This window comes from Micromonospora sp. HM134, from assembly GCF_007833915.1.
Lineage (GTDB): Bacteria > Actinomycetota > Actinomycetes > Mycobacteriales > Micromonosporaceae > Micromonospora > Micromonospora wenchangensis.
Map to the genome: position 1 here is coordinate 3379197 of NZ_CP041061.1, position 230686 is coordinate 3609882.

Genomic DNA, 230686 nt, shown 5'->3' on the forward strand with positions numbered 1-230686 from the left:
TGGTGGCCGGTGCGCTGCCGTCGGCGACGTCGGTGAGGGTGAAGCTGCCGGTGAACAGCCGGGACCGCACCCGCAGCGTGCCGTCGCGGTCGGCGCGGATGCCGATCTCGTCGGGCTGGCCGCTGCTCCACGCCACCCCCACGGTGTAGCCGCCGCGCCCGCGCAGGCCGGCGACCTGCCCGGTGGGCCACGCGCTGGGCAGCGCGGGCAACACGTTCAGCTCGCCGGTGTGGCTGTGCAACAGCATCTCGGCGATGCCGGAGGTGGCGCCGAAGTTGCCGTCGATCTGGAACGGCGGGTGCAGGTCGAACATGTTCGGCGCGAGCCGGTCGGTGCGGACCAGGTCCTTGAACAGCTTGTGGGCGCGGGCACCGTCCTCCAGCCGGGCCCAGAAATTGATCTTCCAGGCGAGGGACCAACCGGTGCCGTCGTCACCCCGCAGCTCCAGGGTCTTGCGGGCGGCCTCGTACAGCGCCGGGGTGCCCCGCTTGGTGATCTGGTTGCTGGGGTGCAGGCCGTACAGGTGGGAGACGTGCCGGTGGTTCCGCTCGGTCTCCACCCAGTCGGCCAGCCACTCCTGCACGTTGCCCCGGGAGCCGACCCGGGTCGGGGGGAGCCGGTCCCTGGCGGTACGCACCTGCGACCGGAACGTGGTGTCCACGCCGAGCGTCTCGCTGGCGCGGGCGGTGGCGTCGAACAGGTCCCGCAGGATCTGGTTGTCCATCGTCGGCCCGGCGCAGACGCTGGCGTTGGAGTGGTGCGGCAGCTCCGGGGAGTTCGACGGGTTCGTCACCAGGTAGCCCAGCGAGGGGTGGGCGACAAGCGTGTCGAGGAAGAACTGGGCGGCGCCCTTGAGCGCCGGGTAGTTCGCCTGGAGGAAGCCCAGGTCGCCGGTGAACAGGTAGTGGTCCCAGATCAGCGTGCCCAGCCACGCGCCACCGGTCTGCCACATGCCCCACAGCGCACCGTCCACCACCGACGCGCCCCGCCAGGCGTCGGTGTTGTGGTGGGTGACCCAGCCGCCCGCGCCGTACTGCGCCTGGGCGACCCGGGCCCCGGTCACCGTCAGATCCTTGACCATGTCGAACACCGGCAGGAAACACTCGGACAGGTTGGTGGTGTCGGCCGGCCAGTAGTTCATCGGCAGGTTGGCGTTGATGGTGTACTTCGAGTCCCACGACGGCGTCAGCGAGTCGTTCCAGATGCCCTGGAGGTTCGCCGGCTGGGTGCCCGGTCGCGAGGACGAGATCAGCAGGTACCGCCCGAACTGGAACAGCAGCGCGGCGAACTGCGGGTCGTTGCTGCTCGCGTGCTGCGCGATCCGTACGTCGGTGGGCTGGTCGGCGGCGGCCGTACGACCCAGGTTGATGCTCACCCGGTTGAACAGCGCCTGGTAGTCGGCCAGGTGCCGGCTGCGCAACTGCTCGACGGCCACGCTCTTGGCGGCGTTGAGCCGGCTGCGGGCGATGCCCTGGTAGTCGCCGTTGACGGTGCGGTAGTTGACGTAGCTGGAGCCGATCGAGATCAGGATGGTGACGCTGGTGGCCCCGGACACCCGCAGGGTGCCGCCGGAGCTGCTGACCGTGCCCCCGGTCGCGGCGGCGTTGGCCAGGGCCAGGAACCGGACCGAGCCGGTGACCCCCTCCTGGCTGCCGGAGATGCCGTCCAGCCCGATGGTGGCGGCGTCCGGGCTCGACACGGTGGTGCGCTGCGGGCTGTCGAAGGTGGCGGAGAAGGTGATCGCGTTGGCCCGGTCGGCGGTCAACCGGACCACGATCACCTGGTCGGCCGCGCTGGCGAACACCTCCCGCTGGTGCCGCACGCCGTTGAGCAGGTAGGTCGTGGTGACCGTGGCGGTGGTGAGGTCGAGGGTCCGGACGTACTGGCTGGCCCCGCTGGCCGAGCCGAAGGCCAGCCGCAGGTTGCCCACCGTCTGGTACGCGAGCTGACCGCCCGGGTTGCCCATCATCGTCTGGTTGATCAGGTCCTGCGCCGAGGTCCACTGGTCGGCGAAGACCCGCCGCCGGACCTCGGCCAGGTTGGCCGCGCCCCGGGTGTTGGCCGAGTCGTACGGGCCGCCGGCCCAGACGGTGTCCTCGTTGAGCTGGAGCCGTTCGGTGTCGACGTTGCCGAACACCATCGCCCCGAGCCGTCCGTTGCCGATCGGCAGCGCGCGCAGCCAGTCGGTGCCGGCCCCTTCGTCGTACCACAGGGCGAGGTCGTTCGCGGCCAGCACCTGCGGCGGTGCGGCCGAGCCGGCGCGGGCGGTGGCGGTCCAGGCGACCGGGACCAGCGCGGCGCCGGCCCCCACCGCCCCGGCCTTGAGGACGTTCCTTCGGGTCACTTCAGACATGTTCTCTCCCAGGGGTGCGGGTCAGAGCCGGGTGCGGGTGGGGGAGGGCGGCGCGGGTGACCGTCGTGGACCCGGTGCTGGGGCGCGGTCGACCGCCACCCGGCCCGGACCGGTGTGCCGATCGGCCCGCAGCGCAAACGCATAGCTGTTAGCGCTAACAGGCGCGGCCCCTCGCGCCCTGACGTCGGCATCCATGACTGCCGTGACGGCGCGTCGAGCTCCCGGCGGCGCACCATCTCGCCACATATGGACTCTCGTGGATTCCTCGGGTCCCGTCAAGATATGACGGCCATGTTGCGCGAATGTTCCTGGCCCGGTCCGGTGGCCCGCGTCGTCGTCCGTCGACCGCGTCGGGCGGTGGCCGGCCGGCGTCCGGAATGGTCCGGCGGGCCGCCACCCGGGTCGGGCGTGCGGGTGGGATGCCAGCTCAGGGCCGGTTCCGGCGGTACGTGGCCGACGGGGCGGGACGTCCGCGCGGCACCGGGCGGCGGGGCCGGCCTTGAATCGGCGGGCGGCCTTCCGTAGCATCCGGGTTTGCGAAATGTTATCGCAAACATTTCCGGGGCGTGGCAACCCGCCCCGGCGTCGTCCACCGTGCCCATGCCACCGAGGAGGTGACGCGCGGTGTCCACCGGAGCGTCCTACCGCAACCCGGTCGTCCCCGGATTCCACCCCGACCCGAGCGTCTGCCGGGTCGGCGCGGACTACTACCTGGTCTGCTCCAGCTTCGAGTACTTCCCGGGCGTACCCCTGCTGCACAGCCGCGACCTGGTCACCTGGCGGCAGATCGGCAACATCCTGGACCGGCCCGGCCAACTGGCGCTGCCCGCCGACACCGAGGCGTCCCGGGGCATCTTCGCGCCCACCCTGCGCCACCACGACGGCCGGTTCTGGCTGATCACCACCAACGTCAGCCTGGGCCGGCACCTCATCGTCACCGCGCCGGAACCCACCGGCCCCTGGTCCGACCCGGTCTACCTCGACCTGCCGCACGTCGACCCCTCGCTGGCCTGGGACGACGACGGCACCTGCTGGCTGACCACCTCCGGCGTGGACGCCTACCGGATCGACCCGGACGCGGGGGAGGTGCTGGAGGGCCCGCTTCCGCTGTGGTCGGGCACCGGCGGCCAGTACCCCGAGGCCCCGCACCTCTACCGGATCGACGGCTGGTGGTACCTACTGCTCTCCGAGGGCGGCACGCACACCGGCCACGCCGTCTCGGTCGCCCGCTCACGCAGCCCGCGTGGCCCGTTCACCCCCGCCCCGGCCAACCCGATCCTCACCCACCGGGGCACCGACCTTCCGGTGCAGGCCACCGGGCACGGCGACCTGGTCCAGGCGCTCGACGGCAGCTGGTGGCTGATCCTGCTCGGCATCCGGGCCCGGGGCCAGTGGCCGCCCTACCACGTCCTCGGCCGGGAGACCTTCCTCGCCCCGGTACGCTGGGTCGACGGCTGGCCGGTCGTCGACCCGGTCCGGGAGGTCACCCCCGCGCCCCCCGGCAGTGCCCCGGCCGGTGCCGCCCCCGCCGGCCCGGACGCCTTCCACGACGACTTCGACGCGGCCGTCCTCGCGCCCGAGTGGATCTCGCCCCGCAGCCGCCCGGACGACTCCTGGTCGCTGACCGCCCGGCCGGGCTGGCTCACCCTGCACGCCGTGGGCGCGACCCTCGACCTCGCCGGTGCGACGATCGTGGCGCTGCGGCAGCGGTACCACGACAGCCGGACCAGCGTCCGGGTCGACCCGGGCACCGGCACCGCCGGGCTCACCGTCCGCATCGACGAGGCGCACCACTACGACCTGGAGGTCGGGGCCGGCACCGTCCGGGTGATCGGCCGGGCCGGGCCGTTCCGGCAGGTCTTCGCCACCCACGCCGTACCGGACGGCCCGCTGGTACTGACGATCGCCACCCGCACCCACGACCTCTACCCGCCGACCGTGACCTCCGCCGCCGACCTGGCGGCCCCGTCCGCGCCCCGGGGGGTACGCGCGGCCGGCTGCGACATGGTCACCTTCGAGGTGGCGGGCCCGGCCGGCCCCGTCGTGCTGGCCGAACTCGACGGGCGCTACCTGTCCACCGAGGTCGCCGCCGGGTTCACCGGCCGGGTCGTCGGCATGTACGTCACCGGGGGCAGCGCGGCGTTCGACTGGTTCACCCACCGCCCGGCGGCGGCACCGCACTGACCGGGAGCCGGTGCGGCCGGGGCCCGTCGCCGGTGCTCCGGACGGGGACGCCGGGGCACGTAGACTTCCCTGCGTGATCGAGGAAGGTCGACGTCGCCGTTCCCGTAAGCCCCGGCGCGGCGACCTGCCCCTCGCCACGATCGCCGAACTCGCCGGGGTGTCCCCGCCGACGGTCTCCAAGGTGCTCAACGGCCGTCGGGGGGTGGGTGAGCAGACCCGGCAGCGGGTCGAGGCGCTGCTGCGCGACCACGGCTACCGCCGTCGGCCGCCGGGCAGCGTGACGCCCTGCATCGAGGTGGTCTTCCACCAGATGCTCTCCTCGATCGCCATGCCGATCCTGCGCGGGGTCCAGGAGGTCGCCGGCCCCCGGGACCACACGGTCGGCTTCACCGACGTGCAGTACCGCCTGCGGGCCGGGCAACCCTGGGTGCAGGCGCTGCTGCTGCGCCAGCCGGCCGCCGTGATCACGGTTTTCTCCCTGGTCACGGCCGAGGACGGGGCGAGCTTCGCCGCCGCCGGCATACCGCTGGTCGCCGTCGACCCGGTGGGCAACCTGTTCCCCGTCCCCGCCGTCGGGTCGGGCAACTGGAGCGGGGCGCTGTCGGCCACCCGCCATCTCGTCGACCTCGGCCACCGGCGGATCGGGGTGCTCACCGGCCCGGTCCGGGACCTGTCGGCGCGGGCCCGCCGCGACGGCTTCCGGGCCGCGCTGGACTACGCGGGCGTGCCGTTCGACGAGCGCCTCGAACGCAGCGGCGTGTTCACCTTCGAGGACGGCCTGCGCCTCGGCGTCGAGCTGCTCGCCGGGCCCGCGCCGCCCACCGCCGTGGTCTGCGGCAACGACCTTCAGGCGTTGGGGGTCTACGCGGCGGCCCGGGAGGCCGGCCTGCGGATTCCCGACGACCTCAGCGTCGTCGGCTTCGACGACGTCGACGAGGCGGCCTGGCTGGCGCCGCCGCTGACCACCGTGCGGCAGCCGTTCGCGGAGATCGGGGCGACCGCCGCACGTCTGGCGCTGGCCCTGGCCGACGGCCAGCCGCTGGTCCAGGACCGGTACGAACTCGGCACCTCGCTGGTGGTGCGGGGCAGCACCGCGCCACCCCGCCGCCGCTGAGCCCGCCCCTCCGTTTCCCACCCGGGCCGTTCCCGGCCGCCTCGTCCGGTCGCATCGGGTGAGTGATGCGTCACCCAGGGGAGTGAGGTGTGCCGCCACGCCGGGCCTAAACTTGATTTGCTCCAGAACAGCGGACTATGGTTCGGGGCATGACGGCCGACCTCGAGGCACAGTTACGGGCGGCCTCGCTGCGCGTGACCCGGCCCCGACTGGCCGTGCTCGCCGCGCTGCGGGACCACCCGCACGTCGACACCGACACGGTGATCGCGCTGGTCCGGGCCGACCTGCCCACGGTCTCCCACCAGGCGGTCTACGACGTGCTACGGGCGCTCACCGAGGCCGGCCTGGTGCGCCGCATCCAGCCGGGCCGGTCCACCGCGCGCTACGAGGCACGGGTGGGGGACAACCACCACCACGTCGTCTGCCGCTCCTGCGGCGTGATCGCCGACGTCGACTGCGCCGTCGGTCACGTGCCGTGTCTCACCGCCTCCGACGACCACGGGTTCGTGGTCGACGAGGCGGAGGTCGTCTACTGGGGCACCTGCCCCGACTGTGCGACCGACCGCACCTCCCAGTGATCCACCAGTTCGGAAGGAAGTACATGAGCGACACCCAGGACAACGCCCCCGTCAGCGCTCAGGGCGTGGACCAGAAGGCGGCGGCCGGCTGCCCGGTCGCGCACGACTCGGTGACCGCGCAGGGTAGCGAGAGCGAGAACCCGGCGATCGATTCCCCGAAGCCGAAGACCGGCGGGCGTCCGCGTACCAACCGGGACTGGTGGCCCAACCAGCTCGACCTGTCGGTCCTGCACGCCCACTCGGCCAAGGGCAACCCGCTGGGGGAGGACTTCAGCTACGCCGCGCAGTTCGCCAAGCTCGACGTCGAGGCGCTCAAGCGGGACATCACCGAGGTGCTCACCACCTCGCAGGACTGGTGGCCGGCCGACTTCGGCCACTACGGCGGCCTGATGATCCGGATGAGCTGGCACGCCGCCGGCACGTACCGGATCGAGGACGGCCGGGGCGGCGCCGGTGACGGCGGGCAGCGGTTCGCGCCGCTGAACAGCTGGCCGGACAACGCCAACCTGGACAAGGCCCGCCGGCTGCTCTGGCCGGTCAAGCAGAAGTACGGCCAGCAGGTCTCCTGGGCCGACCTGCTGGTGCTCGCCGGCAACGTCGCCCTGGAGTCGATGGGCTTCAAGACCTTCGGTTTCGGCTTCGGCCGGCAGGACGTCTGGGAGCCCGAGGAGATCTTCTGGGGCCCGGAGGACACCTGGCTCGGTGACGAGCGCTACGCCTCCGAGAAGGAGATGGCGGCCGGGGTCGGGGCGACCGAGATGGGCCTCATCTACGTCAACCCGGAGGGCCCGCGCGGCAACGCGGACCCGGCCGCGGCGGCGCACTTCATCCGGGAGACCTTCCGCCGGATGGCGATGAACGACGAGGAGACCGTCGCGCTCATCGCCGGTGGCCACACCTTCGGCAAGACCCACGGCGCGGGCATCGCCGACGACCACGTCGGCCCCGAGCCCGAGGGCGCCCCGCTGGAGGCGCAGGGCCTGGGCTGGCTGAGCACCCACGGCAGCGGCAAGGGCGGTGACACGATCACCAGCGGTCTGGAGGTGACCTGGACCGACCGGCCCACCCAGTGGAGCAACCGCTTCTTCGAGATCCTCTTCGGCTACGAGTGGGAGCTGACCACCAGCCCCGGCGGCGCGAAGCAGTGGGTCGCCAAGGACGCCGAGGCGATCATCCCGGACGCCCACGACCCGGCCAAGAAGCACAAGCCGACGATGCTCACCACCGACCTGTCGCTGCGCGTCGACCCGGCGTACGAGAAGATCTCGCGGCGCTTCCTGGAGCACCCCGACGAGTTCGCCCTGGCGTTCGCCAAGGCCTGGTACAAGCTGCTGCACCGCGACATGGGCCCGGTCAGCCGCTTCCTCGGGCCGTGGGTCGCCGAGCCGCAGCTGTGGCAGGACCCGCTGCCGGCCGTCGACCACGAGCTGGTGTCCGACGCCGACGTCGCCGCCCTCAAGGCGAAGGTGCTCGACTCGGGCCTGACCACCGCCCAGTTGGTCAGCACCGCCTGGGCCTCCGCCGCGAGCTTCCGGCACACCGACAAGCGCGGCGGCGCCAACGGCGCGCGGATCCGGCTCGAACCGCAGCGCAGCTGGGAGGTCAACCAGCCCGAGCAGCTCGCGACGGTGCTGGCGACCCTGGAGGGGATCCAGCGCGAGTTCAACGCCGCCGGTGGGGCGAAGATCTCCCTCGCGGACCTGATCGTGCTGGCCGGCTCGGCCGCCGTCGAGCAGGCCGCCCGCGCGGCGGGCGTCGAGGTGACCGTGCCGTTCCGGCCGGGCCGCACCGACGCCAGCCAGGAGCAGACCGACGTCGAGTCGTTCGCCGTGCTGGAGCCGCGCGCCGACGGGTTCCGCAACTACCTGCGTCCGGGTGAGAAGACCCAGCCGGAGGTGCTGCTCGTCGACCGGGCGTACATGCTCAACCTGACCGCGCCGGAGATGACCGTCCTCGTCGGCGGCCTGCGGGCCCTCGGCAACAACGTCGGCGGTGCGGCGCACGGGGTGCTGACCGACCGGCCCGGCGTGCTCAGCAACGACTTCTTCGCCAACCTGCTGTCCCCGGGCACCCGGTGGAAGGCGTCGGAGTCCGACGAGCACGTCTACGAGATCCGGGACCTGGCCACCGACGAGGTGAAGTGGACCGCCACCGCGGTCGACCTCGTCTTCGGGTCCAACTCCCAGCTGCGCGCCCTCGCCGAGGTCTACGCCAGCCAGGACGCGGGCACCAAGTTCGTGACCGATTTCGTGGCCGCCTGGACGAAGGTCATGGAACTGGACCGGTTCGACCTCTCCTGATCCGACCCCGCAGTGCGGGCCCCGGCCGATCGGCCGGGGCCCGCCCGGTTTCGGGACGGGTGGACCCGGCCTCGGGGTGGTACCCCGCCGGAGCGGGCGATGCGGCAGCAGAAGCGAAAAGTGCGTGGCACGTAATATTGCGTGCCACGCACTTTCGGTTATGCTGGGTGGGTGAGCGGGCTACGGGAACGTAAGAAGGCCGAGACGCGGGCGGCGCTGAGCTGGGCGGCCATCCGGCTGACCGTCGCCCGGGGCTTCGACAACGTCCTGGTGGAGGACATCGCCCAGGCCGTGGGCGTGTCCCCGCGTACGTTCAACAACTACTTCTCCAGCAAGGCCGAGGCGATCGCCTTCCGGCACCTCGACCGCAGCCGGCGGGTGGCCGAGGAACTGCGCCGACGGCCGGCCGACGAACCCCTCTGGGCGGCGCTGATCGAGGCGACGCTGACCCGCTTCGCCCCCGGCCCCGAGGTCACCGAGTCGCCACCGCGCCCGCACGCCGAATGGGTCGAGGGGCTCGCCGTGATGCTGGCCGAGCCGGCGTTGCAGGGCGAGATGCTGCGCGCGGGCGCGATCGCCGAGGCCGACCTGGCCGCAGCCGTCGCCGAACGCACCGGCACCGACCCCGACCGCGACCTCTATCCCCACCTCGTGGCGGCCAGCGTGAACGCCGCCGTGAACGCCGCGATCCGGCACTACCTGCGCGCCGATCCGCCGGTGGCGATGGAACACCTGCTCCCCGACGCGCTGACCCGGCTCGCCGCCGGCCTGCCGCCCCCCACCCCCCGCTGACCCGACCCACCGCACCCACGCCCCGCCGACCGATCCCGCCGAACCGCGGAAGCTCGATCCACCGCGCCCACCCACGCCCCGTCGGGGTGCCCGGTCCTGCCCGTGCTCCGCCGTGCCCCGGCGGCGGTCCACCATGCCCTCGAAAGGAGCCCGTGATGATCGACGTCCTCATCGTCGGCGCCGGCCCCAACGGCCTGCTGCTCGCCGCCGAACTGGCCCTGGCCGGCGTCCGGCCCGTCGTCTGCGAACGGCTGTCCGCCCCCACCACCGAGCAGCGTGCCAACGGGCTGGTCGGTCAGGTGGTCCGGCTGCTCGACCGGCGTGGCCTGCACCACCGCCTCGTCGACGATCCGGCACCGCCGCAGCCCGCGCCCGGGTTCGTCTTCGGCGCGCTGCCGCTGGACCTGCGGGCGGTGCCGGACAACCCGCTGTACCTGCTCCAGGTCCCGCAGGCCCACCTGGAGCGGGTGCTCGCCGAGCGGGTCGCCGAACTGGGCGTGCCGGTCCGACGGGGACACGAGGTGACCGGCCTGACCCCCGGCGCGGACGACGTCCAGGTGACGTTCGCCGACGGCACCACCCTGCGCTGCCGCTACCTGGTCGGCGCGGACGGCGGGCACAGCGTCGTACGCCGGCTGGCCGGGATCGGCTTCCCCGGCGTGTCCACCGACCGCACCGTCTCCCGCACCGCACAGGTCAGCCTGCCCCCGGAGCTGATCGACGCGGCGACCGGCGGCCTCGCGATCCCCGGGTACGGCACCGTCGCGCCGTTCCGGCACACCCGTACCGAGCGGGGGCTGATCGCGTGGGCCCCCTTCACCGGACGTCCGGCGGGCCTCAGCACGACCGAGTGGCCCGACGCGAGGCAGGTCGACGGGCCACCCACCCTCGCCGAGATGCGGGCCAGTGTCGCCCGGGTGCTCGGGGTCGACGTGCCGATCGGCCCGCCGGCCGGCCCCGGGCCGCACCTGCTGCGTCGCCTGGTGGGGGGCAACACCCGGCTCGCCGAGCGGTACCGCGCCGGGCGGGTGCTGCTGCTCGGCGACGCCGCCCACGTCCACTCCGCGATCGGCGGGCCCGGACTCAACCTCGGCCTCCAGGACGCGGTGAACCTCGGCTGGAAGCTGGCCGCCCAGGTGCACGGCCGGGCCCCGGACGGGCTGCTGGACTCGTACGAGGCGGAACGCCGACCGGTCGCGCAGCGGGTCACCATGTCCACCCAGGCCCAGTCGGCGCTGATCGCCCCCGGCAGCGAGGTCACCGCGCTGCGGGAGCTCCTCGGCGAGCTGCTCGACCGGCCGGAGAACGCGGCCCACGTCGCCGCCCTGCTGGCCGGCGCGGACGTCCGCTACCCGACGGGCGCTGCGGACGGGCCGCTGGTCGGACGCTTCGCACCCGACCTGGTGTGGCACACCGGCACCGGCCCGGTCCGGCTGGCCGAGCTGACCCGGACCGCCCGCCCGCTGCTGCTCGACCCCACCGGCGTCCACGCCGGGGCGGCCGGGCCGTGGCGGGACCGGGTCGACGTGCTCAACGGACGGTTCACGTCGGGCGGCGCGACGGCCGACGCGCCCGGCGACGCCATGCCGACCGCGCTGCTGCTGCGCCCGGACTGCTACGTGGCCTGGCAGTCCCCGCCGGACGGGCCGGACGCCGACGGGTTGACCGCCGCGCTCGCCCGCTGGTTCGACCCGCCGAGCGCCGACCGGGCGTGACGTACGAAGGGTTCGGCCGGCCCGGCGGGGGAGGATGCCGGGCCGGCCGACGCGGAGCGCGGGGTCAGTCCCGCTGGATGACCATCCCCGCGCCCACGGTGCGGTTGGTGGTCTCGTCGATGATGACGAAACCGCCCGTGGTGCGGTTGCGGTGGTAGTCGTCCACCAGCAGCGGCACGGTGGTGCGCAGCCTGATCCGGCCGATCTCGTTGAGCGCCAGCGCGGTGCTGGTCTCGTCCCGGTGCAGGGTGTTGATGTCGAGCCGGTAGTGCAACTCGCGGACGATGGCGCGCGCCGACCGGGTGGTGTGCTTGACGACGTACCGGCCGCCGATCTCCAGCGGGCGGGTCTCGTCCATCCAGCAGACCATCGCCTCGATGTCCTGGGCGACGGTCGGGGCGTTGTTCGGGCGGCAGATCATGTCGCCCCGGGAGACGTCGATCTCGTCGTCGAGGCGGACGGTGACCGACATCGGGGGGAACGCCTCGTCGACCGGGCCGTCGGCGGTGTCGATGGCGGCGATCCGGCTGGTGAACCCGGAGGGCAGGACCATCACCTCGTCGCCGGGCTTGAGCACGCCGGAGGCGACCTGCCCGGCGTAGCCCCGGTAGTCGGTGACCGTGGTGGACTGGGGGCGGATCACGTACTGCACCGGGAACCGCACGTCGACCAGGTTGCGGTCCGAGGCGATGTGCACGTGTTCCAGGTGGTGCAGCAGCGACGGCCCCTCGTACCACGGCATGTTCTCCGACCGGGCGGCGATGTTGTCGCCCTGGAGCGCCGACACCGGGATCACCGCGAGGTCGGGGACGTCGAGCTTGGCCGCGAAGGAGGTGAACTCGTCGGCGATCCGTTCGAAGACCTCCTGGGAGAAGTCGACCAGGTCCATCTTGTTGACGCAGAGCACCAGGTGCGGCACCCGCAGCAGCGAACACAGGAACGCGTGCCGCCGGGACTGCTCCACCAGGCCCTTGCGGGCGTCCACCAGGACCAGGGTGAGGTCGGCGGTGGACGCGCCGGTGACCATGTTGCGGGTGTACTGGGTGTGCCCGGGGGTGTCGGCGATGATGAACTTGCGCCGGGGGGTGGCGAAGTAGCGGTACGCCACGTCGATGGTGATGCCCTGCTCCCGCTCGGCCCGCAGACCGTCGGTGAGCAACGCCAGGTTGGTGTACTCGTCACCCCGGGCCGCGCTGACCGCCTCCACCGCCGCCAACTGGTCGGTGAACAACGACTTCGTGTCGTACAGCAACCGACCGATCAGGGTCGACTTCCCGTCGTCCACGCTGCCCGCCGTGGCGAACCGCAGCAGGTCCATCGGTCGGGCCTCGGCGGGGGAACCGGCCGGTGCCAGCATCTCGGTGCTCATCAGAAGTAGCCCTCCCGCTTGCGGTCCTCCATGGCGGCCTCGCTGACCCGGTCGTCGCCCCGGGTCGCCCCCCGCTCGGTGATCCGCGTCGCGGCGACCTCGTCGATCACCTTCTCCACCGTGTCCGCGTCGGAGCGGACGGCGGCGGTGCACGACGCGTCGCCGACGGTGCGGTACCGCACCCGGGCGGTGAAGGGTTCCTCGCCCGCGCGGGGGGTGAAGAACTCGTTGACGGCGTAGAGCATGCCGTCGCGTTCGACCACCTCACGGTCGTGCGCGTAGTAGATCGACGGCAACGGCACCCGCTCCCGGGCGATGTAGTGCCAGATGTCCAACTCGGTCCAGTTCGACAACGGGAACACCCGGATCGACTCACCCGGATGATGCCGACCGTTGTACAACGACCACAACTCCGGCCGCTGGTTCTTCGGATCCCACTGCCCGAACTCGTCCCGGAACGAGAACACCCGCTCCTTCGCCCGCGCCTTCTCCTCGTCCCGCCGCGCCCCACCGAACAACGCGTCGAACCGGTGCTTCTCCACCGCGTCCAACAACACCGGCGTCTGGATCCGGTTCCGCATCCCGTCACCCGACTCACGGACCAGGCCCCGGGTCAGCGCCTCCGGCACGCTCGCCACGATCAGGTGCAGGTTCAGCTCGGTGACCCGGCGGTCGCGGTAGTCGAGCACCTCCGGGAAGTTGTGCCCGGTGTCCACGTGCATCACCGGGAACGGGATGCCGGCCGGGGCGAACGCCTTCTGCGCCAGCCGCAGCATCACGATCGAGTCCTTGCCACCGGAGAAGAGCAGCACCGGCCGCTCCATCTCGGCGACCACCTCACGCATCACGAAGATGCTCTCCGCCTCCAACTCGTCGAGCTGGGAGACCTGGTACGCAGCCGATCCGCTGCTCATCGCGGGTCCTTTCCGGGGTGGGGGACGGGGGAACCGGAGGTGACCGCCGTGCCGGCCAGCTGCCGCCGCAGCGCGGCGAGCAGCGGCACGGCCAGCTCGCCGCGACAGACCAGCAGGTCCGGCAGCCGGGGGTCGGCCTCGTTGTAGGTCAGCGCGGAACCGTCGATGCGGGAGGCGTGGAACCCGGCGGCGGTGGCCACCGCAACCGGCGCGGCGGAGTCCCACTCGTACTGGCCGCCCGCGTGGACGTAGCCGTCCACGTCACCGGTCACCACCGCCGCGATCTTCGCCCCCGCCGAACCCATCGGCACCAGTTCCGCGCCGACCTCCTCGGCCAGCGCGGCCAGGAAGGCGGGGGGACGGCTGCGGCTGGCCGCCAGCCGGATCACCCCGCCGGGCGGGGCCGGGGCGGCCGGCGCGGTGGGGTCGTCGGTGGTCAGCACCCGGCTCTGCGCCGGCAGCCCGACCGCACCGGCGACCAGCCCGTGCGGGGTCGCCGCATCGCGGGCCCAGAGCGCCACGTGCACCGCCCAGTCGGCGCGCCCCTGCTCGGAGAACTCCCGGGTGCCGTCGAGCGGGTCGACGATCCACACCCGGTCGGCGGTCCGCCGGGACACGCCCTCGCCGGTATCCACCAGCCGGGAGCCGTCGTCCTCCTCGGAGAGCACCGCGTCGGCCGGCCGGCACCGGGCCAGCTCGGCCCGGAGGAAGTCGTGGGCGGCCCGGTCACCGGCGGCCTTCAGCGCGGCGGGATCGGCGTGACCGTGGTCGGCGCGTACCCGCAGCAGCAGTTCACCGGCGTGGGCGGCGAGCCGGCGGGCGAGCGCCACGTCGGATTCGGCGATGGTGGGGTCAACCATGGCAACTCCTCGACCTGTCGGGTACGCGGGCGGTGCGGGTGCGGGTGGTCACTGGATCGCCCGCCGCGTGAAGCAGCGGACACTGACCCAGGTCAGGACGACGGCCACCCCGGTCAGCACGGTCAGGCACACCCACGCCGGCAGGTGCGGCACGCCGGGCAGCAACGCCCCGCGCACCCCCTCCGAGACGTACGTCATCGGGTTGAGCGCGGTGACCACCTGGTACCAGGGCACCGACGACAGCCGGGGCCACGGGTAGTGGATGCAGCCGGTCCAGATGATCGGGGTGAGGATCACCGAGAAGGTCACGTTGATCCGCTGCACCGGCAGGGTGGTGGCCAGGCTCATCCCGATCGCCCCGCCGATCCACGCCCCGAGCAGCGCCACCACGAACGCCAGCGGCAGCCCCGCCGGCCGCCACGGCGCGGAACCGACCATCAGCGCGCCGAGCGGATAGATCAGCACGGCCGCGAGCAGCCCCCGGATGGTGGCGATCACCAGCTTGCCGATCGCGACGTACCCGGTGGGCAGCGGCGCCATCAACCGGTCCTCGATCTCCATGGTGAAGCCGAACTCCTTCACCAGCGGCAGGGCCACGCTCTGCAACGCGGTGGTGAGGGCGGCCAGCGCGATGATGCCGGGCAGGAACACGTCGGCGAAACCCCGCCCGACGAGGCCCTGGCTGCCCAGCACGGTGTCGAAGACGAACAGCATGAACAGCGGCGTCAGCCCGACCTGGACCAGGATGACCCAGAGTTCCCGGCCGGTGACCATCAGGTCGCGGCGCAGCACCGCGGCGAACACCCGCCCGGTCCCGGGCCGGGAGGGTGGCGTGGCCGTCGGGCGCAGCGGGGTCGGGGTGTCGAGAGCGGTCACCTCGGTTGCCTTCCGGTGAGTTCGATGAAGACGTCCTCCAGGCTGGGTTCGCCGACGTCGACGGCGTTGACCGCCGCCGACCGGGCGGCGAGCACGGTCACCGCCGGGCCGAGCAGCGTCGCGGGATCGCCGGCCAGGTGCAGGCGGATGCGCAGCCGGCCGCGACCGCCGTTGCCGGCCGCGCCGCCGCCGCGCCCGAGCAGACCCGCGCCGGCCAGGGCGGCCAGCCGGCCGGCACCGGGCCGTCCACCGCCACCGGCGGCGAGCGCGGCCAGCATCCCGACCCCGGCCAGCCCGGCCCCACCGCCGGCCGGCCGCCCACCGGCCGGCACGGTCGGCGTCGCCACCCGCTCCGCCTTGCGTACGCCGGGCAGCTCGCCCAGGGCGGCGCAGAGCGCGTCCGGGTCGTCCCCGCCGGCCGGGGTGACCGTGAGGTCGAGCAGCGCGTCCCCGGCGAGGCCCCGGACCAGGGCGGTCGGGGTGTCCAGGGTGAGCAGCCGGCCGTGGTCGACGATGCCGACCCGGTCGACCACCCGGGCCGCCTCGTTCATCGCGTGGGTGGTCAGCACGATCGCCACCCCCCGCTCCCGCAGTTGCCGCAGCTGCCCCCAGATCAGCAGCCGGGTCTGCGGGTCGAGGGCGTTGGTCGGCTCGTCGAGGAAGAGCACCGCCGGCTCGTGGGTCAGCGCCCGGGCGATCATCAACCGCTGCGCCATGCCCCCCGAGTACGCCTCGATCCGCCGGTCGGCCCGCTCGGTGAGGCCGAACCGGTCCAGCAGTTCCGCCGCGCGGGCCTGCGCCTCCCGTCGCCGTACCCCGTGGTAGGTGGCGTGGTAGACGAGGTTCTGCCGGGGGGTGAGCGCCCGGTCCAGGTTGTTGTGCTGGGGCACCACGGCCAGGTGGGCGCGGGCGGCGGCCGGGTCCCGGCCCACGTCGACCCCGCAGACCACGGCCCGGCCGCCGGTGGCCCGCAGCCGGGTGGTCAGGATGCCGACGGTGGTGGACTTGCCGGCCCCGTTCGGCCCGAACAGCCCGAAGATCTCGCCCGGCGCGACGGTGAACGACAGCCCGTCGACCGCGTTGGTGTCGGTGCGGGGGTAGCGCTTGACGAGGTCGTCGACCTCGACCACGGCCGGCCCGTCTCTGCTGGGCATCTCAACTCCTGTCCTGAGGGGGTGCGGGTGCCGACGGGGCCGGCGGCGGTGCCGTCAGCCGCCGGAGGGCTGGGGGTGCGCGGCGAAGAACCGCCAGATGGTGTCGGTGGCGTTCAGTGCGGTGGAGGGGGGATCGAGGTCGAGCAGCTTCTCCGCCCGGGGCGGGTTGGGTCGGCCGCCGGGCCACTGGTGTCCCGCGCCGGCGACGGTGATCAGCTCGACGGCGCGGCCCTGGGGGCAGGTCGCGGCGGACCGGGTGACCGGCCCGTCGGTGGTCACCTTCGGCGCGCCGCAGGAGTCGACGCTGCGCCACCGGGCGGCCAGTTCGGGGGTGGGCGGGCCGTCGATCTTCACCGGGTTGCGGCCGGTGCCGCCGTTGTCCCGCCGGCCGGGCCCGCCGCCGTACGGCATGGTCTGGTCCTGCTGGCCGTGGATGTGCAGCACCGACACCGGTTTCGGGTCGGCGCACCGCCCGGTGAGGGTGCTCGCCACCGCCCCGATCGCGGCGAAGATCGTGGTGTCGCAGACCAGCTTGTACGCCAGCAGCCCGCCGTTGGAGATCCCGGTGACGTACCGGCGGGACGGGTCGACGGGCAGTTCCCGGCCGACGGTGGCGACCAGTTCGGTGATGAACGCGACGTCGTCGACGCCGTCGCGGGCGGGCGCCCCGCAGCACTGTGGACCGATGGCCCAGGCCCGGTTCAGCCCGTCCGGGAAGAGCACCAGGAACCCGTCCCGGTCGGCCTGGCCGGTCCAGCCGTACGCCTGCTCGGCCTGCTCGCCGGTGCCGGCCGCGCCGTGCAGCATCACCACCAGCGGGACCGGCCCGCTCAGGTCGGCCGAGGCCGGCCGGTAGAGCCGGTAGCCGCGTTCCCGCCCGTCCACGGTGAGGGTGTGCGTGGAGCTGCCGACGGGCACGTCCGACGCCGGCAGCGCCGTACCGGACGGTGCGCTGGCCGCCGGGCCGGTGGGGGAGTCGGCCTGCTCGCGGCGGGGACCGCACCCGGCCGGGGCGGTCAGGGCGAGCAGCAGCGCGAGCGTTCCCGCGAGGCGGGCCGTGGACCGGCCGGCGCGGTTCCGCCCGACTTCGGGGCGAAAAACGGTAAAAGGCATCATATCAATACTTTCGCCCGGGAATGTTCGAGCAACGTCAGGGACGCGCCAGGATTCGGCAAGGGGCACCCGGCGCCGCCCGCGCCGGGGCGGGGCCGGGGTGGGGCCGCCGGCCCGGCGACGACGCTGCCGCCGGGCCGACGTCCCCGTCGGCTCAGTAGCCCCGCAGCCGGATCAGCTCCCAACCACCCTCGGGGACGCTGTCGGTCGGGTCGGCCCGCAGGTTCATCGGGTTCGCCATGCCCAGGTAGAGGGTCGGGCCGTCGGCGACCATGTTGCGGATGCCGTAGTTCAGGTAGTTGCCCAGCCCGGTGTTGTTCACCGTCGTCGCCGCCTTCGTCGGTGACGGGAAGGCGTACAGGTCACCGCCGTAGACCGCCTCCGGCAGGGCGCTGGAACGCATCCCGGCCGCGTCCATCGGCGCGCGGGCCAGGTCGTCGGCCAGCGCCGGGGACAGACCCAGCTCGGCGGCGGTCTCCTTGCCCAGCTCCTTGGCCAGGTAGCTCCAGTCCATCGTGCCGACGTACAGCTTCCCGCCGGCCACCACCATCTTCCAGGTGTAGTTGTTGTACGGGTTGCCGAACCCGGCCGGGCCGAACTTCGGCGTCTGGTGCGTCGACTGCAACGCCCAGGCCCCGGCCCCACCGTTGGCCGCCGGGTCGTACGCAGGCAGCTCCGTCGAGCCGTACAACAGGTCGACCTTCTGGAAGTGGGTGCCGAAGTTGCGGCCCCGGTAGACGCTGATCGACCGCTGGGTGTTCTGGATGGTGGCCTGTGCCGCCGCCTCGTTCGCCGGCGGGTACGTCGCCATGTGCACCGTGGTCGCCTTCATCGGCACGTGCATCGTGCCCCAGTAGAGGAACCCGCCGTAGGAGGCCAGGCCGCCCAGGGCGTACGCGCGGGCCACCACCGGGTCCGGCTCGTAGGACGACACGTTCCACACCTGCTGCCAGCCGTCGGCGTCCTCCGGGTTCAACCCCGGCGCGCCCGACGCGAGCGGCGGGCTCATCCAGACCGCCGCGATGCTCGGCGGCGGAGCGGCGGCACCGGCGGTCGGGCCGGCCAGCTCGGCGTCCGAGCCCGGCCAGGTCGTCACGAACAGCCGCCCCTGGTGGACGGTGAGGTCGGCGGCCTGCGCCGGCAGGTTCGCCACCACCGTGAACGCGAACGGGTCGGACTTGCTGCCCGTCCAGCGCAGCACGTTGCCGCGCTCGCCGCCGTTCGCGCCGACGCCCACCCCGGCGTACAGGGCGTCACCGGCGACCGTGAAGTGCCGGATGTTGCCGTACATCGGGAAGTTGCGGGAGCCGAGGAACGCGCCGGTGTCGGTGTCGAACGCGAACAGGTTGACGCTGGTGCCCAGCGCCGGGCCGCCCAGCAGCGCCACCCCGTTGAAGTTGCCGGCCGCCCGGATGCCCGCGGTGGTCTGCAACCGGTTCGCGTCCTCGGTGGAGGCCGCCTTCACCAGGTCGGTCTTCTCGGTCAGCTTGTTGGCGCGGGTGTCGTAGGTGTAGAGGCGCGGCTGCCGGTGGTCACCGAGGATGGCCGGCAACTGCGGGTTGCGCTTGGCGACCTGGCTCTCGCCGTACTCGCAGACCCAGTCGTCGTTGACCGTCGGGGTGGTGTTGCGCAGGGCCCGTCCGCTGGTCAGGCAGTTGACGTTCGCTCCGGTGCCGAACCACAGCGTCTTGCCGGCCCGGGTCATCCCCCACAGGTACGCCTGGTTGACCTTGGCCTTGCCCTCGGCGCACGGCGGCCCGGCCGGGTACGGCAGCCCGATCCCGGCGAAACACTCGTCCGGCTGGGCCTTGGCGAGCAGTTGCGGGCTGCTCTGCTGCGCGCCGGCCGCGCTGGCCGCGCTGCCGGTGTCGGCGGCGTCGAGTGGCGCACCGAGCGCCGCCGAGGGTACCGCCAACACCGACCCGAGCCCGAGTACGGCGACGGCGGTCGACAACCGCCGTGCGGAGAACCGGAGTGGATTCACCAACAGTCTCTCTTTCGAAGGAAGGCGGACACCCGCCCCCGGGCCCGGCGGACCGGACCCGGGGCGGGCAGGGACACACAGGGGCCGCTCAGACGGCGGCCGGCAACTTCCGGGGGGCCGGGGCGACGACCCGCGAGGCCATCCGCTCGGCCCACCCGGACGGGTCGGGGAAGTCCAGGAACCGCCCGAGGCCGGTCAGCTCGGCCACCGGGTCGGCGACCAGGTCCTCGTAGGACATCCGCAGCAGGTGCTCCGGGGGCACGTCCCGCAGCGCCTGGTCGGCCTGGCTGCTCATGAAGGCGCACAACCCGAGGTAGCGGCGCAGGTCCTGACCCCGCTCGCGCAGCGCGTCGGCGGTCAGCCGGTCCGGCAGGTACGGCTGGAGGTCCTCCGGCACCGCCTGGTCCGCGCCGACCCGGAACGGGTCCAGCCCGCACCGGCCGAGGAACTCCACCCGCAGCTGGATGAGCTGGAACGACGAGTGCCGGCTCATCGACCGGGCGGTGTCCTCCCAGCTGCGGGTCAGGTAGACGACCTTGCAGTCCGGGAAGCCCCGCAGCAGGTACGGCGCCACGTGGCTGGAGCCGCCGGAGCGTTCCACCCACCGGGTCTTGCCGGTCAGCACGGCGAGCAGGTCCAGGAAGTCGTGGTGGTGCTGGGCCACCGTCTGGGTACGGAACTGCGGCACCCGCTCGGCGAGCTGGTCGAACAGCGCGTCCGGGTCGGCGGTCAGCTTGGACAGGGTGATCGCCAGGATGCGCGGCAGCTCGGTGAGCCGGTCGGCCCACCGGCCCGTGGCCGGGTAGCGGACCTCCTTCGGCGGCAGGCCGATCCGGAACAGGGTGGACAGCTCCGCCTTGGGGCTGGCCAGCACCGCCCAGTACCCGGCACCGGTGAGCACCTCGGCGCTGCGGGCCCACGGCGCCACCGACATGAAGAACTCCTGGGCCGACAGGGTGTCCGGCTCCTCGTGGATCAGGTCGGACAGCAGCGTGGAGCCGCACCGACCGTTGCTGATGATGATCGACCGGCCGGTGATCGGGGCGTCCATCGGAAGACCTCCTGGGTGTCGCGTCGTCATGCGGTGGTGGATTGGGCCACGTCGAGCGAGCAGTCCTCGGCGAGCCAGGCGAAGACCAGCCGGCGGACCTCCTCCGGCCGGTCGATCAGCACCGTGTGCCGCTGGTCGGGCAGCACCTCGACCCGGGTCTGCGGCAGCAGGGCGCGGACCGCCGGGGCCAGCTCCACCACCGCCGAGTCACCGCCGTAGAGGCAGAGCACCGGGCAGCCGATCGCGGCCAACGCCCCGGCGGGCGGCAGCGGGCTCGCCGGCAGCTCCTGCTCCAGCGTGGTGTCGGAGAGCATCCGGTGCGTCTCGGCGGCCCGTTGCGCGGCGACCCGGCCCCGCCGCACCCCGATCTCGGTGACCGCCCCGTCGCGGGGCAGCCGGGCGGCGACGCGGGCGAGCCGCTCGCGTACCCGCCGCATCCACTCCGGGACCGGCGGCGCCGACTCGACCGTCACGATGCCGGCCACCCGCTCCGGGTGCCGGGCGGCGTACCCGAAGGCGATGGTGCCGCCGAAGGAGTTGCCCAGCAGCAGCAGCGGGCCGGTGACGTCCAGGGCGGCCAGCAGCCCCGCCAGGTCGTCGACGAAGTCGTCCAGGGCGTACCCGGTGGCGGGACGTTCGCTGCGCCCGTGGCCGCGCAGGTCGTACAGGACGGTCGGGAAACCGGCCCGGGACAACGGCTCGGCCAGGGTGAAGTACCAGCTCGCCATGGTGTCCGACGCCATCCCGTGGATCAGCACGGCGGTCGGCGTCGGCCCGGTCCGGCCGTCGGCGGCCGGACCGGGGGGATCGAGCCGCTGCGTGTGCAGGGTGATCCCGTTCGCCCGGACCATGGTCACCGGCTGCCCGCCCCGACCTCGTCGGCCTGCGCCAACGACTCGGCGATGTGCGTGACGAGCTGCCCGACCTTCAGCTCCCGGACGGTCTCCAGGTCGAGCTTGGCGACGAAGTGGGCGAAGTTCACCGTGTCGCCGTACCGGGACTGGAGCCGGCCGGCGAGCGCGACCACGTCGATGCTCTCCATGCCCAGGTCCTCGGAGAACGTGGTGTCCATGGTGACCACCTGGTCGTCCGCGAAGTCGCCCAGCACGGCGTCGATCATCTCGGTGAGGTCGGCGAGGATGGTGTCCTGGGCCGAGGGCATGGGCGTTGCTCCTTCTGCTGATCGGATGGGTTGGGCGGTGCTGCGTGCCGGGTGCCGGCTCACGGCCGGGACACCCCGGGCGGGGTGGCGGGTGCCGGCTCCGGCCCCCAGGTCCAGGCGACGACGTACCGGCGGGGCGGCAGGTCCTCCGGGTTGGCGACGTCCCGGTGGCCGACCCGGTACGCCCGACCGCCGATCTCGACGGTCAGCCCCGAGTCGGTGGCCGAGTAGACCCGGAACCGGCGCGGCGAGCCGTCCAGCCCGGTGCCCTCGGCCTTGGCGACCGCCTCCTTGGCGGCCCAGAACCGGGTGAACCACAACCGGCGGGCCTCGACGTTCCCGCCGGCCAGCGAGGCCAGCAGGGTCAACTCGGCCGGGGTGAGGGCGAAGGTGAGGGTGCTCTCCGGATGGTCGGTGACCTCCGCGACGTCGATGCCCACCCCGGGGCCGCCCGCCGGCGCGTCGGACGCCCGCCGCCGGGCGATCGCCACCCCGATCTCCGCGCAGTGCGCCAGCGAGACGTCGCAGTCACCGAGTCCCCGACCGGGCCGTCCGCGTACCCACGGCCGGCCGTCCGGGTCGTTGCCGACGGTCAGCTCGATGGGGTAGATGTCGGTGTGGCCGTCCTCCCACAGCCGGGCCCGTACCGCGTCCTTGGCGGCGATCCGGCCCAGCATCCACTGCTTGCGGGTCCTGGCCGGCTGCCGCTCGTAGTCGGCGTAGGCGGCCCCGCCGAGGATGCCCCGGGCGGCCATGCCCCGGGTGACCAGGTCGGTCCAGCAGTCGAACGCCATCGTCCAGCCCTCGGGCTGCAACAGCGACATCGGATGCCGCTCGGGGAACCGCTCCGCGACCCGGGCCTGCGGGTGGCTGTCGAACCGGCGGTCCACCGCGCCCTCGATCTCCGACCACACCCGCCCCTGGTAGCTGAGCTGGGTGTCGGCGACGAGTTTCCCGTCGTCGATGGCGCGGACCCGGGCGACGCACTCGAACGCCCGGCCGGCCGGCGGCGGCGGCCCGTAGAACCGCACCTGACCGAGCCCCACCGGCAACGCGACCGTGCGGAACGGCTGGGTGGTGATCAGCCAGTTGCCGATGAGCTGGAGGGCGTTGTCCAGCAGCGCCCCCGGCGGCACCGGTGCGGTGACGATGCCGCGTACGTGCATGTCGCCGAGCGCGTGCACCTCGGTCACGCCCTGGAACTGCGGGCCGTGGAACATCAGCCGCTCCGCGTACATCTCGGCGGCGCCGAGGGTCGGCGGGCGTTCGGTGGCCGGGTCGTGGGTCCAGACCGGCGGCGGCGTCGGGTACGCCGTGCCGACCTCGATCGTCGCGCGGGCGTACCCGGCGAAGGCGACCGCGTACCGGTTCGGGCCGGCCGTGCGGACCACGATCTCCACGTCGGTGGCCGGTTCGGCGATCAGCCACCGGTTGAACTTCGCGTCGTGCACCGCCACCACCGGGACGCCGGGCACGAGCTGCTCCACCGCCTCCATCATGTGCGCGACCAGGGCGGTCGCCGGGACCACCGGCCACCGGTCCTCCGGGTCCGGCCAGTCGTCGGGCTGCACGAAGAAGCAGTGGTCCAGCAGGTACGGCATGGTGTCCAGGGAGATCCGCCGGGTGATCCGGCCGACCTCCGTACCGGCCGCGCCGCTCGGGCGGACCGCCGTGGGCGGCGTCGCCGCCGACGCGGCGGGGGCGGCCGACGCGGCGGGAGCGGCCGGTGTGACGGGGGCGGCCGGCGGCGCTGGCCGGGTCGGGGCCGCGGTGCCGTTGCCGGCGGTGGCCGTGCCCCGGGTGTTCTCCCGCAGCAGGGCGGCGAGTTCGGCCGCCGCGCTGGACCCGCCGGCGAGCCGGTGCAGCGCGTCCAGCGCGGCCCCCGGGTCACCGGCCGCAGCGGCGGCGGGCTGCCCGGCCGTCCGCGCGGCCGGTGCGGGCGTCGCGGCAGGTGGGGTGGCGACCGGCGGCGGTGCGGCCGGTGGGGTGGCCGCCGCCGGCACGGTGGGCGGTCGGGCGGCGGGCGGCGGCACGGTCGCCGCCCGGGTCACCGGGGGCGCTGCCCCGGCCGGCGTCGACCCGACCCGGCCGGCCCCGGCGACGACCGGCCGGGCGACGCCGTCGCCGGCACCCGGCGTCGCCGCCGACCCGTCGGACACGGTGACCCCGAGCAGGCCGGCGGCGTCCGCGCCGAGGCGGACCAGCGGCCCACCGAGGTCGAGCTTCAACCGGGGACCCCGCCGGCCGCCGGCCTTCGCGGTGCCGTCGGCACCACCCGTGGCCGGGGTACGACCGGTCGTGGCCACCGGCGCGGCGGTGCCCCGCGCGGACAGCGCGCCCAGGTCCGGTGCCGCCCCCTCCACCCACAGGGCGGTGGCGACCCGGCGCAACTGGTTCAACCCGCTGCGGTGCGCGGTGTTCACCGGCATCGCCAGGTGCTCGCGTCCGCGCAGGTTGTCCCCGATCAGCGAGGCGAGCTGCCCCGCACCGACCTGGAGGAACACCCGGAACCCGGCGGCGTACATGGCCTCGACGGTCTGCCGGAACCAGACCGGCTCCATCATGTGCCGGACGAAGATCCGGTTGACCTCCTCCTCGTCGGCCGGGAACGGCGCGTGCAGGGTCGCCGACCACACCGGCATCCGGGTCGGGTGCACCTCCCAGCGGCCCAGGGCGGCGCCGATCGAGGTGAGCCCGTCGGCGAAGGCGGGGGTGTGGAACGCCGACCGGAACGGCAGCTTCTGGCACAGGATGTTGCGGGTACGCAGCGCCTCGACGAGGCGGTCGACCTGCGGCTCCGGGCCGTTCACCACCGACTGCGCCGGGGCGTTGTCGTGCGACAGGACCACCCCCGGGTAGTCGCCGAGCAGCGGGGCGACCCGGTCCGCGCCGGCCCCGACGGCCGCGAAGACGTACCCGGAGACCTCCACCGAGTCGGCGTTGAACAGGTCGAGGAACTCGTCCATCGCGGCGGTGCTGATCTGGCCGCTGACCGCGGCGGCGGTCCACTCGCCGATGCTGTGCCCGGCGACCGCGTCGGGTCGTACCCCGATCCGGGTCAGCGCGGTGTCGAGCAGCTTGCCCACCTCGATCAGGCCGGCGCCGTGCCGGCCCAGGTCGGCGGCGGACCACTCGCGGTCCGGCAGGCCGAAGTGGGCTGCCAGGTCGGCGGTCCGGGGGGCGAACTCCGCCTCCAGGCCGGGGAAGACGAACGCGAGCCTGCCCGCCCCCGCGCCGAGCAGCGGTCGGGGACTGAACCAGATGTCCCGCCCGCCCCGCCACGCCTGCCCCCGGGCCACCGTCTTGCGGGCCACCGCGAGCAGCTTGTCGGTCGGGTTGACGATGCCCAACCGGGCCGTCCCCGGGGAGTCGCCGCCGGAGCGGGCGGCCAGCTCGACGCCGATCCGGCGTACCTCCTGGTCGTCGCGGTCCAGCAGCTCGGCGAGCCCGGCCGGGTCCGACGCGGCCAGCCAGAGCACCTGGTCCGGCTCGTCGACCACGGCCCGGCCGGCGGCCGGTGCGGTCAGCCCCACCACCGGCTCACCCACCGACACCGGGGCCTGCTCGATGATCAGGTGGGCGTTGATCCCACCGAACCCGAACGCGTTGACCCCGGCCCGGCGCGGGCCGTCGCTCTCCCACGGCCGGGCGGTGTCGATCGGCGCGAACCGGGTCGCCGCCATCTCCTTGCGCGGTGTCTCGCAGTGCAGCGTCGGCGGCAGCACCCCCCGGTGCACCGCGAGCGCCGCCTTGATCAGGCCGGCCACCCCGGCCGCCGGCATGGTGTGCCCGATCATCGACTTCACCGAGCCGATCACCGGACGCGGCCCACCGGTGTACGGGCCGAACACCTGCGCCACCGTGGTCAGCTCGGCGGCGTCCCCGGTCGGGGTGCCGGTGCCGTGCGCCTCCAGCAGCCCCAGCGCGTCCGGGGCGGTCGGGTCGAGCCCGGCGGACTCCCAGGCCCGCCGGATCGCCAGCACCTGACCGGAGACCGCCGGGTTGAACATGCTCGCCGACTTGCCGTCGCTGGACACCCCGCTGCCCCGGATCACCGCGTACACCCGGTCGCCGTCGCGCACCGCGTCGGCGTACCGCTTGAGCACCACCACGCCGGTGCCCTCGCCGATCAGCAGCCCGTCGGCGGCGGCGTCGAACGGACGGATCTCGCCCCGCCGCGACAGCGCCCGGAGCTGGTTGAACACCGACCAGAAGCTGATGTCGTGCACGTGGTGCACACCACCGGCGAGCACCGCGTCCAACCGGCCGTTGAGCAGCTCGGTGATGCCCTGGTCCACGGCGATCAGCGACGACGCGCAGGCCGCGTCGATGGTGTACGCCGGGCCGCGCAGGTCGAGCCGGTTGGCCACCCGGGAGGCGGCCAGGTTCGGCACCAGGCCGATCGTCCCCTCCGGCTGGTACGGCCCGAGCCGCTCGTCGAACTTCTTGCGCAGCAGCTCCAGCCGGGCCGGGTCGACGTCGGGGATCAGCTCCCGCAGGATGCTGACCACCTGGCTGGACATCCGCACCCGCTGGGCGTAGCGGGCCTGGGCGGGGCTGAGGATGCCGCCCCGGCCGAGGATGACGCCGATCCGGTCGCGCGCCGGGAGCCGGTCGCCGCCACCCGCGTCGTCGATCGCCGCGGCGGCCACCTCCAGCGTGATCAGCTGGTCCGGCTCGATGTCGCCCACCGAGGCGGGCATCACCCCGAACCGCAGCGGCTCGAAGGTGGCGAACTCGTCGACGAACCCGCCGCGCCGGCAGTACATCCGGTCGGCCCGGTGGGACTGCTCCGGGTCGTAGAACTCCTCGTCCCAGCGGTGCGTGGGGACGTCGGTGATCGCGTCGACCCCGCCGATCAGGTTGCGCCAGTAGCTCTCCAGGTCACCGGCGGAGGGCATCAGGGCGGCCATCCCCACGATCGCGATCTGGCCGGGCGCAGCGGCGCCGTTGTTCATCGGTTCCTCCGACGGGTGGGGCGGGTGGGGGCGGGACGGCACATCGACGCCCTCACCACCCGGAGGCGGTGTAGACGACCGAGGTGACCGACGCGTCGGCCCAGGCCAGCTCGCGCAGCAGGGCCAGCGCGCCCTCCTCCGGGTCGATCAGGCCGATGCCGCGCCGGGCGTACTCCCGGCTCAGCTCGGCGGTGACCATGCCGCCGTGGCCGACGCCGGGCGCCCACGGGCCCCAGTGGACGGTCACGGTGCGTACCCCGGTCCGGGCCGCGTACCGGGTGCCGATGGCGTCCAGGGCGTCGTTGGCCGCCGCGTAGTCGGCCTGTCCCCGGTTGCCGTAGGCGGCGGCGATGCTGCCGAAGAAGACCAGGAACCGCGGCGCGCCGGGCAGCGCGTCGAGGCCCGCCAGCAGCCCCCGGGCCCCGTCGACCTTGGTGTCGAAGACCCGGGTGAACGACGCCGGGTCCTTCTCGGCGATCAGCTTGTCCTCGATGATCCCGGCGGCGTAGACCACCCCGTCGAGGCGGCCGTACTCGGCGTGGATCGCGGCCAGCAGCACCCGGGTCGCCGCCACGTCCCGGACGTCCAGGGCGTGGTAGCGGACCTCCCCACCCAGCTCGGTCAGCTCGGCGATCGTCGCGGTCACCTCCCGGGCCGCCAGGACGGCCTGGGCGGTGCGGGAGATCTCGGCCGGCGAGGACAGGCCCCGCCGGGCCAGCACACCGACCAGCGCGGCGCGGTCGGTGGCGGCGGCCAGCTCCGGGTCCTCCGGGCCGGACGGCAACGGGGTACGGCCGACCAGCTCGATGCGGCAGCCGCTGGCCGAGGCGAGCGCCCGGGCGAACCACGGGGTGATGCCCCGCGCCCCACCGATCAGCACCACCACCGAGTCGCGTTCCAACCCGATCGCGGCGGCCTCGGACACCCCGTCGCCGGCCGGCCCGGCACCCCCGGCGGCCAGCGCGCCCAGCTCGACCGGGACCAGGTCGGCGACGTAGCGCTCGTCGCCACGCCGGGCGACCACCGGGGCGTCGGCGGCGGTGAGCAGCTCGTCGAGCAGCTGCCGGGCCAGCACCTCCGGCGTCGCCGCCGGGTCCACCGCCACGAACCGGGCGGTCAGCCCCGGGTACTCGCGGGCGATCGTGCGGAACAGGCCGGGCATGCCGTCGGCCGCGCCGGCGACGTCCTGCGCCCCGGCGGCGAGCAGCCAGCGCGGCCCGGCGGCCAGGGCCCGCTGCAACAGCGGGAACACGGCGGGCAGCAGCGGCTCGTCGAGGTTGGTCAGCCCGTCGAGCACCAGCACCCCGTCGAAGCCCTGGTCGGCCTGCTCGCTGTCGAGCACCCCCAGCTGGCCGCCGGCGCCGTGCGCGCCGAGCAGCTCCGCCAGGTACGCCCCGACCGGTCCGCCGCCGGTGATCAGGAACCGCATCCCGGCGAGCGTGCCCGGGTCGACGCGCTGTCCGGGCTGGACGCTCTCCCGGGCGACCAGCCGCTTCGGCGCGATCCCCACCCCGACCTCGGTCGGCGCGGGCGGCGCGGCGGGTGCGGCGGCCGGCGCGGCGACGCTCGCCGGCGGGGCGGCGGGCACGGCGGCCGGTGGGGCGACCGTCACCGTGGCGGTGACGGTGGCGTTCATCTTCTGGTCGAGCCAGGTGACCATGGCGCGGACGGTGCGGGCCTTGACGAGGTCTTCGAGTTCGCTTTCGTCGCCTTCGACGCTGAGGGAGAGGCGTTGGGCGACTTCGCCGGCGACCTCGGCGCGTTTGATGGAGTCGATGGAGAGGTCGGCTTCGAGGTCGAGGTCGAGTTCGATGAGGTCGACGGGGTAGCCGGTGCGCTCGCTGATCACGGTGAGGATCGCCTGCTGGAACTCCGCGAGGCTGGCCCCGGCGGGCACGGCCACGGCGGCCGGCGCGGCGGCCGGTGCGGCCACGGCCGACGGTGCCACCGCCGGGGCCGGGGCGAGCGCCAGCGGGCCGGTCGTGCTGGCCGAGACGTGGATGGTGCCGCTCATCTTCTGGTCGAGCCAGGTGACCATGGCGCGGACGGTGCGGGCCTTGACGAGGTCTTCGAGTTCGCTTTCGTCGCCTTCGACGCTGAGGGAGAGGCGTTGGGCGACTTCGCCGGCGACCTCGGCGCGTTTGATGGAGTCGATGGAGAGGTCGGCTTCGAGGTCGAGGTCGGGCTCGATGAGGTCGACGGGGTAGCCGGTGCGCTCGCTGATCACCGCCAGGATCGCCTGCTGGAAGTCCGCGGCGGTGACGCCGATCTGGTCGCCGGAGGGCAGCGCGGCGGTCAGGGTGGCGGTGGTGGTGACGGTGCCGCTTATCTTCTCGTCGAGCCAGGTGACCATGGCGCGGACGGTGCGGGCCTTGACGAGGTCTTCGAGTTCGCTTTCGTCGCCTTCGACGCTGAGGGAGAGGCGTTGGGCGACTTCGCCGGCGACCTCGGCGCGTTTGATGGAGTCGATGGAGAGGTCGGCTTCGAGGTCGAGGTCGAGTTCGATGAGGTCGACGGGGTAGCCGGTGCGCTCGCTGATCACCGCCAGGATCGCCTGCTGGAACTCGGCGATGCCCGGCCCGGCCGGCGCGACGACCGGGGCGGCGACCGCGGCGACCGGGGCGGGGGCGACGACGGGACCGCCGACCGCGGGGGAGACCGGCATGACGTCCGGGGTGACCGGCCGGGGCCGGGCGACCGTCGGCGCCGGGGCGATGGCCAGCGCCGTGCCGCCGTTCGACCCGGCCACGGTGGGGGCCGGTGCGGGGCGTGGGGCGACGGCGGGCGTCGGGGCCGGAGCCGGCGCGGGAGCGGCGGCGGGCAGCGACCGGGGGGCCGGGGCGGGCGTCGGCGTGGGCGCCGGCCCGGCGTACCCCTCGACCCGGTACGTCCCGGTGGGCTCCCCGGACGGCCGGCTGCCCCCGTCCCCGGGGTCACCGAGGAAGGCGAGCATCACGTCCCGCTGGGTGGCGATCATCTCCCGCGTGGTGCGCAGGTACTCGCTGAGCAGCTCGCCCCGGATGTCCCGGACGGTGGCCGGCGCGGGCTCGTCGACGGTCCGGACGTCCCGGACGGTCGACGGTGCGGGGCCGCTGACGGTGCCGGTGGCGGCGCCGGGGGTGGTGGCGGTGCCATTGGCAGGGGTCATCGACAACTCCTTGATCCGTCGGGGAGGGGTCATGCCACCGGGAAGACAGTTGCCGTGCTGGTCCCGGACGAGTTGGCCGTCGACCGTCCAGAGCGGACGACGGGTCGGTGCGGTGCTGGCGGTGCCGTCCGCGACCCGGCCGTGGAACAGCCAGTCGGTGCGGACCGGGGTGCCGGCGCAGGCGAGTTCGGCGACCGAGATCAGGAACCCGCGCAGGCCGTCGGCCGGGCCGCGTTCGCAGGCGACCGTCCGGTGCGGCCGGTCGCCGAGCACCGCCTGCACCAGCCGGCTGAGCACCTGGCCGGGGCCCACCTCGACGAACAGCCGGGCGCCGGCGGCGTACATGGCCTCGATCTGCTCGACGAAGCGCACCGGCGCGCCGATCTGCTCGGCGAGGTGGTGGCGGACCTGGTCGGCGTCGCCGGAGTAGGGGGCGGCGGTCAGGTTCGACCAGACCGGGATGCGCGGTTCGGCGATCGACCGGGTGGCGAGCACCTCGGCGAAGGTCTCCACCGCGCCGGCCACCACCGGGCTGTGGAAGGCGCAGGCCACCGGGATGGCCCGGGCCGACAGGCCGGCCTCCTTGAGCGCGACCACCGCCGCCCGCACCTTCGCCGTCGGGCCGGAGACCACCACCTGCTGCGGGGCGTTCCGGTTGGCCAGCACCACCTCGCTGGTCAGGCCGGCCCCGGCGAGCACCTGGGCGACCTGCTCGGCGCTGGCGGTGACCGCCGCCATGGTGCCCGGGTCCTCGCCGCAGGCGTCGAGGATGGCCGCCGCCCGCTGCCGGCTCAGGTCGAGCAGGGTGGCCGCGTCGAACGCCCCGGCGACGCAGAGCCCGACGAGTTCGCCGTAGCTGTGGCCGGCGGTCATGTCGGGTCGTACGCCGAGGCGGCGCAGCAGGTGGTCCACGGCGAGGCCGCCGATGCCGAGCACCGGCTGGGCGGTACGGGTGTCGCGGACCCGGTCCTCCTGGGCGCGGCGGGAGTCCTGGTCGAACGCGGTCGGCGGGAAGAGCAGCTCGGCGGCGGCCTTGTCGAGTTCGAGGTAGTGCCGCAGCTCGGGGAAGGTGACGAAGAGTTCCCCGAGGGCGCCGGGGCGTTGGCTGCCCTGGCCGGGGAAGAGGAACGCCACCTGGCCCGGCCCGACCGGGTCGACGCCGGTCGGCTGGACCAGGCCCCGGGCCGGGTCGTGCTCGCCGGCCAGCGCCCGGTGCAGCAGGGTCTCCAGTTCGGTCAGGTCACGGGCGACCACCGCGACCTGGGTCGTCCCAGGCCGGTTGGCGGCCCTGGCGGCGACCGACGCGGCCAGCTCGGCCAGCCGTCCCGCCCGGTTGCCGGCCCCGTCGGCGGCCACGCTCTCCAGCAGCTGCCGGACGGCCTGGTGGGCGGCGGCCCGGTCGGTGCCCCGGAAGCAGAACAGCTCGGCCGGCCAGATCCGTTGCGCGTGCCGGGGCTCCGGCGCGTTGGGGTAGGCGCTGAGCACGACGTGGAAGTTGGTGCCGCCGAAGCCGAACGCGCTGACCCCGGCGATCCGCTCGGCGGCCGGCGCGGGCCACGGGCGGGCCTCGGTGAAGAACGCGAACGGGCTCTGCTGCGGGTGCCAGGCCGGGTTGGGCCGTTCCAGGTGGATGGTGGGCGGTCGGACGCCGTGGTAGAGGGCGAGCGTCGCCTTGATCAGGCCGGCCAGCCCGGCGGCGCACTTGGTGTGCCCGATCTGGGACTTCACCGAGCCGAGGGCGCAGCTGCCCGGCTCGGCGCCGGCCTCGACGAACATCCGGGTCAGCGTCTCCAGTTCGGTGCGGTCGCCGACCACCGTGCCGGTGCCGTGCGCCTCCACCAGCCCGACCTCCCGGGGGGAGATGCCGGTGCGGTGGTAGGCCCGGTCCAGGGCCCGCCGCTGCCCGTCGGGGCGCGGCGCGGTCAGGCCGAGGGCCCGCCCGTCGCTGGCCCCGCCGAGCCCCTTGATCACGCCGTAGATCCGGTCACCGTCGCGTTCGGCGTCGGCCAACCGCTTGAGGACGACGCACGCGACGCCCTCGCCGAGGGCGATCCCGTCACCGGTGCTGTCGAAGGGGCGGGACCGGCCGGTGGGGGACAGCGCGTGCGCCGAGGTGAACATCAGGTAGTCGTTGACCCCGTTGTGCAGGTCGGCTCCGCCGCAGATCATCAGGTCGCTGTCGCCGGCGACCAGTTCCTTGCAGGCGGCGTCCATCGCGGCCAGGGACGACGCGCAGGCCGCGTCGATGGTGTAGTTCGGCCCGCCCAGGTCGAGCCGGTTGGCGACCCGGCCGGCGATCACGTTGGCCAGCACGCCGGGGAAGCTGTCCTCGGTGACCGTGGGCAGCAGCTCCTGCATCTGCTCGGGGACCTCGCCGAGGTACGCCGGGAGCATGGTGCGCAGGGTCTGCGCGTGTCCCATGTCGCTGCCGGCCTCCGCGCCGAACACCACCCCGGTCCGGGCGTGGTCCGCGCCGGGTGCGTCGTACGGGTAGCCGGCGTCGACCAGCGCCCGGTGGGAGACCTCCAGGGCGAGCAGCTGGGTCGGGTCGATGCTGCTCAACGCGGCCGGGGGGATGCCGTAGCCGATGGCGTCGAACGGGACCGGCTCGATGAACCCGCCCCACTTGGAGACGCTGATCCGGCCGGTCTGCCCCGGCCCGACCTCGGGGGCGTAGTAGTGCTCGGTGTCCCAGCGTTGCGCCGGGACCTCGGTGACGGTGTCGACGCCGCTGAGCACGGTACGCCAGAAGCTGTCCAGGTCGGGGGAGCCGGGCAGCATGCAGGCCATCCCGACGATGGCGATGTCCAGCGGCGCGGGCGGCTCCTCGATCTCGACGGCCGGCGGCGCGAGCCGGGCCCGCAGCGCGTCGAGCCGGTCGGCGTGGAAGCCGCGTACCCCGGTGGTGACGTCGTCGTGCAGCTCGGCGACGGTGGTGGCGCGGTCGCGCAGCACGGCGACCTGGCCGGCCATGAACAGCCCGTCGCTGGCCTGGACGATCTCGTCGACGGTCTCGACGACGTCGCCGGAGCGGCGCAGGCCCTTGCTGGCGATCCGCAGCCGGCCGACGTTGAGCAGCTCCAACTGCTCCCACACCTCGCGGTTCTCCACCCCGGCGCCCTCCAGCTGGACGCGCAGCTGGTGGAAGTCGTCGACGAACGGGGTGTGCAGGCAGCGGGTGGCGTGCCCGGGGGCGGTCTCCAGCAGCGCGGTGTGCTCCGCGGTGAGCGCCTCACGCTGGAACAACGGCTGGACCGCGCCGTGGGTCACTGCCTCGGTGGTGAACAGGTAGGCGGTGCCCATCAGCACGCCGACCCGCCCGCCCCGGCGGGCCAGTGGCGCGGCCATCGTGGCCACCATCGCCGCCGAGCGGGCGTCGTGCACCCCACCGGCGAAGAAGATCTGGAGCTGGGCGCCGGCGGCGGGGTCGGTGTCGAGGTATTCGTCGAGCACCGCCAGTTGGGCCTCCCACAGCGGGAAGCTCGCCCGGGGTCCGACGTGCCCGCCGCACTCGGCGCCCTCGAAGATGAACTTGCGCGCGCCGGAGCGTAGGAACTGGCGCAGCAGGCCGGGGGAGGGCACGTGCAGGAAGGTGCTGATCCCCTGCTCCTCCAGGGCGCGGGCCTGCGGTGGCCGGCCGCCGGCGATGATCGCGCAGGCGGGCCGGATCTCCCGGATGACCTCCAGTTGGGCGGCGCGCAGCTCCTCGGGGGCGAAGCCGAGCACCCCGACGCCCCACGGGCGGTCGCCGAGCTGGGCGGCGGTCTCGGTGAGCATCCGGCGGCACTGGTCGGCCGAGTTGAGGGCGAGCGCGATGAACGGCAACGCGCCGCCGTCGGCGACGGCGGCGGCGAAGGAGGCCTCGTCGCTGACCCGGGTCATCGGGCCCTGGGCGACGGGCACCCGTACCCCGAGGGCCTCGGCCAGGGGGGCGTGCGGCTGGAGCAGGTCGGCGGCGTCGGGGCCGTCGACGGCGTCGAGCATCGCCGCGCGCATTCCGCGTACGGCGGTGGCGGTGTCGGGCCAGCGGTCGGCGAAGGCCGCCGCCAGCCAACCGTCCTGGCCGACGGGGAGCAGTTCGCTGTCGCCCTGGTGCGGGCCGCCCCGGCGGATGCCGCGTTCGCCGTCGCGCAGCACGGTCTCCGAGCCGTCCATCCGCCTGATGACGGCCTGCACGTCGGCCGGCAGTTCCGACTCGGGCATCAGGGCGAGCTGGGTGTCCAGCACGACGCCGGCCGCGCCACCGACCAGGCAGGCCCCGGCGGTCCGTGGGCCGATCCCGCCGGCCACCCAGACCGGCAGGTCGAGGGTGCCGTCGGCGACGAGCTGCTGGAGCAGGACGAAGGAGCTGAGTTCGCCGACCCGGCCGCCGCCCTCCATGCCGCGGGCGATCAGCCCGTGCGCGCCGGCCGCCGCCGCGGCGTGGGCCTCCGCCCGGCTGGTCACCTCCACCAGCACCCGGTGGTGCCCGGTGATCTCGGCCAGCGGCCACGGGCTCGTCGGCTCGACCACGATCAGGTCCACCCGGCCGGCGGCGGCGTGTTCCACGTCGGCGGGGGTGGCCCGGCAGCCGGCCGGGACCCGGATGCCGATCGGGGCGGGCGACCAGCTCGCGGCGCGGGCGAGCGCCCGCAGCGACCAGTCGTCGCCGGTGGCCAGGTCGATGATGCCGCGCCCCCCACCGGCTGCGGTGGCGGCCGTGATCCGTGGGCCGGGCTCCAGGACGCCGACGGGGTTGACGACCAGGATCAGGTCACGCGTGTACGGTGCGCTACTCATCGGGCTCCCACTTCGGTCGCGAACGATCGCGTGCTGACTAGGGGATCTGCCGGCAGAGGGCCGGCGAGCGCGGTGCTGATTTGCCGCAGTCAATGTCGCGCTGCGTCACAATCTAACGTCGCCCAGTTACAGCCCGGTTAAATCCAACGATCAACGGGCTTGGGTTGAAGATTTCCTACCAAGGCTACCGGATATGCCGTCGGGCTAAGCAGGCACGATGTTCGTCGATGCAACGTCGCTGCCACCAGATCGTGGCACCGATGCTTGTCCAGTCATTTGCGGTTTTATTTCCAAACTGTTTTCTGGCAACCGCGAAGTCCCTGGTAGTGGAGATCGATCCTTCCCGTATCCCACTATGTGGAACGGGTCTTGCCATCGATTGCGGTGTACATCAAAGATCCGTATCGGTATTCATGCCGTCATTACCCATCGATTAGCTGTGGCATTCGTGAGGCGAGGTGGGATTGGTTTCGATCTTTAAACTCCCTGGTGGGACGCGGATTGATTGCCGACGGCGCGTGCGTCCCACCCGCCGCCGCTGACCTCGGCGGTGACCGCCGACCGGGCGACGAAGCCCTGCAGGCGTCACCGATAACGGCTCTGGGCTGGCAAGACGCCACCCCATGACGACGGTTGACGTACTCCCTTAACGAACGTTTCATGCGCTGTCCGCCGGGTGGTCGTACCCACCGGCGGCACGCGATCTGCGGGGGCGATTCCTCCGGCAGCACCGACCTCTGCACAGGCCGCGACCAGCCGGGACGGCCGTCACCGCGACGGTGGTCCGCCCCGGCCGGGCAGGCCTTCCCAATTCCCCTTCCGGATCGGCGGTAATTGTGCGTAGCCTGCTTCTTCTTGCCCTCGTCGGCCTCGGTGCACAACTGGTCGACGGCAGTCTCGGGATGGCGTACGGCGTGACATCCACCACATTGTTGCTGGCGCTCAACACAGGTGCGGCGAGCGCTTCGGCGACAGTCCACCTGGCCGAGATCGGCACCACCCTCGTCTCCGGCGCCGCCCACTGGCGGTTCGGCAACGTCGACTGGACGGTGGTCCGCCGGGTCGGTGTGCCGGGCGCCATCGGGGCGTTCGCCGGGGCGACCTTCCTGTCCAGCCTGTCGACCGCGACCGCGGCCCCGATCATGTCGCTGATCCTGCTCACCCTCGGTCTCTACGTGCTGATCCGGTTCACCGTCGCCGGCCTGCCCCGCGACCGGGTCGGCCTGCCCCTGCGCAAGCGCTTCCTCGGCCCGCTGGGGCTCGTCGCCGGCTTCGTCGACGCGACCGGGGGCGGCGGCTGGGGGCCGGTCGGCACCCCGGCGATCCTGGCCAGCGGCCGACTGGAACCCCGCCGGGTGATCGGCTCGATCGACACCAGCGAGTTCCTGGTGGCGGTCGCCGCCAGCCTGGGCTTCCTGGTCGGCATCGGCTCGGAGAACATCAACTTCGGCTGGGTGGGCGCGCTGCTGCTCGGCGGCATGATCGCCGCGCCGATCGCCGCCTGGCTGGTGCGCCTGGTCCCGCCACGGGTGCTCGGCTCCGCCGTCGGCGGGGTCATCGTGTTGACCAACATCCGGACCCTGCTGCGCAGCGAGTGGATCGGCGCCCCGGACGCCGTCCGGTACGCCTGCTACCTGGTCGTCGCGGTGCTCTGGGCGGCGGCGGTGACCTGGTCGCTGCGCCGGCACCTGGCCGACCGGCAGGCCACTCCGGTCGCCGTCGGGCCGGAGAGCGGTGCCGGGGAGCCCGCCACCACGTCGAGCTGACCGGTCGGCCGGCGACCGCCGGACCCGCGCGGCAGCGGGTCCGGCAGCCGCCGGCCCGAGCCCTCCCGTCACGGTGCCGCAGCGCGGGTGCGCTGCGGCACCGTGACGGGTGTGGTTCTGGGTGATCTACCATCCTGGATGGCGTCGACGCCGTGCCGGATCGTGGAGAGGCCATCGGATGAAGCTGATGCGGGTCGGCCCGGCCGGCGCGGAACGGCCGGTGCTGTACGCCGACGGCCGGCACCACGACCTGTCCGCGCTCACCCCCGACATCGACGGCGCGTTCTTCGCCTCCGGCGGCCCCGACCGGGTCCGGGCGGCCCGCGACCTGCCGGAGCTGGACGTCACCGGGCTGCGGGTCGGCCCGCCGGTGGCCCGGCCCGGTGTGGTGCTCTGCGTCGGGCAGAACTACGCCGCGCACGCCGCCGAGTCCGGCGTCGCCCCGCCCGAGACGCCGATAGTCTTCTACAAGGCACCCAACACCGTGGTCGGCCCGTACGACGAGGTGCTGGTGCCCCGGGGCGCCACCGCCACCGACTGGGAGGTGGAGCTGGCCGTGGTCATCGGCCGGCGGGCCCGCTACCTGGAGTCGCCCGCGCAGAGCCTGGCCCACGTCGCCGGCTACCTGGTCGCCAACGACGTGTCCGAACGCGACTTCCAGCTGCGCGACTCCGGTGGCCAGTGGTCCAAGGGGAAGTCCTGCGAGACGTTCCAGCCGCTCGGCCCGTGGCTGGTCACCCCGGACGAGATCCCCGACGTGCAGGATCTCGGGTTGCGCTCCTGGGTCAACGGCGAGCCCCGGCAGGACTCCCGCACCGCAGACATGATCTTCGACGTGGCATACCTGATCTGGCACCTGTCGCAGTACACGGTCCTCGACCCGGGCGACGTGATCAACACCGGTACGCCGGAGGGGGTCGCCCTGTCCGGCCGGTTCCCCTACCTGCGTCCCGGTGACGTGGTCGAGGTCGAGGTGGACGGCCTGGGCCGGCAGCGGGTCACGATGGCGGCGGCCTGACCGCCGGCCGGGGCGCCGCTGCCGGCGTTCCCCGTCGGGTCGGCACCGGCCCGACCGCCGCCCGGGTGGCCGCGCCGCCCGCCCGGGTCAGCGGACCAGCCGCAGGCCGGACATGCCGCCGTCGACGGCCAGCGCGGTGCCGGTGGTCGCCCCGGAGACCGGGGAGGCGAGGAACGCCACCGCCTGGGCGACCTCGTCGGCGGTGACCAGCCGGCCGGTGGGCTGCCGGGCGGCCAGCCGACGTTTCTCCGTGGCCGGGTCCTGCGCTCCGGCGAGCAGCCGGGCCACCCACGGGGTGTCCACCGTGCCCGGCGCCACCGTGCACACCCGGATGCCGTCGCCCACCAGGTCGGCGGCCATCGCCAGGCTGAGCGCGTGCACCGCGCCCTTGGTGGCCGAGTAGACGGCCCGGTCGACCAGGCCCGCCGTCGCGGCGATCGAGGTGATGCTGACGATGGCGGCGCTGGTCGAGCGGCGCAGGTGCGGCAGGGCCGCCCGGCAGGCGCGGGCCACCCCGACGACGTTGACGTCCAGACACCGGTGCCACTCGGCGTCGTCGGCGGCCTCCACCGCACCGACCGCGCTGACCGCCGCACAGTTGACCAGCACGTCGAGACCGCCCAGGGTCGCCGCGACCCGGTCCATGGTCTGCTCCAGCGGGGCGGTGACGTCGGCGGTGAGCCGCAGGTGCGCCCCACCGGCACCGGGGTCGCGGTCGAGCACGGCGACCCGCGCCCCGCGTACGGCCAGCAGGTCGGCGACCGCCGCGCCGATGCCCGAGCCACCCCCGGTCACGGCGGCCACCAGGCCGTGGAAATCCGTCATCTCGGCACCTCGTCGACGGGCGGTGGGGGCCGGGGGACGCCCACCCGCGCCCGACGCCCACCGGGCCGGCACGCCGCGACGACCGACGGGCCGCCGGCCCGCCCCGCCGGTGCGCAGGATGCCGCACCCCGCGCCGACTGCATAGATCATATAGAATCCGTCAATCACGTCCCGGCCGTGCGAGGGGGCATGGCAAGGTGGCGTGGCGAGGGGGACACGGTGCGCATCGCGTTGTTCGTCACCTGCCTCAACGACGCGTTCTTCCCCCGGGTCGGCATCGCCACCGTGACCCTGCTGGAGCGGCTCGGCCACACCGTGACCTTCCCCGCCGGGCAGAGCTGCTGCGGCCAGTTGCACGCCAACACCGGCCACCGGGCCCCGGCCCGCGACCTGGAACGGCACACCGAGGCGGTGTTCGCCGGCCACGACGTCGTCGTCTCGCCGTCCGGCTCCTGCGTGGCCCACCTGCGGGCGCACACCCGGCTGCCCGTGCACGAGCTGTCCGAGCTGCTGGTGGACGTGCTCGCGGTGACCGACGTGGGGGCGCGCTTCCCGTACCGGGTCACCTACCACCCGACCTGCCACGGGCTGCGGATGCTGCGGCTGGGCGACCGGCCGCTGCGGCTGCTCGCCGCCGTGCGCGACCTGGAACTGCTGGCGCTGCCCGAGCCGGAGCAGTGCTGCGGCTTCGGCGGCACCTTCGCGTTGAAGAACGCCGCCGTCTCCGGGGCGATGCTCGCCGACAAGTGCGCCCACGCGGTCGCCACCGGCGCCGACTACCTGGCCGCCGCCGACAGCTCCTGCCTGGCCCACATCGGCGGTGGCCTGGCCCGCCGACCCGACGCCCCGCGACCCGTCCACTACGCCGAGATCCTCGCCGCCACCGGGCCGGGGGCGACCGGATGACGCCCCCGCAGGGCCGGCACCTGCCCATCGTGGCGGCCACCCCGTTCCCCCGGGCGGCGGCCGGCGCGCTGCGCGACGCCCAGCTCCGGGCCACCCTGGGCCGGGCCACCCGCACCATCCGGGACAAGCGGGCCGCCGTGGTGGCCGAGGTGCCCGACTGGGAACGGCTGCGCGAGCGGGCGGCCCGGGTCAAGGACGACGTCATCGACCGGCTACCCGAGCTGGTGGACCGGTTCGCGCGGGCGGCCACCGCCGCCGGGGCGACGGTGCACCACGCCACGGACGCCGCCGCCGCCAACGCGGTGGTCACCGAGCTGGTCCGGGCGCAGGGCGTCGACCGGGTGGTGAAGGTCAAGTCGATGGCGACCCAGGAGATCGGCCTCAACGAGGCGCTCGCGGCGGCCGGCGTCACGGCGGTGGAGACCGACCTGGCCGAGCTGATCGTGCAACTCGCCGACGACACCCCGTCGCACATCCTGGTGCCGGCGATCCACTATCACCGGGGGCAGATCCGCGAGCTGTTCGCCCGCCGGATGCCCGGCTTCACCGCCGACTCGGACGACCCGGCGGTGCTGGCCGGTGCCGCCCGGGAGTACCTGCGGCGGACCTTCCTGTCGGCCCGGGTCGCCATCTGCGGGGCCAACTTCGCGGTGGCGGAGACCGGCTCCCTGGTGGTCGTCGAGTCCGAGGGCAACGGGCGGATGTGCCTGACCCTGCCGGACACCCTGATCGCCGTGGTCGGGGTCGAGAAGCTGCTGCCCCGCTTCACCGACCTCGGTGACTTCCTGCGGCTGCTGCCGCGCTCGTCGACCGGCGAGCGGATGAACCCGTACACCTCGATCGTCACCGGGGTGACCCCCGGCGACGGGCCGCGTCGGCTGCACGTCGTGCTGCTGGACAACGGTCGCCGCCGGATCGCGGCGGACCCGGTGGGGCGGGCGGCGTTGCGCTGCATCCGCTGCTCGGCCTGCCTGAACGTGTGCCCGGTGTACGAGCGGGTCGGCGGCCACGCGTACGGCTCGGTCTATCCCGGCCCGATCGGCGCGATCCTGTCGCCCCAGCTCACCGGGCAGGACGCCGGCCACAACGCGACCCTGCCGTACGCCTCGACGCTCTGCGGGGCCTGCTACGACGTCTGCCCCGTCAAGATCGATATTCCGGCGATCCTGGTGCACCTGCGCCAGACGGGGCCGAAGCCGGCAGCCGAACGCGCGGTGATGGCGTGGCTCGCCTGGACGATGCGCGACCGCCGGCGGTGGCGGGCGGCGCTGCGCACGGCCCGCGCCGGCGGCCGGCCGTTGCGGGTGCTGAGCCGGCGGCACGGCGGGCGGCTACGCCGGGCCCCCTGGCCACTGTCGGCCTGGACGACACACCGCGACGCCCCGCTGCCGGCCCCGGAGTCCTTCCGCGACTGGTGGAGCCGCACCCATGACTCCTGAACTGTGCGCGCTGTTCGCCGCGCGGGCCGGCGACTACCGCGCCGGGGTGCACCCCTGCACCGCCACGGAACTGCCCGACCTGCTCGCCACCCTGCTCGCCGGGGCGACCGCCGTGGTGCTGCCGCCCGGGACGCCGGCACAGTGGACCAGCCGGCTCGGCCCGCCCACCCTCCCCGGCGACACGCTCACCGCCACCGACCTGGACGCGCCCGGTCTGGCCGTGCTCACCGGCTGCGCGCTCGCCGTCGCCGAGACCGGCACCCTGGTCCTCGACGGGGGCCCGGCGCAGGGCCGCCGCCTGCTGACCCTGGTCCCCGACCACCACGTCTGCGTGGTCCGGGCCGCGCAGATCGTGGCCGACGTGCCCGACCTGGTCCGCGCCCTGCCCGACCCCACCCGCCCGCTCACGATGATCTCCGGCCCGTCCGCGACCAGCGACATCGAGCTGAGCCGGGTGGAGGGCGTGCACGGCCCGCGTCGCCTCGACATCGTCTGCCTCCCAGCGGCGTAGCCGGCCCACCCGTCGTTCCGGCCGGCGTGCGCGCCCCGGCTACCCTCGCCGCCGTGGACGCTGTGGAGATCGAAGCACCCGTGGTCGCCGTCACCGTGTATCCGGACCGGGCCCGGGTCACCCGCCGGGCGAGCATCCGGCTGGCCGCCGGTGAGCACCGGCTCCGGATCGCCCCGCTGCCGCTGCGGCTGCGCCGGGACTCGCTGCGCACCGGCGGCGGAGGCGCGGCCACCGTCCTCGGCGTGGAGGTGAGCACCTGGCGGCAGGCCCGCAGCACCGACGGTCAGGTCGACGCGCTCACCCGGCGGGCCCGGGAACTGGCCGACGAACTCGCCGAGATCGACGACGCCGCCGAGGTCGAGACGCAGCGGCAACAGTTCCTGACCCGGCTGGCCGAGCGGGCCGGCGGCACGTACGCCCGCACGCTGGCCGCCGGTGACGCCGCCCCGGCCGACGTGACGTCCTTCGCCGACGCGGTCGCCGCCCAGCTCACCGACTCCCACCGCCGCCGACGCGGGCTGGCCCGGCGGCGCACCGAGCTGACCGAGGAACTGTCGGCCGTGCAGCGGCAGCTGGCCGACGCGGGCGGCAAGCGGCAACCGGACCGGCTGGCCGCCGACGTGACGGTGGCGGTGGACGCCGACGACACCACCGTGGACCTGGAGCTGACCTACCTGGTCGACGGGGCGCGCTGGCAGTCCTCCTACGACCTGCGGCTGGTCGGGGACGCCATGACGGTCACCTGGTCCGCCCTGGTCACCCAGGACACCGGCGAGGACTGGCCGGAGTGCGCGCTGCAGCTCTCCACCGCCCGACCGGCGGCGACCGCCGGCGTACCGGAACTGTCGCCCTGGTACCTCGACCGGGTCCGGCCGGTGCCGGTGGCGCGGGCGGCGGCGAGCTTCGGTGCGCCGCCACCGCCCGCGCCGGGCGCGGCCCCGGCCGGCGGCGGTGGGGCGGCCCGTGCGGGCGAGCCACGCCCGGTGGTGCGCGACAGCGTCGCCGAGGTCGAGCAGGGCGTCACCGCCGCGACCTACCGGCCGGCCCGCCCGGTGGCGGTGCCCGCCGACGGCAGCGCCTACCGGGCCGTCATCGCCGTGCTGGACCTGCCGGTCCGCCTCGACCACGTGACCGTGCCGCTGCGGGCCGCCGAGGCGCACCTGCGGGCGACGGTCCGCAACACCTCCACGCACACCCTGCTGCCCGGCCCGGCGGCGGTGTTCCACGACGCCGACTTCGTCGCCACCACCCGCCTGCCGACCTGGGCGCCCGGCGAGGAGACCGAGGTGGCGCTCGGGGTGGACGACCGGGTCCGGGTGGAACGCGAGCTGACCCGGCGCTCCGACACCCGGGCCGCGCTCGGCTCCACCCGGCGGCGGGACGTGGAGTACCGGATCAGCGTGGCCAACCACACCCCGCGACCGGCGACGGTGGAGGTCCGCGACCAGCTGCCGGTCTCCCGCGACGAGGCGGTGACCGTCCGGGAGGCCACCGTCGTCCCGCCGCCGGACGAGCGCACCGAGCTGGGCGAGCTGACCTGGCGGCTGCGGCTCGGGCCGGGGGAGGGCGGCGACATCACCCTCGGATTCCGGGTCGAACTCGGCAAGGGCGTCGAGCTGGCCGGCTGGCGGGAGTGACCGCCGCTCACCCGGCGGCGGTCACCGCCAGGGTGGCGACCGACGGGTGGGCGCGTCCCTCGGTGTCGTCGATCGCCACCGCCAACCCGCCGGTGGCCCCCGGCCCGGTGGGGGTGGACACCCGCAGGGCCGGGCCGCCGTCGACCCGGGCCACCGTCACGCCGTCGCGCACGGTGACCGTGACCCGGTGGGTGGCGGCCGGGTCCACGGTGGCCTCGGCGACCACCGTGCCGGCGCGCAGCACCGCCACCCGGCCGTGGGTCACCCGTACCGCGACCGTGGCGTCGCCGTTCACCCCGACCAGCAGGGTCACCGTGCCGCCGTCGGCGCGCAGGCCGCGCACCGTGGCGTCGGCCGTGTAACCGGTCCAGTCCGCGCTGGCGTACGCGAGCAGGGTGCCGTAGGCGCGGCGTGGGCTGTCGGCGGGGAACCGGCCACCGGTCAGCGGGGACAGCTCGGTCATCGGCTCGCCGTGCTGGTCACGCCAGTCCCAGGCGCGGGCGAACGGGTCGGTCACCACGGCGGGCACGGCCGTGCGCTCGACGACGGCGCTGACCAGTTCGGCGGTGGTGGTCCGGGCGTACACCTCGGCCCGCTCGACCTGCCCGTCGGCCGCCGACCGGCGGCTGCTCGGCTGCGGGGCGAGCGACTTGTTGGTCAGCGCGGCGACGAACCGCGCGGCGATCAGGTCGCGGCTGAACGCGGCGGCCTGCGGGTCGGTCGTCGCGTCCCCGATCTCGGAGAACGGGTACGCGAACAGTCGCGGCCGGGGCAGGCCGTGGGCGGTGAACGCGGCGAACATCGCGTCGAGGTCGGCGGTCAACCGCTGCCGGTAGGCGGCCAGGCTCTCCTTCGTGCCGGTGTCCGGCTCCCAGCGCCGGTGGGTCAGCGGGGAGCCGAGCCGCCCCGGTGCGGTCTGCACCCGGGTGTGCAGGTCGTGGGTGTGCGCCTGGAAGTCCCACCGGCCGGAGCGGCGCATCCGGTCGATCTCCGCCCAGCTCAGGTAGTACGGCCGGTGGGTGCCCACCTGCCCGGTGATCAGATAGGAGGCGGCCACCATCCGGTGCCGTTTCAGGATCGGGTCGGCGTACGCCCACAGCCCCCGGGTGCCGTCGTCGAAGGTGAGGTAGACCGACCGGGGCGGGACGCTGCCACCGCGCAGGTAGTCGACGTACTGGGCCGAGGAGATCGTCCGGTAGCCGGCGGTGCGCAGCGCGGTGAGCTGGGCGTCGAACGCCTCCGGGGTGACCACGTAGTGCTCCCGGCCGGTCGGCTCGGTCGCCGCCGGGTCGTCGCCGTGCGGCCGGATGTCGTGGTAGGCGACCACCACCGGAGCGGCCCGTTCCGGCAGCCGCCCGGCCGTCTCGGTGAAGCGGCGCAGGTCGGCGGGGTCGACCCGGGTGACCGGGGTGTCGTGCTGCCCGCTGACGTGGCGTCGCAGGTCGTCGAGATACCAGGACACGCCGAAGGGCGCCGCCACCACCAGCAGGGTGACCAGCGACAGCAGCCCGCCGAGCGCGCGCGGCCAGAGCCGGCTCACCGGAGCACCTCACCCCGGGTGAACACCACCGCGTAGAGCAGCACCAGCGCCGCCACCCCGGCGAGGGCGAGCGCCACCCGGGCCAGCCCGGCCAGCAACCGCCGCCCGGCGTTCACACCGTGCTCCGGGACCACACGCCACGCCGGATCGTCCCCACCGACCAGGGCAGCAGCCAGGACAGCACGGTCGCCGAGAGCACGCTCATCAGCGGCCGGTACGCCCAGCGCGGGTCGCCCGGGTTGTCCAGCCGGTAGGCCAGCCCCCACGCGGTGCCCTTGAGCAGCACCCCGCACAGGTAGAGCAGCGGCACCGCCCACCAGCCGCGCAGCGGCGCCCAGACCAGGTGGGAGAAGGCCATCGCCGGGGCCAGCGCCACCCACAGCGCGTGCCCGTAGTAGAGCGCGGCCGGGCCGGCGCCCCGCCGCCACATGAACGTGCCGGTGAAGAACAGGTTCCGCACGTAGCTCTTCTTCCAGCGGGTCTGCTGGCGCAGGAACGGCCGCAGCCGGGCCGGCACGGTGGTCCACACCTTCGCCGAACGGACGTAGCCGACCCGCCAGGCGCGCGGCGGATGGTCCTCGTCGCGGACGAACGGCGAGTCGGCGAAGCGCGCCTTGAGCCGGTCGCCGATCCAGCGTTGCCCCAGCACGTAGCCGGTGAGCTGCCGGTCGGTGGCGAACCGGAACTCGCCGCCGAGGAACCGGTCGGCCGCCCAGGCGGGCAGGTAGTTGAGCACCGCCTCCCGCCGGAACACCGCCAGCGGGCCGGAGACACAGGTGACCGCCCCGAACGACGCCTCGGCCGCCTTGGAAACCCGGAACTGGCCCTCGTACCAGACGTCCTGCACCCGGCTGAGCAGCGACTCGTCGGGGTTGAGCGCGCGGGCGTGGCCGCTGACCGCGCCGAGGTCCGGTCGACGCAGCAGCGCCTCGACGCAGCGTCCCACCGCGTCCGGGGCGAGCACGCAGTCGGAGTCGGTGAAGGCGAGCACCTCACCGGTGGCGTGCCGGGCGGCGTGCACCAGGGCCCGCTTCTTGCCGACGTTGCGGGGCAGGTGCAGCACGGTGACCGGGAGTTCGGCGGCGAGCCGGTCGAGCACCTCGGCGGTGCCGTCGGTGGAGCCGTCGTCGACCACGATCACCTGCAACGGGCGGTGCTCGCTGCCGGTCATCGACCGGACGCACGCCTCGATGCCGTCGGCCTCGTCCTTCACCGCCACCAGCAGGCTGACCGTCGGGGACGGCGGCAGCGGCGGGAACGCGGCGGCGTGCCGGGGCTGCGCCGGGGCCTCGGCGGGGTCGACGTACCGGGCGTAGGCCAGGTAGAACACGCCGACGGTGGCGGTGAGCACGGCGAAGCCGTAGAACGCCAGCAGCGGGGCGTACGGCAGTTGGGGCAGCTGGCGGGCCAGCAGCACGATCAGCGGGAGCAGCGCGAGCACGGTGAGCAGCCGACGCAGGCCGCGCCGGACCGGGGCGGTCACCGGCATCTCAGACGACCTCCCGCCGGGGCAGCCCGGCCAGCCGGTAGGTGGCGTCGAGCACCATCGGCTGCCCGCGCAGCCACGCCTCGTCCAGGCCGGACTGGCGGGTGTGCACGACCACCAGGTCCCACTCCCGGTCGGCCGGGTCGGCGACCCGGTGCAGGGTCTGGCCGTCGGGGGTGCGGACCGTGTCGACGAGGTCGTCGACGAAGCCGACCTGCGCGCCGGCCCGGACCAGCTCACCGATGATCTCCAGCGCCGGGGACTCCCGGACGTCGGCGACCCCCGGCTTGTAGGTCACCCCGGCGAGCAGCACCCGGGCCCCGAGCAGGGGACGGCCCGCCCCGGCGAGCAGCTCCCGGACCCGTTCGACGACCCGGCGGGGGCGGGCGGCGATCCCCCGCATCGCGGTCTCGATCAGGGGCGCCTCCCGGCGCTGGCCACGGACCTGCCAGAGCAGGTAGTGCGGGTCGCACGGGATGCAGTGCCCGCCCACCCCCGGGCCGGGCTGGAAGGCCATGAACCCGTACGGCTTGGTGTCCGCCCCGTCGATCACCTCGGTGACGTCCAGGTGCAGGTCCCGGCAGAGGTCGGCGAACTCGTTGGCCAGGGCGATGTTCACCGCCCGGAAGGTGTTCTCCAGCAGCTTGGTCATCTCGGCGGCCTCGGGCGAGCCGAGCCGGTGCACCAGCGGGGTGATCCGGGCCAGCGCGGCGGCGGCCCGCGCGGTGCAGTCCGGGGTGGTGCCGCCGACCACCCGGGGGGTGAGTTCCTGCCGGTGCCGGTCGTTGCCGGGGTCGACCCGTTCCGGGGCGAACGCCACGAAGACCTCCTGCCCGACCCGCAGGCCCCGGGCGGCCAGCGGCGCGACCAGCAGCTCGCGGGTGGTGCCGACGTAGCTGGTGGAGGTGAGCACGATGGTCTGGCCGGGGCGGGCGTGGGCGACCACCGCCGCGCAGGCCGCCCGCAGGGCGGTGAGGTCCGGCGCGAGATGCCGGTCCACCGGCGTCGGCACGCAGATCAGCACCGTGTCGGCGTCGGCGATCTCGCTGAGCGCGGTGGTGAGGCGCAGCGCCGGGTCGCTGGCCCGCAGCGTCTCGCGGAGCCGCTCCCGGTCGTCGTCGAGCAGGTCGGCCCGGCCGGCCCGGATGTCGTCGAGCCGGTCCGGGGAGATGTCCACCCCGGTCACCCGGGCGCCGCTGGCGACCAGGGCCAGGCTGGTCGGCAGGCCCACGTACCCGAGGCCCACCACGGCGGTGCGGGCCCCGGGGCTGGCGGCGACGGCGGCGGCCGGCTCCGGCAGGGTGGCGGGGGAGGCGGGCGCGCTGGTCGGGACGTCGGCCCGGGCGGCGGGCAGGAGCTGCGACATGGTCGGTGGCCCTCACGGAAGGTGAACGGGGATGACCCCAGAGTGCCGATCCGGCCGCCCCGCCGGCTGTCCGTCGAACAGCCGCCCGACAGCAGAAAGGCTACGGTGGGTCACTGTCCGTTCGGTCAGTTCTCGGCGTCGGGGCAGCCCGGACGCGTCGTTGTCGCCCCGGTGTCCTGACTCGCGGTGGTCCCACCCGGCTCATTCGCCCCGCCGGTCACAGTGCTGTCGGCGGCCGTCGTCGAGTAAGAATCATCACTGGCGGTGAGCCGCCGGGCGTGCTCCACGATCCCTGTGCCGGCGGGGTTCCACGGTCGTCCGCGGCGGGCCCGGGTCGCGCCCCGGGCCGGTGCCGAGTCGCCGGGCGGCCCCTCGGTCGCCGGTGGACCCGGTCCGCGAAGCCTTGCCGGTCACGGGTGCGGCGTGGCGGCACCGGGCGGACGGGACGACGTCGTCCGGTGGACATCTCCCGTCACACCCGTCGATGGTCACCGACAGTGAGTCGGCCGTGTCGTCGTCGGGGCCGTCGCCGGGTGCCGGGACGACCGCCCGACTTTGTCGCCCGGGTGGGCTAGCCTCCGGTGTCTTCTTTCGTCGAGACGTGGGGTGTCCACATGGGATGGTCAGAGGTGTCGGGTGGCTACCAGGTCACTCTCCGCGACGGCGACGTCGTCGCCCGGAACGCCAAGGGGCGGGAACTGCGTTCCGTGCCGGCGTCCCTGCGCGACGATCCGACCGTGGTGGGGCTGCGGCAGCTCACCGAATGGCTGACCCGGCACGAGACCCAGTGCCGCACCGACATCGAACGCTGGATGGTGCGTTCGCTGCCGGTGCCGGTCGCGGTCCTGACCGAGGTGTGGCCGGACGAGGCGTGGCGCACCGCGCTCACCGACCTCGTCGTCGCGGTGCTCGACGACGAGGGCCGGCGCGACCCGGACGGCGTGGGCCTGCTCCGCGAGGTGGTCGACGGTCAGGTCGGTCTGGTCGACCTCGACGGCGACAGCGTCCGCCGCAGCGCCGACCGGGTCGTCATCCCCCACCCGGTCACCCTCGACGACCTCGACGACCTGCGGGAGTTCGCCGCCGAACTCCAGGTGCGACAGTCCGTCGACCAGCTCTTCCGGCAGACCTGGGTCCGGGGGGCGGACGTCGACGCGACGGCGACCCGCTACGGCGGCTACGCCGGCGGCCGGTACGACCAGCTCCGGCACCTGACCGCCCGGGCGACGTCGCTCGGCTACCCGGTACGCGGCGGCAACGCGGTGTGCCGGATCGTCGAGAACGGTGTCACCGTCGAGGCCCGCTCCTGGGTCGGCGCGGACGACCCGTACTACGAGACCGAGACCGGTGACCTCGTCTTCACCGACCGGCACGGCACCGCCCTGCCGCTGGGCGAGGTCGGCCCGGTGGCCTGGTCGGAGGGAACCCGGATGGCCGCCGCGCTGTACGCCGGCCGGGTCGTGGCAGCAGAGCAGGAGGAGGACCAGTGAGCGTCGACCCGACGGACCTGTTGGAGGCGGGCGCCGTACTGCCCGTCGGCACGGTGGTGGCCAAGGACGACACCAGCGACACCCTGACCGCCCGCCGCTACACCCACCCCGTCCTCGCCGGACGGACCGTGGTCCGGCTGGTCAGCGACGCGCTGGGCGAGGCCGAGGACCTGTCCATGGAGTTCCTGGGCTTCGCCCGGCCGCAGCGGGTGACCCCGGTCGGCGTGGTCCGCCAGCAGGCGCTCGGCTTCCCGGCCTGGGCGCTGGTCCACGACCCGGCCAACGGCCACCACGCGCTCGCCCTGGTCAAGGAGATCGAGCGGCTGGCCCGCACGGCGCGGTCCCGGGTCGGCCCGGCCAAGGACGGCTTCAACGCCCTCGGCGAGCGGCTGGCCCGGTCGGTGCCGCACTTCCTGCCGACGTTCTACGAGGAGGCCGGCCGGGCGTTCCTCGCCGCCGACAGCGTCACCCACGCGGCGACCATGTTCGGCAAGGCCCGCGACGCCGAACGCGCCTACGGCCTGACCATCGACGAGGACCGCCAGCACGCGGTGTTCCTGGAGTTCGCGCTGGCCGGGGCGTTGACCGCGAAGGCGCTCTCCGGCCACGCCCGGGACCTGGCGGCCCGGCGCACGCCCACCGACGCGTACGCGATGTTCCTGCGGCTGTGCGTGGAGCGCACCCTGGGCGGCCTGCCGCCGTACGCGGCGATGCACACCGACCTGCGCCGGCTGGCCCGCGCCGCGGGCCTCGACCCGGCCACCGAGGACGAGCGGGTGCTCGGCGAGCTGCTCGCCGCCCCGGCCCTGCACCGGGCCCCGGAGGCGTTCTGGACGGCCTACCGGCAGCCACTGGCCCGGCTCGCCGCAGCCGACCCGGCGCTGCGCGGCCGGCTGCTCGGGCTCACCCCCCGCAACTGCGGCGACGACGTCTGGCTGGCGGTGCTGGAGGAGGCCGACGCCACCCGCGCGCTGACCGGGCCGGCGGGCGACGTCCCCGCCGAGGCCGAGTCGCCCGACGGGCCCGCCGGCTGGCTGCGCCGCTTCGACGAGCACCGGGAACGCCGCTCCTGGCGGGTCCGCAAGCGGCACCCCGGGCTGCTCGCCCTGGTCGAGCGGATGGCGGGACGACTCAAGGCCGACGGGGTGCCGGTCGCGCTCTGCCGCGACCACGACGCCGTCGACCTCGACCTGCTCGACACCTGCCTGGCGCTGGGGGTGCCCGTCGCGGAGCCGACCGGCGACGCCCGGCACCGGCTGGACAACTGGTTGTCCGACGACACCGACGGCCGGCGTGACCTGGTCGCCGTCGCCGCCGACCCCCGGTTCCTGCCGATGCTGGTCGAGGGCGTCGAACGGCGGCTGCGCACCGGCGGGCGGGACCTGCGCGACCCGACGCCCCGGGTACGGGAGATCGTCGCGGTGCCCGGCCTGCGGACCGCCCTGCGGCGCTGGCTGGACACCCTCGCCGACGCCGTCGGGCGGCAGGGGCTGCCGGCGCTCGACCAGCACCTCGACCGGGTCGGCACGGTCGCCTGCCCGACCGGCTTCGCGGTCAACCCCGACGCGGTACGGCGGCTCGTCGACCACGACCTCGGCCCGGTCCTCGGCCGTACGCTGCGCTCCGGCCTGCTCGACGAGTACGGCTGGCCCGCCCTGGACACCGCCGCCGAACGGCTCGGCGAGTCGGGGGCGGACGTCCAGCTCACCGGTCAGTGGCCCTACCTGCTGCTGCTCACCGGCGACCTGGTGGCGGTCATCGGGCCGGACGGGGTGGAACAGGAACACCTGATGCGGATCCCGGCCGGGGAGAACCGGTACCGCTGGCGGCTGGTGCTGCGCCACGTCGACGGGCAGCTGCTGGTCTGCTGGGACCGGGGCCGGGACCGGGCCGCCTACTGGAGCGGCACCCCGGACGACATCTTCACCCTGGCCGACGACGCCTTCACCACCTACCCGCAGCTGTCGTTGCCGCTGCCCGGCGGCGGGCGCACCCTGGGCCGGCGTCCGTTGCGCGTCGGCGACCGGGCCGAGCGGACCGGCGGCCGGGTGATCAGCGACGGCGACACCTACTGGGTGCGCGCCGCCGACCACCCGTTGGGCTGGCGCGAGTACGACCCCGCGACGGGCGAGGCCGGCCGGTTCTCCCGGCCGACGTTCTTCGAGGACGGCACCGTCGACGGTCGACCCCTCGACGCCGAGGCGTCCTGGCTGCGCCCCACCCGGTCGTCCGACAGCCCGCTGGGCCGCGCCGACGGGCTGGCCGGCTGGCGGGTCCGCCGCGCGGCGGACGGCGGCTGGTCCGGCGAGGCCGTGAACGGGCTGTCGTTCGTCCTGCCGGCGGGTGCCGCCGACGGCAGGCTCGCGGCGGCGGTGCGGTTCCCCGGCGCGGACACCACGTTCGGGCTGCTGCGCCGTGGCCGGGGCACCGGCGGCGAGCTGCTGATCTGCGCCGAGGACGGCTTCGTGCTCGGGCGCTACCCGTCCGGCGACGAGCGGTCCGCCTTCGCGGCCGGCAGCCGGCTGGTGCCGCCGGCGGAGTACTGGCACTTCCTGCGGCCCCGCGACGAGGCCGGCTCGGCGGCGCTGCGCGCCGTCACCGACGCGCAGGCCGGCGCCCTGCTGGCCGAGGCGGCCGGGCTGGACGCCGCGCAGGTGCGTGCCCTGGTCGGCCGGCACCTGCCGCAGCTCACCGCGCCCGCCCTCGTCGCCGGGGTCGCCGGGCTCGTCACCCGGGCCGCCGGGCAGGTGGCGCGGCTGCGCACGCTGGCCGCCGTGCTCGACGGCGAGCAGGACAACGCACTGCCGGCGCAGGAGGCCCCGGCCGCGTCGCCGGCGGTCGACCGGCTTCTCTCCGAGGGGCTCGCCGGGCTGATCCAGTACTGCTACAGCGCCGAGGACAGCTCCCTGCGGCTGATCTCCCGCGCGGGTGCCGCGCTCACCGGCACCGACCCGACGCCGGACGCCCGGGGCCAGCTGGACGGTGATCTCGACTGGTTCGACCTGCTGGGGGTGCTGCCGGCCGCGATGTACCGGGCGGTGGCCCCGATCTGCCTGTCCGAGGTCCGCGAGGCGCTGCTGACGTTGCTGGAGGTGTGCGCCCGCTCCGGGCTCCTCGCCCCGGGTAGCCGGCTGCGGCGGGCCACCCTGGTCGCCGACGCCGACCAGCCGGTCGACCAGGTCCGGGGACAGGTGCTGACCGTGGCCGGCCGGCGGCTGCTGGTGCTCGCCGTCGACACCGACGACCGGGAGGTCGACGTGCTCGACTGGACGCCGACCGGACGGTTCTCGGCCGTGCCCGGTTTCCGGATCACCGAGGAGGAGATCCTGGCAACCGGTGACGTCACGTCGCAGCGGCTCGACGAGTTCGTCCGGCTCGCCCGGGTCAACGGGCCGCTGGAGTGGCACCCCGGGTGGGCCCGCACGCTGTCCGAGGCGGCGGGCATGAGCCACGCCGAGGCGGTGCTGCTGCTGGCGGGCCTGCCCCGGCTCACCTGGGAGAAGGCCCCCGCCGAACTGCGGACCATCCTGGAACTGCCCGACCCGGCGGCCGCTGCCGCGGCGGCCCGGTTCTGGGGCACCGGCGGTCGCGGTCGGCAGGCCTTCGCCACCCTCCTCGGACAGCTGATCCCCGAGGACCCGGCGCGGCTGTGGGTCGACGGGCCCCGACAGGATCTGATCGTCGAGGAGTGGGTCCGGCGGCACGGGCCACGGCGACCCGTGCCCGACGACGTGATCGTCGGAGTGGACCGGGCCGAGGTGACCAGCCCGCTGCCGGCCTCGACGGTGGTCCACTGGGTCGCCAACGCGGCCACCGGCCGGTGGCTGGCCGGTGCCGACACCGGCGTCGACGACGACGACGCGTTGATCGCGTTGACCAGGACGCTGCCGTGGCTGGCGTACCACCTGGCCGTCGACGACCCGATCCGGGCGGCGTTGCCGGTCGCCGCCGACCTGGCCCGGCAGCGGTTGACCGACCCCGGGTTCACCGTCGCCGTCGGGCACGTCGACGGCGCCAAGCTGTCGGCGTTCACCGCCGCGTTCGGCCTGCCGGTGACGACCGGCCCGGCCGGCACCGAGGTCGGCCCGGTGCTGGTCCCGCCGGCCGACCGCTGGCACCGGGTCCGGTTGTACCCGTCCCGGCTGTCCGGAACGGACGATCCGGCGCTGGCCGTGCTGCGGGCCCGCCTCGACCACGTCAACGAGCAGCTGCTCGCGGCCCTGCGGGCCCTGGTCGGCGGCCAGCTCACCGAGGTGGTGTCGCACGTCGTCCCGGCGATGGACGACGGCTTCGCGCAGGACCCGACCCGCTCCGACCCCGAACTGGTCGCCACGGTCGCCGCGACGCTCGGGCTGGGCGTCGACGCCGCGGCGCTCTACCTGCAACTGCTCGCCCTGCCCGACCCGACCGACCGCAACGTGGCGCGGTGGACCGGCTGGAAGCCGGCCCGGCTCAAGGCGGCCCGCGCCGAGTTGGCCGCCACCGCGCACGTCGTCGCGGCGAAGCGGCCCCGGGCCGGGCGGTCGCTGTTCCTGCCCGGCGGCTGGTTGGCGCTCAAGGCGCCGCTGCTGCCGCTGGAACGGTGGAAACTCCCGCTGCTGATCGGGGGCGAGGGCGGCGTGACCGCACTGGGCATCGTCTCCCCGGTCGCCCCCGCGCCCCGCCTGTTCGCGCTCGCCTGGGCCCGGCTGCGCGACGGCGACGCACCCCGCTTCGACGATCTTGTTACGGAAGGGCGCCGATGACCACCACGACCACCCCGGCGGCTCGCCAGGTCCAGCCGGCCGAGCACGCGTACGCCGCCGAACTGGCGTTCCTCGCCGCGTACGACGACGGACCCCGGCCGCCGGGCTGGCGGTTGACCCCCCGCGCGGTCGTCACGTTCATCGTCGGCAGCGGCGGCGTCGCACTGGAACTGCCCCGGCAGGCCCGCCGCGACGACCTGCCCCGCACGGCGACCGTGACCACCAAGTTCGTCGGGGAACGGGCGCTGGTCGAACGCTGCGTGGTCACCCTCGCCGGGGAACGGGGCCTGCTGCTCGTCGGTGAACCGGGCACCGCGAAGTCGATGCTGTCGGAGCTGCTGTCCGCCGCGATCTGCGGCAGCAGCGAACTGGTCGTGCAGGGCACCGCCGGCACCACCGAGGACCAGCTCCGCTACGGCTGGAACTACGCCCTGCTGCTGGCGCACGGGCCGAGCGCCGCCGCGCTGGTGCCCTCGCCGATCCTGTCCGCGATGCGCACCGGCGCGGTGGCCCGGGTGGAGGAGATCACCCGCTGCCTGCCGGAGGTCCAGGACGCCCTGGTGTCCATCCTGTCCGACCGGCGGATCGCGGTGCCCGAACTGTCCGGCACCGCCGACGCCACCGTCCCCGCCGCGCCCGGGTTCACCCTCATCGCGACCGCCAACCTGCGCGACCGGGGGGTGTCGGAGATGTCGGCGGCGCTCAAACGCCGGTTCAACTTCGAGACCGTCGGCCCGATCGGCGACCTGGCCCAGGAGATCGCCCTGGTGCAGCGGCAGGCCCGCGCCACGCTGGAACGGGTGCGCGCCCCGTTCGCCGTCGACGACGCCGTGCTGGAGGCGCTGGTCACCGCGTTCCGCGACCTGCGGGCCGGCCAGTCGGTGGAGGGTTGGGAGGTGGAGCGGCCGTCCACCGTGATGAGCACCGCCGAGGCGGTGGCGGTCGCGTCGTCGCTGGCGCTGGCGGCGGCCTACTTCCCCGGCGACCGGGACGTGGTGTCGCTGCTGCCGGGGCACCTGCTCGGCGTGGTCCGCAAGGACGACCCGGCCGACGGGGCCAAGCTGCTCGGCTACTGGGACGGCGCGGTCCGGCGGCGGGCCGAGGACGGCGCGCGCCTGTGGCGGCGGCTGTGGGAACTGCGCGATGTCCTCACCGACTGACCCGACCGCTCCCGCCACCGGGGTGCCGACGCCGGTCGACCCCACGGTCGCGGTCGCCGCGCTGGCCGGGCACCGCCGGCCGTACCTGATCGGGGTACGGCACCACTCGCCCGCGCTGGCGGTGGCCCTGCCCCGGCTGCTGGCCGGGTACCGACCCGAGGTGCTGCTCCTGGAACTCCCGCCGGAGCTGGGGCAATGGCTGCCGTGGCTCGCCGACCCGGCCACCACCGCCCCGGTGGCGCTGGCCGGGGTCCTCGGCGACGGCGGCGGGCCGGCGTTCTACCCGTTCGCCGACTTCTCCCCGGAACTGGTCGCGGTGCGCTGGGCCGCCCGCAACGGGGTCCCGGTCGTACCGTGTGACCTGCCGCTGACCGACCCGGCCTGGCGGGAGCGCGAACCGGGTGCCGCACCGACGCCGGGCCGGTCGTTCGCCGACGCGCTGCGCGCCGCCGGCAGCGGGCGGGCCGACGAGGACCTGTGGGACCGGTCGGTCGAGGCCCGCGCCCCGGGCGCCGACCCGGAAGCGGTACGCCGTGCGGCGCTCGCGGTCGGCTGGGCGTTGCGCGCCGACGCCGAGCGGGGACCCGGGGTGTCCCCCCTCGACCTGCGGCGGGAGGCCCGGATGCGGCAGTGCCTGGCCGAGGCGGGGCCGAGCCGGGTCGCCGCCCTGGTCGGCGCGTTCCACGCCCCGGCGCTGCTGACCGGGGAGGACGCCCCGCCACCGGCCGGCCCGGCCGGCGCGCCGGCGGTGGTGACCTCGCTGGTGCCGTACACGTTCGGGCTGCTGGACGCCCGGTCGGGCTATCCGGCCGGCATCCGCGACCCGCAGTGGCAGCAGTCGGTCCTCACCGCCGACGGCGACCCCGCCGCCGTCGAGTCGGCGACGACGGACGCCGTGGTGGCGGTCTGCGCGGCGATCCGCCGGGCCGGTCACCCGGCCGGCCCGGGTGAGGCCCGGGAGACCGTCCGGCTCGCGCTCGACCTGGCCCGGCTGCGCGGCCTGCCCGCGCCCGGCCGGGGCGAACTGGTCGAGGCGATCCAGAGCGTGCTGGCCCACGGCGAGGTGCTCGGCCGGGGCCGGGCGGTGGCCCACGCGATGGAACAGGTGCTCGTCGGGGACCGGCGCGGCGTGCTGGCCCCCGGCACCCCCCGCTCCGGGCTGGCCCCGGCGGTCCGCGAGCTGCTGGCCGGGCTGCGGCTGCCCGGTGCCGGCGACCCGGCCCGGGAGCTGCGGCTGGACCCGCTGCGCTCCGCCCTCGACCGGCGGCGGGAGATCACCCTGCACCGGCTCCAGGTCTGTGCCGTCGCGTACGCCGAACAGGTCGGCGGCACGGGCGTCGGCGGGGTGGACCCGGTCACCACCCGGTGGCGGGTGCAGTGGTCGCCCCGGACCGAGGCGACGATCGAGGTGGCCGGGCTGCGTGGGGTGACCCTCGGCCAGGCCACCGAGGGCGCCCTGGTGGAGCGGCGACGGCGGGAACGCGCCGAGGACGGCCCGACCGTCGCCGCCGTGATCACCGGGCTGGCGGACGCCGCCCGGTGCGACCTGACCGGGCTGGCCGCCCGCCGGCTCGCCGAGGTGGCGGTCACCGTGCCGGCCGAGGGCACCCTCGGTGAACTGGTCACCGCGTTGGCGCTGCTCGACCGGCTGCGTCTGGGCCACCTGCCGGGCGGCTCCGACCTGCCGCCGGACGAGCTGGGCCGGGTCGCCGAGGCGCTGGAGAGCGCGGCGGTCCGGCAGGTCGACGGGCTGGCCGGCGCGCAGGACGTGGCCGACGCCGAGGCGTTGGCCACGCTCGCCCAGCGGGCCGACGCCGCCGGGGCGGGGCTGCGGCTGGCCGACTGCCTGGCCCGGCTCGCCGCCCGGGGCACCCCGCTGATGGCCGCCGCCGCCGGGGCGGTGCAGGTGCTGCTGTGCCTGCGGGAACCCGCCGCCTTCGGACGACTCGTCGCGTCCTGGGTGGACACCGCGACCACGCCCGCCGGGCGGCAGCAGCTCCAGGGCCACCTGACCGGGCTGCTGGTCGTCGCCGAACCGCTGCTGCGGGCCAGCGGCGAGGTGTTCGACGGGCTCCTGGAGCGGGTCGAGACGCTGCCCGACGAGGAGTTCCTGACCCGGCTGCCGGCGTTGCGCGCCGGCTTCCACGTGGTCAGCCCGGCCGGCCGGGACCGGCTGCTGGAGGTGGTCCGGGGCCGGCTCGACGACGCCGGCCCGGACGTCGACGTCGCGGTGCTCGACGACCCGGACGCCCTGCTGGTCCGGCTGCGGGCCGACGCGGCGGGACGCCGGGCGCTCCTGGCGCAGGGCCTGCTCGCCCCCGAGCCGGCGGACCCGTCGCCGGAACCGGTGGTGGACGTGACGCGGCAGGCCACCCGGCGTACCCCGGCCGGCGGGCTGTCGACGGTGGACCGGTGGCGGCTGGTGCTCGGGAGGGAGTCGACCCGGGTCGGGCCGCGCGCCCGCCGGTACGCCACCGCCCTCGACGAGCTGTACGGGGCGGGTCGGGGCGAGGGGGCGGCGGCCGAGGCGGCCGGTCGCGCCGGCCGGGAGGCATCGTTCCCCGGCGTACGGGAGTGGGCGCAGGAACTGTCCGCCCTGTTCGGCCCCGGCGTACGCGAGGAGGTGCTGGCCCGGGCGGTGGAGGCGGGCCGGCTGGACGCGGCCACCGAGCTGGACCCGGCGGCGGTCCGCCCGTCCGTCGAACTGCTCCGTGACGTGCTCACCCTCGCCGGTGGGCTGCCGGAGTCCACGGTGGCGCGGCTGCGCCCGCTGGTGGCCCGGATCGTGGCGGAGCTGACCCGGCAGTTGGCCGCCCGGCTGCGCCCGGCGCTGACCGGGCTGACCACCCCCCGGCCCACCTACCGGCCGGGCGGGCCGCTGGACCTGCCCCGGACGCTGCGCGCCAACCTGGCCACGGCCCGCCGTGACGAGCAGGGCCGGATGCTGCTGGTGCCGGACCGGCCGGTGTTCCGCACCCGTGCCCGCCGGGGCGTGGACTGGCGGCTGGTGCTCGTCGTCGACGTCTCCGGCTCGATGGAGGAGTCGGTGATCTGGTCGGCGCTCACCGCCGCCGTGCTGGCCGGCGTCCCGGCGCTCAGCACGCACTTCGTCGCCTTCTCCACCGAGGTGGTGGACCTGACCGAGCGGGTGGACGACCCGCTGGCCCTGCTGCTGGAGGTCAGCGTCGGCGGGGGCACGCACATCGCGGCCGGGCTGCGCTACGCCCGGTCCCTGGTCACCGTTCCGCAGCGGACGATGGTGGTGGTGATCAGCGACTTCGAGGAGGGGTACCCGATGGGTGGTCTGCTGGCCGAGACCCGGGCGTTGGTCGAGGCGGGCTGTCAGGTGCTGGGCTGCGCCAGCCTGGACGACACCGGTCGACCCCGGTACTCGGTGGCGGCGGCGGGTCAGCTGGTCGCGGCGGGAATGCCGGTGGCCGCGTTGGGCCCGCTGGAGCTGGCCCGGTGGGTCGGGGAGCAGGTGCGGCGGTGACCGGCCTGCCGCCGGTGACCGCCCCGGTGCTGGCCGAGGCGTTGGACGCGCTGCCCGCCCGGCTGCGCCGCAAGGTCGACGACGCGGTCGTCCGGGCCGGCGGCTGGCCGGTCACCGGCACGGCCGATGGGGTGACGGTCCGGGTCGACGAGGCGACCACGGTGACCCTGGTGACGGTCGACGGGGCGGTGCGCCGCGCCGCCGACGCCCGGTGCAGCTGCCTGCTCGCGCCGAACTGCCTGCACCGGATGGCGGTGCTCGCCCTGGCCCCGGTGGACGACGCGGCCCCGGTGGAGGTGGACGGGGCGGCCCGGCCGCCGGCCGCCGGCCGGCCCGTCGACCCGGCTGTCGCCGCCGACCCGCCCACCGGGGCGACCGGCGACGCGGTGCCGGACGCTGCCGGGTCGGTCCCCGCGCCCACCGGGCGGCAGCGGGCCGCCGCCGACGGGCTGTGGCAGGTGGGTGTGGCGGTGCTCGCGGCGGGGACCGTCGGCTGCGGGGTGGTGCTGCGGACCGCCCTGCTGCGGGCGGTGCACGAGGCCCGGGCCAACGGCCTGCACCGGGCGGCGGCGTCCGGGACCCGGGTCGCGGCGGGGCTGCGGGCCGCCCGGGAGGGCGAACCCCAGCACCGGCTGGCCGACCTGACCGACGACCTGCGGGAACTGCTGGCCGTGTCCCGCCGGCTGCGCGGGGACGCGCCCGCCGGTGACCTCGGCGCGTTGCTGGGCACCGCCCGGCGGGCCTACGACCCGCAGGCCGGCCTGCGACTGTTCGGGCTCTGCACGGTCCCGGTGGTGGCCGATTCCGGGTACGCCGGGTTGGTCACCTACCTGGCCGACCGCGACGGTCGACTCTGGACGGTCGCCGACCTCGCCCCGGGGGACGTGGGCCGGGCCGCCGGCGCGGGCGACGCGACCGTGGCGGTGGGCGAGTCGGGGCTCAGCCACCGGCAGCTCACCCGGGCCGGGCTGGTGGTGTCCGGCGGCACCGCCTCGGAGTCGGGGCAGTTGGGTGCCGGCCGGGCGGTCCGGGCGGCGCGGGCCGCCGGGGTCGGCTGGGCCGACGAACCCCTCGCCGGGCTCTGGGCGCAGCCCCTGCCCGACCAGGTCCGGCGGGCCTTCGGCGCGGTGGCCCTGCCGCTGCCGGAGCGTCCCGCCGGTGCCGACCTGCTCTTCCTGACCGTACGGGTGCTCGGCGGGCACGACCACACCGTCCTGGTCGACACCGGCGACGGGGCGGTCCTGACGCTGACCGTCGCCGACGAGCACGCCGCCCTGCCGCACCGGGCCAACCTGCGCCTGCTGGGGCAGGCGGTGGGGGCGCGGCTGCGCCTGGTGGGCCGGCTCGATCCGACCCGCCGGGCGACCGTCCAGGCGCTCGCCGTGGGACCGGTCGACGGCGACGGGCCGGGGCTCACCCTGCCGGCGAGCTGGGCGGGTCACGCCGACCTCGGCTACGACCGGCTGCACACGAGCCAGCTCAGGACGGGGGACGACGCGGCGGCGGTGCCACCGCCCGACCGGCCCGCGGTCCCGGACGCGGCCGTGCCGCGTCCCCGGCTCGGCGATCCCGCCCTGGGGCTGCTGCGCCGGCAGGTGGAGCGGGTCGTCTCGGGTGGCCGGGCGATCCAGGCGTTGGCCGACCCGACGGAGCGCAAGCTGCGGCTGGCCCGCCTGGACCTGGGCGCGCACCTGCTCGCCGCGCTGGGATCGGCGGCCCGGGCCCGGCCCCGGGATGCCTTCGGGCGGCTCACCGACGACGACGGGCAGGCGTTCGCTGCGTCCTGGCTGGCGTTGGCGGTCTACGAGGAGGCGGCGTCCCGGGCGTCGACGGAGGCGTCCTGGCTGCCCTGACCGTCCGCGCCCGACCTGTCACACCGGGGCGGCGGTGGGCGTCTACCTGTCGAGACCAGCCGACCAGGAGGCGACATGAGCAGCACCCGGGTTCCCAGGGCCGAGATCACCGGCCTCTACGGTGCCGTGTTGAAGAGGTTCAGCCGGAAGATGTTCGGCGACGTGCCCGAGTCGCTCGAGGTGATGTGGCACCACCGGCCGGTGCTGCGGTTCGGCCTCGGCCTCGGCCAGCGGTCCCGCCGGTGGCACGCCTGCGACCGGAACCTCAAGTCGTACGCGCACATGGCGGTGGCCGCCCGGATCGGCTGCGGCTTCTGCCTCGACCTGGGGTACTTCCAGGCGCACAACGACGGCCTCGACCTGAGCAAGGCACGTGAGGTGCCCCGCTGGCGCGAGTCGGACGTCTTCACCCCGGCGGAGCGGGACGTGCTGGAGTACGCCGAGGCGATGACGCAGACCCCGCCGACGGTCACCGACGAGCTGTCCGCCCGGCTGCTGGCCCACCTCGGCGCGGCGGGCCTGGTCGAGCTGACCGCGTGGATCGCACTGGCCAACCAGTACGCCCGGACCAACGTCGCGCTCGGCATCGAGGCGCAGGGCTTCGCCGCCGCGTGCGGTCTGCCGCCGCTGCCGCCCCGGGCCCGGCCGGACGGCGCGACGGTCTGACCGCCGCCCGCCCGCCGCCGGCAACCGTTCCCGCCCGGGGCGGGTTCCGCCCGGCCCGGCCCGGGTCGCCCGAACCGGGCCGGGCCGGTCAGCGGGCGTCGTCGGGCACGGCGGCGGTCAGCAGCGCGACCAGGTCGTCGAGGGTGTCCAGGGGCCGTCCCGGGCCGTTCAGCTCGACCTCGACGTCGTACTTCAGCTCGATCGCGTCGACCATGCGCAGCAGGCCGAGGGAGTCGACGCCGAGGGCGACCATCGAGCCGCCGGTGAGCAGGTCGGTGGCCGCCACCTCGCCCCCGGTGGCCTCGCTGACCAGGTCGGCGAGCCGCCCCCGCAGGTCGGTGGTGTCGCTGGTGTCCATCAGCACTCCTTCACGGACGGCCGGACGATCTCGGCGATCTCGGCGATGGTGGGGGTGTCGAAGAAGGCGTCCAGGGGCACCTCGACGCCGAGCCGTTGCTGGATACGGCCACTGATCCGGGTGATCGTGAGGGAGTGGCCGCCCAGGTCGAACAGGTCCTCGTGCACGCCGATGTCGGGAATCCGCAGCACCTCCTGCCAGATCAGCCGCAACTGGGTCACCACCGGATCGTCGTCCGCGACGTCCCCGGCCGGCCCGACGTCCCTACCCGGTGCGGCCGTAGGGTCCGGCCCGACGTCCCCGGCCGGCGCGCTGTCCCGGGTGAGGTCGGTGGTGAGGTCCAGGGCGGCCAGGGCGGCCCGGTCGACCTTGCCGTTCGGGCTCGACGGCAGCCGGTCGAGCGGCACGAAGTCGGTCGGCAGCACAGCCTGCGGCAGGCTCGCCGCCAGGTGCCGGCGCAACCCGGCCGGCTCGACGACGGCACCGGCGCGGGCCACCAGGTAGGCGACGAGCCGGGGTTCGTCGGCGTCGGAGCGCAGCACCGTCGCCGCGTCGGCCACGTCCGGATGGTCGAGCAGCCGGGCGTCGATCTCGCCCAGCTCGACCCGGTGTCCCCGGATCTTGACCTGGTCGTCGGTGCGGCCGAGGAAGTCCAGCCGCCCGTCCGGCCGCCACCGGCAGCGGTCACCGGTGCGGTAGAGCCGCTCGCCGGGCCGCCCGAACGGGTCCGGCACGAACACCTCGGCGGTCCGGTCGTCGCGCCCCCGGTAGCCGGCGGCCAGCCCGGCGCCGGCCAGGTGCAGCTCGCCGGGCACCCCGATCGGCGTCGGCTGTCCCGAGGGGTCCAGCACGTACGCCCGCACGTTCGGCAGTGGCCGGCCGATGGTGACCTCGTCGGGGTCGGCGGGGACGTCGGCCATCGTGGCGTACACCGTGGCCTCGGTGGGGCCGTACCCGTTGACCAGGCGGGCGGTGCGGGCCCGCAGCTCCCGGGCCAGGGCGGGCGGCAGGGCCTCGCCGCCGGTGACGGCGACCAGCGGGGGCGGCGTGACCCCGGCGGCGTCCGGTCCGGGCGTGCCGAGGCCGGCCTCCAGCAGCACCCGCCAGCCCGAGGGGGTGGCCTGGGCGTGGGTCACCCCGGCGGCGTGGACCAGCCGCAGCACGCCCGCGCCGTCCAACGGGCCGACCGTCGAGGCGACCACCACCCGGCCGCCGGTGACCAGCGGCAGGAAGACCTCCACGGTGGAGATGTCGAACGACAGCGAGGTCAGGTGCAGCCACCGGTGCGCGGGGCCGCCGCCCAGCAGGTCCCGTACCCCCAGCAGCAGGTTGGTCAGCGCGCCGTGCCGCACCGCGACACCCTTGGGCCGGCCGGTCGAGCCCGAGGTGTAGAGCAGGTAGGCCAGGTCGTCGGCGGCCGGCGTCGCGACGGGGCCGGTCGGCGTCGGCACCGGCCCGGCGAGCAGGTCGACCCCGTCGAGGGCGAGGGTGGGCCAGGGCAGCCCGCCCGCCGTCGGCGTCACCACCAGCGTGGGGTCGGCGTCGGCCAGGACGAGGTCCCGGCGGGCCGGCGGGTGCTGCGGGTCCACCGGCAGGTACGCGGCCCGGCAGCGCAGCACCGCCAGCAGGGTGACCACCGCCCGCCAGGACCGGTCCAGCGCGACCGCGACGAGCGTCCCCGGGCCGACCCCGCGTTGCCGCAGCAGCCCGGCCAGCCGGTCGGCGGCGGCGTCGAGCTGGGCGTAGCTGAGCGTCAGGTCGTCGTCGACCACGGCCGGCGCGTGCGGGTCGGCGGCGACCCGGGCGGCGAACAGGCCGGGCACGCCCGCCCCGGCGGGGTACGCCCGGCCGGTGTCGTTCCACTCCCGGGTGACCCGGTCGCGTTCGTCGGCGGGCAGCACCGGCAGTTCCGCGACCGGCCGGTCCGGGTCGGCGAGCGCGGCGGCGAGCAGGGTCCGCAGGTGCGCCCCGATCCGGCGTACCGCGTCGGTCGGCACCGCCGCCGGGCTGTGCTGGAGGCTGACCGTGAGGCCGGTGGGGGCGTCCACGATCTGCACGTGCAGGGCGTTACGGGCGGCGCCGCCGAACAGCGTCCAGTCGATCTCGGCGGCCACCCCGGGGAAGGCCGGCTCCCCGCCGCGCCGCCGGTAGCCGACGCTGACCGGGGTCACCGCCGGGGCGGGCCGCAGGCCGGGCACCGCGTGGGCCAGCGGCACGGCCCGGTACCGGTACACCTCGCGCAGCCGGTCCCGGACGGCGCGGGCGTGCGCGCGGAACGTGCCGTCGGCCGGCGCGACGGTGACCGGCAGTTCGTTGACGAACAGTCCGATCCGGTCGGCCTGGTCCGGGGTACGGGTGGACAGCGCCACCCCGATCGGCAGGTCCCGGTTGCCGTACCGCCCGAGCAGGGCGTGCAGCGCGGCGAACAGCAGCTCGAAGCGGGTGACCCCGAGCGACCGGGCCGTCGGGTCGATGCCGTCGACCACGTCGGCGGGCAGCGCCACCTCGACGGCGACGCCGGGCTCGGCACCGGTGGGCACCCGGCGCAGGCCGGGCAGCACCACGTCGCCGGGGCCGGACCAGTGCCGCGCCCAGAAGTCGCGGGCGGCGGGCAGGTCGACGGCGATCCGCTGCTGCTCGGCCGCCGCGAGGCCGGCGTGGTCGTCGCCGGGCCACGGCTGTTCACCGGGCTGCCGGTGGACGTCGGCCGGTCCCGGGGCGGGGTCGCGTGCCGGGTCGACGGACCGGGCGGCGGCGTACCCGGCGGCGAGGTCGGCGACCAGCACGTCCTTGGAGGTGCCGTCGAAGACCAGGTGGTGCGCGGTGACCAGCAGCAGGTGGCTGCCCGTCGCCCCGGTCAGCAGGGTGAACCGGGCCAGCGGGCCGGTCCGCAGGTCGTACGGTCGGGCGATCTCCTCGGCGACCCGCGCGTCGGTCAGCGCGCCGGAGGTGACCGCCGGGCGGGTGTCGGCCGGCGTCAACCGGGGGGTGCCGTCCTCGTCGGTGGCGACCCGGGCGGACAGGACCGGGTGCCGGGCGACCGTCGCCGCGCACGCCGCGACGAGGGCGGCCCGGTCCAGTTCCGCGCCGAACCGGATGCCCAGCGCCATGTGGTACGCCGTGCCGGCGACCCCGGCCTGCTCGGTGAACCAGACGGCGTGCTGCGCGAAGGTCGCCTCGGCGGTGCCCACATGCTCTCCCATGGTCGTGCTGTCGGTGCGGGTGGTCAGTTGTCGAACAGGGCGGTGAGCTGCCGTTTGAGCACCTTGCCACCCTCGTTGCGGGGCAGCCGCGGAAGCAGCAGCAGCCGGGCGGGCAGTTGGTGGTCGGCGAGCCGGTCGGCGAGGAAGCCGCGCAGCGCCGGCAGGGTCAGCCCGTCCGGGCCGGCCTGCGGCCGGGCCACGACGGCGGCGGCCACCGCCGACCCGAGCACCGGGTGCGGCACCCCCACCACGGCCACCTCGGCGACCAGCGGATGCTCGTGCAGCGCCGCCTCGACCTCGACGGTGGAGACCTTGAACGCGCCGGTCTTGATCACGTCCTGGTGCCGGTCGGTGAGGTAGAGGTAGCCGTCGGCGTCGATCCGGCCCACGTCGCCCATCCGCACCCAGCCGTCGCGGAAGGTGGCCCGGTTCGCCGCGTCGTCCCGGTAGTAGGCGCGCGGGTGCGGGGCGCGCAGCCACACGTCGCCGGTCGTCCCGGCGGGCAGCGGGCGGCCGTCGGGGTCGGCGACCATGAGCTGCCCGCCGACCGGCCGGCCGACCGCGTCCGGCCGGGCCGGGTCGTAGATCATCGTGGTCTGCGCCGGGGCGGCCTCGGTCGAGGTGTAGTAGTTGACGATCGTGGCCTGCGGGAAGGCCGTGGCCAGCCGGGCCGCGACCGCCGGGGGCAGCGGCGCGGCGGTGGAGCCGATCAGCTGTACGCCGCTGGTGTCGCGGTCCCGCAGCGCGCCGGAGTCGAGCAGCTCGATGGCGATCGACGGGACCACGAAGACGGTTCCGGTGCCGGGGGCGGCGACCAGCCGGGCGAACCGGACCGGGGTGAACCGGGGCAGGGTGAGCGCGGCGGCCTTCGCGGTCAACGCGTTGAGCAGCATCGTCTGCCCGGCGTTGGTGCCGATGGCGAAGGCGTGCAGGAACCGCTCCGAGTGGGCCAGGGCCAGCCGGCGGGGGTGGTGCGGCGCACCGGCGGTGAGGTTGGCGTGCCGGGCCGCCACCCCCTTGGGCCGGCCCGTGGTGCCGGAGGTGTAGAGGATCTGGGCGAGGTCGCCGGGGCGGGCGGCGGACGGGGTGTCGTCGTCGTGCCCGTCGGCGCGCAGCTCGGCGTCGCCGTACACCGCCACGCCGGGTGGGGTGGGCGGGGCGGGGGTGTCGTCGCCGTGCACGACGGCGGTGGCCGCGCAGTGGGTCAGCGCGTACCCGAGCTGCCCGGCGGCCAGCCGGTCGGACAGCGGCACCGCCACCCCGCCGGCCCACAGGACGCCGCAGTACGTCACCGCGTACCGGACCCAGTCGCGGGGGCCGAAGAGCAGGCCGACCCGGTCGCCGGGGCGCAGCCCCCGACGGCGCAGCGCGGCGGCGACGGCCCGTGCCCCGGCGGACCACCCGGCGAAGGTCAGCGCCGCCACCTGGTGCACCTCGACCGCCACCCGGTCCGGGTGCAGCCCGGTACGCCAGTCGAGCAGCTCCGGCAGGGTACGCGGCGGCGGCGTACCGGTGGGTGTCGTGGTCATCGCGTTCTCCCCGCCGTTCCGACGCCCACCGGGGTCCGGTCGGCGAGGTCGGCCGTCCGGGCCCGGCGTTCCTCCAGGCCGACCAGGTCGTCCGGGGGCGCGTCGGGCACCTCGTCGTCGAACCGGGCCAGGGTGGGGGTGGCCAGCGACACCAGCGCGGTCAGCGCGATGCAGACCCCGAACAGCACGTAGAGCAGCCCGTGCCCGCGACCCGGTCCGACCCCGAGCACCGCGCCGACGGTGCCGGCCAGCGCCCCGTCGGGCAGCAGCGTCGGCTCCACCACCCGGGCGGCGAACGGGGCGACGAGGCCCCAGCCCAGCGGCAGGGTGGACTGGGCGACCATCTGGTTGACCGCGAACACCCGGCCGTGCACCCGCGCCGGCACCTTGGTCTGGATGATCGTCTGGTAGACGCCGTTGACGATGCCCAGCGCCAGGTACATGCCGAACGCGCCGGCCCCGATGAGCAGCAGGTTGGGCCGCAGCCCGGTCAGCACGGCGGCCACCGCGATGCCGAGGGTGCCCAGCAGCACCGCCCGCATGCGGCGGTGCCGGGGGCCACCCCACAGCAGCATCACCAGGCCACCGGTGGCCGCGCCGACCCCGCCGGTCAGCGCGATGCGGGACACGTCGGTGAGGTCGGCGAAGCCGAGCACCAGCGGGGAGAGCAGGAACAGCACCGGGAACAGGAAGAAGTTCAGCGCGGCGAAGAACGCCAGCATGGCGCGGAACTCCCGACGCCGCAGCGCGTAGCGCAGCCCGGCGACGATCTCGGTGCCGATGCCCTCGCGGCGGCGCAGGGCCAGCGTGCGGGGGAACCGGACGACCGCCAGCACCCCGACCGCGAACAGGTACGACGCCACGTCGATGAGCAGGATGCCGCGCAGCCCGACGGTCTCCAGCAGGGCCACGGCGAGCAGCGGCACGGTGAACTGGGTGAGGCCGACGGCGGTCTGGGTGAGGCCGTTGGCGTGCCCGAGGAAGCGTTTGGGCACCAGTTGCGGCACCGCCGAGACGAACGCGAGCCGTTGGAAGGCCAACGCGACCGACAGCCAGCCGACCAGCGGATAGAAGTGCCACACCTGGGCCCGGTCGGTGAACACCAGCCCGGCGAGCACCGCGTTGGCGCTGCCGGCGGCGAGCCCGGCGGCCAGCAGCACCCGTCGCCGGCTGGTGCGGTCGATCAGCGCCCCGGCCAGCGGCGCGACCAGCAGGCCGGGCAGCAGACCGAGCACGGCGAACAGGGCGAACCGGGCGAGCGACCCGGTCTGCGTGTAGATCCACAGTGGGATCGCGAAGGTGGTCAGCGCGGTGCCCAGCCCGGACACCACCTGACCGGCGGCGACCAGCCCGAAGCGACGCAGGCTCGGCGGCGGGGTCCGGTCACCGCCGGCCGTCGGGCCCGGGGCGTCCGCCGTCGGGGGCCCGTCGGCACGGGAGACGGCGGCGAGCCGCCAGGGCGGTGGCGTGGCCGGCGGCCCGGCCGGGACGGACCGGGGTGGCGCGTCGAGCCGCCGGTGCACGTCGGTGACGATCTCGGCCAGTTCGGCGGCCCGGTACTTGAGGAAGTAGTGCCCGCCCTCGTCGATCACGGCGAGGGCGGTGCGGCCACTGAGGAAGTGCCACTCCCGGTACCGTTCCTCGTGGTAGTCGGTGCTGCGGTCCCGCTCGCCGACCACGGAGACGACCGGCGCGCGCAGCGGGGTGACCCGCTGGCGCATCAGCGTGGTGAAGTAGTCCTCGCTGACCCGGGCGTCGTGCCGCATCGCCCGCACCAGGAACCGCACCTCGTCGGGGGCGAGCGAGCCGACCGCGGTGCCCTGCGCCTGCAACCAGGTGCGGTAGATCCGGTCGCTGCGCAGCCGCTCGGCCAGGCGCAGCCGCAGCAGCGGCCCGAGCGGCCCGTCGGCGGGCCGGGCGAACGGGAACACCGCGCCGAGGTACACCGCCAGCAGTTCCCGCCCGGCGGCCTCCAACCGGCGGGCCACCTCGACGGCCAGCGCCCCGCCGGGGCCGCAGTGGCCGTACACGATCAGCGGGCCGGTGACCCGGCCCAGCACCTCCGCGACCACGTCGGCGGCGACGTCGGCGATCGGCGCGGGCTCGTCGGCGAGACCGATGTCGTGCCCGGGTACGGCCACCGACAGCAGCCGGTACCCGGCCGGCAGCGCGTCGGCCAGCGGCTGGTACACCACCGCGCTGCCCCCGCCGTACGGGACGCAGAGCAGGGTGGCGACCCGGTCGGCGGCGGGCACCGGCGGGGTCAGCTCGTGCAGCAGCCCGGCCCGGCCGGCGTCGGGTCCGCCGACGAGATCCGCCAGCTCGCGTACGGTGCGGTGCCGGAACAGGTCCATCACGCTGACGGTCGGCGGGGTGCCGTCGACGACGGCGGGCAGTTCCCGGCGCAGCCGGGCCACCACCCGGGTGGCCAGCAGCGAGTGCCCGCCCAGGTCGAAGAAGTCGTCGGTGACGCCGACCTCGGGCACCCCGAGCACCGCCCGCCACACGTCGGCCACCAGCGTCTCCACCGGCCCGACCGGGGGTACCCGCTCGCCGGTCGGGCCGTCGTCGGTGGGCTCGGGCAGGGCCCGCCGGTCCACCTTCCCGTGTTCCTGCAACGGCAGCCGGTCCAGCACCACCCAGCGGGTGGGCACCATGTGCTCGGGCAGCCGCCCGGCGAGCCGGCGACGCCAGCGCGCCGGGTCCGGGCCGTCCGCGTCCGGCGTCGCCTCCAGGTAGGCCACCAGCCGGTCGTCGCGCAGCAGCACCGCCGCCTGGCGTACCCCCGGGCAGTCCCGCAGGGCGGCCTCCACCTCGCCCAGCTCGACCCGGTAACCACGGATCTTCACCTGGTGGTCGCGCCGGCCGAGGAACACCAGCTCCCCGTCGGCCCGCCAGCGGGCCAGGTCGCCGGTGCGGTACAGCCGGGCCCCCGGCGGCCCGTACGGGTCGGGCACGAACCGTTCGGCGGTCAGGCCGGGCCGGTGCAGGTAGCCCCGGGCCAGCCGGTCCCCGCCCAGGTACAGCTCACCGGGCATACCGACCGGCACCGGGCGCATCCGCTCGTCGAGCACGTGCACCGAGGCGTACGGCAGCGGCCGGCCGATCGGCACCGGCCCGACGTCCGGCGCGTCGGCCGGCACCCGGTAGGTGACCACGCCGACGGTGGCCTCGGTGGGCCCGTAGTGGTTGAACACCCGGGTCGGCCCGGCGGCGAGCGGGGCGGTCCGCTCCAGGTCGGACGCCTCACCGCCGAGGATCAGCGCGCGGGCCGGCAGCAGGTCGTCCGGTGCGCAGTCGGCGGTCAGCGCCGCCAGGTGCGACGGGGTGATCTTCAGGTAGTCGATCCGTTCGTCGCGCAGCCGGGCGGCCAGTTCGGCCCCGGTGCCCCGGCGGGGGAGCAGGTGCACCGCGCCGCCGGTGGCCAGCGCCAGGTAGAAGACGGTGACGGCGAAGTCGAACGACATCGACTGCAACAGCCCGTACCGGGCGGCCGGGGCGACCGCGAACCGGTCCGCCACCCCGTCGAGGTAGCGCAGCACCGGCCGGTGCGGCACGGCCACCCCCTTCGGGGTCCCGGTCGAGCCGGAGGTGTAGATGACGTAGGCCAGGTGCCCGCCGCGCACCCCGGTCGCCGGCCGGTCGTCCGGCTGGGCGTCGACCTCGGCGGTGATCTCGTCCAGGCAGGTCGCCGCCGCCCCGGCGGGCAGCCGGTCGCGCAACCCGGCGTCGGTCAGCAGCACGGTCGGCCGGGCGTCGGCGAGCATCAGACCCAGCCGGGCGGCCGGCTGCTCCGGGTCCAGCGGCAGGTACGCCCCGCCGGCCCGCAGCACTCCGAGCAGCGTCACGGCCAGCTCGACGGACTGCTCCAGCAGCACCCCGACGAGGTGGTCCGGGCCCACGCCCCGGGCCCGCAGCCAGTGGGCGAGCCGGTTGGCCCGCCGGTCCAGTTCCCGGTAGCCGATCCGGTCGGTGCCGCAGACCACGGCCGGCGCGTCGGGGGCGGCGGCGACGTGCGGGTCGATCAGGTCGGCCAGGGTGACCGCCGCCCCGGTGACCCCGGCACCGGTCGGCGGTCCGCCGGCCCGCTCCCCGGCGAGGGCCAGCATCCGGTCCCGGCCGTTCGGGTCGAGCAGGTCCAGGTCGACCACCGGCCGGTCGGGCTCGGCGACGGCGGCGCGCAGCAGCGTCCGGAAGCTCTCGGCCAGCCCGGCGACGGTGGCGGCGTCGAACAGGTCGGTGTGGTAGACGAACGTGCCGCGCAGCCCGTCGGCGCTCTCCCCGACGTAGAGCGACAGGTCGAAGCGGGCGCTGGCCGCGTCGGTGCCGACCGGTTCGGCGTGCAGGCCGGCCGGCCACCGGTCGCCGCCCCGGGCGTAGTTCTGCAGGGTGAACAGCACCTGGAACACCGGGGCGCGGGCGACGTCCCGGGTGACGTTCAGCTCCTTGACCAGGCGTTCGAAGGGGATCTCCTGGTGGGCCAGGGCGCGCACCACGGTGCCCCGGTTGCGGCGCAGCAGGGTCGCGAAGCCCGGCTCGGCGGCGGTCGCCGGGTCCGGGGAGAGGTCGGCGCGCAGGGCCAGGGTGTTGACGAACAGGCCGACGAGGTGTTCCAGCTCGGGCACCACCCGCCCGGCCACCGGGGAGCCGACGGCGAAGTCCCGCTGCCCGCTGTAGCGGAACAGCACGGCCTGTAGGCCGGTGAGCAGGGTCATGTAGAGGGTGGCCCGGTGGGCCCGGCCCAGCCGGCGCAGCCCGTCGGTGAGGTCGGCGTCGACGGTGAACCGGTGGGTCGCGCCCGCGTACGACTGCACGGCCGGCCGGGGCCGGTCGGTGGGCAGTTCCAGCGGCGGCACCCCGGCCAGCGCGCGGGTCCAGTGGGTGAACCCGTCGCCGGTCGGCGGGCCGTCGAGCCGGTCCCGCTGCCAGCCGGCGTAGTCGACGTACCCGGTGGTCGGCGGTTCGGGCGGGTCGCCGCCGTCGCGCAGCGCGGCGTAGCCGGCGGCGATCTCCCCGAGCAGCAGGTCCAGCGACCAGCCGTCGCTGACGATGTGGTGCATCGCCAGGTGCAGCAGGTGTTCGGTGTCGGCCAGCCGGACGACGAGCACCCGCAGCAGCGGGGCGACGGTCAGGTCGAACGGGGTGTGCACGGAGTCGGCGACGAGGGCGTGGGCGGCGTCGGTGGTCGGCGCGGCGGTGACGGTCACCGGCACCCGTACCTCGGGCAGCACCGTCACCACGGGCTCCCCGTCGGCGCTCTCGGTGAACCGCATCCGCAGGCTGTCGTGCCGGGCGACGGTGGCGTCGAGGGCGGCGCACAGCAGGTCGACGTCGAACGCCCCGCGCAGCCGTACGGTCGTGTGGACGACGTACGCGGCGGTGCCGGGGGAGAGCTGTTCGGTGAACCAGATCCGCTCCTGGGCGAATGACAGCCGGGGATTTCCGGCGGCCCGGGGGATGGTGGAATGCGGCGGGGCGGCCCGCGTCGGTACGTCAACGTTCGTCACGCGGCGCCTTACTCGAAACGGTGCGGGCAGTGGCCAGTAGTCTGCCCGGCGGGCCCGAACCGTCGGATCGGCTGATCGGTCCACTATGGAAAGCACCTTCGAGCGATTCGGCGACGGTCGTCGCGTCGTACGGTCGGGAATGCGATTCGCTGACGTGGTGGTGCCCGCGCAATGGGCGTCGGAGACGATGCTGTCCGCCGAGTTCTCCGGCGACGGGGCCGGGTCGGCGCCGTTGACCTGGGCCCAGCAGGTGATGTGGCGGTCCCTCGCCCGGTACGGCTCCAACCACGTCTTCCTCAACCTGCGCCGCACGGTGCCGCTGTCCGCACGGGCCGGGGCGGACCCCGCCGCCGTGGTCCGGGCGGTCGGCGCGCTGGTCGGCCGGCACGGCGCGCTGCGGACCCGGGTGCGGGTCGTCGACGACGTGCCCCGGCAGGAGACGGCGGCAGCCGGGGTGCTGCCGCTGCTGGTCAGCCCGGGGGCCGACGACGGTTCGCGGGCCGCCCGACAGGTCGCCGGCCGGCTCGGCGACGTCGCGTTCGACCACGCCGCCGAGTGGCCGCTGCGGGTCGCGCTGGTGACCGTCGACGACCGGGTACGGCAGATCGTGGTGGTGTTCAGCCACTCCACGGTGGACGCGCACGCCGCCGAGGTGGTGCTGCGGGACCTGCGGCTGCTCGTGCTGCGCGGCGGCCTGTCCACCCCGGCCGGCCCGCAGTCGGTGGACGTGGCCCGCCGCCAGCACGGGGTCGACCAGGGTCGTTCGGCGCGGGCGGTCGGGCACTGGCTGCGCGAGTTCGACCGGCTGCCGCCGTCGCCGCTGCCCGCGCCGGGTCCGGGGCTGACGCCGGCGTGGCGGCGCGGCGTGCTGGTCTCCCCGGCCGTCGACACGGCCGCCCGGCTGATCGCCGCCCGGCACCGGGTCAGCGGTTCCGCGGTGCTGCTGGCCGGGGTGACGGCGATGGCCGTCGGCCACGGTCACCGGGAACGCTGCGGCATTTTCCCGATGGCCCACAATCGGTTTCGGGCCGCGTACGCGAATGCCGTCGCCAATCTCGGCCAGATCGGTTTCGGCATGCTGGACGTGTCGGGTCGTCCCCATTTCGGGGAGTTGTTGTCCCGGGTGTGGCGGGTGTCCCTGGATGCGTTGCGGCACGCGTATTACGACCCGGTCGCGCTGCGGCTCGCATTCGAGCAACGGGGGGTCGACCCGGCGTCGGCGTTCCAGCCGTACCACTACTTCAACGACGTGCGGTTGCCGGTCGGCGGGGCCGACCGGCTGCCGGCGGTGACCCGGGAGGCGTTGCGGGCGGCCACCGCGGACAGCACCTTCGCCTGGACGGCGGGGCTCGACCAGGCGGCCTGGCACCTGCTGACCCACGTGGTGGACGAGCCGGCCGGGGTGGGTGTCACGCTCACCGTCGACACCCGGCAGCTTCCGCTGGCCACCGTCGAGCCGTTCCTGCGCGGCCTGGAGGACCTGCTGGTGCGGGCCGCCTTCGACGACGTCCCCTGGCCCTGGTCACCCGCCATCGCGACCGCCCCCACCGCGACCGCCGTCGTCCCGCCGGCCGGGCGGACGTCCGCCGCCGACGGGTCGACGTACGCCGAGTTCGCCGGGGGGCGGGCCGCGACCGGGCCGCTGACCTGGGGGCAGCGGGCGATGTGGCGGACGGTGGCGGAGTTCGAGGCCCCCGCCGCGTACCGGGTGCTCACCCTGCCCCGCACCCTGGCGGTCTCGGCGCGGGCCGGGGTGGACGTGCCCCGGGCGGTGCGGGCGGTGGGTGCGCTGCTCGCCCGGCACGAGTCGTTGCGGACCCGGGTCCGCCCGTACGACGGGCAGCTGTGCCAGGAGGCGTCGGCGGCGGGACGGCTGCCCGTGGGGGTGCACGCCGTACCCCGGCCGGCCGACGACCCGGACGGCGCGCGGGTCGCGGCGGAGCTGGCCGCGCGACTGGCCGGGTCGCCGTTCGACCACGCCGTCGAGTATCCGCTGCGGGTCGCGCTGGTCACCGTGGCCGACACGGTACGGCAGGTCGTGCTGGTGTTCAGCCACTGCGCCGTCGACTTCCACGCGGCCACCACCGTACTGCGGGACCTGCGTCTGCTGCTGTTGCGCGGGGCGGTCGACGACGCGCCCGGCCTCCAGTCGTTGGACGTCGCCGGGCAGGAGCGCACGGTGCAGCAGCGGCGGTCGCAGCGGGCGGTGGCGTACTGGCTGCGGCAGTTCCCCGGCCTGCCGATGACCCTGGCCGACCCGGTCGGGGTCGGCGCGACGCCCCGCTACCGGCAGGGTTCGCTGGTCTCCGCGGCGGTGCACCACGCGACGCGGCTGGTCGCCACCCGGTACGGCGTCAGCACCTCCACCGCCCTGCTCGCCGCGACCGCCGCCGTCCTCTGCGGCGACACCGGGCAGGACGCCTGCGGCATCGTGGTGATGGCCAACAACCGGTTCCCACCCGGGTACGACCGGGCGGTCGCCACCCTGAACCAGATCGGGCTGTGCCGGCTGGACCTGACCGGGCGGCCCGACTTCGGCACCCTGCTGTCCCGGGCCGGGCGGGCCGGCCTGGACGCGTACCGGCACGCCTACTACGACCCGGTGGAGTTCGAACGGGCGTTCACCGAGCGGGGGCACGACCACCGCAGCGTGCTGGCCCCGCTGTGCTACCTCAACGACACCCGGCTCGTCCCCGAGGTGGACCCGGGGGTGGCCGGCCCCGACGAGGCGGCCCTGCGGGCGATGGTGGCGTCCGCCGGGGTGCGCTGGGTGGGGGAGCTGGACCGGTTCGCGTGGCGCTGCCGGGTGCAGGTGCGCGACGCCCCCGGCGCGGTGGAGCTGGCGGTCACCGCCGACACCCGCTACCTGCCGGTCGAGCGGGCCGCGCGACTGCTGACCGGGGTGGAGGCGCTGCTGGTCGAGGCCGCCTTCCACGAGGTGCCCTGGCCGTGGTCGCCGCCGGCCCGCGCCGAGCCGGCGGGTTGATCCGCGCCGGCGGGGCGTCGCGGTCGGTGGACCGCGACGCCCCGCCGACGGTCAGGCCGGGCTGCCGGTGACCGTGCTGCCGGACTTCGTGATCCGGTACGTCTTCTGCGTGCCGCTCCAGAAGTGGAAGGTCAGGGTGACCGGGCCGTCGTTGACCTCGGCGAAGAACTCCGGCTTCAGCAGGATGGTGTTGGCGGTGTAGTCCGGCTGGAAGTGCGTCCAGAACTCCTTGTAGGAGGTCCAGTTGGCCGGTCCGGCGCCGCTGCCGTCGGCGTACTTCGCTTCCATGGTGGCGAGCTGGTCGCCCCGGAACTGGGTGGGGATGGCGAACGACGTGGTCGTGCCGCTGGCCGCCGACTGGGTCGGCGGGTCGTACGAGACGATGCTGATCTGCCAGGGCACGCCCTGGGAGAAGCGCGCCTCGATGGTGGCGTTGACCCCGGCGGCGCGGTTGCCGGCGAGCCGGGTCAGCGCCGACGCGGTCAGCGTCAGCGTGCTGCCGGAGACGGTGTAGTCGGTGCCGGCGACCAGGTTGGTGCTGCCCTGCCGCAGGCCCTGGAACGACGCGCCGTTGAGGTTGAGGGTGAGCGACTTGCTGGTGATGGTGCCGCTGCGCGGCAGGTAGACCTGGTCGGAGGAGGCGGTGGCCGAGCGGGTGGTGAGGTTCGCCTTCATCAGGTCGTAGATGCCCTGGTCCCGCCACTGCAACGTGGTGCGGTTGAGGAACGAGCCGGCGTCCCAGAGCATCGTGGTGAGGTTGCGGGTGCGGGCGTGGTAGCCGACGGCCTCGAAGAACTTCAGCAGTTCGCCGCGTTCGATGATGCCGGGGCGGGTGTAGTCGTAGCTGAGCAGCGCCCACTCCCCGATGATCACCGGGATGCCCCGGGCGACGAACGAGGCGCGGGCCCGCTCGAAGGTGCCGACGAGGTCCTGTTCGACGTTGCTGTCGTAGCGGGTGCCTCCGGCGATGTTCACGCTGAACGGCCAGTACCCGTAGAAGTGGATGGTCGCGGCGATGTTGGGGTCGCGCAGCTGGCTGATCGTGGTGTTCAGCGCGTCCATCCGGGCCTGTTCGCCGCTGGTGTGCAGGGTGGGCAGCACCAGCAGCCGGGTGGCGTTGCCGCCGCCGGACTGGCGGATCAGGCGGACGAACGCCAGGTGCAGTTCCCGCAGCACCTCGTCGCCCTGGGCGTCGTCGGCGGTGCCGGTGAACTGCGGCTCGTTGATGTTCTCGAACACCAGCTTGGCCGAGTGGTCGCGGAACGTGGTGGCGATCTGGGTCCACAGCGCGGTGTACCGGTTCAGCACGGTGGTGCGGTCGCCCGGGTACCCGTTGAGCCACTGCCAGGAGTCGTGGTGCAGGTTGATCATCACGTAGAAGCCCTCGGCCAGCGACCAGTCGACCACCTGGCGGACCCGGGCCAACCAGACCGGGTCGATGGTGTACGTCGGGGCCGGCCCGGTGTGGTCGGTCCAGGTCACCGGGATGCGGATGCTGCGGTAGCCCTGCGAGCGCACCTGCCGCAGCAGGGCCTGGGTGGTCAGCGGATTGCCCCACGCGGTCTCGTCGGGGATCGCGTCGAGGGTGTTGCCCAGGTTCCAGCCGGGCTGCATCGCGGCCACCGTCGCCATCGGGTCCCCACCGGGCGACGGCGACGGCGAGACCGTCGGGGAGGGGGAGACCGTCGGGGACGGCGGTGCGGTGGTGCCGGTCGGCGTCGGCGTGCTCACGCTCCCGGTGCAGGCGACCCCGTTGAGGGTGAACGAGGTCGGCACCGGGTTGCTGCCCGTCCACGACCCGTTGAAACCGAAGGAGACGGTGCCGTTGGTGGCGATCGCCGCGTTGTAGCTCAGGTTCTTCGCGGTGACCTGGTCGCCTGCGGCGGTGGCCGTCACGTTCCACGCCTGGGTGACGCGCTGGCCGGCCGGGAAGGTCCAGGCCAGGCTCCAGCCGTTGACCGCGTCGCCGAGGTTGGTGACCTGGACGTCGGCGGTGAAACCGCCCTGCCACTGGGCCGGCACGGTGTACGCCACCCGGCAGCCGGCGGCGGCCTGGGCGTTGCCGGCGACCATCAGGCCCGCCAGGAGCAGTGCGGCGAGGGCGCCGGCGAGCAGGCCGGCCCGTTGTCGCATTCGTCGGAGGTGCTGGGTACTCATCAGGGGAACTCCTCGCCGGGATGGCGCCGGTTGGATGGGGGTCGTCGGACGTCTCGCCGACCGGGGCGGCCCCGGCCGGTCCGGTGTCGTCCGGGTCGGGGGCGGCCCACGGCGTCGTGCCGGCGCGACCGGGGGTCGGCTGGCCGCCCGGCGGCCCGGCCGGAACGGGGCGAGTGCGGGCGCTGCCCAGGGCGTCCGCGATGAGTGGCGAGGCTCCCGCCTGGAAACGATCGGATACTGTTCCTGGAAAGTTTCCGCCGCAGACCTTACAAGTATCGGTCGACGTGCGTCAATGACAGGGGTGTTCCGCGCCCCTGCGCCGAACCGAATGCCATGACCTGCCGCGCTCGACCCGGAGCCTCGTCGAACATCTCCTGAAGTCGATGGAAAGTTTCCGTCCCGGTCGGCTCCGCACCCGGAGGACGGACATCGACGGTCGGGTTATCCTGGGTGCCCCTGAATGATGCCGGCGGTCCCCGCGACGGTGCCGGCGGCCCGGTCGCGTGTGGACCTGGCGGCGTGACCGGCAGCCACCGCCGGGGAGGAGGCCGGGTTGAGTCAGGTCGAGTCGGGCGGACCGGGTAGCGACCTGGCGTCGCTCACCGATCCCAGCAGACCCGTGACGATCGCGGCGATCGCCGCGTCGGCCGGTGTGTCGGTGCCGACCGTGTCGAAAGTGATCAACGGCCGGTCCGGCGTCGCGGCGGACACCCGGGCCCGCGTCGAGGCGGCGATCAGCCGGCACGGCTACCGCAGGGCCGCCCCGGTCACCCGCAGCAACATGATGGAACTGGTCTTCGACGAGATCGAGGACATGTGGGGCCTGGAGATCATCCGGGGGGTCGAGCGGGTGGCCCGGCAACACCGCGTCGGCGTCGTCCTCACCGAGTTCGGGCCGCAGCGCAACGCGATCCGGTACTGGATCGACGACACCCTCGCCCGACGGCCGGACTGCCTGGTCATGGTGGCCCAACTGGACGCGGAACAGCACCGGCTGCTGCGTGCCCGGGGCATCCCGTTCGTGGTCTTCGACCCCACCACCGAACTGCCCGAGGACGTCCCGTTCGTCGGCGCGACGAACTGGGCCGGCGGCCGGTCGGCCACCCGCCACCTGATCGGGCTCGGCCACCGGCGGATCGCGATGATCGCCGGCCCGGAACACGTCCTGTGCTGCCGGGCCCGGCTGGACGGCTACCGCTCCGCCCTGGAGGCCGCCGGCCTGCCGGTGGCGTCCGGCCTGGTCCGGCACGCCGGCCTGACCGACACCGACGGCCGGGCCGCCGCCCTCGACCTGCTCCGTCGCCCGGACCGCCCGACGGCGGTGTGCACCGGCAACGACCTCCAGGCCCTCGGGGTCTACCAGGCCGCCCGCACGCTCGGGCTGCGGATCCCCGCCGACCTCAGCGTCGTCGGCTTCGACGACCTGCCGGTGGCCACGCTGGTCGACCCGGCACTGACCACCGTGCACCAACCGTTGCGCGAGATGGCGGTCACCGCCACCGAACTGGCCCTCGCCCTCGGGCGGGGGGAACCGACCGGTCAGGTCCGCCTGGAACTGGCGACCACCCTGACCGTACGCCACAGCACCGCGCCGCCGCCGGCCTGACCGGCGACGCCGCCGCGTCGCCGCCCGGGTCCACGGCGGGCCCCGACCGCCCGCTCACAGCCCGGCGCAGGGGCGCTCGTCGACCGTGCAGCCCTGGGGCGCCTTGGTGACCGGGTCGGCGGTGCGGACGTCGAAGCGGATGGCCTGCGTCCCGCCCGCCGCGACGGCCGGGCCGGTGAAGGTGACCGACTGCCCGTCCTGCCGCCAGTCGGCACCGGTCACCTCCGCCGCCGAACTGCCCCGGGGCAGCGTGACGACGACCGTCCAGCCGGTGGCCGGCGTCCCGCCCGGATTGTCGACCACCACCTCCCCGGTGTATCCGAAGACCCGGGTCGACACCGTCGCGTACCGGGCGTCCAGCGGCCCCGCGACCGCCGGGGTCGGGGTGGGGGTCCGCGACGGGGTCGCCGACGGTGACCGGCTCGGCGGGGCGCTGCGCGACGGCGGGGCCGACGTCGGGCGTGCCGACGGGGCGGACCGCGACGGGCTCGGCGCGGCGGTCGGGCGCACCGGCGGCGACGCCGGGGCCGCCCCGGTCGGTTCCTCCCGCTCCTGCGGCAGCAGAGCCCATCCGGCCAGCCCGAGCGCCAGCGCCGCCGTGCCCGCCCCGACCACCATCCAGCCGGTACGCCCCCGGGTCGACGGCCGGGCCACGTCGGCCATCAGCGCCGCCGGCAGCACGGCGGTCGGCGCGGCGTCGTCCCGCCGCAGGTCGACCTCACGGAAGGCCATCCAGTCGAGCAGCGCGGGCAGGCGTCCGGCCAGCGACTGCCGGTAACACTCCTCGCGGCGCGCGCCCTGACCGGCGGGCCAGTCGCCCTGCTCCACGGTCTCCCGGACGGTCACCCGGCAGCCCTCGGCGGTGGCGGTGAGGACGCAGGTCAACTCGGTGTGACGGGTCCCCTCGACACACCGGACGACGAGCAGCTCCGGCACCCGCTGGCGCACCGCCCCGATCTCGACGTCGCCGTCGAAGCCGGGCAGCCCGGCGGTGCCCACCCGCCACCGGCCGGGCCGGTCGGGCACCGGCTCGGCCCCGGCGAACCAGCGGGCCAGCAGCGCCGGATCGGTCACCGCGCGCCAGACCCGGTCAGCGGGGTGCAGCAGGTCGACCTGCGTGCCGATCTCGATCACGGCGAGAGACTCTACGGCCCGCACGCCCCGCCGGTGAACCTGGTCGCCACGATCGAACCTGCTCACTGCGTCACGACTTGACGAAACACATGTTATCGCTCACAGTCGATGGCGAGGACACCGCACCTGATGGCTCACCGGGCGAGCCGTGCTGGTCGAGCCTCGGATCGCGACGTCCCCCAGGGCATGCGGGACGTCGGGTCAGGATTTCCCATCAGCAGCTGCCGGCGACGGCGCGACCGGCCCCGACCAGGGGCGGGACGACTCCGTCGACGGCCGGCCCGGTCTCCTCGAAGGAGGATCATGGCGCCCTTTTCGGGAGGCGCTGCGCCGTTGCCCGCAGCGGGTGATCCTCTCGCCGATCCGGGCTGCGGCCCCGGCGTCGAGGTCACCGAGGTCGTCGGCCGACACGGACCGCGACGGGGACATCGCCGACAGCCCCCCGTCCGGGCCAGGTACGGCGGCCACGATGGTCCGTCCTGGCCGACCGGACGGCGGACCCCGCCGGCCGGCACGGCCCACCGCACCGGGAACCGGGCACCTCAGCACCACCACCGCTGCACCCACCTCGAGAAGGATGCGACATGAGACCCAAGAGAGCCCTACTGGCCACGGCGACCCTCGCCGTGGCCGGCGCACTCACCGTCGGGATGACGTTGGCACTGGCCCCCGCAGCCAGCGCCGGGACGACCCTGCGGGCGGCGGCGGCCGAGAAGGGCCGCTACTTCGGCGCGGCGGTCGCGACGGGCAAGCTGTCCACCAGCACCTACACCACCATTCTCAACCGCGAGTTCAACTCGATCGTGGCCGAGAACGAGATGAAGTGGGACGCCACCGAGCCGCAGCAGGGCCGGTTCAGCTACACCGGCGGCGACCGGATCGTCAGCCACGCCCAGGCCAACGGGATGAGCGTGCGCGGTCACGCGCTGCTCTGGCACCAGCAGGAGCCGAGCTGGGCGCAGGGCATGTCGGGCAGCGCGCTGCGCAGCGCGATGATCAACCACGTCACCCAGGTCGCCACCCACTTCCGGGGCAAGATCTATGCCTGGGACGTGGTGAACGAGGCGTTCGCCGACGGTGGCGGCGGTGGGCGTCGTGACTCGAACCTCCAGCGCACCGGTAACGACTGGATCGAGGCGGCGTTCCGGGCCGCCCGGGCCGCCGACCCGGGCGCGAAGCTCTGCTACAACGACTACAACACCGACGGGGTCAACGCGAAGTCGACGGGCGTCTACAACATGGTGCGGGACTTCAAGTCCCGGGGCGTGCCGATCGACTGCGTCGGCTTCCAGTCCCACCTGGGCACCACCATCCCGGGTGACTACCAGGCCAACCTCCAGCGCTTCGCCGACCTCGGCGTGGAGGTGCAGATCACCGAGCTGGACGTGATGACCGGCGGCAACCAGGCCAACATCTTCGGCACGGTCACCCGGTCCTGCATGGCCGTCTCCCGGTGCGCCGGCATCACCGTGTGGGGGGTGCGGGACTGCGACTCGTGGCGTGGCTCCGACAACGCCCTGCTGTTCGACTGCAACGGCAACAAGAAGCCGGCGTACGACTCGGTGCTGAACGCGCTCAACGCGGGTCCGGGCATCCCGAACCCGACGACGACCCCGCCGAACCCGACCACCACCCCGCCGAACCCGACCACGCCGCCGCCGACGACGCCGCCTGCGGGTGGGTCGGGGTGCTCGGCGTCGGTGTCGTTGAACTCGTGGACCGGTGGTTTCGTGGCCACGGTGAAGGTGACGGCGGGTTCGTCGGGTACGCGTGGGTGGACGGTGAGCATGACGTTGCCGGGTGGGGCGAGTGTGACCGGTACGTGGTCGGCGACGGCCAGTGGTAGTTCCGGGACGGTGCGGTTCACGAATGTGGACTACAACGGTGCGCTCGGTGCGGGTCAGTCGACCGAGTTCGGTTTCCAGGGCAACGGCAGTGGGGCGGGGATGACCCCCACCTGCACCGCCAGCTGAGTATCACCGCCGCCGGCCCGACCCGGGCGTACCGGGTCGGGCCGGCGGTGCATCACCCCCACCCGCCGGCCGGCGCGACGCGCCCCGGCCGGACCATCGTCGGCCAGCCCCGGACCGGGCCAGTCCGGCCCGTCGTCCCGCACGCCGGGACGGCCCGTCGCCCGTCGCTGACCACCGAATGCGACAGAGGAACCGTCGATGAAATCCAGACTCGCACTGCTGGCCGCCGTGCTGGCCACGGCCCTGGCGACCGTCACGGCCGTGGTCACGGCCCCCAACCCGGCGTCGGCCGCGACGCTGACCCAGGTGACCAACTTCGGCACCAACCCGACCAACCTGCAGATGCACCTCTACGTGCCCGACCGGGTGGCGGCCCGGCCGGCGCTGCTGCTGGCCCTGCACTACTGCACCGGCAGCGGCCCGGCGGTGCACTCCACCTTCGGGCTGAGCACCCTCGCCGACCGCTACGGCTACATCGTCATCTACCCGTCGGTGACCCGCAGCAGCAAGTGCTGGGACGTCTCCTCCCCGCAGGCCCTGCGGCGCGACGGCGGCAGCGACCCGGTCGGCCTCAAGTCGATGATCGACTACGTGCGGGGCCGCTACCCGGTCGACGCCAGCCGGATCGGCGTCATCGGGTTCTCGTCCGGGGCCATGATGACCAACGTGATGGCCGGCCTCTACCCGGACGTGTTCCACGCCGGGGTCAGCTCCTCCGGCGTGCCGTTCGGCTGCTTCGCCACCACCAACGGCTCGGAGTGGAACAGCGACTGCTCCGGCGGCCGGATCGTCAAGACCCCGCAGCAGTGGGGTGACCTGGTGCGCAACGCGTACCCCGGCTACACCGGCAAGCGCCCCCGGATGCAGATCTGGCACGGCACCACGGACACCACGCTGAGCTACGTCAACTTCGGCGAGCAGGTCAAGCAGTGGACCAACGTGCTCGGCGTCTCGCAGACCCCCAGCTCCACCGACTACCCGCAGACCAGCGCCACCCGCACCCGGTACGGCGGCACCGGGGGCACGCCGCCGGTGGAGGCGATCAGCTTCCAGGGCTACGGCCACTCCATCCCGTTCGACGCCGCCCAGGCCGTCCGCTTCCTGGGCTTCGACAGCGCGAGCCCCACCACCCCGCCGCCGAACCCGACGACCACCCCGCCGAACCCGACGACGCCTCCGCCGAACCCGACCACCCCGCCGCCGAACCCGACCACTCCGCCTGCGGGTTCGGGATGCTCGGCTTCGGTGTCGTTGAACTCGTGGACGGGTGGTTTCGTGGCCACGGTGAAGGTGACGGCGGGTTCGTCGGGTACGCGTGGTTGGACGGTGAGCATGACGTTGCCGGGTGGGGCGAGTGTGACCGGGACGTGGTCGGCGACGGCCAGTGGTAGCTCGGGGACGGTGCGGTTCACGAATGTGGACTACAACGGTTCGCTCGGTGCGGGTCAGTCGACCGAGTTCGGTTTCCAGGGCAACGGCAGTGGTGCGGGGATGACCCCGACCTGCACCGCCAGCTGAACGACGACGTCACCCCGGCTCCGGGCGGAACAGACCTCCCGCCCGGAGCCGGGTCCGCCGCCGACGGGCGAGCGCACCGGTCCGGCGGTACGGACCGCCGGGGACCGGCCCGGCCAGGCCGGAAGCACCCATGTAGCGACGGCACCGGTGGACCGCCGACGGCTCCGTCACCGGCGGTCCACCGCCCCCGGCTCGCGGCGTCGCCGTGGTCGACGCCGCACCCCATCACCAACCAGTGGACCGTCGCAGCGGGATGACGAGGGTTCATGGTGTCGAGTCGTTCCGAAGGAGAACCACTCATGTCAGGAATCACCCGGTTCCTTCGCCGTCCCAGCACACTGGCGTTACTGGTCGTCGGCAGCGTGCTGGCGGCCAGCGGTCTGGTCGGCGGGTCCGCCGAGCCCGCCCGCGCCGCCACCGCCATCACGGTCAACGGATCGTCCGGCGGCCGTACGTTCGACGGTGTGGGCGCGGTCAGCGGCGGCGGCGGCAACAGCCGGCTGCTGATCGACTACCCCGAGCCGCAGCGTGGTCAGATCCTGGACTACCTGTTCAAGCCCAACTACGGCGCCTCGCTCCAGATCCTCAAGGTGGAGATCGGCGGCGACACCAACTCCACCAGCGGGTCCGAGCCGAGCCACTCCCACTTCCGCGGTGACCTCGACTGCAACCGCGGCTACGAGTGGTGGATCATGGAGCAGGCCAAGCTCCGCAACCCGAACATCAAGCTCGTCGGGCTGGCCTGGGGCGCACCGGGCTGGATCGGCAACGGCACCTTCATGTCCCAGGACTCGATCGACTACCACCTGTCCTGGCTGGGCTGCGCCAAGCAGCACAACCTGACCCTCGACTACCTCACCGCCGCCCAGAACGAGCGGCTGTACGACGCCAACTGGACCATCAACCTGCGTACCGCGCTCAACAACAACGGGTACGGCGGCGTGAAGCTCATCTTCGGCGACGACTACCCGGGCAGCTGGAACCCGGCCAACGTGGCCGTCGACAACGCCAACCTGCGCAACGCCATCGACGTGATCGGCGGCCACTACCCGTGCGGCTACCTGGCCGCGCAGACCACCTGCACCGTGTCGGCCAACGCCACCAACACCGGTGAGACGCTGTGGAACAGCGAGGGCGGCTCCCAGGACTACAACGACGGCGCCAAGCCGCTGGCGCGCGGCATCAACCGGGGCTACCTCGACGGGAAGATGACCGCGTACATCAACTGGAACCTGATCGGCGCGACCACCACGAACATCCCCTGGGCCACCGTCGGGCTGATGCTGGCCAACCAGCCCTGGTCCGGCTGGTACGCGGTCGGCAAGAACGCCTGGACCCTCGCGCACACCAGCCAGTTCACCGCGCCGGGCTGGAAGTACCTCGACTCGTCCAGCGGCTACCTCGGCGGCAACCGCAACAACGGCAGCTACGTGTCGTTGAAGTCGACCAACAACTCCGACTACACCACGGTCATCGAGACCATGGACGCGACCGCCGCGCAGACGCTGAACCTCAACGTCACCGGCGGCCTGTCCACCGGCACGGTGCACGTCTGGTCGACCAACCTGAACTCCACCAACACCGCCGACCACTTCGTGCGCGGCGCCGACATCACCCCGTCCAACGGGGCCTACTCGCTGACCGTGCAGCCGGGGTACCTCTACACGGTCACCACGACCAGCGGTGGCGGCAAGGGCACCGCGACCAGCCCCGCGCAGGGGCAGCTGGGCCTGCCGTACAGCGACAACTTCGACAGCTACCCCGCCGGCAAGCTGGCGAAGTACCTCCAGGACAACCAGGGGGCGTTCGAGACCGCCGCGTGCGGCGGCGGCCGGTCCGGCATGTGCCTGCGGCAGTCCTCGCCGATGGCGCCGATCACCTGGAAGACCCTGGCCGACCCCAGCACCTACGGCGGCAACCTGAACTGGAACAACTACACCGTCTCGGCCGACGTGCTGCACGAGAAGTCGGGCTACGTCCAGTTGGAGGGCCGGGTCGGCAACCAGACCCTGGACCCGGTCAGCGCGCAGAACGCCTACTTCCTGCGGGTCACCGACGGCGGCGCCTGGTCGATCCTGCGCAACAACACCAGCAACCAGCTCACCACCCTGCGCAGCGGCACGGTCGCCGCGCTGGGCACCAACCGCTGGCACAGCCTGGCCCTGGGCTTCTCCGGCAGCACCATCACCGCGATCATCGACGGCGTCACCGTGGGCACCGCCACCGACTCGTCGTTCGGCGCGGGCCTGGTCGGTTTCGGCACCAGCCAGGGGCACACCGCCCAGTTCGACAACCTCAGCGTCGTCCCCGGCGTGGGCGGCGGCACGCAGACGGCGCTGCGCAACGTCAACGCCGGCCGGTGCCTCGACGTCCCGTCGCAGTCGCAGACCAACGGCACCCAGCTCGCGCTCTGGGACTGCAACGGCGGAGCCAACCAGTCGTGGGCGCAGACCGCCGGCAAGCAGCTCCAGGTGTACGGCACGAAGTGCCTGGACGCCGAGCGGTCCGGGACCACCTCGGGTACCCGGGTGCTCATCTGGGACTGCAACGGCGGCACCAACCAGCAGTGGAACGTCAACACCGACGGCACGGTCACCGGTGTGCAGTCCGGCCTGTGCCTGACGCCCACCGGGTCCGGCACCGCCAACGGCACGCTGATGGTCCTGTCGACCTGCACCGGCGGCAACAGCCAGAAGTGGACCCGGAGCTGACCGGGCACCACTGACACCGGCACACCCCCGGCGCGGCACCGTGCCGGGGGTGTCGCCGTGCCGGCGGCGTGGTCCCGACCGGCCCGGGGTGGTCGACGGGTGCCACCGGCCGACGGCATCCGGGCAGGCAGAGGCGCAGGGCCGGGGAGCGAACCCGGCCCTGCGCCTTCCCTCACCGGCGGAAAGGTCCCCGCCGCGTCACACCGGCGTCCGCCGCCACTGCTGGTTGGCGCCGGTGCCGCAGGTCCACTGCACGACCTGCACCCCGTCGGTCAGCCCGGCGTTGAGCACGTCGAGACACTTGTTGCTGTGCCGGGCGACGAGCTGCACCCAGCCGTCGCCGACGTCCTGGACCCGCCACTGCTGGTTGGTGCCCCCGTTGCAGGCCCACTGCACCACCCGGGCGCCGTCCGCGGTGGTGCCGGCGCCGCCGTAGACGTCGAGGCACCTGCCGCTGTTGACGTTCACCACCGTGGACCAGCCACCGCCGACGTCCTGGAACCGCCACCGCTGGTTGGCCTGCCCGTTCGCGGCCCACTGCACGACGTTCGCGCCGTCGGTGGTGGCGGCGTTGCTGACGTCGAGCAGCTTCGCGCTGTGCCGGGCGGTCAGCGTGGCGGTGGTCGGGGTCGGGGTGGTGGTCTGCGGCGTCAGCCGGTAGAGCCCGGCACCGTGGGCGGGCAGCGAGCGGCTGAACGTCCCGGTCGAGGTGCCCAGGGCCGCGCCGGACCACAGATCGGTCGCGGTGGCCGAGCCGATGCCCAGGTCGGCGAGGTTCACCGACACGGTGGCCGCCGCGCCCTCCCGGTTGAACAGCGCGACGTACCGGTCCGCGCTGTCCGGCACGTCGGCGACCCACACCTGCCGGGTGCCGCCGGTGAGCTGCCGGTTGTTGGCGCTGCGCTGGTCGACCGCCAGCACCGCGCTGTTGGTCATCAACGCCAGCTCCGCCGGCCGGTTCTCCACCAGGTTGCCGCCCCACATCAGCGGCGCCCGGTTGATCACCCACAGTGACATGAGGGTGCGCTGCTCGTCCGCGCTGAGGTTCGAGTAGCGCGGTGAGCCGACCGGGCCGTACTTCGACAGCCGGCCGATCGGGATCATGTCCGGATCGGGCCACGCGCCTGCCCTGCGGTACGGCGTCCAGTTGCGCAGCTGGTCGAACAGGGCGTCCACGGACGACCAGTTGTCCCACAGGTCGTTGACGATCCGCCACATGTGCGCGTTGCTCTGCACGTGCGGCCCGGCGGACAGCGGCGTCGCCCCCGGCGACAGGCTCAGCACCATCGGCCGGCCGCTGCGCTGGATCGCCGTCCGGTAGCCCTCGACCTCCGCCTGCCGGTACGTCGGCGCGGCGATGTCGTCGATCTTCACGAAGTCGACGCCCCACCCGGCCAGCAACTGGAACACCGAGTCGAGGTACGCCTGCGCGCAGGGGTTGGACATGTCCAGCCCCCACATCAGGTTGAGCCAGGCCGCGCTGTTTCCGGCGTCGATCTGGTCGGCCCGGCAGGAGGTGCCGAGGATCGGCACGTTGTCCGCGACCGCCTGCCGGGGGATGCCCCGCATCAGGTGTACGCCGAACTTCAGCCCCTGCGCGTGTACGTGGTCGGCCAGCGGCTTGAACCCGTTGCCGCCGGCCGCCGACGGGAACCGGGTGGTGTCGGGCAGCAGCCGCCCGTTGGCGTCCATCCGGAGCCGGGGTTGCAGGTTGGCGTCCTGGTTGGGGCTGCCGTTGTGCTGCCCGGGGAAGTACCAGGCCCAGTCGACGACGATGTACTGCCAGCCGTACTGGCGCAGGTTCGCGCCCATGTAGTCGGCGTTGGCCCGCACGTCGGCCTCGGTGACGCTCCAGTTGAACGAGTCGTAGCTGTTCCACCCCATCGGCGGGGTGTCGGCGACGCCGTTGTCCCACGCCTGCGCCGGCTGGGGCCCGGTGGCGCCGACCAGGCCCGTCACGAGCAGGAGGGCGGTGGCGAGCAGGACGGCCACCCGTCGGGTCGCCGGAGGGATGACACGGTGCTGCATCGGACCTCCTCGGCCATGGGTCAGCGGTAGCCGGCGGCGGTGATGTTCGCCTGCACCGCGTTCTCGGTGGCGTCCGACGGGTAGCCGGCGACCATCGCCCCCTCGTAGAACGTGCCGACGCTCTGGTTGGTGTTGTCGATGCAGCAGTCCCCGCCGCTGCCCAGGATGATCGCCCCCTGCTTCTTCATCGGGCTGTACCCGCGCGGCAGCGCCCCGTCGTAGAGGGTGTAGAGGCTGCCGGACTGGGCGTTGCTGCCCTTGATGGCGAAGCGGGAGGTGCCGTTGTTCTTCAGGGTGGCGGTGACGAACTTGCTGGTGAACGCCCGCTGGTTGGCGTTCCACGAGCTGCTGCCGCCGGGGTAGAGGCCGTACTCCAGGTCGGCCTGCACCCACGGGCCGGAGCCGGAGCAGCCGCCGAACCAGCAGCTGGTGCCGAAGTAGATGGCGTCCATCGCGCCGGCACCGTCGGCGCGGCGGGTGGTCTCGCTGTTGCCGTAGTCGAAGCAGCAGCCGTTGTTGACGTGGGTGCCGCTGGTGACCATGTACATGCCCTCGGGGGCCGCACCGGTCGGCACCCCGGTCAGGTGACCGTCGCGCCAGTAGCTGCTCTTGCCGGGGATGTAGAGCGAGTAGACCTTGTCGCCGCCGACCGTCACCGACTCCTTGTTCGCGACCGCCGGCTGGACGGCGCCACCGACACCGCCGGAACCCTGGTAACCGAGGTTGTTGCCGCGTCCGGACTGGTCGAAGATGATCGTGATGACGCAGGTGGTGTTCGCGCAGAAGCTGTCCTGGCTGGCGGCGTTGGCCCGCCCGCCCGGCGACAGCACCCCGATGTTGCGGGTGGTGTTGTCCGAGGACCGGCGCACCTGGTAGAGCGAGCCGTTGTAGGCGGCGTAGAGCGCCCGGGTGGTGCTGTGCGCCGCGATGCAGGCGGTACCGCCGGCGGCGTAGATGTCACACGGCTGGCTGGTGCCGGGCGGCGGCGTGGTCGGCGGCGGGGTGGTGGGCGGCGGCGTGGTCGGCGGGGGCGTGGTCGCCGGTGGCCCGGTGGTCGGGTTCACCCCGCCGGTGCAGGTGGTGCCGTTGAGGCTGAACGAGGTGGGCGCGGGGTTGCTGCCGGTCCACGCGCCGTTGAAGCCGAAGCTGGCGGTGCCGTTGGTGGGGATCGCGCCGTTGTAGCTGGCGTTGGTGACGGTGACCTGGGCGCCGGCCTGGGTGTAGCTGCCGTTCCAGAGCTGGGTGACGGTCTGCCCGGCGGTGTAGTTCCAGGTCAGCCGCCACCCGTCCACCGCGTCGCCGAGGTTGGTGATGGTGACGTTGGCGCCGAAGCCGCCCTGCCAGGACGAGCTGACGGTGTAGTTCACCTGGCAGCCGGCGGCGGCGGCCGAGGCCGAGGTCTGGGTGGCGGCGGCGGGGACGAGCAGGAGGGCGGTGACGGCGGCGACCAGCGCCGGCCGTCGGCGGAGGAATCGGTTTTCTCGCACGGGATCTCCTGGTGGTGGACGGATGGTGCGGTGCGCCCGGGGGCCGGGTCACCCCCCGACGCCGCGCGGGGACGACGACGGGAGGTGGACCCGGCCGTGGTGGGTCAGGCGGTCACGCAGGTCGCGCCGTTGAGGGTGAACGTCGCGGGCGCGGCGGCGTTGCCGGTGTGGGTGGCCTGGAAGCCGATCGTCGTCGACGCCCCCGGGGCCAGCGTGCCGTTGTAGCTGACGTTCGTGGCGGTGACCTGGCCGCTGCTCGGCGCGTAGCTGGCGTTCCAGCCGCCGGTGATGACCTGCCCGGCGGGCAGGGTGAACCCCAGGGACCAGCCGTTGAGCGTCGTGCTCGCGGTGTTGACGATGGTGATGCTCGCGGTCAGCCCGTTGTTCCACGCGCTGATCGTGTCGGTGACCCGGCAGGCCCCCGACTGCGGCGACGACGTCGGCGTGGGCGTCGGGGGCGAGGTCGGGGTGACCGTCGGCGTCGGGGTCGGCGTGGGCGTCGGGGTGGCCGTCGGCGTGGGGGTCGGCGTCCCGGTCGGGGTGGGGGAGGGCGTCGGGGCGCTGCCGTCCAGACCGAGGAAGGTGATGGCGTACCCGAGCTGGCCGGGCATCGGCAACTGGTGCCCCACCCCGGCGATGCTGATCCCCTCGACCGGGGACTGCGGGCCCGTCCCGCCGTACCGGGTGCGGGTCCAGGACGACTGGGGGCGGTCGGTGACGGCGGGCGTGGTGCTCAACCCGTGCAGGTTGGTCCACTGCTTGATCTCTTCACCGAAGTTGGGGTACGCGAGGGTGGTGTCCGTCGCGCCGTGCCACAGCTGCATCCGGGGATAGCGACCGGAGTATCCGGGATACATGGCGCGGGCCTGGTCGCCCCACTGCTGCGCCGTCTTGATCACGTTGCCGCCGGAGCACCTGCTGTTCCACAGTGAGCCGTCGGTGGTGGCGAAGCAGCCGGCCGGCACCCCGGAGAAGGCCGACGCGGCGGAGAAGACGTCGGGGTACTGCGCCGCGAGCACGTTGGTCATCATCGCGCCGGAGGAGAAGCCGGAGACCACGATCCGCGCCGGGTCGACCGGGTAGCGCTGCCGGGCGTACGCGACCATGGACATGATCCCGGTCGAGTCGCCGCCGCCGTTGCGCGTGAGCGCGGCGGGGGTGGAGACGTCGAAGCAGTTCCCGCTGCGGGTGGCCTCGGGCACCACGATGAGGTAGCCGTAGCGGTCGGCGGCGGTCACGTAGTCGTGCCCGTTGCCGTTGAAGATGCCGCTGGCCGAGCCGCCGCAGTAGTGCACCAGGAGCAGCAGCGCCGGGCGGGGCGCCAGGGTGCTCGGGGCGTACAGGTACATGTTGAGGTTGGTGGGGTTGTTGCCGAATCCCGTCACTCTGGTCAGGGTCGCCGCGGTCGCGGGCTGCGCCGTCACCAGGACGGTGGCTGCCGCGATACCGAGGACGACGGCTGCCAGCGCGGCGCGCAGACTGCCCTTCATCGGTGGCCTTTCTTCCAGGGTGGGAGCGCCGCGCCGGGGATGTGGTGCGGGCGTCACGCCGGCGTCGGCCGGGCCCGGGATCGAAAGGAAGGTCACCGGGCGGTCCGAGGTCGTTCCCGAGAATTGACGATTGTCGTTACGTTAACGTTAACACTGACCGCTGTCCATAGCTGGCGATCGCGGCACGGAGTTGACCCCACCGGGCCGGGCCGGCGCGGTCGGGGGCCGGAGGCGGCGGCGAGCCCCGGGGCGGTGACGACGACGGCGTCGCCGCCCGGTCACCGGGGCGGGGCGACGCTGTCCCGGGTGATCAGGGTGGGGGAGACGGTCCGCCGCAGGGTGTGGTCGACCCCCGCGTCGATCTGCGCGAGCAGCAGGTCGAGGCTGGCCTCCGCCACGGTGTCGAAGTCCGGCCGGACGGTGGTCAACGGCGGGATGAAGAACGCGGCGTCCGGCACGTCGTCGAAGCCGACCACGCTGACCTCCTCCGGCACCCGCCGACCGTGCTCGTGCAGCGCGTGCAGCACGCCCAACGCGAGGTCGTCGTTGGCCGTGAAGATCGCGGTCACCTCCGGGGTCCGGGCGAGCATCTGCCCGCAGCGGTACCCCGAGGCGGCGGACCAGTCGGCCTGGAGCACCGGCGGGATCTCCGCACCCGCCGCCTGCAACGTCTCCCGCCACCCCGCGATCCGCCCGGCGCTGTCGAACCAGTCCGCCGGGCCCGACACGTGCCAGACCGTGCGGTGGCCCGCGTCCAGCAGGTGCCGGGTGGCCAGCCGGCCCCCCTCCACCTGGTCGATGGTGACCAGCGGCACCGGTCGCCGGGGGTCACCGTCCACGGTGACCAGCGGAATGTCGGTGGGCAGGCACTCCAGCGCCTCACCGGCCGACTCCACCGGCGCGATCACCACGATCCCGGCGACCCGGTGGGCGAGGTGCCGCTCGACGACGGCGGTGATGGAGGTGCGGTCCAGGTTGCGCACGCTGCCCACGCTGACCGCGAAGCCCGCTTCGGCCGCGGCGAGTTCGAAGGCGGACAGCAGGGAGGCCGGGCCGTAGAGGGTGGTGTTGAGTGCCACCACACCGAGCACCTGGGACCGCCCGGTGACCAGGGTGCGGGCCGCCCGGTTCGGCCGGTAGCCGAGTTCGGTGATCGCGGCCTGGACCCGCAGGCGGGTCTGTTCCCGCACGTGCGGATGGCCGTTGAGGACCCGCGACACGGTCTGGTGGGACACTCCGGCGAGGCGGGCCACGTCTCTCATCGCTGGAGCGCGCACAGTCATCCCACACCTCTCGGTCCGCCCCGCAGCCCGTTGCCGGCGAAGCGGCCCGGCCCGGCGTCCGGGCAGGGACGACAGACACGAGGCATGGGCGCACACGCCGTGGACAACGCTGGATCAGCGAGAGTCTACGCGGCGTGTCGCCCCGGGTGGGTCGGTGACGCGGCCGAGTATCGTCCGCGTGCCGTGATATTCGTCATCACGGATCGCGGGCGGTGGGCGAACTGGCGGTGACGGGTGGCCTCATCCCTCCCTGGGTCCTCGCTGGTGCCCGGCCCGCGTCGTGCCGGGCCGGCCGACCTGTGGTGCAGCGTGTCCTCGACCGGCGTGCCGGGGGCGCGTCGACGGTGCGCCATCGGTAGGGGCCCGCGCCACGACGACCTGCCGTATCGATCGAGTCGGATGCTACTCGAAACCGTTCGGTAACGACAAGGACAGGTTTCTGCGATCCACCGCCGACCACCGCGCCTCCCGGCCGGGTCAGTGGTCGGGGGCGACGGCGGTGCTGTCCCGGACCACCAGCGTGGTCGCCAGCTCCACCCGGGTCTGGGCGAGGCGCTCGTTGGCGGCCAGGGTCAGCACCATCCGGGCCGCGGCGGCACCCATCTCGGTCAGCGGCTGCCGCACCGAGGTCATCGGCGGCCCGCAGAACATGGTGTACGGGATGTCGTCGAAGCCCACCACGCTGAGGTCCCGGGGAATACGGCGGCCGGCCAGCCGGGCCGCCTCGTAGACCCCCAGCGCCTGGAGGTCGTTGCCGCACACGATCGCCGTCGGCGCCGGGTCCTGCCGGAGCAGTTCCTGGCCGTGGTTGAGGCCGTCCTCGAAGGAGAACCAGTGGCCGTGGCGCAGCCAGCGCGCGGGCAGCCCGACCCCGGCCGCCTCCAGGGCCGCCCGCGCGCCGTCCAGCCGGGCCTTGGCGCAGAGTCGTTCGGTCGGTCCGGAGATCACCCCGATCCGGCGGTGGCCGAGGTCGAGCAGGTGCCGGGCGGCCTCGAAGCCACCGCTCCAGTTGGTCGAGGTCACCGACGGGACGGCGTGCAGCGGCGGCTCGCCGGTGGGATCGAGGACCACCAGTGGGATCCCGCTCGCCGCCAGCAGGGCGTGTTGTTCGGAGGTGAAGCCGAGGTGGACCGCGATCACCCCGGTCGGGCGGCGGGCCAGCAGGTCGCGGGCCCAGAACCGGCCCTCCGAGACCTGCCGGCGGACGTCGGTGAAGCCGACGGCGAACCGGTGCGCCCCGGCGACCTGCTGCACCCCCTGCATGATCATCACCGCCAGGTTGCTCTGCATGCCGTAGAAGACCACCTCCACGCTGGCGTGCGGGGTGCCCAGTTCCGGCCGGCGGTAGCCGTGCTTGCGCAGCAGCGCCTCCACCCGGGAGCGGGTCTCCGCCGCGACCCCCGAGCGGCCGTTGAGGACCTTCGACACGGTGGGCGCGGACACGTCCGCCAGCTGGGCGATGGTGGTCAGCGTGGGCTCGCCCCGCCGACGGCTGCGCCGCTGCGGGCCCGTCGCCCGTTCCGTCGGCGTGCCGGCCGCCGGGGCGGGCGCGGGCGCGTCGGTGGTGGGGGCGACCGGGTCACCGGCCGGGGTGCGCGGGGCCGGTGGACGCCCGTGCTGCCGGCGTACCGTGTCGAGCAGGCGACTGCGGACGGATTCGGCGTCGCGCGCGGCGACCGGGCCGGCGGGCACCGTCTCGGTCAGGTAGCGCCGTCGTTTCGAGACCGGGTCGATGCCGGCGTACACCCGCACCCGCAGTGAGCCGCTGGGTAGCTCCTCGATCTCACCACGGGCCCGTCGACCGGGCCTGGAGCCAACTGACATGGAGCTATCGTATTCGATGTCGGCGGGGCAGATGGCTCCATGATGGCTCCATGAGCGCGGGCGCTCCCGCCTCCACCGGCCCCGGGTGGCCCGGGTGCCCCGTCCGGCGCGGTCGATCCGTCCGGCCGTCGGCTCCGGGCCCCGGCCGGCGACCGGCCGGACATTGATCGATGTATGGAAGCAGTTGAATACCCCGAAACGCTTCCGTAACATGAGGGGCCATTGTTAGCGCTCACACCGAGTGGCCGGAACGGACGGATCCCACCGTCCGGCGGAGGCCCCGGCCGGGCGGCGCCACTGATTGGAGACCTCGTGAAGCGATTCGTGCGAGCCCGGCACTGGGGGCGGGCGGCGGTGGCCGGCCTGCTCCTGGCCGGCGTTCTGGTGGGGATGCGGGCACCGGTGGCGCAGGCGTTGGAGAACGGGGTGGCCCGCACCCCGCCGATGGGGTGGAACAGCTGGAACTCCTTCGGCTGCAACATCAACGAGGCCCTGATCCGCCAGACGGCCGACGCGCTGGTCAGCAGCGGGATGCGGGATGCCGGCTACCAGTACGTCGTGGTCGACGACTGCTGGTTCAACCCGAACCGGGACTCCGCCGGCAACCTCCAGGGTGACCCGACCCGGTTCCCCAGCGGCATGAAGGCGCTCGGCGACTACATCCACGCCCGGGGGCTGAAGTTCGGCATCTACCAGGTCCCGGTCGACAAGACCTGTGCCCAGTACTTCAACTCCTACCCGGGCGCGACGGGCAGCCAGGGCCACGAGGCGCAGGACGCCCGGCAGTTCGCCGCCTGGGGCGTCGACTACCTCAAGTACGACTGGTGCTCGCCGAACGGGTCCATCGACCAGCAGGTCGCCACGTTCGCCAAGATGCGCGACGCCCTGGCGGCCACCGGCCGGCCGATCGTCTACAGCATCAACCCCAACAGCATCCACGCCAAGACCGGCCCGCAGCGCAACTGGGGCGACGTGGCGAACATGTGGCGGACCACCGAGGACATCACCAACACCTGGAACAGCGGGCAGACCAACGGCTACCCGATGGGCATCCAGAACATCATCGACGTCAACGTCCCGTTGGCCCCGTACGCGAAGCCCGGCGCCTTCACCGACCCCGACATGATGGAGGTCGGCCGGGGCGGCATGACCGACACCGAGATGCGCAGCCACTTCGCGATGTGGGCGATCATGGCTTCCCCGTTGATCGCCGGCAACGACGTCCGGTCGATGAACTCCGCCACCCAGACCATTCTCAAGAACGCGAACCTGATCGCCATCAACCAGGATGCCCTGGCGTTGCAGGGCGCCCAGGTCTCGTTCGACGGCACCCGCCGGGTGTTGGCCAAGCGGCTGGCCAACGGGGACGTCGCCGTCGCCCTGTTCAACCAGGGCGGCTCGACGACGACGATCTCCACCACCGCCGCCGCCATCGGCAAGTCCGGTTCCTCCTTCACCCTGGTCGACGCCTGGACCAACGCCAGCACCACCAGCACCGGCACCATCTCGGCCAGCGTGCCGTCGCACGGCACGGTGGTCTACCGGGTCAGCGGCGGTGGCACGGCCCCGCCGACGACGCCGCCGCCGTCCACGGCGAACGCGCTGTCCAGCGTCTCCTCGGGCCGCTGCCTGGACGTGCCGCAGAGCAACACCGCCAACGGCACCCAGCCGGTGATCTGGGACTGCAACGGGGCGGCCAACCAGCGCTGGACGGCCAACGGCCAGACCCTCCAGGCCCTCGGCAAGTGCCTGGACGCGCCGCTCAACGCCACCGCCGGCACCAAGGCCCAGATCTGGGACTGCAACGGCGGCACCAACCAGCAGTGGACGTTCAACGCCAACGGCACGATCAGCAACGTGCAGTCCGGCCTCTGCCTCGACGTGAACAACAACGGCACCGCCAACGGCACCACCGTGCTCCTGTGGACCTGCACCGGGGCGACCAACCAGCGGTGGAACCGGATCTGACCGTGACGTCGTCGCCCACCCGGTGGCCGGGTGGGCGACGACGGGTGGTTGCCGGACCCGGACGGTGTGGTGCGGACACCGTCCGGGTCCGGTCGTCCGACGTCCGCCGTCGACGTGGCGGTGGACGTCGCCCCGCCCGGACGACCGGGCGGTGGTCGGGACCTCAGCCGGTCGTGGTGGCGGCGGGTGTGCCGACCGGGGTCAGCCCGGTGGCGGCCCGGTAGCGGACCGGGATCGGGTCGGTCAGCGCGCCGACGAACTCCCCGTCGACGTGGTCGAGGAACCCGATCAGGGACCAGTCGCCGGTGGGGCCGGCGACCAGCCGGGGCGCGTAGAGGTGCGGGTGCGGGAACGGGCGGGCCGCGGCGATGTCCCACGGGCCGCGTACGTCGTGCCCCTCGACCGCCCAGATCCGGTGGCCGTCGCGGCGGGTGCCGGCGGCGTCGGTCGAGAACAGTAGCAGCGGTTGCCCGTCCACGACGGCGACCTGCGGCACCTCCAGGTGCCCGAACCCGGCGGGCACCGACAGCGGCGGCTGCACGGTCCAGTGCACCAGGTCCGGTGAGGTGGCGTGCCCGACGACGCCCCGGGCCTCGGTCGGGCCGGTGTTCACCCGGGCGGTGACGAGCATGTGCCATCCGTCGCCGTCCGGGTCGGGGAACACCCACGGGTCACGCCAGGCCTGCTCGTACCAGAGGGTCCGGTCGAGCAGTTCGTACCAGGTGGGGTCGGCCTCGACCAGCGGCCCGGTGCCGTGCCGGTGCCAGGTGGTCAGGTCGTCGGAGACGGCCAGGCCGATCCGCTGCACCAGCCCGTCCTCGGCCCGGCCGACCCCGGTGTAGAACAGGTACCACCGCCCGTCCGGGCCGCGCACCGTGCATCCCGTCCAGGTCGCGAGGTCGTCCCAACTCGGCGCGTCGGCCGGCACGATCGCGTCGGCGACGAGCTGCCAGGTGCGCAGGTCGGTGGAGACGGCGTGGCCGATCGTGGCGCGGCGGTGCCGGCGGTGCGGGTCGTGCAGGGCGCGGGAGGCGCGCAGGAAGAACGCGTGCCACCGGTCGGTGTCGTCCCGGGCGTACCAGCTGTCCCACACCCAGTGGTCGGGTAGACGTAGCATGCCGGGGAAGCTAGCACTAAATCGTTTTAGCGACCAGGTCGGCCTCCTGTGCGACCGGCGTGGGCGTGGTCGGCGGGCGGCGGGGGAGGGCTATCCGGCCGGGGCGGCCAGGGAGCGGCGGCGGCGCAGCGGCATGGGGACGAGCGACGGCGTGGCCCCGCCGCCGTCGAGCAGGATCTCGACCGCCCGCCGACCCATCTGCTCGTGCGGCAGCGCGGTGGTGGACAGGCCGGGGCGCAGCCAGGCGGCGATCGGGTCGTCGTCGAACGAGACCACCGAGATGTCGTCCGGGACGGTCAGCCCCGCCTCGGCGAGTGCCTGGTAGGCGCCGAACGCCAGCCGGTCGTTCATGCAGATGATCGCGGTGGGCCGGGTCGGCCGGCCCAGCAGCGTCCGCATGGCGGCGTAGCCGTGTTCGGGCAGCCACTCGGCGCAGAAGCACTCGGTCAGCAGGTCGAGCCCGGCGTCCTCCAGCGCCCGGTGGACGCCGCGCAGCCGGGCCCGGGCGGCGAGGGAGACCTCGGCGTCGTCCTCCTTGAGCCGGTTGCGGCCGATCAGCGCGATCCGGTCCCGGTGGCCGTGGTCGAGCAGGGCGGTGGTGACCGTACGGCCGGCCCGCTCGTCGTCGGGGAGCACGCAGGGCAGGTCGTCGGGGCTGGTGGCGTTGAGCAGCACCACCGGGCCGCCGAGGATGGCCGGGGGCACGGTCAGCCGGCGGGTGGCCATCGCGGCGTAGATCACGCCGTCGACCTGCCGGTCGAGCATCGCCTCGATGGCGTACTGCTCGAAGGTGGCGTCGCCCTGCGTCTCGGTGATGAGCAGCACGTGGTCCCGCTCCCGGGCCGCGTCGAGCGCGCCCCGGATGAGGCCGCCGGCGAACCGGGTGGTGGCGACGATGTCGGAGACGAACGCGATGGTGGCGGTCTTGCGGGTACGCAGGCTGCGGGCCGCCAGGTTGGGCCGGTAGCCGAGTTCCTCGGCGGCGGCGAAGACGCGCTGGTGCGCCTCGGCCGACAGCCGGGTGCCCTCCCGGCCGTTGAGGACCATCGACGCGGCGGTCTTGGACAGCCCGGCCCGCCGAGCGACGTCGGCCAGGGTTGCTCTGTTGCGGCCCATCAGTCCTCCGAATCGCCGGCGGCGTCGCGGCCGCCGCTCCCGCCCATCATGATGCGTCGCCCGGCCCGGCCCGGTGCCGGCGGTCACCCCGGGCGTGTGTCGGTCACCACCCGCTACGGCCGCCGGAGCGGGTGGCCGAGCGTGAACCGGATGTTTCCGGACCGTTGCCTTTTGGTCCTTGACAGCTCAGGTCGCCGCGCGCATGCTCTGCTAAATCAGTTTAGCGGCTACTTTTGGCAGGTCGGGTGGCACCCTCGGTGACCCTCGGCGTGGTCATCGGTAACGACATCGCGTGCTACGGCGGCACGCCGACGGCGACGTACTGTTGCGGCTGGTCACCCACCGTGACGGTCTGCCGGCTCGGCCCGTACCGCGGCCGGGGCACGCACGGAAGAGTCAAGGAGTCCTCAATTGGCTACACCACTGGCAAGGTTCTCCCGCCGGACGGCGCTCCTGGCCCCAGTGCTGGCGTTGGGGCTGGCCGCCACGGCGTGCAGCGCCCCCGGGGCCGACGACGCGCCCAGCACCGGCGGCGACGCCACCGTCAGCACCGAGCTGGGCAACGACCCGATCACCCTGGAGATGTACGCCGAGACCGGCTTCCCGCTGGCCAAGGCGTTGGCCGACGAGTTCACCAAGCAGCACCCGAACGTCAAGTTCAACATCCGCGAGGACCAGTTCACGGTCATCGTGGAGAACGCGCCCCGGGTGATGGCCTCGGACAACTCGCCGGACATCATCCGGCTCCCCACCATGGTCGACCTGGTCAAGGACGACCTGCTCAAGAACCTCGACCCGTACTTCACCGCGTACGGCTGGGACAAGTTCCCCGCCTCCCAGCTGGTGCAGCTGCGGGTCGGCGACGGCGGCACCACCCGGGGCACCGGGTCGCTGTGGGGGATGGGCCTCGGTTACAGCGTCACCGGGGTGTTCTACAACAAGAAGCTGGCCGAGCAGGTCGGCATGACCCAGCCGCCGGCCACCATCGCCGAGTTCGAGGAGCTGCTGGCCAAGGCCAAGACCGCCGGGGTCCAGCCGATCATGCAGTTCAACAAGAACACCGCGGGCATCAACTTCCCGCACCAGGCGTTGCAGAACCAGTTCGGTGACCCGGCCCAGGTGGCCGACTGGATCTTCCAGAAGCCGGGCGCGACGTTCGACACCCCGGCCGCGCTGAAGGCCACCCAGACCATCCAGAAGTGGGCCCAGGCCGGCTACTTCCCGAAGGACGCCAACGCCCTGGACTACGCGAGCATGGTGGGCGAGTTCCAGAAGAACAACGGCCTGTTCATGTTCAACGGCGACTGGGAGTCGGCCAACCTCGACAAGTCGATGCCCGGCAACGTGGGCTTCTTCCTGTTCCCGACCGAGTCGGCCGGCGGCAAGCACGTGGCGATGTCCGCCCCGAACACCTTCGGCATCGGCGCCAAGGCCAAGAACCCGGACGCCGCCGCGTTCTTCCTGAACTGGGCGCACACCAACCCCACCGCCCGGGAGATCACGGTCAAGCTCGGTGGGTCCAGCCCCGGCGGCCCGAGTGACCTGGCCGTGCCGGCCGCCGCGCCGAACACCGTGCTGGCCGAGACGCTCAAGGCGTCGCAGCAGCTCGGCGAGGAGAACGGCGCGGTGGACTTCACCGCCAACGCCACCGGTGGCATCTTCGCCGCCGCGATCACCCCGGAGATGCAGAAGCTGATCGCCGGTCAGCAGACCCCCGAGGGGTACGTGAAGGCGGTCCAGGCCGAGTACGCGAAGGAACTGTCCCGATGACGTCTGCCCTCGGCAGCGTACCGACCGGGCACGGTGGGACGGCGCCCTCGCCGGACCGTCCCACCCGCCCGTCGCCCGCGCGGGCCCACCGGAGGCGGTGGGCCCGCGCGGGCGGGACGGGCTGGCTGTTCGTCCTGCCCGCCGTGCTGATGTACGCGGTGTTCGTGCTGCGCCCGCTCGCGTTGACCATCCAGTACTCGTTCTACAACTGGAACGGCATCGGGGTGGCCCGCTGGGCGGGACTGGACAACTACCTCACCGTGTTCACCGACAGCGACCTGTTGAAGATCATCGGCAACGCGCTCGTCCTGATCGTCTTCTTCAGCTTCGTCCCGGTCGCGCTCGGCCTGCTGGTGGCCAGCCTGGTCCGCCGGATCACCACCGGCGTGTTCGGCACCGTCGTCCGGACGGTGCTGTTCCTGCCCCAGGTCATCCCGCTGGTCGCGGCGGGCATCGCGTGGAGCTGGCTGCTGTCGACGAACGGGCTGGTCAACCAGGTCCTGCGCGCGGTCGGCCTGGGCGGGGTGGCCCGCGCCTGGCTCGGCGACTTCGACACCGCGCTGCCCGCCGTCGGCGTGATCGGCGCCTGGGTCCTGCTCGGCCTCTGCACGATCCTGCTGGTCACCGGCATGAGCAAGATCGACCCCGCGCTGTACGAGGCGGCCCGCCTCGACGGTGCCGGCCCGGTCCGCGAGTTCTTCGCCGTCACCCTGCCCAGCCTGCGCCAGGAGATCGGCGTCTGCCTCACGGTGACCATCATCGCGGCCCTGGCCAGCTTCGACATCGTCTACATCTCGACCAGCGGCGGCCCCGGCCTGCAGACCACCGTGCCCGGCCTGGAGATCTACCGGCTGGCCTTCTCGCAGCGCCAGGTCGGCCTCGCCTCGGCGCTGGCCGTCGTGCTGATGCTGCTGGTGGTGCTCTGCGTGCTGCCGATCCAGCGACTGACCCGGGGGGACAAGTCATGAACCTGAGCCGGCGCGAGAACCTGACCGGCCGGGTCTTCCTGCTCGTCCTGGTCGTGGTCACCCTGCTGCCGTTCGTCAGCATGCTCTCCGCGGCGTTGCAGCCCCGGGGCACCGTGCCCAGCGGCCTGGCCTGGCCGTCGGACCCGCAGTGGGGCAACTTCGCCGACGCCTTCACGGTGGCGAACATGGGCGCGCTGCTGCGCTCCAGCCTGCTCATCGTGGCCGGGGTGGTGCCGGTCTCGGTGCTGATCGCCACCATGGCCGGCTTCGGGCTGGGTCAGCTCCGGGTCCCCGGCGGCCGGATCGTGTTCGCCCTGCTGCTGCTCGGCCTGACCCTGCCGTTCGAGGCGGTGGTCACCCCGCTGTACTACCAGATGCAGGATCTCGGCCTGCTCAACACCCGCTGGGCGATCATCCTGCCGTTGATCGGGCTCTACATGCCGTTCGCGGTGTTCTGGATGCGGGCCCACTTCAGCAACGTGCCGGTCGAGCTGTCCGAGGCGGCCCGGGTCGACGGCAGCAGCACCTGGCAGCTGTTCTGGCGGGTCCAGGTGCCGCTCGCCCGCCCGGCCATCGCGTCGCTGACGATCCTGATGTTCCTCTGGACGTGGAACCAGTTCCTGCTGGCCATCGTCCTGGTCGACGATCCGGCCAAGCGGACGATGGCGGGCGCGCTCGGGGCGTTCCAGGGCCAGTGGGGCACCGACCTGGTGCTGCTGTGCGCCGGGTCGCTGCTGATCCTCACCCCGACCCTGATCGTCTTCCTGATCTTCCAGCGTCAGTTCATCAAGGCCCTGATCCAGGGCTCTCTGAAGGGATAGCAGTGGCCACGCAGCCGCAGATCCACGGCGACGCCGACGAACGGTACGGGCGGGTGGCCGACGTCTTCCGCGCCAACTTCACCGACCGGGGGGAGGTCGGCGCGGCGGTCACCGTCTACGTCGGCGGTCGCCGCGTCGTCGACCTGTACGGCGGGACGGCCGACCCGCGCACCGGCCGGCCCTGGACGGCGGACACCCCGGTCGTCGTCTACTCCTGCACCAAGGGCATCCTGGCGATCTGCGCCTACCTGCTGGTGCAGCAGGGCCGACTCGACCTGGACGCGCCGGTCACCCGCTACTGGCCGGAGTTCGGCCGGCACGGCAAGGCCGACATCCCGGTGCGCTGGCTGCTCACCCACCAGTCCGGCCTGCCCGCGCTCGACCGTCCGCTGACCCTCGACGAGGTGCTCGCCTGGGACCCGGTGATCAAGGCGATCGAGGCCCAGACCCCGCTGTGGGAGCCGGGCACCGCGCACAGTTACCATCCGATGACCTACGGCTGGCTGATCGGCGAGGTGATCCACCGGATCACCGGTCAGCTGCCCGGCGTGTTCTTCCGGGACGCCCTGGCGACGCCGCTGGGCCTGCGTACCTGGCTCGGGCTGCCGGCCGTCGAACGCGACTCGGTCGCCTGGAACATCGCCCCGCCACCCGACCCGGAACCGTTCGTCGACCCGGTGGCCGACCGGGGGATCACCATGGGTGGCGCGTTCGCGTTCCCCGCCGACGACGCCGGCCTGGTCAGCTTCAACGATCCCGCCATCCAGGCCGCCGGCATCCCGGGCGCGGGCGCGGTGAGCACGGCCGACGGGCTGGCCCGGCTCTACGCCGCCTGCGTGTCGCCGGTGGCGGGACCGCCCCTGCTCGACCCGGCGTCGGTCGACGACGCGACAGTCGTACGGTCGCGGGGCCAGCAGCGGCACGGCCCGCCGGACACCGGCCAGCGCTGGGGCACCGGCTTCCTGCTGCACTCCCCGCCGGCCCGGCCGCTGCTGTCCGAGCGCAGCTTCGGCCACGACGGTGCCGGCGGCAACCTCGGCTTCGGCGACGACGCCCACCAGGTCGGCTTCGGCTACGTGGTGAACCAGATGCAGGGCATGGGCGACGAACGTGCCAACCTGCTGGCCGCCGCGCTGCGGTCCTGCCTGGACGACTGACCGGCCGGACGCGCCCCGGGCGTCCCGACGAGGGACACCCGGGGCGCGCCGCCGTCCGCCGCCGCGCCGGCTCAGCGGCCGGCCCTACGCCGGCTTGCGCCGGGCCAGCAGCCAGCGCAGGATGCCACTGTCCTCATAGGTCGGCCCGAACGCGGCGTGATAGTCGGGCAGGGTGAACGCCGAGTCGGCGTACTCGGTGTAGCGGACCAGGTCGGCGATCTGCGCCGGGGTCCTGCCCCGCGCCTCGTACGCCTGCCGCAGCGCGGCCGCCGAGTTGCGTGCGCCCGCGACGGGGAGCAGATGGTCGTGCTCGCCGTGGGTGATCCAGACCGGGACCCCGGCCGCGGCGATCGCGGTGGCCTGCCCGATGTTGACCGGGAAGCCGCCGGTGACCAACCCGCCGGCGAACAGGTCCGGCCGCTTGGCGAACGCCTCCCACAGCAGCTGCGAGCCGTACGACACGGTGGTCGCGTAGACCCGGCGGCGGTCCACGGCGTACTCGTCGACGAAGCTGTCGAGCAGCTTGACCAGCAGGTCGGCCTCGGCCACGCCGCCGACCCGCTGGTGCTGCGGGGCCAGCACGATCACGTCCTCGCGGCTGCCGGTCCAGCCCGGCTGGGACCAGGCGGTCGCCGGGATGTCGGCGGCGAGCTGGACGCCGAGGTTGTCGCCGTCCCAGCCCATCCCGTGTCCGGGCAGGACGACCATGAGCGGGTAGCTGCGGCCCGGCCGGTAGTCACGCGGCAGCCGGTAGTGGTAGGGCAGCACCGTGCCGGCGCTGACGAACGAGCCGTAGCGGAACGCGTCGACCTCGCGGTCGACCGGTCGTTCGGTGACCGGGCGGGACTCACGCGGGGTCGCCCTGGCCAGCACCGGACCCTTGCCGAGGCCCCGGCCGGGCTGGGCGTGCACGTCCTTGCGCTGCACCACCCGGGTGGGCAGCTCGGGGTTGACCTTCACCGAGCAGAGGAAGGTCGGGCACTTGGAGACGATCACCGTCCAGCCGCCGGGGTCGGCCGGGTCCAGCTCGACGATGACGTACCGGCCGGGTGCCGAGCGGTGGTCGGCGCGCGGGGCCGGGGCGTTGTTGGTGTAGGTGCGGGTGACCGTGCGGTCGGCGAGTTTCGGCAGGTCCTCGATGGGGTTGAAGCGGAAGTTGTAGATCGTGTCGGCCACGCTGAAGGTGTCGTCGTCCAGGGTGCGCGGGTTGACCGGGGCGGCGTACTCGACGGCCACCGCGGAGACCTTCTGGCCGTAGGTGTAGACGGTGGTGATCGGGGTGATGCTGCGGATCGCGTCCCGGCCGCCGCGGTCGGCGTCGGGCGCGGCGTACGCGGTGCCGCCGGCGGCGACCAGCGTGAGTGTGGCGGCGAGCGGGATCAGTCCTCTGCGCAGTCTCATCCGGGTCCTTTCCTGGGGACACGGCCGCCCGACGCCGGTTCGTCCGGCTAGCCGGTCCGCCGGGCCGGGTCCGCCCGCCGTCGGCCGACTGTGGAGAAAGGACGGTCGCTAAACTGATTTAGCAGAGCATGGTCGCCACCCCGGGTCGTGTCAATGGCGAGCCCGTAACAAGCCGGAAACCTGGCGTGACGATCCCGTCGGCGCGCTCCGGCCCGGTAGCCGGCCTCCGTGGGGCGCGCCGCGAACCGGTTCGCTGGCCACGGCCCCGGGGGTCGGTCGGACCCGGCGGACGGGCGCTCCACGCGGTGGACCCCGTTACGAGACCGTGACGTCCGGATTTCCGAGGGACTGTTGACGGGGGCGATGTGAGCGCTAACACTACCCCGAAAGGTGACAGGTGGTCCCCGCAGTCGGCGGGAGTTCCGGAGAGGAGAAACCTGTGCGCAGGAAATTCCTGGTCGCGCTCGGCGGCGCGGCACTGGCGTTCAGCCTGGCCGCGTGCAGCGGCGGGGGCGCCGGCAGCGGCGGTGACACCGGCGACAAGAAGCCCGCCGACCTGACCATCGGCGTCTCCATGCCGACCCAGACCTCGGAACGGTGGATCGCCGACGGCAAGGCGGTCAAGGAGAAGCTGGAGGCCAAGGGCTACAAGGTGGACCTCCAGTACGCCGGCGACGACATCCCCACCCAGTCCCAGCAGGTCGACCAGATGATCACGCAGGGCGCGGACGTCCTGATCATCGCGGCCATCGACGGCACCGCGCTCAGCGGCCAGTTGGACGCCGCCGCCGCCGCGAAGATCCCGGTCATCGCGTACGACCGGCTGCTGCTGGGCAACAAGAACGTCGACTTCTACGTCAGCTTCGACAACTACAAGGTCGGGGTGGCCCAGGCGACCGCCCTGCTGGTCGGCCTCGGCCTGCAGACCAAGGACGGCGGCAAGGGCACCGCGACCGGCCCGTTCAACATCGAGCTGTTCGCCGGCTCGCTGGACGACAACAACACCCAGTACTTCTGGGGCGGGGCGATGGACACCCTCAAGCCGTTCATGGACAACGGCACGCTGAAGGTCAAGTCCGGGCAGACCCGGGTCGAGCAGGCGGCCATCCTGCGCTGGCAGCAGGAGCCCGCCCAGAAGCGGATGGAGGACCTGCTGACCTCCAGCTACAACGACGGCACCGTGCTCAACGGGGTGCTGTCGCCGTACGACGGCATCTCCCGGGGCATCATCACCGCCCTGCAGAACGCCGGCTACGGCAAGGGCGCCAAGAAGCTGCCCGTGGTGACCGGCCAGGACGCCGAGATCGCCTCGGTCAAGCTGATCAACGACGGGGTGCAGAGCTCCACCATCTTCAAGGACACCCGACTGCTCGCCGAGCAGGCCGTCATCGCGGCCGAGGCGTTCCTGCAGGACAAGGAGCCGCAGGCCAACGACACCAAGACCTACAACAACAAGGTCAAGGTCGTCCCGGCGTACCTGCTGCCGATCGAGACCGTCTACAAGGACGACATCACCAAGGTGCTCGTCGACTCCGGTTACTGGTCGGCCGAAGAGGTAGCCGCCGGTCAGGCCAAGAAGTAAGCCGGTCGTCGGGCGCGGCGGTCACCGGCCGCCGCGCCCGACGCATCGCAAGCCCGCCTCAGGCTTCGACGATCAGGATGCTGACCATGGACGACACCATCCTCGAGATGCGACGCATCACGAAGACCTTCCCCGGGGTGACCGCGCTGGCCGACGTCTCCCTCGCGGTGCGCCGGGGGGAGATCCACGCCATCTGCGGCGAGAACGGCGCCGGCAAGTCCACCCTGATGAAGGTGCTCTCCGGGGTGCACCCGACCGGGTCGTACGACGGCGAGATCGTGCTCGACGGCAAGCCGGTGCACTTCCGGGGCATCCGCGACAGCGAGTCCCAGGGCGTCGTCATCATCCACCAGGAACTCGCCCTGGTGCCGCACCTGTCGATCGCCGAGAACATCTTCCTCGGCAACGAGCGGCGCGGCGCGGGCGGCCTCATCGACTGGAACCGCGCCAACGCCGAGGCCGCCGAGCTGCTGGCCTCGGTGGGCCTGCACGAGAACCCGGTCACCCCGGTCATCCAGCTCGGTGTCGGCAAGCAGCAGCTGGTCGAGATCGCCAAGGCGCTGTCCAAGAAGGTCCGGCTGCTCATCCTGGACGAGCCGACCGCCGCGCTCAACGACATCGACTCGGCCCACCTGCTCGACCTGCTGCGCCGGCTGCGGGGCCAGGGCATCACCTGCATCCTGATCTCGCACAAGCTCAACGAGGTCACCGCGATCGCCGACGCGACCACGGTCATCCGGGACGGGCGCACCGTGGAGACCCTCTCCCTGGCCTCCGGGGAGGTCACCCAGGACCGGATCATCCGGGGCATGGTCGGCCGGGACCTGGACAGCTTCTATCCCGACCGGGTGTCGTCGCCGGGGGAGGAGGTGCTGCGCATCGAGAACTGGAGCGTGCGGCACCCCACCCAGGACCGGCTCGTCGTCGACGGCGTCAGCCTGGACGTCCGCGCCGGTGAGGTGGTCGGCATCGCCGGGCTGATGGGCGCCGGGCGCACCGAGCTGGCGATGAGCGTCTTCGGCCGCTCGTACGGCCGGGACGTGCGGGGCCGGCTGTTCGTGCGGGGCCGGGAGGTCCGGGCGAACACCGTCGCGGAGGCCATCGAGCACGGCATCGCCTACGTCACCGAGGACCGCAAGCGCTTCGGCCTCAACCTCATCGACGACGTGCGGCGCAACGTCTCGGCCGCCGCGCTGGGCCGGCTCGCCCGCCTCGGCTGGGTCAACGGCAACGAGGAGATCAGGGTCGCCGAGCAGAGCCGGCGCGGCATGAACATCAAGACGACAAGCGTGATGGCGGTGGTGGGCAAGCTCTCCGGCGGCAACCAGCAGAAGGTCGTGCTGTCGAAGTGGCTGTTCACCAACCCGGACGTGCTGATCCTGGACGAGCCGACCCGGGGCATCGACGTCGGCGCGAAGTTCGAGATCTACACGATCGTCAACCGGCTCGTCGCCGAGGGCAAGGCGGTGATCCTGATCTCCTCGGAGCTGCCGGAACTGCTCGGCATGTGCGACCGCATCTACACCCTCGCCGCCGGCCGGATCACCGGCCAGGTGCCGGTGGCCGAGGCGACCCAGGAGAACCTCATGGATCTGATGACGAAGGACAAGGAGCGCGTGGGATGACCAGCGTCAAGACCTCATCGCCGCCGTCCCCGCCGCCCACCGGGAAGAGCCCGGGCGTCGCCCTGCACACCGGCACCAGCGACCTGCGCGCGCTGGTGATGAACAACCTGCGGCAGAGCGGCATCTACGTCGCCCTGGTCGTCATCGTCGGGCTCTTCGCCGTGCTCACCGACGGGGTGTCGCTGAGCCCCGGCAACATCACCAACATCGTGCTCCAGTACTCCTACATCCTGGTGCTGGCGATCGGCATGGTGATCATCATCATCGGCGGCCACATCGACCTGTCGGTGGGCTCGGTGGTGGCGCTCACCGGGGCGGTCTCCGCCGTGCTGGTCATCCGGGAGGGCTTCCCCTGGTGGGTCGGCATCCTGGCCGCGGTGGCGGTGGGGGTCGCGGTCGGCGCGTGGCACGGCTTCTGGGTGGCGTACGCCGGCATCCCGGCCTTCATCGTGACGCTCGCCGGCATGCTGCTGTTCCGGGGCCTGACCCTGCGGGTGCTGGACAACATCTCGCTGTCCCCGTTTCCCGCCGACTACCAGCAGGTCGCGGCCGGCTTCCTCAACGGCCTGCTCGGCGGGGAGGGCTTCGACGCGTTCACCCTGCTGATCGGCGCGATCGCGGTGGCCGGCTACGCGGTGAGCGGCTTCCGGACCCGGGTGGCCCGGGTCCGTTACCAGCAGCCGGTGGAGTCGTTCCCGCTGTTCGTCGCCCGGGTGGTGCTGGTGGGCGCGGTCATCATGTACTTCGCCTGGCAGTTGGCGCACGCCCGGGGCCTGCCGATCGTCCTGATCATCCTGGCCGCGCTGGTGCTGGTCTACGGCCTGCTCACCCGGCGTACGGTCTTCGGCCGGCAGGTCTACGCGATCGGCGGCAACCTCTCGGCGGCGATGCTGTCCGGCGTGAAGGTGCGGACGGTCAACTTCTGGATGTTCGTCAACATGGGCTTCCTGGCGGCGGTGGCCGGGGTGATCTACTCCTCGCGCTCCAACGGCGCCCAGCCCGCGGCGGGCAACATGTTCGAACTCGACGCGATCGCCGCCGCGTTCATCGGCGGGGCGGCGGTCACCGGCGGGGTCGGCACCGTGGTCGGCGCGATGGTCGGTGGTCTGATCATGGCGGTGATGAGCAACGGGATGCAGCTCATGGGCATCGACCAGTCCATCCAGTCGGTGGTCAAGGGCCTGGTGTTGCTCGTCGCGGTGGCCTTCGACGTCTACAACAAGCGGCGCGCCGGCTCCTCCCGTTGACCGGTGACGCGGCGACCGCCCGCGTCGCACCCTTCGCCCGGACGCCCCGGGCCGTGTCGGACCCGTCCAACACGGCCCGGGGCGTCGGCATTTCCGCCCGTCGATCGTGTCCTCGCTGTTTCAGCTTGACGAGCATCATGTTATCGCTCACAGTCTATGGATAGCTGAAGCCGTTCCTACAGTGGCTGGTCGGCAGGCCCGACCCGTCGCCGCGCCGCGTCGTGCGCCATCGCGGACGCACCGCCGAGTGAACGTTGACATCGGCAGGCTTCGAACAATGCGACGACGGTGGCCCCGGGCCGGACCCGGGGCCACCGTCGATCCACCGTTGGTGAAGGAGGGTCATGGTAGCCATGGGAGAGGTGCCGATCGCGGTCCGGCGACGGCGCGGCTGGTGGTCACGGGTCGTCGCCGCGCTGCTGACGGTGCTGGTCGGCGGTGGACTCGTCGTGGTCCAGTCGACCGGGGCGGCGGCGGCGACGGTGGACACCACCGCCTGGTACGTGCTGGTCAACCGCAACAGCGGCAAGGCCCTGGACGTGTACAACCGGGCCACCAACGACGGCGCGCGGATCACCCAGTGGACCCGCGGCGACGGCACCAACCAGCAGTGGCAGTTCGTCGACTCCGGCGGCGGCTACTACCGGCTGAAGTCCCGCCTGTCGGGCAAGGTCCTCGACGTCTACAACCTCTCCACCGCCGACGGCGCGGCGATCGTGCAGTGGACCGACGGCAACGGCACCAACCAGCAGTTCCGGCTCGCCGACTCGGCCGACGGCTACGTCCGGCTGCTCAACCGCAACAGCGGCAAGGCGATGGAGGTGCAGAACGCCTCGACCGCCGACGGCGGCAACATCGTCCAGTACGCCGACTGGGGCGGCACCAACCAGCAGTGGCAGCTCGTCCGCGTCGACGGCGGCACCACCCCGACCACGCCGCCGCCAACCACGCCACCGGCGAGCGGCTCGTACACCAACCCGGTGGTGTGGCAGGACTTCGCCGACGTCGACATCATCCGGGTCGGCGACGCGTTCTACCTGTCCGCCTCGACCATGCACTACTCCCCGGGCGCGCCCATCCTGCGCTCCTACGACCTGGTCAACTGGGAGTTCGCCGGGCACTCGGTGCCCAAGCTGGACTTCGGCGCGAAGTACGACATGTCCGGCGGGCGGGCGTACGTCAACGGGATCTGGGCGTCGACGCTGAACTACCGCCCGAGCAACCGCACCTACTACTGGGCCGGCTGCATCGACTTCGCCAAGACCTACATCTACACCGCCGCCGCCGTCGACGGGGCCTGGAACCAGCACTCCACCATCAACAAGTGCTACTACGACGCCGGCATGCTGGTCGACGACAACGACACCATGTACGTCGCGTACGGCAACAGCCAGATCAGCGTGGCGCAGCTGTCGGCCGACGGTAAGAGCGAGGTCCGCAGCCAGCAGGTCTTCTCCACCCCGTCGAGCGTGGGCACCCTGGAGGGGGCCCGGTTCTACAAGCGCAACGGCAGCTACTACATCTGGCTAACCCGGCCGGCGAACGGCCAGTACGTGCTGAAGTCGTCCAGCCCGTTCGGACCGTACGAGATGCGTCAGGTGCTGCTCAACATGCCGGGCCCGATCTCCGGTGGCGGCGTGCCGCACCAGGGCGGCCTGGTGCAGACCCCGGCCGGCCAGTGGTACTACATGTCCTTCGTCGACGCCTACCCCGGTGGACGGGTGCCCGCGCTGGCCCCGATCACCTGGACCGCCGACGGCTGGCCGCAGATCCAGACGGTCAACGGCGGCTGGGGCACGTCGTACCCGAACCCGCTGCCGACCCGGCCGGTCAAGCCGCTCACCGGCACCGACACGTTCAGCGGCAGCACGCTCGGCCCGCAGTGGGAGTGGAACCACAACCCGGACAACACCAAGTGGTCGGTCAACAACGGCCTGCGCCTGCAGACCGCCACCGTCACCAACGACCTCTACAGCGCCCGGAACACGGTCACCCACCGGATCCAGGGGCCGACCTCCACCGCCACCGTCGAACTCGACTACTCGGCGCTGCGCGACGGCGACCGGACCGGGCTGGCGGTGCTGCGCAACTCGTCGGCCTGGATCGGCGTCCGCCGGGACAACGGCGCCACCCGGGTGTCGATGACCAGCAACCTCACCATGGACGGCAGTTGGCGGACCACCAACACCGGTACGGAGATCGCCTCCGCCCCGGTCAGCGGGGGACGCATCTGGCTACGGGCCACCGCCGACATCCGCCCCGGCTCCGGCCGGCAGGCCCGGTTCTCCTACAGCACCGACGGCACCACGTTCACCGCGCTGGGCAACGCGCTGACCCTCGACAACACCTGGCAGTTCTTCATGGGTTACCGGTTCGCCCTGTTCAACCACGCCACCCAGGCCCTCGGCGGCACCAGCACGATCCGTCAGTTCCAGCTCAGCACCCCCTGACCCGACCCGGGTCACGGCAGCGGAGCAACCGGGCCGCCCGTACCGTCGGCACCCCTCGCGGGCCGGGCGGTGCGGGCGGCCCGGCCCGCCGCGCCGGGAACGGTCCCGGACCGCCGCCGGCCGGCACGCACGGAACGGGGCCGCCCCCTCGCAGGGGCGGCCCCGTCCGTGGGACCGTCGGTCCCGCACCGTCTCGCCGGCGGTGCGGGACCGACGGTGGTCCGTTTACGGGTTGGCGACCAGCCGCCAGCGGTTGTCCGCGCTGCCGTTGTCGGAGTCCTGCACGGCCTGCGCCCCCTGGGCGGTCGAGCCGTTGAGGATGCCGAGCAGCTTCCCGCTGTTGACGTTGCGGATCTTGTAGGTGCCGTCACCCTGGCTGAGCAGGGTCCACCGGTGGTCGGCGGTGCCGTTGTCCGCCCACTGCAGGACGCGGGCGTTGTCGGCGGTGGACATGTTCTCCACGCCGAGGACCTTGCCGCTGTTGACGTTGCGGAACCGGACCGCGTCGCCGTCGGTCACCACCACCCAGTTGTGGTCGGCGGTGCCGGTGTCGCCCCACTGCAGGGCCAGCCCGCCGTCGGCGGTGGACATGTTCTGGATGCCGAGGACCAGGCCGCTGCCCACGTTGACGATCCGCGTGCTGCCGCCGGTGCTGCCGCCGCTGGTGCTCCAGTAGACGGTGTAGTTGAAGCCGTGGGCATCGTAGAACGGCCCGAGGTTGACCGTGGAGCCGTTCGCGGTGGCGGTGAACGCCAGGGTGCTGGTGCTGGTCCGGGTCACCGACGAGGCGTTGAGCGACGGCAGGGCGCTCAGGCCGGTGTTGCCGTAGTTGCCGGCCAGCACCGCCGGGCCGTACGTGAGGGCCGCGACGTTGGCGTTGTCGTTGCTCGGCTGCACGACGACCTTCATCGGCAGCCGTACGGTGACGGTGTCGCCGGCCGCCCAGGTGCGGGTCACCGTGGCGTAGCTGCCGGGGCTGGTGGAGACGCCCTGCGTCTCGCCGTTGACGGCGATCGTCGCGCCGGTGGCCCAGGCCGGGATGCGGACCCGGATGCTCCACGAGCCGCTCATCGACCCGGAGAGGGTGAGCGTGCTGGTGTCACTGGCCGGGTAGCTGGTGCTCTGGGTGACCGTGATCCCGCGCTGCGACCAGGTCAGCACCGACGGCACGAACAGGTTCACCGTCAGCGTGGTGTCGTTGTAGAAGTAGATCGAGTCCATCAGCTTGGTGTTCGCCTCGATACCGGTGCCCTGACAGCACCAGAACGAGTTGTAGTCCGTGCTCCAGGTGCCGCCGCCCCAGGCCGGGCCGACTCCCCGGCGGCCACCCGCCTTGAGCGGGGTGAAGTAGGTGACGTGGCCGTGACCGTCGGCCGGGTTCTGCGCGCCGACGACATGGTTGAGCAGGGCACGCTCGTAGAAGTCGAAGTACGCGACCCGGTTCGGGTCGAGCAGCCACAGCTCCCGGGTCAGCTTGAGCATGTTGTGGGTGTTGCAGTGCTCGCAGGTGTCGTTGGTCAGGTAACCGGCGATCGCGTTCGGCGGCCGGAAGTGCTCGGCCTGGCTGTTGCCGCCGATGACGTAGCTGTGCGCGTTGACGGTCATGTTCCACGCGTTGCTGGCGATGTCCCGGTAACGGGTGGTGCCGGTCGCCTTGAACTCCCGTGCCGCGCCGATCCACTTGGGCACCTGGGTGTTGGCGTGCTTGCCGTTGAGCTGGTCGGAGTTGCTGGCGAGCGGGTTGAACACGCCCGCGTGGTCGAAGCGCTGGGCGACGGTGAGCCAGCGTCCGTCGCCGGTGTGCTGGTAGATGTCGGTGAGCGCCTCGTTCATTCCGCCGAACTCGGTCTCCAGCATCGCCTGCATCTGGTTGTAGCTCAGCCGCGACGTGCGGGTGTCGACCCAGCCGGCCAGCGCCAGCAGCACCGAGCGGGCCTGCGTGTTGCCGATGTAGCGCCACACGTCGAGCAGCCCTATGAGGGTCTTGTGGATGCAGTAGTAGGGCACGTTGCCGTTGGACAGGGTCCGGGCCTCCAGCGCCGCGAAGTCGGACTCCGGGAAACCGGACAGGTAGCCGGCGGTGAACCCGGCCGCGCCGTTGTTGGCCTGGCACTTGGCCAGCTCGGCCACCATGTAGTTGGCCTTGTCCCGGCAGGTGGTGTCGCCCAGCACCGCGTACGCCTGCGCCCAGGCGGTGAGGAAGTGCCCCTGCATGTGGGTGCGGAACGGGAACGACGGCGCGTCCCAGCCACCGTTGGTCGCGGCCCCGTTGGTGCCCAGCCGGTGGTTGGCCCGGAAGTTGTAGAGCATCCGGTCGACGTCGACGAACCGGAGATAGCTCAGCGTCCGGTTCTGGTTGTCCAGCAGCCGGCCGGCGGTCAACCGGACCTGACCCAGCTCGAACGGGTACGCCGAGACGCCCAGGTCGGCCCGGGCCGGGGGGACCACCAGCGCCGCGCCGGCCGGCCCGGCCCCGAGCAGGGTGCCACCTGCGGCGGAGGCGAGCGCGGTGGCGCCGGCGGCCTGGAGAAGTTGGCGTCGGTTGAGGGACGGGAAGGACATGGGAACCTCCAGGGACCGGTTCACGGGCGAGCGCCCGTCCGGGTGGGTCGTACGGACGGTGGTGTCGGGGCGGTGGTGTCGTGTCGGGTGGTGGTGCGCCGGCCCGCCCCGGTGGGGCGGAGCGGGCCGGCGGACCTGTCAGCCGCGCGACGGGGTCACGCGGGGGTGCAGGTCAGGTCGGTCGGTGGCTGGTTGCTGCCGGTGGTCGAGCTGATGTAGCCCACCGTGGTGGAGCCACCGGCCCCGAGCTGCCCGTTGTAGGCGGCGTTGGTGACGGTCACCTGGTTGCCCTGCTGGGTCAGGGTGCCGTTCCACGCCTGGGCCACCGTCTGGCCACTGGGGAGGGTGAAGGACACCCGCCAGCCGGTGATCGGGGTGGACCCGTTGGTGATGGTCAGCTTGCCCTCGAAGCCGCCCTGCCAGGTGTTGACCACGGTGTTGGTGGCCGCGCAGGTCGTCCCGGAAGGGGTCGTCGGAGCCGGCGTCGTCGGGGCCGGGGTCGTCGGGGTGGGGGTGGGGGTCGCGGTGGGCGTCGGGGTGGGCGTCGCGGTCGGGGTGGGCGTCGGGTTGGTGCCGCTGCCGCTGAACTGCCACCAGTTGACGTTGAACAGGGTGCCGCTGCCCCCGGTGAACCGCAGGTACATGTCGTGGGTGCCGGTCGCGCCGGACACCGGGCAGGAGACGGTTTGCCAGTTCTGCCAGCCGCCGGTGACCGGCACGGAGCAACTGGCCACCCGGGTGCCGGTGGTGCTGTCCAGCCGGACCTCGATGGTGCCGCCGCTGCCGGCCGAGGCCACCCGGGCGTTGAAGGACGTCGCACCGGTCCCGAAGGCGACCCCCTTGACCTTGATGTAGTCGCCGTTCTCGATGAAGCCGACGTTCATCCCGCCTTCACTGGAGGCCTCCGTCTCGATGCCGGAGCCCCAGGCGATCGTCTCGGCCTCCTGCCGCACGTACGGGTTGAGGGTGCCGATCTGCGGCGCGCCGGTGCTGGTCATGTTGATCGTCGGGATGGTGCCGTTGGTGTTGTAGGTGAACTTCTCCACCGCGACCGACCGGGTGTAGCCGCCGCCGCCGGGCAGTGCGCCGTTGTGGTAGAAGAAGTACGACCCGCCGTTGAAGTCGACGATCCCGGCGTGGTTGGTGAAGCTGCCGCCCTGCCGGGGCATGATCGTGCCCCGGTAGGTCCACGGCCCGGTGGGGCCGGGCGCCGTGGAGTAGCCGATGAACTCACTGCAGCACTCGGCGGCGAAGACGTTGTAGTAGAGGCCGTTGCGCTTGAAGACCCAGGGGCCCTCCTCGTAGAGGGTGGGGCGGGAGGCGTTGCCGTTGCGGGTGCCGAAGCCGGCGGTGGTCAGTGGGATCTTGGTGACGCTGCCGGAGTACGAGATCATGTCGGCGTTCAGCTTGACGTACCACAGGTTGGGGTTGCCCCAGTAGAGGTAGGCCTGCCCGTCGTCGTCGATGAAGACGGTCGGGTCGATCTCGCCGTTGGCCGCCAGCGGCCGGCCGATGGCGTCGCGGAACGGGCCGGTGGGGCTGTCGCTGACCGCCACCCCGATGGCCATCGAGTTGGTCGACTTCGCGGTCACCGGCACGTACCAGTAGAACTTGCCGTTGCGGGCGATGACCTGGCCGGCCCAGGCGTCCGCCTTCGCCCAGCTGAAGGTGGCGACGTTCAGCGGCGAGCCGTGGTCGGTCCAGTTGACCATGTCGGCGGAGGACCAGACCCGCCACTCCTTCATGGTGAACCAGGTCGAGCCGTCCTCGTCGTGGCCGGTGTAGAGGTACACCCGGCCGTTGTGCACCAGCGGGGCCGGGTCGGCGGTGTAGATGTGCTGGACGATGGGGTTGTCGGCCTTCGCGGTGCCGGCCGGCAGCAGGGTCGAGACCAGGAGCAGGGCCGCCAGCCAGGCGATGGTACGCCGCAGTCGGGTCAGCGGTGGCAGTGCGGGTTTCACCAGTACCTCCCAGTATGGGCGATGCGTGTCGTGGGGCGTCACGCCTCGGTGGCCTCCCCGGACTCCGCCGACGCCCCGGCCCTGCGCCGGTGCTGTCGGGACTCGTCCGGGCTGCCCGCCGTGCGGGTACGCGGGTGTGGCGTCACGGTCGGCGATCGCGCTCCCGGCCGGCCAGGGACGGCACTGCGGTCGGCGCGCGGTCGGGTCGGGACCCCACGGTGGCGGTGGACGACGTGCGCCGGGGGATTCCGGGTGCGTCGAGGTGTCGATGCGACCCGGCGGCGTGCAGCGTCCACGGAGGTGCCCGGAGGTGTCCCACCGACGTCGCCCGTGCCCGCACTCCGCCCCGCCGCCCGGGTCCCGGGGGTGGAGCGGGGGAGGCGTGCCCTTCGCTCCCGCGGCCGACGGTATCTTGTTATCGTTAACACCCGCAAGCCATTGATGGCCGTCGGTTGCGTGGCGTCGTCGCGGTCGCCCGGCGGGGGTCGGCCGGCCCGGAGCGGCGGGCGGTCCACCCGCCGCCGGTGGTCAGCGCACCAGCCGCCCGGTGTCCGGTCCGCCGCGCCGGACCAGCCAGGCCTCGGTGATGTGGGTGACCATGGCCTCGGCCGCGCCGTCCGGGTCGTGGGCCGCGATGCGCTCGTAGATCCGCCGGTGCCCCCGGTTGGACGCCACGCACAGCGCCCGTTCGGACCGGCCCATGTAGCGGGCGGTGTTGACCACCTGGCTCTCCAGCGACCGCACCACGCCCCGGGCGATCCGGTTGCCGGACGCCTGCATGATCACGTCGTGGAAGGCCCGGTCGTGCTCGTGGTAGGCGACCTGGTCACCGACCAGCTCGTCCATCCGGTCGACCAGGGCGCGCAGCCGGTCGAGGGTTTCCTGGTCGGCCAGCCGGGCGGCCACGTTGGCCATGTCGGACTCCAGCACCCGCCGGGTCGCCACCAGGTCGTCGAGGATGGTCAGGCTGTCGTCCTCGGCGATGGTCGCGGCGAGCACGAGCTCGTCGAGCATGTCCCACATCGACGGTGGGGTGACGATGGTGCCGCTGCCCTGGCGGACCTGCACCAGGCCCTTCTCCTGAAGGATCTTCACCGCCTCGCGGACGACGGTGCGGCTGACCGAGAACGCCTCGCACAGCGCCGGCTCGGGAGGCAGCGGGGCGCCGGGCGGGTGAACTCCGCGTACGATGCGTTCCACCAGTTCCGCGGTGACCGCCGTGGCGAGGTTGGCCGGTCGTCGGGCCCAGCTCGGCGGCGTCGACGCGTTCAGGGTGACCTCTCGTGCCGTCATGTCCCCTCCAGTGACTCCCGCGGACCGCGCCACGACCTGACTGCCGCGAATTCTACGTCCCACTGTTGACGTCATACGTCATACGAGTTACTTTCTCGTCAATTCATGCGTCTCGATCAGCGCTATCGACCGAGTTCGAAGGTGAGCAGCGATGAAGCAGCGAGCAGTGTGGTCAGCCGTCCTCGTCGCGGCGCTGGCGCTGGCCGGCTGCGGGAGCGCCGCCGGGACGCGCTCCCCGTCCGGCGGGGCGGACGGGAAGCTGGTGGTCTGGGACTGGAAGTCCGGCGAGGCATCCGCCGCAGCGTACCTGCAGAAGGCGAAGGTCGACTTCGCCCGCAAGCACCCCGGCGTCACCGTCGAGTTCGTCGCCCAGCCCTTCGAGCAGTACTACACGCTGCTCGGCACGGCGATCCAGGCCGGCAAGGGCCCGGACGTGATCCTGTTCAACGGCGGCGGCCAGATCCGGGACCGGGCCGACGCGCTGCTGCCCCTGGACGAGTACCTGGCCGAGGACCGGCAGCGGCTCACCGGCTGGGAGGCGTTCAGCAAGGACGGCAAGACCTACGCCGGCCCGGTCACGTTGCAGGGCCACCCGATCTACTACAACCGGACCCTCTACGAGAAGGCCGGCCTCGACCCGGCCAAGCCCGCCACCACCTGGTCGACGTTCGTCGCCGACTGCGCCACCATCACCACCCGGACCGGCGCGAAGTGCTTCGCCCTGGGCAACAAGGAGGGCTTCGGCATCCAGTTCTTCCTCTCCGCCTTCGGCTCCGGAGTGCTCACCCCGCAGGAGTACGACGACTGGATCGCCGGCCGGCGGAACTGGAACTCCCCGCACGTCAAGCGGATCTTCGCGCTCTGGAAGCAGACCCAGGACGGCAGGCTCAACAGCGACGGGGCCAACTCGACGGCGATGTTCAACGACTCGTTCGCGATCTTCCAGTCCGCCAAGGCCGCCCACGTCATCGGGCTGATGTCCGACGTCGGGCACTGGAAGGACTTCAGCGAGTTCCTCACCGCCGAGAAGCTCGGCGTGATGCGCGCCCCGGTCGTCGAACCCGGCGCCACCCCGAGCCTGCCCTACGACGGCGGCATCGGCTACGGGGTCGCTAAATGGACCAAGGACCCGAAGGTCGCCGCCGACCTGGTGCGCTCGCTGACCTCGACCGACGCGCTGAAGTCGTTCTACGCCGACGCCGGGGCGATCGCCGCCGACACCACCATCGACGTCTCCCAGGGCGGCCCGGCGGTGGCCACCATCGTCGCCGACCTCAAGGCCGGCAAACCCGCCCTGCACGTGGCGCTGTCCTCGAAGACCCTGGACCTGATGGGCCGGCTCTCCCAGCAACTGCTGAGCGGCTCGGTCACCGTCGACGAGGCGGTGAAGCAGCTGGCCGCCTCCGACCAGGCCGGCTGAACCGTGCCGGTCGACGAGGTGACGCCGGCGGTTCGCCCGGCCCCCGCCGCCCCGCCGCGACGGGCCGCGCCCGGGTCGCGGGTCACCCCGCGTCGCGGTCGCGGCGGCCGGCGCTCCGAGCGCCTCGCCCCGTACGTGCTGCTGGCCCCGGCCCTGCTGATCCTGCTGCTGCTGCGGTTCTGGCCGCTGCTGCTGGGGGTGAACTTCTCGTTCACCGGCGACGGCGAGCGCAACGGCTCGGCGGTCGGGCTGGCCAACTACCTGGAGCTGCTGCGGGACCCGCTGTTCCTGGGCGCGCTGCGCAACGTCGGGCTGCTCGTGCTGCTGCTGCCGGTGGCGGTGGCGATTCCCGGCCTGCTGGCCACCTTCATCTACCTGCGGGTCCCCGGGCACCGGCTGTACCGCAGCGTCTACTTCTTCCCGGCCGTGCTGTCCCCGGTCATCGTCGGGGCCATCTTCAACCTCCTGCTCGCCTTCGACGGCCCGCTCAACGCCCTGCTCGGCGGGGTCGGCCTCGGGCCGGTGGACTGGCTGGGCGACCCGGACGTGGCGATGTTCGTGGTGGTCGGGGTGCACGTCTGGGCGACCTTCGGGATGGCGCTGGTGGTGTTCCTCGCCGGCTTCGCCACCCTGGACGCCTCCCTGCTGGACGCCGCCCGGGTGGACGGCGCGTCGCTGCCCCAGACCATCCGGCACGTGATCGTGCCCAGCCTCTCCCGCACCATCCAGTTCGTCGTCGTCACCACGATGATCGGGATGCTGACCTCCATGTTCGGCCTGCTCTACGTGATGACCAGCGGCGGCCCGGAGGGTTCCACCTACCTGCCGGAGTACTACATCTGGATCCAGCAGGGGCAGCTGAACCGGCCGGCGCTCGCCTCGGCCGCCTCGACGGTGCTCTTCCTCATCATGCTCGTGGTGGGGCTGGGGCAGATCAGCCTGCTCCGGCGGGCGGTGAGGGAGGCGTGATGTCCCACCTGCGGTGGGGGCGGTGGCTGCTCGCCCTCCCGATGGCCGTGCTGGCGCTGGCGACCGTCTACCCCCTGGCGTTCACCCTCAACGTGGCCATGAAGACCCGCCGCGAGTACGTCCTCGACCGGTTCTCCCTGGCCGACGCCCTACGCTTCGAGAACATCGGCGCGGCGTGGAACAGCGTGGGGATGGCCCGCTACCTGGCCAACTCGGTGGGCGTGGTGACGCTCTCGGTGCTCCTGCTGCTGCTGTTCGGCTCGATGGCCGGTTTCGCGCTGAGCCAGCTCCGGTTCCGGGGCTCGTCGGTGCTCTTCCTGTGCTGCCTCGCGGCGCTGTTCGTGCCGTTCCAGGTGATCATGGTGCCGCTCGCCCGGGTCATGGCCGACGCCGGCCTGGTCGACACCTACCCGGGGCTCGTGCTGGCCTACGTGGCGCAGTTCCTGCCGTTCACGATCTTCCTGATGACCAGCTACTACAAGACCATCCCGACCGAGATCATCGACGCGGCCCGGATCGACGGCAACAGCGTCTACGGGGTCTACCGGCGGATCATGCTGCCGCTGGGCACCCCGGCGCTGCTGTCGGTCGGCATCCTCGACGCCCTGTTCTGCTGGAACGACGTGCTGATCGCGCTGCTGCTGATGCCCTCGGCCGAGCACCGCACGCTGATGGTCGGGGTGACCTCGCTGCGCGGCCAGTACTCCGACGACATCCCCACCTTCGCCTCCGGGGTGCTGATCGCCGCGGTGCCCGTCCTGGTGATCTACCTCTTCCTCCAGCGCCAGATCGCCGACGGTGTCGCCGCCGGCGCCACGAAGGGCTGACATGCGGATCACCGGATACCGGACCCTGACCACCGTGCAGGACTGGGGGCGGCCCGTCGGCGACGCCAACGGCGTGTTCGCCGACGGGGTGACCGCCGTGCCGATCGTCCTGGTCGACACCGACGAGGGCATCACCGGCGTCGGCCTCGGACCGCACACCGACCTGGAACGGATCTTCGCCGCGATCGACGGGGAGGACCCCCGCGCGGTGACCACCCTCTACGACCGGATGCTGCGGCAGACCTTCAAGGCAGGCCACGCCGGCTCGGTGTTCGGCACCATCGGGGCGCTGGACACCGCGCTGTGGGACATCAAGGCCCAGGCGGCGGGGCAACCACTGTGGCGGCTGCTCGGCGGACGCGACAGACGGGTGCCCGCGTACGCCTCCGGCCTGGACATCGGCCTGGACGACGACGCCCTCGCCGCCACCTACGAGCTGTACGCCCGGCACGGGCTGCGGGCCGCGAAACTCAAGGGCGGCCTGGACATCGAGCGGGACCGGCACCGGCTGCACGTGGTCCGGGACGTGCTGACCGAGGCCGGGCGGGGGCGGCGGCCCGGCCTGATGCTCGACGTGAACGAGGCGTGGACCCGCAAGCAGGCCGTCCGGCACGTCGGCGAACTCGAACGCACCCTCGACCTCGTCTGGATCGAGGAACCCGTCCGCCGGTGGGACGCCGAGGGCCTGGCCGTCGTCGGGCGCGGGATCCGGGCGTCGGTCGCCACCGGGGAGAACCTCACCGGCCTCGAACAGTACCGGCCGCTGATCGCCGCGGCGGCGGTCGACGTCGTCCAGATGGCCGCGGTGTGGGGGGTCACCCACTTCCTGCGGGTGTCCGCCCTGGCGCACGCCTACGACCTGCCGGTCAGCCCGATCGGCAACCACCCCGTCGGCCTGCTGCACGCCGCCACGTCGGTGCCCAACCACATGGTCAGCGAGTTGCAGGACCTCCACCCGCCGGTCGGGATCACCCGCGACCTGCACGTCGAGGACGGCGCGTTCGTCCTCGGCGACACGCCGGGGCTCGGCGTCACGGTCTGCGAGGAGGAGATCGGCAGCTACCCGCGCCGCTCCGACGTGCCGACGCCGGACGGTCCCAACGTACGGCCGGAACGGGCCGGCCGCCGGTTGCTGGCCGTGTCCGACCCGGCCGCCACCCCGGCGGGCCGGTACGTCACGCCGCTGCCCGACGCCCCGACGCACCATCACGACGGCCTGCCGTCCGCCGTCCCGCACTGACCCGACCGCGAGGGAGCACGTATGAAGGCAGTGGTCTACCGCAGCGCCCGGCACCTGGAGGTGCAGCGGCGCGCGCCGGAGCCGCCGGGGCCGGGCGAGCTGCGGATCGCGGTGGCCTACACCGGGATCTGCGGCACCGACCTGCACGTCTACCACGGGGACATGGACGCCCGGGTGGGCCCGCCGGCGGTGCTCGGGCACGAGATGTCCGGCCGGGTGGCCGAGGTCGGCGCGGGCGTCGCCGGCTATGCCGTGGGTCAGCCGGTCACCGTGATGCCGACCCGGTTCTGTGGCCGGTGCGTCGCCTGCCGGCGGGGCAACGCGCACGTGTGCCACGCCATGGACTTCCTCGGGGTGGACTCGCCCGGCGCGATGCAGTCCTCCTGGACCGTCCCGGCCGACCTGGTGGTGCCGCTCCCCGACGACCTGCCGCTGGACCGGGCCGCCCTGGTCGAACCGGTCGCGGTCGCCGTGCACGACGTGCGGCGGGGCCGGGTGACCGACGCCGACCTGGTGGTGGTCGTCGGCGGCGGGCCGATCGGCGTGCTCGTCGCCACCGTCGCCCGGCACCGGGGCGCGCGGGTCCTGCTGGTCGAACCGGACCCGTTCCGCCGGTCGGTGGCCACGGGGGTGGGCATCGACGCGGTCGACCCGGCCGCCACCGACGTGGTGGCGCTGGTCGACGGGCGTACCGACGGCGCGGGAGCGGACGTGGCCTTCGAGGTGTCCGGTTCCGCCGCCGGGGTCGACACCGCCGTCGACGTGCTGACCACCCGGGGCCGGCTGGTGATGGTGGCGATCCACCCGCAGCCCCGGCCGGTGAACCTGCACCGGGTCTTCTGGCGCGAGTTGGAGCTGCTCGGCGCGCGGCTCTACCAACGCGAGGACATGGTGGAGGCGGTCCGGCTGGTCGCCTCCGGCGTGGTGCCGGCCGGGCAGCTGATCTCCCGGGTGGTGCCCGTCGAGGCGGCGGCGTCGGCGTTCACCGCCCTGGAGGAGGGCGGCGGCGTGCTGAAGGTGCTGCTCGACTGGCAGGAGGTGGCCCGGTGAACGCCCTGTTCGACCTGTCCGGCCGGACGGCCGTGGTGACCGGCGCCCGCCGGGGCATCGGGCTGGCCATGGCCGAGGCGCTGGCCGTCGCCGGTGCCGACGTCGTCGGCGTCTCGGCGCACCTGGAGGCCACCGGCAGCGAGGTGGAGCAGCGGGTACGCGCTGCGGGCCGCTCGTTCACCGCGCTGCGCGCCGACCTCGCCGACCGGGCCGCGGTCCGCCGGCTCGTCGCGGACCTGCACGCGCTCGGCCCGGTCGACATCCTGGTCAACAACGGCGGCACGATCGCCCGCGCCCCGGCCGCGGAGCACTCCGACGAGATCTGGGACCACGTCATCGAGGTGAACCTGACCAGCCAGTTCGTGCTGAGCCGGGAGATCGGCCGGGAGATGGTGGCCCGGGGACGCGGGAAGATCATCTTCACCGCGTCGCTGCTCAGCTTCCAGGGCGGCATCACCGTCCCCGGCTACGCCGCCGCGAAGTCCGGCCTCGCCGGGCTGACCAAGGCGCTGGCCAACGAGTGGGCGGCGCACGGGGTCAACGTCAACGCCGTCGCACCCGGCTACATCGCCACCGACAACACCCGGGCGCTGCGCGAGGACCCGGAACGCGACCGGGCCATCCTGACCCGCATCCCGGCCGGCCGGTGGGGGGACGCCACCGACCTGGCCGGCGCGACGGTGTTCCTGGCCGCCCCGGCCTCGGACTACGTCAACGGCATCGTCCTGCCCGTCGACGGCGGATGGCTCGGCCGGTGAGCGCGCCACCCGGCACCGTCGACGCCCACCACCACCTCTGGGTGCGGGCCCGGCACCCGCAGCCCTGGATCGACCCGGCCACCATGGCCGCCATCGACGCCGACTTCACCCCGGCCGACCTGGCCCGGGTCACCCACCCCGCCGGGGTCACCGAAACCGTGCTCGTGCAGGCCAACTCCACCGAGACGGAGACGATGGACCTGCTGGGCGTCGCCGCCGACCACCCGCTCGTCCGGGGGGTCGTCGGCTGGCTGGACGTCACCACACCGGACGCCGCCGACCGGCTGGCCCGGCTGCGCGCGGCCCGGGGCGGCCACCTGCTGGTCGGCATCCGCTACAGCGTGCAGGACGAGCCCGACCCCGCGTTCCTGGACCGGGCCGACGTGCGGCGGGGGATCACCGCGGTGGGCGCCGCCGGTCTCGCCTTCGACCTGCTGGTCCGGCAGCACCAACTGGGCGCGGCCGGCCGGCTGGCACGCGACCTGCCCGAGGTGCGGTTCGTCCTGGACCATCTCGGCAAACCCGCCCTCGGCGGGACGGACCTCGGCGACTGGGCCCGTGACCTGCGCGCCCTGGCCGCCCCGGCCAACACCACCGCGAAACTCTCCGGCCTGGTCACCGAGGTCCAGCGGTCACCGTGGACACCGCAGGACCTGCGCCCGGCCGTCGAGCACGCCCTCGACGCGTTCGGACCGGACCGGTTGATGTTCGGCTCCGACTGGCCGGTCTGCCTGCTCACCAGCGGGTACGACAGGTGGGTCGACACGCTGGTGGAGTTGCTCGACCCGCTCGGCGACGACGAGCGGGCGGCGATCTGGCGGCACACCGCCCGCCGGGTCTACCGGCCGGAGTCGTCGTGAGGGCCCGTCCGCTGCCCCGGCGGCCCTCGGTACGCCTCACCGGGCTGGGCTTCGGCGCGGCACAGGGCGGCAACCTCTACCGGGCCACCACCGACGAGGAGTTCGCCGCCGCCGTCGACACCGCCTGGGCGGGTGGCCTGCGCTACTACGACACCGCGCCGCACTACGGGCTCGGGCTGTCCGAACGGCGGCTCGGCGCGGCGCTGCGGACCCGGCCACGCGACGAGTACGTGGTGTCGACGAAGGTCGGCCGGTTGCTCGTACCGTCGGCGCAGGATGCGCACCGGCGCGACCCGGAAGGGTTCGACGTGCCCGCCGACCACCGGCGGGTCTGGGATTTCAGCCGCGACGGTGTGCTCCGCTCGCTGGAGTCCAGCCTGGAACGCACCGGCCTGGACCGGGTGGACGTCGTCTACCTGCACGACCCCGACGACCACTGGGAACAGGCCGCCACCGAGGCGGTGCCCGCCCTGGTGGAACTGCGTGACCAGGGCGTGGTGGGGGCCATCGGGGCCGGCATGAACCAGTCCCACCTGCTCACCCGGTTCGTCGAGGAGACCGACGTCGACGTGGTGATGTGCGCCGGCCGGTACACGCTGCTCGAACAGCCGGCGTTGGCCGACCTGCTGCCCGCCGCCGGGCGCCGGGGCGTCGGCGTGGTGATCGCCGGGGTCTACAACTCCGGCCTGCTGTCGCAGGACCGGCCCCCGGCCGACGCGACCTACAACTACCGGCAGGCCCCACCGGAGCTGATCGACCGGGCCCGCCGGATCGCCGACGTCTGCCAGGCGTACGGCGTCACCCTGCCGCAGGCGGCGCTCGCCTTCGTCCGTTCCCATCCCACCGTCGTCTCGACGGTCGTCGGCCTGCGCAACCGCGCGCAGGTCACGCAGACGCTGGCCCGCGCGGACGCCGACGTCCCGGCGGCGCTGTGGCCGGCGCTGCGGGCCGCCGGGCTGCTCGCCCCGGTCGCGGCATGATTCCACCGCGACCGGGGGCACCCCACCACCCCACCACGATTGGAGTCCCACCCGTGTCCGTCCCGACATCACCCGCCCGGCGCGGGCCGGTGCTGGCCGCACTGGCCGCCACGGCGCTCGCCGCCACGGTCGCCGCGCTCGCCCCGGCCGGCCCCGCCCTCGCCGCCACCACCACCCTCTACGCGTCCCCCGCCGGCAGCGGCACCGCCTGCTCCACCAGCCAACCCTGCTCGCTGACCGAGGCGCAGAACGCGGTGCGGTCCCGCACCGCCGGGATGTCCGGCGACATCGTCGTCGAACTGGCCGACGGCGTCTACCGGCTGGCCACGCCGCTGCGGTTCACCGCCGCCGACTCCGGCACCAACGGCTACACCGTGACCTGGCGGGCCGCCGCCTCCGCCCGCCCGCAGATCAGCGGGGCCCGCGCGGTCACCGGCTGGTCGCAGGTCGACGCCGGGAAGAACATCTGGCGGGCCAGCGTGCCCGCCGGGCTCGACAGCCGGCAGCTCTACGTCAACGGGGCGGTCGCCACCCGGGCCCGCACCGCCGTCAACCGGGCCGACTTCACCTTCACCACCAGCGGCATGCGGTTCAGCAACGGCGCGTTGGGCTACCTCAACAACCTGGGCAACCAGAACCGGGTCGAGGTGGAGAGCGTCGGCTCGTTCACCGACCGGTACTCCCCGGTGCAGAGCATCAGCGGCAACGTGCTCACGATGCAGCAGCCGGCCTGGAACAACAACACCTTCGGCTTCGACACCCTCTCCAAGCCACACCGGGCCGGCCCGTTCTACCTGGCCAACGCGTACGAGTTCCTGGACAGCCCGGGGGAGTGGTACCTGAACCCGGGCAGCGGGCAGCTCAACTACATCCCGCTGGCCGGGCAGAACATGAACAGCGTCAGCGTGGAACTGCCGCAGTTGCCGTCGCTGGTGAACGTCGGCGGCAGCTACGACGCCCCGGCGCACCACATCACGTTCAGCGGGATCACCTTCACCGGCACCAGCTGGCTCGGCCCGAGCAGCAGCAACGGCTTCGCCGACCAGCAGACCGGCGCGCACATCACCGGCACCTGGGCCCGTCCGGCCGACGCGCTGACCTCCTGCCAGGAGGGCTGCCCGCTGTTCGAGGCGACCCGGCCGAGCTGGAACCAGATGCCGGCGGCCGTGCAGGTCTCCGCCGCCAACACGATCACCTTCAGCGACTCCCAGTTCGTCAACCTCGGGCAGACCGCCATCGGCATCGGCAACGACGCCAACGCGCACGCCAGCGGGGTCGGCCTGGGGGCCAGCAACATCACCGTCACCCGCTCCGAGATCGCCCGCAGCTCGGCCGGCGGCGTGGTGGTCGGCGGGGTACGCGCCGACGCCCACCACCCGGGCGACCAGCGGATGGTCAACCGGAACATCACTATCAGCAACAACCGGGTGCACGACCTGGGCCTGGAGTACCGGGGCGTGGTGTCGATCCTGACCACGTACGTCAACACCTCGCTGGTGTCGCACAACGAGGTCTACAACATGCCGTACACCGGGCTGTCGGTCGGCTACGGCTGGGGCGCCAACGACGCGGGCGGCAGCAACCACTACGCCGACCGGGGGCTGTACAACTACCAGCCGCGCTACTCCACGGCCACCACGGCGGCCAACAACCAGGTCGTCGGCAACTACGTGCACGACGTGATGCAGCAGATGACCGACGGCGGCTGCATCTACACGCTGTCGGCGAACCCGGGCGGAAGCATCACCGAGAACCACTGCCTGCGCACCAACGGCTGGTTCGGGCTCTACTTCGACGAGGGCTCCCGCTACTACACCGCCCGCAGCAACGTGTTCGCCAACACCGGCACCTGGGCCACCGCCAACTACTGGTACGCCGAGAACATGGGCAACTTCACCGTCACCAACAACTGGTCGACCAACAACAGCACCAACGTGACCAACGGTGACCGGGGCAACGTGGTCAACAACAACACGGTGGTCAGCAACAACAACTGGCCCTCGGGCGCGCAGACCGTGATCGCCAACGCCGGCGTGCAGGGCACCAGCAATCCGCCCGCGCAGGGCGTGCAGCTCGTCGGGGTGCAGTCCGGCCGGTGCGCCGAGATCGGCGGCTCCAGCACGACCAACGGCACCCAGGCCCAGCTATGGGACTGCACCGGCGCGGCCAACCAGCGGTTCACCCAGACCACCGGCCGGCAGCTCATGGTCTACGGCTCCAAGTGCCTGGACGCCTCCGGGCAGGGCACCGGCAACGGCACCCAGGTGGTGATCTGGGACTGCAACGGGCAGGCCAACCAGCAGTGGAACGTCAACGCCAACGGCACGATCACCGGCGTGCAGTCCGGCCTGTGCCTGGACGCGAACGGCGCGGCGACGACCAACGGCACGAAGCTGATCCTCTGGGCCTGCAACGGCGGCACCAACCAGCAGTGGAGCCTGCGCAGCTGACCGCTCGACCGTCGGGGTGCGCCGGGCCGGTGCACCCCGACGTCGTCGCCCGGTGCCGCCGCCGCGACGTGCGGCCGGTCAGGAGGTGTGCCGGCGACAGCGGGCGAGTTCGGCGCGCAGCTCGCGGCGTAGCGACCGGTCCAGGTCGGGCGCGGCGAGCGCGGCGGCGAAGTCCCGGGCGGCGGCGTCCCAGCGGCCGAGCCGGGCCAGTGCGGTGCCCCGGTTGTAGCGGGGCACCGGCGCCGTGGACAGCGCCACCGCCCGGTCCAGGTCGGTCACGGCGGCGTCGACCTCCCCCCGGTCGAACCGTACGGTGGCCCGGTTGGTCCACGCCTCGACCAGTTCCGGGTCGCCGGTCAACGCCCGGCTGAACAGCGCCTCGGCCTCGGCCGACCCGCCGCGCTCCAGGTGGACCAGGCCGAGCGTGCAGAGCAGCGCCGGCTCGTCCGGGGCCAGCGCCAGCCCGGCCCGCGCGCCCGCCTCGGCGGCGTCGAGCGCCCCATGCTCCAGGTGCAGGTTGACCAGGGCGATCCGGGCGTCGAGGTGCCCGGCGTCGATGGCGAGCACCCGGCGCAGGTCGTCCCGGGCCCGTCCGGTGCGGCCCCGTTCCTGGTACAGCACCGCCCGGTTGTAGTACGCCTCCGGCAGGTGCGGGCCGAGCCGGATCGCGCTGCCGTGGTCCCGGATCGCGGCCCGGTGCCGTCCGGCCGCCCGGTGCAGGGCGGCCCGGTCCACGTAGTACTCGCAGTTGTCGGGATCGTGGCCGATCACCGTGTCGAGTTCGGCGCGGGCCCGTTCCGGGTCGCCCAGCGCCAGGTAGACCTGGGCCCGGTTGTGCCGCAGCCGGGCCACGTCCTGCGGGCGTTCCCCCGGGGCGAGCACCGCCGTCAGCCGGGCCAGCCCGTCGTCGATCAGGCGCAGCGCGCGTTCCGGTTCGCCCTCCCGGCTGTCCAGCAGGGCCACGCCCTGCTCGTAGAAGACGGTGGACAGCACCCGCTGCCGGGGGTCGGGCAGCGTCCGGGCGAGCCGGAGCGCCTGCGCCAGCCAGTGCCTCGCCCGCGCCGGGTCCTGCGCGTCGGTGGGCAGGTGGCGGGCGTACAGCATGGCGGTGGCGTACGCGGCGGACATGGTGATCTTGGGATCGTCGGTGACGGTCCGGGTCTCGTGGTAGAGGTCGAGCGCCTCGGTGGCCCGGTCCAGCGCCGCCAGGGCGGTGGCCAGGCCGGTGGTGAACGCCCACCAGTGCCGCAGGTCGTCGGCCGGGGTGACCAGGGTACGTCCGTGCCGGGCGGTACGGGCCGCGTGGTGGTAGAAGCCGGCGGCCAGGCTCTCGCCCAGGGCGGTGCGCAGGGCCGCCGGGGTCGGGTCGACCGCCGCCCGTTCCGGGCCGTCGTCGCGCAGGTCCAGCCGCACCGGGTACGCCCCGAGCCGGCCGGCGAGCGCGTCGAGAAGTTCGCGGGTGGTCTCGTCGGCCGCGCCGACGTGGACGAACCGGAGGGTGACCGGTCGGCGCAGGGTGTCGGCCCAGGCCGCCACGAACTCGGTCGCGCCGTAGGCCAGGGCGGCGGTGCGCCGGGCGGGATGGAACCGGATCGGCGCCTCGTCGGCGGCGGTGGGCCGGCCGGGGGTGCGGTGGGGTGCGACGGCCGCCAGTTCGACCCGGTGCCGGGCGGCCAGCCGGGGGTGGTCGGCGGCGATCCGGCGGAGCAGGTCGGCGACCCCGGCGTACGGTCCGAGGTCGCGGTGGCAGTCGTAGCGCGGTGGCTCGTCGGTCACGGGTGGTCCGGTGTCGCCGAGGGCGGGCGCCCGGGGGCGCCCGCCGGGCCGGCAGTTACCAGCACCACTCGATCCAGAGCCGGCGTGCGCCGGACACCAGGCGCAGGGCGCTCGTACGACGGACGGTCATCTTTTTCATGGGCACCTCCGTGGTCATCCACTCTGGACGGGGCAGAGCCTAGTGCCGATCTTCGGAAATGCGAAGGGTGCTCGTGAACCTGTCCCGGGGTGGCCGGGTGGGACGGTGGGCGCATTGACAGATGTCGGTCAATTAGTAAGGCTTGTTGCCTGAGAGCGCTCTCACGAGCCCGAGACCCCTGGAGGATGCGGGAACATGATCCGTCACCTGGGTACCGTCCTCGCCGCCGCGACGCTGGTCGGGGCACTGGCCGCCGCGCCCGCCGGGGCCGCGCCGCCGGTCGCCGCGTCACCCGGCCCGGTCGCACCGTCCATCGTCGACCCGTCCGCCGGTCTGCCCGCCGGGCAGCGGGCCGCCCTGCGCCGCGACCTCGGCCTGACCGACGCGCAACTGCACCGCCGTACGGTCGTCGAGGCCGGTGCGCCGACGACCGAGCGGCGGCTGCGCGCCGACCTGGGCGCCCGCTGGGGCGGCTCGTGGATCGCGGCCGACGGCAGCACCCTGGTGGTCGGGGTGACCACCACCGCCGACGCCGCCCGGGTCCGCCGCGCCGGGGCGCACCCGCAGCCGGTCCGGCGGAGCCTGGCCGAGCTGGACCGGGCCCGGGCCACCCTCGACCGGGCCGCCGACCGCGCCGGGCCGGGCGTGCACTCCTGGTACGTCGACCCGGCGAGCAACAGTGTGGTGGTCCAGGCCGCCGACGCCGCCTCGGCCCACGCGTTCGCCCGGGACACCGGCACGGCCGACGTGACCCGGGCGGTGCCCGCGCAGCCGTACCGCCCGGTCTACGACATCCGCGGCGGCGACCAGTACGTCATCAACAACAACGTGCTCTGCTCGGTCGGCTTCGCCGTCGCCGGCGGGTTCGTCACCGCCGGACACTGCGGCGCGACGGGCAGCACCACCAGCGGCAGCGGCGTCGCCCAGGGCACCTTCCGGGGCTCGTCCTTCCCGGACAACGACTACGCCTGGGTGCAGACCAACTCCTCCTGGGTGTCGACGCCCACGGTGAACACCTACAACGGCGGTACGACGGCGGTGGCCGGCTCGGCGGAGGCGGCGGTGGGCAGCGCGGTCTGCCGGTCCGGCCGGACCACCGGCTGGCGGTGCGGCACGATCACCGCCCGCAACGTCACCGTCAACTACCCCGGTTCCCTGGTGTACGGCCTGGTGGCGAGCAGCGCGTGCGCGCAGCCCGGTGACTCCGGCGGCGCGTTCGTCGCCGGCAACCAGGCGCAGGGCGTCACCTCCGGCGCCGGTGGCGACTGCACCTCCGGCGGCACCACCGTCTACCAGCCGGTCAACGAGATCCTCGGCGCTTACGGGCTGTCCCTGACCACCACCGCCGGTGCCGGGGCCAGCCAGCTCGTCGGATACGCCGGCAAGTGCATCGACGTGCCGAACTCCAACGGCGTCGACGGCCAGTACCTGCAACTGTGGACCTGCAACGGCACCAACGCCCAGCGGTGGACGTTCGCCGGGGACGGCACCGTGCGGGCCTTCGGCCTCTGCATGGACGTGGCCTGGGGCTCGACCGCGAACGGGGCGGGCGTCCAGCTGGCCAGGTGCAGCGGCAACCCGGCCCAGCAGTTCGTCCTCAGTGGCGCCGGTGACCTGGTCAACCCGCAGGCCAACAAGTGCGTCGACGTGCTGGGGGCGAACAGCGCCGACGGGGCCCGGCTGGTGATCTGGGAGTGCACCGGCGGCGCCAACCAGAAGTGGCGGCGCGGCTGAGCGACCCGCGGCGCGGGGCGGGCGACGACCGGGCCGCCCGCCCCGCCCGCCGCCGCTGGTCGGCACTGGCCCGGACGGCACCTGGCGGTGGCGGGCGGATCGTCAGCCCGCTGTCGTGGTGCGGTCCGGGGCGGCGCGGGGGCCGCCGGGCAGCCGGTCGCGGCAGAAGTCCCGGAACGACCGGGGCGCGCGGCCGGTCACGTCCGCGACGGTGCTGGTGGTCCGGTCCTCCGCCCCTGCTGCGATCGCCCCGTCGAGACTCGCCAGGAACCGGGCGAAGCCCGGTGGCAGGCCGTTGGCCTCGTGGTACGCCGTGAGTTCGGCCGCGCTGACGGCCCGGTGCCGGACCGGTCGACCGCCGGTGTCGGTGAGGATGGCGGCGACGTCGGCGTAGCTCAACCGCTCGGGGCCGGTGATGACGTGCTCGGTGTCGTGCGGCGTCGGATCGGTGAGGGCGCGGACCGCCACCCCGGCGATGTCGCCCGGGTCGACGAAGCCGACCCGGGCGTCGCCGGTGGCGCTGATGATCTCCCCGCGCTCGCGGGCGCTCACCGCGTGTGGATGGTCGCCGACGAAGTTCTCCATGAACCAGGAGGGTCGCAGCACCGCCCAAGCGGGGAACAGGTCGCCCAGCCGGGCCTGCACCTCGCCCACGCCGGGGGTGCCCGTTTCCACCGCCGAGGAACTGAGCAGGACGGCCCGCCGGACGCCCCGCGCGCGGGCCAGCTCCAGCAGCGGCAGCATGACCGGGGCGGGATCCACCTCGCCGACGGGCGGGACCAGGTACATGCTTGTCACGCCGTCCACCGCGGCCAGGTGGGTGTCGGGGTCGTACCAGTCGAAGCGGACGTCCCCGGCGGACGCCCGGCGGCTGGCGACGCGGACCGGGTGGCCGGTGGCGACGAGGCCGGCGGCGACGAGTCGACCGGTCGTCCCGGTGCCTCCGGTGACCAGGATCATGACCGCACCAGCCCGCCGCCGAGCAGGTCCTGTGCGGCCTGCGGGTTCCAGTAGTCGCGGTAGCGCACGATGTGGCCGTCGCGGACGGTCAGCACCGCGATGTAGCGCAGCCGGTAGGGCTCGCCGGTGGCGACGACGACGCCGACGGCGGTGAACTCGGTGACGATCACCGCCGGATCGGTGGTCTCGTGCACCGTGACCTCGGTGATCTCGCGGACGTCGAGGATCGCCGGGTAGTCGATGAGGTAGTCGTGCACGGCGGCCCGGCCGGCGATCCGGCCCGGCTGTCCGGCCGGGGCGAACGGGAACTCCAGCGCGGCGTCGTCGGCGAACAGGGCGATGAATCCGGGCATGTCCTTGGCGAGCAGCAGGTGCATGGCCCGGTGGAACAGGGCGGTGGAAGGGTTCGGCACGGTTGTCCCCGGGTCGTCGGTGCCGTCCCGCTGCGGGGCTACCATAGCGGACGGCTGGTCCGTTTCACCCTAGCGGACCGGCGGTCCGTTTGCGAGGGGAGATGGTGTGCGCGCCGACGCGGCACGAAACCGGGCGGCCGTGCTGGCCGCCGCGGACCGGCTGTTCCATGCCGCGACCGATCCCGACCAGGTCTCGATGGACGACATCGCCGCTGCCGCCGGGGTGGGCAAGGGCACGCTGTTCCGCGGCTTCGGTGACCGGATGGGGCTGCTGCGTGCCCTGCACGCGCAGCGCGTCGACCTGCTGCGGGCGGCCCTGACGACGGCGCAGCCGGACGGTCCGCCGGCGGAGCGCGCCCTGCACCTGCTTCGCGAGGTGGTGCGGTTCAAACGGGACAGTCGGGTACTGACGCTGGCGCTGGAGAACGCGGGCGACGGCAGCCCCTACCGCACCGGGTCGTACCCGCAGTGGCACGCCCTGCTGGTCGCCCTCGTCACCGAGGCGCGGGGGCCGGAGTCGGCGGACTACCTGGCGCACGCCCTGTTGGCGGCGGTCCGCAGCGACCTCGTGGAACATCTGCGGGACTGGCCCGAGGAGCGCTGGGAGGCGGGGCTCGCCGCCCTGACCCGCGCGGTGCTGGACGGCTGACCCCGCGCTCCGGCCGTCGGCGACCCGGGCGGGTGCCCCGGTGCGCCACTAGGATCGGTGTGGAGGTGGGCGAGGCAGATGAGACTCGGACTGCACTACTGGAACTACTCGACCCCGAACGACCCGGCGGCGATCGCGCCGACCCTGATCGAGACGGCCACCGTCGCCGAGCAGGCCGGTGTCGAATCGTTCACGGTGATGGACCACTACTTCCAGATGGAGGCCATGGCCCCGGCCGAGGAGCCGATGCTGGAGGCGTACACGACGCTGGGTTTCGTCGCGGCGCGGACCTCGCGGATGACGCTCGGCGTGCTGGTCACCGGCGTGATGTACCGCTACCCGGGGCTGCTCGCCAAGATCGTGACCACCCTGGACGTGCTCTCCGGCGGCCGGGCCCGGCTCGGCATCGGCGCGTCCTGGTACGAGCGCGAACAGCGCGGCCTCGGGGTGCCGGTGGTGCCGGTCGCCGAGCGGTTCGAACGGCTGGAGGAGACGCTGCGCATCTGCCGGCAGATGTGGAGCGACGACGACGGGCCGTTCGAGGGCCGGCACTACCGGCTGGCCGAGACGCTCAACTCGCCGCAGCCGCTGCGACGGCCCCACCCGCCGGTCATGATCGGCGGCAGCGGCGAGAAGAAGACCCTGCTGCTGGTGGCCCGGTACGCCGACGCCTGCAACCTGTTCGGAAGCAGCCCGGCCGAGGTGGCGCACAAGCTGGACGTGCTGCGCGGGCACTGCGCCGCCGAGGGCCGCGACTACGACACCATCGACAAGACGGTCATCGTGATGCGACCGCCGCTGGCCGACGTGGACGCGTTCCTCGCCGAGGTGGCCGGGTACGCCGCGCTCGGGGTGACCGAGGTCCAGGTCACCCCGGACCGGCATCCGGTGGAGTTCACCCGCCGGATCGCCGACGAGGTGCTGCCGAAGCTGACCGCCATCGGCTGATCCGGCCGCCATCCGTCGCGCTCGTCCGCCCCGCCGGAGGCCGGCGGGGCGGACGACGCGATGGTCACTGGGCGAGCCGGGCCACCTCGTCGGCGGTGAGCCGCAGGCCGGCCGGGGCGGCGCTGCGGGCCGCCGCCGTGGCCGGCGGGTCGGCCGGCCGGCGCAGGTGCCAGTCGGTCACCGCCTGGTAGGCGGCGACCACCGACAACAACCGGTCCTCGCCGTACGGCAGGCCACCGAGGATGGTGCCGATCGGCAGGCCCGCGCCGGTGAACCCGATCGGGAAGCCGATCTCCGGCAGGCCGAGGATGTCGAACGGCACCGGACCGGTCTGCACCACCACGTCGCAGTGCGCGAAGAGCTGGTCCAGCACCCGTTCCATCAGCAGCAGCTTGGCCCGCTGGCCGGTGATGAACTCCCCGCCGCCCAGCAGCGCCCCCTGCAACCAGCCGGTCACCGACACCCCGAAGCCCCGCAGGTCGGTACGCAGGTAGGGCAGGAAGGGCTCGGTGCGCTCGGGCAGCCGTACGTTGTTGAACGCGCTGCCGGTGAGCAGCTCCCACTCGTCGGGCAGCGGCACGTCGACCACGGTCGCGCCGGTGATCGCGGCGAGCTTCGCCAGGTACGCCTGCCGGGCCAGCGCGGTCTCCGAGGTGCCGGCGGTGAAGCCGGGCAGCACCCCGATCCGGGTCTTCCACCGCAGCTTGAGCGTGCCGCCCTGGTAGGTCGGGGTGGCCGCGTCGATCAGCTTCGGCACCGCGGGCAGGCCCTGGCTGCGCGGGTCGGCCGGGTCCTCGCCGGCCATCGCGGTGAGCATGATGGCCGCGTCCTTGGCGTCGCGGGCCAGCGGACCGGGATGGTCGCGGGTGTAGCTGAGCGGGATGATCCCGTGCAGCGACACCCGGCCCATGGTCGGCTTGAGCCCGGTGAGGTTCTGCGCGTTGGACGGGGCGGTGATCGAGCCGCCGGTCTGGGTGCCGGTGCCGCCGGCGGCGAGCCGACCCGCGACGGCGGTGGCCGTGCCGGTGGACGACCCGCCCGGGTCGGTGGCGGGATTGCTGGGGGTCCAGGCGTTGACCGTGGTGACCACCCCGGCGGGGGTGGTGGCCCGGGTGGTGGCCAGCGGGCCCATCTGGGTCTTGCCCAGCACGATCGCCCCGCCGCCGGTGACCAGCCGGGTCACCGCCGTCGCGTCGTACGGGGGCCGGAAGTCGGCGAACAGGTAGGAGCTGGCGGTGGTCGGCACCCCGGCGGTGAAGTAGTTGTCCTTGACGGCCAGCGGGATGCCGTGCAGCGCGCCCCGGTGCGGCTTGCGGGCCATCGCGCGGGCCGCCTTGACCGCCTGCTCGGCGAGCACCAGGTTGAACGCCTGGTAGGTCGGCTCGTAGCGGGAGATCCGGGCCAGGTACGCCTCGACCAGCTTCTCCGGGGTGAGCTTGCCGGCCCGGATCAGCCAGGCGGCCTCGGCGACGGTCAGTTCGGTCGGGTCGGCCACCGCCTCCGGGCGCGGCTTGACGTAGGCGTTGGGTACGGCCAGCGCCGGGTTGTAGCGGCCGGGCGGCGCGGTCGCCGCGCGGGTGACGCCGGCCGCCGAGGCGACGGCGGGCAGCCCGACGACGCCACCGACCGCCGAGGCGGTGGCCAGCGCGGCGGTCCGGGCGAGGAAGGCGCGACGGTCGACGCCGCGGTCGGCAGGTGCTGTGCTCATCACTTCCGCCATTCGGTGCTGATCGAGGGGTAGAGCATCGGCGCGGGCTGCTGGGACAGCGCCTTGGCCACGGCCGGGTCGGTGCCGGCCGGGGCGGGCGGCTGGTAGGCGGCGAGCGTGCCGACGGTGCTGCGGACGAAGGAGCGCAGCGAGGCCAGTACGGAGTCCCGGCCGGGGGAGCCGGTCTGCGGGTCGGCGGTGGTGCCGGGGGGAAGCTGGTCGAGGTCGATGCCGAGCGACGCGAGCCGGGCGCGGATGAGGACGTCCAGTTCCGCGTCGGTCGGTGGGGTGGGGGCCATGACGCTCCTTGAGGGGTGGGCGACGATGACCCACTGTCGAGCCGGATCGTGTCGCGGGCGTGACAAGTTGATCTCGGCGTCGTGAAGCCACGCAGGTCAATGCCCCTGTACCTGTCGCGACAGTGGACGGCCGGACCGGCGCAGCGGGGCCGCGCCACCGGCCGGCGTTGGCTAGGGTGCTCGGGTCCCGCACCCACGTCCCGGAGGCAGCCATGCTCGCCCCACTGCGGTACGCCGCCTTCCGTCGCCTGGCCGCCGGCCGGCTGGTCAACATGGTGGGCAACGCGGTCGCTCCGGTCGCGCTGGCCTTCGCCGTGCTCGACCTGACCGGTTCGGTCCGTGACCTGGGGCTGGTGGTCGGCGCCCGCTCGCTGATGAACGTGCTGTTCGTGCTCTTCGGCGGCGTGCTCGCCGACCGGGTCCCCCGCCGGCTGGTGCTGGTCGGCTCCAACCTGCTCGGTGCGCTGACCCAGGCGGCGGTGGCCGCCCTGGTGCTCACCGGCACGGCGACGATCCCGCTGCTGCTGGCGCTCGGCGCGGCCAACGGGGTGGTGAGCGCCCTGGCCCAACCCGCCTCGGCCGCCGCGACCCCGCAGACCGTCCCGGCGGAGCTGATCCAGCCGGCCAACGCGATCATCCGGCTGGGCATGAACGCCGGCATGATCGGCGGCGCGGCGCTCGGCGGCCTGCTGGTGGCCGCGGTCGGACCCGGCTGGGGGCTCGCCGTCGACGCGTTCACCTTCGCCCTCGCGGCCGTCGCCTTCGCCGGGGTCCGGGTGCCCGCCGCACGCGGCGGTGACGTCCGTACCGGCATCGTCGCCGACCTGCGGGAGGGCTGGACCGAGTTCGCCGCCCGTACCTGGGTGTGGGTGGTGGTGCTCGGGTTCATGGTGCTCAACGCGGCGCTCGCCGGTGGGGTGAGCGTGCTCGGCCCGGCCATCGCCGACGCGACGATCGGCCGCAGCGCCTGGGGCCTGGTGCTGGCGGCGCAGACCGTCGGGATGGTCGTCGGTGGCATCGTCGCGTTGCGCATCCGGGTACGCCGGCTGCTGCTGCTCGGGGTGGCATGCATGTTCGCCGAGTCGCTGCTGTTGCTGGGGCTGGCCCTGACCCCGACCCTCGTGGCGTTGGTGGCCGCTGCGGTGGCGGTCGGGATCGCCGTGGAACAGTTCTCGGTGGCCTGGGAGACGTCGATCGCCCAGCACGTCCCGGTCGACCGGTTGGCCCGGGTCTACTCGTACGACATGTTGGGCTCGTTCGTGGCCATCCCGCTGGGGCAGGTGGCGGTCGGGCCGGTCGCCGCGGTGGTCGGCACCCGCGACACCCTGCTGATCCTCGCGGTGCTGGTGGTGCTCTCCGTGCTCGGCATGGTGGCCAGCCGGGCCGTCCGCCGGTTGGAGGCGTCGACTCCCGGGGCCTGACGTCGGTACCGGCGCATGGTCGGATGTTTGGCTCCAGCCGGTGCCCGACCATCCCGATCCCCGGCTGGAGCGGACCGAATCGCACCTGCCCGGCAGTTACCGCAGGGCATTCCCGTCGACGATGCGGAAACAGTGGAACATCGGATCATTGACCGTTGGATTCGCCTCGCCCGCCGGGTGAAATGGCACCGGTCCGGATCCGGTGAGCCAGCCGTTCCGGGGGGTATTCGGACGACGCCGGGTAACCGTACCCAATTACCCATTGGTCGTTCCGCCGAAGGGGACGGCTCAGTCGTGGAGCGTGACGTCGGGCAGCGGGCGTCCGGCGGCGTCGAACAGTGCGGCTCCACAGTCACAGTGCTCGTCGGCGAGGCTCCGGGTGGCCGGCAGTTGCCAGACCAGCATCTCCCCGCAGCCGGGGCAGTCCAGGCTGACCAGGGTCTCGTCGGGTGGCGACCCCCAGGCCCGCACCGGCAGGCCCCGGTGGGTCAGCCCGGTCGGCGGCTGCCCGCCGGTCAGCATGACCAGCACCGCGTAGCGGTCGGTGCCGTCGTCGCGTACCGCGAGGGTGCAGCCGAGCGGGGCCAGCACCTCGGACAGGTGGTCGAGTTGGCGGATCGGCAGGTCGCCCCGGCCCAGCGTCGGGTCGGCCCCGGCGGCCCGCTGGACGACGCCGGTGTCGACGCCGGCCGGCTGCGCCCCGAAGGCCCGCACCCGCTCGGCCACGAACGCCGCCAGGGTGCCGGGCTCCTCCTCGCCGGTCCAGTCCATCTCGAACAGCACGCTGTCGACCCCGGTTCCCCGGGCCCGCTCGTCGGGGGTCAGGACCAGCTCCGCCAACTCCGTCACGACGGTCACGCTAGCAACCGCCGGGTGGCGGGCCGTCCGGGCCGGTCGCCCACGGTCGTCGCCCGCACCGGTGCGGCCCCGGACGCGGTCGGTGTGCTTGACCCCTCCGGAAGGGGAAACTAAACTCCGGCCGTTAACGTTCACAATTATCATAGTCGATATGTGCTGTCGAAACGCCGACGGTGAGGTCCAGGTCATCCCCGTGGCGGCGCAGCAGATCGGTGCCGACCGGCTTCGATGGAACCGGCAGGGCGCGTATCACCACCACCAGGAGGACGAAAGAAATGACGCAGGATCAGAATGGGCCGGCGGGCGGCGAGCGGAAAACGCTGAGCCGTCGCGTCGTCCTGACCACGCTGGGCGCGCTGCCCGTCGCGGCGGCCACGGCGGCCCTGGGGGCCACGGAGGCCTCGGCCGCCCCGGCGAGCATCAACCTGTCGGCGTCCCGGCAGACGATCAAGGGCTACGGCGCGATGACCCACGCCGGCTGGATCGGCGACCTGACCGCCGCCCAGCGGGAGACGGCGTTCGGCACCGGCGAGGGGCGGCTCGGCTTCTCCGTGCTGCGCATCCCGGTCGGCGAGAGCCAGGCGGACTGGAGCCGTGACCTGGCCACGGCCAAGCGCGCGGCCGAACTCGGGGTGACCGTCTTCGCCTCGCCGTGGAACCCCCCGGCCAGCATGATCGAGACGTTCACCCGGGGCAGCCAGACCAACGCCAAGCGCCTGCGGGCCAGCTCGTACGCGGCGTACGCGCAGTACCTGAACGACTTCACCGTGTACATGCGCAACAACGGGGTCAACCTCTACGCCATCTCCGTGCAGAACGAGCCCGACTACGCCCACGACTGGACCTGGTGGACCTCCGCCGAGATCGTCAAGTTCCTCAAGGAGAACTCCGGGGTGATCAGCACCCGGGTGATGGCGCCGGAGTCCTTCCAGTACGTCAAGTCGATGTCGGACCCGATCCTCAACGACGCCACCGCGCTGGCCAACGTCGACATCATCGGGGCACACCTCTACGGCACCTCGTACTCGAACTTCCCGTACCCGCTGTTCAAGCAGAAGGGCGCGGGCAAGGAACTGTGGATGACCGAGGTCTACTACCCGAACAGCAACGCGAACTCGGGTGACGCCTGGCCGGAGGCGCTCGACGTCGGCGAGCACATCCACCGGTCCATGGTCGACGCCGAGTTCCAGACGTACGTCTGGTGGTACCTGCGGCGCAGCTACGGCCCCATGCGCGAGGACGGCCAGATCAGCAAGCGGGGCGCGATCATGGCCCAGTACGCCCGGTTCGTGCGTCCCGGATACGTCCGCGTCGACGCCACGGCCAACCCGGCGTCGAACGTCTACGTCTCGGCCTACCGGAGCGGCAACACCGTGGTCATCGTCGCGGTCAACAAGAACACCTCGGCGGTGAGCCAGCAGTTCACCCTCTCCGGCGCCACCGCGTCGGGCAGCGTGCAGAACTGGCTGACCGACGGCAGCCGCAACGTCGCCCCGCAGAGCGCGCTGACCATGTCCAACGGCTCGCTGACCGTCAACCTGCCCGCGCGCAGCGTGATGACGTTCGTGACCAGCATCAACGGCACCACGCCGACCCCCACCCCGACCGTCACGCCCACGGCCACCCCGACGCCCACCCCCACTCCCACCCCGACCCCCACTCCCACGGCGGGTGGCAGCGGACCCCGGGTCGGCTACACCATGAACACCTGGGACTCCGGCTTCACCGCCAGCATCAGCATCACCAACACCGGCACCGCGACGATCGACGGGTGGACGCTGGCCTTCACCCTGCCGTCGGGGCAGACCGTCACGTCGGCCTGGAGCGCCACCATCTCGCCCACCAGCGGCCAGGTGAGCGCCCGCAACGTCAGCTACAACGGCACGATCGCCCCCGGCGCCACCGTCGAGATCGGCTTCCAGGCCAACCACACCGGCAACACCGCCAAACCGACCGCGTTCACCCTCAACGGCATCCCCTGCACGGTGGCCTGACCGGCCGACCGGAGCAACCCCGTACGGCCGCCGCGGCACCGCGGCGGCCGTACCCGTTGCGGACGCTTGCCCCTCACGTGGCGTGAGGGCCGATAGTCGGTGCCGTGGACGAACACCTGACCGTGGGACGGGTGGCGGAACTGGCCGGGGTCACCGTCCGGACGCTGCACCACTACGACGAGATCGGCCTGCTGACGCCGTCCGCGCGCACGGCGGCGGGGCACCGGGCGTACTCCGCCGGTGATGTTCAACGGCTGCGGGAGGTGCTCGGCTACCGGCGGCTCGGCTTCGGACTGCGGGAGATCGCGGCCCTGGTCGACGACCCGGCGACCGACCCCGTCGCGCACCTGTGCCGGCTGCGCGGTCTGCTGACCGACCAACGCGACCGGGCCGCCGCCATGGTGTCGGCCATCGACCGGGAACTGGAGGCGCGGGCGATGGGGATCGCGACGACACCGGAGGAACAACTGCGCGGGTTCGGCACGCAGTTGTACGACACCATCGGGTCCGCCTACCCGGCGACGCGGCGCACCGAACCACGGATCGCCGCGCGCCTCTGGGCCGCGCTGGGGGACGCCCGGACGGTGCTGAACGTCGGGGCCGGCACCGGTTCCTACGAGCCACCCGACCGTGCGGTCACCGCGGTGGAACCGTCGGCGGTGATGCGGGCCCTGCGTCCGGTGGGCGCGGCGTCGTGCGTGGCCGCCGACGCCGGGCGGCTGCCGTTCGGGGACCAGGCCTTCGACGCCGCGATGGCGGTCAGCACCGTCCACCACTGGCCGGACCCGATCGCCGGGCTGCGGGAGATGCGGCGGGTGGCCCGCCGCGTGGTGGTGTTCACCTACGACGCCGACGAGAGCGGTTGGCGGGACCGGTTCTGGCTGACCCGCGACTACCTGCCGGAGTTCGCCGGTCTGCTGGTCGACTGGCCCCCGCTGGGCGAGCTGACCCGCGCGATCGGCGGGCGCGCCGAGCCGGTCGACGTCCCGTGGGACTGCGCCGACGGCCTGTTCGAGGCGTACTGGCGGCGGCCGGAGGCGTACCTGGACGAGCGGGTGCGGCGCGCGGTGTCGGTGTGGACCCGGGTCGGGCCGCAGGCGGAACGACGGGCCGTCGGGATGCTCCGGGAGGATCTGGCCTCGGGTCGGTGGGCGCAACGCAACGGGGACCTGCTGCGCCGCGACTCCGCGGAGCTGGGCCTGCGCCTGCTCGTGGCGTGAGCAGCCGGCCGGGGGCCGCCGTGGGGCGCGGCCGACGTGGCTGTGCCGGCCGCTCCGCCGGACGCCCGGGTGGGACCGGCCGGGGCCGACGCGCAGTCAGCCCTGGCGGGTCGGTCGGATGGTCAGGTCGCCGATCTCGACGTCGTCGGGTTGGTCGATGGCGAAGGCGATCGCGCGGGCGACCGCGCCGGGGTCGAGGCCGAGTTCGGCCATGTCCCGCTGCACCTGTTCGCGTACCGCAGGGTCGTCGACGGCGTGGTCGACGAACTCGGTGCGGACGTAACCGGGGGAGATCGACGTCGTCCGCAGCGCTCCGGTGGTGCTCTCCTGCCGCAGGCCCTCCAGCAGGGTGCGCACCGCGTTCTTCGTCCCGGCGTACACCGCCTGGGTGGGAACGATCTTCAGGCCGGAGGTCGAGACGACCGTGACGAGGTGACCGCTGCCCTGGTGGGTGAAGACGGGCAGGGCGGCGGCGATCCCGTGCAGGATGCCCTTGACGTTCACGTCGACCATCGCCGACCAGCCCTCGACGTCCAGCTCGGCGACGGTGCCGATCCTGCTGATCCCGGCGTTGCCCACCAGGACGTCCAGCCGACCGAAACGCTCGACGGAGAGGGCGACCAGGGACCGCAGGTCGTCCGGGGCGGTGACGTCGACCCGGGCGGCGACCGCCGTGCCACCAGTGGTTGCGATCTCGGCGACCAGGCGGTCGAGCCGGTCGGTACGGCGGGCGCCGAGGACGACGGACGCGCCGAGCGCGGCCAGGTGGCGGGCGGTCGCCGCGCCGATGCCGCTGCTGGCACCGGTGATCGCGACGACCTTTCCGGGGATGGTCATGATGCTCCTCGGGGTAGAGTGGACACATGTCCGGTTACTCCGACGAGCCTAACGGACACGTGTCCGCTTCTGTCAAGGGTGCGGCGGCGTCCCGCGCCGACGCGCGACGCAACCGCGAACGCATCCTGCGCGCGGCCCGCGACCTGGTGCACGAACCGGGCGAGCTGAGGCTCAACGCGGTGGCGAAGGCCTGCGGCATCGGGCAGGGCACCCTGTACCGGCACTTCCCCACCCGGGAGGACCTGCTCGTCGAGGTGTACCGCCACGAGGTCGACGACCTGGTCGCCGCGGCCCCGCACCTGCTGGCCACCCACCCGCCGGTGGCGGCGTTGGCGACCTGGTTCGACCGGGTGGCCGCCTACGCCCGGGTCAAGCGGGACGTGTTCGCCGCCGTCGAGGCGGCGACCGGGCGTGACCTCGCCGCGCACAGTCTCGGCCCGATCGGCGAGGCGGTGGAACTGCTGCTCGCCGCCGGCCGCTCGGCCGGCAGCATCCGCGCCGACGCCGAGGCCCGGGACGTCATCGTCCTGATCGGTTGGCTCTCCCGACTGGACGACACCGAACTCGACAGCCGGGGGCCGCGCCTGCTGGCCATCCTCGTCGACGGCCTCCGCGCGCCCGGCCGGTGAACCGGCCCTGACGGCCCGCGTCTCGCCGGCCGGTGCGGCGTCGCAGCGGCCGAGGAGGCACCGACCCGGGTGGAATTGTCACCGGCAGCGGCTAACCTGCCTCCCATGGCGAGCGCCGAACTCGACGAGTTGATCGTCACCGACGCGGACGCGCTGCGCGCCTGGCTGTCGGCCCACCACGCCACCTCGCCCGGAGTGTGGCTCGCCCTCACCCGCAAGGGCGGCACCGTCACGACGCTGACCTGGCAACAGGCGGTCGACGAGGCGCTGTGCTTCGGCTGGATCGACGGGCAGGCCCGCAAGCGGGACCAGGAGAGCTCCTGGATCAGGTACACCCCCCGCAGGCCGCGCAGTGCCTGGTCGCAGCGCAACGTCGCGCACGTGGCCCGGCTGGAGGAGCAGGGGCGGATGCAGCCCTCGGGCCGGGCGGCGGTGGAGGCCGCCAAAGCGGACGGGCGGTGGGCGGCGGCCTACGCCCCGCCGTCGGAGGCCGAGGTTCCGGCCGACCTGCTCGCCGCCATCGCCGCCGACCCCGCCGCCCAGGCCATGTTCGACGTGCTCACCAGCACCAACCGGTTCGCGCTCGGCCACCGCCTCAACGCCGTCAAGCGGGCGCAGACCCGCGAACGGAAGATCGGCGAGTTCGTCGCGATGCTGGCCCGCCACGAGACGATCCATCCGCAGAAGGCCAGGCCACCACGCACACCGTGAGCACGGGCGACCGCCTACCGCCGCGTCGCGCGCCAGTCGTCGGCGCGCAGCGCGTAGGTGTAGCCGTCCACCCAGCCCCGTTCGGCGTGCCAGGAGTCGCCGACGCCGTGCTGCTCCCGACGCATCCCGACCTTCTCCAGCACCCGGACCGAGGCCAGGTTGTCGGCGAAGCACCCGGCGGTGATCCGGCGGACACCCAACCGGTCGAAGGCGTGGCCCACCATCACGGCGACCGCCTCGGTGGCGTAGCCCCGGCCGCCGTGGGCCGGGTCGAAGATGTAGCCGAGCTGCGCCTCCGTCCGGGGTGGCCGGCCCGGCTGGCCCATCCCGTCCACCACGTCGAGCGAGACCGTGCCGATCACCAGGTCGTCCAGGGTCACCGCCATGCCGTGGTCGTCGGGGTCCGCCGCCGCGCGTCGCCAGGCTGCCCGGAACGCCGCCGGCTCCACCTCGGTCCGCAACAGCCAGTAGGTGACCTCGGGCAGATTGCGGTATTCGAGGATGCGGTCGACGTCCCCGTCCCGTACCGGGCGCAGTCGCAGGCGTGCGGTGCGCAGTGTGGTGCCGTCCATGCGGCGGGACTCTAACCGACCCGCGAGGGTGACCGGGCCCGGGTGGCGGACGGAGGGCCCCGGGTGGCCGGCGGACGGCGTCCCGGCGGCGTCCGCCCGGGTGCCGGTTCCGGCGGCGGAACCGGCGGTTCCGGTACGCGCAGATCCGAAGTGTCAGGTAGGCGACGCTGCCCGCGCGAGCACTCCGCAGGTCCGGGTCGGCACCCCTGCGGAACCCCTCTGAACTGGGAAAACTGGTAGGAACGGATCGAGATTCAGCTACCCGCCGATGGCGGGGAGCGGGGTCGATTTCCGCCGGTCACCTGCGCGGTACGAGGGCATCAGGCACGCGGTCCAGAGCCGAACTGCGGCCTCGTCCCTTCCTCCGTGGGTGGCCCACCGCCCCCCGATGAGGGAGAACACGTCATGTCCCTGGTGCACCGTCTCCACCCACGGACGGCCTTCGTCGCCGCCCTGCTGCTGCTCGCCGGCCTGCTCGTCGCCCCGACCCCCGCCTCGGCCCGCGACCCCGGGCGGTCCGCCCCGCCGGCCCGGGCGTCCACACTCCACCGCCCGCTGCCGGCCGCGCCGACCGCCACCGTGGCGGCCCGGCCGAAACCCCCGCCGGCCCCGGCCGCACCCACCGCCACCCGCTTCCGCACCACGGCCACGGTCACCTGGAAGGCGCCGGCCTCGCCGGACACCGCCATCACCGGGTACGCGGTGACCGCCTACCGCGACGGAAAGAAGATCCGCTCGGTCTCCTTCGACGCCTCGAAGACCAGCCGGAAACTCTCGGGGCTGGCGGCGAAGGGTCGCTACACCTTCACCGTGGCGGCGAAGAACGCCGCCGGGACCGGCCCGGCCAGCCCGCGCTCGAAGGCCGCCAAGCTGCTCGCGCTGCCGGCCGCCCCGACCATCATCGCGGTCACCGCCGACACCGCCTCGGCCGTGCTGAGCTGGACCCCCGGCCCGGACGGCGGCTCGCCGATCACCGGCTACCAGGTCACCCCGTACGTGGCCGGGGTGCCGCAGGCCGCCCAGACGTTCGGCCCGGCCACCACCAACACGGTGACCGGCCTGACCCCGACCACCACCTACCGTTTCACCGTGGCCGCCCGCAATGCGCAGGGCACCGGCCCGGAGTCGCCGCTGTCCGAGGCGGTCACCGCCAACGTGTCGCCGACGCTGCTGTTCGACGCGCCGACCGCCGCCACCGTCGGGGTCGCCTACACCGCCACCCTGAACGTCACCCACGGCGTGCCACCGTTCACCTGGTCGGTGGCCTCCGGCACGCTGCCACCGGGGCTGATCCTCAACCCGACCAGCAACGGCATCTCCGGAGTGCCGACCACGGCCGGCCAGTACCCGATCGTGATCCGGGTGGTCGACGCGGCGGCCAAGTCCGGCACCCGGCTGATCGTGTTGACCGTCAACCAGGCGCCCGTCCTGAACTTCCCGGCACCGCCGTTGGCCGAGGTCGACGCGATCTACGCCGACCTGCTCACCGTCGTCGGCGGCACCGCGCCGTTCGTCTGGGGGCTGGCTGACGGCGCGCTGCCACCCGGGCTGACCCTCGATCCGGCCACCGGGCTGATCTCCGGCCGGCCGACCGTTGCCAACACGTACCCGGCCACCATCCGGGTCACCGACGCCAACGGCTTCACCGCCACCAGGCTGATCCGGTTGGTGGTGCAACCCAGGAGCGTGGTCACCCTGACCGCCTCTACCAACGTCACCACCTTCGGCACCCCGGTGCACTTCGAGGTGGTCATCGGGCCGGGCCAGGCCGACGGGACCGTGACGCTGATCGACGAGGAACCCAACGGGGTCGAGGCGAGGCTGGGGACGTTCCCGGTGGCGCTGAACCGGTCCTCCTTCGACCTGCAAATGCCGGCGTTCGGTCTCAACGTGTTCCGGGTGCAGTACGACGGGGTCGACCCCAACGCCGAGGCAGTCTCGAACAAGGTCGCGGTCGAGGTTTCCGCCGCACCGGGCCAACTGGAGATCAACCAGTTCGCCCAGTCCGGCCTCACCGGTCTCAGCGACCAGTACATCACGGTCACCAACACCACTCAGCTCGACCTGCCGATCGCCGGGTTCCGGATCGAGGCCCCCGGCGGTGTGGTCGTCGTCATCCCGGGCAGCGCGCGAACGCTCCCACCGCGTCGCGGGTTCCTGGTGGTGGGCCCCACCTACTCCTTGCCCAACATCCAGCCCGATCTGGTCGTGTCGGGTCTCGGTCAGGACGGCCTGCGGCTGGTCGCGCCGGACTCGGCGCACACCGTCACCGATGCCGCCGGCTCCACGCCGGGCTTCTCCGAGGGCACCCCGCTGCCGGCCTTCGGCAGCCCACCGTTCGTGCCCTATGCCTGGAACCGGCTGCTCGTCGGTGGCAAGCCGCAGGACACCAACGACAACGCGGCGGACTTCCGGCTGGTGGCGACCGTGCTCGGCCCGATCAACGGGGTGCCGTCGGCATTGGGCACCCCGTCGCCGCAGAACAGTCTGGGCACCTACCAGCAGAACAACGCAATGCAGTCGACGCTGCTCGACCCGGGCGTGGCCCAGGGCGTCGCTCCCAACCGGGTCCGGGTCAACGGCAGCCCGGGAACGTTGACCATCCGGCGCACCATCACCAACCGGTCCAGCGCGCCGATCACCCAGGCCCGGGTCAGGATCACCAGCCTGAGCCAGGAGAACGGGGCACCGCTGCCCGGCGGCTCGTCCCCGGCCATCCACTCCAACCTGCGGCTGGTCAATCCGGTCAACCCGACCAGTTCGATCACCATCAGCACCGGGGAGACACTGCTGGTCCGGAACCTGTCGATGGACGCGCCGGCCACCAGTCCGCCCGGCGGTGGGTTGGCCACCACCTTGAACATCCCGTTCGACCTGGGTGGTCTGCGGCCGGGCGGACAGGTGCACATCGCCCTCACCTTCGCCGTCGACACGCCGGGCACGTTCTGGATCGCGTACGACATCGACGCCCTCGGCACCGGTGACACCCCGACCATCGCGGGCACCGGGAAGACGGCCACGAAGGCGAAGTCGGCCAAGCAGCGGGCGCTCGACGCCCGCCGGCTGGCCGAGTCCACGAAGTTGAGCCTGATCACCGGCACCGTGCGCTGAGGCGTCGTCGTCGGGCTGCGGGTGGCGGTCACCGCGACCGCCACCCGCACCGCCCCGGCGGCGACCGTCGTTGACCAGGACATGAACGGGGGAGCGATGGCACCGACCGGACGGCCCGTCTACGGCCTGTGCGTGCACGGGCTGGACGAGGTCGAGGAACTCGCCCCGGCCGGCAGCCGCCCGGGGTGGCCGTCGGTGCGGATCCGGCAGACCACCGCCGCGCCGCCGCCATCGGCCCCCCTCGACCTCGACGGCGGGGTACGGGTCCTCGCCGACGGGCGCACCCTCACCGTGGACCGGCGGCGCGGCACCGCCACCTTTTACGGGCCGCCGCTCGCACCCGACCTGCTCGCCCACCCCTACCTCGCCCCGGTGGCGACCGTCTTCAACCGGTGGGCCGGCCGGGAGACCTTCCACAGTGGCGCGTTCGTGCACGCCGGGCGGGCCTGGGCGGTGGTCGGCCCGCGTACCGCCGGCAAGAGCAGCCTGCTCGCCGCCCTGGCCGCCCGGGACGTGCCGGTGGTCGCCGACGACATCCTGGTCGTCGACCACACCGAGGTCCACGCCGGTCCGCGCTGCGTCGACCTGCGGGAACCCGTGCCGGGGCCGGCACTGCCCACCCGGACGGTCCGGGCCGGTGACCGGCTGCGGGTGGCCCTGCCGCCGATCGCCGAACGGACCCCGCTGGGTGGCTGGCTCTTCCTCGGCTGGGGCCCGACGCCGGCGGTGACGCCGGTGCCCCCGGCCGAGTTGCTGGCCCGGCTCGCCGGATGCCGGTCCTGGCGCGGGCTGCCCACCGACCCGGCCGCACTGCTGGGCCTCGCCGCCCTGCCGGCGTGGGACCTCACCCGGCCGCGTGACTGGGCCGCGTTCGGGCCGACCCTGCGGTTGGTCGAGCGGACCCTCACCGCCGCGCGGGCCGTGGCGGCGTCCCGGTGACCGCACCGCGGGCCACCAGCGTGGCGGTCCGGCACCTCGCCCTCGACGCGGCCGCCGTGGCGACCAGCGCCCGGCTGGCCGACCGGGGGGTGCCGGCCGTCCTGCTCAAGGGGGCCGGACTGGCCCGTCGGCTCGGCACCGAGGGCAGCCGGGTCTACTCCGACGTCGACCTCCTGGTCGCGCCCGACGACTACGACCAGGCGGGGCGGATCCTCACCACGGCGGGCTTCCGCAGCGCTTTGCCGCCGGGCCGCCCCGATCCCCGGCTGCTCTGGCACGAACGTCCCTGGCACGCGCCCGGTCCGGTGCCGCTCGTCGTCGACCTGCACCGGGGTTTCCACGGGGTGGGCGACCCGCAGGCGTTCTGGACCCTGCTGTCCGCGTCGGCGGAGTCGCTGCCGCTGGCCGGCGGCACGGTGGCCGTCCCCGACGTGGCCGCCACCGCCCTGCTGGTCGCCCTGCACGCCGCGGCCCCGGGTCGGTCCGGCCGGCCGTACGCCGACCTGCTGAGGGCGTTGCGGGTCTTCCCGGTCGAGGTGTGGCGGGCGGCCGCCGTGCTCGCCGGGCAGACCGACGCGGTGCCGGCGTTCGGCTTCGGGCTGCGTCTGGCGCCGGGGGGCGCGGAACTGGCGGACCGACTTGGCCTGCCCCGGCGGACGAGCCGGACGCAGTGGGCCGCCGTGCGCCGGGTCTCCGGCCCCGCCTACGTGCTGGCCCGGCTCGCCGAGCTGCCCGCGGGACGGGACCGGTGGCGGCACCTGGTGCCGTATCTTCTGCCGCCGCCGACCGCGATGCGGCACGGCAGCCGGCTGGCCCGGCGTGGTCCGGTCGGTCTGCTGGCCGCGTACCTGCTGCGTTTCGCCCGGCAGGTCGCCAGCCTGCCGACGGCGGTGCGGGAGCTGCGGACCGCGACCCGGTTGGCGCGGCGCTCCGGCCATGGCTGACCGCCGCCGGTCGATCCCGCGTGCCGTGGCGCGCGCGCTGCGCCGGGGCGGCCTGCCGGCGGTCCGGACGGCCCTCTGGGCGGGCCGGGCGGTCCGTCAGGCCCGCCGGCAACTCGCCCGGCACGGCCTGACCGACCTGAGGCTGCCGGCGCCGCCGCCCGACGCCGCCGCCCACCGCGCGGTGGTGTTCGGCGTGCTGCGGCGGACGGGGGCCACCTGCCTGGAACGCTCCCTGGTGCTGCAACGCTGGTACGGCGGTCAGCGGGTCGCCCGGACGGTCGTGATCGGGGTGACCGCCCCGAGCGCCGGTTTCCACGCCCACGCCTGGCTCGATGGTGACACCGACGCCGAACGGGAGGCCATGGTGGAGATCCTCCGTCGGCCCACCCCGCCGGACTGGCTGGGCCGGGTGGGCCGGGTGGGCCGACGGCGGTCACGCCCCCGCTAGCAGGCCGTGTCGGTGCAGGTCGTCGAGGAAGGCCGTGACATCGGCGCTCGCCCGCTCCCGGTCCACGGCGGCGTCGTCCATCAGGGTGGTGACCAGGTCGTGCTGGGTCGCGCCGTCGACCAGGCGTTGCCACAGCAACGCCGCGCGGCGGTCGAGCCCGAAGTAGACGGACCGGGCGGTGTCCAGGACGACCACCTCGTCGCCGGCCTGCCGCCAGGCCACCCGGGTCGGATCCACCCGGTGCACGCCTTCCCGCCGGCTCATCCACCCACCTCCGCGTCGGCTCCGGACCGCCGCCCGCCGGCCGGCGGCACGGTCCGCGGCGGGCACCCGGGGGCGGGGGTGGTCGCGAGCCAGAGCTGCTGGACCAGGGCGGCGGTGCCGCCGGGGATCGGCCAGCGGGACCAGGTGTCACGCAGCGCGGTCACGTCGACCAGCTCCGGAACCGCGCCGGTGCCGTCCCAGGAGCGGACGAACTCCCGGGTCGGGGTGCGCAGGAAGACCTCGCGGAAGTGGGCCTTGCGCCGGGGCGCGGTGATCTCGGCCGGCAGGGTGTCGCCGACGATCTCGGCGAGCAGCCCGTCCCGGGAGGTGCGGTGCCGCTTGCCGGCCAGGGCGGTGAGCGCCGCCAGGAAGCCGTGGTCGAGCAGCGGGTGCACCGGGGTGACGCCGTGGTCCTCGGCGACGGCGGTGAAGGCCGAGCGGGTGATCACCAGGTCACGGCGGCGGGCGTGCCAGGCGATGCGGGGGCCGAGCCGGCGGGGTTCGGCCCGCTGCTCGGCCCGCACCGCGCGGTCGACCTGTCGGGCCGTCTCCGCCGGCAGCCACGGGAACAGCCGCCCCGGCCGACGCCGGCGCGGCAGTTCCCGGGCCAGGACGCGGGCCCGGGCCAGGTGGGCGCGGGCCGACCGGGGTGGTGGCCGCCGCCAGCCCGCCAACACCTGGTCCCCGCCGAGGCCGGTGAGCAGGCTTCCGCCGCCGGCCAGCTCCAGCAGCGGCAGGTGCAGGTGCAGGTTCACCGGATGCCGTACCCCGTAGCGGTGCAGGAACCGGCCGGCGACCGGGCCGACCAGGTCGAGGTCGTCGTCGGCCCGCAGGACCTCCCACCCGGCCCCGACGCCGAGGGCCGCGACGACCCGATGCTGCCAGGGTGACTCGTCGGCCCGGGGAGCGCCGGTGAACCGCCAGGTGACCGGGAACGGCTCGGGCAGCCCCTCCCGCCGGGCCGCCCGGACGGCGACGGCGAGAACCAGCGACGAGTCCAATCCGCCGGAGAAGCTCACCACGCACGGCGGCCGGCGCAGCGCGGGCAGCACCGCCCGGTCCAGCGCGGCGAGCGGGTCCGGTGCGGCCGGGGCAACGGTCCGCGGCATCGGCGGGCCCGCGCCCAGCACGGTGCCGGTCGCGATGTCGAACGGGGTCGGACGGGGCATGGGCGGCACCTCAATCGCGGGTCAGGGTCCCCCGGGCGGTGGCGACGCGCAGCGCGCGGCCGAAGACCCAGGTCGACAGGGGCAACAGCAGGAGGGCGGCGGCCAGCAGGGTGAGCGCCGAGGTGCCCCAGGCATCGCCGGCCAGCGCGGCACGCAGGCCGTCCAGCGCGATCCGGCTGGGCAGCACGGCGGTCAGCGGGGGCAGCACGCCGGGGAGCACGGCCACCGGGAAGTACGTCCCGGACAGGAAGGACACCCCGACGACCAGCAACCGGGCCACGGCCTCGCCGTGCCCGGCGGCGACGGCGAACGCGGTCAGCCCGATACCGATCCCCATCATCGCCGCGCTGCCGGCCACCAGGACCACGGCGACCCCCCACCAGTCGGCCCGCCCGGTGTGCAGGCCGAGCAGCGTGTGCAGCAGGAGCAGGTAGACCCCGGCGCGCAGCAGCGCCAGCAGGAACGGGTACGCAGCCGTGCCCACCGCGAGGGCGTACGCCGGCACCGGCTGGGCGGCCAGCAGCTCCAGCGTGCCACTGCGTTGTTCCCGGGCCACCCGGGAGGTCAGCTGGGTGCTCGCGGCCTGGAGCACCAGCATGAAGGTGATGCCGACCGCGACGAAGTCGAAGTAGGTCGTCGCGCCCGGCAGGCGCTGCGCTTGCGGTGCGGAGAACAACCGGGAGATGAACAGGAAAACCAGCAGGTTCACCGCCCCGAACACCAGGTCGAGCAGCAGCGGCAACCGGAGCATCCGGCGTTCGCCCAGGTCCCGTCGGAGCAGGGCGAGCACGGCCCGACCGCCCGCCCCCGGCCCGAGCCGGGGTGCCGGGGCGGGGACGGGCGGAGCCGGGCGGCGGTGCGGGCGCGCGCCGGTCAGCGGCGTCATCCGGCCGCCACCAGGGTGAGCCGTTGCCGGCAGTGCCGGCCGTCGTCGGCGTGGTGGGAGGCGACGACACAGGTCAGCTCCGTCCGCCGGTCGATGCTCTGCCAGAGCAACCGTCGACCTTCCTCGTCGAGGGAGCGCCCCGGCTCGTCGAGGAGCAGGAGCGCGGGGGCGGCGACGAGCGACCGGGCGATGCTGATCCGGGCGCGCATGCCGGCCGAGCAGCGGGCGACCGGCAGGCTGGCGTAGCGGGCGATGCCCAACTCCTCCTCGATCCCGGTGACGGCGGCGGGGACGGCCCGCCGGGGGAGCCGGAGTCGGGCGACGAGCGTGATGTTCTGGTGCGCGGTGAGCTGCTCGTAGAGACCCTGCTCCGGGGCCAGGCACACACCGGTCGCGCGCCGGGCGTCCGGTGAGCCGACCGGGTGGCCGGCGACGGTGGCCTGCCCGGTGCTCAGGGTCAGCGTGCCGGACAGGCACCGCAGCAGGGTCGTCTTGCCGGCCCCGTTCGGCCCCGCCAGGAGCACCCGTCCACCGGCACCGACGTCGAGGTCGAGGTCGCTGAAGACGACGCGTCGACCGAACCGCCGGCCCGCCCCCCGCAGCCGCAGCATCGGAATCCGGTGCCCACCGCCGGCTCAGAGCAGGGAGCCGTCGCCCTGTCCGCCCAGACCGTCGTCGGGGCCGACGGTGCCGCCCTGGGTGAGTTCGGCGAGGGTGCCGAGCCGGGTGACGGTCGGGGGTCGGTAGCCCGGGGTTTCGGATGCGGTGGGGGTGGCGTCGATGTCGCGGAGTGTATCCATGTCAGTTCCTTACTCCGATAGGCGTCTGCCCAGGCTGACCCCGTTTGCGAGATCGAACGGGCAATTTTTGTGGATGTTAGCTTATACACGCATATGTCTACCATCGACATGACCGGCCGGATGTCGCTGGCCCGTCCCCGGAATAAACGCGTCGTCGCGCGAGTGGTCACGGCGGCACGCCGGTGGTTCCTCCGGCCGGGTCGCACCCGGACGGACCTGGCGTCGTCCGGGGCCGTCGCCTGCCGGGGGCCGTTGACCAGCCCGGGTTGTGAGGGCGTCGACGATCCACTGTGCACAGTCCCGCCGGTCTCGGCCCGGGGTGCCGGACGGTCCGTTTCCGGTGCCGTCGCGGCGGTGACGACTTCGGGTGGGGACGGGACGGGGGCAATTCCGACCCACTGCTTCGCTTTCCGCAACCCTTCCTTGCGTCGTGTCGATAATCGAATCGATGCTGCTCGGCGCTGCCCGCTATTCGTCTTTCACTACCTCGTTGCGTATATCGAGAATGCCAGGCTTGAGAGTTGCGCCGGGTTCAGGGCGCGGCATGTCCTACGTTGCTGATTTCGCCTATAGTGCGGCATTGTTGGATTTCCGCCGGTCGGCACGCAGCCCGGGGGAGTGACTGCGGGAGGCACGGATGGCGGGCTATCGGCCGCCTTTGACCCGGCGGTCGACGGCACGACCAGCCGGGGACGCCGATCCCGAGGTCGGGGTGAAGCCACCGCCCTGGCAGCGGTTCACCACGACCGATGTCGACGAGGTGCTCGCCTTCTTCCGGGCGTCCTTCGCCGATGTCAGCATCATGCACTCCGCCGTCGGCGCCGAGGGCGTGCAACTGCGGGGCATGGGCACCATGCTCGTTGATGTCGCGCTGAACGGCCTGCACTACTCGGCCGGTGTCGAGGTGTCCGGCATCGCGCGGGAATTCGTCAGGGTCATCCAGGTGCGCGCCGGACGCCTCGTCGTCACCGACGGCCGGGACACTTACCGCGTGACACCGGGCCACGTGGTGCTGCTGCCCACCGACGTCACGCTCAAGCTCGAGTGCGACGCCCTCGAATCGTTCACCGTCGGACTCCCGACGACACTGATCGAACAGGTCGCCCGGGGCCGGGAGGGCCCCGGGGCGGGGGTGCGCTTCGAGAGCCTCCGCCCGATGTCGCGCGGGCTGGAGCGGCACTGGCTGGGCACCCTGGCGTACGTGCGGCAGGTGGTGCTGGCCGACGACGACCTGGCCGGTAATCCGCTGATCGTCCGGCAGGTCCGGCACATGCTGGCCACGGCGGCGCTGGCGGTCTTCCCGAGCAACTCCAGCGTCCCCCGGCAGCGGGACCCGGGCACCGTCTCGCCGGCCGTCGTACGCCGGGCGATGGACTACGTCCAGGCGCACACCGACCGGTACGTGTCGCTGGCGGAACTGGCCGAGGCCGCCGGGGTGTCCGCCCGGGGGTTGCAGTACGCGTTCCGCCGCTACCACGACACCACCCCGGCCCGGTACGCCCGACGGGTCCGGCTGGACCGCGCCCACCGCGACCTGCTCGACGGTGACCCGGCGGCCGGCGACACCGTCGCGGCGATCGCCGCCCGGTGGGGATTCGTGGACGCGAAGCGGTTCGCCACCGACTACCGTGCCGCCTACGGCCAGCCGCCGAGCCACACCCTGCGGTCCTGATCCAGCAGGTCCCGCCACCGGGCGGCCCGGCGCAGCACCGGCCGACGGACCACGCCCGCCGGTGCGCCGCCGGTCGGCGTGTTTGGATGGTCGGGTGGAGTTCACCGTGACAGACGCGCCGGACCGGGAGCGGTTCGAGGCGCGCGACGAGACCGGGGCGCTGGCGGGAGTGGTCACCTACCAGTTGACCGGGGCCATCATCGCCTACACGCACACCGAGGTCGACCCGGCGTTCGAGGGGCGGGGCGTCGGCTCGACGCTGGCCCGCGCGGTCATGGACGACGCCCGCTCCCGGGGCCGTACGGTGGTGCCGATCTGCCCGTTCCTCGCCGACTGGCTGGGCCGGCACCCGGAGTACGCGGACATCGTGGCCCGCTCCACCCGTCGGATCAGGTAGCCCGGCGGCCCGGGGGCGGCTGCCTCCCGGTTGGTGAGCGGGCGTGCGCGCAGCGCATCGGCGGGCGGCGCATCCTTGACGGGGTCTGATTGTTGCGTTGACAATTCCAGCCTGTTAACGCTCACAACGCCGAGGAATCCCCCATGCCCTCCGCAGTTCCCCGGAACCACCACCGCACCCCCACCCCCCGCCGCACCCGCACGGTCGTCGCCGCCACCGTGCTCACCCTCCTCGCCGCGCTGGCCCCCGCCACCTCGGCCCCGGCCGCCGCCGCCGACGTCACCGACGGGCTGCTGCTGCGCTACGACCTCGACCAGCGCACCGGCACCACCGTCGTCGACACCTCCGGCCACGGCAACGACGGCACCCTGGTCGGCGGCGGCACCTGGACCGGCACCGACGGGCTGCTGCTCGACGGCGTCGACGACCACGTGAAACTGCCCGACAACCTGCTGTCCGGCCGCTCCTCGCTCACCGTGGCCGTGGACGTCCTGGTCGATCCGGCACAGCAGACCCCGTACTTCCTCTGGGGCCTGGGCAACCCGGCCACCTCCGCCGCCGGCACCGGCTACCTGTTCGCCAGCGGCGACGCCTTCCGCGCCGGCATCACCACCACCAACTGGGCCGGCGAGAAGGTCACCGGCACCGGCGGCAACCTGCCCCGGGGCGTGTGGAAGTCGGTCGTCTACACCCAGACCGGCACCACCGGCACCCTCTACGCCGACGGCGTGCAGGTGGCCCGCAACACCGCCGTCACCGTGCCGCCCAGCGCCGTCGGCAACGGCGTCACCACCGCCAACCACCTGGGCCGGTCCAACTACGCCACCGACCGGTTCCTCAAGGGACGGGTGGCGAACTTCCGGATCTACGACCGGGCCCTCACCGCCGCAGAGGTCGCGGTGGTCGCGCAACCCGGGGAGTCCGACCAGGACCGGGCCGAGGCGGCCGCCGCCGCCCTGACCCTGATGCACGCCGACGACGTGCGCGGCAACCTGACCATGCCCGCCACCGGCCGGTACGACGCGACAGTCCGCTGGCGTTCGGCCCGACCCGAGGTGGTCGCCGCCGACGGCGTGGTGCGTCGTCCGGCGCACGGCACGGGCGACACGACGGTGCCGGTGACCGCCACGGTCACCGTCGGCGCCGGCACCGTCGAACGGACCATCACGCTGACCGTCCGCGAGCTGCCGGCCCCCGCGCCGTACGCCGGCTACGCGTTCAGCTACTTCACCGGCAACTCCATCGCCGGGGAGAAGATCTACTTCGCCGCCAGCCGGGGCAACAACGCCCTCCAGTGGACCGAGGTCAACGGCGGCCAGCCGAAACTGGAGTCGACCCACGGCACCCGGGGCCTGCGCGACCCGTTCCTGATCCGCAGCCCGGAGGGGGACCGGTTCTTCCTGATCGCCACCGACCTGTCGATCGGCCGCAACGGCGACTGGGACGCCGCCCAGCGCCGGGGCAGCCGCTACCTGGAGGTGTGGGAGTCCACCGACCTGGTCAACTGGTCGGCGCAGCGGCACGTCGAGGTGTCCCCGCCGACCGCCGGCAACACCTGGGCACCGGAGGCGTACTGGGACGCCGAGCGCGGCGAGTACCTGGTCTTCTGGGCCTCGAAACTGTTCGCCGAGAACGACCCGGAGCACACCGGCAACACGTACAACCGGATGCTGGCCGCCACCACCCGCGACTTCGTCACGTTCAGCCCGGCGACGATCTGGCAGGACCGGGGCGAGTCGCGGATCGACTCCACGATGATCCGCGAGGGCGACACCTACTACCGGTTCACCAAGGACGAGGGCGGCGGCGGCACCGGCTGCTCCGACATCATCCAGGAGAAGTCCCCCTCGCTGACCGCCGTGGACCTGCCCGGCCGACCCGCCTGGACGATGCTCGACTCGTGCATCGGCCGCGACGCCGGCACCTCCGCCGTGGAGGGGCCCACCGTGTTCAAGGCCAACCCCGGCGACACCTCCGGCTCGCGGTACTACCTGTTCGTCGACGAGTACGGCGGCCGGGGCTACATCCCGCTGGGCACCGACGACCTGGCCAGGCCGAACTGGAAGGTGCCGGCCTCCTACCGGCTGCCGGCCAGCCCCCGGCACGGGACCGTCATCCCGGTCACCCGTGCCGAACTCGACGCGCTGACCGACGCGCCGCCCCCGGTGGACGCCAACGCCGACGGGGTGGTGGCCCACTACCGGCTCGACCAGGCCGCCGGTGGCACGGTCACCGACGACTCCGGCAACGGCCACCACGCGACTCTGGCCGGTGACGCCCGCTGGGACTCGGGCAGCCTCACCCTCGGCGGCACCGACGGCCACGTCGACCTGCCCGACAACATCATGTCCGGGCTGGACGAGATCACCGTGTCGATGGACGTGAACATCGCCGCCGACCAGGCCACCCCGTACTTCGTCTGGGGGCTCGGCAACACCGACTCCGCAGGCGTCGGCAACGGCTACCTGTTCACCACCGGCAACGACTACCGGACCTCGATCAGCCTGGGCAACTGGACCGGCGAACAGACCGTCACCGGCGGCCGGGCGCTGCCCCGGGGGGTGTGGAAGACCCTGACGTACACCCTGAACCGGGCCGGCACCGCCCGGATCTACCTGGACGGGGTGCGGGTGGCCGAGAAGACCGGGCTGACCCTCGCGCCCGGCGACATCGGCGGCGGCCGGACCACCGCCAACTACCTGGGCCGCTCCCAGTACGCCAGCGACCGCTACCTCAAGGGCCGGATCCGCGACTTCTCCCTCTACAACCGGGCGCTCACCGACGCCGAGGTGGCCGCGCTCGGCAGCAACGGCACCAGCGTCGTCGCCGTCGAACTCGACAGCCTCAAGGTGCCGGCCGTCGTGGACGCCGCCAGCGGCACGATCACCCTGCCGGTCCGGCCGGGCACCGACCTGACCAGCCTCGCCCCGCGCTACCTGGTCGCCCCGACCTCGACGGTCAGGCCCGCCGGGCCGCGCAACTACACCCGACCGGTGACGGTCACCGTCACCAGCGCCGCCGGGGCCAGCCGGGCCTGGACGGTGCGGGCGGTGCCGATGAACACCCCGGTGCTGCCCGGGTACAACGCCGACCCGAACATCGTCCGGTTCGGCGACACCTACTACATCTACGGCACCACCGACGGCTTCCCCGGCTGGGGCAGCTCGACGTTCACCGTGTGGTCCAGCCGCAACCTGGTCGACTGGACCGGCCACGACACCATCCTCGACCTCGGCCCGGACGTCAGCTGGGCGGACACCAACGCCTGGGCGCCGGCCGCGATCGAGAAGAACGGAAAGTACTACCTGTACTTCTCGGCCCAGCAGAACATCGGCGTGGCGGTGGCCGACTCGCCGCTCGGGCCGTTCGTCGACCCGCTCGGCCGGCCCCTGGTGAGCAAGGCCGACTACGGCAACGCCCAGCAGATCGACCCGGCGGTCTTCACCGACGACGACGGGCAGAGCTACCTGTACTGGGGCAACGGCACCGCGTACGTGGTCCCGCTGAACGACGACATGATCTCCTACGACGTCGCCCGGCGGGTCCGGCTGACCGGGCTCACCGGCTTCCGCGAGGGCCTGTTCCTGCACAAGCGCAACGGGGTGTACTACCTGTCCTGGTCGATCGACGACACCGGCAGCGAGAACTACCGGGTCGGCTACGGCATGGGTGCCAGCCCGCTCGGGCCGTTCACCAGCCGGGGGGAGATCCTCACCAAGGACCCGGCCCAGGGCATCCTGGGCACCGGGCACCACTCGATCGTCCAGGTGCCCGGCACCGACGACTGGTACGTGGCGTACCACCGGTTCGCCATCCCGGACGGCGACGGCACCCACCGGGAGACCACCATCGACCGGCTGTACTTCGCCGACGACGGCACCATCAAACCGGTGGTGCCCACCCTGACCGGGGTGGAGCCGCTGCGCTACCGGGGCGGGCAGCCCCGGCTACGGATCACCGACCCCGGCGCCGACGGCTGGTACGGCGCGAACGCCGCCCTCACCCTGGCCCACGGCGAGTTGATCAGGCTGGTGGAGTACCAGATCGACGGGGGAGGCTGGTTCCCGTACCGGGAGCCGGTGGCCCTGCCCGCCGGCCGGCACACGATCGAGTACCGGGCGCAGGGGGTCAACCTGCTGTGGAGCACACCCTGGGCGACGTCGGTGCAGGTGGACGGGGTGGCCCCGACCGCCGGGGCGACGCTGGTCGACCGGGCGCTCGTCGTCACCGGCCGGGACGCCGACTCCGGGGTGGCCCGGGTCGAGTACCGGCTCGACGGTGGGGAGTGGACCACCTGGACCGGGCCGGTGCCGCTCGACGACCTGGCGCACGGGATCCGTTACCGCGCGGTCGACGTGGCCGGCAACGTCGGCGAGGTGGCCGTGCTGCGGGTGCCGGCGGTCCGGTAGCCGCCGGCCGGACGCGCCGCCCGACCGTGCGTCGGGCGGCGCGTCCAGCACCTCCTCGGGGTGGGCCACGTCGAGGCCGGGCAGCAGGGCGGTGGGCACCACCACCAGGGCGACGCCGTTGGCGGTCCGGGCGACGGGCGGCGGGCACAGCGCGCCGACCGTCCACACGGCGATGAGGACCGCGAGGAAGTCGGGGACCGCCGTGCCGGTCAGCGGCCGGGGCGCGATGCGACTCCGTCATCTCACATGCCGGTAGGCGGGATGGACCGGCGTCCGGACGCCAGTCGTTCGATCACCGCCGATGCGCCCGAAGTCCGTTCATGATGTCGGGCCCGTGCCCGGCGGATCTCCTCCGCGCCGGCCACCCAGCGCGCCGCGCCCGCCCGGCCGGCGGTTTCCCCGGCGTCGGGCCCGGGGTCGTCGGCGCTGCGGGCGACGGGGCCCGGGGACGGCCCGGCGGCCACCGGAGCGCGGCCGGCGAGCAGGCGCGACCAGCGGTGGACCTGGTCGGCCCAGGAGTCACCCGCCGGCAGCAGGTGCAGGTGGAAGCGGGGGTGGCGGGTCAACCAGCCCCGGACCGCCGGGGCGTCGTGCAGCGCCGGGTCGTCGGCGACCAGGTGCACCTCCAGGTCGGCGGGCACCGCCCGGTCCACCGCCACCAGGAACCGCCGGTACGCCCCGGCGCGCCGGGGCCGGTCCGGGACGGCCCCGCCGGCGGCCACGAGCTGCTCCGGCCGGCGCGTTGCGGGCACCGGCCGGTACGCCGTCGGCGGGCCACCTGCCGGCGGCCGGTCCGGGGCGGGCGCGGGGTCGACCGGGTCGCCGGTCGACGGCCGGTCGTCGCGGGGGGCGGCGCACAGCGCCAGGGTCCGCCCCGGGGGCTGGCGGTAGAGCCCGACCAGGGCCACCACCGTGGCGACGAACCCCGGGTCGGTGGCCAGGGTCAGGCCGTCCTGGAGGTGGGGGCGCAGGTCGAACCGACGCCAGATCCGGCCGACCGTGGACGCCGACAGTCCGCTGTGGACGGCCATCGACGCCCGGGACCACCGCCGTGCCGGGGCGGGCGTGGCGTCGAGGGTGGCCGCCACCACCCGGTCCACCTGCTCGGGCCGGACCGAGCGGGGCCGGCCGGCACGCGGGTCGTCGGCGAGCCCCGGCAGCCGCGCGGCGGCGAACCGGGAACGCCATTTTCCGACCGTCGCGGGTGAAACGTTCAACCGGGCCGCGACCTCGGTATTCGTGGCCCCCTCGGCACAGGCCAAAACGATTCGGCAGCGAATGGCGAACGACTGTGTCGAGTGTGCCGCGCGGGCCCCCTTCGTGAGCTGTTCCCGTTCCTCGTCGGTGAGCACCAGCCTGGCCTTCGGCCGCCCCTTCCCCATGCCGCGATCCTATCCGGATATGACATGGACTATTGGCGCGTGACGATGGTGGGAGCGGTTGCCGACGATTGCTCCGACGGTTGCCCTGGACGGTTCACGACGCGACTGAGTATGGTCCCGACGAGTCCCGGACTTGGGGGAAGGGGCCGCTACCGCAACGTTGCCGTGGCCCGTGTGGTGATCTGACATGGGGGGAACCGCTTCAGTGACCACGACCGATCTGCACGAGAGCATGACGTCGATCTGCGCCGAAGTCCTCCACCGGCCCACCGTCGGTCCCGACGACGACCTCGTCGAACTCGGCATGGACTCGGTGGGCGCGGTGGAGATCGTGACCCGGGTCGAGGCGGCGTACGGGGTGGACGTGGTCGACGTCATCTTCGACACGCCCACGGTCAACCGGCTCTGCGCGGTGGTGGAGTCCGCCGCCGTCCGCGACGAGTCGCATGCCTAGTCCGCTGGCCGAGCCGAATCTCGCCGACACGGCGAACCTGCTGGACCTCGTCACCCAGGCCGCGGCGGCCTACGGCGACGACCCGTACCTGCTCCCGGCGGAGCCCGGTGGCCGGGAGATCAGCTTCACCGACGTGCTGACCTTCACCCGGGGCTGCGCGGCGCTGCTCGACGAGCACCGGGTGCCGCCGGGCGGCCGGGTGGCCGTGGTCCTGCACAATTCGTCGCTGGCCGCGCTGCTGTTCCTCGGCGTCATCGCCGCCCAGCGGATGCTGGTGCCGCTGAACCCGAAGTCCGGCCCGGCCGAACTGGACACCCTGCTCGCCCACGCCGACGTCGCGCTGGTGCTCGGCCCGTCGTCGACGGCCGCGAAGGCGTCGCCGGGCCGGCGCTGGCTGACGGTGGACGACGCGGAGGGGTTCCTCGCCGCGATCCTCGACCGGGGCGTCGCCTACCGGGGGGAACTGGTCGCGCCCCCGGACGGCGGGGCGGGCGACGCCGAGATCGTCTACACCTCGGGCTCCACCGGCGCGGCCAAGGGCGTCGTGCTGTCCCACCGCGCCCTGCTGGCCAACTCGCTGGCGATGGTGAAGTGGGCCGACGCGGGCCGCGACGACGTCTTCCTCAACGTCATCCCGATGCTGCACGTCGGCGGGCAGGGCCTGCCCACGCTGACCCCGCTGTGGTCCGGGGGGCGTACGGTCTGCGTCCGTTCGGAGGTGGCGTTGGCCCGGTTCTGGAACTACGTGGACCGGCACCGTCCGACCTGGACCCTGGTGGTCAACGCCTACCTCGCGCACCTGGTGGAGCGACCGCAGCGGCCGGCCGACAGCCGGCTCAAGGGCGTCCTCGCCGGGGGCTCGGCACTCAGCCCCGACCTGATCCACCGGTTCGAGGGCACCTTCGGCATCCCGGTGTTCCAGGTGTACGGGATGACCGAGATGACCTCGCTGACCGTGGTGGAGCCCCGGGACCGCCGGCCGGGGGACCGGCGCAGCGCAGGCCTGCCGGTGCCGTTCGCCCGGGTCCGGGTCGTCGACGGCGACGGGCGGGACGTCGCGCCGGGGGAGAGCGGGGAGGTCCTGCTCAGCGGCCCCAGCATCTTCACCCGGTACGAGGCCGCGCCGGAACTCACCGCCGGGCGGCTGGTCGACGGCTGGGTGCGCAGCGGCGATCTCGGTCATCTCGACGAGCGCGGCGAGCTGACCATCGTCGACCGGATGGACAGCATGGTCATCGTCAGCGGCGAGAACGTCTACCCGGCCGAGATCGAGAACGTCGTGCCGCAGCTCGACGGGATCGCCGACGCGGTGGTCGCCGCGCTGCCGCACCCGGTGACCGGGGTGGAACTGGTGCTGGTCTACACCCTGCTGCCCGGCGCGGTCGCCGGGGAGGACGAATGGCGTGCGCTGCTGCGCAAGCAGCTCAGCGCGTTCAAGGTGCCGCGCCGGTTCGTCCCCCTGGCGCAGCTCGGGGTCGACGGTTTTCCGCGTACCCCGCTCGGCAAGATCCAGCGGTCGGACGTGCGGCGGCTGGCGATCAAGAACCTGACCTGAGTCACCGTCGGTAACGGACGAGGAGGAACGGGGGATCTGCCAGGAGATCGGTTCACCGGGGGGTGCCTCCGGGTCCGTCGTCGTACCGCGCGAGTGTCGGTGCCCCCCTTTTCCGTAATTTGCGGGTGTGAATGCCAACAGGAGGCGAGCTGCGTTATGCCGGTGGAGATCTTTGACGACGAAGAAGTGGTGGTACGTACCCCCGACGAGCTGAAGCGCATGCCCCGGGGTTACCAGAAGGCGCTGATCAGCCAGATCATGATCAACACGGAGGGTGAACTCTCCGGCGGTGACGACTACACCATGATGTTCCTGCCGCTGGCGCCCAACGCCGAGGAGCGTCAGGTGTGCGCGGAACGGGCCGCCGAGGAGTACGACCACTACAAGATCGGTAAGCGGGTGCTGGCCGAGATCGGCATCGACACCTCGCACATGGAGTCCCAGTCCATCGAGGAGCGTCGGCTCTTCGCCGACAAGCGGCTGCACCAGTGCACCACCTGGGCCGAGCGTGGGATCTACTCGTACATCGGCGAGGAGAGCGCCCTGATCATGATCAAGGAGTTCGCCCAGGGCAGCTACAAGCCGTGGGCGGACGCGGTCCGGACGATCATCCTGGACGAGAAGATCCACATCGCGCACGGCGCCCGGGTCTGCCGCAACCTCGCCACCACCGACGAGGGACGCGAGCAGTTGCAGGCGGCGCTGGACCGGCTCTGGCCGGTCTTCCGCGACCTGTTCGGCACCCCGGAGTCCGAGCGGTCCAAGCGGGCGGTCCGCTACGGCCTGCGACGCACCACCAACGGCGAGGCGTTGCAGCAGTGGGAGAACACCGTCATCCCCCGGATCCACGCGCTGGGGCTCGTCGTCCCCGCCGTGGCCACCTGAGAGGACGCCCCGCCCATGCCCACCCCCATCGCGATCAATCCCCGTCCGCTGTCCCGGCGGGAGGCCAAGGTCCGCCTGGCGTCCCTGCTGGCCGACCGGCCCGACCTGGCCGCGCGGTTGCAGGTCGTCCGGGACATGGGCCGCCGGGTCAGCGCGACCGAGGTGCACCTCACCACCACCTGCAACATCCGGTGCAAGGGGTGCTGGTACTTCGAGGGCGGCTTCGACGCGGCCGTCCCCGAGACCTCCGACCCGGCGCTGATCTCCCGGTTCGTGGACTCGCTCGTGGCCAGGGGCGTCACCCAGGCGACCCTGATCGGCGGCGAGCCGACCCTGGTCCTGCCCCGGGTCGTGCCGTTCGTCGAACGGCTGCCGTACGTGACCATCTCCACCAACGGCATCCGGCCGCTGCCGATGAGCGGCTTCGAGCACGTGGCGGTCGCCATCAGCCTGTTCGGCGGCGGGCCCCTCGACGACGCGCTGCGCGGCTACCGGGTCAACGGCTCGTCGTTCTCCGGCCTCTTCGAGACCGCCCTCGGGCACTACCGCAACGACCCCCGGGTGATCTTCGTGTACGCCCTGTCCGAGGAGGGCCTGCAGTACGTCGAGCCGACCGTGCGGGCCATCCAGGACAACGGCAACCAGGTCACCTTCAACTTCTACTCCGCCCACGGCAGCGACCACGCCCTGCGGATCGAGAACGAGCAGCGCACCCTCGCCGAGGCGCTGCGGGTCAAGCAGGCGTACCCGGAGACGGTGGTCTGCCACCCCTACTTCATCGAGTCGCTGATCACCGGCCGCACCCACTGGGACGGCCAGTTCGGCTACGACGTCTGCCCCAGCATCAGCGTGGACCACCCGGACCACGCCGAGCGCATCCGCAACGGCAACCCGGTCCTGGACGGCTTCGCCGTCTACGGCGCCGACTACCAGACCCTCCAGTTCTGCTGCACCTCCGGCAACTGCGCGGACTGCCGGGACAGCCAGGGCGTCTACAGCTGGCTGCTGGTCAGCATGAACCGGTTCCTCGACGACACCGGCCGGCTGGAGACCTGGCTGGAGCTGGCCGAGAGCTACTGGCGTCAGTGGTACTGGGCGCAACGGCACCACACCAACTTCGCCCGCCGCGCCCCGTTGACGGCCTAGCCGATTCCCCTGCGAGACAAGGAGCACCCGGATGTCCTCACCATCGACCGAGATCACCGCCCCCGCCGTCGAGGAGCGCCTGCGCGCCGAACTGATCGACCTCGGCGTCGAGGAGGACGCGATCAGCACCGACGCCAAGTTCGACGCGCTGGACATCGACTCGCTCGACGTCGCCGACCTGATGGCCATGGTCGTCAAGGAGTACGGGGTGGAGATCCCGCGCAGCGAACTCGCGGACGTCACCATCGGTCAACTCGTCGAGCGGATCGTGGCGGGCGCGTCGAGTTGAGCTCGTTGCTGAGCCTGGACAAGCGCACCTACCTGGTCACCGGGGTCCTCAACAACGAGTCCATCGCCTGGCACGTGGCGGCGGCCCTGCAACGGGAGGGCTGCGAGGTCATCCTGACCTCGTACGGGCGGGTCGGCCGGATCACCCGCCGGGTGGCCGAGATGCTGCCGTCCCGCCCCGAGGTGCTCGACCTGGACGTGATGTCCGACGCGAGCGTCGAGGAACTGGCGGAGCTGATCGGCAGCCGCTGGGGCCAGCTCGACGGGGTGCTGCACAGCATCGCCGCCGCCCCGCCGGACGCGTTGGGGGCCGGGTTCGTCACCGCCGCAGCCGGCGGGGTGCTCGACGGGTTCCGCGCCTCGGCGTACTCGTTCCAGCAGCTCACCACCGCGCTGTCGCCGCTGCTGAGCCAGGCCCCCGGCGGCGGCGCGGTGGTCGGCCTGACCGTCGACTCGACCCGGGCGCTGCCCGGCTACGGGTGGATGGGGGTCTACAAGTCGGCGCTGGAGGCGGTCTGCCGCTACCTGGCGATGCACCTCGGCCCGACCGGGATCAGGGTCAACCTGGTCGCCGCCGGGCCGGTCGAGACGGTGTCGGCGCGCGGGGTGCGCACCTTCTCCGCCCTGGCCGACCAGTACGAGCAGTGGGCGCCGCTGGGCTGGGACCGGGCCGACCCGGCCCGGGTGGTCGGGGCGGTGCTGTTCCTGCTGTCGGACCTGTCCCGGTACACCACCGGGCAGGTGGTGCACGCCGACGGCGGCATGCACGCCGTCTTCGGCGGCGTCCCGGCTCCCGGCCCGGCTGCGGGGCCGGGGCCGGGCCCAGCTCCGGCGACACCGTCGCCACCAGACACCGCCGGCTGACACACACTGCGGGGAGGGACTGTGCGTCTCGTCATCAAGGGCACGGCCGAGCCACTCGTGGGCGAGTTCGACGTCCCGGCGTCGAAGTACCACGCGCACCGGGCGCTGATGCTCGCGTCGCTGGCCGACGGGACCAGTCGCATCCACGGGGCCTGCCACGCCGGCCACGTGCAGCACACCATCCGGGCGTTGCGGGACCTCGGCACGGCCATCACCGTCGAGGACGACGCGTTCGTGGTCCGTGGCGGCCGGTACCGCCCGGTCCGTCCGGAGGTCTCCGTCGGCAGTTCGGGCACCACGCTCTACTTCCTGACCGGGCTCGCCGCCCTGGCCGAGACACCGGTCGGCATCACCGGGCAGAAGTACTTCCGGCGGCGGCCGATCCGCCCGCTGCTCGACGCCCTCGCGGGCATCGGCGTGCAGATCACCTCCACCGGTGGGCTGCTGCCGATCCGGGTCGCCGCCCACCCGCCGACCGGGGGCCGGGTGCAGATCCCCGGCACGCTCTCCCAGTGGATCTCCAGCCTGCTGCTGGTCAGCCCGTTCGCCACCGGCCCCACCGTGGTCGAGGTGGTGGGCGAGTTCAACGAGCGGTCCTACGTCGAGCTGACGGTGGCGATGATGCGCCAGTTCGGCCTGCACGTGCAGGTCAGCGCGGACGGCCGCCGGTACGACATCGAGCCCGGCCAGCGGCCCACCCCGGCGGTGGTCCGGCTGCCGCCGGACGTCGGCGCCGCCGCGTTCGGCCTGGCCGCGACCGCGCTGCACCCGTCCGACGTGCTGTTCCGGGGGCTGCCGGCGGTCCCCGCGGGGGAGCTGGACCACCCGGAGGCGCACCTGCTGGACAGCCTCACCACCATGGGCGTGCCGTTGACCCGCGATCCGGCTACCGGCTGGATCAGGGTGCGCCACGACGGGCTGCGGTTGGCCCCGGTGCGGGTGGACTGTCGCGCGGTGCCCGACATGCTGCCGGTGCTCAGCGTCCTCGGCTCCCACGCGCACGGCACCACCGTGCTCGACCACGTGGCCCACGTACGGCTCAAGGAGTCCGACCGGGTCACGGCGATGCTGCAACTCAACCGGATGGGCGGCCGGCTGCGGCTCGACGGCGACCGGCTCGTCTGCGAGGGCGTCGGCCAGTTGCGGGAGGCCGACCTGTCCTCGTTCAACGACCACCGGGTGCTGATGGCGCTCGCGGTGGCCGCCTCCCGGGCCACCGGCGAGAGCCGGCTGACCTACCCGAACGCCCACCGGATCTCCTTCCCGCAGTTCCTCGACCAGATGAACGCCGTCGGCCTCAACATGTCGGTCGACCGGGCCCGGGCCCGCCGCCTGCCCCGGCCCACCGACCCGCCGCCCGCCGGTCGACGGGCGGCCGGCGCGCCGGTCACCCGTCCGTCGCCGGTCCGCTCCGCCGGCCCGTCCGTGCCGACGGCCGAGCTGCCGACGCCGGCCGAACTGCCCACGCCGGCCGAACTGCCCACGCCGGCCGAGCTGGCCGCCACCCCGGTGGCCGAGCTGGTCCGGCGGCACGCCGACACACGCGGCGACGACGAGGCCGTGGTCGAGGCGGCCTCGCCCGGCCGGGCCGGCACCACGACGAGCTGGCGCGACCTGGACCGGGCCGCCGACCGGGCCGCGTCGCTGCTGCTGGAGCTGGGCGTCGGCCCCGGCGACGTGGTCGCCTGGCAGTTGCCCAACTGGACCGAGTTCGTGGTGCTCACGCTGGCCGCCACCCGGATCGGGGCGGTCTGCTGCCCGCTGATGCCGTTCTTCCGGGAACGCGAGATGAGCCGGCTGCTGCGCCGCTCCCGGGCCCGGGTGCTGGTGATCCCCGACCGGTTCCGGGGGCGCGCGCACCTCGCCGAGACTGCGGCGATGCTGGCCGGCCCGGACGCCCCGGGCGTGGCACACGTCCTCGTCGTCGCCGGCCACACCACCCCGGACGGCACCGCCGCCCCCGGGGACACCGCCGCACCGGCCGCCGCCGGGCTGCCGGCGGACACCACCGGCCTGCGCTGGCAGTGGTTCGGCCCGGCGCTGGCCCGGCAGCGGCCCGACGACGCCGCGCCGGCCGCCCGCCGGCCCGACCCGGCGGCGCTGGCCCAGCTGATGTTCACCTCCGGCACGTCGGGCGAGCCCAAGGGCGTGCTGCACCGCGTCGACACGCTGACCCGCGCCGCCGCCATGCAGGCCCGGCACCTCGGCCTGACCGCCGCCGACCGGCTGTTCATCCCGTCACCGCTGGCCCACCAGACCGGCTTCCTCTACGGCATGTGGCTGGGGTTCACCATCGGCGCGCCCGTGGTCCTGCAACCGATCTGGGACGGCCGGACCGCGCTGGCCACCCTGCACCACACCCGGGCCACCTTCGTCCAGGCGGCCACCCCCTTCCTCGCCGACCTCGTCGAGGCCGTGGAGACGGGCGGGCCGGCCCCGCCGGCGCTGCGGGTCTTCGTCGCCACCGGCGCGGCGGTGCCCCGCAACCTCGCCGAGCACGCCACCCGGACCCTCGGCGCTGCCGTCTGCGGGGCCTGGGGATCCACCGAATCGTGCCTCGGCACGCTCTCCGCGCCGACCGACGCCCCCGCACACGCCTGGGGCACCGACGGGCGGGCGCTGGAGGGGGTCCGGATCAGGGTGACCGACGACGCCGGCACCGTGCTCGGCCCCGGCGAGGAGGGCAACTTCGAGGTCGCCGGGGACTGCCTGTTCGCCGGGTACCTCGACCGCCCGGACCTGACCGCGGCGGCACTCACCCCGGACGGCTGGTACCGCAGCGGCGACCTGGCCACCATCGACGACGCCGGCTACCTGCGGATCACCGGCCGGGTGACCGACGTGATCAACCGGGGCGGCGAGAAGATCCCGGTGGCGGAGGTGGAGCAGCTGCTGCACACCCACCCCGCCGTCCGCGAGGTGGCGATCGTGGCGATGCCCGACCCGCGCCTCGGCGAGCGGGCCTGCGCGTTCGTGGTGACCCGCGCGGAACTCACCTTCGCCGGGATGCAGCGGTTCCTCGACGGCCACAAGGTCGCCAAGCAGTACTGGCCCGAGCGGCTGGAGACGGTGGCCGCGCTGCCCCGCAACGTGGTCGGCAAGGTGCAGAAGTTCGTGTTGCGTGACCAGATCAGCGCAACGATCGGCGAGGAGGCAGAGTGACCCAGGCCGATGGCACGTCGTTCGCGACGTTGGCCCGCGAGGTCGAGGCGTTCGTCCGGGGCCCCGGCGAGGAGTACGCGGCGGCGATCGAACGCGACCGCAGCGTCCCCGCGCAGCTCTGGACGGACCTGCGCGACCGGGGCTACCTGCGGCTCGCCGCGCCGGTCGACTACGGCGGGGCCGGCCTGTCCTTCACCCAGTACCTGCACCTGCTCGAACTCTTCTCGATGTCGCACGCCTCGCTGCGGATGATCGTGCACGTCTGTAACGGGGTGTGGCGCTCCATGGACCAGTTCGCCTCCGACGAGCAGCGCAAGAAGTTCGTGCTGCCGCAGGTCGCCGGGGACCTGCGGGTCGCGTTCACGCTCACCGAACCGACCGCCGGCACCGGGGCCGACCTGCGCGCCAGCGTGGTACGCGACGGCGACACCTACCTGCTCAGCGGCGAGAAGCACCTGATCACCTTCGGGGTCAGCTGCGACTACTGGCTGCTGTTCGCCCGGCTCGACGGCAGCACCGGCAAGGACGGCACGGTGGCGCTGATGGTGGACCGGCACGTCGGGGGCGTCCGGGTCGAACCGATGCCCGACACCATGGGCGTACGCGGCACCGACCACGCGCACCTGATCTTCGACCGGGCGCCGGTGCCGGTGGCCAACCGGCTCGGCGAGGAGGGCGACGGGTTGGCGGTCGCGCTCGGCGGCTTCCTCACCCCGAGCCGGATCGGCGTGGCGATGACCTGCGTGGGGCTGGCCCGCCGGGCGCAGGAGCTGGCGGTCGAGCACGCCCGCACCCGGGTCACCTTCGGCAAGCCGCTGACCGCCCGGCAGGCGGTGGCGTTCGCGCTCGCCGAGAACGCCGCCGACATCGAGGCCGCCCGGCAGCTCACCCTGCACGCCGCCCGCCGCTGGGAGGTGGGGGAGGACGACGCCGGGGCGCTGTCCTCGATGGCCAAGCTGGTCGCGGTGGACATGCTGACCCGGGTCACCGACAAGGCGTTGCAGGCGCACGGCGGCATCGGCTACTGGGAGGGCAGCACCATCGAACGGGTCTACCGCGACGCCCGCGCGCAGCGCTTCGAGGAGGGCACCAACGAGATCCAGAAGACCGTGATCGCCCGGGAGATCCTGGCGGCCGGCCGGTGACCGCCTTCCAGGACCGTACCGCGCTGATCACCGGCAGCTCCCGGGGCATCGGCCGGGCGCTGGCGCTCACCCTGGCCCGGGGCGGCGGCTCGGTGGTGGTCAACTACAAGAAGAACGCCGAACTGGCCGAGCAGGTCCGTAAGGAGATCACGCAGCTCGGCGGGCGGGCCGTCACCGTGGCCGCCGACATGGAGCAACCCGAGGACATCGAACGGCTCTTCGCGGTGGCCGCGCAGGAGTTCGGCACCCTCGACTACTTCGTGTGCAACGCGGCGGCCAGCTCGTTCAAGAACATCATGGACCTCAAGCCGCACCACCTCGACCGGTCGTACGCGATGAACATGCGCTCGTTCGTGCTCGGCGCGCAGCAGGCGGTGCGGATGATGCCCGACGGCGGCCGGATCGTCGCGCTGTCCAGCTACGGCAGCATCCGCGCCTACCCGACGTATGCGAACCTGGGCGCGGCCAAGGCCGCGATCGAGGCGTGGGTGCGGTACATGGCCGTGGAGTTCGCCGGACGCGGCATCAACGTCAACGCGGTCAACGGCGGCATCATCGAGACCGAGTCGTCCGGCTACTTCTACGACGTGCCCGGGATGGCCCCCCTGTCCGGGGTGCTGCCGCTGGTCCCCAAGCAGCGGATGGGCACCGCGCAGGAGGTCGCCGACGTGATCGCCTTCCTGCTCTCCCCGGCCGCCGAGTACGTCACCGGGCAGACCCTGGTGGTCGACGGCGGCCTGTCGATCGTCTCGCCGCCGTTCACCCGGGATCTGAGTGGCCCGCTGGCATGACGGCCGGACTGGACAGGGTGCTGCGGCCCGGCCGGATCGGCCGGCTGACGCTGCCGCACCGGATCGTGATGGGGGCGATGCACCTGGGCTGGGATCACCGCGACGACGACGGCCGGGCGCTGGCCGCGTTCTACCTGGCCCGGGTGCGCGGCGGCGCCGGGCTGATGGTCACCGGCGGCGCGGCGGTCAGCCCGGCCGGCGCCGACGTGCCGAGCTGCGGGGTGCTCGACGACACCGCCTTCCGGGCCCGGCTGCGCCGGGTCGCGGGGGAGGTCGGCGCGGCCGGCGGCCTGCTCGCCCTCCAGCTCTTCCACGCCGGCCGGTACGCCCGGCCGGCCACCGGCGGCCCCCATCCGGTGGCACCGTCGGCGGTGCCCAGCCCGATCTCCCGGCTCACCCCGGACGCGCTGCCCGCCGACGCGGTCACCGGGATCGTCGAGGACTTCGCCCGGGGCGCGTCGCACGCCCGTGACCTCGGGTTCAGCGCCGTGGAGATCATGGGTTCCGAGGGGTACCTGATCGACCAGTTCCTCTCCCCGCTGACCAACCGGCGCGACGACGAGTGGGGCGGCGACCCGCAGCGCCGGATGCGGTTCGGGGTGGCCGTGGTGGCGGCGGTCCGGGCCGCAGTGGGCCCCGACTTCCCGGTCGTGATGCGGATGACCGGTGACGACCTGCTGCCCGGCGGCACCGACCGGGACACCGTGACGGCGTACGCCCGCGCGCTGGCCGCCGCCGGTGCCGACGCGCTCAACGTCGGGGTCGGCTGGCACGAGTCGCCGGTGCCGACGGTGCAGGCGCTGGTGCCGCCGGGGCACTGGGTGCCGGTGGCGGCGGCGGTCAAGGCGGCGGTGGGCGTGCTGCCCGTGCTGGCCAGCAACCGGATCAACCGGCTGGCCCAGGCCGAGGCGGTCCTCGCCGGCACCCCGCTGGACCTGGTCTCGATGGCCCGCCCGTTCCTGGCCGACCCGGCCCTGGTCGAGCGGAGCCGCCACGGCCGGCCGGTGAACGTCTGCGTGGCCTGCAACCAGGCGTGCATCGACCGGTCGCTGGTGGGCGCGGCGGTGTCCTGCATGGTCAACCCGCTCGTCGGCCGGGAGGCCGACCCGGACGTCCTGGCCGATACGCGGCCCCGCACCGACCCGACGGCCCGGGTCCCCCTGGCGGTCCCGGCCGACCCGGCGGGCCGGGCCGGGTCGGTGCCGGTGGACGGGCCCCGCACGGTGGCGGTGGTCGGCGCCGGCCCGGCCGGGCTGCGCGCCGCCCACGACCTGGCCCTCGCCGGGCACCGGGTCACCGTCTACGAGGCCGACGGGGAGCCCGGCGGGCAGTTCCGGCTGGCCTGCCGGGTGCCGGGCAAGGCCGACTACGCCGAGGCGATCCGGTTCCTCACCGCCGAGCTGACCCGGCTCGGCGCGCAACTGCACACCGGCCGGCGGATCACCGACGCCGACGAGGACCTGCTGCGCCGCCACGACGGGGTGATCGTCGCCACCGGGGTGCTGCCGCGCCGCATCGACCTGCCCGGCGACGGGCTGCCGCACGTCCGCGACTACGGCACGGCCTTCGCCGACGACGCGCTCGGGCGGCGGGTCGTCGTGATCGGCGGCGGTGGCATCGCCGTGGACCTCGCCCACCTGGCCAGCCAGCGTCCGGACCGGCAGGTCACCGTCCTGCTGCGCGGCGGGCGGCTCGGCCCCCGGATGGGGCGCTCCACCCGCTGGGCGGTGCTGGCCGAGTTGCGCCGCCGCCGGGTCGACGTGGTGCCGGGCGTCCGCGACCTGCGCATCGACCCCGACGCCGTGCACCTGGTCGACGCCACCGGCGCGGAGCGGTCCGTACCCGCCGACACGGTGGTGGTGGCCGCCGGTCAACTGCCCGCCGACGGGCTGGTCCGGACCGTACGCCGGGCCGGGGTGTGGCACCGGGTGGTCGGCGGGGCCCGGGACACCACCGGGCTGGACGCGGTCCGGGCGTTCGCCGAGGGGCACGACGCCGCGCTGGCGTTCCAGCGGGCGGTGCGGACCCAGCGGGTCGGGGAGCCGGCATGAGCGGCGACGCGACGACGACCGGCACCGTGGCCGGGGTGGTCCGCCGGACCGCCGTGGACCGGTGGCGCATCGTCACCCTGCTGCCCCGGGCGGGCGTCCCGGCGGTGGGTGCCGCCGTGCTGGTCAACCTGCTGCTGGCCGCCGCGCCGGTGCTGTTCGTCGTCGCGACGAGCCGGATGATCGGCTGGCTGCCGCAGGCGGTCCGCGACGGCGTCGACGCGCCGGCCTTCGGGCACCTGGTGACCGCTTTCGTGGTGGCCGCCGGGGCGCTCAGCGCCCAGCAGTTGCTGGCCCAGCTCCAGGTCACCACGGGTCTGCTGGTGCAGCGTCGGATCGACGGCGCGGTGGCCGACGAGCTGATGGCGGCCGCGTTGGGCAGCACCAGCACCGCCCCGCTGGAGGACCAGGCGCTGCTCGAACAGCTCACCGAGGCGTCCCGCGAGGTCGAGCACGGCATCCAGAGCCCGGGTGCGGCGGGCGCCGGGATGCTGGCCCTGCTCGCCCGCTACGGGCAGCTGCTCGGGTACGCGGTGATCGTCGGCGCGGCCTTCGCCTGGGCGGCGGGGGTGGGTCTGCTCGTCGCCGTGCTCGCGTTCCGCCACGGTCAACGCGGCGGCCTGCGCCGCTACGCGGCGATCTACGGGGCGGTCGTGGCCCGGGTCCGCCGGTTGACCTACTTCCGGAGCGTGGCGATGGGGCAGCCGGCCGCCAAGGAGATCCGCGTCTTCGGTCTGCTGCCGTGGCTGCGCGAGCAGTACCGGCAGGCGTACCTGGACTGGATGCGTCCGGTGTGGGCGCAGCGGCGGCGGGTCTACCTGCGGCCGTACTTCCTCTACACCGCCGTCGGGTTGACGGTCCTCGTCGCGGTGCTCGCCGCGCTGGGGCTGGCCGGGGGGCAGGGCCAGGTGGGCCTGACCCGGCTGGCGTTGGTGATCCAGGCGGTGCTGGCGGCGGTGCAGCTCGGCGAGTTCTATCCCGAGGCCGACGTGCAGACCCAGTTCGGCATGAACGCCTACCGGGCCGTGGGCGAGTTCCGGGCCGGGATGCGCGACCGGACGTCCACCGACGACGCCCCGGCCGACGACGCCCCGGCCCCGACGGCGGCTGCCCAGCCCGCCCCGGCCCCGGCGGCGGACATCCGGTTCGAGGCGGTGTCGTTCCGCTACCCGCACCGCGCCACGCCGGTCTTCACCGACCTGGAGCTCACCCTGCCGGCGGGGGCCTGCACCGCCATCGTCGGGCTCAACGGCGCCGGCAAGACCACGCTGGTCAAGCTGCTGTCCCGGCTGGCGCTGCCGGACGCGGGCCGGATCACCGTCGGCGGCCGGCCGATCGACACGCTCCCGACGGCCCGCTGGCGACGCGACCTCGCCGTCATCTTCCAGGACTACCTGCGGTACGCCACGAGCGCGGCGGACAACATCGCGCTGGGGGCGATCCGGCACGCCGACGACCGGGACGGCATCCGGGCCGCCGCCGGGGCCGCCGGCATCCTCGCCACCCTCGACGCGCTGCCGCGTGGACTGGACACCCCGCTGAGCGGGCAGCTGCGCGACGGGGTGGACCTGTCCGGCGGGCAGTGGCAGCGGGTGGCCATCGCGCGGGCGTTGTTCGCCATCCGGCACGGCGCGTCGGTGCTGGTCCTCGACGAGCCGACGGCCAGCCTGGACGTCCGGGCCGAGGCGCGGTTCTTCGACGAGATCATCGCCGCCACCCCGGGGGTCACCACGATCCTGATCTCGCACCGGTTCGCCACCGTCCGCCGGGCGGACCACATCGTCGTGCTGGCCGAGGGGCGGGTGGTCGAGCAGGGCTCGCACGCGGAACTGCTCGCCCTGGGCGGCCGGTACGCCCGGCTGTTCACCCTCCAGGCGGAGCGCTTCGCCACCCCCGCCGCCGACACCCCGCCGGCCGACGACCCCGACCCCGGTGCGCCGGTCGACGATCCGGACGGCGGCGCGGTGGACGTCGGGTCGACCCGGAGCGTCCGGTGAACCGGGGCCTGCTCTCCGCCGGCTGGGCGCTGTGGCGCACGTCGCTGCGCCAGGACCGGCGCAAGGCGCTCACCGCGCTGGTCCTGGTCGTCGCGGGTGCGGTGGCGTGGCCGTTGGTGGCGGTGCTGCTGCGGGTGCTCTTCGACGCGGTCACCGCCGGCCGGTCGGTCGCCGCGAGCCTCGCCGGGGTGGGGGTGGCGGTCGGTCTGATCGCCGGGCTGACCCTCGGTCACTTCGCCCACATCGCCTACTTCGAACTCGCCGAACTCGACGTCCTGCACGTGCACCAGGAGTTGATGGACGCCACCAACGGCACGCCGGGGATGGCGCACTTCGAACGGTCCGCGTTCGCCGACAAGATCACCGTGCTGGAGCAGGATGTCGAGCAGCTCCGGGTCGGCCTGCAGGCCGTGCTGACCGGCGTCGGCCTGGCCGTGGCGATGACGTTGACGACGGTGGTGCTGGCCGTGCTCCACCCGCTGTTGTTGCTGCTGCCGCTGGCCGCCGTGCCGCCGCTGCTGGCCGGCCGGTGGGCGGAGCGGATGGTGAACCGGGCCCGGGAAGCGGGTGCCGAGTCCACCCGCCGGGCGGCCGGGCTGTTCCGGCTGGCCACCGACGCCGCCGCCGGCAAGGAGCTGCGCATCTTCGGGCTCACCGGGGAGGTGCGGCGGCGGCACCGCGGGCACTGGCAGGACGCCACCCGACGGTTGTGGCGGGCCCAACTGGTGGCGAGCCTGGTCCGGATGACCGGCCAGTTGGCGTTCGCCGCCGGGTACGTGCTGGCGGTGCTGCTGATCCTGCGCGACGCCGTCGCCGGCCGGCGCGGGGTGGGTGACGTGATCCTGGTCGTCACCATCGCCGCCCAGGTCAACCAGCAGGTCGCCGCAGCGGTCGGGGTGTTGCAGGACCTCCAGCGGCTGCGCAGCGTCTACCGCCGGCTCGACGAGGTGCACGACCTGGTCCGCGCCGCCGACCGGCACCCGTCGCCCGCCGACCCGCTGCCCGGTCCCGCCACCGTCGGGTCGCTCGCCGCTGTCGAGCCGCCCGTCGCCGTCGGGCCGGCCGTTGCGATCGGATCGGCCGTTGCCGTCGGGTCGGCCGCCGCCGGTGCGCCGCCGGCCCGGCTGCGGGAGGGCATCCGGCTGGCCGGGGTGACGCTGCGCTACCCCGGTGGGGCGGAACCGGTGGTCACCGGGCTGGACCTGCACCTGCCGGCCGGTGCCACGGTCGCCGTGGTCGGCGAGAACGGCGCCGGCAAGACCACCCTGGTCAAGCTGCTCTGCGGCCTGCTGACGCCGACCTCCGGCCGGATCCTCGTCGACGGCGTCGAACTGGCCGCGCTGTCCCTGCCGGGCTGGCGCGAGCGGATCGCCGCCGGCTTCCAGGACTTCGTCCGCTTCGAGCTGCCGGCCCGGCAGGCCGTGGGCGTCGGCGACCTGCCCCGCCGCGACGACGATCAGGCGGTACGCACGGCGCTGGGCCGGGCCGGCGCCGACGACCTCATCGGGCAGCTCGACGAGGGACTCGACACCCCGCTCGGCCGCAGCCACACCGACGGGGCGGAGCTGTCCGGCGGCCAGTGGCAGAAGCTCGCCCTCGGCCGGGCGTTCATGCGCGACGACCCGCTGCTGGTGGTGCTGGACGAGCCGACCGCCGCGCTCGACGCGGAGGCCGAGTACGCGCTGTTCGCCCGCTACCGCGAGCAGGCGCGGCAGGTGGCCGCCCGGACCGGCGCGGTCAGCGTGTTCGTGTCCCACCGGTTCTCCACCGTGCAACTGGCCGACCTGATCGTGGTGCTCGCCGACGGCGGTGTCGCCGAGGCCGGCAGCCACGCCGACCTGCTCGCCGCCGGGGGTCAGTACGCCGAGATGTTCGAGCTCCAGGCCAGGGCGTACCGGTGACCGGCCCCCAACGATTGCGGAGGACATGGCAGTGACCAGCGCGACACAGACCGACGAGTTCGACCCCTTCTCGCCCGAGTCCATGGACGACCCGTACCCCGCCTACGCCGAGCTGCTGCGCGCCGAGGAGCCGCTGTACCTGGCCCAGCGCGACATGTGGCTGGTGATCCGCTACGAGCACGTCCGGTTGGCGGCGAAGAACCACACCGGCCTGTCCTCGGCCGACGGGATCGCCTACCACCGCTCCACGTTGCCGGTGCTGTTCGGGCTCGACCAGCCGGACCACACCCGGCTGCGTGCCCTGATCCGGCACGACTTCTCCCCGCGCGGGGTGCAGTTCTGGCGGCCGTTCATCGAGCGGGTCTGCGGCGACCTGCTCGACGAGGCCGTGGCCACCGGCGACATCGACCTCGTCCAGCAGGCGATCATCCTGCAACCGGTGAAGGTCATCACCACCATCGTCGGGGTGCCCGACGACAACCTCGCCAAGCTCAAGCTCACCGCCGGGGTGCTGGAGAGCTTCATCGCCAACGCGAAGGTCGGCGAGGACGCCCCCGAGGACCCGGACGAGAACGCGCTGCGGTTGCAGGCCGCGAAGGCGGCGCTGTCGTCGGTCGCCGGCCTCTCCGGCTACCTGGGCAACCTGCTCACCCGACGGCGGGACGAGCCGGCCCGCGACGACGTGGTGTCGAAGCTGTTCGCCGCCGCGGCCTCCGGCGGGGTGACCGAGAACGAGATCCTCTGGCTGTGCCTCACCCTGCTGGTCGGTGGGCAGGAGACGATGACCCACTTCCTGGGCAACATGCTCGACGCCCTGCTCAACCATCCCGACCAGTTGCGCCTGGTCCGCGAGCGGCCGGAGCTGATCGGGCCGACGATCGAGGAGACCGCCCGGTTCTACCCGCCGGTGCAGAACGTCTTCCGCACCGCCACGACCGACGTGGTGGTCGGCAACACCACCATCCCGAAGGACGCCCGGGTGGAGCTGTCCTTCGCCGCCGGCAACCGGGACCCGCGCAAGTTCCCCGACCCCGACGACTACCGGATCGACCGGGTGACCGACGGCCACCTCGGCTTCGGGGCGGGCATCCACACCTGCGTCGGCGCGCACCTGGCCCGCCTGCAGGCCACCACGTTCCTGCGGATGCTCCTCGACCGTACCGACGACATCGAACTCATCGGCGAGCTGGTCAAGGTCAAGAGCCCGGCGTTCCGGGGGCTCGACCACCTGCCGCTGCGGCTGACGCCGAGGTCGTCCGGCCCGGTCGCGCGGGCGTAGTGGGTACCGAGGACCGTGGAAAGGGGGAACGGGTGACCGACACCAGCACCAGCGCGGGCACACTCAGCCTGACGTTCACCGGGGACGGGGCCGGCACCGGGCCGCTGACCTGGGCGCAGAGCGTCATGTGGGGGCCGATGCAGTGGTTCGGCAAGGAGGCGAACCAGTTCAACATCGGGCGGGCCCTGGTGCTCCCCGCACCGGTCGCGCCGGACCGGTTGACGGCCGTGCTGCGGCACCTGGTCGAGACGTACCAGACCCTGCGGACCCGGTACGTCCAGCGGGCCGACGGGCCGCGTCAGGAGGTCGCCGCCACCGGGGCGTACGACGTGGTGCTGGTCGACGACCAGGGTGACCCGGCCCGGGTCGGTGACGACCTGGTCGCGACGCTGACCGAGGCGGCGTTCGAGCACGAGGCGCAGTGGCCGCTGCGGGTCGGCTGCGCCCGGGACCGGGCCGGCCGGATCACCGCCGTCGCCCTCGTCGGCTCCCACCTGGCGTTCGACGGCTGGGCCTTCACCACCCTCACCGACCTGCTGTTCGACCGGCTCACCGGGGCGGCACCGGCCCCCGACGCCGCGCCCCCGGCCGGCGGTGTGCCGCAGCCGTTGGCGCAGGCCGCCTTCCAGCGGTCGCCGGCCGGCCAGCAGACCAGCCGGCTCGGGCTGCGGCACTGGGAGCAGGGGCTGTCCGCCGCGCCGGCCTCGATGTTCGACCTGCCGACCGCGCCGATCGGCGACCAGCCCGTCGAACGGCACCTGCTGGACTCCACGGCGGTCACCGCGGCGGCGACCGCCCTGGCCACCCGGACCCGCACCTCGTTCTCGACCGTGCTGCTCGGCCTGACCACCCTGATCCTGACCGCCTACAACGGGCACCGCACCGCCGTGTTCAAGCTGATCGCCGGCAACCGGCTGGACCGGGACAGCCGCGACCTGATCGCCCTGAACACCCTGGACGCCCTGCTGGTCCACCGGGTCGACGACGACGTCGACCTGCTCACCGCGATCCGGCAGCTGCACCGGCCGGCGTTCGACGCGTACCGGCGGGCCCAGTGCGACCCGGCCGAGGTGCGCCGGGTGGTCGAGCGGGTCGGCCGGCGGCGCGGGGTGGCGTTCGACCTGTCCGCCTACTTCAACAACGGGCACCGGGGCAGCGACTGGGCCACGCCCGACCCGGACCCGGGGCCCGACCGGCTCGCCGTGCTGCGCCGGGATTCCCGCTACTCCCGGCTGGAGCCGCTGTCCAAGAGCGACATGAGGTTCTACGTCGCCGCCAGCAACCTGGGCGACGGCCGGTGCCGGCTCGGGCTGCTGGTCGACACGGCGTACCTGCCGGGGGCGCTCGGCGAGACCGTCATCCGGGGGATCGAGACGCTGTTGTGCGCGGCGGTCACCGAGGAGGTGCGGGTCGCCGAGATCGCCGGACGGATCGGCCTGGCCCCGGCCCGCCGGGGGACCGACTGGGTGTCCACCCCGGTCGGCTGGGTCCGTCCGCAGGCGGTGGCGGACCTGGTCGGCGAGGTGGCCGGGGGCGTCTCCGCGGCGGTCCTCGTCGACCCGACGGGCGACGGCGGGGTGACGGTGTACGTGGCCGGCTCCGCCTCACCGCAGGAGCTGCACCGGCGGGTCCTCGACGCGCTGCCCGGCCGGCCCGGGGTGGCCGCGCCGACGGAATACGTGATCTGCCGGTCCGCGCCACCCGCGGGGGCCGGGCCGGACGCCTGGCGGGACATGCCGGTGCTCGCCCGGGGACCGGGCCGCGATGCGTAGGGCGGCGGACGGGCCACCGGATGCCGTGCACGGATGCCGGGCGTCGATGGTGACTGATAGTGTTCTATCGGTCGTTCGGTGGCGGGAGAACGGAGCCGGGGCACGATGCTGGGGGGCGACGGCGAGATGATGACCGACGACGTCGTCATCACCGGGATCGGTGCCGTTACGCCGCTCGGCCTCGACCGCGACAGCACCTGGCAGGGCCTGCTCGCCGGCAAGTCCGGTGTCGGCCCGGTCACCGCCTTCGACGCCGGCGCGCTGCCCACCCGGATCGCCGCCGAGGTGCGCGGCTTCGAGCCGGCCGAACACTTCACCGGTAAGCAACTGCGGCGGATGGCCCGGTTCAGCCAGTTCGCGGTGGTCGCCACCCGCGAGGCGGTCGCCGACGCCGGGCTCACCGTCGACGCCGGCAACGCCGCCCGGGTCGGCGTGGTGGTCAACGCCGCGGTCGCCGGCTTCGACACCGTCGAGGCCACCGTACGCGGGCTGCTCGCCCCCGAACCGACCGCGCCCCTGTCACACTTCGTGCCGTCGTCGCTGACCAACATGCCGGCGTGCGAGGTCGCCATCGAGGTGGGCGCGCACGGGCCGGTCAACGCCAGCGCGCTGGCCTGCGCCAGTGGCGCGTACGCGCTGCTCGACGCCCGCCGGTTGATCCTGTCCGGGGAGGCCGACGTGGTCATCTGCGGCGGCACCGACGCGGCGATCACCCCGGCCATGTTCGCCGGCCTGGTGAGCATGGGGGCGATGTCCCAGCGCAATGACGACCCGACCGGCGCGAGCCGGCCCTTCTCCGCCGACCGGGACGGCTTCGTCTTCGGCGAGGGGGCGGTGATCCTGGTGCTGGAGTCCGCCGCGCACGCCCGCCGCCGGGGCGTCACCCCGTACGCCACGGTCGCCGGAGGCGCGCTGACCAGCGACGCGTTCCACGTCAGCGCCCCCCGCCCCGGCGGGGTGTTCGCCGCCGAGGCCATCCGCCAGGCGCTCGACCGGTCCGGGGTCCACCCCGACCGGGTCGACTACATCTGCGCCCACGGCACCTCGACGAAGGCCAACGACCTGACCGAGACGGTCGCCATCCGGGCGGCCCTCGGGGCGGCGGCCGACCGGGTCGCCGTCAGCGCGCCCAAGTCGATGCTCGGGCACCTGATCGGCGCGGCGGGCGCCCTCGGCGCGATGGTGTGCGCCCTGGCGATCCGCGAGGGCGTCGTCCCGCCGACGGTCAACCTGCACCAGCCCGACCCGGACTGCGATCTGGACTACGTGCCCCACCAGGCCCGGGAGACGCCGGTGCGGGCGGCGCTCACCAACGCCTTCGGCTTCGGCGGGCAGAACTGCGTCGTCGTGTTCACCGATACCCCGTTGCGAGGAGAGTCCGGATGACCGCGCAGTTCCCGCTGATCCCCACCGACCACCCCACCCCGCCGCAGACCCGGGAGGAGATCCTCGCCGACCCGGGTTTCGGCCGCTACTTCACCGACCACATGGCCACCGCCGTGTGGTCGCCCGACGCCGGCTGGCACGACCACCGGGTGGGCGCGCTGGAGCCGTTCACCATGCACCCCGGCGCGGCGGTCCTGCACTACGCGCAGGAGATCCTCGAAGGGCTCAAGGCGTTCCGGCACGCCGACGGCAGCATCTGGCTGTTCCGGCCGGAGCTCAACGCCCGCCGGTTCGCCGCGTCGGCCCGCCGGATGGTCCTGCCTGAGCTGGACGAGGAGAGCTTCATCGAGAGCGTGGCCGCCCTGGTCCGCGCCGACGAGGCGTGGGTCCCGCCGTACGGCGGTGAGCAGAGCCTCTACCTGCGCCCGTTCATGTTCGCCTCGGAGGCGTTCCTCGGGGTGCGCCCCGCCCAGCACGTCACGTACTGCGTGCTGGCCTGCCCGGCCGGGTCGTACTTCCCCAACGGGGTCACCGGCGTCACGCTCTGGGTCAGCACCACCTACAGCCGGGCCTCGATCGGCGGCACCGGCGCGGCCAAGTGCGGCGGCAACTACGCGGCCAGCCTCGCCCCGCAGCGGGAGGCCCTCGGCCACGGCTGCGAGCAGGTGCTCTACCTGGGCGGCGAGGGGCGGCGCAGCATCGACGAGTCGGGCACGATGAACGTCTTCTTCGTCACCCGCGACCACCAGCTGCTCACCCCCGGCCTGGGCACCATCCTCGACGGGGTGACCCGCGACAGTGTGCTGACCCTCGCCGCCGAGCACGGGCTGGAGCCGGTGCAGCGCACCATCGACCTGGACGAGATGCGCACCGGGTTCGCCGACGGGTCGATGACCGAGGCGTTCGCGGCCGGTACGGCGGCGGTGATCACGCCGATCGTCGGGCTCAAGAGCGACGAGTTCGCCCTCACCATCGGCGACGGGGCGCCGGGCAAGTACACCCAGCAGTTCCGGGAGCGGCTGCTCGACATCCAGACCGGCCGGGCCGCCGACCCCCACGGCTGGATGCGCCGGGTGCTGTAGTGCCCACCCCGATCGCGGTCGTCGGGATGGCGGTCCGCGCGCCCGGCGGGGTGTCGAGCCTCGACGCGTACTGGTCGGCGCTCGTCGCCGGCCGGGACCTCACCGGCGAGCTGCCCGACGACCGTCGGGCCGGGTTCGGCACGCAGTGGGACGGCATGGTCACCCGGGGCGGCTACCTCGACGCCGTGTTCGACTTCGACGCGAAGTTCTTCGGCATCTCGCCCCGGGAGGCCCGGGTCCTCGACCCGCAGCACCGGCTGCTGCTGGAGGTGGTCTGGGAGGCGTTCGAGGACGCCGCGATCCCGGTCGCCACCGTGGCCGGCAGCACCGGGGTCTTCGTCGGGGTGACCGGCCGGGACTACCGGCAGTGGCTGACCGGGGACCCCAACTCGTACTGGACGATCGGCAACGGGCACAGCTTCACCGCCGGGCGGGTCGCGTACACCCTGGGGTTGCGGGGGCCGGTGTTCGCGCTGGACACGGCGTGTTCGTCGTCGCTGGTGGCGGTGCACACGGCGGCGCGGGCACTGGCGGCGGGTGACTGTGACGCGGCGGTCGCCGGCGGCGTCAACCTGATCCTCGCCCCGAGCACCACCCGGTCGGTGGCGCAGACCGGCGCGTTGTCACCGGACGGCCGGTCGCGTCCGTTCGACGCCGACGCCAACGGGTTCGTCCGGGGTGAGGGCTGCGCGATGCTGCTGCTCAAGCGGCTGGCCGACGCGCAGCGTGACGGTGACCGGGTGCTCGCGGTGCTGCGCGGCACCGGGATCAACCACGACGGCCGGACGGCGACGTTCACCACGCCGAACGTGTCGGCCCAGGCGGAGCTGATCGACGCGGTGCTGGCCGCCGCCGGGATCGCCCCCGATGAGGTCGGCTACCACGAGGCGCACGGCACCGGGACCCCGCTGGGTGACCCGGCCGAGATGTCGGCGGTCGCGGCGGCGTTGGGCCGCGCCGACGGCCCGCCGCTGCACGTGGGTTCGGTGAAGGGCAACATCGGCCACACCGAGTCCGCCGCCGGGGTGCTCGGGCTGGTGAAGGCGGTGCTCTGTCTCCAGCGGCGCACCATCGCCCCGCAGGCCAACTTCCGTACCCTCAACCCGCGCATCGACCTCACCGGCACCGGCATCACGATCCCGGTCACCCCGCTCGACTGGGACGACCGGTTCGGGGCCTGCGCGTCGACCAGCTCGTACGGGATGAGCGGCACGAACGCCTTCGCGGTACTGTCGCCCGCCCCGCCGGTGCCGCCGGTCGTGCCGCCGTCGGTGGACGGGTTCCCGGTGTCGGCGGCCACCGGGCCGGCGCTCGCCGCGTTGGCCCGCCGCTATGCCGACCGGCTGGCCGGGTTGCCGGCGGCGGACTATCCGGCGTTCGCCGGCACTGCCGCCGGGGGCCGGACCCGGCTGGCGCACGCGGTGTGGGTACGGGCGTCCGGGCCGGTGCAGGCGGCCGAGGCGCTGACCGCGGTGGCCGCCGGCTCGGACCACCCGGACGTGCGGATGCTCGACGCGGACGACCCGGTGCCGACGCCGAAGGGCCGGGCGGTGGCCCCGCTGCCGACCTACCCGTGGCAGCGGCGCACCCACGTGGTGGACCGCCCGGACTGAACCGCCCGGCGCCCCGGCCGCCGGATCAACCGGTCGGCTGACCGGTGGGTCAGCTACCGGCCCGGACGGCGTGCTCGGCGCGCAGGGCGGCCCGGGTGGCCCGCGACGGCAGCGCGAAGTGCAGGGTGGACGCGGCCACCAGGGTGCCCCGGCGGTCACTGGCCCGGGCGTCGACCACCGCCGACCGGCTGGCCAGTTTGATCACCTCGGCGGTGACCCGCAGCTCACCGGGCTCGGCGGGTTCGAGGAAGCTGATGCTGCTGTGCGCCAGCACCATCGCCGGTGTCGGGCCGAGCAGCACGGTGACCGCGACGAAGCCGGTCAGGTCCATCGCCCAGAACATGGCCGGCCCGGAGATCGTGCCGTCGAGGCGGAGTTCGAGGCAGTCGGGGCCGGTCACCGAGACGACCCGGTCGTCGTCGACCGACTCCAGGCGCAGGCGCTCGGCGCCGGAGATGACCTCGGCGAGCCAGGCCCGCGCCTCATCGACCGACATCACAGCTCGGCTAGGCATGGACGCCACTATAGGCGATGACCGGGTAGCGCTCCGTCCCTGAACGATCACCCCGTCCCTGCCCGCCGGGCCTGGCAGACGTCCACGTCGGACGCAGCCGCCGGGCCGCCCGGATCGGACGGCCCGGCGGGCGGCGGTCACTCCAGCACGAACGTGGCCTCGGCGTTGCCGGTGGCGTCGGTGACGGTCCGCAGGTAGAGCAGGCCGTTGCTGTGCCGCAGGTACTGGCCGGGATAGTTGACCGCCTCGTACGACACCCCGGCGGCGTTGGACAGGCCGGGCCGCTGCACGAAGCTGGCGTCGGCGCGGTACGTCGACGAGGCGTCGTCCCGCTCGACCCACACCTCCCAGTTGCGGTGCCGCAGGTGGTAGCCGGGGAAGTTGGTGGACTCCAGGGAGACCGTGTTGCCGCCGGCCAGGCCGGGCACCAGGCGGAACTGCGAGTCGGCGAGGTTGGTCACGTTCGCCTCCAGCCGGGCCCGGTACTCCCAGTGGCGGACGAACCGGTCGGGCAGGTTGTCCGACCGCAGCCGGACCGGGGTGGCCCCGTCGGGCACCGGGATGCCGAAGTTCGGGGTGCCGTCGGCGTTCCAGTAGACCTTCTGGATGCGGGTGCGCCGGTTGGGGTCGCGCAGCGGGTCACCGCTGATGTCCCGGTAGTTGCGGTCGTGGTAGACGAGGATGTCGCTCTGCCCGTCCTCGGAGACGGTGAACGAGTTGTGCCCCGGCCCCCACTGGCCGGTCGCGGCGTTGCTGGTGAAGACCGGCTGTGGCGACTTGACCCAGGACGACGGGTTGAGCAGGTCGCTGCCGGCCGAGGCGGTGAGCAGGCCGAGGCAGTAGTTGGCGTCGGTGGCGCTGGCCGAGTAGGTGAGGAAGATCCGGCCGTTGCGTTGCAGCACGGTCGGTCCCTCGTTGACCTTCACCCCGCCGCGCATCTCCCAGTCCAGGGTGGGTACGGCGATCCGGGTGGGGGAGCCGCTGAGCGTCCACGGGTTGGCCATCCGGGCGATGTAGAGGTTGGAGTTCGTGGCGATGCCCGGCTCGGCCTGGGCCCAGATCAGGTAGCGCACCCCGTTGGTGACGAACGTCGACGCGTCCAGCGCGAAGGTCTCCCAGGGGGTACGGATCTGCCCCTTCTCGGCCCAGCTCGCGGTCAGCGGGTTCGCCCCGGTGCCCTCCAGCACGTACATCCGGATCGCCCAGACGTTGTCGGTGGCCCCGGCGGCGAAGTAGACGTACCAGCGGCCGTCGATGAAGTGGATCTCCGGGGCCCAGATGTGCGCGCCCATGATGCCGCTGGTGTGCCGCCGCCAGATGACGGTCTCCGGGGCGGTGGACAGGCCCTGGAGGGTGGTGGCCCGGCGCAGCACGATCCGGTCGTACTCGGGGGCGGTGGCGGTCATGTAGTAGTAGCCGTCGGTGTGCCGGACGATGTGCGGGTCGGCCCGCTGCGCGACGAGGGGGTTGCTGGCCCGCACGGCGGGGGCGGCTCCGGCCGGGGCGGCGGCGCTCAGCAGGCTGGCCAGCAGGGCCAGCACGAGCAGCGCCGCCGTCCGGGTGCGCCCGGGGCGGTGGCCGGACGGCGGGGCGGTGCGGGGTGCGGTGGCGGGCGGGACCGGATGCGGCGGGAGCGCCGACCGGGGGTGGGGTGAGGCGGACATGCGGTGCTCCTGTCGGGGGTGGGGGATACGCCTCGCCGGCCGACCACGGGGGTGGTCGGCCGGCGAGGAGGGACGGGCCCTACGACTTGGCCAGGTCGAACTTCCGGACGGTCACCGCGCCACCGAGGGAGCTGGTGGCGTAGTTGAACATGGCGAACCGGTAGCCCATGAAGAACTGCCAGGCGTTGTTGAGGGTGAACGCGGGGCCGAGCGAGGTGAAGTTCACCCCGTCGGTGCTGTACGAGAAGCGGGCCTGCCGGCCGGAGCCGGGACTGATGTCCGCGTTGATCCGCAACCAGATCCTGCCGCCGGAGATGCCGGCCCCGGCGACCTCGGTGCCGGTGCTTGTGGTGTTCCAGTTGCTGTCCATGGTCAGGTTGTTGACCACGGCGACCCGGGTCGCGCCGTTGTCCCGGCGGACGCCGATCCAGGCCGACTGGTCGCGCAGCATCGCCAGGCCGCTGCGGTCACCGTCGCGCATGGTGGAGTAGTCGAGTTCGATGGTGGCGGTGGACCGGGGGCCCTGGATGCGGTGGGTCAGCGTGTTGCGCGCGGAGTACAGGTCGTTGGTCACGGTCGCGGTCTGTAGCCGCAGCCCGTTGTTGACCGACCACTTCGAGTTGTCCGGGTTGTGGTTCCACTCGTACTGCGGGCCGAGGGTGGTGCCGGCGAAGGTGTCGGTGCCGATCATGGGTTTGACCTGGCGGGGCGGCCGGGGCACGTTCGGGTACGGGTACGAGCCGCCCCAGGTGTTGTTGACCAGTTGCAGGACGGGCCAGCCGCTGGAGTTCCAGGTGACCGGGGCGAGCACCGGCACCCGGCCGCCGGGGTAGGCGTCCTGGAAGCCCATGTAGTACCAGTCGCCGTTCTGCGTCTGCACCAGGCCACCCTGGTGCGGCACGCCGCCGCCGGAGATCGGTCCGGGCAGGTTGAGCAGCACCTGTTGCATGGTGTACGGCCCGAACGGGCTGGACGCCTTGAGGATGTACTGACCGTTGGCCGGCCGGGTGAGGAAGATGTAGTAGCTGCCGTTGCGCTTGTAGAACCGGGCCCCCTCCAGGGTGCCTACGCTCGACGGGGTGGTGAACACCTGCTGCGAGCGGACCTGGGTCTTCCCGTCGGCGGAGAGCTGGGCGACGCTGATGTTCGTGTTGCCGTACGCGACGTACATCGTGTCGTCGTCGTCGACCAGCAGGCCGGCGTCGTAGTAGCAGCCGTTGATGGTGGTGTGCCGGCTCCAGGGGCCCTCGGCCGACGACGCGGTGTAGATGTAGGTCTTGTCGAAGTCGATGCAGCCGCCCCAGTAGAACGTCTTGTTGCTCTTGCGGTAGCCCAGGAACGACGCCCAGATGCCCCGGACGTAGCCGCGCCCGCCGGTCATGTCGTACTTCTGGCCGAAGTCCAGTCGGGGCACCGAGTGGCCGGCGAACTCCCAGTTGACCAGGTCGTAGGAGCGCAGCACGGGGGCGCCGGGGGAGTAGTGCATGGTCGACGCCGAGTAGTAGTAGGTGTCGTCGACCCGCAGGATGTCGATGTCGGCGAAGTCCTGCCAGATCACCGGGTTGCTGAAGGTGGACGACGGCGGCCACGGGCCCGTCGTGGGTGGCGGGGTGGTCGGCGGCGGCGTTGTGGGCGGTGGGGTGGTCGGCGGGGGTGTGGTGGGCGGTGGGGTGGTCGGTGGCGGGGTGGTCGGTGGTGGCGTGGTGGGCGGCGGGGTGGTGGTGCCGCCGGTGCAGGCGGTGCCGTTGAGGCTGAAGCTCGTCGGCTTCGGGTTGCTGCCGTTCCACGAGCCGTTGAAGCCGAACGACACGGTGGCGCCGGTGCCGATCGTGGCGTTGTAGCTGACGTTGCGGGCGGTGACCTGGGCGCCGGACTGGGTGACGGTGGCGTTCCACGCCTGGGTGACCTGCTGCCCGGCCCCGTACGACCAGGTCAGGGTCCAGCCGTCGACCGGGTCGCCCAGGTTGGTGACGGCGACGTTCGCGCCGAAGCCGCCGCCCCACTCGGACGAGACGGTGTAGTCGACCGCGCAGCCGGCCGCCGCGGCCTGGGCCGGTAGGGCGACCGCCGTTCCGGCGGCGATCAGGCCGGCGGCCAGGAACACCCGGCCCGGCAACGTTCTGGTGAGTCGCATTCGGTACTCCTACTGGGGGTGGCGGGAGTCGGTGGTGGGAAGACGTCCGGCACCGGTGCGCACGCACACCGGTGCCGGACGGGTGGGTCAGGCGACCGTGCAGGCGGTGCCGTTGAGCGCGAACCCGGCCGGTCGGGCCGTGTTGCCGGTGTGTTCGGCCTGGAAGCCGACGTCGACCGAGGTGTTCGGCGCGATCGTGCCGTTGTAGGAGACGTTGCGGGCGGTGACCGCCCCGCTGGTCGGCGTGTAGGTGGCGTTCCAGCCGCTGGTGATGGTCTGCCCGCCGGGCAGGGTGAACGCCAGCGACCAGCCGTTGACCGCCGTGCTGCTGGTGTTGGTGATGCTGATCGAGGCGGTCAGGCCGGAGTTCCAGGCGTTGACCGTGTACGCGACCCAGCAGCCCGCCGACGGCGGCGGCGTGGTGGGCGGGGGCGTGGTGGGTGGCGGCGTGGTCGGCGGTGGGGTGGTCGGCGGCGGCGTGGTGGGCGGCGGCGTGGTGGGCGGGGCGGTGGTCGGCGGGGTGGTCGGCGTGTTGCCGCCGAGGCTGCCGGGCACCGCCCGCAGGGCGTTGTACCAGGTGGTGGCCATCTTGCGGTAGCCGGTGGCGTTGGGGTGGATGCCGTCGGCCAGGTCGGCCGTGCCCACCGCGCTGAACATGTCCACCAGGTGCACCCGCTTGCCGGCGTTGACCTTGCTCTGCACGATTCCGGGGATCGCCGCGTTGAACGTGCGGACCGCCGACTCGGTGCCGTTGCGCGGGATGATCGTGGCGACGAAGACGTCCGCGTTCGGCGCGGTGCTGGTGATCTTGTCGATCAGGGTGGAGAGCCGGGTCGGCGCGCCGGAGGCGTTGTACATGTCGTTGGTGCCGATGTGCAGCAGCACCGTGCGCGGGGTGGTGTTGCGCAGCCAGTTCACCACGTTGGCGTCGATCTGGGCGATGGTCCAGCCGGAGTGGCCCTCGTGGTCGTGGTCGCCCAGGTTGGACGGCCCGTTGAACATCGAACCGACGAAGTCGACCCGGTAGCCGTCGGCGACCATCCGCTGCCACAGCTCGATGCGGTAGCCGCCGGGGACGTTGAAGCCGTCGGTGATCGAGTCGCCGAGGGGCATCACCCGTACCCCGCCGTTGGACTCGGCGCTGGCGGGTGCGGTCACCACCGACCCGGTGGCGACCGCGGCCACCAGGGCGGCGGTGGCCAGGCCCAGCAGGCGCAGGCCGCGCCGCATGGTGGGCCGGCGGCGGCCGGCGGGTGCGGGGCGGGCGGGGTGGGGGCGGTCGGACGGGGGTGGCCCGGCGTTCGGGCAGCTCGTGCCGCTCATGGAAACTCCCTGGGGTGGCGCGCGGAGCGCGGTGCGGACGTGCAGCACGGCGACCGTCCCGGGATGTCGCCGTCTCGTCCGGCTCGTGGACAAGGGGGGTGTGCCGGCACGGGCCCGGACGTCGCCGCGCGCACGGACCGACCGCCGTGTCCCCGGCGGGTTCCCCTGGAGCTGACGGGCGGAGGTGCGCCACGCGCGTCGACCGGGAACCCGGACCGCGTCACCGGCGGTGGACGCCGTGTGTGCCGGTGGCCACCGACCCCCGCAGGGGGACGAACTCCCGCAGGTGGACGAACCGGTGACCACGGCCGGAGCGTGCCCTGCGCTCCTGCCGCGATGCACCATATCGTGTTATCGCTAACATCGGCAACAGATCGGTGCGCGACGATGCCCGGGTGACCTACCGGCCGGCTCCCCGACGACGCCGGGTGGCGTGGACCGCCCTTCCGCCGGGCGGCGTCGCGTCCGCCGGCCGCGTCGGCGGCCCCGTCCCCGGCACGTCGGTCACCGCCCGCCGGTCACCGGGTCCCGTGGTCGGTGGCCGGGCGCAGCAGCGGGTCGAGCCAGCGCAGTTGCCGCTCGACCTGCCACGCCTCGCCGCCCTCGTGACCGTTGAACGGGTAGGTGTGCAGCGTGCGCGGGGGAGTTCCGGGCCGGCCGTTGGCCGCGCCGTACTGGTTGTAGGCGGCGAAGCCGGTGCTCGGCGGGCAGACGTCGTCGCGCAGGCCGATGCCGAAGTGCGCGGGTGCGGTGGCCCGCCGGGCGAAGGTCACCCCGTCGACATAGGACAGCGTGTGCCGGACGGCCTCCTCGACCTGCCGGTGCACCGCCAGGTACCGGGCGATCTCGCCGTACGGGGCGGCGTCGGTCAGCTCGATCCCGCGCTGGACGTCACAGAGGAACGGCGCGGTGCTCAGCAACGCCGCGAGGTCGTCGCACAGGCCGGCGACGGCCAGGGCGAGCCCGCCGCCCTGGCTGTTGCCGACGGCGGCCACCCGGGCCGGGTCCACCCCGGGCAGCGCGCGGACGGCGTCGACCGCGCGGACCGCGTCGGTGATCAGCCGGCGGTAGTGGTAGTCGTGCGGGGCGAGGATGCCCCAGGTGGCGGGCCACGGGCCGCCGGCCGCGCCGTGCGGGTCGGGGGTGTCGCCCGCGCCGTGCAGCCCGGACTGGCCCCGGTTGTCCATCAGCAGGTGCGCGTACCCGGCCACCGGCCAGGTGAGCCGCTCGTGCGGCAGGCCCCGGCCACGCCCGTAGCCGGCGTACTCGACCACGGCGGGCAGCGCGGTGTCGACCCCGGCCGGGCGGGTGTACCAGGCCCGCACCGGGTCACCGGCGAAACCGGCGAAGGTGACGTCCCAGGTGTCGACCAGTCGCAGGTCGGTGCGGTGCGGGCGGACGTCGACCAGCACCGGCCGGTCCCGCGCCGCGCCGAGTGTGTCCCGCCAGAACCGGTCGAAGTCGGCCGGTTCGACGACGGTCGGCGTGTACCGCCGCAGGTCCTCGTTGGATGTCATGGGTTCCTCGGCTGCTCAGAGACGGGTGGTGGCGGGCGGGGCGGTGCTCTCCCGGACGACCAGCTCGGTCACCAGGTCGATCCGGCTGGTCGCCACCGTCGCGCCCCGGGCCAGCTCCAGCAGCATCTGGGTGGCGGTGCCGGCCATGTCCCGCAGGGGCTGGTGCACGGTGGTCAGCGGCGGGTCGGTCCAGCCGGCGACCGGCAGGTCGTCGTACCCGATCACCGAGAGGTCGTCGGGGACCCGCAGGCCGAGCCGCCGGGCGGCCCGGAGCACGCCGATGGCCTGCAGGTCGGAGCCGGCGAAGATCGCGGTCGGCCGGTCGGGCCCGGCGAGCAGTTCCAGGCCGTGGGTGTGCCCGCCGTCGACGTAGAAGCTGCCGTAGCGCACCAGGTCGGCGTCCACGGGCAGGCCGATCTCGTCGTGCGCGGAGCGGAAGCCGGCGGCGCGGGCCTGGCTGCACAGCACGTCGCGGGGCCCGGAGATGACGGCGATCCGGCGGTGCCCCAGCTCCAGCAGGTGCCGGGTGGCCAGCAGGCCGCCGTTCCAGTTGTTGGAGCCGACCGTCGGCACCGACGCCGAGGTGGCGCTGTCGGTGTCGACGACCACGAACGGGATGCGGTGTTCGGCCAGCATGAGCTGCTGCGGCGGGGTCGGGTGGCAGAGCACGAAGAGCAGGCCCAGCGGACGCCGGGCGACCAGGGCGTCCAGCCGGCGGGGCGCGGGCCGGTGTGCCCCGTCGAGCTGGGAGATGGCGATGCCCAGCCCGGCGGCGGAGGCCACCGCCTCGACCCCGCTCATGATCTCCATCGCCCAGCCGGAGTTGAACTCGTGGAAGACCAGGTCGATCTGGTCGATCCCGGGCGACTGCCGGCGGATGCGGCGGCGGTACCGGTGGCGTTCGAGGCTCTCCTCGACCCGCGCCCGGGTCTCGGCGGCGACGTCCGCCCGCCCGTTGAGCACCTTCGAGACGGTCGCCACGGAGACGCCGACCTCCTCGGCGATGGTGGCGATCGTGGCCGAGGCCTGTGGGGTGAGCGGGCGGGACGCGGTCATCGAAGCCTCACCAGGCACGTCCGAAAGTTTCGGAGAACTCTAGCACGTTCGGTTCGAAACCGGGATTCGACAGTGCCCGAGGATTTTGACGGGGGTGAATGTCCTTTCCGGGAGTAGTGCGGTTACATATCCCAATTGAGGCCCTTGACATGCGCCGGCAATGCCTCCTAAGTTGCCCGAAAAAGGTAACGCGCTGTTTACGAAATTTTCGATCCCCCCGCCGTCGCGTGCTGCCTGTCCCGGCGGGCGCGGGAGGGGGAGTGTCGAAGGTGAGGGGTGTGGCATGAGAAGTCAGGTGCCCGTCGACGACGGCCCGGCACCCCGCGGAACCCAACCGTGGCGGGACCCCCGACGCTCACCCGCGCAACGGGCCGACGCACTGGTCCCGCTCATGTCGCTGGAGGAGAAGATCGCCCAGCTCGTCGGCGTCTGGGTCGGCGCGGAAGCCTCCGGCGAGGGGGTCGCCCCGCACCAGGCCGACATGATCGACGGCGCGCCACCGTGGAGCACGATCATCCGGCACGGGCTCGGCCAGCTGACCCGCCCGTTCGGCACCGCACCCGTCGACCCCGTGGTCGGGGCCCGCTCGCTGGCCGCCTCCCAGGCGCAGATCGCCGCCGCGAGCCGGTTCGGCATCCCCGCCCAGGTGCACGAGGAGTGCCTCACCGGCTTCGCCGCCTGGCGGGCCACGGTCTACCCCACCCCGCTGGGCTGGGGCGCCTCATTCGACCCGGAACTGGTCGAGGAGATGGCCGGCCGGATCGGACGCTCGATGCGGGCCGCCGGGGTCCACCAGGGACTCGCCCCGGTGCTCGACGTCACCCGCGACTACCGCTGGGGGCGCACCGAGGAGACCATCGGCGAGGACCCGTACCTGGTCGGGACCACCGGGGCGGCGTACGTGCGGGGCCTGGAACGCGCCGGCATCGTCGCCACCCTCAAACACTTCGCCGGTTACTCCGTCTCCCGGGGCGGCCGCAACCTCGCCCCGGTGTCGATGGGCCCCCGGGAACTGGCCGACGTCATCCTGCCGCCGTTCGAGATGGCCCTGCGCCTCGGCGGGGCCCGCTCGGTGATGAACTCGTACGCCGAGATCGACGGCCTGCCCGCCGCGGCCGACGAGGGGCTGCTGACCGGGCTGCTGCGCGACGAGTGGGGCTTCACCGGCACCGTCGTCGCCGACTACTTCGCGGTGCGCTTCCTGGAGACCCTGCACGGGGTGGCCGCCGACGCCGCCGACGCCGCCCGGCTCGCCCTGCACGCCGGCATCGACGTGGAACTGCCCACCGTGGACGCGTTCGGCGAACCGCTGGTCGCCGCCGTGCGGGCCGGCGAGATCGACGAGGCGCTGATCGACCGGGCGCTGCGCCGGGTGCTGATCCAGAAGATCGAACTCGGGCTGCTCGACGAGGACTGGCAGGAACTGCCCGAGGACGCGGCGGACCTGCGGCTCGACGACGAGACCAGCCGCGACGTCGCCCTGCGGCTGGCCCGCGAGTCGGTGGTGCTGCTGCGCAACGACGGCGTGCTGCCACTGGCCCCCGGCCGGCGGGTCGCCCTGGTCGGTCCGGTCGCCGACGACCCGATGGCCCTGCTCGGCTGCTACTCCTTCCCCAACCACGTCGGGGTCCGCCACCCCGAGCACGGGCTGGGTCTGGAGATCCCCTCGCTGCGCGACGAACTCACCCGGCTGGTTCCCGGCCTCGTGCACGAGCCGGGCTGCGCGATCACCGGCGACGACACCTCGGGCATCGCGGCGGCGGTCACCGCCGCCACGCAGGCCGACGTCTGCGTGCTCGCCGTCGGCGACCGCGCCGGCATGTTCGGCCGGGGCACCTCCGGCGAGGGCTGCGACGCGCCCGACCTGCGGCTGCCCGGCGTCCAGGCCGACCTGGTCCGGGCCGTGCTCGACACCGGCACCCCGGTGGTGCTGGTGCTGATGACCGGCCGGCCCTACGCGCTCGGCCCCGACCACGAGCGTGCCGCGGCCGTCGTCCAGGCGTTCTTCCTCGGCCAGCGCGGCGGGCAGGCGCTCGCCGAGGTGCTCACCGGCGCGGTGAACCCGTCCGGCCGGCTGCCGGTCAGCGTCCCGCGTGACGCCGGTGGCCTGCCCGGCACCTACCTGACCCCGCCGCTGGGCCGTCGCTCCGAGGTGTCCTCGATCGACCCCACCCCGGCGTACCCGTTCGGCCACGGGCTGGGCTACACCACCTTCACCTGGTCCGACCCGGTGGCCTCGGGCGCGGGGGAGACCGGCGGACCGCCGGCCTGGCCGGTCGACGGCGAGACGACGGTACGGATCACCGTGCGCAACACCGGCGACCGGCCCGGCACCGAGGTGGTGCAGCTCTACCTGCACGACCCGGTGGCGCAGACCACCCGACCCGTGGTCCGGCTGGTCGGCTACGCCCGGGTGCCGCTGGACCCCGGCACGGCGGCGCGGGTCAGCTTCACCGTGCCCGCCGACGTCGCCTCGTTCACCGGGCGCGACGGCCGGCGCATCGTCGAACCCGGCGACGTCGAGCTGCGCTTCGGTCGCTCCAGCGGCGACACCGCGGCGACCCTGCTGCTGCGCCTGACCGGCGGGCAACGGCAGGTCGGCGCACGACGACACCTGCTCACGGCGGTACGGGTCGAGTCCGCCGGCACCGACCCGCAGGCCGGATAGGAGGCCGAGGATGACATCCCCGACGCTACGGCCGCCACCGGCCCCGGCGACGCCCGCCCCGGTCCGGCGTCGCCGGCACCCCTGGCGACGGGCCCTGCGCCGGGACTGGCAGCTCTACTCGCTGGCCGTCCTGCCGCTGCTGTTCTTCCTGGTCTTCCGCTACCTGCCGATGATCGGCAACGTGATCGCGTTCCGCCGGTTCAGCCCCGGCGGCAGCATCCTCGGCGAGTACTGGGTGGGCCTGCGGTATTTCCGGCTGTTCCTGGCCGACCCCACCTTCTGGCAGGTGTTCACCAACACCCTGGTGCTGGGCACGCTGACCCTGCTGTTCTGCTTCCCGCTGCCGATCGTGCTGGCGCTGCTGCTCAACGAGGTCCGGGCCCGCCGGCTCAAGCGGTTCGTCCAGTCGGTGTCCTACCTGCCGCACTTCCTGTCCATCGTGATCGTGGCGGCGATGGTGATGCAGCTGCTGTCGATGGACGGCTCGGTCAACCAGGTGATCCGGGGGGTGGGTGGGGAGGCCGTGCCGTTCCTGCAACAGCCCGGCTGGTTCCGCGCCGTCTACGTCTCCTCGGAGGTCTGGCAGACCGTCGGCTGGGGGACGATCCTCTACCTGGCGGCGCTCACCACCATCGACGAGAACCTCTACGAGGCGGCCCGGATCGACGGGGCCAACCGGTGGCGGCAGACCTGGCATGTCACGCTGCCCGGGATCAGGCCGACGATGGTGACCCTGCTGATCCTCAACATCGGCACCTTCATGGCGGTCGGGTTCGAGAAGATCCTGCTGCTGTACAACCCGCTGACCTACCCGACCGCCGACGTGATCTCCACGTACCTGTTCCGGATGGGCTTCGAGTCCAGCAACTTCAGCTATGCCGCCGCGATCGGCCTGTTCGAGGCGGTGATCGGGTTGGTCCTGGTGCTGGGCGCCAACACCATCTCCCGCCGTACGGTGGGGACGAGCCTGTGGTGACCGTGGCCCCCGGCACGGCCGGCCCGAAGACCCCGGCGCCCCGCCCCGCGTCCCGCCGCCGCCGGGGCATCCGCCCGACCCGGGGCTACCGGATCTTCCAGGCGGTCAACGCGGTGGTGCTGACCCTCGTGGTGGTCGTGACGCTCTACCCGTTCGTCAACATCGTGGCCCGGTCGCTCAGCGACGAGGCGCCGATCATCGCCGGGAAGGTCAACCTCGTCCCGCAGGGCTTCAACCTCACCGCCTACCGGCTGGTGATGTCCGACCCGATGTTCTGGACGAACTACCGCAACACCGTGGTCTACACCGTCGTCGCCACCGCGATCTCGATCGTGCTGACCACCTGCTACGCGTACGTGTTGTCCAAGCACCAGCTCAAGGGGCGGGGGGTGCTCGTCGGGATCGCAGTGTTCACCATGTTCTTCTCCGGCGGGCTGATCCCCAACTACGTGCTGGTCACCAGCCTGGGCATGAAGAACAGCATCTGGGCGGTGGTCCTGCCCAACGCGATCAACGTGTTCAACCTGCTGGTGATGAAGGCGTTCTTCGAGAGCCTGCCGGTGGAGTTGGAGGAGGCCGCCGCCGTCGACGGGCTCAGCACGTACGGCACCCTGCTGCGGATCGTGCTGCCGCTGTCCAAGGCGATCATCGCCACGATGGTGCTGTTCTACGCGGTGTCCTTCTGGAACTCCTGGTTCACCGCGTTCCTCTACCTCGACCAGCAGGAGTTGTTCCCGGTCACGGTCTACCTGCGCAACCTCATCGCCGGGGCGACCGGGGCGCAGTCCGCCGGCGGGGTCGCCGAGTCCGACGCGGTGCAGGCGGCGGCCACCATCCAGTCCGTGACCATCGTGCTCACCACCCTGCCGATCCTCGCGGTCTACCCCTTCATCCAGCGGTTCTTCGTGTCCGGCGTGATGCTCGGCGCGGTCAAGGGGTAGCCCGGCCGACCGCTCCACCCACTGCACCCCACACCCCACCTGACCGAAAGGACGAGCCATGTTCCACAGGACGTGGCGCCGCGTGGCGATAGCCGCTGCCGGGCTGCTCACCCTCACCCTCGTCGGGGCCTGCTCCGACGACGCCCCGGACGCCAAGAACCTCGACGGCAACCGGGCCGGCGCGATGGCCGACTACGCTCTCGGGACGCAGTTCAAGGCCACCGAGCCGCTCTCCTTCTCCATCCTCTACAACAACCACCCGAACTACCCGCTCAAGGACGACTGGCTGTTCTGGTCGGAGCTGACCAAGCGGACCAACGTCAAGCTCGAACCGGTGGCCGTGCCGCTGAGCGACTACGAGCAGAAGCGCAGCCTGCTGATCGGTGCCGGCGACGCCCCGCTGATCATCCCGAAGACGTACCACCCGGCGGAGAACGCCTTCGTCTCCTCCGGCGCGATCCTCCCGGTGAGCGACTACCTGGACCTGATGCCCAACCTCAAGGACAAGATCGCCAAGTGGAACCTCCAACCGGAGTTCGACACGCTGCGGCAGTCCGACGGCAAGTTCTACCTGCTCCCGGGCCTGCACGAGAAGCCGTGGGCGGAGTACTCGATCGCGGTGCGCACCGACATCCTCCAGCAGCTCAACCTCCAGATCCCCAAGACCTGGGACGAGCTGTACACCGTGCTCAAGGCGATGAAGGCGCGTTACCCCGACTCGTACCCGTACTCGGACCGGTGGAGCAAGCCGAACCCGGGCGGTGAGCTGCTGAGCATCGTCGGCGCCGCGCACGGCATCCGGACCGGCTGGAGCTGGAACCCCGCCACCTGGGACCCGGCGGCGAAGAAGTTCGTCTACACCGGCGCCACCGAGCAGTACAAGCAGGTGATCGTGTACCTCAACAAGCTGGTGGCCGAGAAGCTGCTCGACCCGGAGAGTTTCACCCAGACCGACGAGCAGGCCCGGCAGAAGCTCGCCAACGGCAAGTCCTTCGTCATCGGCAGCAACGCCCAGAGCCTGGTCAACGACTACCGCCCCGACCTGGCCAAGACCCTGCCGAACGCCAAGCTGACCAAGATCCCGCTGCTGGTCGGCCCGGCCGGCGAGATCAACCCGGCCAGCCGGCTGGAGAACGGCATCATGATCTCCAAGAAGGCCCGGGACAGCAAGAACTTCGTGGCGATGATGCAGTTCATCGACTGGCTGTACTACTCCGAGGCCGGCGAGGAATTCGCCAAGTGGGGCGTCGAGGGCACCACCTACACCAAGGACGCCGCCGGCAAGTACACCCTCAACCCCGACGTCGACATGATCGGGCTCAACCCCAAGGGCAGCAAGCACCTGCAGAAGGACTTCGGCTTCGGCAACGGGGTGTTCTCCTACGGCGGCAAGCTCGACCTGGTGCAGTCGTTCTTCTCCCCGGAGGAGATGGAGTTCCAGAAGGTGATGAACGCCCGGACGCCGTTGCCGGTCGACCCGCCGGCCCCGCTCACCGACTCCGAGCGGGAGCAGGCGTCGCTCTGGGAGACCCCGCTGAAGGACCACGTCGTCCAGAACACGCTGAAGTTCATCCTCGGCCAGCGGCCCCTCACCGAGTGGGACGCCTACGTCGGTGAGCTGAAGGCCAAGAACGCCGACCAGTACATCGGCCTGGTCAACAAGGCACACGAGCGGTTCGAGAAGGACAACGGCTGACCGACCCGGCCCGGCCGGAACCCGCAGCGGGTTCCGGCCGGGCCGGGCACCGGACCGGCGAGCACCGGAGGACACCACGATGCGGATCACCGTTCCCGCCCGACCCGTGGGGCGGCTCACCGACGCCTGGCGGCAGTGCGTCGGCACCGGACGGTTCGAGTTGGCCCTGCGCCGCGACTACCAGGACTCGCTGGCCCTGATCCAGCAGGACATCGGGTTCCGGCACATCCGGGGGCACGGCCTGCTCAGCGACGGCGTCGGCGTGCACCGCCCCTACCGGCACGGCGACGAACGCCGGGTGCACCACTCCTTCACGTACGTCGACCAGGTCGTCGACGCCTACCTCGGGCTGGGCATCCGACCCTTCGTGGAGCTGGGCTTCATGCCCGAGGGGCTGGCCTCCGGCGAGCAGACGGTGTTCTGGTGGCAGGGCAACGTCACCCCGCCCCGCTGCTGGTCGGAGTGGGCCGACCTGGTCCGCGCCACGGTGGCCCACCTGGTCGACCGGTACGGCCTCGACGAGGTGCGCGGCTGGCCGATCGAGGTGTGGAACGAGCCGAACCTGCCGGACTTCTGGCAGGGCGCCGACCGCGACGCCTACCACCGCCTCTACGAGGTGACCGCGCACGCGGTCAAGGAGGTCGACGCCGGGTTGCAGGTCGGCGGCCCGGCCATCTCGCCCGGCGCGGACGACTGGTGGGAGCCCTTCGCCGACTTCGTCACCACGCACGACGTGCCTGTCGACTTCGTCAGCCGGCACGCCTACACCTCCGGCCCCGCCCAGCACGTGCCGTTCGGCACCCACCAGACGCTGTCCCCGGCGTCGTCTCTGCTGGAACAGTTCGCCGCCCCGCGCCGGCACCTGTACGGCACCGCGCTGGCCGACCTGCCGGTGCACATCACCGAGTTCAACTCCTCCTACCGGCCGGACAACCCGATCCACGACACGGCCTTCCACGCGGCCTACCTCGCGCCGGTGCTGGCGGCCGGCGGCGACCTGGTCGACTCCTTCTCGTACTGGACGTTCAGCGACGTGTTCGAGGAGGTGGGGGTGCCGACCGCGCTGTTCCACGGCGGGTTCGGCCTGCTCACCCACCGCCAGATCAAGAAGCCCACCTACCACCTGTACGCGTTCCTGGCCCGGCTCGGTGGCGACGTGCTCGCCCGGGGCGCGGACCACCTGGTCACCCGGCACCCCGACGGCCGCGTCGCCATCCTGGCCTGGGCCCCGGTGGACGTGACCGGCCTGCACCCGGTGCCCGACCGGCACCCGCTGGCCCTGTCGGTGCCGGTGGCGTCCGCCACGACGACGGGCGGGGAGGTCACCTCGGCCTTCCTGCTGCGCTCCTCGGTCAGCGAGGACGCCGGCAACGCCTGGACGGCCTGGAGCGAGATGGGGCGCCCCCGGTCCCCCCGCCCCGGGCAGCTCGACAGCCTGCGGGAGGCCGCCGAGCCGGCCCGCTCCCACCGCGCCCTGCCGATCACCGCCGGCCGGGTCGACCTCGACCTCGACCTGGCCCGGCACGAGGTCACCCTCGTCGAACTGGCGGCGGTACGCGACGAGACCCCGCCGTGGTGGGACGGCACCCGGCTGCTCGGCGGCCCTCCGTCGGCCGACCGGGACGAGCGGTCGTGAGCGCGCAGACCTGGCGGGAGGTCGGCGACGGCCCGTTGTCGCGGGCCGCCGCCACGGTGTACACCGTGCTCGTCGTCGGTTTCCTGCTGGTCCTCACCACCCTTCCCGGCCTGGTCCCGGTGCTCCTGCTCGGCCGCGACGCCAGCAACCTGCCGCTGGTGGCGCTCTGCCTGCTCCCGGTCGGTCCCGCCGTCTCCGCCGCCCTGTACGCCCTGCACCACCAGCGCCCCGACCTGACCGACCTGCGGCCCGCCGCCCGGTTCCGGCAGGGCTACCGGGCCAACCTCGCGCAGGTGCTCCGGATCTGGGTGCCGCTGCTGCTCTGGCTGACCGTCATCGCGGTCAACCTCACCCACCTGTCCGTCGCGGGCGTCCCCACCGGCTGGGCGGTGCCGCTGCTCGTGATCGGGGTCGCGGTCACCCTGGTCGGCGGCAACGCGCTGGTGATCGCCTCGCTGTTCACCTTCCGCACCCGCGACGTGCTCCGGCTGGCGCTGTACTTCCTGGTCCGCACGCCCGCCGTCACCATCGGCACCGCCCTGCTGCTGGCCGCCGCCGGGGCGCTCACCGTGCTCGTCTCCGAGGCGCTGCCGGTGCTGCTGGCCGGCCCGTTCGTCCTGGCGTACCTGCGGATCACCACCCCGATGACCGACCTCGTGCGGAAGGACTTCACCGGATGACCAGCCCCGCCACCGCCCCGGCCACCGGCACCGCCCCGGCCACCGGCACCGCCCCGGCCACCGCCACCGGGGCGGGGGAACCGCCGCCGCACCCGGCGTGGCTGCCGCCGGAGGCGTTCCGGGCGCTCGGCGCGCGTCGGGTGCTGGTGCACGGCGACGGCCCGCTCGTCGACACGGTCCACGACGAGGTGGCCCGCGCCTGCGCCCGGCACGGCGGGCGGGTGGAGCGGACCGCCGCCGGGACCGCGACGGCCGGGCCGGTCGACCTGGTGCTGGCCCTGCGTGGCGGGGGACCGCTGCCCCCGGCGGTGCCGCAGGCCGCGGACTCCGACGGCGGGCCGCTGGGCGACGAGGGTTTCCGGTCGGCCCGGGTCGACGACGTCACGGTGCTGCTGGCCGACGCGCCGGCCGGGCTGCTCTACGGGCTGTTCCACCTGGTCCGCCTCGGCGAGGCCGCGTTCACCGGGGAACAGCCGGCGCGTACCCACCGGCCCGCGCTGCGCCGCCGGATGCTCGACCACTGGGACAACGTGGCGGTGCACCCGGTGATGGGGCAGGTGGAGCGGGGCTACGCCGGTGGGTCGATCTTCTGGCGGGACGGCGGGCCGCGCGGCGACCGGGACCGGCTGCGGGCGTACGGGCGGCTGCTCGCCTCGACGGGGGTCAACGCGATCTCGGTGAACAACGTCAACGTCGGCCCCACCGAGGCGCTGCTGCTGACCGACCGGCTCGACGACGTGGCCGGCATCGCCGACCTGCTGCGCCCGTACGGCGTGCGGGTGCACCTGTCGGTGACCTTCGCCGCCCCCGTCGTCCTCGGCGGCCTGCCCACCGCCGACCCGCTCGACGAGCAGGTGCGCGACTGGTGGGAAACCACCACCCGCCGGGTCTACGCGCGCATCCCCGACTTCGGCGGGTACGTGGTGAAGGCCGACTCGGAGGGGCAGCCCGGCCCGTTCAGCTACGGCCGCGACCACGCCGACGGGGCGAACCTGCTGGCCGCCGCGCTCGCCCCGCACGGGGGAGTGGTGCACTGGCGGGCGTTCGTCTACGACCACCGGCAGGACTGGCGGGACCGGACGACCGACCGGGCCCGCGCCGCGTACGACCACTTCGCCCCGCTGGACGGGCGGTTCGCCGACAACGTCGTCCTCCAGGTGAAGTTCGGCCCGGTCGACTTCCAGCCCCGCGAGCCGGTCTCGCCGGTGATCGCCGCCATGCCGGCCACCCGGCTGGCGGTGGAGTTGCAGGTGACCCAGGAGTACACCGGCCAGCAGTGGCACGCCTGCTACCTGGCCCCCTGGTGGCACGAGGTGCTGGCGTTCCGGCCGTGGGGGCCGGCCGAACGCAGCGTCGCCGACGTGCTGGCCGACGTGCCCGGCCCGGGACCCCGCCGGGGCGGCGACCTGGTGGCCGTGGCCAACGTGGGCGACGACCCGTTCTGGTGCGGGCACCCGCTGGCCCAGGCCAACCTGTACGCCTTCGGCCGGCTGGCCTGGGACCCCCAGCTCGACCCGGCGGCGCTCCTCGACGAGTGGATCGACCTGACCTTCCCGGCGTCGACCCTCGGCGACCCGGCGCTGGTCCGCGAGACGCTGCACGCGGTGCTGGACGACTCGTGGCGCACCTACGAGCGGTACACCGCCCCGCTGGGCGTCGGCTTCATGGTGAACCCGGCCGGCCACTACGGGCCCGGCGTCGACGGCTACGAGTACAGCCGGTGGGGCACCTACCACTTCGCCGACCGCGACGGCGTCGGGGTGGACCGGACCCGGGCGACCGGCACCGGCTTCGCCGGCCAGTACCCGCCGCCCTGGTCGCAGCTGTACGAGTCGCTGGAGCGGTGCCCGGACGAGCTGCTGCTCTTCTTCCACCACGTGCCGTACTCCCACGTGCTGCACAGCGGCGTCACGGTCATCCAGCACATCTACGACACCCACTTCGCCGGGGTGGCGGAGGTGGAGGCGATGCGGGAGCGGTGGGCCGGGCTGGCCGGGATGATCGACCCGGCGGTGCACGACCGGGTCACCGAACGCCTCGCCGAGCAGCTGCGCTGCGCGACCGAGTGGCGGGACCAGGTCAACACGTACTTCTTCCGCAAGTCCGGGGTGCCCGACGCCCGGGGCCGCCGCATCCACTGACTCCCCGTGCCCGACCCGCCCCGGGGTGGCCGACGTCGGCCGGCGGGACCTGGCACGATCACGGGATGACCGGCAGATCCGCCCCCGACCAGCAGCTACGTGACCTGGCCCGGCTGCGCCGGGTGCGGGACCGGATCGACCGCGAGTACGCCCAACCGCTGGACGTCGAGGCGCTCGCCCGGGGCGTGCACATGTCGGCCGGTCACCTGAGCCGGCAGTTCCGCCGCGCCTACGGCGAGTCACCGTACTCCTATCTGATGACCCGGCGGATCGAGCGGGCGATGGCACTGCTGCGCCGGGGCGACCTCAGCGTCACCGAGGTCTGCTTCGCGGTCGGCTGCTCGTCGCTGGGCACCTTCAGCACCCGCTTCGCCGAGCTGGTCGGCATGCCACCGAGCAGCTACCGGGCGCTGGCGGCGCAGGGGTCGGCGCAGTTGCCGCCGTGCCTGACCAGACAGGTGACCCGGCCGGTCAGGAATCGAGAAGCACCCGCCCCGGTCATCACCTAGCGTGATCGGCATGGATCTCACCATCGACACCTGCGTCCTGCCGCACGACGACCCGGACGCCTCGCTGGCCTTCTACCGCGACATCCTCGGCTTCGAGGTCCGCAACGACGTGGGGACGGGACGGATGCGCTGGATCACCGTCGGCCCGCCCGGCCAGCCCGGCACGTCCGTCCTGCTGGCCCCGCCGGCGGTCGACCCGGGGGTCACCGACGAGGAACGCCGCACCATCGCCGAGATGATGGCCAAGGGCACCTACGGCTGGCTCATGCTGGCCACCGGCGACCTCGACGGCACCTTCGAGAAGGTGCAGGCCGGCGCCGCCGAGGTCGTGCAGGAGCCGATCGACCAGCCGTACGGGGTACGCGACTGCGCCTTCCGCGACCCGGCCGGCAACCTGATCCGGGTCAAGGAGCTGCGCTGACCCCCGGGCGGCCCGGTGTCGCCCCGGCTCACCAGGGGTGGACGGTGCCGTCCTCCAGCCGGTTGACCGGCAGGTACGCCGGGGCGTACGGGTAGCGGGCCGCAGCCTGTTCGTCGATGTCCACGCCGAGGCCGGGGGTCTCCGCCGGGTGCAGGTAGCCGTCGGCGTAGTGGTAGCCGTGCGGGAAGACCTCGTCGGTGGCGTCGGTGTGCCGCATGTACTCCTGGAGGCCGAAGTTGGGGATGGCGATGTCCAGGTGCAGGGCGGCGGCCATGCAGACGGGCGAGAGGTCGGTGGCCCCGTGCGAGCCGCTGCGCACGTGGTGCAGCGCCGCCAGGTCGAAGATGCGCCGCAGGTGGGTGATGCCACCGGCGTGCACCACCGTGGTGCGGATGTAGTCGATGAGCTGTTCCCGGATGAGCTGGGCGGCGTCCCAGATGGTGTTGAACACCTCGCCGACGGCGACCGGGGTGGTGGTGTGCTGGCGGATCAGCCGGAACCCCTCCGGCAGTTCGGCGGGGACCGGGTCCTCCATCCAGGTCAGCGCGTACGGCTCCAGGCTCCTGCCGAGCCGGGCGGCCTCGATCGGGCTGAGCCGGTGGTGCACGTCGTGCAGCAGCCGCAGGGTGGGGCCGAACTCGTCGCGTACCCGGGCGAAGACCGTCGGGACGTGCGCCAGGTAGCGCGCGGTGGACCAGGTGGCCTCGCTGGGCAGGGCCGCGTCGGCCGGCTCGTAGAACAGCTTGTCGGCGCTGACCCCGTAGGTCTTCGGCAGGCCGGGCACGCCGCACTGCACCCGGACCGCCCGGTAGCCGAGGTCCACGTAGCGGGCGACCTCGACCAGCACGTCCTCGACGGTCTCGCCGTTGGCGTGCCCGTAGACGGTGACCCCGTCCCGGGACCGGCCGCCGAGCAGCTGGTAGACCGGCAGGCCGGCGACCTTGCCCTTGATGTCCCACAGGGCGGTGTCCACGGCGGCGATCGCGCTCATCGTCACCGGCCCGCGTCGCCAGTAGGCGCCCTGGTAGAGGTACTGCCAGGTGTCCTCGATCCGGGCCGGGTCGCGCCCGATCAGCAGGGGCACGACGTGGTCGCGCAGGTAGGACGCGACGGCCAGCTCCCGGCCGTTGAGGGTGGCGTCCCCGACGCCGGTGACCCCCTCGTCGGTGACGATCTTCAGGGTGACGAAGTTGCGACCCGGACAGGTCACGATGACCCGGGCGTCGACGATCCTCATGCGGCCTCCTCCGGGTGGCGACGAAGGCCGTGTGGTCCGTCTCGGGCGGACGAGGGCCGTGGTCCGTCGCGCGGGCACGGCAGGTGGACGCGACGACGCCGGTGGGACCGGTCGTCGCCCGTCCGGCCCGGCTCCGGGCCCGCCGCGCGGTCGCCCCGAAGTCTGGAACCGTCCGCGCAGGCGTGTCAAGGGCCGGCCCGACCGAACGGATGTGACCGCTCACCTGTTCGGCGTATGTCGGCTGCTCGATGGCTGGTCGGAGCGGTGATCGTGGATGCCGTGCCGGGGCCGCTCAGGATGGTTACGGCAGTGTTACATGGATGCGCCTTGACGGATTCCATGTGAGCGCTAACACTTGCCCCCAACGATTGAACGGAGAACGGCATGGATGCAGGCGCGAAGCCGCAGGACCGGTACGTCGTCGGCGTCGACTACGGCACGCTGTCGGGTCGGGCGCTGGTGGTGCGGGTCGGCGACGGCGCCGAGCTGGGCACGGCGGTGCACGAGTACCGCCACGGCGTGATGGACACGACGCTCGCCGTCGACGGCCGGACCCTGCCGGCCGACTGGGCGCTGCAGGACCCGGACGACTACCGCGAGGTGCTGCGCCGGGCGGTGCCCGCCGCGCTCGCCGAGAGCGGCGTCGACCCGGCCCAGGTGGTCGCCATCGGCATCGACTTCACCGCCTGCACCGTGCTGCCCACCCTGGCCGACGGCACCCCGCTGTGCGAGCTGCCCGACCTGCGTACCCGCCCGCACGCCTGGGTGAAGCTGTGGAAGCACCACGCCGCCCAACCGCAGGCCGACCGGATCAACGCGCTGGCCCACTCCCGGGGCGAGTCCTGGATCGGCCGCTACGGCGGCAAGATCTCCGCCGAGTGGCAGTACGCCAAGGGGCTGCAACTGCTGGAGGAGGACCCGGAGGTCTACGCCCGCGCCGAGCGCTGGATCGAGGCCGCCGACTGGATCGTCTGGCAGCTGTGCGGCGTCGAGACCCGCAACGTCTGCACCGCCGGCTACAAGGGGCTGCTCCAGGACGGCCACTACCCGTCCCCGGCGTACCTGTCCGCGTTGAACCCCGGCTTCGCCGACTTCGTCGCCAAGATCGACGGGCCGCTGGCGCAGCTCGGCGCACGGGCCGGCGGGCTCACCGCGCAGGCCGCCGCCTGGACCGGGCTGCCGGAGGGGATCGCGGTCGCCGTCGGCAACGTCGACGCCCACGTCACCGCCGCCGCCGCGCAGGCGCTGACCCCCGGCCGGCTGGTCGCCATCATGGGCACCTCCACCTGCCACGTGGTCAACGGTACCGAGCGGGCCGAGGTGGCCGGCATGTGCGGCGTGGTCGACGGCGGGATCAGCGCCGGCTCCTGGGGCTACGAGGCCGGCCAGAGCGGCGTCGGCGACATCTTCGGCTGGTACGTCAAGCACGCCGCCCCCGCCGGATTCGCCTCCCACGAGGAGCTCACCGAGGCCGCCGCCGCGCAGCCCGTCGGCGCCCACGGCCTGGTCGCCCTGGACTGGTGGAACGGCAACCGCTCGCTGCTGGTCAACCACGACCTCAGCGGGGTGCTCGTCGGCCTCACCCTGGCCACCCGGCCGCCGGACGTCTACCGGGCGCTGCTGGAGTCCACCGCGTACGGCACCCGCATGATCATCGAGGCTTTCGCCGAGGCGGGCGTCCCGGTCGACGAGCTGATCGTGGCCGGCGGGCTGACCGGCAACAGCCTGCTGATGCAGATCTACGCCGACGTGACCCGCCGTCCGCTGGGCATCATCGGCTCGGCGCAGGGCCCGGCCCTGGGCTCGGCGATCCACGCGGCGGTCGCGGCCGGCGCGTACCCCGACGTGCCGACCGCCTCGACGGCGATGGGCCGGGTCGACCGTGAGGTCTACCGGCCCGACCCGGAGCGCGCCGACGCCTACGACGCGCTCTACGCCGAGTACCGCCGGCTGCACGACCACTTCGGCCGGGGCGGCGACGACGTGCTGCTGCGGCTGCGGGCGATCCGCAACGCCGCCCGCCGTCCGGCCGTCGCCGAACCGACCACCGACCCCCTGGAGGTGCCGGCATGACCCTCGACCTCGACGCCGAGGTGGCCCGGCTACGCGCGCAGGTGGCCACCCTGCACGGCGAGCTGGTGCGCTACAACCTGGTGGCCTGGACGGCCGGCAACGTCTCGGCCCGGGTGCCCGGCCGGGAGCTGATGGTGATCAAGCCGAGCGGGGTTTCCTACGACGACCTGCGGCCCGACAACATGATCGTCTGCGACCTCGACGGGGTCGTGGTCGACGGTGACCTCTCGCCGTCCAGCGACACCGCCGCCCACGCCTACGTCTACCGGGCGATGCCCGAGGTCGGCGGCGTGGTGCACACCCACAGCGGGTACGCCACCGCCTGGGCCGCCTGCGGCGAGGCGATCCCGTGCAACCTCACCGCCCAGGCCGACGAGTTCGGCGGCGAGATCCCGGTCGGTCCGTTCGCGCTCATCGGCGGGGACGACATCGGCAAGGGCATCGTGGCGACCCTGTCCGGGCACCGCTCACCGGCGGTGCTGATGCGCAACCACGGCGTGTTCACCATCGGCCGGGACGCCCGCGCGGCGGTGAAGGCCGCCGTGATGTGCGAGGACGTGGCCCGCACCGCCCACCTGGCCCGGACGCTCGGCACCCCGGTGCCGATGGCCCAGGCCGACATCGACTCCCTCTACGACCGCTACCAGAACGTCTACGGGCAGTCGGGGCCGTAACGCCCGACCGCCCGTCCTCGCCACCGGCCCGCCCCGGCGGACCGGTCGATCCACCGCAACCCGATGCACCACCCCTGGAAGGTCCGTCCGTCCGGCGTGCCGAGCCGGCCGGCCCTTCCGCGCACGCACCATCCCCCACCTCATCCCCGTACAAGGAGTCTTCACATGGCGAAGACCGGCATTACCCTCACCCGGCGCGGCCTCGGCGCGATGCTCGCCGTCGGTCTGCTGGCCGGCGGACTCGCCGGCTGCGGCAACAGCGACACCGGCGGTGACAGCGACGGCAGCAGCGGCGGTGGCAACAGCAAGCTGGTCATCGGCTTCTCGCAGGTCGGTGCGGAGAGCGGCTGGCGCACGGCGAACACCAACTCGATCAAGGAGTCGGCCGCCGAGGCCGGCTACGACCTGAAGTTCGACGACGCGCAGGGCAAGCAGGAGAACCAGATCAAGGCGATCCGCAACTTCATCCAGCAGAAGGTCGACGTGATCGCCTTCTCGCCGGTGGTGGAGTCGGGTTGGGACACCGTGCTCAAGGAGGCCAAGGACGCCAAGATCCCGGTGATCCTGACCGACCGGGCCGTGGACTCGGCCGACAAGAGCCTCTACAAGACCTTCATCGGCTCGGACTTCGTCAAGGAGGGCCGGCTCGCCGGCGAGTGGCTGGTCAAGGAGAAGTCGGCCGCGAGCGGTCCGGTGAACATCGTCGAGCTGCAGGGCACCACCGGTTCGGCCCCGGCCAACGACCGCAAGAAGGGCTTCGCCGAGGCGATCGCCGCCAACCCCAACCTGAAGGTCGTCGCCTCGCAGAGCGGTGACTTCACCCGGGCCGGCGGCAAGCAGGTCATGGAGCAGTTCCTCAAGGCCAACCCAAAGATCGACGTGCTCTTCGCGCACAACGACGACATGGGCCTGGGCGCGCTGGAGGCGATCACCGCGGCGGGCAAGACGCCCGGCAAGGACATCACCATCATCACCATCGACGCGGTCAAGGACGGCATGCAGGCGCTGGCCGACGGCAAGTTCAACTTCATCGCGGAGTGCAGCCCGCTGCTCGGCCCGCAGCTGATGGACCTGGCCAAGAAGGTCAAGGCCGGCGAGGAGGTCCCGGCCCGGGTCGAGACCGAGGAGACCACCTTCACCCAGGAGCAGGCCAAGGCGGCCCTGCCCAACCGGAAGTACTGATCCGACCGGAGGCCGCCGCGTTCGGCGCGGCGGCCTCCGCTTCCGAGGAAAGGTTCGGTGGGATGTCGGAGAGGCATCCGGTCCTGACGATGACCGCGATCAGCAAGATCTTCCCCGGGGTCCGCGCCCTCGACGGCGTCGACCTCCGGCTCTTTCCCGGTGAGGTGCACGCCCTGATGGGCGAGAACGGCGCCGGGAAGTCAACCCTCATCAAAGTGCTGACCGGCGTCTACGGCACCGATTCCGGCACCATCACCCTCGACGGCGCCGAGGTCTCCTTCTCCGGCCCGATGCAGGCCACCGCCGCCGGGGTGAGCACCGTCTACCAGGAGGTCAACCTCCTGCCCAACCTGTCGGTGGCGGAGAACATCTACATCGGCCGGGAGCCGCGCCGCCTCGGCGCGGTCAACTGGCGCGAGATGCGTCGCCGGGCCAAGGACCTGCTCGCCCGTATCGACCTGCACATCGACGTCACCGAACTGCTCGGCAACTACTCGCTGGCCGTGCAGCAGATGGTCGCCATCGCCCGCGCCGTCGACATCCAGGCCCGGGTGCTGATCCTCGACGAGCCCACCTCCAGCCTGGACGCCGACGAGGTGGCCCAGCTGATGCGGATCATGCGGCAGCTGCGCGACGACGGCATCGCGATCATCTTCGTCACCCACTTCCTCGACCAGGTCTACGCCATCGCCGACCGGATCACCGTGCTGCGCAACGGCCGGCTCGTCGGCGAGTACCTGACCAGCGAACTGCCGCAGATCGCGCTGGTGGAGAAGATGATCGGCAAGGAGCTGGACGCCCTGGAACGCCTCGACGAGGCGACCAGTGGCGAGGACCGGGCGGCCCTGGAGTCGGGCACCCCGCTGGTGGCGGCCGACGGGCTCGGCCGGTCCGGTTCCGTCGCCCCGTTCAGCCTCACCATCCACCAGGGCGAGGTGGTCGGCCTGGCCGGGCTGCTCGGCTCGGGGCGTACCGAGGTGGCCCGCCTGTTCTTCGGCGCGGACCGCGCCGACGCCGGCCGGCTCGCCGTGGACGGCACCCCGGTGACGATCCGCAACCCGGTGGCCGCCATCGACCGGGACATCGCGTTCTGCTCCGAGAACCGCCGCACCGAGGGACTGGTCGGCGAGCTGTCGGTGCGGGAGAACATCATCCTGGCCATGCAGGCGGCCCGGGGCTGGCTGCGCCCGCTGCCCCGCCGCCGGCAGGACGAACTGGTCCAGCACTGGATCAAGGCGTTGAGCATCCGGCCGGCCGACCCGGAGATGCCGGTACGCAACCTGTCCGGCGGCAACCAGCAGAAGGTGCTGCTGGCCCGCTGGCTGATCACCGAGCCCCGGCTGCTGATCCTCGACGAACCGACCCGGGGCATCGACATCGGCGCCAAGACCGAGATCCAGCGCCTGGTCGCGCAGCTCTCCGACGGCGGGATGGCGGTGCTGTTCATCTCCGCCGAGCTGGAGGAGGTGCTCCGGCTCAGCCACAAGGTCGCCGTCATGCGGGACCGGCAGCTGGTCACCGAACTCACCAACGACGACACCCTCGATGCCGCCCGCGTCATGCAGGTCATCGCCAGCGGCAGCTCCCAGGAAGGGTCGGTGCCGGCATGAGCACCGTACGGGCCCGCGCTGCGGGCGTCACCGGCCACCGGCTGTTCTGGCCGCTCGTGGTGCTGGTGCTGCTGCTGGTGGCGAACGCGATCTACCGGCCGAGTTTCCTGTCGGTGGAGCTGAAGAACGGCCACCTCTACGGCAGCCTGATCGACATCGTCCGGCTCAGCGCGCCGCTGATCCTGGTCGCCCTGGGCATGTCCCTGGTCATCGCCACCGGCGGCATCGACCTGTCGGTGGGCGCGGTGGCGGCGGTCGCCGGCGCGGTCGCCTGCCTCTACATCAGTGAGCAGCCCGACCAGAACAGCCTGGGCGTGGTGCTCACCGCGGTGGCGCTCGGCTTCGGGGTGGCCCTGCTGCTCGGGGCCTGGAACGGCATCCTGGTCGCCGGCATCGGCATCCAACCGATCATCGCCACGCTGATCCTGATGGTGGCCGGCCGGGGGCTGGCCCAGCTGATCGCCGAGGGGCAGATCATTACCATCAACAGCGGGCCGTACAAGGTGATCGGGGTGGGGCACCTGCTGACCCTGCCGTTCGCCATCGTCATCGCGCTCGCGGTGACCGTGCTGGTGGCGGTGCTGACCCGGCGTACCGCACTCGGCATGATCATCGAGTCGGTCGGCGGGAACGCCGAGGCCAGCCGGCTGGCCGGCATCCGCTCCCGCCGGATCACCTTCCTGGTGTACGTGGTGAGCGCCGCCTGCGCCGCCATCGCCGGGTTCATGATGACGGCGAACGTCTCCAGCGCCGACGGCAACGCGGTCGGTCTCTGGGTCGAGCTGGACGCCATCCTGGCCGTGGTCATCGGCGGCACCGCGCTGGCCGGCGGCCGGTTCTACCTCGGTGGCACCGTGGTCGGCGCGCTGCTCATCCAGACCCTGACCACCTCGGTCTACGCCATGAACATCGACCCGCAGACGTCCCTGCTGTTCAAGGCGGTCGTGGTGATCGTGGTCTGTCTCATCCAGGCCCCGGCCTTCCGGGCGCGGTTCCGCCGTCGGCGCAGCGTCCCGGTGACTCCGGTGGAGCCGGTCGGCACAGAGAAGGAGCAGGTTCCGGCATGACCACGACCCCGTTGGCCGCCCGTCCGGGGCGTGCCTGGTGGCGGGTGCCACCCCGGCACGTACCGGTGCTCGCCACCGCAGCCCTGCTGCTGGTGATGTACGCCATCGGCGTCTCCCAGTACCGCGCGTTCTCCAACATCCAGGTCGTCTTCAACGTCTTCATCGACAACGGCTTCCTGCTGGTCGTCGCGGTCGGGATGACCTTCGTGATCCTCACCGGCGGGATCGACCTGTCGGTCGGGTCGGTGGTGGCGATGACCGCGATGGTGTCGGCGTCGCTGCTCGGCAACGGGCTGCACCCGGCCCTGGTGCTGGTGATCGCGCTGCTGATCGGCCCGATCCTCGGGTTCGCGATGGGCTGTGTGATCCACTTCTTCGACATCCAACCGTTCATCGTCACCCTCGCCGGGATGTTCTTCGCCCGGGGCGTGTGCACCTGGATCAGCACCACCTCGATCCCGATCACCGACGGCTTCTGGACCAGCACCGCCCAGCACCGCATCCACCTCGGCGAGAACTTCGTCTCGGTCGGCGCGCTGATCGCGGTGGCGGTGGTGGCCGTGGCGGCGGCCGTGCTGGCGTACACCCGGCTGGGCCGCAACGTGTACGCCATCGGCGGCAACCAGCAGTCCGCGCTGCTGATGGGCCTGCCGGTGGGCCGTACGAAGATCGCGGTCTACACGATCAGCGGGCTCTGCTCGGCGATCGGCGGCATCCTGCTCTCCTTCTACACCCTGTCCGGCGCCCCGCTGATCGCGGTGGGCATGGAGCTGGACGTGATCGCCGCGGTCGTCATCGGCGGCACCCTGCTCACCGGCGGGTCCGGCTACATCTTCGGCACCCTGCTCGGGGTGCTGGTGCTCAGCATCATCCAGACGTTGATCACCTTCGACGGCACCCTCAACTCGTGGTGGACCAAGATCGTCATTGGTGGCCTGCTGTTCGTGTTCATCCTGCTCCAACGCCTCGTCGGCATCCGCACCAAGTAACCCTCGCCAGCCCCACCGGAAGGCAACGCCCATGACCAACCCATCCCCGGTCGCCGAGGTCTGGTTCCTCACCGGCAGCCAGGGCCTGTACGGCCCGGAGACCCTGCGCCAGGTGGCCGAGCAGTCCCGGCGGATCGCCGAACGACTCGACGCCGACCCGGCCGTCCCGGCCCGGGTGGTCTGGAAGCCGGTGCTGACCTCCAGCGCCGAGATCCTCGCCGTCTGCCGCGACGCCGCCGTGCAGGGCGCGGTCGGGGTGATCGCCTGGATGCACACGTTCTCCCCGGCCAAGATGTGGATCTCCGGGCTGGATGCGCTGCGCACCCCGCTGCTGCACCTGCACACCCAGGCCAACGTGGAACTGCCCTGGTCCGAGATCGACATGGACTTCATGAACCTCAACCAGGCCGCCCACGGCGACCGGGAGTTCGGGTACGTCCAGACCCGGCTCGGCGTCGCCCGTAAGACCGTCGCCGGGCACGTGAGCGACCCCCGGGTCGCCGCCCGGATCGGCGCGTGGACCCGGGCCGCGATCGGGCACGCCGAGATGCGGTCGCTGCGGCTGGCCCGCTTCGGCGACAACATGCGCGACGTGGCGGTGACCGAGGGCGACAAGGTCGAGGCCGAGCTGCGCTTCGGCGTCTCGGTGAACACCTACGGGGTCAACGACCTGGTCGACGCCGTCGACGCGGTCGCCGACGCCCGCATCGACGACCTGGTCAAGGAGTACGACGACAGCTACCGGCTGGTCGACGCGCTGCGCCCCGGCGGGGACCGGCACGACTCGCTGCGCTACGCCGCCCGGATCGAGGCGGGGCTGCGCGACTTCCTCGACGCCGGCGGGTTCCGCGCCTTCACCACCAACTTCGAGGACCTGGGCGGGTTGCGGCAGCTGCCCGGCCTCGCCGTGCAGCGGCTGATGGCCGACGGGTACGGCTTCGGCGGCGAGGGCGACTGGAAGACCTCGGTGCTGGTGCGCACGCTCAAGTCGATGTCCGTGGGCACCACCGGCGGCACCTCGTTCATGGAGGACTACACCTACGACCTCACCCCCGGCCGGGAGCTGGTGCTCGGGGCGCACATGCTGGAGGTCTGCCCGACCATCGCGGCGGCCACCCCGAATGTCGAGATCCACCCGCTGGGCATCGGCGGCCGGGAGGACCCGGTCCGGTTGGTCTTCGACGCCCAGCCCGGCCCGGCCGTGGTGCTCGGCCTGGCCGACATGGGGGAGCGGTTCCGGCTGGTCGCCAACGAGATCGACGTGGTCGCCCCGCCGTACCCGCTGCCGAAGCTGCCGGTGGCGCGGGCGGTGTGGCGGCCCCGGCCGGACCTCGCCGCGTCGGCGGAGGCCTGGCTCACCGCCGGCGCCCCGCACCACACGGTGCTGTCCCAGGCCGTCGGCGTCGAGGAGCTGCACGACCTCGCCGAGATGGTCAGCACCGAGCTGGTCGTCATCGACGCCGACACGACCCCCCGCCGGTTCGCCGACGAGCTGCGCTGGAACCAGGCCTACTACCGCCTGGCCCGGGGTTTCTGAGCCGCCATGGGCCAGCAGCGGCCCGAACGCGCCGCGGTGATGAGCGACGTCGCGCAACTCGCCGGGGTGTCGCACCAGACCGTGTCCCGGGTGCTCAACAACCACCCGAGCGTTCGGCCGGAGACCCGGGAACGGGTGCTGCGTGCCGTGCACCAGCTCAACTACCGGCCCAACGCCCTGGCCCGGGGGTTGGCCGGCCGACGTTCCCGGGTCATCGGCGTGGTCAGCTTCGACACCATCCTGTTCGGGCCGGCGGCCACGCTGCTGGGCATCGAGCGGGCGGCCCGCGCCGCCGGGTACGGCATCAGCATCGTCACCCTGGAACGGCTGGACCGTAGCGGGATGCGCTCGGCCATCGACGCGCTGACCGAGCAGTCGGTGGCCGGCGTCGTCGTCATCACCCCGATGATGACGGCGTCGGTCGCCGTGCACGGCCTGCCCACCGGGGTGCCCGCCGTGGTGGTCGAGGCCAGCGGGGAGCGCGGTGAGCTGCCCAGCATCTCGGTCGACCAGGTGGCCGGTGCCCGGCTGGCGGTCCGGCACCTGCTCGACCTCGGCCACGAGACGGTCTGGCACATCGCCGGCCCCCGGGACTGGCTGGAGGCCCGGGACCGGGTCGACGGGTGGCGGCAGACCCTGGAGCAGGCGGGCCGCCGCGTCCCGCCGGTCATCGTCGGCGACTGGAGCCCCCGGGCCGGCTACGAGCTGGGGCAGTCCCTGGTCGAACGCCCCGACGTGACGGCGGTGTTCTGCGCCAACGACCACCAGGCGCTCGGCCTGCTGCGCGCCCTGCACCAGCGGGGAGCGCGGATTCCCGAGGACGTCAGCGTGGTCGGCTTCGACGACATCCCCGAGGCCGAATACCTCTCCCCGCCGCTGACCACCGTGCGGCAGGACTTCGACGAGGTCGGCCGCCGGTGCGTGGCGGCGCTGCTGGAACTCTTCGACGGCACCGGCGCGGGCACCCCCCGCCCCCAGGTCGAGCCGGTGCTCGTGGTCCGCGCGAGCAGCGGCAACCGCCGCCCCTGACCCGCCCGGCGGCAGCCCGGCCCGCCGGTACGGTGCCGCCGGTGCGCTGTGTGCGACGGCGTCGGGGCCGGGTCGCGCGCCGGCCTCCCGGCGCGTCGGCGGTATCCCCGGACGGCCCGCGTCGGCGGGACCCTCGGCCGCGCGGTGTCGCCCTCCCGCGCGACGCTCTCCCGCGTTGGCGACGACCGCCGGCCGCGCGGTTTCGCCTCCCGTTCCGTACCGGCGGGGGCGGTGCGCCCCTGACCCGGGGCGGCGGGTCGTCCCGGTGGCGTCAACGGGCGGCGACCCGCCCCGGCCCGCCGGTGACGCCGGGGTGACGTGCGCTGCGACAGGGTCGGACGGCGACGGCCGGTGCGGGTACCGGCGGTCGGGACCTCGTCTCGGGCAGGCCGTCAAGGGAGACCCCATGATCAGGACAATGCTCCGGGTCCGCGCGCGTCCCGGTGCCGAACAGCACGTCCGGTCGGCGTGGCGGACCGCCGCGGCGCAGCTCGGCGCCCTGCCCGGCAACCTGCGTCGGGAGCTGTTCCTCGACGCCAACGACCCGCACACGTTCGTGCTCGCCACCGAGTGGGCCGACGACGAAGCCCTGCGCGACTACGAGGACGGCCCAGTGGCCGCCCGCCTCGCCGCCGCCCTGCGTGACGGGTGCGAACCGGCCACCGCCGACGACCACCGGGTGATGCGGGACGAGCCGGACGGGGACCCGACGATCCTGGTGGACGTCGAGGTCACCGTGCCCGCCGACCGGCTCGCCGAGTTCCACCGGGGGCACGCCGAGGTGACCGCCCGGATGGCCGGTGTCCCCGGTTACCTGCGCGAGGACCTGCTGCGCGAGCCCGACTCGGACGTCCACCACATCTTCGCCGAATGGCGTACCGAGGCGGAGTTCCACCGCTGGGTCGCCAACCCGGCCCACGCGCGGGAGGAGGCCGGGCCGATCGCGCCGTTCCTGCTCGACTTCCGCCGCCGACTGTTCCACCTCGCGACCCGTCCCGGCGTCGACCGGGCCACCAGCACCGGTAGGGAGACCGACGTGCACACGACAACGGACGTACTCATCGTCGGGGCGGGGCCGACCGGGCTGACCGCCGCCGTCGAACTGGCCCGGCGCGGCATCGACTGCCGGGTGGTGGAGAAACGGGTGGCTCCGCCCGCCCACGCCGACAAGGCGATCGGGGTGCACTGCCGCACCATGGAGATCTGGGAAGAGCAGGGCATCGTGCGGGAGGCGATGGACGCCGGCAGCTGGCTCACCGGCAACGTGGTGTTCGTCAACGGCACGCAGACCCACCGGATGAGCTGGGAGCTGCCCGGCCTGCCGTACGCGCACCTGGGCCTGCCCCAGTACGAGACCGAGCGCATCCTCACCGACCGGCTGGCCACCCTCGGCGTCCGGCCGCAGCGTGGCGCGGAGCTGACCGGGTTCACCCAGGGCTCGGACGGCGTGCTGGCCACCCTCACCCTCGCCGACGGCAGCCTCCGCACCGTCCGGGCGCAGTACCTGATCGGCGCCGACGGCGCGCACAGCCGGGTCCGTGACCTGCTCGGGTTGACGTTCTCCGGCGGCTTGGGCCGGTTCCCGCAGCTGTTCATGCTCGCCGACGTCGACGTGAACTGGGACATGCCGCCGGGGCACCTGCTGCGGTTCCTGCACGAGACCGACGGCCGGATGGACGGCATGCTGGTCTGCGTGCCGCTGCGCGGCGAGGGCCGGTACCGGATCGCCACCCTCGCGCCGCCCCGGTTCTTCGCCCAGACCGGCGGCCGGGACGCCCCGCCCGGGTTCAGCGAGGAGTTGGCCGAGCCGACCCTCGACGACGTGCAGGCCGCGCTGGACCGGTTGGCCCCGCCGGGCACCCGGGCGGCGAACCTGCGCTGGTCGTCGGTGTTCCGGATCAGCCACGGCATCGTCGACCGGTACGGCCACGGCCGGGTCTTCGTCGCCGGTGACGCGGCGCACCTGCACCCACCGGCCGGGGGACAGGGGATGAACACCGGCATCCAGGACGCCTGGAACCTGGCCTGGAAGGTGGCGCTGGCGGTGCGCGGGCTCGCCGCCCCCGGCCTGCTCGACAGCTACGAGGCCGAACGTCGCCCGGAGGGGGAGGAGATCGTCGGCCGCGCGGTACGGCTGGCGTTCACCGACGAACTGGACCGCGCCGACCTGGAACGGCAGTTCCTCCAGGAGATGTCCCTGCTGCTCAGCTACGCCGACAGTCCACTGGTCGGCGAGTGCGTCACCGATCCGGACGGGCTGCTGGCCGGCCCGCGCCCCGGCGACCGCGCCCCCGACCTGGGTGGGTTGCGGCGGCAGGGGGTGGGGCATCCGCTGCGGCTGCGCGACCTGACCGCCGGCACCCGGCACACCCTGCTGCTCTACGCCGACGCTTCGGCCGATCCGGCGGCGGTGGCGGCCGTGCCGGGGCTCTGCGCCGACGTCCGTGCCCTGACCCGGGGTGAGGTCGACGCGTACCTGCTGCTCAGCCCGGACGCCGGGGAGCCGGGGTCGTCCGCGCCGCCGGTGGTGCGCGACGCCGGGGGCGAGTTCCGCACCCGGTACGGGGTGACCGGCACCGCCCTGTACCTGGTCCGCCCGGACGGGCACGTCGGCTTCCGCAGCCAGCCGATCGACGCCGACGCGCTGCGCAAGAACCTGCACCTGGTCTTCGGCGGTGCGCGATGACGCCCGTGCGCACGGTGCTCGCCATGCGTACCCGGGAGGGCTGCGCGGAGCGGTTCGAGGCGGAGTGGCTCTCGGCGGCGGAGCAGATCCGGCAGCTCGACGGGTGCCTGCGCCAGGACCTCGTCCGCGACGCCGACGACCCGCGCAGCTACCTGATCATCAGCGACTGGGCGGACCGGGAACGGCTCGACGCCTTCGGCCGCAGCGAGCACCGCGACCGGCTGCTGCGGGTGGTACGTGACCTGCGGGAATCCGCCGAACGACACACCTACCAGGTGCTGCACAGCATGCCCAGCGCGCCCGAGGAGACGAGATGACCGAGCCGGTGCCCGCAGCACAGCTCTACACCGAGCAGTTCGCCGCCGACCCCTACCCGTCCTTCGCCCGGCTGCGCGCGGACGCGCCGGTCTGCCCGGTCAGCTCACCCCGGTTCGACTCGTACCTGCTGACCCGGTTCGACGACGCGCGTACGGCGCTGACCGACCCCCGGCTGTCCAAGGACCTCTACGGCCCCGGGCAGCATTACCTGCAGATATTCGGCCCGAACTCCGAAGCGCTGAACCGGAACATGCTCAACTCGGACCCGCCGGAGCACACCCGGCTGCGCCGGTTGGTGTCGCAGGCGTTCGCGCCCCGCCGGATCGAGGCGCTGCGTCCCCGGGTACGGCAGATCGTCGACGACCTGATCGACGGGTTCGTCGCGCAGGGGCGGGCCGAGCTGATGCACGACTTCGCGATCCCGCTGCCGATGGTGGTGATCTGCGAACTGCTCGGGGTGCCCCGGGCCGACCAGGAGCGGGTGCTGGAGTGGACGCAGGTGATCCGTACCTCCGGGTCGTCGCGGCGACCGCCGGCGCAGGAGCGGGCGGCGGTCGGCGAGGCGCAGGTGCGGCTGCACCACTACCTGGCGGAGCTGGTGGCCGCCAAGCGGGCCGGCCCGGCCGACGACATGATCAGCGCGCTGATCGACGCCTGCGACCAGGACGGCAGCCTGTCCGAGGCGGAACTGGTCACCACCACCTTCCTGCTGCTGTTCGCCGGGCACCAGACCACCGCCGACTTCCTGGGCAACGCGACGGTGGCCCTGCTGACCCATCCCGACCAGCTCGACCTGCTGCGGAACACCCCGGAGCTGCTGCCCTCGGCGATCGAGGAGCTGCTGCGCTTCGACGGCCCGCTGCCGGTGGCCAGTCCCCGGGTCGCCACCGAGGACGTCGAGTACGGCGGGGTGCGCATCCCGGCCGGGTCGATCGTCGGTGTCGTGCTCAACGCGGCCAACCACGATCCGGCGCACTTCGTCGACCCGGACCGGCTGGACCTGCGCCGGGTCCGTGGCCCGCACCTGGGTTTCGGCCACGGCGTGCACTACTGCCTCGGCGTCTCGCTGGCCCGGATGGAGGCCCAGATCGGCCTGGCGGCGCTGCTGCGCCGGTTGCCCGGGTTGCGCCTCGCCGTGCCGCCGGCCGAGCTGCGCCGGTTGCCGGCGGCGTCACCGTTCCGGGGCCTACTGGAGCTGCCGGTCCGGTTCGCCGCCTCCGCCCCGCCGGTGTCGCACCCGCCGGCCAGCCGTCCCCGCCCCACCGAGCCGACCCGTACCGTCTGATCCCCGAGGAGTTTCCGATGACCTTCCGCAACGTGATCGTCTGCCGCATGGTGCCGGGCAGCGAGCAGACCGTCGCCGACGTGTTCGGGTACTACGACCGGACCACCCGCCCGCAGGACCTGGGCGTGGTCGGGCGGACCCTGCTGTCCTTCCACGGCCTCTACATCCACCTGATCGAGCGGAACGCGGACCCGAGGGTGACCGGGCAGACCCGGGGCCTGCCGGCCTTCCAGCAGATCGCCGAGCAGATCGCCCCGTACGTGACGCCCTACCCGAGGGACTGGAAGAACCCGTCGGACTCGGTGGCGAAGGAGTTCTACTCCTGGACGCCGGCCGAGCCGCCGACCGCCGGGGGCGAGCCGAGCCGGACGGTCATCGTGGCCCGGATCAAGCCGGGTGCGGAACCCACCGTGGCGCAGATCTTCGCCGAGTCCGACGCCGGCCCGCTGCCCGCCATGATGGGGGTCACCGGGCGTTGGCTGTACGCGATCGACGACGTCTACCTGCACGTGCTGGAGCGTGTCGGCGAACCGTTCGACGGTGCCGTCGAGGAGCGGCACGACCAGCCGGCGTTCGCCAAGATCATGGACGATCTCAGCCCGTACATCAGCCCGTTCGACCCGGACACCTGGGGCAGCCCGCTGGACGCGGTGGCGACGGAGTTCTACCGGTGGCGGGCCGAGGACTGAGCCGGTCGACCGGCGGGGGCCCGGTGGTGCGGGCCCCCGCCGGTGTGCCCGTCAGCCGGTGGGCAGGGTCGCCCAGCCCCGGTTGAAGGTCTTACTGTCGTCGTCCGGCCGGTAGTTGCGTTCGATGTTGCCGGCCGCGTCCACCGAGAACCAGTGGATCTTGGTGCCGGCCGGGACGGTCAGCGTCTCGGCCCCCTCCCGGATGCCCGCCGAGGCGTACAGGGTGGACCCGAACGTCGGCCGGCTGCCGTCGAGGGTGTAGAACACCGCCGCCGGCTCGCTGACGTCGAACCGGACGCTGACCGCGCCCTCGGTCGGGCTCGGCGTGACCGACAGGGTGCTGGTCGGGCGCTTCTTGTCCTTGTCGTAGTCCCGGGCCACCCGCAGCAGCTCGACCAGGCCGTTGCTGAACTCCATGGTCTCCTGGTGCGCCTCCTCCCAGGTCGGCTGGAAGCTGGTGCCGACCTCGAAGTTCCAGGCGTAGATGCCGTACTTGTACCAGAGCATGTCGCCGGAGTTGCCGGCCGCCGAGTACAGCACGTCGGAGATCGGGCCGGTCCGCGCCGGGGTGACCGCCATGTTGCGGTGCCGCTTGATGGCGGTGAGGATGCGCGACGACGCGCCCCAGAAGAACGACTCCTCGGCCAGCGTCGGCCGGGGCGCGGAGATCCGGCCCGGGGTGGCGTACGCGCCCGGCGACCACATGAAGTAGTTGCCGGAGGAGTGCAGGTTCATCGAGAACTTCATGTTCGGCCGCTGGGCCAGCCAGTCGACGTTGCGGTTCTCCGGCTCGGACAGCTCGCTCGGCCCGGCGTAGGTGTCGCCGGTGCAGCTCGCCGACGCCCCCGAGTAGCCGTCGAAGAGGCTGTACTCGGTGTAGTTGCGGTTGTTGTCCACGCCCCACGAGTTGCGGGCCAGCGCGTCGGTGGCACCCCCCGGCGCGCAGTGGTTGGTCATGTTGCGGCGCTGCGAGGCGTAGTCGTAGAACGAGTAGTGCCCGCCGTCCGGGTTGATCGACGGCACGATCCAGATGTCCAGGGTGCGCAGCAGCTGCTTGGTGTTCTCGTCGGTGGCGTGGTTGCGCAGCAGCCGCTCGGCGGTCTCGATGGTGACCAGCGGCGGCACCCACTCCCGGGCGTGTTCCTGCGCGTAGGCCAGCACGCCGGTACGGGAGCCGTCCCGGTACTTGCCGATCCGGATGGCGTACACCGGGTGCGGGTCGCGGGAGACCCCCGCCGGGGCCTTGAGGTTGTCCGACAGCGGCGTCGACGCGACCGGCGCGACCACCCCGGCACCGGCGTCACCCCGGTAGGTGTACGCCTTGACCAGCGCACCCGCCTCGGCGGTCAGCGCGGCGGCGACCTGGGCGGCGGTGCTGGTCACCGCGCCGTCGGCGTTGGTGGCCAGGCTGACCCGGATGGCCTTGCCGGTCACCGTGACCGCGAGCGGCCGGTCGGCCGCGCCCGGGTCGGCCAGTTCGACGGTGATGTCGTTGCCGCCCTCGTGCCCCCAGGCGAGCGAGTCGACCGCGACCCGGGTGGCGTTGGTCCCGCCGAGCACCACCTGCGCCTTACGCCGGTACCCGTTGGTCTGGTACGGCAGCTTCACCACCTCGGCGAGCTGCGGGTAGGCGTCGGCCAGCCGCTTGATCCGGTCGTACAGCTCGGTCGGGGTGAGGTAGCTGGTGACGAAGTCCTTCTGGTAGCCGGGGCCCTCCGGGCTGTCGGCCGGGATCGGCAGCCACTCCTTGACCTCGGCGACCGCCACGTCCCCGGTGGGGCTGGTGATCTGGATGCGCTGCGGCCGGGCGGTGACGGCGGCGGCGCCCCGGTGGTAGAGGTAGACCCCGGCGTCGACGAACCGGGAGATGTTCTGGGTGCCGCCGGAGCCGATCTCGGTGCCGGGGCCGCTGTCCCGGGCCACGGTCAACGTGCTGGTGGAGGTCTGCCCCTGGGCCCACTTCGCCTCCACCGAGAGCACCTGGTTGGTGCCGGAGGTGTAGTAGTCGGCCCGGATGATCTTCACGTCGGAGGTGGCGGCGCTGCGTTCCAGGGTCGCCGTGTACGCCCGGTTCTCGGCCCGGTGGGCGGCGATCGTGGCGTCCCGCTCGCTGACCCGCTGCGCGGAGTCGGCGGCGTCGTGCAGCACGGCGCCGACCCGGTAGCCCATCCGCTTCAGCGCGGCGACCTCGGTCGGGGTGACCACGGCGTGCACCACGATGCCCGCCTCGGTGGGGGTGACGTGGTGGTCGAGGTCGACGCCGGTGGCGACCAGCGCGTCGAGCTGGGCGGTGCCGTCGACGGTCACCTCCACCACGTCGGCCTGCTCGTCGGCGGAGCGTTCGAGCACGATCGGGGCGTCGGCCTCCCGGTCGGACGGTGCGGCGGTGACGGCGGTCGCCGGGCCGGCGAGCAGGAGCAGAGCCACACCTGCGGCTGTCGCGGCGGGCAACCGCCGCCAGCGGGGTGGGAACGCGGAACGGGACATCTCGGGCCACCTTTCCTGGGGGTGCGAGACGGGCCGACGGCGCGCGGCAGCGCCCGCCGTCGGGCGGGGTGCAAAACGGGGAGGTCGGACGCCGACAGTCGGGCGACGGTGGGCGGCCGAATCGCGACGTCGACCCGCCGACGACGGGGGACACGGGGTGTCTCCCGGACGCGCGGGGCGACGGACCGGCGCCGATCCGGTCTGCGTGACGGGCGTGGGGACGTACCTGGTTACGGTCGGTCGTGGGGGCATTGCCGATCGGTGCGCCCATCCTGGCCGTACCCGCTCGGATCTGTCAATGATCTGTCCGGACGGACACGGGCTGTCACAGCACGGGTGACGCCGGTGTCCTCTCCCGACGGTCGACGCGGGGACCCCGCGACGCCTCAGGACGCCGACCGGTAGTGACCGGTGAGCCGGCCCAGCTTCATCGCCAGGTGCAGGCACAACCGCTCGTTGCCGTCCTTGAGGTCGGTGTCGGCGAGCTGCTCGACCCGTTGCAGCCGGTAGTAGAGGGTGGTCCGGTGCAGCCGCAGCTTCTCGGCGGTGGCGTGGGCGTTGCCGGCCAGGTCGAGGTACGCCTCCAGGGTCTCCAGCAGCACCTGGTGGGCGTCGTCGCGCAGCAACCGCTCCAGCCCGGGATGCACCCCGGCGACGTCGAGGTGCCGGCCGTCGAGCTGGGACAACACCCGGTAGATGCCCAGGCCGGCCCAGGAGACCACCGGACCCAGCGCCGGCAGCTGCACCCCCACCCGGGCCGCCTGCACCGCCTCCCGGTAGGACTGCACCGCGTCGACCAGCCCCGGGCGGGGCTGACCGATCCCGGTCACCGTCCGCTCCACCGAGGACAACCCCCGGGTCGCCTGCCGCAACGCCTCGTCGAGATACCCGGCGGCGGCCTCCGGGGCGGGCCGGCCGGCGATCCGGCCGCCGCAGATCAGCAGCACCCCGTGGTCGGGCCAGACCATGTGCAGCGACTCCCGGACGCCGAGCCACCGGCGGGTCGCCACCAGCGCCTGCTCCAGCGCGATCCGGGCCACCTCGTCGGGGTGCCGCCCGTCGGCGGGGGCGAGTTGGGCCACCACCGCCGTGGTGGGGCCGTCACCGGCGACCGTGCCCTCCTCCAGCAGCGCCCGGACGGCGTGCGCGCGGGCCTGCGGGCTCTCCACCAGCAGCGTCCGGGTGGCCTCGGACTCCCGCTGCGAGGCCAGCTCGCCGAGCAGGTTCTCCCGGTAGAGGGCCAGCGACAGGTCGGTGAACGCGCCGGTCGCGGTGGCGATGTCGGCGTCGGTCATCGACCCGTCGTCGTCGATGAACCAGACGAAACCGAGCAGCAGGTCGTCGTGCCAGATCGGCACGCAGACCCGGGGGAGCAGGTCGAGGTCGACGTCGGCCGGGGTACGCACCGGCTCACGGGCGGTGAGCACGCCCATCCGGCGGAACCAGGCGATCACCTCCGGGGTGGTCTGCCGGCGCAGGATCGACATCCGGCGCACCTCGTCCATCGGACCGTCGTGTTCGCTGTAGACGACCACCCGCTGCCGCCGGTCCTCGATGAGGGCGGGACGCCCCACCCGCGCGGCGACGGCGTCGACTATGCGCTGAAGCTCACCATGCATGGATCTCCCCTGGTTGGCTGCGCGGCAGGGGGTGCGGCAGCCGGTGCCCTACCCTGTGCGGCCGGTGGGCCTGTGCGCAAGGTCCACCGGGGATCTACCGACAAAAGGACGGCCCCCACGGCGACTGTTCCGGCAATTGTCCGAAGCACCGTGGTGATCGACGATCGTAAGGTTCCGGTGCGGTGGGCAGCGGGCCGCCGGCGCGCAGGAGGGAACGCCCGAGTGACAGCTGGTAGGCCCTGGCGGGGGGTGCTGGTCGCCATCACGACGCCGTTCCGCGACGACCTCGGCGTCGACTTCGACCGCCTGCAGGAGCACGTGCGCTGGTTGGCCGAGGCGGGCTGTCACGGGGTGACCCCGTGCGCGTCGGTGGGGGAGTACCGGGCCCTGTCCGACGACGAACGGGCCGACGTGGTGCGGGCGACGGTGCAGGCCGCGCCGCCCGGCTGCGCGGTGCTGCCCGGGGTCGGCGGGTACGGCAGCCGGCAGTCCCGCCGCTGGGCGGAGCAGGCCGCCGCCGCCGGGGCCCACGGGGTACTCGCCCCACCCCCGGACGGCTATCCCGCCGGCGACGCCGACGTGGTCGCCCACTACCGGGAGGTGACCGCCGTCGGCCTGCCGGTGGTGGCCCACAACGACCCGTACGACACCCGGGTGGACCTCACCCCGGAACTGCTGGCCCGGGTCGCCGAGACCGACGGGATCGTCGCGGTCGAGGAGTTCTCCGGCGACGTGCGCCGGGTGCACCGGATCAGGGACCTCTGCCCGCACGTGGACGTGCTGGCCGGAGCGGACGACGTACTGCTGGAACTGGTGCTGTGCGGGGCCCGGGGCTGGGTGTCCGGCCTGTCCAACGCGCTGCCCCGGCCGGCCCTGCGGCTGTACGACCTGTGCGCCGCCGGTGACCTGGCCCGCGCGTTGCCGCTCTACGCCGAGCTGCACCCGGCCTTCGGCTGGGGCTCCCGGCCGGAGGCGGTGCAGGCGATCAAACTGGCGATGGACTGCGCCGGGCGGTTCGGTGGCCGGTGCCGCCCGCCGCGTGGTCCGCTGCCGCCGCCGGCCGCCGCCCGGCTGCGCCGGGACCTGGTCCGGGCCCTGTCGGTCACCGTCGATCCGGTCACCGACGGTCGTCCCCGCTGAACGCCGTGGCCGGCCGCGACCCGGCGCGGGTCCTTCAGGTGTCGGAAGCCGCCGGGCCACCTGCCGACATCTGCACGGTGACCGGCCCCGGCCCGTCCTCCTAGATTCGCTGCGCGGCCCGGTGTGCGGGCGTCCCGGCAGCCACCCCTCGGGACTCCGGTCACCGGCGGCCGCGTCCCTCCCGACGAGAGGTGAACCCGTGCACCGTGCTCCCCGCAACACCCCCCGACTGCGGCGTCGCGTACTGGCCGCGGTCCTGGCCGGCACGCTCGTGGCGACCGCCGCGACGCAGGCCGCCGCGGCCCCGGCCAACCCGGCCGGCGGCACCGCGCCGTTCCAGGTCCTCGACCCGCAGGCCTGGCAGAACCCCGACACCATGACCTGGGACGACTATCAGGCGGTGCCCGGCAAGAACTGGGCCGACCCGAGCGTGCGGGGCTCCCTCCGCAACTTCAAGATCGCCCTGGTCGCGCTCGACTATCCGGACCAGACGTTCGCGGTGACCCAACGGGCCCGCTCGACGGTCTTCGGCAACCCCCAGTCGGTCGCGGCCAACATCCCCCGCGCCGACGTGCCGAAGTTCTACCAGGACTTCCTCAACACCCCGAACACCCTGAACAAGGGGCACACCCTGCACGAGTACTGGATGCAGGACTCCAATGGGCGCTACGGCGTGGACCTGGCCGGGTTCGGGCCGTACCAGATGCCGGCGAAGTCCTACCAGTACGGGCTGGACAACAGCTTCAACCCCGGCGCCTGCCCGAGCGGGGAGGCCTGCAACAAGAACATCCGCACCGACGGGCTGGGCGCGTGGCGGGCGGCGGTCGGTGACGCGGTCGCCAACCAGTACGAGCTGGTCTTCATCCTCAGCGCCGGGCAGGACGAGTCGTCCACCTGGCAGGAGTTCGGGCAGATGATCTTCCAGAACAAGGAGGACGTGCCGGACTCCTGGGGCCCGCCGGACCCCAACCTGCCGAACTGGGCGAAGACCCGCTACGTGGAGTGGACCTCGTGGAAGGCGGCGGCGACGCTGTGGCCCAACGCCGGCGGCGGCTCCTCCACCCAGGGGGAGAGTTCCGGCATGGGGGTGTACGCCCACGAGCTGACCCACCTGCTCGGCATCGGCGACAACTACAACAACCCGTACGGCGAGCCGTTACGCCGGGCGTACACCGGCATCTGGAGCATGATGTCGCGCGGGTCGTTCAACGGGCCCGGCGGCCCGCACACCCGCTGGCAGATCCCGCCGACCAACGGCGGCTCGATGGGTTCGCTGCACACGGTGCGGGACAAGCTCAAGATCGGTCTGCTCGGTGAGGAACACGTGCTGCGGCTGTCCCGGGAGGCGCTGGCCTCATCCGGGCTGGTCACCGCCCAGGTGACCGCCCGCGCGGTCGACGCCGGCCCGAAGGGGCTGACCGGGGTGAACATCGCCCTGAACAAGGACCTCTCGCCGGCCTGCACGGTCGCCACGAACCCGCTGTGCGACGGCGGGAGCTTCAACAACTACACCGTCGAGGTCGTCGACCGGATGGGGGCGGACTCGTTCACCCCGGACCGGGGCGTGCTGCTGAGCAAGACCAAGAACGCCGACAGCGCGCCGTTCCAGTGGGTGGTGGACGCCAACCCGCAGGACATCGACATGATCGACTTCTACCGGCCGGACGGCACCCCGCAGAAGATCACCATGGGTGACTACCGGCAGCTCTCCGACGCGCTGTTCCACGCCGGGGCGGACACCGGCAGCCAGTACGAGTACGTCGACGAGGCCAACCGCCTGCACTTCTACATCATCGACCTCAAGCGGGACGCGGCCGGCTCGCTGTCGTACACGGTGGCGGTGCGGTCGCTGGACGGCACCGGGGGGCCGAGCACCCACGGCGTGACCCTGGGCAAGGGTGAGGTGACCAGCACCGGCAAGCCCACCAACCGGGGCGTGACCTGCTCGTTCGAGCTGACCAACAGCGGCACGTACTCGGCCGGCGGCCAGCAGCACCCGGAGGACGCCACCGCGTACCTGAAGTCGGACGTCTACCGGCTCTCGGCGGAGGTGGCCGGCAAGGGCTGGCGGACCTGGCTGCCCAACCGGCTGGCCACCGCCCAGTTCGGCAAGTCCACCACCGTCCGGGTGTCGGTGGGGGCCACCGCCGCCGCGGCGGACACCGGCTTCGTCAAGCTCACCGCGACCTCGGAGAGCGACCCGTCGAAGACGGTGACCAAGCAGTGCCGGGTGGAGAAGTCCTGACCGGATTCGACCGACGCCGTGGGTCCGTGGTGGCGCAGGCCGCCACGGACCCACGGCACGGGTGGGGAGGAGACCACGTGCGGCTGACCACGAGCGCCCGCCACGGCGTCGGCGCGCTGGCGATCCTGCTGCTGGCCGGGGCCGCCGGCTGCGGTGGCCCCGACGCCGAACCGGAGGCGGTCACCTCGACCACCGTCCGGGTCCTGGTCCGCGACATCAACATCCGGGCCGAGGGGGTGGACTGCGCCGGCACCGGACCGTACCTCTACTTCCACCACCGGGCGCCGTTCCGGGTGCTCGACCCCGACGGGGCGGCCCTGGCGACCGGGACGCTGCCGGCGGGTACGGCGGTGGCCGCGTTCGCCGAGGACCTCGAGGTGGAGCGGGTGCCGACCTACTGCGAGTTCGCGGTGCCGGTGCGGGTGCCGCAGCGCGCCGGGTACCGGCTGGAGGTGGCCGGGCGGCCGGCGCTCGACCTGACCCCGGACACCAGTGAGGGTCCGGCGCTGGTCGCGGTGGTGCCGGCGTGAGGCGGCTGCTCGCGCCGCTGCTGGCGGTGCTGGTGCTGGCCGGCTGCACCGCCCGACCGGCCGACGGGCCGGCACCGGCGGCGCTCGCCGGGGGCGCCGCGACGTTGCCCGGACCGGTCCCCGCCGACCTGGCGCTGCGCCCGCCACCGGGCGGCGCGCCGGCCGCCCCGGCGTTCACCGGCGGGCTGACCGACGGCACCCCGCTCACCGCCGCCCGGCTCTGGGCCGACCGCCCGGTGGTGTTCACCTTCTTCAGCTCCTGGTGCACCACCTGCGCCGACCGGCAGGACGCGCTGAGCGAGCTGGCCCGCCGGCACCGGGACCGGGTGGTCTTCGTCGGCGTGGCCGGTGTCGACCAGGCCGACGAGTTGCAGGACTACCTGCGGGCGCACCGGGTGGAGTATCCCGTCGTGGTGGACGAACAGCAGACCATCTGGCGGTCGTACGCGGTGCGGGAGCCGCCGGCCGTCGTGCTGGTCGCCAAGGGTGGCGCGTTGCTGCGCGGCTGGCCCGGCGGGCTGGACGCGGCGGCGCTGGAGCAGCGGCTCGGTGAGCTGGTGCTGGCCGGTCCCGGGTAGCGCCCCGGGGGACGGGCGTTCCGACCGGCCGCCGCGCCCGGTGGCGGGCCGGCCGGTGGGGGACGCGGTGGGCGTGCTGTCGATTCGATCGCGGGTCGACGGCGCGCCCCGCGTCGTGTCCGCCTGTCCGCGTCCGGGGCGTCGTCGGTGTTCGTGCTGGTGAGGGCCGGGGGATCGACCGGGGAGCCGGGTCTGGGCGACCGTTCGGGCATCGGCTCCGACCATCAGGAACTTTTGTTCGTACGAACAAAAGTTTCTCCGTTCGAGGTCTATCTTTAGCCGTCAGCCACCGTTAGTGTCCGGTTCACAGACGTAACACGGTTGACATCCCCCCTTGACCGACCAGTCATCCACCGGGCCACGCGTATTCGGCGGCGCAGGTCCTTCGACCCTCCCAGCAGGACTCGCACGTCTCAGTGGCCCGCCAGGGCCGCCCTCGAAAGGTGGAATTTGTGAACGAGGATCAGCGCCGTATGGCCTCCGACCCCCAGTACCGCGCCCAGGTCACCCGCCGTCGGCTGCTGGCCGCGTCGGCCGGCGCCGCCGCCGTGCTCGGCGCGGCCGGCCTGCCGGTGCTCCAGACCAAGGGCCCGGCCCGCGCGGACGGCAAGTGGCGGGTCGACCCGCTCATCCCGGAGCAGAACCGGGGCATCATCCTCTACAGCGTCCGGGACCGGATCTCCGCCGCCCCGGACGACAGCGGCGTGCCCTACGGCTTCGAGCGGGTGCTCGCCAGCCTGGCCGAGATGGGCTACAAGGAGATCGAGTTCGCCGGCTACAACCAGCACACCTCGATCCTGGGCCGGCAGATCACCCCGACCGAGATCCGCAAGATCCTGGACGACAACGGGCTGGTCGCCAACGGCACCCACACGTCGATCAACGCGGCCACCTTCCAGCAGCAGCTGGACATCGCCGAGGAACTCGGCATGAAGAACATCGGCACCGGCAGCGACCCGACCAACAGCGCCTACCAGTCCGACTGGGACGCCGCGGCCGACGTGTGGAACGAGCTCGGCCGGCAGGCCAAGGAGCGCAAGATGCGCCTCTACACCCACAACCACGACGTGGCCTACTCGTTCCTGCTCGACAGCGGCCCGCTGGACGCCAACGGCAGGCCGACCCGGTCCTCCGGCGTGCGCCGGCTGGAGTACTTCTTCGCCAAGACCGACCCGAAGTACGTCTTCTTCGAGTGCGACATCTACTGGGCGTACGTGGCCCGGTACAAGCACACCAAGTACACCAACTCGGCCGGCCAGCAGAAGACCTCGCTGTTCGACCCGATCCTGAACGTGGCCCGGCGCACCAAGCGGTTCCCGCTGTTCCACGCCAAGGACGGCAACCGCAACTCGGCGCTGGCCAACGGCTACGAGATGATCCCGCTCGGTGAGGGCGACATCAACTTCCAGCAGTTCTTCCAGACCATCGGCGAGTCCGACTTCCACCACGCCAACTGGGAGATGGACACCGCCCCCGGCGGTGCCACCAACCCGGGCCAGTCGCTGGACTTCGCCCGGCTCAGCTACGCCAACATGGCCGACCTGACCATCTACAACAAGGACTGACCCGCCCGGCGGCCGGCAGCCGGCCGCCGCTTGCGCACCGACCGGCGGTCGCACCACCGCCGGCGGCACCGGCGGTGGCGGTCGCGTCCCCCGACGCGACCGCCACCACCCGGGCCCCGCCCCGACCGTCCGGGCCGCAGACGGCCCCCGGACAGCACCGGGCGTACCGCCCCGGCGGGCCCGTACCACGTGACCTCTTCCGACCCGTGACCCCGGGCCGCGCCGCCGCGCGCCCCCGGCACGGGCCCTGGCCGTACGCAGCTCCCCGGTCGGCGAACCGCACGGGGTCGGGACGGCGTTGTCCCGTCCCCACCGGAGAGCGAGACGCAGCACCGCACCACCCGGGTGGCCCCGGCACCCGCCCGGAGCAGGCAGCACATCGTCCCCCCACCGGAGGAACCAGATGGCAAGATCGGTACACCGATGGCTCGCCGCGATCGCAGGGGTAGGGATCGTCGTCCCGCTCGCCGCGACCGCACCGGCGTTGGCCCAGCCGGCCCAGGACCAGACCAGCGTCCTGGTGTTCACCAAGACCGACGGCGAGCGGCACGCGTCGATCGACAAGGGCGTCAACGCGATCCGCACCCTGGGTAGCAGCAACGGCTTCACCGTCGACGTCACCCAGAACTCGACCGCCTTCTCCGACGACAACCTGGCCAGCTACGGCGCGGTCGTCTTCCTCAACACCACCGGCGACGTGCTCAACAGCGGCCAGGAGGCGGCCTTCGAGCGCTACATCCGCAACGGCGGTGGCTACCTCGGCGTGCACGCCGCGGTCGAGGCCGAACCGTCGTGGACGTTCTACCGCGACATCGTCGGCACCACCGCCGCCGGCACGGCGTCGAGCGGGTCGGCCAGCATCGACGTCGCCGACCGGGCGCACCCGGCGAGCAAGCCGCTCGCCCGGCAGCTCACCCTCAAC

The 230686-nt window shown here is 73.4% G+C and carries 157 protein-coding genes (2 of these 157 only partly in view); 100 read left to right on the forward strand and 57 right to left on the reverse strand.

Translation table 11 applies throughout. The annotated features are described in order from the left end of the window. Positions 1-2353, reverse strand: partial view of a glycoside hydrolase N-terminal domain-containing protein gene (locus FJK98_RS14550; RefSeq protein ID WP_145919494.1) — the 5' portion only. The gene continues 497 nt to the left of window position 1, outside the view; only the first 2353 of its 2850 coding nucleotides appear in the window; the start codon lies at positions 2351-2353; its stop codon lies beyond the left edge, outside the window. A 624-nt stretch (positions 2354-2977) separates the two neighbouring features. Between FJK98_RS14550 and FJK98_RS14555 the strand changes: the two genes are divergently transcribed. The 6 genes from FJK98_RS14555 to FJK98_RS14580 all read left to right on the forward strand — a co-directional run bounded on the left by FJK98_RS14555 (position 2978) and on the right by FJK98_RS14580 (position 11036). Next, positions 2978-4537, forward strand: coding sequence for a glycoside hydrolase family 43 protein (locus FJK98_RS14555; protein ID WP_145919495.1), 1560 nt, complete (start codon positions 2978-2980; stop codon positions 4535-4537). Positions 4538-4610: 73 nt separating this feature from the next. Further along, entirely contained in the window at positions 4611-5651 is a 1041-nt protein-coding gene (locus tag FJK98_RS14560; RefSeq protein ID WP_145919496.1) for a LacI family DNA-binding transcriptional regulator, read from the forward strand. Between the two features lie 149 nt (positions 5652-5800). Further along, positions 5801-6229, forward strand: coding sequence for a Fur family transcriptional regulator (locus FJK98_RS14565; RefSeq protein WP_088647464.1), 429 nt, complete (start codon positions 5801-5803; stop codon positions 6227-6229). Between the two features lie 23 nt (positions 6230-6252). Then, the gene (katG, locus tag FJK98_RS14570) at positions 6253-8529 is read left to right on the forward strand and encodes a catalase/peroxidase HPI (RefSeq protein ID WP_145919497.1); all 2277 of its coding nucleotides are present in this window, start codon (positions 6253-6255) and stop codon (positions 8527-8529) included. 171 nt (positions 8530-8700) lie between these two features. After that, positions 8701-9321 carry a TetR family transcriptional regulator gene (locus tag FJK98_RS14575; RefSeq protein WP_145919498.1) on the forward strand — a complete coding sequence of 207 codons (621 nt, stop codon included), beginning with the start codon at positions 8701-8703 and terminating at the stop codon, positions 9319-9321. A 155-nt stretch (positions 9322-9476) separates the two neighbouring features. Then, positions 9477-11036: an FAD-dependent monooxygenase gene (locus FJK98_RS14580; protein ID WP_145919499.1), complete on the forward strand. Its 1560-nt coding sequence runs from the start codon at positions 9477-9479 to the stop codon at positions 11034-11036. Between the two features lie 64 nt (positions 11037-11100). Here FJK98_RS14580 and FJK98_RS14585 read toward each other — a convergent pair whose 3' ends face one another. The 12 genes from FJK98_RS14585 to FJK98_RS34665 form a co-directional block, all read right to left on the reverse strand. Continuing rightward, positions 11101-12405 (reverse strand): sulfate adenylyltransferase subunit 1, encoded by a 1305-nt coding sequence (locus tag FJK98_RS14585; protein ID WP_205789453.1) that lies wholly within the window; start codon positions 12403-12405, stop codon positions 11101-11103. Then, positions 12405-13319, reverse strand: coding sequence for a sulfate adenylyltransferase subunit CysD (gene cysD / locus FJK98_RS14590; protein ID WP_145919500.1), 915 nt, complete (start codon positions 13317-13319; stop codon positions 12405-12407). The genes FJK98_RS14585 and cysD overlap by 1 nt, the downstream gene beginning before the upstream one ends. Further along, positions 13316-14179 (reverse strand): inositol monophosphatase family protein, encoded by an 864-nt coding sequence (locus FJK98_RS14595; protein ID WP_145919501.1) that lies wholly within the window; start codon positions 14177-14179, stop codon positions 13316-13318. The genes cysD and FJK98_RS14595 overlap by 4 nt, the downstream gene beginning before the upstream one ends. A 48-nt stretch (positions 14180-14227) precedes the next feature. After that, a complete protein-coding gene (locus FJK98_RS14600; RefSeq protein ID WP_240762851.1) occupies positions 14228-15055 on the reverse strand; it encodes an ABC transporter permease in 828 nt (275 codons plus the stop codon). Continuing rightward, positions 15052-16209, reverse strand: a complete 1158-nt coding sequence (locus FJK98_RS14605; RefSeq protein WP_145919502.1) for an ABC transporter ATP-binding protein — start codon at positions 16207-16209, stop codon at positions 15052-15054. The genes FJK98_RS14600 and FJK98_RS14605 overlap by 4 nt, the downstream gene beginning before the upstream one ends. A 54-nt stretch (positions 16210-16263) precedes the next feature. Then, positions 16264-17325: a PHB depolymerase family esterase gene (locus FJK98_RS14610; protein ID WP_145919503.1), complete on the reverse strand. Its 1062-nt coding sequence runs from the start codon at positions 17323-17325 to the stop codon at positions 16264-16266. A 151-nt stretch (positions 17326-17476) separates the two neighbouring features. After that, positions 17477-19306: a hypothetical protein gene (locus FJK98_RS14615; RefSeq protein ID WP_240762974.1), complete on the reverse strand. Its 1830-nt coding sequence runs from the start codon at positions 19304-19306 to the stop codon at positions 17477-17479. Between the two features lie 88 nt (positions 19307-19394). Further along, complete coding sequence (locus tag FJK98_RS14620) at positions 19395-20357, reverse strand: sulfotransferase domain-containing protein (RefSeq protein WP_145919504.1); 963 nt, start codon at positions 20355-20357, stop codon at positions 19395-19397. 26 nt (positions 20358-20383) lie between these two features. Beyond that, on the reverse strand, positions 20384-21208 hold the full coding sequence (locus FJK98_RS14625; RefSeq protein ID WP_240762976.1) for an alpha/beta fold hydrolase: 825 nt from the start codon (positions 21206-21208) through the stop codon (positions 20384-20386). Between the two features lie 2 nt (positions 21209-21210). After that, positions 21211-21519, reverse strand: coding sequence for an acyl carrier protein (locus tag FJK98_RS14630; protein WP_145919506.1), 309 nt, complete (start codon positions 21517-21519; stop codon positions 21211-21213). Between the two features lie 59 nt (positions 21520-21578). Continuing rightward, positions 21579-26477, reverse strand: coding sequence for a type I polyketide synthase (locus FJK98_RS14635; protein ID WP_145919507.1), 4899 nt, complete (start codon positions 26475-26477; stop codon positions 21579-21581). A gap of 52 nt (positions 26478-26529) precedes the next feature. Next, the gene (locus tag FJK98_RS34665) at positions 26530-34404 is read right to left on the reverse strand and encodes a type I polyketide synthase (RefSeq protein ID WP_168222472.1); all 7875 of its coding nucleotides are present in this window, start codon (positions 34402-34404) and stop codon (positions 26530-26532) included. An 833-nt stretch (positions 34405-35237) separates the two neighbouring features. Between FJK98_RS34665 and FJK98_RS14650 the strand changes: the two genes are divergently transcribed. Both FJK98_RS14650 and FJK98_RS14655 read left to right on the forward strand, forming a co-directional pair. Next, a complete protein-coding gene (locus FJK98_RS14650; protein ID WP_370517083.1) occupies positions 35238-36170 on the forward strand; it encodes a sulfite exporter TauE/SafE family protein in 933 nt (310 codons plus the stop codon). Between the two features lie 178 nt (positions 36171-36348). After that, entirely contained in the window at positions 36349-37188 is an 840-nt protein-coding gene (locus FJK98_RS14655) for a fumarylacetoacetate hydrolase family protein (protein ID WP_145919509.1), read from the forward strand. Between the two features lie 87 nt (positions 37189-37275). On the opposite strand, the gene FJK98_RS14660 is transcribed toward FJK98_RS14655, so the two are convergent. After that, complete coding sequence (locus FJK98_RS14660; RefSeq protein ID WP_145919510.1) at positions 37276-38013, reverse strand: SDR family NAD(P)-dependent oxidoreductase; 738 nt, start codon at positions 38011-38013, stop codon at positions 37276-37278. Positions 38014-38232: 219 nt separating this feature from the next. On the opposite strand from FJK98_RS14660, the gene FJK98_RS14665 reads away from it, so the two are divergent. The 4 genes from FJK98_RS14665 to FJK98_RS14680 are packed head-to-tail and all read left to right on the forward strand — an operon-like array spanning position 38233 to position 42506. Beyond that, the gene (locus FJK98_RS14665; RefSeq protein WP_145922762.1) at positions 38233-38919 is read left to right on the forward strand and encodes a (Fe-S)-binding protein; all 687 of its coding nucleotides are present in this window, start codon (positions 38233-38235) and stop codon (positions 38917-38919) included. After that, the gene (locus FJK98_RS14670) at positions 38916-40358 is read left to right on the forward strand and encodes a lactate utilization protein B (protein ID WP_145919511.1); all 1443 of its coding nucleotides are present in this window, start codon (positions 38916-38918) and stop codon (positions 40356-40358) included. Before FJK98_RS14665 ends, FJK98_RS14670 begins: the two co-directional genes overlap by 4 nt. Further along, the gene (locus FJK98_RS14675) at positions 40348-40869 is read left to right on the forward strand and encodes an LUD domain-containing protein (RefSeq protein ID WP_145919512.1); all 522 of its coding nucleotides are present in this window, start codon (positions 40348-40350) and stop codon (positions 40867-40869) included. The genes FJK98_RS14670 and FJK98_RS14675 overlap by 11 nt, the downstream gene beginning before the upstream one ends. Positions 40870-40922: 53 nt before the next feature. Then, entirely contained in the window at positions 40923-42506 is a 1584-nt protein-coding gene (locus FJK98_RS14680) for a DUF4139 domain-containing protein (protein WP_145919513.1), read from the forward strand. Positions 42507-42513: 7 nt separating this feature from the next. On the opposite strand, the gene FJK98_RS14685 is transcribed toward FJK98_RS14680, so the two are convergent. From FJK98_RS14685 to FJK98_RS14695, 3 genes are all read right to left on the reverse strand, one after another. After that, positions 42514-44046 (reverse strand): polysaccharide deacetylase family protein, encoded by a 1533-nt coding sequence (locus tag FJK98_RS14685; protein ID WP_145919514.1) that lies wholly within the window; start codon positions 44044-44046, stop codon positions 42514-42516. Between the two features lie 112 nt (positions 44047-44158). Further along, positions 44159-45535, reverse strand: a complete 1377-nt coding sequence (locus tag FJK98_RS14690) for a glycosyltransferase (protein WP_145919515.1) — start codon at positions 45533-45535, stop codon at positions 44159-44161. Position 45536: 1 nt separating this feature from the next. Next, a complete protein-coding gene (locus FJK98_RS14695; RefSeq protein ID WP_145919516.1) occupies positions 45537-46898 on the reverse strand; it encodes a nucleotide sugar dehydrogenase in 1362 nt (453 codons plus the stop codon). 614 nt (positions 46899-47512) lie between these two features. Here FJK98_RS14695 and FJK98_RS14700 point away from each other — a divergent pair. From FJK98_RS14700 to FJK98_RS14725, 6 genes are all read left to right on the forward strand, one after another. Continuing rightward, the gene (locus tag FJK98_RS14700) at positions 47513-48388 is read left to right on the forward strand and encodes a DUF4132 domain-containing protein (RefSeq protein ID WP_145919517.1); all 876 of its coding nucleotides are present in this window, start codon (positions 47513-47515) and stop codon (positions 48386-48388) included. Continuing rightward, positions 48385-53133 carry a hypothetical protein gene (locus FJK98_RS14705; RefSeq protein WP_145919518.1) on the forward strand — a complete coding sequence of 1583 codons (4749 nt, stop codon included), beginning with the start codon at positions 48385-48387 and terminating at the stop codon, positions 53131-53133. The genes FJK98_RS14700 and FJK98_RS14705 overlap by 4 nt, the downstream gene beginning before the upstream one ends. Beyond that, positions 53130-54293, forward strand: coding sequence for an AAA family ATPase (locus FJK98_RS14710; RefSeq protein ID WP_145919519.1), 1164 nt, complete (start codon positions 53130-53132; stop codon positions 54291-54293). Before FJK98_RS14705 ends, FJK98_RS14710 begins: the two co-directional genes overlap by 4 nt. Further along, positions 54277-57786, forward strand: a complete 3510-nt coding sequence (locus FJK98_RS14715; RefSeq protein ID WP_145919520.1) for a DUF5682 family protein — start codon at positions 54277-54279, stop codon at positions 57784-57786. The genes FJK98_RS14710 and FJK98_RS14715 overlap by 17 nt, the downstream gene beginning before the upstream one ends. Beyond that, a complete protein-coding gene (locus FJK98_RS14720) occupies positions 57783-59639 on the forward strand; it encodes a hypothetical protein (protein WP_145919521.1) in 1857 nt (618 codons plus the stop codon). The genes FJK98_RS14715 and FJK98_RS14720 overlap by 4 nt, the downstream gene beginning before the upstream one ends. A gap of 75 nt (positions 59640-59714) precedes the next feature. Next, the gene (locus FJK98_RS14725; RefSeq protein WP_145919522.1) at positions 59715-60305 is read left to right on the forward strand and encodes a carboxymuconolactone decarboxylase family protein; all 591 of its coding nucleotides are present in this window, start codon (positions 59715-59717) and stop codon (positions 60303-60305) included. A gap of 88 nt (positions 60306-60393) precedes the next feature. Here FJK98_RS14725 and FJK98_RS14730 read toward each other — a convergent pair whose 3' ends face one another. From FJK98_RS14730 to FJK98_RS14745, 4 genes are read right to left on the reverse strand one after another with little or no spacing between them, the layout of a single operon-like run. Beyond that, positions 60394-60663 (reverse strand): acyl carrier protein, encoded by a 270-nt coding sequence (locus FJK98_RS14730; protein ID WP_145919523.1) that lies wholly within the window; start codon positions 60661-60663, stop codon positions 60394-60396. Then, positions 60663-63866 carry an amino acid adenylation domain-containing protein gene (locus FJK98_RS14735; protein ID WP_145919524.1) on the reverse strand — a complete coding sequence of 1068 codons (3204 nt, stop codon included), beginning with the start codon at positions 63864-63866 and terminating at the stop codon, positions 60663-60665. Before FJK98_RS14735 ends, FJK98_RS14730 begins: the two co-directional genes overlap by 1 nt. 23 nt (positions 63867-63889) lie before the next feature. Beyond that, complete coding sequence (locus FJK98_RS14740) at positions 63890-65395, reverse strand: class I adenylate-forming enzyme family protein (protein ID WP_168222473.1); 1506 nt, start codon at positions 65393-65395, stop codon at positions 63890-63892. Beyond that, entirely contained in the window at positions 65392-70902 is a 5511-nt protein-coding gene (locus FJK98_RS14745; protein ID WP_205789454.1) for a non-ribosomal peptide synthetase/MFS transporter, read from the reverse strand. The genes FJK98_RS14740 and FJK98_RS14745 overlap by 4 nt, the downstream gene beginning before the upstream one ends. Positions 70903-71041: 139 nt before the next feature. Between FJK98_RS14745 and FJK98_RS14750 the strand changes: the two genes are divergently transcribed. Next, complete coding sequence (locus FJK98_RS14750) at positions 71042-73888, forward strand: condensation domain-containing protein (RefSeq protein WP_168222474.1); 2847 nt, start codon at positions 71042-71044, stop codon at positions 73886-73888. Positions 73889-73939: 51 nt separating this feature from the next. On the opposite strand, the gene FJK98_RS14755 is transcribed toward FJK98_RS14750, so the two are convergent. Further along, complete coding sequence (locus FJK98_RS14755; RefSeq protein WP_240762854.1) at positions 73940-76045, reverse strand: cellulase family glycosylhydrolase; 2106 nt, start codon at positions 76043-76045, stop codon at positions 73940-73942. 553 nt (positions 76046-76598) lie between these two features. Between FJK98_RS14755 and FJK98_RS14760 the strand changes: the two genes are divergently transcribed. After that, entirely contained in the window at positions 76599-77651 is a 1053-nt protein-coding gene (locus FJK98_RS14760) for a LacI family DNA-binding transcriptional regulator (protein WP_205789455.1), read from the forward strand. Between the two features lie 54 nt (positions 77652-77705). On the opposite strand, the gene FJK98_RS14765 is transcribed toward FJK98_RS14760, so the two are convergent. Beyond that, the gene (locus FJK98_RS14765) at positions 77706-78785 is read right to left on the reverse strand and encodes an SRPBCC domain-containing protein (protein ID WP_145919526.1); all 1080 of its coding nucleotides are present in this window, start codon (positions 78783-78785) and stop codon (positions 77706-77708) included. Positions 78786-79369: 584 nt separating this feature from the next. Between FJK98_RS14765 and FJK98_RS14770 the strand changes: the two genes are divergently transcribed. The 3 genes from FJK98_RS14770 (at position 79370) to FJK98_RS14780 (ending at position 84987) form a co-directional block, all read left to right on the forward strand. Continuing rightward, positions 79370-80758: an endo-1,4-beta-xylanase gene (locus FJK98_RS14770; protein ID WP_145919527.1), complete on the forward strand. Its 1389-nt coding sequence runs from the start codon at positions 79370-79372 to the stop codon at positions 80756-80758. 198 nt (positions 80759-80956) lie between these two features. Further along, positions 80957-82276 carry a PHB depolymerase family esterase gene (locus FJK98_RS14775; RefSeq protein WP_145919528.1) on the forward strand — a complete coding sequence of 440 codons (1320 nt, stop codon included), beginning with the start codon at positions 80957-80959 and terminating at the stop codon, positions 82274-82276. Between the two features lie 299 nt (positions 82277-82575). Continuing rightward, complete coding sequence (locus FJK98_RS14780) at positions 82576-84987, forward strand: ricin-type beta-trefoil lectin domain protein (protein ID WP_145919529.1); 2412 nt, start codon at positions 82576-82578, stop codon at positions 84985-84987. Between the two features lie 198 nt (positions 84988-85185). Here the strand turns inward: FJK98_RS14780 and FJK98_RS14785 are convergent, their stop codons facing one another. The 5 genes from FJK98_RS14785 to FJK98_RS14805 all read right to left on the reverse strand — a co-directional run bounded on the left by FJK98_RS14785 (position 85186) and on the right by FJK98_RS14805 (position 93099). Further along, on the reverse strand, positions 85186-87015 hold the full coding sequence (locus FJK98_RS14785) for an alpha-galactosidase (RefSeq protein ID WP_145919530.1): 1830 nt from the start codon (positions 87013-87015) through the stop codon (positions 85186-85188). 20 nt (positions 87016-87035) lie between these two features. Next, positions 87036-88502, reverse strand: coding sequence for an arabinofuranosidase catalytic domain-containing protein (locus FJK98_RS14790; protein WP_145919531.1), 1467 nt, complete (start codon positions 88500-88502; stop codon positions 87036-87038). 104 nt (positions 88503-88606) lie between these two features. Next, on the reverse strand, positions 88607-89992 hold the full coding sequence (locus FJK98_RS14795) for a PHB depolymerase family esterase (protein WP_145919532.1): 1386 nt from the start codon (positions 89990-89992) through the stop codon (positions 88607-88609). 278 nt (positions 89993-90270) lie between these two features. Beyond that, entirely contained in the window at positions 90271-91254 is a 984-nt protein-coding gene (locus tag FJK98_RS14800; protein ID WP_205789456.1) for a LacI family DNA-binding transcriptional regulator, read from the reverse strand. 498 nt (positions 91255-91752) lie between these two features. Further along, positions 91753-93099, reverse strand: a complete 1347-nt coding sequence (locus tag FJK98_RS14805) for a LacI family DNA-binding transcriptional regulator (protein ID WP_145919533.1) — start codon at positions 93097-93099, stop codon at positions 91753-91755. A 390-nt stretch (positions 93100-93489) separates the two neighbouring features. On the opposite strand from FJK98_RS14805, the gene FJK98_RS14810 reads away from it, so the two are divergent. Next, positions 93490-95067, forward strand: a complete 1578-nt coding sequence (locus FJK98_RS14810) for a glycoside hydrolase family 27 protein (protein ID WP_145922768.1) — start codon at positions 93490-93492, stop codon at positions 95065-95067. 163 nt (positions 95068-95230) lie between these two features. On the opposite strand, the gene FJK98_RS14815 is transcribed toward FJK98_RS14810, so the two are convergent. Beyond that, positions 95231-96184, reverse strand: a complete 954-nt coding sequence (locus tag FJK98_RS14815) for a family 43 glycosylhydrolase (protein ID WP_145919534.1) — start codon at positions 96182-96184, stop codon at positions 95231-95233. A 90-nt stretch (positions 96185-96274) separates the two neighbouring features. Then, entirely contained in the window at positions 96275-97300 is a 1026-nt protein-coding gene (locus tag FJK98_RS14820; protein WP_145919535.1) for a LacI family DNA-binding transcriptional regulator, read from the reverse strand. Positions 97301-97711: 411 nt separating this feature from the next. Here FJK98_RS14820 and FJK98_RS14825 point away from each other — a divergent pair, with 411 nt between their 5' ends. From FJK98_RS14825 to FJK98_RS14840, 4 genes are read left to right on the forward strand one after another with little or no spacing between them, the layout of a single operon-like run. Beyond that, positions 97712-99070, forward strand: coding sequence for an ABC transporter substrate-binding protein (locus FJK98_RS14825; protein ID WP_194821433.1), 1359 nt, complete (start codon positions 97712-97714; stop codon positions 99068-99070). Next, a complete protein-coding gene (locus FJK98_RS14830; protein WP_145919536.1) occupies positions 99067-100038 on the forward strand; it encodes a carbohydrate ABC transporter permease in 972 nt (323 codons plus the stop codon). Before FJK98_RS14825 ends, FJK98_RS14830 begins: the two co-directional genes overlap by 4 nt. Further along, positions 100035-100859 (forward strand): carbohydrate ABC transporter permease, encoded by an 825-nt coding sequence (locus FJK98_RS14835; RefSeq protein WP_088646293.1) that lies wholly within the window; start codon positions 100035-100037, stop codon positions 100857-100859. Before FJK98_RS14830 ends, FJK98_RS14835 begins: the two co-directional genes overlap by 4 nt. A 2-nt stretch (positions 100860-100861) precedes the next feature. Beyond that, a complete protein-coding gene (locus FJK98_RS14840) occupies positions 100862-102016 on the forward strand; it encodes a serine hydrolase domain-containing protein (RefSeq protein WP_145919537.1) in 1155 nt (384 codons plus the stop codon). Positions 102017-102100: 84 nt separating this feature from the next. Here FJK98_RS14840 and FJK98_RS14845 read toward each other — a convergent pair whose 3' ends face one another. Continuing rightward, positions 102101-103417, reverse strand: a complete 1317-nt coding sequence (locus tag FJK98_RS14845; RefSeq protein WP_145919538.1) for a hypothetical protein — start codon at positions 103415-103417, stop codon at positions 102101-102103. A 439-nt stretch (positions 103418-103856) separates the two neighbouring features. On the opposite strand from FJK98_RS14845, the gene chvE reads away from it, so the two are divergent. The 4 genes from chvE (at position 103857) to FJK98_RS14865 (ending at position 110321) form a co-directional block, all read left to right on the forward strand. Next, a complete protein-coding gene (chvE, locus tag FJK98_RS14850; protein ID WP_145919539.1) occupies positions 103857-104999 on the forward strand; it encodes a multiple monosaccharide ABC transporter substrate-binding protein in 1143 nt (380 codons plus the stop codon). Between the two features lie 86 nt (positions 105000-105085). After that, positions 105086-106624 (forward strand): multiple monosaccharide ABC transporter ATP-binding protein, encoded by a 1539-nt coding sequence (gene mmsA, locus FJK98_RS14855; RefSeq protein WP_145919540.1) that lies wholly within the window; start codon positions 105086-105088, stop codon positions 106622-106624. Beyond that, the gene (gene mmsB / locus FJK98_RS14860) at positions 106621-107871 is read left to right on the forward strand and encodes a multiple monosaccharide ABC transporter permease (RefSeq protein ID WP_145919541.1); all 1251 of its coding nucleotides are present in this window, start codon (positions 106621-106623) and stop codon (positions 107869-107871) included. The genes mmsA and mmsB overlap by 4 nt, the downstream gene beginning before the upstream one ends. 344 nt (positions 107872-108215) lie before the next feature. Then, positions 108216-110321, forward strand: coding sequence for a family 43 glycosylhydrolase (locus FJK98_RS14865; protein ID WP_145919542.1), 2106 nt, complete (start codon positions 108216-108218; stop codon positions 110319-110321). A 225-nt stretch (positions 110322-110546) separates the two neighbouring features. Here FJK98_RS14865 and FJK98_RS14870 read toward each other — a convergent pair whose 3' ends face one another. From FJK98_RS14870 to FJK98_RS14880, 3 genes are all read right to left on the reverse strand, one after another. Further along, on the reverse strand, positions 110547-112883 hold the full coding sequence (locus FJK98_RS14870; RefSeq protein WP_145919543.1) for a beta-L-arabinofuranosidase domain-containing protein: 2337 nt from the start codon (positions 112881-112883) through the stop codon (positions 110547-110549). A 155-nt stretch (positions 112884-113038) separates the two neighbouring features. Beyond that, positions 113039-114793, reverse strand: coding sequence for a family 43 glycosylhydrolase (locus tag FJK98_RS14875; protein ID WP_370517084.1), 1755 nt, complete (start codon positions 114791-114793; stop codon positions 113039-113041). A 579-nt stretch (positions 114794-115372) separates the two neighbouring features. Continuing rightward, entirely contained in the window at positions 115373-116137 is a 765-nt protein-coding gene (locus tag FJK98_RS14880; protein ID WP_145919545.1) for a FadR/GntR family transcriptional regulator, read from the reverse strand. A 151-nt stretch (positions 116138-116288) separates the two neighbouring features. Here FJK98_RS14880 and FJK98_RS14885 point away from each other — a divergent pair, with 151 nt between their 5' ends. Genes FJK98_RS14885 through FJK98_RS14925 form a run of 9 tightly spaced genes read left to right on the forward strand, consistent with a single transcriptional unit; the run spans position 116289 to position 126691 of the window. Next, a complete protein-coding gene (locus FJK98_RS14885; protein ID WP_145919546.1) occupies positions 116289-117557 on the forward strand; it encodes an ABC transporter substrate-binding protein in 1269 nt (422 codons plus the stop codon). Between the two features lie 3 nt (positions 117558-117560). Further along, positions 117561-118526: a carbohydrate ABC transporter permease gene (locus FJK98_RS14890; protein WP_240762855.1), complete on the forward strand. Its 966-nt coding sequence runs from the start codon at positions 117561-117563 to the stop codon at positions 118524-118526. After that, positions 118526-119353: a carbohydrate ABC transporter permease gene (locus FJK98_RS14895; protein WP_145919547.1), complete on the forward strand. Its 828-nt coding sequence runs from the start codon at positions 118526-118528 to the stop codon at positions 119351-119353. Before FJK98_RS14890 ends, FJK98_RS14895 begins: the two co-directional genes overlap by 1 nt. A 1-nt stretch (position 119354) precedes the next feature. After that, the gene (locus FJK98_RS14900; RefSeq protein WP_145919548.1) at positions 119355-120593 is read left to right on the forward strand and encodes a mandelate racemase/muconate lactonizing enzyme family protein; all 1239 of its coding nucleotides are present in this window, start codon (positions 119355-119357) and stop codon (positions 120591-120593) included. A 21-nt stretch (positions 120594-120614) separates the two neighbouring features. Next, a complete protein-coding gene (locus tag FJK98_RS14905; RefSeq protein WP_145919549.1) occupies positions 120615-121643 on the forward strand; it encodes a zinc-binding dehydrogenase in 1029 nt (342 codons plus the stop codon). After that, entirely contained in the window at positions 121640-122401 is a 762-nt protein-coding gene (locus tag FJK98_RS14910; RefSeq protein WP_145919550.1) for an SDR family NAD(P)-dependent oxidoreductase, read from the forward strand. Before FJK98_RS14905 ends, FJK98_RS14910 begins: the two co-directional genes overlap by 4 nt. Further along, on the forward strand, positions 122398-123261 hold the full coding sequence (locus FJK98_RS14915) for an amidohydrolase (RefSeq protein ID WP_240762856.1): 864 nt from the start codon (positions 122398-122400) through the stop codon (positions 123259-123261). The genes FJK98_RS14910 and FJK98_RS14915 overlap by 4 nt, the downstream gene beginning before the upstream one ends. Beyond that, positions 123258-124241 (forward strand): aldo/keto reductase, encoded by a 984-nt coding sequence (locus FJK98_RS14920; protein WP_145919552.1) that lies wholly within the window; start codon positions 123258-123260, stop codon positions 124239-124241. Before FJK98_RS14915 ends, FJK98_RS14920 begins: the two co-directional genes overlap by 4 nt. Positions 124242-124294: 53 nt before the next feature. Further along, a complete protein-coding gene (locus FJK98_RS14925) occupies positions 124295-126691 on the forward strand; it encodes a ricin-type beta-trefoil lectin domain protein (protein WP_205789457.1) in 2397 nt (798 codons plus the stop codon). Positions 126692-126769: 78 nt separating this feature from the next. Here FJK98_RS14925 and FJK98_RS14930 read toward each other — a convergent pair whose 3' ends face one another. After that, positions 126770-128467, reverse strand: coding sequence for a tetratricopeptide repeat protein (locus FJK98_RS14930; protein WP_145919554.1), 1698 nt, complete (start codon positions 128465-128467; stop codon positions 126770-126772). Positions 128468-128801: 334 nt separating this feature from the next. On the opposite strand from FJK98_RS14930, the gene FJK98_RS14935 reads away from it, so the two are divergent. Next, entirely contained in the window at positions 128802-130340 is a 1539-nt protein-coding gene (locus FJK98_RS14935) for a ricin-type beta-trefoil lectin domain protein (protein WP_145919555.1), read from the forward strand. 102 nt (positions 130341-130442) lie between these two features. Here the strand turns inward: FJK98_RS14935 and FJK98_RS14940 are convergent, their stop codons facing one another. Further along, positions 130443-131300, reverse strand: coding sequence for an NAD-dependent epimerase/dehydratase family protein (locus FJK98_RS14940; RefSeq protein ID WP_145919556.1), 858 nt, complete (start codon positions 131298-131300; stop codon positions 130443-130445). Then, positions 131297-131713, reverse strand: coding sequence for a nuclear transport factor 2 family protein (locus tag FJK98_RS14945; protein ID WP_205789458.1), 417 nt, complete (start codon positions 131711-131713; stop codon positions 131297-131299). The genes FJK98_RS14940 and FJK98_RS14945 overlap by 4 nt, the downstream gene beginning before the upstream one ends. A gap of 106 nt (positions 131714-131819) precedes the next feature. Here FJK98_RS14945 and FJK98_RS14950 point away from each other — a divergent pair, with 106 nt between their 5' ends. Further along, positions 131820-132362, forward strand: a complete 543-nt coding sequence (locus FJK98_RS14950; protein WP_145919558.1) for a TetR/AcrR family transcriptional regulator — start codon at positions 131820-131822, stop codon at positions 132360-132362. Positions 132363-132440: 78 nt separating this feature from the next. Further along, entirely contained in the window at positions 132441-133310 is an 870-nt protein-coding gene (locus FJK98_RS14955) for an LLM class F420-dependent oxidoreductase (protein WP_145919559.1), read from the forward strand. Positions 133311-133374: 64 nt separating this feature from the next. On the opposite strand, the gene FJK98_RS14960 is transcribed toward FJK98_RS14955, so the two are convergent. Continuing rightward, positions 133375-135018 carry an amidase gene (locus tag FJK98_RS14960; protein ID WP_240762858.1) on the reverse strand — a complete coding sequence of 548 codons (1644 nt, stop codon included), beginning with the start codon at positions 135016-135018 and terminating at the stop codon, positions 133375-133377. Further along, positions 135018-135317, reverse strand: a complete 300-nt coding sequence (locus FJK98_RS14965; RefSeq protein WP_145919561.1) for a hypothetical protein — start codon at positions 135315-135317, stop codon at positions 135018-135020. Before FJK98_RS14965 ends, FJK98_RS14960 begins: the two co-directional genes overlap by 1 nt. Before the next feature lie 212 nt (positions 135318-135529). On the opposite strand from FJK98_RS14965, the gene FJK98_RS14970 reads away from it, so the two are divergent. Continuing rightward, entirely contained in the window at positions 135530-136738 is a 1209-nt protein-coding gene (locus FJK98_RS14970; RefSeq protein ID WP_145919562.1) for an MFS transporter, read from the forward strand. 288 nt (positions 136739-137026) lie between these two features. Here the strand turns inward: FJK98_RS14970 and FJK98_RS14975 are convergent, their stop codons facing one another. Further along, entirely contained in the window at positions 137027-137587 is a 561-nt protein-coding gene (locus tag FJK98_RS14975) for a hypothetical protein (RefSeq protein WP_205789459.1), read from the reverse strand. Between the two features lie 284 nt (positions 137588-137871). On the opposite strand from FJK98_RS14975, the gene FJK98_RS14980 reads away from it, so the two are divergent. Both FJK98_RS14980 and FJK98_RS14985 read left to right on the forward strand, forming a co-directional pair. Further along, positions 137872-139590 (forward strand): cellulose binding domain-containing protein, encoded by a 1719-nt coding sequence (locus FJK98_RS14980; RefSeq protein ID WP_145919564.1) that lies wholly within the window; start codon positions 137872-137874, stop codon positions 139588-139590. Positions 139591-139694: 104 nt separating this feature from the next. Continuing rightward, the gene (locus tag FJK98_RS14985; RefSeq protein ID WP_145919565.1) at positions 139695-140810 is read left to right on the forward strand and encodes a MerR family transcriptional regulator; all 1116 of its coding nucleotides are present in this window, start codon (positions 139695-139697) and stop codon (positions 140808-140810) included. 96 nt (positions 140811-140906) lie between these two features. Here FJK98_RS14985 and FJK98_RS14990 read toward each other — a convergent pair whose 3' ends face one another. Further along, positions 140907-141647, reverse strand: a complete 741-nt coding sequence (locus tag FJK98_RS14990) for an SDR family oxidoreductase (protein ID WP_145919566.1) — start codon at positions 141645-141647, stop codon at positions 140907-140909. 59 nt (positions 141648-141706) lie between these two features. Here FJK98_RS14990 and FJK98_RS34670 point away from each other — a divergent pair, with 59 nt between their 5' ends. Then, entirely contained in the window at positions 141707-142276 is a 570-nt protein-coding gene (locus FJK98_RS34670) for a TetR/AcrR family transcriptional regulator (protein ID WP_305070098.1), read from the forward strand. Between the two features lie 105 nt (positions 142277-142381). Beyond that, positions 142382-142987, forward strand: coding sequence for a YdeI family protein (locus tag FJK98_RS15000; protein WP_145919568.1), 606 nt, complete (start codon positions 142382-142384; stop codon positions 142985-142987). Between the two features lie 14 nt (positions 142988-143001). Here FJK98_RS15000 and FJK98_RS15005 read toward each other — a convergent pair whose 3' ends face one another. Then, positions 143002-143559: a GNAT family N-acetyltransferase gene (locus tag FJK98_RS15005; protein WP_145919569.1), complete on the reverse strand. Its 558-nt coding sequence runs from the start codon at positions 143557-143559 to the stop codon at positions 143002-143004. Positions 143560-143964: 405 nt separating this feature from the next. Here FJK98_RS15005 and FJK98_RS15010 point away from each other — a divergent pair, with 405 nt between their 5' ends. From FJK98_RS15010 to FJK98_RS15025, 4 genes are all read left to right on the forward strand, one after another. Further along, entirely contained in the window at positions 143965-146670 is a 2706-nt protein-coding gene (locus FJK98_RS15010) for a fibronectin type III domain-containing protein (RefSeq protein ID WP_145919570.1), read from the forward strand. Between the two features lie 96 nt (positions 146671-146766). After that, a complete protein-coding gene (locus FJK98_RS15015; protein ID WP_145919571.1) occupies positions 146767-147609 on the forward strand; it encodes a hypothetical protein in 843 nt (280 codons plus the stop codon). Beyond that, positions 147606-148553 (forward strand): nucleotidyltransferase family protein, encoded by a 948-nt coding sequence (locus FJK98_RS15020; RefSeq protein WP_168222475.1) that lies wholly within the window; start codon positions 147606-147608, stop codon positions 148551-148553. The genes FJK98_RS15015 and FJK98_RS15020 overlap by 4 nt, the downstream gene beginning before the upstream one ends. Beyond that, positions 148546-149001: a lasso peptide biosynthesis B2 protein gene (locus tag FJK98_RS15025; protein ID WP_145919573.1), complete on the forward strand. Its 456-nt coding sequence runs from the start codon at positions 148546-148548 to the stop codon at positions 148999-149001. The genes FJK98_RS15020 and FJK98_RS15025 overlap by 8 nt, the downstream gene beginning before the upstream one ends. On the opposite strand, the gene FJK98_RS15030 is transcribed toward FJK98_RS15025, so the two are convergent. From FJK98_RS15030 to FJK98_RS15050, 5 genes are read right to left on the reverse strand one after another with little or no spacing between them, the layout of a single operon-like run. Beyond that, entirely contained in the window at positions 148987-149265 is a 279-nt protein-coding gene (locus FJK98_RS15030; RefSeq protein WP_145919574.1) for a PqqD family protein, read from the reverse strand. The genes FJK98_RS15025 and FJK98_RS15030 overlap by 15 nt on opposite strands. Next, positions 149262-150434, reverse strand: a complete 1173-nt coding sequence (locus FJK98_RS15035; protein ID WP_145919575.1) for an asparagine synthase-related protein — start codon at positions 150432-150434, stop codon at positions 149262-149264. Before FJK98_RS15035 ends, FJK98_RS15030 begins: the two co-directional genes overlap by 4 nt. A 10-nt stretch (positions 150435-150444) precedes the next feature. Next, positions 150445-151320, reverse strand: a complete 876-nt coding sequence (locus FJK98_RS15040) for an ABC transporter permease (protein WP_145919576.1) — start codon at positions 151318-151320, stop codon at positions 150445-150447. Further along, positions 151317-151931, reverse strand: a complete 615-nt coding sequence (locus FJK98_RS15045) for an ATP-binding cassette domain-containing protein (protein WP_145919577.1) — start codon at positions 151929-151931, stop codon at positions 151317-151319. Before FJK98_RS15045 ends, FJK98_RS15040 begins: the two co-directional genes overlap by 4 nt. Before the next feature lie 24 nt (positions 151932-151955). Continuing rightward, positions 151956-152120, reverse strand: a complete 165-nt coding sequence (locus tag FJK98_RS15050) for a lasso RiPP family leader peptide-containing protein (RefSeq protein WP_145919578.1) — start codon at positions 152118-152120, stop codon at positions 151956-151958. 712 nt (positions 152121-152832) lie between these two features. On the opposite strand from FJK98_RS15050, the gene FJK98_RS15055 reads away from it, so the two are divergent. The 3 genes from FJK98_RS15055 (at position 152833) to FJK98_RS15065 (ending at position 158598) form a co-directional block, all read left to right on the forward strand. Then, positions 152833-153792 carry a helix-turn-helix domain-containing protein gene (locus FJK98_RS15055; RefSeq protein WP_168222476.1) on the forward strand — a complete coding sequence of 320 codons (960 nt, stop codon included), beginning with the start codon at positions 152833-152835 and terminating at the stop codon, positions 153790-153792. A 106-nt stretch (positions 153793-153898) separates the two neighbouring features. Next, complete coding sequence (locus FJK98_RS15060) at positions 153899-154189, forward strand: GNAT family N-acetyltransferase (protein ID WP_240762860.1); 291 nt, start codon at positions 153899-153901, stop codon at positions 154187-154189. A 143-nt stretch (positions 154190-154332) separates the two neighbouring features. Then, on the forward strand, positions 154333-158598 hold the full coding sequence (locus FJK98_RS15065; protein WP_145919581.1) for a family 43 glycosylhydrolase: 4266 nt from the start codon (positions 154333-154335) through the stop codon (positions 158596-158598). Between the two features lie 242 nt (positions 158599-158840). Here the strand turns inward: FJK98_RS15065 and FJK98_RS15070 are convergent, their stop codons facing one another. Further along, positions 158841-159980 (reverse strand): IS630 family transposase, encoded by a 1140-nt coding sequence (locus tag FJK98_RS15070; protein ID WP_145919582.1) that lies wholly within the window; start codon positions 159978-159980, stop codon positions 158841-158843. Between the two features lie 205 nt (positions 159981-160185). On the opposite strand from FJK98_RS15070, the gene FJK98_RS15075 reads away from it, so the two are divergent. From FJK98_RS15075 to FJK98_RS15155, 17 genes are all read left to right on the forward strand, one after another. Continuing rightward, positions 160186-160434: an acyl carrier protein gene (locus FJK98_RS15075; protein ID WP_168222477.1), complete on the forward strand. Its 249-nt coding sequence runs from the start codon at positions 160186-160188 to the stop codon at positions 160432-160434. After that, the gene (locus FJK98_RS15080) at positions 160427-161989 is read left to right on the forward strand and encodes a class I adenylate-forming enzyme family protein (protein WP_145919584.1); all 1563 of its coding nucleotides are present in this window, start codon (positions 160427-160429) and stop codon (positions 161987-161989) included. Before FJK98_RS15075 ends, FJK98_RS15080 begins: the two co-directional genes overlap by 8 nt. Positions 161990-162151: 162 nt before the next feature. Continuing rightward, on the forward strand, positions 162152-162874 hold the full coding sequence (locus FJK98_RS15085) for a Phenylacetic acid catabolic protein (protein WP_205789460.1): 723 nt from the start codon (positions 162152-162154) through the stop codon (positions 162872-162874). Between the two features lie 15 nt (positions 162875-162889). Then, positions 162890-164020 (forward strand): radical SAM protein, encoded by a 1131-nt coding sequence (locus FJK98_RS15090; RefSeq protein ID WP_088646324.1) that lies wholly within the window; start codon positions 162890-162892, stop codon positions 164018-164020. Between the two features lie 31 nt (positions 164021-164051). After that, the gene (locus tag FJK98_RS15095) at positions 164052-164309 is read left to right on the forward strand and encodes an acyl carrier protein (protein ID WP_088646323.1); all 258 of its coding nucleotides are present in this window, start codon (positions 164052-164054) and stop codon (positions 164307-164309) included. Beyond that, a complete protein-coding gene (locus FJK98_RS15100; RefSeq protein WP_240762862.1) occupies positions 164306-165172 on the forward strand; it encodes an SDR family oxidoreductase in 867 nt (288 codons plus the stop codon). The genes FJK98_RS15095 and FJK98_RS15100 overlap by 4 nt, the downstream gene beginning before the upstream one ends. Before the next feature lie 21 nt (positions 165173-165193). Continuing rightward, the gene (aroA, locus tag FJK98_RS15105; protein ID WP_145919585.1) at positions 165194-168334 is read left to right on the forward strand and encodes a 3-phosphoshikimate 1-carboxyvinyltransferase; all 3141 of its coding nucleotides are present in this window, start codon (positions 165194-165196) and stop codon (positions 168332-168334) included. Continuing rightward, positions 168331-169479 (forward strand): acyl-CoA dehydrogenase family protein, encoded by a 1149-nt coding sequence (locus FJK98_RS15110; protein WP_145919586.1) that lies wholly within the window; start codon positions 168331-168333, stop codon positions 169477-169479. The genes aroA and FJK98_RS15110 overlap by 4 nt, the downstream gene beginning before the upstream one ends. Continuing rightward, on the forward strand, positions 169476-170270 hold the full coding sequence (locus tag FJK98_RS15115; RefSeq protein WP_145919587.1) for an SDR family oxidoreductase: 795 nt from the start codon (positions 169476-169478) through the stop codon (positions 170268-170270). Before FJK98_RS15110 ends, FJK98_RS15115 begins: the two co-directional genes overlap by 4 nt. After that, positions 170267-172321, forward strand: coding sequence for an FAD-dependent oxidoreductase (locus tag FJK98_RS15120; protein WP_145919588.1), 2055 nt, complete (start codon positions 170267-170269; stop codon positions 172319-172321). Before FJK98_RS15115 ends, FJK98_RS15120 begins: the two co-directional genes overlap by 4 nt. After that, complete coding sequence (locus FJK98_RS15125; protein ID WP_145919589.1) at positions 172318-174315, forward strand: ABC transporter ATP-binding protein; 1998 nt, start codon at positions 172318-172320, stop codon at positions 174313-174315. Before FJK98_RS15120 ends, FJK98_RS15125 begins: the two co-directional genes overlap by 4 nt. Further along, entirely contained in the window at positions 174312-176216 is a 1905-nt protein-coding gene (locus FJK98_RS15130) for an ABC transporter ATP-binding protein (protein ID WP_240762864.1), read from the forward strand. Before FJK98_RS15125 ends, FJK98_RS15130 begins: the two co-directional genes overlap by 4 nt. Before the next feature lie 31 nt (positions 176217-176247). After that, a complete protein-coding gene (locus FJK98_RS15135) occupies positions 176248-177495 on the forward strand; it encodes a cytochrome P450 (protein WP_168222478.1) in 1248 nt (415 codons plus the stop codon). A 32-nt stretch (positions 177496-177527) separates the two neighbouring features. Next, the gene (locus FJK98_RS15140; protein WP_145919591.1) at positions 177528-179267 is read left to right on the forward strand and encodes a condensation domain-containing protein; all 1740 of its coding nucleotides are present in this window, start codon (positions 177528-177530) and stop codon (positions 179265-179267) included. Between the two features lie 105 nt (positions 179268-179372). Continuing rightward, positions 179373-180653 (forward strand): beta-ketoacyl-ACP synthase II, encoded by a 1281-nt coding sequence (gene fabF / locus FJK98_RS15145; RefSeq protein ID WP_240762866.1) that lies wholly within the window; start codon positions 179373-179375, stop codon positions 180651-180653. Continuing rightward, positions 180650-181735 carry a branched-chain amino acid aminotransferase gene (locus tag FJK98_RS15150; RefSeq protein WP_145919592.1) on the forward strand — a complete coding sequence of 362 codons (1086 nt, stop codon included), beginning with the start codon at positions 180650-180652 and terminating at the stop codon, positions 181733-181735. Before fabF ends, FJK98_RS15150 begins: the two co-directional genes overlap by 4 nt. Further along, on the forward strand, positions 181735-183348 hold the full coding sequence (locus tag FJK98_RS15155) for a polyketide synthase (protein ID WP_240762868.1): 1614 nt from the start codon (positions 181735-181737) through the stop codon (positions 183346-183348). Before FJK98_RS15150 ends, FJK98_RS15155 begins: the two co-directional genes overlap by 1 nt. Positions 183349-183397: 49 nt before the next feature. Here the strand turns inward: FJK98_RS15155 and FJK98_RS15160 are convergent, their stop codons facing one another. The 6 genes from FJK98_RS15160 to FJK98_RS15185 form a co-directional block, all read right to left on the reverse strand. Continuing rightward, the gene (locus tag FJK98_RS15160; RefSeq protein ID WP_145919593.1) at positions 183398-183862 is read right to left on the reverse strand and encodes a PaaI family thioesterase; all 465 of its coding nucleotides are present in this window, start codon (positions 183860-183862) and stop codon (positions 183398-183400) included. Between the two features lie 137 nt (positions 183863-183999). Further along, positions 184000-185526, reverse strand: coding sequence for a family 43 glycosylhydrolase (locus FJK98_RS15165; RefSeq protein ID WP_145919594.1), 1527 nt, complete (start codon positions 185524-185526; stop codon positions 184000-184002). A 79-nt stretch (positions 185527-185605) separates the two neighbouring features. Further along, a complete protein-coding gene (locus FJK98_RS15170; RefSeq protein WP_145919595.1) occupies positions 185606-187660 on the reverse strand; it encodes a family 43 glycosylhydrolase in 2055 nt (684 codons plus the stop codon). 87 nt (positions 187661-187747) lie between these two features. Further along, positions 187748-188890, reverse strand: coding sequence for a cellulose binding domain-containing protein (locus tag FJK98_RS15175; protein WP_145922776.1), 1143 nt, complete (start codon positions 188888-188890; stop codon positions 187748-187750). A 611-nt stretch (positions 188891-189501) separates the two neighbouring features. Further along, on the reverse strand, positions 189502-190500 hold the full coding sequence (locus FJK98_RS15180; protein ID WP_145919596.1) for an acetylxylan esterase: 999 nt from the start codon (positions 190498-190500) through the stop codon (positions 189502-189504). 15 nt (positions 190501-190515) lie between these two features. Next, positions 190516-191556 carry a LacI family DNA-binding transcriptional regulator gene (locus FJK98_RS15185; RefSeq protein ID WP_145919597.1) on the reverse strand — a complete coding sequence of 347 codons (1041 nt, stop codon included), beginning with the start codon at positions 191554-191556 and terminating at the stop codon, positions 190516-190518. Positions 191557-191839: 283 nt separating this feature from the next. Between FJK98_RS15185 and FJK98_RS15190 the strand changes: the two genes are divergently transcribed. From FJK98_RS15190 to FJK98_RS15230, 9 genes are all read left to right on the forward strand, one after another. After that, positions 191840-194224, forward strand: coding sequence for a glycoside hydrolase family 3 N-terminal domain-containing protein (locus FJK98_RS15190; protein WP_145919598.1), 2385 nt, complete (start codon positions 191840-191842; stop codon positions 194222-194224). Positions 194225-194234: 10 nt separating this feature from the next. Next, positions 194235-195200: a sugar ABC transporter permease gene (locus FJK98_RS15195; protein ID WP_145919599.1), complete on the forward strand. Its 966-nt coding sequence runs from the start codon at positions 194235-194237 to the stop codon at positions 195198-195200. Further along, complete coding sequence (locus FJK98_RS15200; RefSeq protein WP_228543734.1) at positions 195197-196141, forward strand: carbohydrate ABC transporter permease; 945 nt, start codon at positions 195197-195199, stop codon at positions 196139-196141. The genes FJK98_RS15195 and FJK98_RS15200 overlap by 4 nt, the downstream gene beginning before the upstream one ends. Positions 196142-196199: 58 nt before the next feature. After that, on the forward strand, positions 196200-197837 hold the full coding sequence (locus FJK98_RS15205; RefSeq protein WP_145919601.1) for an extracellular solute-binding protein: 1638 nt from the start codon (positions 196200-196202) through the stop codon (positions 197835-197837). A 79-nt stretch (positions 197838-197916) separates the two neighbouring features. Then, positions 197917-199473, forward strand: coding sequence for a xylan 1,4-beta-xylosidase (locus FJK98_RS15210; protein ID WP_145919602.1), 1557 nt, complete (start codon positions 197917-197919; stop codon positions 199471-199473). Continuing rightward, positions 199470-200153, forward strand: a complete 684-nt coding sequence (locus FJK98_RS15215; RefSeq protein WP_145919603.1) for a DUF624 domain-containing protein — start codon at positions 199470-199472, stop codon at positions 200151-200153. The genes FJK98_RS15210 and FJK98_RS15215 overlap by 4 nt, the downstream gene beginning before the upstream one ends. Beyond that, entirely contained in the window at positions 200150-202294 is a 2145-nt protein-coding gene (locus tag FJK98_RS15220) for an alpha-glucuronidase (RefSeq protein WP_145919604.1), read from the forward strand. Before FJK98_RS15215 ends, FJK98_RS15220 begins: the two co-directional genes overlap by 4 nt. 65 nt (positions 202295-202359) lie before the next feature. Next, on the forward strand, positions 202360-202803 hold the full coding sequence (locus FJK98_RS15225; RefSeq protein ID WP_145919605.1) for a helix-turn-helix transcriptional regulator: 444 nt from the start codon (positions 202360-202362) through the stop codon (positions 202801-202803). Between the two features lie 10 nt (positions 202804-202813). Continuing rightward, the gene (locus FJK98_RS15230) at positions 202814-203224 is read left to right on the forward strand and encodes a VOC family protein (protein WP_145919606.1); all 411 of its coding nucleotides are present in this window, start codon (positions 202814-202816) and stop codon (positions 203222-203224) included. A gap of 28 nt (positions 203225-203252) precedes the next feature. Here the strand turns inward: FJK98_RS15230 and manD are convergent, their stop codons facing one another. Beyond that, entirely contained in the window at positions 203253-204461 is a 1209-nt protein-coding gene (gene manD, locus FJK98_RS15235) for a D-mannonate dehydratase ManD (RefSeq protein ID WP_145919607.1), read from the reverse strand. Positions 204462-204845: 384 nt separating this feature from the next. Here manD and araB point away from each other — a divergent pair, with 384 nt between their 5' ends. From araB to FJK98_RS15295, 12 genes are all read left to right on the forward strand, one after another. Beyond that, the gene (araB, locus tag FJK98_RS15240) at positions 204846-206534 is read left to right on the forward strand and encodes a ribulokinase (RefSeq protein ID WP_145919608.1); all 1689 of its coding nucleotides are present in this window, start codon (positions 204846-204848) and stop codon (positions 206532-206534) included. Then, positions 206531-207208 (forward strand): L-ribulose-5-phosphate 4-epimerase, encoded by a 678-nt coding sequence (locus tag FJK98_RS15245; RefSeq protein WP_145919609.1) that lies wholly within the window; start codon positions 206531-206533, stop codon positions 207206-207208. The genes araB and FJK98_RS15245 overlap by 4 nt, the downstream gene beginning before the upstream one ends. A gap of 165 nt (positions 207209-207373) precedes the next feature. After that, complete coding sequence (locus FJK98_RS15250) at positions 207374-208390, forward strand: ABC transporter substrate-binding protein (RefSeq protein ID WP_194822365.1); 1017 nt, start codon at positions 207374-207376, stop codon at positions 208388-208390. Positions 208391-208452: 62 nt separating this feature from the next. Continuing rightward, a complete protein-coding gene (locus FJK98_RS15255; protein ID WP_145919610.1) occupies positions 208453-210000 on the forward strand; it encodes a sugar ABC transporter ATP-binding protein in 1548 nt (515 codons plus the stop codon). Continuing rightward, entirely contained in the window at positions 209997-211067 is a 1071-nt protein-coding gene (locus FJK98_RS15260) for an ABC transporter permease (protein WP_145919611.1), read from the forward strand. Before FJK98_RS15255 ends, FJK98_RS15260 begins: the two co-directional genes overlap by 4 nt. Continuing rightward, positions 211064-212056: a galactofuranose ABC transporter, permease protein YjfF gene (gene yjfF / locus FJK98_RS15265; protein WP_145919612.1), complete on the forward strand. Its 993-nt coding sequence runs from the start codon at positions 211064-211066 to the stop codon at positions 212054-212056. Before FJK98_RS15260 ends, yjfF begins: the two co-directional genes overlap by 4 nt. A 31-nt stretch (positions 212057-212087) precedes the next feature. Then, a complete protein-coding gene (gene araA, locus FJK98_RS15270; RefSeq protein ID WP_145919613.1) occupies positions 212088-213593 on the forward strand; it encodes an L-arabinose isomerase in 1506 nt (501 codons plus the stop codon). A 6-nt stretch (positions 213594-213599) separates the two neighbouring features. Continuing rightward, a complete protein-coding gene (locus tag FJK98_RS15275; RefSeq protein ID WP_228543733.1) occupies positions 213600-214622 on the forward strand; it encodes a LacI family DNA-binding transcriptional regulator in 1023 nt (340 codons plus the stop codon). Positions 214623-215028: 406 nt separating this feature from the next. After that, on the forward strand, positions 215029-217308 hold the full coding sequence (locus FJK98_RS15280; protein ID WP_145919614.1) for an FAD-dependent oxidoreductase: 2280 nt from the start codon (positions 215029-215031) through the stop codon (positions 217306-217308). After that, on the forward strand, positions 217305-217625 hold the full coding sequence (locus tag FJK98_RS15285) for a putative quinol monooxygenase (protein ID WP_088644175.1): 321 nt from the start codon (positions 217305-217307) through the stop codon (positions 217623-217625). The genes FJK98_RS15280 and FJK98_RS15285 overlap by 4 nt, the downstream gene beginning before the upstream one ends. Further along, the gene (locus tag FJK98_RS15290; RefSeq protein WP_145919615.1) at positions 217622-218911 is read left to right on the forward strand and encodes a cytochrome P450; all 1290 of its coding nucleotides are present in this window, start codon (positions 217622-217624) and stop codon (positions 218909-218911) included. Before FJK98_RS15285 ends, FJK98_RS15290 begins: the two co-directional genes overlap by 4 nt. Before the next feature lie 17 nt (positions 218912-218928). Further along, positions 218929-219600: a TcmI family type II polyketide cyclase gene (locus FJK98_RS15295; protein WP_145919616.1), complete on the forward strand. Its 672-nt coding sequence runs from the start codon at positions 218929-218931 to the stop codon at positions 219598-219600. 51 nt (positions 219601-219651) lie between these two features. Here the strand turns inward: FJK98_RS15295 and FJK98_RS15300 are convergent, their stop codons facing one another. Together FJK98_RS15300 and FJK98_RS15305 are read right to left on the reverse strand one after the other, a co-directional pair. Further along, positions 219652-222087: a M14 family metallopeptidase gene (locus FJK98_RS15300; protein ID WP_145919617.1), complete on the reverse strand. Its 2436-nt coding sequence runs from the start codon at positions 222085-222087 to the stop codon at positions 219652-219654. Between the two features lie 386 nt (positions 222088-222473). After that, positions 222474-223706, reverse strand: coding sequence for a CdaR family transcriptional regulator (locus FJK98_RS15305; protein WP_145919618.1), 1233 nt, complete (start codon positions 223704-223706; stop codon positions 222474-222476). A gap of 222 nt (positions 223707-223928) precedes the next feature. Here FJK98_RS15305 and FJK98_RS15310 point away from each other — a divergent pair, with 222 nt between their 5' ends. From FJK98_RS15310 to FJK98_RS15335, 6 genes are all read left to right on the forward strand, one after another. Further along, positions 223929-224846 (forward strand): dihydrodipicolinate synthase family protein, encoded by a 918-nt coding sequence (locus FJK98_RS15310; RefSeq protein ID WP_145919619.1) that lies wholly within the window; start codon positions 223929-223931, stop codon positions 224844-224846. Positions 224847-225045: 199 nt separating this feature from the next. Then, the gene (locus tag FJK98_RS15315; protein ID WP_240762870.1) at positions 225046-227091 is read left to right on the forward strand and encodes a M6 family metalloprotease domain-containing protein; all 2046 of its coding nucleotides are present in this window, start codon (positions 225046-225048) and stop codon (positions 227089-227091) included. 77 nt (positions 227092-227168) lie between these two features. Continuing rightward, complete coding sequence (locus tag FJK98_RS15320) at positions 227169-227621, forward strand: hypothetical protein (protein WP_145919620.1); 453 nt, start codon at positions 227169-227171, stop codon at positions 227619-227621. Then, positions 227618-228199 carry a TlpA disulfide reductase family protein gene (locus tag FJK98_RS15325; protein WP_145919621.1) on the forward strand — a complete coding sequence of 194 codons (582 nt, stop codon included), beginning with the start codon at positions 227618-227620 and terminating at the stop codon, positions 228197-228199. The genes FJK98_RS15320 and FJK98_RS15325 overlap by 4 nt, the downstream gene beginning before the upstream one ends. Before the next feature lie 452 nt (positions 228200-228651). Beyond that, positions 228652-229764 (forward strand): sugar phosphate isomerase/epimerase, encoded by a 1113-nt coding sequence (locus FJK98_RS15330; RefSeq protein ID WP_240762872.1) that lies wholly within the window; start codon positions 228652-228654, stop codon positions 229762-229764. Positions 229765-230167: 403 nt separating this feature from the next. Beyond that, positions 230168-230686, forward strand: the beginning of a protein-coding gene (locus tag FJK98_RS15335) for a ThuA domain-containing protein (protein ID WP_145919622.1). 2700 nt of this gene lie beyond the right edge of the window; the window shows 519 of its 3219 coding nt (coding positions 1-519); its start codon is at positions 230168-230170; its stop codon lies off the right edge, out of view.

What these genes read in the sequence shown, in the direction of transcription:
- FJK98_RS15045 (WP_145919577.1), bottom strand. Translation starts at nt 151,931, where the DNA reads ATGCTGCGGCTGCGGGGGGCGGGCCGGCGGTTCGGTCGACGCGTCGTC.
- FJK98_RS14605 (WP_145919502.1), bottom strand. Translation starts at nt 16,209, where the DNA reads ATGCCCAGCAGAGACGGGCCGGCCGTGGTCGAGGTCGACGACCTCGTC.
- FJK98_RS14865 (WP_145919542.1), top strand. Translation starts at nt 108,216, where the DNA reads ATGGTAGCCATGGGAGAGGTGCCGATCGCGGTCCGGCGACGGCGCGGC.
- FJK98_RS14610 (WP_145919503.1), bottom strand. Translation starts at nt 17,325, where the DNA reads ATGATGCCTTTTACCGTTTTTCGCCCCGAAGTCGGGCGGAACCGCGCC.
- FJK98_RS15305 (WP_145919618.1), bottom strand. Translation starts at nt 223,706, where the DNA reads ATGCATGGTGAGCTTCAGCGCATAGTCGACGCCGTCGCCGCGCGGGTG.
- FJK98_RS14670 (WP_145919511.1), top strand. Translation starts at nt 38,916, where the DNA reads ATGACGCCCCCGCAGGGCCGGCACCTGCCCATCGTGGCGGCCACCCCG.
- FJK98_RS15290 (WP_145919615.1), top strand. Translation starts at nt 217,622, where the DNA reads ATGACCGAGCCGGTGCCCGCAGCACAGCTCTACACCGAGCAGTTCGCC.
- FJK98_RS15185 (WP_145919597.1), bottom strand. Translation starts at nt 191,556, where the DNA reads ATGACCGCGTCCCGCCCGCTCACCCCACAGGCCTCGGCCACGATCGCC.
- FJK98_RS15255 (WP_145919610.1), top strand. Translation starts at nt 208,453, where the DNA reads ATGTCGGAGAGGCATCCGGTCCTGACGATGACCGCGATCAGCAAGATC.
- mmsB (WP_145919541.1), top strand. Translation starts at nt 106,621, where the DNA reads ATGACCAGCGTCAAGACCTCATCGCCGCCGTCCCCGCCGCCCACCGGG.
- FJK98_RS15025 (WP_145919573.1), top strand. Translation starts at nt 148,546, where the DNA reads ATGGCTGACCGCCGCCGGTCGATCCCGCGTGCCGTGGCGCGCGCGCTG.
- FJK98_RS14630 (WP_145919506.1), bottom strand. Translation starts at nt 21,519, where the DNA reads ATGCCCTCGGCCCAGGACACCATCCTCGCCGACCTCACCGAGATGATC.
- FJK98_RS14660 (WP_145919510.1), bottom strand. Translation starts at nt 38,013, where the DNA reads ATGACGGATTTCCACGGCCTGGTGGCCGCCGTGACCGGGGGTGGCTCG.
- FJK98_RS15065 (WP_145919581.1), top strand. Translation starts at nt 154,333, where the DNA reads ATGCCCTCCGCAGTTCCCCGGAACCACCACCGCACCCCCACCCCCCGC.
- FJK98_RS14820 (WP_145919535.1), bottom strand. Translation starts at nt 97,300, where the DNA reads ATGGGCCGCAACAGAGCAACCCTGGCCGACGTCGCTCGGCGGGCCGGG.
- FJK98_RS15295 (WP_145919616.1), top strand. Translation starts at nt 218,929, where the DNA reads ATGACCTTCCGCAACGTGATCGTCTGCCGCATGGTGCCGGGCAGCGAG.
- FJK98_RS15190 (WP_145919598.1), top strand. Translation starts at nt 191,840, where the DNA reads ATGAGAAGTCAGGTGCCCGTCGACGACGGCCCGGCACCCCGCGGAACC.
- FJK98_RS15205 (WP_145919601.1), top strand. Translation starts at nt 196,200, where the DNA reads ATGTTCCACAGGACGTGGCGCCGCGTGGCGATAGCCGCTGCCGGGCTG.
- FJK98_RS14835 (WP_088646293.1), top strand. Translation starts at nt 100,035, where the DNA reads ATGAACCTGAGCCGGCGCGAGAACCTGACCGGCCGGGTCTTCCTGCTC.
- FJK98_RS15165 (WP_145919594.1), bottom strand. Translation starts at nt 185,526, where the DNA reads ATGTCCGCCTCACCCCACCCCCGGTCGGCGCTCCCGCCGCATCCGGTC.
- FJK98_RS14905 (WP_145919549.1), top strand. Translation starts at nt 120,615, where the DNA reads ATGAAGGCAGTGGTCTACCGCAGCGCCCGGCACCTGGAGGTGCAGCGG.
- FJK98_RS15070 (WP_145919582.1), bottom strand. Translation starts at nt 159,980, where the DNA reads ATGGGGAAGGGGCGGCCGAAGGCCAGGCTGGTGCTCACCGACGAGGAA.
- FJK98_RS15000 (WP_145919568.1), top strand. Translation starts at nt 142,382, where the DNA reads ATGGCGAGCGCCGAACTCGACGAGTTGATCGTCACCGACGCGGACGCG.
- FJK98_RS14795 (WP_145919532.1), bottom strand. Translation starts at nt 89,992, where the DNA reads ATGAAGGGCAGTCTGCGCGCCGCGCTGGCAGCCGTCGTCCTCGGTATC.
- yjfF (WP_145919612.1), top strand. Translation starts at nt 211,064, where the DNA reads ATGACCACGACCCCGTTGGCCGCCCGTCCGGGGCGTGCCTGGTGGCGG.
- mmsA (WP_145919540.1), top strand. Translation starts at nt 105,086, where the DNA reads ATGGACGACACCATCCTCGAGATGCGACGCATCACGAAGACCTTCCCC.
- FJK98_RS14655 (WP_145919509.1), top strand. Translation starts at nt 36,349, where the DNA reads ATGAAGCTGATGCGGGTCGGCCCGGCCGGCGCGGAACGGCCGGTGCTG.
- FJK98_RS15035 (WP_145919575.1), bottom strand. Translation starts at nt 150,434, where the DNA reads ATGCCCCGTCCGACCCCGTTCGACATCGCGACCGGCACCGTGCTGGGC.
- FJK98_RS15095 (WP_088646323.1), top strand. Translation starts at nt 164,052, where the DNA reads ATGTCCTCACCATCGACCGAGATCACCGCCCCCGCCGTCGAGGAGCGC.
- FJK98_RS15180 (WP_145919596.1), bottom strand. Translation starts at nt 190,500, where the DNA reads ATGACATCCAACGAGGACCTGCGGCGGTACACGCCGACCGTCGTCGAA.
- FJK98_RS14635 (WP_145919507.1), bottom strand. Translation starts at nt 26,477, where the DNA reads ATGAACAACGGCGCCGCTGCGCCCGGCCAGATCGCGATCGTGGGGATG.
- FJK98_RS14895 (WP_145919547.1), top strand. Translation starts at nt 118,526, where the DNA reads ATGTCCCACCTGCGGTGGGGGCGGTGGCTGCTCGCCCTCCCGATGGCC.
- FJK98_RS15225 (WP_145919605.1), top strand. Translation starts at nt 202,360, where the DNA reads ATGACCGGCAGATCCGCCCCCGACCAGCAGCTACGTGACCTGGCCCGG.
- FJK98_RS14775 (WP_145919528.1), top strand. Translation starts at nt 80,957, where the DNA reads ATGAAATCCAGACTCGCACTGCTGGCCGCCGTGCTGGCCACGGCCCTG.
- FJK98_RS15160 (WP_145919593.1), bottom strand. Translation starts at nt 183,862, where the DNA reads ATGCCTAGCCGAGCTGTGATGTCGGTCGATGAGGCGCGGGCCTGGCTC.
- FJK98_RS14565 (WP_088647464.1), top strand. Translation starts at nt 5,801, where the DNA reads ATGACGGCCGACCTCGAGGCACAGTTACGGGCGGCCTCGCTGCGCGTG.
- FJK98_RS14970 (WP_145919562.1), top strand. Translation starts at nt 135,530, where the DNA reads ATGCTCGCCCCACTGCGGTACGCCGCCTTCCGTCGCCTGGCCGCCGGC.
- FJK98_RS14750 (WP_168222474.1), top strand. Translation starts at nt 71,042, where the DNA reads ATGCGATTCGCTGACGTGGTGGTGCCCGCGCAATGGGCGTCGGAGACG.
- FJK98_RS14675 (WP_145919512.1), top strand. Translation starts at nt 40,348, where the DNA reads ATGACTCCTGAACTGTGCGCGCTGTTCGCCGCGCGGGCCGGCGACTAC.
- FJK98_RS15150 (WP_145919592.1), top strand. Translation starts at nt 180,650, where the DNA reads ATGACCGCGCAGTTCCCGCTGATCCCCACCGACCACCCCACCCCGCCG.
- FJK98_RS15210 (WP_145919602.1), top strand. Translation starts at nt 197,917, where the DNA reads ATGCGGATCACCGTTCCCGCCCGACCCGTGGGGCGGCTCACCGACGCC.
- FJK98_RS15120 (WP_145919588.1), top strand. Translation starts at nt 170,267, where the DNA reads ATGACGGCCGGACTGGACAGGGTGCTGCGGCCCGGCCGGATCGGCCGG.
- FJK98_RS15040 (WP_145919576.1), bottom strand. Translation starts at nt 151,320, where the DNA reads ATGACGCCGCTGACCGGCGCGCGCCCGCACCGCCGCCCGGCTCCGCCC.
- FJK98_RS14810 (WP_145922768.1), top strand. Translation starts at nt 93,490, where the DNA reads ATGCGGGCACCGGTGGCGCAGGCGTTGGAGAACGGGGTGGCCCGCACC.
- FJK98_RS14625 (WP_240762976.1), bottom strand. Translation starts at nt 21,208, where the DNA reads ATGGTCCGGGCGAACGGGATCACCCTGCACACGCAGCGGCTCGATCCC.
- FJK98_RS15230 (WP_145919606.1), top strand. Translation starts at nt 202,814, where the DNA reads ATGGATCTCACCATCGACACCTGCGTCCTGCCGCACGACGACCCGGAC.
- FJK98_RS14785 (WP_145919530.1), bottom strand. Translation starts at nt 87,015, where the DNA reads ATGCAGCACCGTGTCATCCCTCCGGCGACCCGACGGGTGGCCGTCCTG.
- FJK98_RS14595 (WP_145919501.1), bottom strand. Translation starts at nt 14,179, where the DNA reads ATGGTTGACCCCACCATCGCCGAATCCGACGTGGCGCTCGCCCGCCGG.
- FJK98_RS14960 (WP_240762858.1), bottom strand. Translation starts at nt 135,018, where the DNA reads ATGAGCACAGCACCTGCCGACCGCGGCGTCGACCGTCGCGCCTTCCTC.
- FJK98_RS15260 (WP_145919611.1), top strand. Translation starts at nt 209,997, where the DNA reads ATGAGCACCGTACGGGCCCGCGCTGCGGGCGTCACCGGCCACCGGCTG.
- FJK98_RS15245 (WP_145919609.1), top strand. Translation starts at nt 206,531, where the DNA reads ATGACCCTCGACCTCGACGCCGAGGTGGCCCGGCTACGCGCGCAGGTG.
- FJK98_RS14770 (WP_145919527.1), top strand. Translation starts at nt 79,370, where the DNA reads ATGAGACCCAAGAGAGCCCTACTGGCCACGGCGACCCTCGCCGTGGCC.
- FJK98_RS15250 (WP_194822365.1), top strand. Translation starts at nt 207,374, where the DNA reads ATGGCGAAGACCGGCATTACCCTCACCCGGCGCGGCCTCGGCGCGATG.
- FJK98_RS14735 (WP_145919524.1), bottom strand. Translation starts at nt 63,866, where the DNA reads ATGGGAGAGCATGTGGGCACCGCCGAGGCGACCTTCGCGCAGCACGCC.
- FJK98_RS15285 (WP_088644175.1), top strand. Translation starts at nt 217,305, where the DNA reads ATGACGCCCGTGCGCACGGTGCTCGCCATGCGTACCCGGGAGGGCTGC.
- FJK98_RS14965 (WP_145919561.1), bottom strand. Translation starts at nt 135,317, where the DNA reads ATGGCCCCCACCCCACCGACCGACGCGGAACTGGACGTCCTCATCCGC.
- FJK98_RS15220 (WP_145919604.1), top strand. Translation starts at nt 200,150, where the DNA reads ATGACCAGCCCCGCCACCGCCCCGGCCACCGGCACCGCCCCGGCCACC.
- FJK98_RS14755 (WP_240762854.1), bottom strand. Translation starts at nt 76,045, where the DNA reads ATGAGTACCCAGCACCTCCGACGAATGCGACAACGGGCCGGCCTGCTC.
- FJK98_RS15300 (WP_145919617.1), bottom strand. Translation starts at nt 222,087, where the DNA reads ATGTCCCGTTCCGCGTTCCCACCCCGCTGGCGGCGGTTGCCCGCCGCG.
- FJK98_RS14805 (WP_145919533.1), bottom strand. Translation starts at nt 93,099, where the DNA reads ATGTCAGTTGGCTCCAGGCCCGGTCGACGGGCCCGTGGTGAGATCGAG.
- FJK98_RS15170 (WP_145919595.1), bottom strand. Translation starts at nt 187,660, where the DNA reads ATGCGACTCACCAGAACGTTGCCGGGCCGGGTGTTCCTGGCCGCCGGC.
- FJK98_RS14620 (WP_145919504.1), bottom strand. Translation starts at nt 20,357, where the DNA reads ATGGACGCCCCGATCACCGGCCGGTCGATCATCATCAGCAACGGTCGG.
- FJK98_RS15280 (WP_145919614.1), top strand. Translation starts at nt 215,029, where the DNA reads ATGATCAGGACAATGCTCCGGGTCCGCGCGCGTCCCGGTGCCGAACAG.
- araB (WP_145919608.1), top strand. Translation starts at nt 204,846, where the DNA reads ATGGATGCAGGCGCGAAGCCGCAGGACCGGTACGTCGTCGGCGTCGAC.
- FJK98_RS14815 (WP_145919534.1), bottom strand. Translation starts at nt 96,184, where the DNA reads ATGCTACGTCTACCCGACCACTGGGTGTGGGACAGCTGGTACGCCCGG.
- FJK98_RS15015 (WP_145919571.1), top strand. Translation starts at nt 146,767, where the DNA reads ATGGCACCGACCGGACGGCCCGTCTACGGCCTGTGCGTGCACGGGCTG.
- FJK98_RS14870 (WP_145919543.1), bottom strand. Translation starts at nt 112,883, where the DNA reads ATGTCCTTCCCGTCCCTCAACCGACGCCAACTTCTCCAGGCCGCCGGC.
- FJK98_RS15005 (WP_145919569.1), bottom strand. Translation starts at nt 143,559, where the DNA reads ATGGACGGCACCACACTGCGCACCGCACGCCTGCGACTGCGCCCGGTA.
- FJK98_RS14955 (WP_145919559.1), top strand. Translation starts at nt 132,441, where the DNA reads ATGAGACTCGGACTGCACTACTGGAACTACTCGACCCCGAACGACCCG.
- FJK98_RS14690 (WP_145919515.1), bottom strand. Translation starts at nt 45,535, where the DNA reads ATGCCGGTGACCGCCCCGGTCCGGCGCGGCCTGCGTCGGCTGCTCACC.
- FJK98_RS14700 (WP_145919517.1), top strand. Translation starts at nt 47,513, where the DNA reads ATGGGATGGTCAGAGGTGTCGGGTGGCTACCAGGTCACTCTCCGCGAC.
- FJK98_RS14885 (WP_145919546.1), top strand. Translation starts at nt 116,289, where the DNA reads ATGAAGCAGCGAGCAGTGTGGTCAGCCGTCCTCGTCGCGGCGCTGGCG.
- FJK98_RS14780 (WP_145919529.1), top strand. Translation starts at nt 82,576, where the DNA reads ATGTCAGGAATCACCCGGTTCCTTCGCCGTCCCAGCACACTGGCGTTA.
- FJK98_RS14900 (WP_145919548.1), top strand. Translation starts at nt 119,355, where the DNA reads ATGCGGATCACCGGATACCGGACCCTGACCACCGTGCAGGACTGGGGG.
- cysD (WP_145919500.1), bottom strand. Translation starts at nt 13,319, where the DNA reads ATGAGCAGCGGATCGGCTGCGTACCAGGTCTCCCAGCTCGACGAGTTG.
- FJK98_RS14845 (WP_145919538.1), bottom strand. Translation starts at nt 103,417, where the DNA reads ATGAGACTGCGCAGAGGACTGATCCCGCTCGCCGCCACACTCACGCTG.
- FJK98_RS14830 (WP_145919536.1), top strand. Translation starts at nt 99,067, where the DNA reads ATGACGTCTGCCCTCGGCAGCGTACCGACCGGGCACGGTGGGACGGCG.
- FJK98_RS14695 (WP_145919516.1), bottom strand. Translation starts at nt 46,898, where the DNA reads ATGTCGCAGCTCCTGCCCGCCGCCCGGGCCGACGTCCCGACCAGCGCG.
- FJK98_RS14730 (WP_145919523.1), bottom strand. Translation starts at nt 60,663, where the DNA reads ATGGACACCAGCGACACCACCGACCTGCGGGGGCGGCTCGCCGACCTG.
- FJK98_RS15080 (WP_145919584.1), top strand. Translation starts at nt 160,427, where the DNA reads ATGCCTAGTCCGCTGGCCGAGCCGAATCTCGCCGACACGGCGAACCTG.
- FJK98_RS14940 (WP_145919556.1), bottom strand. Translation starts at nt 131,300, where the DNA reads ATGATCCTGGTCACCGGAGGCACCGGGACGACCGGTCGACTCGTCGCC.
- FJK98_RS14715 (WP_145919520.1), top strand. Translation starts at nt 54,277, where the DNA reads ATGTCCTCACCGACTGACCCGACCGCTCCCGCCACCGGGGTGCCGACG.
- FJK98_RS14880 (WP_145919545.1), bottom strand. Translation starts at nt 116,137, where the DNA reads ATGACGGCACGAGAGGTCACCCTGAACGCGTCGACGCCGCCGAGCTGG.
- FJK98_RS14980 (WP_145919564.1), top strand. Translation starts at nt 137,872, where the DNA reads ATGACGCAGGATCAGAATGGGCCGGCGGGCGGCGAGCGGAAAACGCTG.
- FJK98_RS14800 (WP_205789456.1), bottom strand. Translation starts at nt 91,254, where the DNA reads ATGAGAGACGTGGCCCGCCTCGCCGGAGTGTCCCACCAGACCGTGTCG.
- FJK98_RS14580 (WP_145919499.1), top strand. Translation starts at nt 9,477, where the DNA reads ATGATCGACGTCCTCATCGTCGGCGCCGGCCCCAACGGCCTGCTGCTC.
- FJK98_RS15090 (WP_088646324.1), top strand. Translation starts at nt 162,890, where the DNA reads ATGCCCACCCCCATCGCGATCAATCCCCGTCCGCTGTCCCGGCGGGAG.
- FJK98_RS14990 (WP_145919566.1), bottom strand. Translation starts at nt 141,647, where the DNA reads ATGACCATCCCCGGAAAGGTCGTCGCGATCACCGGTGCCAGCAGCGGC.
- FJK98_RS15010 (WP_145919570.1), top strand. Translation starts at nt 143,965, where the DNA reads ATGTCCCTGGTGCACCGTCTCCACCCACGGACGGCCTTCGTCGCCGCC.
- FJK98_RS15030 (WP_145919574.1), bottom strand. Translation starts at nt 149,265, where the DNA reads ATGAGCCGGCGGGAAGGCGTGCACCGGGTGGATCCGACCCGGGTGGCC.
- katG (WP_145919497.1), top strand. Translation starts at nt 6,253, where the DNA reads ATGAGCGACACCCAGGACAACGCCCCCGTCAGCGCTCAGGGCGTGGAC.
- FJK98_RS34665 (WP_168222472.1), bottom strand. Translation starts at nt 34,404, where the DNA reads ATGAGTAGCGCACCGTACACGCGTGACCTGATCCTGGTCGTCAACCCC.
- FJK98_RS14725 (WP_145919522.1), top strand. Translation starts at nt 59,715, where the DNA reads ATGAGCAGCACCCGGGTTCCCAGGGCCGAGATCACCGGCCTCTACGGT.
- araA (WP_145919613.1), top strand. Translation starts at nt 212,088, where the DNA reads ATGACCAACCCATCCCCGGTCGCCGAGGTCTGGTTCCTCACCGGCAGC.
- FJK98_RS14710 (WP_145919519.1), top strand. Translation starts at nt 53,130, where the DNA reads ATGACCACCACGACCACCCCGGCGGCTCGCCAGGTCCAGCCGGCCGAG.
- FJK98_RS14585 (WP_205789453.1), bottom strand. Translation starts at nt 12,405, where the DNA reads ATGAGCACCGAGATGCTGGCACCGGCCGGTTCCCCCGCCGAGGCCCGA.
- FJK98_RS15125 (WP_145919589.1), top strand. Translation starts at nt 172,318, where the DNA reads ATGAGCGGCGACGCGACGACGACCGGCACCGTGGCCGGGGTGGTCCGC.
- FJK98_RS14935 (WP_145919555.1), top strand. Translation starts at nt 128,802, where the DNA reads ATGATCCGTCACCTGGGTACCGTCCTCGCCGCCGCGACGCTGGTCGGG.
- FJK98_RS15050 (WP_145919578.1), bottom strand. Translation starts at nt 152,120, where the DNA reads ATGGATACACTCCGCGACATCGACGCCACCCCCACCGCATCCGAAACC.
- manD (WP_145919607.1), bottom strand. Translation starts at nt 204,461, where the DNA reads ATGAGGATCGTCGACGCCCGGGTCATCGTGACCTGTCCGGGTCGCAAC.
- FJK98_RS15275 (WP_228543733.1), top strand. Translation starts at nt 213,600, where the DNA reads ATGGGCCAGCAGCGGCCCGAACGCGCCGCGGTGATGAGCGACGTCGCG.
- FJK98_RS15175 (WP_145922776.1), bottom strand. Translation starts at nt 188,890, where the DNA reads ATGCGGCGCGGCCTGCGCCTGCTGGGCCTGGCCACCGCCGCCCTGGTG.
- FJK98_RS14740 (WP_168222473.1), bottom strand. Translation starts at nt 65,395, where the DNA reads ATGACCACGACACCCACCGGTACGCCGCCGCCGCGTACCCTGCCGGAG.
- fabF (WP_240762866.1), top strand. Translation starts at nt 179,373, where the DNA reads ATGCTGGGGGGCGACGGCGAGATGATGACCGACGACGTCGTCATCACC.
- FJK98_RS15195 (WP_145919599.1), top strand. Translation starts at nt 194,235, where the DNA reads ATGACATCCCCGACGCTACGGCCGCCACCGGCCCCGGCGACGCCCGCC.